The sequence below is a fragment of the Vibrio sp. SCP2 genome (assembly GCF_059295395.1).
The window spans coordinates 1382683-1613368 of the sequence record NZ_JCAFVV010000001.1 but is presented as its reverse complement, the minus strand read 5'-3'; the positions used below and the strand labels follow the sequence as shown (position 1 = coordinate 1613368).

Sequence of the window (230686 nt, the reverse complement as noted above, 5' to 3'; positions counted from 1 at the left end):
GTGCTTTCTGATCTCACCGCTGAACGGGTTAAAGGGGTGTTAAACACCACAAATGGTTGTTTTGCTTTCAATGTTAGCAATGGCGTTGTGTCGGTCAACGAGATGTCTCTAGAAGGGTTTGAGAGCCGTTTGGAAGTGATCGACAACCAACTACTGCCTTGGGACCAACTGGAAGGTGTTTTAAAACAAATCGCCAACCTCGAAGAATAACTCACCATCCAAACGACAAGAGGCGCACCATTAAGTGCGCCCTATCCCTCGTTACTCAATCGTGAGTTTGCGAATCAGGAGGTCATTATGTTGCGACCTGATAAAAAACGAGGCTTTCAATTTTACGGTTGAATCCATCCAAATTGTAGGTAAGGCGACATTTCCTCCATGCGGGTCGATTCAAATTGCCTTACCTCTTAACTATGGTTCAAATCAGTGATTATGCAAGGTCATGACCCCATAGCTTATGCTAATATTGTGATTTTCATCCAGTAATTATCCTCGCAGAATATCAACCTGTCCTTTCATCTCATATTTGAAAATCAATATTCCATTCTTATTGCTATAGTTAGCATTTCTCAGCGGTATAATTCTTACTACACCTATCGATATGCCGACTCAACGGGAGCCCCACTTTCATGACCAAGAGAGAAAAATTTAAGCAATCCTTACTCGCCAAAGTACCCAAGGATGCGGTAAATCAATTTCTCTCAAAGGATAAAACGCCTATTTCTGTCTTGGCGCTTTCTTTGGTGGTTGGCATTCTTGCCGGGCTAGTCGGCACCTATTTTGAAATCGCGGTTCACTTTGTTTCCGAAACTCGTACGGATTGGTTAAAAAACGAAATAGGCGGAGTTTTACCTCTTTGGTTAGCGGCTTTTCTCATTAGTGCAGCGCTTGCCTTCATTGGCTACTACCTAGTTCATCGCTTTGCGCCCGAAGCCGCAGGCTCTGGTATACCAGAGATAGAAGGTGCGATGGATGGAATCCGCCCAGTTCGTTGGTGGCGCGTCATTCCGGTTAAATTCTTTGGTGGTATGGGCGCACTTGGCTCGGGTATGGTTTTAGGTCGCGAAGGACCGACAGTACAAATGGGTGGCGCTATTGGGCGCATGGTCACTGATATCTTTAAAGTCAAAGATGACGATACTCGCCATTCATTGCTTGCATCAGGTGCCGCAGGCGGTTTAGCGGCAGCATTTAATGCCCCGCTGGCTGGCATCATGTTTGTTGTCGAAGAGATGCGCCCTCAGTTTCGCTACTCTTTGATCTCTATTCGAGCAGTGATCATTTCAGCGATATCCGCCAACATTGTCTTTCGCTACATTAATGGTCAACACGCGGTGATCACCATGCCGCAATATGAAGCACCTGAGCTTCCTACTCTATGGCTGTTTCTGCTTTTAGGTGCCCTATTTGGGATATTTGGTGTCGTCTTCAACCAGCTCGTCACTTTATCTCAAGATCTGTTTGTGAAACTTCATCGTAATGACAGAAAACGTTACTTGATCACCGGTTCTTTAATCGGTGGTTGCTTCGGAATCATGTTGCTCTATTTCCCTTCCGTTACCGGTGGCGGGATTGGTCTCATCCCAACGATTACCAACGGCGGCTATAGCGCGCAAATACTTCTCCTTCTATTTGTCGCTCGTATTGCTACTACACTTATCTGTTTTGGTTCTGGTGCTCCCGGTGGCATCTTTGCTCCTATGTTGGCTTTAGGCACTTTATTCGGTTATGCGTTTGGCTTGATTGCACAGGGCCTTTTACCGGATCTCAATATTACTCCGGGCATGTTTGCCATTGCTGGAATGGGGGCTTTGTTTGCGGCTACTGTTCGCGCTCCAATAACCGGAATCTTGTTAGTTATAGAGATGACCAATAACTACTACCTGATCCTTCCTCTCATCATTACCAGTTTAGGCGCGGTGATTTTTGCACAACTGCTTGGTGGGCAGCCAATCTATAGCCAACTGCTTCATCGAACCCTAAAAAATGAGAAGTTGAGACAGAAAGATCTCCCATCAGATACCGAATGAGATTTGCGTCGCAACCGTTTGGCTTGCTATGATCGCGGCAATTAACCCCGCATCATTAAAAGATATCGGCAACTTCCTACTACTAGGGATGCCGAAAGCCGTATAAGGAAAACGTCGTTGAACTGGAGACGCTTTACTCAATTTCAGAGTGTCCCGCCTTCACAGGCCTCATTAGCATTAGGTGTTATCGGACTCGGTCACGCATGGGCACTCTATGTCCCAGAAGTCGGAGAAGTGATTCGACCTTACCTGGCTGGCTTTGGCGCAATTCTACTGTTTCCCGTGCTAGTTAAGTATCTTACTAGTTACAGCACCTTTATGAACGACATCCGCCATCCACTTAGCGGTAGCCTAATGGCGCCGATGAGTATGGCACTGCTAATCTTATGCGACTATTTAGCCGTTATTTCACCGATTATTGCCTACCCTTTATGGTTTGCCGCATTGCTCTTACACCTGACCATGATGCTCTTATTCTTCACTTTTCAGTTGAAGAACTTCAAGATGAGTAACATTGTCCCAAGTTGGTTTCTCTACCCAGTTGGCGTCATTAGCAGTTCTCTCGCAGGTACTCAATTTGGTCACACGGTATTCTCTGAAACCTTGGTAAGCATTTGCATAACCATCTATTTCTTTATGCTGCCATTGGTACTTTATAGACTGGTATTTGAGGGAATGTTGCCTAAAAGAGCTAAGCCCACGCTGGCAATCATGGCTGCCCCCATAAACCTCACGTTAGCAACCTATTTGGTCAACTTTGAACAGCCAGATCCTATCTTGACTGGCGCTCTAGCGGGTATTGCCATCACCATGACACTGCTTATTTACCTTTGCTATATAAGATTAATGAGGCTGCAATTTCAACCATCGATCGCTGCAGTGACCTTCCCTTCGGTCATCAGTGCTATTGCAATGCATCGACTCACGTCATTTTTTGCAGAAAATCATCCACATTGGCATTGGTTACATAACTTTGGACTGATTGAGTTGTCGGTAGCAACAGGTTTAGTCGCTTGGGTTGCTGCAGGATATTTAAAAATGTATTGGCCAGAAGTCTTCACTTCGGAGATAAAAGCGAATTCACAATAATTAAAGTGTGAGAGATAGGTAATTAACAGATTATTTATTAAGACAATTCCCCGTCAGGGTAATTATTCTTAGTCAATATACCATTGATTATAATTTTATCTGTTAGTATACGCAAGAAAATCACATTTTATATTAGATTTATTATTCAACCATATTTATACATAGTTAGTCAGCTGGCGCTTACGACTAATAACTTAAGGCTATGTATTATGAATATGTTAACAACGCGATCTCGCCTGCCCGAGTTTATCGACAGACGAATCAACTACTATGTTTCTGACCTAATAAATAAAAAAGATAATGGTAGAAACCTAGTTTTAGGTAAGAAGCCGCACCCAGGTGATATCATTTTGCAAAGTAATGACTACCTTGCGCTGACCCATCACCCTAAAATCATAGACGCTCAAGTTAATTCATTGCTCTCCAAGAAAGACACGGCATTTATGTCTAATGTGTTTTTGCACAGTGATGGACTAGATAAAACGGTTGAGCACAATCTTGCAGATTACACTGGGTTTCAAACTTGTACCATTGCCCCATCGGGTTGGATTGCCAACATCGGCCTACTTCAAACCATCTGTGATTCAGAAACCAATGTGTACATTGACTTCTTTGCGCATATGTCCCTTTGGGAAGGAGCTCGCATCGCAGGTGCCAATATCCACCCCTTTATGCATAACAATGCCAAACACCTTAGGCGTTTAATCAAACGTAATGGTCCAGGTGTGGTTTTAATCGACTCCATATACAGTACGATTGGTACCATTGCACCACTCCAGGAGATGGTCTCTCTAGCCAAAGAGTTAGATTGTGCGATTGTGGTCGATGAGTCTCACTCGGTTGGTGTTTACGGCCCTAAAGGTGCCGGATTACTTCAAGAACTCGGTCTCACAGATCAGGTCGACTTTATGACAGCCAGCCTAGCAAAAACATTTGCTTATCGCGCGGGGGCAGTTTGGTGTAATAACTTAACAGGTCAAGTAGTGCCATACGTCTCCTTTCCTTCTATCTTTAGCTCGGCAATGATGTCGTTCGAGCTAGATAGAATCGATGCCACATTAAGTGTCATAAAGGAAAGTGATCAGTCCCGCAGGCGTCTTATGGAATGTTCAGAGCAAGTCCGTGAGGGTCTTGCGAATATTGGCTATAACATTCGTAGCGAATCTCAAATTATTAGCCTAGAAACCGCTGAAAAAACCAATACACGTAAGGTAAGAGATTTTTTTGAAGACCATGGCGTATTCGGTTCTGTTTTCTGTACACCTGCGACGCCAGATAATAAAAACATCTTACGTTTATCTTTAAATAGTGCTTTATCTAGTACTGATATTGATAAGATTTTATCGGTCGCGATGAAAGCCCACAAAAATAAGGAACTTTATTTCGTATAAGAATTAAAACGCCTCTTTTAAATAGAGGCGTTATTATTTAAGCATGCCGTTTTGATTAGATGTAATCCGCTACTTTATCAAGTAATTTAACTTTATCGACAGGCTTAATTAAGTATCCATTCATACCCGCTTGGTCAATTTTAGTGAGGGTTTCTTTTCGATTATCACCGGTGTGTCCAAGAATCGGCACGTTAGCGTAGACTTCTTCTGACTCTCGAATAAGTGTCGTAGTTTCTAAGCCATCCAACATTGGCATTTCGAGGTCCATCAGAATCAAATCAACCTGTTCACTGCTTAGAACACTCAACACTTCATTGCCATCTCCGGCCTGAGAAACTTGGTAACCCTGCTTGTTGAGCAAGATAGTGGTTAACTGCCTCATTGATTCATTGTCATCGGCAATCAAGATACGTTTACCAACCACGGCAGGTGCTTTTTTCGGAATAAGGTTTCGATTAGGCTCAACGTTACCAAACATAAGCGCATCGACCGACTGAGTGACATCAAGCAGAAATTGCGCTTTCTCTTTTGGATAGAAAGTAAGAAATCGGCTGAAGCAATTATGGTACTGACCATCATGAGCAAAGAGCATCACGATTTTTGCTTCAGTAAAGTGGAGCTTAGACTCCAACATTAAATACTCTTGCTCACTGCATGTCTCTAGATCGAGTAGTATCAAATCGTATTCAAATTCGAACTCTTCCTTCCCCCTAGCCTGCTCAAAATCGACCACATCACACAGCGCCCCTGTGTAGAAAGTAAACTCGTTCAATTTACGTTTGACCGCTACATCATCACCAACGTAAAGCATTGATTTAGTTCTTAGAATATCTTGTTTGATTGAAGACACTTTTTGGGACTCATATCGAGGAAATTTAAGGGTAAAGCGCGTCCACTCTCCGAGCACCGACTCACATTTTATTCTGCCGCCAAATGCTTGCATGACGCGTTTACAAAAAGGCAATCCAAGCCCATAGCTTGAGGATTTTCCTGATGTATAAAAATCTTTAAAGACAAACTCTAACTTATCTTTCTCTATCCCGATTCCGTTGTCTTCGAAGTAGAGATAGTTAAACTCATGATCACTCCTAATCGTGATCGCAATCTTAAACTCTTCACCATTCTGGTAATAGAGTGAGTTCTTTAGCAAATTGTACAACGCGTACTTCAATAACGTATCGCTACCAAAGTAGTCAAAATCACTTTCGACATGTAAATTCACCACTTCTTTGGCGTGATCGCTGGGGTAAGAGAAACTTGCCAGCGATTCTCTGGTGATCTTCTCGACAGAATAAGACCGAAACGTTGAGTGTGATACTCGGCTCTGGTCAATGGAGGTAAGCAATAAATCTATCGCTTCGTTACCATTGCGTATGACTTCATCCGCTCCTGACAGCACTTCTTTCATGCGCTCGATATCCAGCTTGTCGATCTCTGCTTTATCTCCTTTAATTGTTTTTACTGACGGTAAAGACGAATCAAGTACATCTACGGATGCTTTAAGCGCGCTTAACGGATTGCGCATTTCATGAGCGATACCGGCACCAAATGATTTGGCAATTGAGACTTTCGATTCATGCTCCACTTGGTTACGGAAATAGAACAAGTTACCGAACACATAGGTAAACAAGAATATTGGGATGTAAGGCCAAATCACGACCACTTCTGTCTCAACTTTGGCAGGCGCGTGTTCTAATCCATAGCTAAACAAGTAGGCCGCTACAATGGCAGCCATTGCCTGCAGCAACATGACACGAGTCTCATGGACTAATAACACATGAAGAAAGATCGAGGACATGAAAGACATTGCCCAAACTGTCGACCATTCATTCATAAACATCATAAACGAGAAAAAGAACGGTAAGCAGATGGTGATTGTGGCAATGTAATAGTATGGCAGGTAACGCTTAAGCGGCGGCGGTGCGTACTTTCTGAGCGCTAATCCAAGCAGGAGCAAAGCACAAAAAAGCCTTAGTGGACCATTCTCGTAGGGTTGAGGATAAACGTAAGACCAAATGTAGAAGTATGCAGGAAAGCCGAAGAAGCCCATCCACCCGACTAACTCAAGGTTGGGATCTGCGTACTGATAAATCTTCTTTACTACATTCATGCATTACAACCGCTACGCGCAACTTCCTTATCGCCTAGAGCACCAATAAAGCACCTTAAGCCCCCGTTAAAAGAATATATCTGCTAGGCAAAAAAGAATTGCCTGCCAACTGTCATCAATTCGATGCTCTTAACATAATTCATTGTTATAGATTGAGCATACGCAACATAGTGAACTATGTAAATTTTAGCCTGCTCTACGCATGCATACCAACTAATTGAACACGGCTACCCAATCGAGACGCTTCGACATCAATTCTTAAAGGCATTTGCTCTTTAAGTTCAGTAACATGAGAAATTAAGCCAATCATACGCCCTGCTTGTTGCAAATCAATCAGTGTTTGAATCGCTAAATCCAACGACTCTGGGTCCAAGCTACCAAACCCTTCATCAATAAACAGAGTATCAAGCGTAATGCCGCCACTGTATGACTGAACCACATCAGATAAACCCAGCGCTAAAGCAAGTGCCGCCATGAACGACTCTCCACCAGACAAGGTTGCAACATCACGCGTTTTTCCGGTGTAGCCATCTTCAACACTCAAATCGAGTCCGCGACCTGCCGCTCCTTTGAAGCCTTCTGTCTTACGGACCAGTTGATACCGCCCTTTGCTCATCATATTTAAACGTTGGGAGGCTTGAATCAACACATCGTCAAGCAGTACGCCGAGAACAAATCTGTGTAGACTGACTCTACTGCCTGTTTTACCACTCGCTACGTCATAGAGCGTGCCGTAGACCTTGTACTCCGCTTCTAAACGTTGGTTCTTGTCATGCAGGCTATTGATATCTTTTTGCACCTTCTCTAGGCGCTCAGTCATTGAATGTACTGTATCTAACAAACCTCGACATTCGCGGTATTTTATCTCTGCGCCATCCAGTTCAGTTTGTTTTTTGTCAAGATCTGGCTTTTCAATGTCATTTAACTGCTCATTAAGGTCTTTAACAGACTGTTCTAACTGAGTAGCAGTCTGAACATACTCATTAATTTGCGCTTGCCATTGATCATATAATTGCGGTTCTATGCGAGCTTGAAGAAACTGCTGTAGCGAATCTAATGCAGAGAGTTCTAGCTGAGACTGCCACTCTTTGTTTGCTTTTTGACTGTGTACTTTTCCAGCTTCGAGTAACTGAGTCGTTGAGCTTCTTTCCGTTTCAATAGCAACAAGCGCTAATTTCGCCTGTTTCGCCGATTGTTGAGCCTTTTCTAACGCCTGACTGAGCTGTGTAATGTTCGCTTTTTGAGCGAGATATTGGCGCTCGACCACATCAACTGAGATGTATTGTGGATCAATAACTGAGGATACTTTTTCAAGTTGCTTACTTTGGACACCTATCGCTGAGTCATTTGCAGAAATCAACGATTTCAGTTCATTGATTTTCCCTTCACCATCGGCGCAGCGTCGAGTTAGCTTTTGAACGGACTTTTCCATCTTATCAAGATCAATCGCCGCTAATACGTCTAACCTCGTCTTCTGCTGGGCTATCTCTTGCTGTAGTTGCTCAACGCTCATAGCAGCGCCTACACCTAACTCGCGTTGTAACTCTTTAATGTGCTTGTCTTGAACCACTATGGTCGCTTGCTGTTGTTCCAGTACACTAGTTTGTCGGTTTAACTCTTCAATCGCACTGCGTTCTTGCTGTCGAGCGGCTTGCACCGACTCTTTAGAAACAGGCTCACCTTGAAACATGGCAGGTGAAGGGTGCTCTTGGCTACCACACACAGGGCACGGCGAACCTTTTTCCAGCTTTTGAGCCAAGAATGCAGCTTGCGAGTTGTGCCAACTCAGTTCTTGTTCATCGGCGTATTTTTGCTTTTCAGCAACATCTTTTTTCGCCTTCTCGACTTGTTCAGTAAGTGGTACAAGCATTTGCTGTAGGCGAGCAAGTTCGGCGGTTTGGGCTGCAAGCTTGTTAAGATCATCAAGCAGACGCTGATTGCTTAATAGACCAGTTTCTAAGTTTGATTTCTCGGTCAGATCTTTGCGCGCTTGTTCAAGTGAACTGGCACCTGATTCGGCCTCTTTTTGCAGTTGCTGTCTAAGCTCATTGTATTGGATGAGCTTTTTATCATAATCAATTCGAGTGGTATTGAACGCGCTAATGCTTTTCTCTAGTTCCGCTTTCTCAATCAGTTTTGCTTTGACCTGATCCAGTTTATACAAGGCTTCAGTGAGCACAGGGACTTGCTGTGCGTTCTCGTCGGCACTCTTTAGTAGCTGTTCTTCGTGTTGAGAAGCCTTTTCTGCAGCTAGATGTTGAGCTTGTAGAGCCTCTAGCTTGGTTTGTAGATCAACTACCTGTTTCGCGCTTGACTGCATACTAGCGTAAGCTACTTCAAGATGGCTCGCGCTCTTAGCCAGCTTTAATTTAGATTCAAGCTCGGTAATCTGCGCTTTGTTCTCTAGATGTGATTGCTGAGCCGCCACTGTCGAAGTACGCTTATTAAATAACTCATTGAGCGATTTAGCTTTGTTTAGCTCACTCTTTACAATATTGAGAGCCTCTAGCTCCTTCGCCTCAACGCTTTTCGCTTGTTCGAGTTCGCTACGAGAATGAATCAATCGCTCTTGTAACTCTTGTTCTGTGGACACTTCAGCCACTTGCAATGCACCGCGGATTTGATTGTCGAACTCATCTTTTGCCTTGCTAATCGCACTGGCTTTGTCTTTCAACGCAAATTCGATTTTCTTGTACACATCTGTTTGGAACAGCTGGCCGAATATTGCTTCGCGTTCTTTTGATGAAGCGAGCAACAGCTCCCTGAACTTGCCCTGAGGCAACACCATAACCTGTCGGAACTGGGTTTCATTTAATCCAAGTAGGTTGGCAACTTCATTTTTAACCTGAGCCGTTTTACTTGTAATTAGGACTTCATCATCGGTAATTTCATACAAGGAAGCAATGTGTTTGCGTGTTGTCAGACCTTCACCACGTGCTTTCGGTGCTTCTTGCTCAGGCGCGCGGGTGACTCGATACTGTTTGCCGTTTAAGGAGAACTCCAGAGTTACTTCTGTCAGTAAATTCGTTGCAGCTTGGTCGCAGCGCATTTGAATGCCCTGACGCTCATTGCCCGTCGTTTCGCCATACAAGGCAAAGCAAATCGCATCGAGTATTGACGTTTTTCCGGAGCCCGTTGGACCATTGATAAGAAAAAGTGGATTAGAGCCTAACTGAGTGAAATCGATTTGCTCTGTTTTAGCAAAAGGGCCGAAAGCCTGCATTGTTAATTTAATTGGTTTCATGATATGGCCTATTGCTCACTGAGTTGCTTGATGATGTCTGTGATGGCTTTGTCTTGCTCTTCACTAAGCTGGCTATCTTGTGCTTCAACAAAGAAATCGCGAAACATATCGACTTCACTGCGCGCTAACTTGGCTGCTGCCATTTGCTGTTCAACACCCACCAGCATGCCTGGTTTTTCTAGGTGCAATACGTTGGGGTAGACCGCCCTAAGTTTCTCCATAGGATTTAAGATTGCGTGCCTATCCATTAATCGAACCAGTAAATAGTCGTGGCTGTTAGGGTCGGTTTTACCTTGGGCAATGATTTCATCCAACTCCCCTTCGATTATGCGCATTTCGTGGGGGGCACTGAGGTCAATATGGGTTGCTGACTTAAAACCCGATTCATCAAGCTCAACTAATGTCATGCCTTTCTTTTGATGCTGCTCAGAGAAACTGTATTTCATTAGCGAGCCTGAATAGCGGATGTACTCTTCACCTTTCTTCTGCGGCTGATGAAGATGCCCAAGGGCAACATAATCAAACGAAGTAAAGTGCTCGTGGCTCACGCGATCAGAGCCGCCAATAGACAGCGGTCTTTCTGACTCTGACTCAATCGCACCATCAACAAAGCAGTGAGAAATCAGCACATTGGTCGCATTAGGGTCAAAAGTGGCAGTAATCTCATCACACAGCAGCTTATGCGCATCATCGTGGGTAGACACTGGCTGCTTAAAGTGATGGCGCACTAGCTCCGGGTCATTGTAAGGCATGCCATAAAAGCGAACTGTACCCTTGTCTGTTTTCAGCTCAACCGGCGTCAGCATATCTTCAAAGTTGGCAATAATATGAAGCCCTGACTCTGCCATTTGCTGGGAGCCAAAGCCTAAGCGCTCTGCTCCGTCATGATTGCCTGGGATTAAAATTATCGGCAGCTTTAATTCGCCGCACACTCGACTTACAAACTGATTCATCAATTCAATCGCTGCGGTGGGAGGCACAGAGCGATCGTAGACATCTCCCGCGATAACCAAAGCATCAACTGGGTTGGATTGAATGTATTCAATGATCTGTTCGAGAACGACTTTTTGATCATCTAAAAGAGAAACATTGTGAAATTGACGACCGAGGTGCCAGTCAGAAGTGTGGAGGAATTTCATGTAAGCCCAGTGTAATTCTTATACCTAGGCCAATATAATAATATCAATGCGAGGTTCATTGATATAAAAAGTCGCACCGAGTGTGCGACTTTTGTACTTAAATTATCGAGTTATGGACGATTCTTACAATGTTCAACGGCATCTTTTACAAGCTCAAGCGCCGATAGTTCACATTCTGGAAGCTGAGCATCACTTTTACCTAGCGGCGTGACTCGCTCGCCCCATTTTAAGTGGCTTGCTCCCCAAGTTAGTCCTGCACCGAATGCGGCAAGTAGCAAGTTATCACCCGGCTTAACGAAACCCTGCTCTAACGACTCACATAGCGCAATTGGCACAGTAGCGGCCGAAGTATTGCCATACTTTTGAATGTTCACAAAAGCCTTATCTTGGCTTATGCCTGAGAGATCGCACAAGGTTTGGATAATACGGATGTTCGCTTGATGCGGAATCACAACATCAACATCATCCGTAGACAACTCACTGCGTGCCAACACGTTTTGAGCCGCAGCTCCCATACCTTTTACTGCGCGCTTGAAGATCTCTTTACCAACAAAATTAAAATCCCAATGGCCATTGTCAGCCGCGAACCTGTCCATACACGTACCAAACTTAGGTACAGCCAAAATATCACGCCCTGCTGAATCACAGCCAAGTTGCGCGTTTTGTAGGCCAACCTGCTCTTCTGTTCTGGTTAAGACAACCGCACCAGCACCGTCACCAAACAAGACCGCGGTATCACGCATTGTCCAGTCGATGAAGAAAGACAGGCGCTCAGCACCAATTACGATTGCGTTTCTGTAATTGCCAGCTTGTATTAATCGAGTCGCGGTTTCTAAGCCATAGACAAAGCCTGTACAAGCTGCGTTCAAATCAAATGCAGCCGCCGCTGCAATCCCTAGGTTTTGCGCGACTTTTGAAGCGGCATTTGGAATCAGTGAGTCAGGTGAACAAGTGGCAAGAATAATTAAGTCAATCTCATCTGCACTTTTACCAGCACAAGCGAGTGCATGTTGCGCTGCGACCGTCGCCATATCAGACATATTGACATGACTAATGCGTCGATTTTCAATTCCGGTACGAGTGCGGATCCACTCATCAGAAGTATCTAGGAAAGTACTTAGGTCTTCATTGGAAAGCGTTGCGGGAGGTAGGCATTTTCCCCAACCAGTAATTTCTGCATAGAAATTTTTCATTTAGAGCCTTTAATTTAGTTATTTGTATCTCTTGGTATAAACAGAGTATAACTAGCAGCGACAGTCACTGTCATCTCCAACTACCCAAATGACTTCAAGATAGAGGTTATTGGCAAATATAAAACAATAGAAAATGAGAGAGATATCATGTCTACCTTCAACACGCGTTGCCCATCTTGCTCAGGCGTGAATCGTGTGCCGTCAGAACGCATTTCTGAAGCACCAACTTGTGGAAAATGCAAAAACCTTCTTTTAGACGGAGCTCCTGTAGAAGGAACTGAGAGCAATTTTGAGGCAATACTAAACAGTGATACACCTGTTGTCGTCGATTTCTGGGCCCCGTGGTGTAATCCTTGCGTAGGGTTTGCTCCGGTATTTTCTGACGTTGCAGCAGAGCGGACAAAAGATGTTCGATTTGTAAAAATTGATACCGAAAGCCAGCAAAACCTTGCGGCTAAATATCAAATTAGAAGCATTCCTACAGTTATGGTCTTCAAAAATGGCAAAAGAGTCGATGTGATAAACGGAGCACTTCCTAAAGGCCAATTTGATCAATGGCTTAATCAAGCTCTAGCCAAATAAAAGCCTTCATATTTATCTAGTTTAAAGCGAGTAAATGTGTACATTTACTCGCTTTTTTGTTTGATTTATTCATCAAATATGACGATAAATATTCTTTATCGTCATGAGCAAAAGTTTTTGTTTTACCTTTCACCTATTTAACCCCATAGTCGCGCCGAAATTTGTTCAGTTTTACGACAACTAAAGAGGCCACGACATTGGAAAATACCCTTCAACCTGCTCCAAAAGCTCGCATTTCTGTACCGGTTATTGCGCTTGCTCTTTATGCGGTCGCGTCGGGATATTTGATGAGCTTAATTCCTTTGATGCTTTCTGAGTATAACTTGGATTCATCGTTGGCTAGTTGGCTCGCCAGTGTTTTCTACGCGGGGCTATTGATTGGTGCGGCTGGTATCGAACCTTTGGTTAAAAAAGTGGGCCACCGAAACGCCTTTGTATGGTGTTTAGTGACGTTTATTACCACCATTATGGTTTTACCAATGGTCGCTCATGCCACAGTTTGGCTTGTTGCTCGTTTTGTCGCGGGTGTTGCTGTCGCAGGCGTGTTTGTTATTGTTGAGTCTTGGCTACTACACGGCGACGAAAGCGCACGTGCGAAAAGACTAGGCCTTTATATGGGTTCTCTTTACGGTGGTAGCGCAATTGGTCAGCTAGGTATTGGCACTATCGGCGTCTCTGGTGGTGTACCATTTATCGCTATCGTTACCTTATTGCTACTCGCGGTTGTGGTACTTGTATTTGGTGACAGCGACCAACCGGAAAGTGAGCATAGCACGCCACTGTCACTAAAACAGATTAGCAAGTTGAATCATGCCGCGATCATTGGTTGTGTGGTTTCCGGCCTCACTCTCGGCGCGATTTACGGGTTGATGCCAGTTGAACTGCAAAATCGTGGCATTGAACATAGCGATATTGGTGGCCTAATGGCGGTCGTCATTCTAGGTGGTATGGCTGTTCAACCAATTGTGCCTTGGTTGTCTAAATTCCTAGGACGCACACTACTTATGGCTCTGTTCTGTCTGCTAGGCGTAGCAGCCATTACGTTCACTTCAATGGTCACCGGGCTTCAAGCTTTAGGAATGGGGCTATTTCTATTGGGTATGGCGACTTTCGCTCTGTATCCAGTCGCGATCAACCTTGGGTGCGACAAACTTGACGCTAACTACATAGTGTCAGCCACTCAGGTGATGTTGTTTAGCTACAGTATTGGCTCTGTTGCTGGACCAGTGGCAGCCGATGGATTCATGACAGGCTCTCAAGGTTTGATGGGTTACCTGTTTGCGGCACTTCTTGCGACTTGTATCTACATGTTAATCGCGAGCATCAAGACCAAGCATCAAGCGGTCGCTGGGGAATAACAGCTAACTCGTATTAAGGGACGCTTATTGCGTCCCTTTTTGGTCGAGCTTTCTCTGGTGTCTGTTTGACGCGCCAGCTTCGGGCTTTTTGGGAACAGGTTTGCGTTCATGTAGTAGATGGCGAATAGCCAAAATCGGATGCGGCAGCAACATTCTTGGCCCAGAATATCTCATGACTTGGCGCATCTGCTCTTTCTGCTCTGCTTTATAACAGTGGATCGGGCATTGATTACAGGTGGGCTTACTCTGCCCATAGGGACAACGATCTAATTTAGTTTCAGCGTATTCAAGCAAGCTTTGACACTCAGCGCACAGCCCACTCTTGCTGCCATGGTGCGCACGGCAATAAATAAACATCATTGCACGAACCGTTTTGAATTCGGTCAGCAGTTCACCACGAAGAATATTTGAAACAGCCATAGTTACTCTCGGCAAAGACTCAGTTGGTACAACAATAAGTCTACTGTATCACTCAACGTATCTTGAACTTTGACATAGGTAAAACCAAGTTTAGATAGTAAGGCTCGACTTCCTTTATTGTCAGAAGTGGTAATCGCGACCAAATCTTCAATTTTATTGGTTTCACACGCGTAGTTGATGACCGCTTTTCCCGCCTCATACCCATAGCCTTTGCCGTATGAGCTTGGCATAAACCCATAACCGATATCGTAAGCGTCAAGTTCGGGCCGTTTGATTAAGCCACATACGCCAATCTTTTCACCACTCTCTGTGACTTCCACCAGCAATAGACAAACACCAAACTCTCTATGCATGCCCAGTATTTTTTCTTCAATGTACACTCTGGCGTCGCTTTCACTGCGGATGTTCTTGTCACCAATAAACTGCAAGAAGTCTTCGCTGTTGTAGAGTTCATGAATAAAAGGGGCATCTTTAAGCTCAACCATTCTCAGCGTCAAGCGCTCAGATTGCAGTGTACGCATGGCAAAATTTCCGTCTATTTTTGTCCGAGGCTTGAGCTTACCACCTACAATTAACGTAGAACATGTGTAACAAGCACATTTTTATAGACCATCACCGGAGGATTGTCGTTATGCGTGCTGCACTGCTACTCACCATTGCGCTACTCAACTCAACCATGAGCTGGGCCTACCCTTCTTATTCCGCTGAATGGTCGCACCGCAGCGTGATCTACTTTGCCCCTACCAATGACGAGCACGTAAAACAGTTTCTGTTGGAAACACTGATTAATGAATGTGAGCTTCAAGACAGGGATCTTATCACTCTAGTGGTCACTGAAGATGGCTTTAGCATGCCTAAATGGGTAAAGCATGAGTTTAACCTCAAGGCATTATTCAATATGTATGATGTTAAGCCCGGCACTCACACCGCAGTGTTGATCGGTAAAGATGGTGGAGAAAAGCTACGTTGGGGAAAACAAACAGACTGGGAGCATGTGAAACAAACCATCGACGTGATGCCGATGCGACGCTATGAAATGGCGAAGAAAGTCAGCCCTTGTTCTGCTTAGCGATTTACTGAAGATACAAAAAAACCAGCCTAAGCTGGTTACTTTCTCATAAGAGAATGGAGGCGCGTCCCGGAGTCGAACCGAGGTCCACGGATTTGCAATCCGCTGCATAGCCACTCTGCCAACGCGCCTCAAATTATGCTTTTTACCTAACCAGCTTTAGCCAGAAAAGTAGATGGTGCCCCGGGCCGGACTTGAACCGGCACAGCGCGAACGCCGAGGGATTTTAAATCCCTTGTGTCTACCAATTCCACCACCAGGGCAACGCTAAAAGCGATGGTACACCATCATTCCCACAAGCAATGTCGTGAGAACGAGTTGTACTTTAACGGAATAAATTTTCCGGTCAATCAATTAATTTCTATTTTTGTTCAAATGGTTAAAAAGAACACCGCATCGAGCAACATACCGTCAATACGGTGGTTTTATCAGCGCAGTGGTTTTATTAAAGTGATAATGTTACAACGCCCTGCTCTACTTCTACCGGGTAAACCGTTAACTTTATTGTTGGCTCTTCCACACACACGCCACTACTGAGATTGAAGTGCTGTTTGTAGAGTGGTGAAGCAACACATAACTCACCATTAATATCCCCAACTATTCCTCGACAAAGCACATAGGCCTTACCAATTGGGTCCCAATTCTGGATAGCGAAAACACCTTGGTTAGGAATGTAGAACAGTGCGACTTGTTCACCGTCTATCAGAGCGCCTCGACCTTGGTAAGGTGAAAGATCCGATAGTCTGCATATTTCTAGTTTCTCAGCGACTTCCATTACACTTCCTCCTTCACTGGAATGCGTTGCCCACGTACTCTTTGATATGGAAGTACTTGACTGGTTTCTTCTGCATTAATAAACGGTTTGAACTTAACCAGTTTGTCACTGTTTTCAAGCGTGCTCTTCCATTCACATTGATAGGTATCAACGACATGTTGCATCTGAGCTTCAAGCGAATCAGCAATACTCAATGAGTCTTCAATCACCACTTGTTTTAGGTAGTCTAACCCACCTTCTAGATTTTCCATCCATACCGAGGTTCTTTGTAAACGATCCGCCGTTCGAACGTAGAACATCAAGACACGGTCGATTAACGCAACCAATTCTGCTTTAGAAAGGTCAGAGGCAATTAAGTCAGCATGTCTTGGTCTCATCCCTCCGTTACCACACACATACAGATTCCAACCGTTCTCAGTCGCGATGACACCAATATCTTTACTTTGTGCTTCAGCACATTCACGGGTACACCCAGATACTGCGAACTTGATTTTGTGCGGTGCGCGCAGCCCTTTGTAACGATTTTCCAATTCGATTGCTAAGCCAACCGAGTCATCAACGCCATAGCGACACCAAGTCGAACCAACGCAGGATTTAACCGTTCTGAGTGACTTACCATACGCGTGGCCGGTTTCAAATCCCGCATCAATTAGCGCTTGCCAGATATCCGGTAGCTGTTCGACTTGAGCCCCAAATAAATCAACACGCTGACCACCTGTTATCTTGGTGTATAGGTCATACTTCTTCGCCACTTCTCCTAATGCGATCAACTTGTCGGGCGTAATTTCTCCCCCCGCCACTCTAGGAACAACCGAGTAAGAACCATCTTTTTGCAGGTTTGCCATAAAGGCATCGTTAGAATCTTGCAGCGAGCTGTGCTGGGGCTCCATGATGTGCTCATTCCACAATGAGGCAAACACTGATGCAGCGGTGGGTTTACAAAGATCACAGCCGTGACCTTTACCGTGCTTCTCTATCAATGTATCAAAGTCTTTAATTTCTTCGACTTGGCAAATATGGAATAACTCTTGGCGCGATAACTCAAAGTGCTCACAGATATGATTGTTCACCTCGACGCCCATCGCTGTCAGCTGAGCATCTAAGACACTCTTCACCATGTTGCTACAGCCGCCACAACCTGTGCCCGCTTTGGTTTCGGCCTTGAGGGTGTCAAGATCATGAGCGCCAGCCTGTATTGCATTAACCAGATCACCTTTACTCACGTTGTGACACGAACAAATAATAGCGGTATCTGCCATTTCGCCATTAAGCATTCCCGTATCAAAAAGTAGGTTTGCCGCATGGTCAGGAAGGGGCGTTTCATTTAAATAGCATTGCAGTAAAGCGTCATAGTCTGAGTTATCCCCGACAAGAATGGCGCCTAGCAGCTTGGTTCCGCTCTGATCAACGACGAGTTTTTTATACACGCCAGCAACCGCATCTTGCAGTACCATCTCCTGCGCGCCATCCGTCGCTTTATGCGCATCACCAATCGAAGCGACATCGACACCGAGTAGCTTCAACTTGGTGCTCATATCTGCACCGGTAAAGTCTGCGTTTTCACGACCAACGAGCTTATCGGCTACAACGCGAGCCATGGTATAACCCGGAGCCACCAAGCCAAATATCTTCTCTTGCCAAAGCGCACATTCTCCAATAGCGAAAATGCTTTCATCACTGGTTCGGCATTGATCGTCAATGACAATGCCGCCGCGCTCACCAATATTGATACCCGCCTGCCTAGCCAGTGCGTCTTGCGGTCGAATACCTGCAGAGAAAACAATGACGTCTACTTCAAGAGGATCAGCATCTTTAAACACCATCCGATGTGTTGCACCTTCGCCATCACAGATTTTTTCAGTTGCCGTTGAGGTATGAACCGTTAGACCTAGCTCTTCGATCTTCTCTTTCAGAACTAAGCCCGCACCATCATCAAGTTGAACAGGCATTAAGCGCGGTGCGAATTCGACGACGTGGGTTTCCACCCCCAGCAGTTTCAAGGCGTTTGCAGCTTCTAAGCCGAGTAGTCCACCACCAATGACAGCACCGGTTTTCGCGCCCTGACACGCTGTTTTTATTTCAGAAAGATCATCTAACGTTCGGTAAACAAAGATATTGTCTCTATCGTGACCTTCAATAGGCGGTACGAATGGATAAGAACCTGTTGCGAGCACGAGCTGATCGTACCCTAAGACACTGTCCTCATCTAAAACCAAGCGTTTGTTGTCCCGTTCGATTTTGGTTACTTGGCTGCCTAGCATCAACTCTATGCCATGTTTGCTGTACCACTCTTCACTGCTTAACATCAGATCCTGATGGCTGTTGCCAGAAAAAAGCGATGAGAGTTGGACTCGGTCATAGGCGATGAAACGCTCTTCACCAATCACCGTAATGCGCTTTTCAAGGTGAGCACCTCGTTCAACAAGCTGAGCAACAAGGTGATGCCCAACCATACCGTTACCGACGATTACTACATGTTCCATTGTCTAACTCCTTTATGCCGTCTTAGCGGGTACTTCGAGCTCTTTCTGCTCGGTACTTTTAGGTTGAGTACTTGGTTTAGACTGCTTTTCATACAAGAAACGCAGCACTGACTGACGGTATTTCTGATACTGCGGGTCATCGGCAAGCGCAACACGGTTACGTGGGCGGGGCAATTCAATCTCCAACACCTCACCAATGGTTGCCGCTGGGCCATTAGTCATCATCACGATCTTGTCTGAAAGCAGTACCGCTTCATCCACATCATGGGTAATCATAATCACGGTATTGTTCAGCTCGGCTTGGATTTTCATCAGTGAGTCTTGCAGATGAGCACGAGTCAGTGCATCAAGCGCGCCAAAGGGTTCATCCATCAAAAGGACTTTTGGCTGAAGGGCAAGCGCGCGGGCAATGCCGACTCGCTGCTTCATACCGCCTGAGATTTCATCAGGCTTTTTATCCGCAGCGTGAGACATTTGAATCAAGTCGAGATAATGTTCGACCTGCTCTTTGATCCACTGTTTAGCGCTTTGCTCAGAAGTGGTGTTTTGAGACAGCTGGCTTTGTGCAATCTGCTTTACTGCCAGTTCTACATTTTGATAAACCGTTAACCAAGGCAATAACGAATGATTTTGAAACACGACAGCGCGCTCTGGTCCTGGTCCACTTACCTCACGACCATCAACAATCACTCCACCATCCGTAGGCAGGTGAAGACCCGCCACTAGATTAAGTACTGTCGATTTTCCGCAACCTGAGTGTCCGATCAGCGAAATAAATTCGCCTTTATTAATCTGAAGATTGACGTTTTTTAAAGCGATAAATTCGCCATTCGGGGTTGGGAATCTCATCCCCAACTGAGTTAAATCGAGTAGTGCTTTAGACATAGGAAACTCCTTTTATCGCAATGCCTGTTGCTTATTCCAAGACAACCACTTCTGTAGTTGCAACATGCCTCGGTCTAGCAGTAAACCAATGAAACCAATCGTGATGACAGCGACCATAATGCGCCCCAGTGAAGCCGAGCTGCCATTCTGGAATTCGTCCCAAACAAACTTTCCTAGTCCCGGGTTTTGTGCCAACATCTCTGCGGCTATGAGTACCATCCATGCGATACCGAGCGATAAACGCAATCCGGTAAAGATCATCGGAATTGCAGACGGAAGCACGATGACTCTGATATGTTGCCACCAAGATAACTGCAGCACTTTGCTGACATTGATAAGATCTTTATCCACGCTAGTGACGCCAACGGCCGTATTAATCAGCGTTGGCCACAAACTACACAGGGCAACTGTCAGCAACGAGTTAACAAAAGATTTAGCGAACATAGGATCGTCACTAACGTATGTTGCACTCACCACCATGGTGACTATCGGCAGCCACGCCAGTGGAGAGACAGGTTTAAGCAATTGAATAATGGGGTTAAATGCCTGATAAGCACCTTGGTTTAAGCCAAGGACAATACCTAGCGGTATAGCAATCAAAGTAGCCAATAAAAATCCACTGGCGACCGTTATTAGGCTAGTCACGATTTGATCAAAGAATGTGGGCTTCCCCGTGTAAGGTCTAATCTTGACCTTAGCATCAGGATTTTTTGCTAGCTTTGCAGCATTACGTTTTTCTTGTCGCTCGATAAAGGCGACTTCTTTTTTTCTTTCATCCCAATGCTCTACCACTAAGTTACTGAACTGCTGGTAGGTTTGAGCCGGACCAGGAAGTGTTCCTAGTGAAGTTTCTACCTGACGTGCACTGAAATGCCACATCATCAAGAACATCAAGATTCCAATCACAGGTAACAAAAAAGCTCTGCTCTTGTTCGCCACCAACTGCTTACTCGGAATAAGTGAGATTACATTGCTCGACATAACAACTCCTATACATCCTTGTTATTGTTTTGTTGGAGGGGACTCGCCCCTCCTCAACTTGTTTTAAACTTTGTCTTTGCCTTTAAGACCGATTGAGAACTTCTCTAAATACGCGTTAGGCGAACGACCGTCGTAGACGATGTTGTCGATAAAATGTGTTTGTGGAGCGCGGAAACCATCTTCAGTGGCAAAATCTGGGAAGTCTTTGCTGGTGAGTACCCCGTCTTCAATCAGCGCTTGTGCAGCTTGTTGGTAGATATCTGGGCGATAAACCTCTTTCGCGACATCCATATACCAATCATCAGATTTTTCTTCAGGAATTTGTCCCCAGCGGCGCATTTGGGTCAGATACCAAATCGCATCGCTGTAATAAGGGTAAGTGGCGTTGTGGCGGAAGAATACATTGAAATCAGGCACCTCTCGAACATTGCCTTTTTCGTACTCGAAAGTACCTGTCATGGAGTTCGCTATCACTTCGAAATCCGCGCCGACATATTCGCTTTTTGCTAACAGTTTGACCGCTTCAACTCGGTTGGCGTTGTTGTTCTCATCTAACCAATGAGCCGCTCGGATAAGCGCTTTCACCACACGAATGTGCGTGTTGGGGTATTTTTCTGCCCACGATTTGGAGACACCAAACACTTTCTCAGGGTTGTTTTTCCAGATCTCATAATCAGTCACGACTGGCGCACCAATACCTTTAAATACTGCCTGCTGATTCCAAGGTTCACCAACGCAGTAACCTTCAATCGTTCCCGCTTCCATCGTCGCAGGCATTTGTGGTGGTGGAGTTACACTAAGCAATACGTCTGCATTGAGTTGCCCACTGTTATCTCCGGACTTAGGCGCGTAGTAACCTGGGTGTATGCCGCCTGCAGCCAGCCAATAACGCAGTTCATAGTTGTGAGTAGAGACAGGAAACACCATTCCCATGTTGAACGGCTTACCTTCATCAAGATAACTCTCGACAACAGGTTTAAGTGCGTCAGCCTTAATTGGGTGAACTAACTTTCCATCTGCCTCGGTCGGAATATTGGGTTTCATCTGCTGCCATGTTTTGTTTGAAACCGTAATCGCATTACCGTTGAGATCCATACTGAATGCGGTAATCACTTCCGCTTGGGTACCAATGCCAATTGTTGCGCCTAACGGTTGCCCTGACAGCATGTGTGCTCCATCAAGCTCACCGTCAATCACTCTATCGAGCAACACTTTCCAGTTCGCTTGCGCTTCTAACGTGACGTACAAGCCTTCATCTTCAAAATAACCTTTCTCATAGGCAACAGCGAGTGGCGCCATATCGGTAAGTTTAATAAAGCCAAATTTAAGGTCTTCGAGTTCCGGCTCACCCAACTCGGCTAAGGTGCTAGGTACATAAAAGGTGGTGGTTAACGCTGCACCCACCAGAGTACGCTTGATTGCTGACTTCCATTTCATAACTTTTCTCCAATAAAAAAGGCGCTACGCCTCCGAAGAGTCGTAGCGCCATTGCATCCTTGTCGATTACCGCCGTTGATAATGTAAGGTTACGATTGAACAGATTGTTTCTAATCTAAATATTCCAAGTTGCGTGCCAACTTATTTAACACTTTATATTCAATAACTTATCCTTTTCCCTTTTCAATCTTACCTTCAGTTTGCTTAGTAATAGTGCACTTCGCACCAATGCGGAATTTTTTTTATAACCCCAAAGTGGTAGTTGAGCTATTTTAGCGCCTCTAAAGTTTGCAGTAGATTTTTCGCTACTTGCGCCAAGGTTTGACTCGATTGCATCGCTGATTTTCTCATCGCTTTGTAAGCCGCATCTTCATCGACTTGGTGCATTTTCATCAGTAGCCCTTTTGCTCGCTCGATGATCTTTCTTTCTTCTAATCGCAGCTCAAGCTGTTCGATTTCATCTTCAAGAGCAACCACTGAACGACGAATCTGGCACGCATTGGCAATCCAAGGAGTCAAACAAAATTCGGTATCTGCCGGAACGAGGACATAATCCATTCTTTCAGGTAAACGACTGATATCATTAGAAACTAGTTGCTTCAACACCACCAAGAGTGGATGCTTTCTAACGCGACATTCTTCAATAACCACGCGCAGTTCAGCACTCGGTTGCAACCAGCCCACAACAACATAAGCGTTGGGTTCTCGGTCCAACATTTGTTCAAACTGATTAAGTTGGCAACTGATGATATTGTCAAACTCTTGAGCGAGCAGCGTCGATAATCGTGCCAATTCTTCAACACGATCACTGCAAATGATGAGCGGATTTTTGGAGAGATTTTTGTGCATGAACATTCCTTGTTTTGCTCTCTATCTAAAAGAGACATAACAAGGAATGTGCCAATTGTTCTATTTATACCAATCGGGATAAATAGCTGATCAGATAATTGCGCTGGAAAAATCGCTTAGAGCAAGGCATAGATTGCAGCTAGCTAGTTGATCTACCTACACCATTCTTTGCAAACATAGCTATAACGCAGCTATCAGCGATTTTAACTAGCAAGAATGACCAGATATTTATTCTGGTTGGTATTACTAACTATCGCAGTAATCAGACCAGAGTAGATAGGCCTTTTCAAACGACTTTTCTAGATCGTTCGACTCAGCAAACAATGTCGCCGCCATTGTCGAAACCACTGTATTAGCCATCATATTAAGATCATTATCTGCCGTACCAAACAGGCACTTTTTAGGCAAAGGAATGTCAGTCAGCATGCGTTCAGTCCAATAATGCGATTCAACGCCTGTCGGTGTGCTCACCCAAACGGTTTGGCTGACTTTAGGGTTGTATTCTGATTCGCCAGATTGTCCCTTAAAAGAGACCACGGCGTGCTGGGTTAATCCTATCTCGCTTTCGACTTCAGCATGCAGCTGTTGGAAGCCTGGATGAAAGCTACCGCGTAACCCTAGTTTTGCGCCGCCCGGATTTAAAGCTCTGACGACCGTGTTGATCGGTGTACGCAATCCATAGCGATTCTTCCAGCCAATCATAGTTTCAGCTTGTGGTGCAAAATGCTTTAGAGGTAAATAAGCGATGCGCTTAGTCTCTAGTAGCTGTTTCGCCTCTTGCGGTGACTGGGCAACCTCAATACCAAAAGCATCGAGATAATCTTCAGCATGTAATCGTCCGGCGGGTCTATCGTGATAACCATGTAACAGTACTTTGTAGCCGCTGTCTGCAAGGATCTTGGCTGATAATAGGTGCCAAGGTTGCCCTGCACTTTTGCGTTTACCCGCATAACACGGCCAGTCAATATCAGCGCCCAAGCTAGGGACACGAGACTGAAACGCTTTTACGAAACCTGCAATTTCCTGTTTGGTTTCATTTTGTACTCGAATCAACATCAGTAGCATCGCCATCTGGTCGTCACCGCATTGACCATCAAGATACTCGTCCATGATTTGGTAAGCCTGTTCAAAGGTAAGCGGCTTACGTCCTCGTTCTCCTCGACCAACCGTTCGAATACATTCTAAAATTGAGCTCATACTTCCTCTTGTGAGATCACTGACTCTATGGTCATGTTTAGTTCTTCTCGCAGTTTGACGACTTCGCCTAAGATAATCAATGCTGGGCTGACCCCTTTTAACTCTTTCGCTTTAGCAGTTAGCGAGTCTAAACATGACACATGCACCTTTTGCTGGCGGCTACAGCCGTGAGTAATGATGGCAAGCGGAAAGTCTGCTTCTAGACCTTGCTCGACCAGTCCTTGCTGAATCTCTTGCGCTTTCTCCAGCCCCATATAAAAAACCAGAGTCTGTCCTGCCCTAACAAGCTGAGACCAAGCAGGTAGCGCTCCTGTCACCACCTGCCCCGTCACAAAGGTAACACTTCTAGCGATTTTTCTATGAGTTAAAGGGATATAAGAAGACGCCGCGCAACCTATAGCAGCAGTGATACCTGGAATAACCTCAAACTCAATGTTGTGCTTTGCGAGTAGCAATCCTTCTTCACCACCACGACCAAATATGAAGGGGTCACCGCCTTTTAGCCTGACGACACGTTTACCTAATTTCGCCAGATCGACCAGTATTTGACTAATCTCTTCTTGCTTTAAGCTTGGCTGACCACAGCGCTTACCCACATAAATTTGTTGGCATTTATCCGCAGCAAAATCCAATATCTCTCTGTTTACTAGACGATCAAATACAATCACGTCAGCCTGTTGAATCGCTTTTAGCGCTTTTATTGTCAGTAACTCTGGGTCATTGGGGCCTGCACCAACCAGTTGCACCTTTCCGCGTTTGAGCCCTTCTGAATCACAGCCACTACCCGTAAGAATCGGCTGTTTTACATATCGATGAGGAATGAAACCTGCGCCACGTAGCCCAAATTGCGAACCCTCTTTAACTCTTTTGCCTAATTTCATAGCACGCTCCTATTTCGCAATCAGTATTGTTTGTCCGTGGCTTGCGACAAGACGCTCCACTTGGGGCAAGCATGAGCCGCAGTTCGTTCCGCACTTGAGTTTAGTTTTCAGCTGATTGACGCTTGTGCAATCTCCACTCTCCAATTCGCGGAGAATCTGTTTGTCACTCACTCTAAAACAACTACAGATCAACTCGCTGGCTTCTTGCTGGCTAGAGACAGACAACAAAGCTGAAAAAGTTAGAGGTTTACCGATTAAACCTGCAAGATTTGACACATCGACCTCAATCGGGAGCTGAGAGATCATGAGTAGAGAACGAATGATTTTGTCTTCTCCCACTTCGTCATAACAAACTGTTAGCCACCCACTAGCAAGCTCTAGAACGACTTTGCGTTTATGTGGAGTTTCACCAAGCTCTGTCGCAAATGACTTGTCATAAAACTTTGTATCTGCAAAACGCCAAACGCCGACTCGCTCTTCAGTTTGAAATGATTGGTAAATGAAATCGTGTTCAACAAATCGCTCACCAAGATAAAGGCCATAAGTTTGTGCTTTTACCGGGAACAACTCCACTGGTTGGGATTTAAATGCTGGTTGTCCAGAAGAAGGATCAGCAATGCGGCTTACCACAGCATTAACCTGACTTTCGCCTCCATACTCTCCTGCCCAGTGCATCGACATAAACAGTTGTCTTTTTCCTAACCCATCATCAATTGCTACTCTCGCAATAATCTTTTGCTCTGTCTCTGAGCTGGATAAGGCGACCAACTGGCCTGATTTAACGTCCATATAAGCTGCAGAACGACTACTCATATACACCGTTGGTTCAGGTTCAGTCGCCGCAAGATGGGAAATGTAGCCAGTACGAGTCATGGTATGCCACTGATCTCTTTGTCTCCCAGTATTTAACCACCATGATTGGCCCTGCTGTTTTGATGGCAGTGCAGGGATAACGAACCTCGCTTTACGATCGGCAAAGCTAAATTGGCCGTTGTGTAAAGGTCTTTCTCCTCCCCACTGAATAGGTTGCCAGTTTAGGTACTCTTCATCGGTCATATTCGCGAACTCGGACAGATCAAGTAACAATGAGCTCTGCGTATTCAATCCAGTCATAGCCGCATATTCTCTAAACACGTCGGCCACACGAGCAAAATCAAAGGCATTTTCTCGGCCTTGTAACTCACACAGCCTTGCGCCCACATCACTGATCGCTTGCCAATCTGGCTTAGCTGCACCTTTCGCGAGCATAAACTGCCTTTGGCGAGTGAGCATACGCTCGGAGTTGGTCACCATTCCTTGCTTCTCCCCCCAACCTGAGGCAGGCAGCAACAAATCGGCATACTTGGCGATATCAGAATCAGCGGTCACATCCGATACGATAACGAGTGGACATTTTTCAAGTGCACGTTTTACAAATGCATTATCAGGCATTGAAACAACTGGGTTAGTCGCCATGATCCAAATCACCTGAATATCGCCACGTTCAACGGCTTCAAACATCTCAATCGCTTTTAGACCCGGTTGCAAAGCAAGGGTATCTGTGTTCCAAAACTCACTGACAAGCTTTATCGACTCAGGGTCAAACCCTCTATGAATTGCTAGCTGATTCGCTAGCCCACCGACTTCTCTTCCTCCCATGGCGTTCGGCTGACCAGTAATAGAAAACGGCCCCGCGCCCTGAATACCAATCTTACCCGTCGCAAGGTGAGCATTAATAATGGTGTTGGCCTTGTCCGCGCCGTATTGGGACTGATTTACCCCTTGGCAAAACAAAGTGATGGTTTTTCTGGTCGTGGCAAACCAGCGATAAAAGGTTTTAAGTTGCTCTTGGCTCAGTTCTAGTTGCTCACACAGCGTTTCTATGCCGAACTCTTTGCTCATCACGAGATCAACTAACGCGCCGAACCCAGAGGTATGAGACTCAATATAGGGCTCGTCTAGAGAGCCACTTTCAACACAGTAACGCAGCAGCCCATTAAACAGCGCAATATCACCGTCATTAGGGATAGATAAATGTAAGTCGGATTGCTGGGCCGTCACTGTTTCGCGCGGATCAATCACCACTAGCCTCAATTCAGGGTTACGTTCTCGAGCCTGCTGAATCCGCCTGAACAAGACGGGATGCGTCCATGCGGTATTCGCCCCACATATCACGATTAGCTCCGCATCATCTATGTCGTCATAGTTAACAGGGACGACATCTTCTCCAAACGCACGGTTGTGAGCCACAACGGCAGAAGACATGCATAGCCGTGAATTGGTATCGATGTTCGCACTGCCTACCACGCCCTTCATAAACTTGTTGGCTACGTAATAGTCTTCAGTAAGTAGTTGACCTGAAACATACATTGCAGTGGAATCTGCGCCATGGTTTTGAATCGCTTCACTATAGGCAGTCGCGATCAACTCCGTTGCTCGCTTCCAGCTTATCTCTTTGCCATCCAACTTTGGATACAGCAATCGTGAAGGCATGTCTAAACTCTGAGCTAATGCGGAACCTTTAACACACAAAGCCCCTTGATTTGCAGGATGCGCCTTATCCCCTTCTATTCCCAACTGATTCACTTCCACACCGCATCCCACTCCACAATATGGGCAGGCCGTTTTTGTACATTCCCTTGTCATCACTTACTCCTTGAAATAAAAAGCCTCCTCCACCGTAAAAGTGGAGGAGGCTTCATCGCCTGTGACGTTGTTATATGTATTTGTTGCCTAATTAAGTCAGGCTTATTGACAACAGCAAGTAAGGTGCCAGATAGATAATCCAATACAATCAAAAAGTTACATTCAACCCAGTGCTTTCAGTGCACCATCTATGTGCAAGAAAAGGCCAATATGGTTCGACATGCCATTCGCGAGTCGTTTTTATTCTTCTGGACCTCGAGGCTAAGCCAATCCGTAACTTATATTTATATATATTATATTGTTCACTTTTGAGCCATTAATTCCATTAGTATAATTTTCAAATTAAATTCACCTTACATATTTTGTGACTATACAGTTATTTAAAACAAGTGTTTATGTAAATAAAAAACCTCAAACCTTAAAATAATAGAACTGTCAGTTTATTGAAATTTTAAATTCGAATTCCCTTCTAAAGCTTTTAATTACGTAGCCTACCATTTATTTAACATTTACTAATTTAAATATTACTAAATATCAATAGCTTAAACATTGATCAATAAATTGCCATTTATGTGAGCCACAACTCATTTAGTTCATTCCTATTGCTATAGATTCAACCAAAACATTGATCGGAGGAATTTATAAAATCTATTAAATACATAGACAAATTAAACCATACAGCTTGCTATAAATATAAACCTCACCATTACCATAAATATAATAACGGTAGGCGTGAGCACGCATAAATATAAGGTATTAGAATGAAAAACATAAAAAAGCCACTCCTTTTATCCACTATTTGTTTAGGCTTAATTAGTGCTGGAGTTCAGGCTTCAACGTCAAGTGAATTACTCGTCCCATCGTCAGCTGAACAGCAGATTGGGCAGATTAGCTATGAAACAATTATCGGTGAAAACGGTGCGTTCATTGACCTAGATACCGATGAATTCATCCTTAACCAGAAAGAGTGGTTTCAAATTCAAACCTACGTTGAAGGTGCGCTATCGTTACCTATTACTGAAGCGAGTATGAAGTCTGCTTTCAACATTGCTGATGACGTTCCGTTTTCAAACTTTAAAGCGCTGGTAGAACAATATGGGAAAGTACATTCCGAAGCGTTTTATTGGAAGAAAGATCTCTATCCAAGCATTGTGGGCTTAGCGCTGTCACTGTCCAACTACAATGACATTCAGAAATATATGGTCCAGCCGCTTAGTGATCAGTTAACGATCATTCTGTCTAAATCCTTTTCTCCACTACCCGCGGATGTTCAAGCGGTCGATCAAGCTCGTCAACTTGCCATTGCCTACCTTAGCGCTCTGAAAAACTTCTCGGTAGAAAATCACAAGAAAGTGGAAAAGGCCAGCGAAGACCTGCTCGCATTCTCAGCAAAGATGGAAGAACAAAAACTACAACTTGATGTACTAAAAAGCACACACAGCGGATACCTAGATGATGATGGTAGTGAACTTCAACAGCGCGTGAATGACTTGAATAACCGCATTAATCAGCTAAACAAAGATTACAACCACTACGTTACTGTTGCTTCTACTGCTGTCACTTATGCTTGGTTCCCGTTGGTAGCAGTTCCTATTATGGGTGTTTATGGCGACAAAGCTGAAAAGGCCAGAAAGTTGCGCAATCAACTTCAGGATGAAGCAAAAGTACTTGAAGCTCAGCTTTCAACGACTCAGAAGGTTTACAACTCCTACAAGCGTTCAACTGACAGTATCAATTACATCTCAAGCAAAATTGAAAACGCCATACCTTATGTCAATAAGCTGAAACTGCATTGGCAGAAAATGAATACGGATTTTGATTCTCTCATCGTTGCGCTCGAAGCAGCCGAATCAAGCACTGAAATATTACAATCTAATGCATTAAGAGCCGCCGCAGAAGCGATGGCGAATACCGCTGTTGCAGAGCAAAACTGGAGCAATATCAGTGATAAAGCGAAAACCTTTGCCAACAACGCATACATAGAAAAAGCCGAATAATCTCTTCCAATAACCAATAACGGGATTTATCCCTCACTTCCCCACCCGCGCAGCTGCGTCGGGTGTGGGCAAGGCTACCTCAAATAAACCAAAGGTAGCGAAAAATAAGGAAATAAAAATGAAGAAGATCCTTGTCCTTGCTGTTACGGCAGCGCTTTCAAATGGCGTCATTGCCTCTGATTGGCTTAATATCAACGACCTGCCTGCAAATACTGAATACCCAGAATGGCTAAACACACCATACGTACAAAATGATTCTGTAACACGTTCTACCTCTGACTTGTATGTAAACCTTAAAGAATGGATTAATCAGCAAAATTTATACAAAGTAAAACCTACCAAGATATATATTTTCGCGGACACTTTGGAAGTAGATGAAAACTTTAACTTGGTCATGAACAACCAAAATATCGTGATCTTTGCTCGCCGAGTGGTAGGCGCAGGCGTACCAACATTTGTGCTCGGCCAACAAGGTGCTGCGGCTTCCGTCACCGTTATTGCCCAAGAAATGGAAACACCATTTAATGTGTTGGCTTTCACACCAGAGGGCACTGTTACCGCGGACACAATTGATACTAAAGAGAGCCAAGGCACTTCGATTATTTTGTCGAAAGAACACTATGTTAAGCAACAACTTTCCACTGAACTAGCTGCCAACATACAATTGGCGAAACAACAGTTCTCTGATATTGCTAACCGCTCTTTCGATATGGCTACAAGCTTATACGACACTCAACCAGCGACAAGTCTGGCAATACTCAATTGGCTCGAAGTGAGCATGAGAAACGCGGGTAAAACTGTTTCTGAAGATCCTTTGTTAACTGACCTTTATCTTCAGACCGTAGCTTTCAAACAGTTCACCGACTTAAGTAGCCGCTCGGACAACTTTGTCCCTTATCTCGACCGTTCACTGTATCAAGAGAAATACAAAGCCTACCTTCAGGCAATGATCGCTTTTGAGCAGAAACGTGAACTGGTCTCAGATAGAAATAGCCGCATCGAAGACAAAATTGAAAATACCCGCCTGGCTCTAGCGAACATCGATGATGTTCTAGAATCTCAGGACTCCATCGTAAAACAGTCCGAACAAAACATCGCTAAACTGCTCGATAGTGTTACCGCTGTTGAAGCGCAATACAAAACTCAGGAGCTTACGGCGTTAAGCGCCCGCAGTGATTACCTGTATGGTGTCGAAGTCTGGAAGACTCAACAACAACTCAACGCAGCACTGGCGATTTTTAAAGCCATCGCAGAAATTGGAGGCGCGGTAAGTGGTGTATTCACAGGTAATTTGTCTGGCATTAATGACGTAACCGAGCAATTGGCGAAAACGCCAGAAGCGCTCGACAAAGCAAAGAACCTAGTAACAAACGTTAAGAATGTTACTGGTATCATTGATAGCATCACCAAGACTGTTGCGGGGATTGCTTCTCTTACCAACGAAGTTAAGTCCACGATTAAGCAACAGCGAATTTCAGAGACTATGGACTCGTTTGATTTCGCGGTCCCCTCTTTAAATGAGAGTAATCTCGCATGGGATTTAATGTTAACTGAGGTAAGAAGCAACCTACGTTACGCTGACTCATTAGGTATTAAGGGCGCTCGCGTTTATCTTCTTGAAATGGAAAAACAAGTTCTGCTAGGCAAAGCCATTAATGCATCGCAGTTAAATCTTGTTCAGGAGCAAGCAAAACTGGTTGATTTACTCCTAACGCGTAAAGTCACCCTCAATCAAAAGGACCGCTTAACAAGTCTAATCGCGAGTGCCAGCGAAGATAGCGCTGTACAAAAACGTATTGAGCAAGAGCTATCACGAGTCTCATTGCACTTCAAACGTCCTATGTTCGTGGCCCTTTCAAACTATGTCGCCGCCTATGAGTATTGGGCACTTAAAGATAGTGATGTGAAACCGAGCTTAGGTAAATCCTACTTAGAATACCAATTTGATCTGGCTGCTATTGAGAATGAATACGTCAACGCGCTCAATCGCTTTCAACCTGCGCCGCAAGATTTCAATATCGACAACTTCGTCATTGACGATGCTAAACAAATTGAAGCCTTGTTCAAAACGGGTGAGTTCAACTTCAATGTCCCACTGGAGCAATCGCAATTCTGCGCCTTTGACCGCGTGAGATTAGACAAGATTCGCGTATTCATCGAAGGTGAAAATCTTCCCTACGGTAAACAATTCAATTTGAGTATTTCTAACGGCGGAAACTACTATGATCGCTTCAGACAAGAAGAGTTTAAGTTTAGCGCTAACCCGATAACACGCGCCTTTTACTACCGACTCGATGATGCGGTTAACAACCAAGTAAGTATCATTACCGACGGATCACTTTCAGACAAGTTTGCTTATGCCTATTTTGAGCCGACTCCATTTACCAACTGGAATGTAACACTCAATAATTTTGATAGTACAGATACCAGCAATAATCAGTACTTGAACTCGGTTGAGCAATTGAGAGTCGAGTTCTCAGGCAACGGAATTCCAAATGGGAGGAGTTGTTCAAACTAAAAAAGCTGAGTCGGCAACACTGCGCAATAATGCCGTACCTGTTTGATTCGACAAAGCAACACAGACTTCACTACTCATCTTCTTAGTGTAAAACCCCCTTCATCAACTGACGAAGGGGGTTCTTTTATGGTTAGAAATCCGACCACGAATCTCGTATAGTCACATTCACCTGATAGATATCAGCAAGGCAGATGATATTCATGGAAGAATACCAAAAGCAGATCGAAGATTTGAAAGCGCAAGTTGAGTCACTGCAACAGGCGAATGAACGATTGCAAGAAAAACTCAACTTGGCACTAGATGGCACTGGTCTTTGTTTATGGGAACAGCATGTGCCTTCGGGAACCCTGACAATATTTAATATGGAATGGGGGAAAATGCTCGGCTTTCAATCAAACGAGCTGACAGCAACCGTCGATACTTGGAAAAGCAAACTTCACCCTGAAGATTACGATTTGGCTGTGGGTGCATTTGAGGATCATTTAGCAGGCAAAACCGATCTCTATGAAGTCGTTCATAGAATGATTCACAAGGATGGTAGTGACAGTTGGGTCTCTGACAGAGGTAGAATTGTCGAGTATGACTCTAACGGCAAACCGCTGCGAATGATGGGGACTCATGTCGATATCACCCAAGAGAAACGTTATGAACAACAGCTCGCTAAGCTCGCTAATAGTGACCCCCTGACCGGTCTGCTGAATAGAAGCGCCTTTGAACAATCCTACTTAACTCACTCGCTGCCCAGTAATTCTAAATGCTCTGCGCTTGTCTTTATTGATATAGACAACTTTAAATCCGTCAATGATCAACTTGGTCACCAAGCCGGCGATAAGCTGCTAATTCAAATCGCAGGGAACTTAGAACGTAACGCTATTCCGGGTTCAATCGTAGCAAGGCTGGGTGGAGACGAGTTTGTTATGTTAAGTCACATCCACAGTCAAAATCAGATTCAGGAGTTTTGCGATACCTTGCTTGCTCACGTCACACCAGAAATTCAGCCGGACTCCCCATACGCCAAAATCGGCTTTAGTATTGGTGTCTGTCTGTTTTCGGGAACTCAATATCGTTTTGATGAGATTTATGAGAAAGCGGACTCTGCGATGTATAAAGTCAAGAAAGGCGGAAAAAATGGCGTCGCGTATGTAGATTTGTGCGAGAGCTAAGTAACAAGCATAAAAAAACCAGCCTAAGCTGGTTGCTTTCTCATAAGAGAATGGAGGCGCGTCCCGGAGTCGAACCGAGGTCCACGGATTTGCAATCCGCTGCATAGCCACTCTGCCAACGCGCCTCAAATTTTGCTTTTTTACCTAACCGGCTCTAGCCAGAAAAGTAGATGGTGCCCCGGGCCGGACTTGAACCGGCACAGCGCGAACGCCGAGGGATTTTAAATCCCTTGTGTCTACCAATTCCACCACCAGGGCAACGCAATCATGCGATGGTAACACCACCTGTTCTAACGACCTATGCCGTGAGAACGAGGTGTACTTTAACGGATTGAGATTCAAGGTCAACAATAAATTTATTCATTTTGATTCAACTGGTTAAAAAGACAACTTAACGTTTGCCAGTTAAGCAATTTGATCAAAACTTCAACGCCACCTCAAATAGAAAGAGCCACTTAGAATGTGGCTCTTAGGGTATTCATTGCTTAAGCACAGCAATTACAGTTACGTTTATAACGGTCCATTTTACCAATGCCTGGGTTAAAGGTATTGGTAGGATCTAACTGGTGGTAAAACTTTTGCAACGAATTTTCTGCTTCGTACAAGTGCCCGACGTTATGCTCTGCCGGGTATTTTGCCCCTCGGCTGTTTAGATGTTCTAACATCAACTTTTTCATTCGCTTGGTGTCAGTACCTTTCTTGAAAATGTAATCTTGGTGGAACACGTAACACATAAAGTGTCCATAATAGAGCGACTTAACCAAGTTTTGGCTCACTTCCTCTGGCAAGGTTTCTAACCACTCTTCGTCATTTCGTCTTAATGCAATATCGAGCGCAACGATATCTTCAACCTCGTTGCGGTGGATCGTTTCATAACGAATAGCTGCCCCTGCTGCTGCAAAGCGATGCAAATAGGCTTTCTTCCCTTCTTCCGGAGTACATTCAAAGAAGTCACTATCAGGCTCTACCGCCCACACTTCTTGCAGATACTTTTGCGCTTCTGCAATACCACCATCACTCATTTTAAGCACAAGGTGATGCTCGTACTTGTCACGGTACTCCAACATGCGTTGTGGCAAGTGTTGAGGGAACAACTTGCTCGCGTAATACAAAATCGTATCTGGGAGATATTTACTGACTAAAGGCACGCGCTCTAAGAAGTTTTCCACTTTCGCTTTCAATGAAAACATCTTAGGTAAGTTGTCGGTACCCAACTTATCAATCGATAAGAACACATCTTTGCCGTACTTCTCTGCCATGTTGAAGATATCGCGGTGGAGATACTCTCCCATTTCTGGCAGGTTTTCGAACTGGGTTAGAAAGTCTTTTCTTAGTTTGGTCAGTTTATTCGGATCATTGGTACCCAAATAGAAGATTTGCTCTTTTTGCGGGATTGGGTAGCTGTCCACGCGCACTGCAAATACACCTAATTTGCCTGCGCAGCCACTTGCCTCAAACAAACGACGCTCATCTGCATTGAAACGCGATGGAATATCAGAAGTCACATCACGAACGCGCTCGTCATATTCTTTGTCTGATGCCATACGCTCGTCATGAATGACATCGGCAGGGTCAAAGTTTCCATCTTGGAGGTTTTGCAAAATCTCTTCTGGTGTCGACCCAAGGCCATCGATCCCGAGGTGATTGACAAGGTGAAGTTGCCCCTTTTTATCGACCTGAGCAAAAATGGCTAGCTCAGTGTAAGCAGGGCCGCGTTTTACTAATGCGCCACCGGAGTTGTTTGCAATGCCGCCAACGACTGTCGCACCCAGAGAAGAAGAACCAATCACTGAATGTGGCGCTCGATTGACTGCTCTTAACTCTTTCTCTAGAGAATGAAGACTAGCGCCTGGAAGACAGATTGCTTGTTTGCCACCGTCAATGAGGTAGATTTGCTTCATTTTGGTAATGTTAATGACGACGACATCGCGATCATAATCATTTCCGCTTGGTGCAGACCCTTCGGTCAGTCCCGTTTTCGCAGCCTGCATAATGATAATGCAATTGTTCTCAACGCATTGCTGAATGACTTTCCATTGTTCAACAAGTGTATTGGGGAAAACCACGGCTAGAGCACTACCGCTTCCGGAGCGAAAGCCGCTGCGGTAATACTTGTTTTTAACTTGATCGGTCAGGACGTTCTCTTCCCCTACGATCGCGGTAAATGCGTCAATCAGCTGCTTCTGTTTCATATCCGTATCTCTAATTATTGTGCCCAACCAATATAAGCAGTCCAATTCTCTACGTCCATGACCGCAAGTGAACCCTGTGACAGCCACAATCACTCTAATGTTAATTTCTTAAATAGTTTCAGATAGTTAATATTTTCAAAAGCCAAATATCAACAAAGAAACATATCGTTTCCATAAAGAAACAATACAAGATTCAAATGTTAACAAATAGATTCATATTGAGAATCGAGCGAATGCGATTTGGTGTACAAACTCTATATTTTAAAAGGAGTTATGTACAATTAATGCCTACAAGGTCTAAATACTGCCAGCAACAAATCGAACTAAAAACATCACGAGAGTGTTGGATTATTGTGACAAGCCAAGGCTCTCAACAAAGAAGCAGCTGATAGAAACTCAAGTCTTAAGTTTGAAAAAGTGTTCTAGGCTAGATTCCGTTAAGCAAGAGGGCGATTTTGATTAAAATTGATAGCTACGCTCTTGAAAGCACTGATACAAGTGCTCAATGAAAAGCTTAATTTTTTCAGGCTGTTGGCGGGTATATGGGTAGACCGCATAGATACCGAGGCACTTTGCCGTTTCCTCTTTGAACAGTTGAATCAGCCGACCTTGCTGTAAATCTTCATAAACCAACACACGAGGCACGTAAATGATCCCCTGCCCTAACAAAGCAACGTTACGTAAGGCTGAAGAGTTATTAGTACACAGATTGCCATCCACTTTGACTTGATACACATTGTCACCGTTTTTAAACGCCCACTCTCTCGCTCCCGTTTCCTGATAGGCATAGGCTAAACAATTGTGTTTTGTTAGTTCTTTCGGCGTTTTAGGCTTACCATTTTTCGCTATGTACTTAGGTGAGGCGCATACAATCCAATTGGCATCGACTAACTTACGCGCGATGAGGCTCGAATCTGGAAGAACCCCAGTGCGAATGGCTAAATCAAAACGCTCATTAACGATATCCACAAAGCGATTATCCAACTCCATATCAATATTGATATCGGGATACTCTTGGTTAAATTCAGCAATAACAGTAGGTAAGATCAACTCACCGGATATGATAGGAACGGTAATTTTAATGTTGCCAGATAAGCTCTTACCTAAGCCTACAATCGATTCCTCAGCCGTGGCTACCGCTTGATAAACACTTCTCGCATGTTCAAAAAAGGATTGCCCAGACTCTGTCAGTTTGAGGGTTCGAGTCGTTCGGTAAAGGAGTTGAACGCCGATATCTTGCTCAAGTTTAGCGATGCGCTTACTGACAACCGATTTCGTCAATTCCATATGCCTCGCAGCAGCACTAAATGATCCCTGCTCAACCAAATGGTAGAAAATAATATAGTCGTCGGTATTTCTCATGTGTCTTCACTACTAACCTGGAGAACAAGTATTGTATGGAGATTAGAGAATAAATGCTGATCCTAGAGTCACACTTGTGCGCTGTGTCAGGCGCAACTAGATCGCTTTATCTTACTTCAGATACAAAAAAACCAGCTTTCGCTGGTCTAGTATTGATGCTTTCACATCTGCGCTTTCATATTCGGATATTGCTGTTGCCGCACCCGAGAAAAGAATGGAGGCGCGTCCCGGAGTCGAACCGAGGTCCACGGATTTGCAATCCGCTGCATAGCCACTCTGCCAACGCGCCCTTCTTTCAAACGCTTTAGTTACCCACCGCTGCGTTCGATGCATACTCTACGGATTGAGCTTAGAGAGTCAAACAAAAATCGAATTATTCCGTTTGTTTGCTGAGTTTTAAAGCAACATGATGCGAGTTCGAGCAATCAAGGCGGATTTTCCTGCACCCTCATTCCACCAACAGTTCATTAACTAATGCCTAACTCAACTCTATCGGCCTTTGAAAGCTTCTTCGCCACCAGTTCATATGAGCGCTCGCAAAGATCTTGTACAAGCCCATCTTCGACATCACCAGGATAGTAAACCGTCACCCAATGTCTTTTGTTGGTGTGATAACCGGGAGTAATATCGTTAAACTGAGAGGTGAGAACTTCTCCATCTTCAGGAACAACTTTCACCGTCACGTACTCGCGCCCTTCGCGCTCGGCAAGTATCGCGAACATCTTACCTTTTACTTTATATACTAAGGCATCAGGGCCAAACGGATAACCGGACTCTGCACATTTAAAACTGTCTAAATACTTAGCCAAATCTGAGTTGTTCATATCAAAGGCTCCAACTAAAAAGGAGCACTAGGCTCCTTTATCTACTATTTAGTAACGAGTGCATCACCCTCAAATCTAATGCCTTGCCAGCCAAAGTGAATAAAATTACGGATGTTAGCGTGGTCTTGTCCATCTGGGTTGCCTAAGACATCTTCGCGATAAAACTTGCCAAAACAAGCCAGTGTTGATGAAGGGTCTAATTGGTTTAGAAGGCCAAACGCAAAGATTTTACACGAGCCATTATTCTGGTTTGCGTCGTTTAAGGTTTCTCCGTTGACAAACGCGGTTGGCGTGAACTCATAGTTTGCTTCAATGACCGCCATGGTGTCTTCAAATTGAACTGAATTCGGTGACTTTGAGAGGCGATCTAAAAATACTGATAAATCCATAATTAAATTACTCCATTTGGTTTGTCTTGAGTCTATGATATTGATACAAAGAAAAAAAGGAGACTTTACCATTTAGCCCAACCAAGACAGTTCTATAATTAATCTATTGAATTGTTCCAAATATCCCATGTTCAACAGGTAGTAAACATGATCAGCCCAGAACACTGTGTAGCAAACACCAAAAGCGATTTTATCGACCTTGATAAGTGGCAAGAGCTCGTTGACTTGCTCTCCGAACTATACGGAGCTTCAACCGGAGCAATCGTACAGCTTAGACAAGGTGAATTTAATGTCGTGGTATCAAGCCAAAACGAAGATAATTTTTTGCCTAACAACACCACCTGGCCTTGGGAAATGAAGAGCTTTTGTCGCCACATCATGGAAACGCGCGACGATTTATATGTAGGTTGTGCTGTTGAAGATGCAAATTGGCTAGACGCTCCCGCCGTCGCTCAAGGACCAGTGCGATCTTATTGTGGGGCTCCTATCCTGTGGCCAGATGGAGAGCTATTCGGCACTATTTGTGTCATCGATACGAAAGAAACTGTCTATCCTCTTGCTCTATCTAAGCTACTAGAACAACTCGCACGGCTCATAGCTTCGGATATTCAAACCGCTTGCCGCTTGCAAGAAGCTGAAAATATGGCATTAACTGATGAGCTTACTGGACTCTTGAACCGTCGCGGTTACACCTTATTGGGAGAACAAAAGCTTAAAGACGCACCTCGCTATAATCAAAATATCGGCCTTCTGTACATTGATATAGATAACTTAAAGAAAGTTAACGATACACATGGTCATGAATTTGGGGACGTCGCGATCACTAGCGTAGCGAGTATTCTACAAACGGCCTGTCGCCCCAGTGACATAGTTGCGCGCATTGGCGGAGATGAGTTTGCTATTCTTACTCTTGTTTCTAAGCATGATGAGCTCACAGACTTGTCAAAAACCATCAGTAATCGCTACTCAGAGAAGCTAGCCACCACTAAGGAGCTAGATGTAACAGATGTGAGCATTGGTATACATTTCGCACCTTGTGAGAGAGGACTTTGTTTACAATCATTGATCTCTTTAGCCGACAACGCCATGTATCACGTAAAGAGTGAGCACAAAGCGCTTAGTTAGAAACTTAAAAAGTGGTGGCTCTCGCTTCAAGAGCCACGTTCCTTGTACATTTGTCTAATATTTAAATTGCGACACTTCCGCATTCAATCGATCGGCTTCGCTAGACAAACCTTGAAGCACATCATCGACATCTTGCACTTGAACCGATACCGCTGAAGAGGCATCTGCAATAGAAGTAATACTGCCACTTATCTCGTCAGTTACAGCCTTTTGTTCCTCAGTAGCAGCTGCGATTTGCACGTTCATCTCATTTAGGTCATTGAGCATAGTCACTATTTGCTCGAGCATCTCGGTGTTTTTATCACAGGTGGTGACACCTTCAGACACTGTGTTGTTAGCACTTTCAATACTCTGAGACACACTTTGAGTTTCGCGTTGAAGTGATTCAATTTTTTCTCGAATTTCTTCAGTAGAGGACTGTGTTCGGCCAGCAAGGGAGCGAACTTCATCCGCAACGACCGCAAAGCCACGACCTTGCTCACCCGCCCTTGCAGCCTCTATCGCAGCATTCAGCGCTAGAAGATTAGTTTGTTCCGCTATTCCTTGAATAACATCGAGCACTTCGGCAATCGAGTTAGTTTCAGTATGCAATCTTTGGATCGCATCGACTGCGGTTTTCATCTCTGCGTCTAAACGAGAGATTTCACTACCTAAGTTCTGACCAACCTGAACACCTTCACTGCCGGTATCATTGGCATTTTTAACAAACTCTGCTGCGCGCGTCGCGAATTGTGCTACCTCGGCAATCGAAGCGCTCATCTCATTCACCGCAGTCGCTACCGACTCAGTTCTATGATTTTGGTCAGCAACCGATTCACGGGTACTGTTCATGTTGCCCGCCATGCTCTGGGTATTGCTATTAAGGTTATTGGTGGTTTGTGCAAACTGGCCAATGATATCTTGTAGATGAGCAAACAACGAGTTGAGCGAGATAGCTAAATCGGTCATTTCATCTTTACCAGACTCTTCTAGACGCTGGGTCAGATCATTGTTTTTGCCGATCCACTGCACTTTCTCACTAGCAAGCTTGATCGGTTTAGCAATGCTGTTACCGAGTAGATAAGAAATAAACATCGCTACCGCAACCACTACGACAATACTACTGATTACAGTCATGAACAGAGAGCTAATTAAAGTCTCTAGATCTTCCAAAGCCTCCTCTTTGTCAATGTCAGTCACAATACCCCAAGTTAACCCTGCGACATTGACCGGAGAGTAAGCAGAAAGCACTTCTACGCCACGATAATCGGTGACTATGTCAGATCCACTTTGGCCTCTGAGGGCCGCCTTTGAGGTTGCAGTTGCAACAGGTTGACGGCCAATCGCTGAAGACTTGCCTTCAATTTGTGCTAACACTGACTGAGAAACACCTGCTTCCTTCAATGCCGCAAAATAGCTGTCTGGGTTTTCCATTAAGAATCGGGATTCGCTACGGAGTAATCCATCTTGTCCAACTAAGTAAGTCTCGCCACTTTCTCCTAAGCCTGCATAACTCCAATTGCTGTTGAAAGTCATGATTCGATTGATTTCATCAACAGGCATTTGGAAGATCAACACACCCAATGTTTGGTTCGCATTTTTTACTGGAGTGGCAATAAAAGAAGCGGCTGCTTCGTAAGAGGGGTAATAAGGATAAAAATCTTCTAAGTGATATTGATTAGCTGACAAATTCAGCGCATTTTTAAACGCCTTGGCAATACCACTATTCGCATAAGGGCCAGAATTTAAATTAGTTGCATAGTCTAGCTCTTTAAATACTGAATAAACGATATTACCTTCAACATCGACTAAGAAAATATCGTAATAACCAAACTCTTCTAAGAATCCTTTGATACTTGGATGATACGTAGCATGGACAGAATCATATTCGGTACCCAAAGAGTCACTCATTAAATTGTGTTTTTCACCAAGAGGGTTAGGGTTTGTACCGATATAACGAGCTTGAAGCGCTTTACTAAGGGGGGATAATGCATTGAGCTTTTGCATTTCATTAGCCGATGCTCCGCCATTTGCCCCTTTATAGGTCGCGCCAAAATTTGCTTGGTAATAAGATTGTAACTGCCCGATATCGCTTTGAGAGACTTGCTCTATTGGGTATGACTTGAACGCTTCACTAAAAGCGCTCATAGCATCTTTGACCCCAACAGAATTGGCGGTCGTTACGACTTGACCACTTATGTGTTTGAAATAACTTTCAATTTCATTTTTCTTAATTTCACGAACGGAAATCAATTGACTGGTTGCCCGTTCAAATAACGCTTGTTCAGAAAGTCCTGAAGAACGCCATCCGACAATGACACCGGTTGCGACAACCGCCAAGGTGCACAATAGCGTTGAAGCCAACACTATCTTCGTTGCAATTTTCATAACGACAACCCCTCACAGATATTCCGTATCTGCCTGTTTATTTAGAGGAAACTCGCCAACCAACGCTTTAGTAATACATTTCTTCCAGATGAAGTATCTCTAATAAGCCGAGTTATTATTTGTATATGCATGCTGTTCTATAAGTGTAAGCACAAAATTTAAACTTTTCGATTAGTTGTCGAAAATATTCTAAATCTAACTATTTAGAGGCATATTTTTATACTTGTTGCATATACATAAATAACCCTACATTCTTATCCCACCATCAACCTCAATAATACGACCGTTTATATAGTCGTTTTCGAAAATAAATTTAACCGTATTTGCTATCTCTGCAGTTTCTCCCATTCGCCCAACAGGAATCATAGACTCTAATCGGGCAATCGCTTCCGGTTTCATTTGCGCCGCCATCGGGGTCTCTATCACGCCCGGCGCTATCGCCGCAGCCCGAATGCCAAACCTTGCAAGCTCTTTCGCCCATGTTGTCGCTAGAGTCGCCACTGCTGCTTTTGAAGCGGCATAATTAGTTTGGCCTATGTTTCCCGCGCGAGCGACACTGGATATATTGATAATCACGCCCTTGCGCTCAGTTTTAATCATATTTAACGCTGCTTCTCGCCCGCAGAGAAACGTCCCGTTAAGGTTTACGTTTATCACGGAGTTAAACTGTTCGAGTGACATCTTTGAGATTTCGCCATCTTTGACTTTCACTAGCAGACCATCTCGTAAAATACCCGCATTGTTGACTAAGCCATCTATATGACCAAAGTCAATGACAATGTCACTAAACACCTGCTCTACTTCATCTTCATTGGTCACATCGGCTCGATAAGTCAACGCCTTAACACCAAGCATATGACATTGTTCTTGAGTGTGCCTCAAAGCTTGTTCATTTACATCGATAAGGGCCATTTCAGCGCCAGCGTGCGCTAACGTCACAGCCATCATTTGCCCCAAACCTTGCCCTGCGCCAGTGATTGCAATCACGCTTTCTTTTAACTCCATAGCAAGCTCCTTTTACTTATCGTTGTTCGATTGATAGAACTCAAACAAGCTAGAGAAATCGAGCTCAGCATTACCATTCATGTTATGAAATGCATACAAGTTTCGCGCTAATGAGCCCATAGGAACGGAGGATTGGCTCTTAGAGGCAGCTTCTAAGCCTAGGCCAAGATCTTTTAGCATAAGCTTACTCATAAAACCCGGTTGGTACTGATTTGATGCTGGAGCATTTTCCATTACTCCTGGGCACGGATTATAAAGTTCCAATGCCCAGTTTCGACCAGAGCTCTGTAACATGATGTTTGATAGCACTTTAGGGTCTAGCCCATTATCAATACCTAAGTTGAGCGCTTCACAAGTCCCTGACATTAAAATACCGAGCATCAAGTTATTGCAGATTTTGCCCATTTGACCGCTACCAGTTTGACCGGCATGGAAGGTATTTTTTCCCATATGTTGCAGCACTTTCTCTGCTTTGTGGAACGCCTCATCACTTCCGCCAACAATAAAGGTCAGCGTACCTGCTTTTGCTCCCGCAACCCCACCGGATACCGGCGCATCAGTAAAAAACACACCCTTTTCATCCGCCGCTTGCCCGACTAAACGCGCCGACTCTGGGTCAATCGTTGATGAATCAATGACTAGCTTTCCTGGCTTTATCAGGCTTAGTAGACCCTCTTTGCCTTGCCCGCCAAGGTAGACAGACTTAACATGTTCACCCGCTGGCAGCATGCTGATAACCACATCAGCTTGATCCACTACACTCTCAAGTGAGTCGCACACTCTCGCGCCTATCTCTGCAAGCGGTCGAGTCAAGCTTTCTACTAAGTCATACACTTGAACGTTAAAACCTGCGTTGACCAGATTGGTTGCCATAGGCGCGCCCATATTACCTAGCCCTATAAATGCGATTGTTTCCATGACGTTTCTCCAGTTTTTGCTTTTATCAACCTAGTAGTGCCCTAGCTGAGACAATGGGTGGTTATCGTCTGACCAAAGGGAACTAAACAAGCCGTCGATGACTTTATCTTCGACTTCAGCCACATTTTTATAGCGCCAGTTGGGTTTGCCATCTTTATCTATTAATCGCGCACGTACACCTTCTCGAAACTCGCCGAGTAGAGCGCTACGGACAGAAAGATTAAGTTCAAGACGAAAACAATCTGCAAGGGATAGCTGCTGGTATTGAGTCATCTGGCGATAACAAATATGTGCAGTAATAGGGCTACCTAATGCGAGGTTATCTTTAGCGACATCCAACCACTTTTCTCCAAACGAGAGTGCCTTGATGTTGTCGACAACTTGAATAGCACTGTCAGCGTGGCAAGCTGACTGAATGTGATTGAGATAAGGTAAAATCTGCGCTTGGGGCTTGTGCCCGTTCACTTCAGCTTCAAAGGACTCAAGCATCTCTGTCACGACTTCATAGGCGTCATCGACGCAGTCCCAATCAGCGATTTGTAGCTGCTGAAGAAGTACAGATTTGTGGTCAGGTAACGCCATATGGTCAGCCAAGTGAAGCGAGACAGCATCCGTAGCGGTCACCATCATACCGGTCAGCCCGAGAAACAACCCAACACCGCTATCGAGCCGATTTAAAAACCAGGTTGCGCCCACATCAGGATAGAGGCCAATACTAATTTCGGGCATGGCAAGGCGAGAATCTGGAGTTACCACCTTATGGCTAGAGCCCATGTAAAGCCCCATACCACCGCCCATTACGATCCCCTGCCCCCATGCAATGATAGGCTTGCAATAGGTATGAATAAGATAATCGCACTGATACTCGACAGTAAAAAAGTGCGAACAAAAGTCTTGAATCTGCTCTTCGGTCGAACCGCTCATCACATTGTACATGGTGCGAACATCACCACCAGCGCAAAACGCTTTCTCTCCAGCGCCTTCAAGCAAGACGCACACAATGGCGTCATCCTCGTGCCAAATGTCCAATTGGTGCTTCAAGCTTGCCAACATATCGATTGATAGCGCATTTAAAGAGGGGGCGTTGTCTAAGGTGGCAACGGCGATTTTATGCTCACTGTCACTACAGGGCAGCTCCGCAAAATGGACTAAATCACTCATATAGCTTCCTCCTGAACCTATTTGTTTTTCCATTCTGGGCGACGTTTTTCTAGGAAGGCATTTACGCCCTCAGTCTGATCTTCTGTATCAAATAGGTGAATAAATAGCTCTCGCTCTTTGACTAATCCGTAAGAAATAGGATTTGAGCGCGTCGTCTGAATCAGTGTTTTGCATGCAGAGACGGCAGGTGGAGATTGATTCGCCACCATCTCCGCTAGTTGAATTGCAGCTTCAAGTGCTTGCCCTTGCTCCACCACCTCTTCAACCAAACGGATATCAAACGCTTTATCGGCACTCACTTGTTCACCGCACAGAATGATTCGCTTCGCCCAGCCTTCTCCAACCAATGCACTTAAGTTTTGTGTTCCGCCAGCACAGGGTAGCAAGCCCACTTTCGCTTCAGGCAAAGCTAACTTAGCTTGTTTCTCTGCGATGCGAATATCGCACGCGAGCGCGACTTCTAGCCCACCTCCCATCGCATAACCATTTATGGCAGCAATGGAAACGCCACGAAAAGCACTCAAGGTCTCAAAGGCTTCTCCAAAGGCGCGCGCCATATCCGCGGCAACACTTGTGTCTCCGGAGGCAAAAAGATTCAGATCAGCGCCCGCAGAAAAAAACCTCTCTCCTTGGCCGGTAATCACCAAAGCATAGACATCCATATTGTTGTTAAGCTCAATCACCAAGTGTTTAAGCTGATTCAAGCTCTGTTTTGTCCAAGTGTTGGCAGGCGGGTTATTCATCGTCAATACAGCGACATGGTTATGTATCTTGTGTTCGATAGGATTAGCTGAATGCTGTGACATAATCTCTTTCCTTAGAGTATTTCTGAGCCTTCGCTAAGAAGACGTCTTGCAACAATAACGCGCATGATCTCGTTAGTGCCTTCCAAAATCTGATGAACTCTTACATCCCTGAAATGGCGCTCTAATGGGTACTCTTTGATATAACCATAGCCTCCATAGAGCTGAAGTGCCTGATCACAAGCCTTAAAGCCCACATCAGTGGCAAAACGTTTCGCCATCGCGCAGTATGTTGTTGCTTCAGGATCACCATTGTCGAGTTTGCTTGCCGCTAATCTCACCAACTGCCTAGCGGCGACTAGCTCAGTTGCCATGTCCGCGAGCTTAAATTGCAGTGCCTGAAAACTGCCGATCGTTTTGCCGAACTGTTTGCGCTCATTGACGTATTGGATTGCCTGATTAAGCGCTTGTTGGGCAGTGCCAACAGAACAGGTTGCAATGTTTATTCGCCCGCCATCAAGTCCTTTCATGGCAAAGATAAAACCTTGCCCTTCCTCACCAAGTAGGTAGTCCTTTGGAATTACAACGTTCTCAAACGTAATGCTGCGTGTTGGTTGGGAGTTCCAGCCCATTTTGGGTTCTTTTCGCCCATAGCTAATGCCTTCGATATTGGCAGGTACCACGAATGCAGAGACGCCTTTTGCGCCTTCACTGCCTGTTCTCGCCATAACCACCAGCACGTCGGTTTCACCCGCGCCAGATATGAATACTTTGGCTCCGTTGATGACATAGCCATCTTCAGTGAGTTTGGCGCTTGTGGTCAGAGAGGCGGCATCTGATCCAGCGTTTGGCTCCGTTAAGCAGTAAGAGCCTAGCAACTCGCCTGTTATCAGCTTTGGGCATATCTCTTGTTTTACTTTGTCACTGGCAAAGCTTCCTACCATCCATGTCACCATATTATGGATAGTCATAAACGCCGTGGTCGACGTACAGCCCATAGCAAGCTGCTCAAAAATGATCGAAGCATCTAACCGGCTTAGACCTAGGCCGCCTTGCTCTTCAGGGGTGTAAAGACTAAGAAAGCCAAGCTCTCCGGCTTCTCTCAGCTCCTCTTTAGGGAAGATTTGTTGCTCGTCCCACTCTGCCGCGTTAGGCGCTAACTTTTCTCTTGCAAACTGCATAGCGGTATCGGCGAAAGCTCTTTGATCCTCATTGAGTTCGAAGTCCATATCTCCCCCCTTTTATCGAAGCTGAATCGTCATGTTCGGCCCAGATGGAATATCATCATCAAACCAACGCGCTGTAACTGTTTTTGTTTCCGTGTAGAAGCGTACTGCTTGCTTACCATAGGCGTGAAGATCGCCATAGAAGCTGCCTCGCCAGCCAGTAAATGAGAAAAAAGGCAACGGCACTGGAATCGGTACATTGATCCCAACTTGGCCCACCAGAATCTCATGTTGGTATTTTCTCGCAGCGGCGCCGTTGGCAGTAAATATTGATGTGCCATTGCCATATGGGTTGTTGTTGATAAGCTCGATTGCCTCTTCCAGTGTATCGACTTCTAAACACACCAACACAGGGCCGAATATCTCTTGTTGATAAATGGACATATCGGTCGTCACGCCACTAAACAGCGTTGGAGCGAGCCAGTTCCCATCAGGTAAACCTTCAACAACGCAATTTGTGCCATCCAATTCGCATTTAGCCCCTTGTGCCTTACCTTCCTCAATGAGGCTCGTAACACGCTGCTTCGCTTGCTGACTAATTAAGGGACCATACCCTGCTTGTTCATCATTCCAAGCGCCGGGTTTAACCTTCGCCATTTCAGTAGCAAGATCACTGATCCACTCTTTAGAGCTGCCGACAAAAACCGCAACAGAAATCGCCATACAGCGCTGTCCTGCCGCCCCCACCGAGGAGCCGACTAAGTTGTTGATGACTTGAGCTTTGTTTGCATCCGGCATCACAACCATATGGTTTTTAGCGCCCGCAAACGCCTGAACACGCTTATTGTTAGCTGTGCCCGTATGGTAAATGTATTGAGCCACGTTTACCGATCCAACAAATGAGATGGCTTTGATGACAGGGTGTTCAAGCAGATAGTCCACCTGCTCTTTACCACCATGAATAATCTGTAGAACGCCTTTTGGTGCGCCCGCTTGTTCAAATAATTGTGCCAGACGCATCGCCGTTAAAGGAACTTGTTCGGATGGTTTCAAAACAAAGGTGTTTCCCGCTGCAATGGCGAGCGGAAACATCCACAATGGAATCATCGCTGGGAAGTTAAAAGGCGTGATACCACAACACACACCTAGAGGCTGAATCAGTGAATAGGAGTCGATGTCGGTTGCTACGTTCTCAACCGTTTCTCCCATCATATTGCTGGCGATATTTCCGGCCTGTTCAACCACCTCTATCCCTCGCCAAACATCCCCTTTGGCATCAACCGTGGTTTTGCCTGTCTCTTTCGATAAAATTTCAGCAATTTCATCATGGTGCTCTTTCAACAAATGCTGATACCTGAGCATGACCCTAGCACGCTCCGACACCGCCACATTCTTCCATTGATGAAAGACGGTTTCAGCGTTACGAATAGCTCGCTCCATTTCTTGTTCGGTAGCACACGGAAGCTTTGCAATTACTTCGTTGGTTGCTGGGTTAGTCACGTCGATCCACTGACTAGATTGAGATTGGCAAAACTCACCGCCGACGAACAAAGAGACTGTCTGTGTCATTGTGTTTTCCTTTCCGTATTTTGCTCTTAAACTGGAATCTCGATGGCAATTGCAGTTGCTTCACCACCGCCAATACAAATTGCCGCGACCCCTTTCATAGGCTTACGCTTAGTGGCATCCCCATCAACACCGTACGCCTGAAGTTGTCTGAGGCTATATATCAAAGTCGTCAAAATTCTCGCCCCGCTCGCCCCAATCGGGTGCCCCAATGCGCACGCTCCGCCTTTAATGTTGACTTTGCTACTATCAAGCTGAAGCTCCTTAACCGCGATCTGTGTAACGACAGCAAAGGCTTCATTGATTTCCCACAAATCCACGTCTTCAACCTCCCAATCCAAGGACGAGAGTAATTGTTCAATCGCGTAGACAGGCGCAACCGTAAACTCCGAAGGTTTACGTGCGTGTGTGGAATGCGCTTTGATGATCGCGAGAGGTTTCATTTCAAGACGACTCGCCTTTTCAGATTCCATCAAGATCAACGCAGCAGCGCCGTCAGAAATAGCACTAGAGTTGGCTGCGGTAATTGAACCCTCTTTAGCAAAGGCGGGCTTCAGCTTGGGAATTTTATTAGCATCGATAGAACGTGGCTGCTCGTCATAGCTAAGTGTCTCGCCGTTTTTGAGTGAAATAGACACTAGCTCATCACCAAACATGTTCTGTTTATCCGCTGCGAGAGCTCTATGAACAGATTGCGTTGCCCATTCATCCAATTGCTCACGTGTGAACGCCAGTTGATCGGCAATTTGTTGGCCGTAAACACCCATCAGTTCTCCCTCATAGGCGTCTTGCAGTCCATCTAAGAACATGTGGTCATAGGTGGTTTTATGCCCCATTCGCATGCCGCTGCGAGATTCTTTCATTAGATAAGGGGCGTTTGTCATGCTCTCCATACCACCTGCAACCGCGCATTGAATCGAGCCCAATTTGATTAAGTCATATGCCAGCATCACCGACTTCATTCCTGAGCCACATACTTTGTTTACTGTGGTACAGGGGGTACTTTGCTCAAGACCACCGCCCAAAGCCGCTTGTCTGGTAGGCGCTTGACCACACCCGGCAGGCAGCACGCAACCCATATAGACTTCATCCACTTCATAGGGTGATAGTTGAGCCTGTTCAAGCGCACCTTGTATTGCCAGTGCACCTAGCTGTGGTGAAGAGTAATCAGCCAACAAACCTTGAAACTTTCCCATGGGAGTCCGTTTCGCTGACACTATCCAAATCTCTTTTTGCTCCATTGCGCCGCCCTCTCTGACGTAGCTCTGTTACTCATTGGTGAGTGTTTGTCTTGATGACCAATCTAATTACCGCTCTATCTCTCTATTAAATCGGCCTAACTTAATTTCTTGACGTTTACGTAAGCATAGCACTAACATTTACGTAAACGTAAAGAAACAAAACAAACTAATTTGCAAACTATTTGATTCAACCTTTTCAGAATCAGCCATCAAGCCAAGAATTTAAATAACTAGGAATAGAGTCTCAGTGGAAAAATATAAGATTAGCGATCTCGCCAAAGAATTCGACATAACGACGCGTAGCATCCGTTTTTACGAAGATGAGGGACTCATTCAGCCCGAGCGTAAAGGCAGTATGCGCATCTACGACAGACGAGATAGAACCCGACTGAAGTTAATTCTGCGCGGTAAGCGGCTAGGGTTTTCTCTGGCAGAGATACGTGAACTATTTGAACTTTACGATACTCATCAAGGTGATACTCAGTTAACTGAAATGCTGAAAATCATTGATGAAAAAGAAGCGGTGCTGATGCGCCAACTCGATGACATTAACAATATGCTGAGTGATCTCAACCTTGCTCGCGAACGATGTGAGCAAGCATTAGAGGCGAGTCAAACCAGCTAGATAAGCACAAACGTCTTCGAGTCTTTTTCAAACAGTGGTTTTTAAAACTGTAGTTTTGGAAATGATAATTATGGGAACGGTGATTTTGGAAACGATAAGCTAAAAACCGTTCGCTTGGAGGCGTTATGCTATCACAATACATCCCTCTTAATTTTGGGTTAGATGAATCCATCAATCTTCTACGTGAACATGTATGTGGATTCGCCCAACAACACATAGCGCCTCTCGCAGCAGAGATAGATCGCTCCAATAGTTTCCCTAATCAGCTGTGGCCCGAGCTAGGTAGTATGGGTTTACTGGGTGTGACCGTCAGTGAGCAGTACGGTGGCGCAGAAATGGGCTACCTTGCTCATGTCATTGTGATGGAAGAGATCAGTCGCGCCTCTGCTTCTGTCGCTCTGAGTTATGGGGCTCACTCAAACTTATGCGTTAACCAGATATTTCGTAACGGCAACGAGGCTCAACGCACTCAATACCTGCCTAAGCTCATCGACGGTACTCATATCGGTGCTCTGGCAATGAGTGAACCCAATGCTGGCTCAGATGTAGTGAGCATGCAGCTTAAAGCCGAGTTTAAAGGCGACCACTATCTACTTAATGGCTCAAAAATGTGGATTACTAACGGCCCTGATGCAGATGTTCTGGTGGTTTACGCCAAAACCGACCCTGACAAAGGCTCACATGGCATTACAGCGTTCATTGTCGAGAAAAGCTTTCAGGGTTTCAGCCATGCTCAAAAGCTAGATAAGCTAGGCATGCGTGGCTCAAATACCTGCGAGCTAGTATTTGAAAACTGCCAAGTGCCCGTAGAAAACGTCTTGGGCGAAGTTAATCATGGCGTGAAAGTGTTAATGAGCGGGCTTGACTACGAAAGGGTCGTGCTCGCTGCAGGTCCCCTTGGGATCATGCAAGCCTGTTTAGATCTTGTCATACCTTATATCCACGACCGTAAACAGTTCGGTCAATCGATCGGTGAGTTCCAACTGGTTCAAGCCAAAGTCGCGGACATGTATACGCGAACCAATGCCGCGCGCGCCTACTTATATGCAGTCGCTGGAGCCTGCGATAGAGGCCATGCAAGCCGAAAAGATGCCGCTGGTGCAATCCTCTATTGTGCTGAACTCGCTACCCAAATCGCCCTCGATGCCATCCAACTTCTGGGCGGAAATGGCTATATCAATGAGTTCCCAGCAGGGCGCCTACTGAGAGACGCAAAACTGTATGAGATTGGCGCTGGCACGTCAGAGATCCGCCGTATGCTCATTGGTCGCGAACTATTCGAAGAAACTCGTTAATGAGGTCATCATGCCAGCGATAAAAACTAAAATTAAAAAAGATGCTCAGCTCTATACGGAAAACTTCGCCGCAATGGAGTCACTCGTAACAAAGCTGCGTGCTGATTGCGACACAATCAAGCTTGGCGGTGGGAAAAAAGCGCTCGAACATCAACGCCGAAAAGGTAAGCTCCCCGTTCGTGAACGTATCGCAATGTTACTTGATGAAAACAGTCCGTTTCTGGAAGTTGGTCTATTTGCTGCCTGGCAAGTCTATGACGACAACGTACCATGCGCTGGGGTTGTGGCTGGTATAGGACAAATCAATGGCCACCAATGCATGGTGATCGCCAACGATCCTTCGGTAAAGGGAGGAACCTACTATCCTCTCACGGTTAAAAAGCATCTCAGAGCACAAGAAATTGCCAAGCGCTGCAAACTGCCTTGTGTCTATCTCGTCGACTCTGGAGGAGCTAACTTACCTCATCAGGCAGAAGTCTTCGCCGATAAAGAACATTTTGGACGAATTTTCTTTAATCAAGCGCGTATGTCAGCACAAGGTATCCCGCAGATTGCTGTGGTATTAGGTCTTTGTACCGCAGGCGGCGCTTATATTCCCGCGATGTCCGATGTTGCAATCATGGTGAAACAACAAGGCACTATCTTTTTAGCAGGCCCACCGCTTGTCAAAGCCGCTACAGGTGAAGTGGTCACCGAAGAAGAGTTAGGGGGAGCAGATGTCCATTGCCGAAAATCTGGGGTTGCCGACTACTATGCCGAAAATGAGCATCACGCAATGCTGTTAGCACGAGAGGCAATTTCAAACGCTAACCTACCCTTGGAGCCGAGCCAGTCACTTAATGATGTCGCGCCGCCTCATTATGCTGCAGAAGAGATTTACGGTGTAGTAAATGACAATTTACGACTCTCTTTTGATGTCAGAGAGGTCATCGCCCGAATCGTTGATGGCTCTGAGTTTGATGAGTTTAAAGCGCTATTTGGCACCACTTTGGTATGTGGCTTCGCCAAGATAGAAGGTCAGTTAATCGGCATTGTGGCTAACAATGGCATTCTGTTTTCTGAGTCAGCACAGAAAGGAGCGCACTTTATCGAACTGTGCGCCAAACGAAAAATACCTCTGCTCTTTTTACAAAACATTACCGGATTTATGGTCGGTAAAAGAGTGGAAGAAGGTGGCATTGCAAAAAACGGTGCCAAACTCGTTATGGCAGTAGCATGTGCAGACGTTCCAAAATTCACCATCATAATTGGCGGTTCCTATGGTGCGGGTAACTACGGAATGTGTGGCCGCGCTTATGAACCCACAATGATGTGGATGTGGCCTAATGCTCGTATCTCTGTCATGGGAGGCGAGCAAGCCGCTGGGGTACTCACCCAAGTAAAAAGCCAGGTTATGCAAAGGCAAGGGAAAGAGTGGCAGGCGCAAGAAGAACAAGCCTTTCGTGAAGAGATCCTTGATCTGTATGAAACCCAAGGACACCCCTACTATGCAAGCGCTAGGCTATGGGACGATGGCATTATCGACCCGAAAGAGACCCGCAATGTTTTAGCCCACGCGCTGCGTATTGCTCTCAATGCGCCCGTTGAAGATAGCCAATTTGGAATATTTAGGATGTGACGACATGAAGCGCAACAGCCGCATAGCCAAGAAAAGTGATGTTCAAGTACATCTAGAGGAAAACGGTATTGCTCACTTGGTACTTAATCGCCCAAGTAGCGCCAACGCCTTCAATGCTGAGGTTATTTCGCAGCTAATCGCTCACTTAGATGCCTTATCGTCAGACACTCGTGTCCGAGCGCTGATCCTTTCAGGCAATGGCAAACATTTCTCTGCAGGTGCTGACATAGAATGGATGCGCTCAATGGCAGCAAAGAGTCAGCAAGAAAATCAACTTGATGCTTTTCAGCTGGCCACTTTGCTCGATAAGTTAGATCGCTTCCCTCACCCAAGCGTGGCAGTGGTTCAGGGTAGCGCATTTGGTGGGGCTCTTGGCCTAGTCTGCTGCTGTGACATAGTTATTGCGCATGAGAGCGCACTGTTTTGTTTAAGCGAAGTGAAGTTGGGACTTGTCCCGGCAACCATAGCCCCCTACGTGATTCGCACCATTGGCGTTAGAAATGCTCGCCGATATATGCTTTCCGCTGAAAGAATCGATGCACGCACTGCACTATCACTCAATATCGTTCATCAGCTATCGAATTCTGAGCAACTAACTGAGCAAGCCATTGAATGGATTACACCTCTGCTAAAACACAGCCCGCAGGCTTTGGTCGAAGCCAAAAAGCTTTGCCATCATTGCTATCAGGCGCCAATTGATGAGCCGATGAAAAGCTACACTAGCGAGCTGATTGCGAATATTCGCGTTTCTCCCCAAGGCCAAGAAGGTTTATCAGCATTTCTCGAAAAACGCGCTCCTAAATGGAATTCGGAGTAAAGCAATGAGCCAACACATTAAGCTTCCCAAATCCGTGAATATCGTCGAGGTGGGCCCCAGAGATGGGTTACAAAATGAAGCCTCACTCCCGCTTGAAGTTAAGGTTGCGTTGATTGATCAGCTCTCTCAAACTGGCCTTACTCATATTGAATCCGGCGCTTTTGTTTCCGAATCTAAAATACCGCAAATGGCCAACTCCCGTGAGGTGTTCGCGACTATCAATCGCCAACACCCTATTATTTATTCGGCCTTAACGCCCAATGTTCGTGGTTTAGAATCAGCCCTAGAGTGTGGAGTGGATCAGGTCGCGGTATTCACTGCGGCATCAGAAGGTTTTTGCCAACGTAATATTAACTGCTCAATTTCGCAGAGTTTAGTGCGATTTGAAGGCGTTATAGAGTTGGCATCAAAGCATAATCTGCCCGTTAGAGGTTACCTATCTTGTATCATTGATTGCCCTTACGACGGAGCAACCAATCCCAAGCAAGTCGCGGATATTGCTCAGGTAATGTTGGATATGGGCTGCTATGAAGTTTCCCTTGGCGATACGGTAGGCACAGGCACTCCTTTAAAAGTTGCCAATGTCCTAGAGGCGGTTTTCTCGACCACCTCTCCTTCTCATATCGCCGCTCATTTTCACGATACCTATGGGCAGGCGCTAGCCAACTTATATCAAGCACTGCTCATGGGCGTATCAACCATTGATTCAAGCGTCGCAGGATTAGGTGGGTGCCCCTATGCGAAAGGGGCAGCGGGCAATGTTGCTACCGAAGATGTACTTTATCTTTGCCAAGGGTTAGGCATCTCCACTGGGGTAGATTTAGCTAAAGTGACCCAAACTGCATGGATGATTTGTCAGCAGTTAAATAAGCAACCCACATCAAAAGTCTCGCTAGCGACTCCTCCTGTCTCATTTCAATGATTCTGTGTCGAACCTCCAATTTTCCGGTCAGCTTTCTAAAAAGCACGTGAAATCATCAATATAAATATGTTAACTATCACCATTATTAATTGAACCAAAGTCACAGTATTAATTTAGTTTCGCTTTTGAAATCTAAGTGGCGCTTTGTAACAGGCTATCGAATTACAACAATGAACATATTAGTGTGTGACGACTCGGTTATTGCCCGAAAATCAATCATCGGCAGAATTGCTCCCTCAACCCATATCACTATTCATCAAGCTGAGCACGGAAAAGAAGCGCTTGAAGTTATGCTGGCGCACAATATTGATCTGCTTTTCTTAGACCTCACCATGCCCGTAATGGATGGTTTTGAGGTACTGGCTTCTATGCCTGTGAGCCAATACCCAACTCAGGTCGTGGTAGTTTCTGGGGATATTCAATTAGAAGCCAAATCTCGTTGTAAGGATTTGGGGGCCCAACACTTTATCGAGAAGCCTTTTGTCACCTCCGATTTAGTGGCACTGTTTGACCACTATCGATTGCCTTTAAGAAATACCGACGTCAGACCAAACCAGCAGAGTAGCAAGCCGATCGATTTAATGGCGGCGATTCGTGAAATGAGTAACGTTGCGCTAGGTGCGAGTGCTTCATTAATTGCTCAGCAGATGGGCCGATTTATAGAGATGCCCCTACCTAATGTAGCCTCATTGCATCAGTCCGAACTGACCATGACGGTTCAAGATATCGTTAACAATTCTGAATCTCGTGCTGTCTCACAACGCTTTGTTGGTAACGGTATTAATGGTGAAGCTTTGGTCTGCCTTCATGGTTCTGGGTTTGAACTGCTTGCTCGCTCAGACGATGATGCCCTTAGTAGCTCAGTCAATGAGGTGATTCTCGATCTTTCCAATTTGTTGGTCTCATCATTTCTCAACTCTTTCAGTAGACAACTCGACATTGCAATTTCGCTGCGCCAACCGATCGTTTTAGAAAAAGATCTGTTGCAAGTTTCACTGGGTTGCGACCAATTTCTTAAAGACTATGAGCAGGATATTTTTACCATAGAGTTCGTTTATAAGGCGGAGAATCTAGATATCGCCTGCGACATCATTTTCCTGATGGATTATGAATCTTTGAATGCAATAGAAGACATTTTGGAGAGTGTATTATGAACTCCACAGATATCGGCGACTTACACTGGGTAATGCAAATCCTTGGCGATTTAGATGCAGGGCTGATCGTCATTGATCGAGAATACAAGGTCTGTGTCTGGAATACGTTTATGCAATCTTATAGTGGAATCAGTGCAGATAAGATTCTTGGTAAGACTCTATTTGATACGGTCGATGACTTACCTGAACTCTGGCTTCGCAGCAAAGTCAGTACGGCGTTCACCTTGAATAGCCGCGGTTTCTCTTGCTGGGAAGACCGCCCATTTCTTTTTAAATTCAAGAACTTCAGTCCAATATCTAATGGCCTTAAGGAGATGCGCCAGAACATCACCTTCTCTCCTCTCACCTCTGTGAATGGTGAAGTGTCACATGTTAGTATCATCATCAATGATGTCAGTGACATCGCGAAGAACAAAATTCACCTTACTGATTCCAATCAAAAGCTGTCTGACCTGAGCAGAACTGATGGTCTCACTAAGCTATTTAACCGAGCGTATTGGGAAAGTTGCTTGCAAAAAGAATTCGAACATTGCCAAGTGACAGGAGCGAGCTCGTCTCTGGTCATTTTTGATATCGACCATTTCAAGCGAGTGAATGACACCTACGGGCACACAGTGGGTGATGAAGTCATTCGCCACACTGCAAGCGAACTGAGAAAAGCCTCTCGCGGCTCTGATGTCTGTGGTAGATACGGCGGTGAAGAGTTCACTGTACTGCTACCGGGAACCTGCGCCACACAAGCTCTCTATTTTACTGAACGACTACGTAAACGTATTGAGCAGGCAAACGTCAATTATGAGCATCATTCGGTGAAATACACAATCAGCCTTGGCATATGCGAATTATCGCCTTACCAAACTAGCCATTTGACTTGGTTAGAGCATGCAGATAAGTCACTTTATTTCTCGAAACAATCGGGAAGAAACCGCTCGACAGTGTTTGACCCGGCGTTGATAAGGTAAGTGTGAGATAGTTTGGAGCGTACTGCGGGAATCGAACCCGCATCATCAGCTTGGAAGGCTGAGGTAATAGCCATTATACGAAGTACGCATCGAGATGAGATAGCCTAAAAAGACTTGGAGCGTGCAGCGGGAATCGAACCCGCATCATCAGCTTGGAAGGCTGAGGTAATAGCCATTATACGATGCACGCATCATCGTGAAGACAAATTCAATATGCCACAGATAACTGAAAAGAAAAGTGTTTTCTTTCAATATTCTGGTTAAGTGGTGAAGTTAGCATCACTTTAGTGTTTGGTTGATGTTTTTACGCTCACTCAAGCCTAACTAAACACTTTGGCAGTTACGCGGTCTTTGCCATTGGTTTTAGATTGGTACATCAGGTGGTCGGCATCTGATAGGGATGGATTTGAGTCTGTGCTCGGGTAGTAAGCACAGCCTAAGCTGACCGTGACTTTGCGTTCGCTATCTTCCAGCAGTTTCACCTTACGCACAGCGGCACATACTTGCTCAGCAACGACAACGGACGCTTCGTAAGTCTCGCCACAAAGTAAAATGGCGAACTCCTCTCCTCCGATTCGGCCAATCAATTGGTGTTCAGACAAGATGTTATTCGCCGCATGTGCGACACTTTTGATAATGATGTCTCCGCTTTGATGCCCATAGTTATCGTTAATCTGTTTAAAATCGTCGATATCAAAAATCATCACGCTCATCGAGCCCCCTTCCTTCAGCCTTTGCTGAAACTCATTAACAAAATGTCGCCGATTACTGAGCTCTGTGAGTTGGTCCGTTTCTGAGAGCGTCTTAAGTTCTAAGTTGGCCTGCTCTAGGGCATTGGTTCTGACTTTAACCGTAAGTTTGAGGGCGATGATATAGCTCAACGTAACAATTCCAATAAGCAAGGCTGCGACTGGGACAAGATAGTCGGGATAGACAGTACTGACATACATCCAGCGGTTAAAGATCTGCTGCTTCTCATCATTGCCGAATTCATTGATGCCACGTGTTATTTGCTGTTGTAGCGCGGTGTTCCCTTCACTCACCGCTGCGCGTAAGTTCCCAGAATAAAGGTGTCTTACACCAATAAAACGCTGAGGTTCATCACTGCTAAACAGATAAAAGTTAGCCACTTGCAGATCGGCGACAAAAGCATCGAGCTCTCCACTAAATGCCGCTTCTATCATCAATTGGTTATTAGAATAGCTAATCAGATTCAAATTGGGGAAATGGCGCTTTGTAAATTCCTCTTCATAACCACCAGCCACAACACCAACCAAATGTTGATGTTCACCGAGCATAAAAGCATCAAGGTTAGTTCCTATCAGCTCCTGACCAATGTACATCTGGGTGTCAATCGACAGAATCTCGGGGGCATAGTCCAAATAACTGTCACGTTGCTCAGACCATAACAAACCGGCATGAATATCGGCTTGCCCATCTCGAACCGCATCGAGAGATGCTTGCCAATCAAGCAACACAAATTCTATTTCGACGTTATTTTTACGTCCATACTCTTGCCAGTAGTCAACGAGAATACCGTCGGGCTCCCCCTTATGATTAATAAATGAGAAAGGTTTCCATGCCTTAGAGTTGGCGATTACTAGCTTGTCACTTTGCTCAGCATACAGTGGAAAACAAGCCAGCATTGCCAATAGGCTAAATATGATTCGAAGCACTTTTGTCCCTAAAAAATAAGCTCAATAAGTGAATTATTGAGCTTTATATTATTGATATATTAGGTATAGATGATACTTCGATTAGATGTTGCCGATCTGGTTTAAGAATGAGACATCACTCGATAAGTCGTCAACGCTTGTTAAGAGATCTGAAAACGGCTCATTTCCCCATTCAGCTCATCAACTTGCCCTCGAACTTGGTTCGAGATTTCTGACGAGGATTGCGATATATCAGCAACCCCTTCAACGGATTCAATCACCTTATTCATCAGCAATTGGATTTCGTCAGTCGCTTGAGACTGCTGCTGCGCTGAGCTCAATAGATCTTGCATCTGCTGGTTTAGTTCTTCGATCTGTTGTGTCGTCGAGCTTAACGTGCCATATGCTTGTTCAGTATGGTTAGCCCCCTCTTCCGCTAGAGACTTACTCTTATCAATTTCACCAACAACCGCCGCCGTTGACGATTGAATTGCATTGACTATATTGTTGATTTCAGTGGTAGATTCGGTTGTTCGAGTAGCAAGTAGGCGCACTTCATCTGCCACCACAGCAAAACCTCTTCCGTATTCGCCTGCTCGCGCGGCCTCTATTGCGGCATTAAGAGCAAGCAAGTTTGTCTGTTCAGCAAGCCCTTCAATTACTTCGGTCACTCGGCCTATAGCTTCGCTCTCTTTGCTCAACGCATCGACCTGTTCACTGGCTTTTTCAATCGTGGCATGCAGTAAGCCCACCGTGGTCTTATTGAGGTCGAGTGCTTGAGAACCCAGTTCTATCTGTGCCTGAGACTCAGATAGCTTGCTCGCTGATTGCTCGGCCTGCGTGGCAGTATCAGTTGCAGAATGGCTAACATCCGTCACTTGGTGCCCTACTAGCTCCATCGTAGATTTCTGGCTTTCGACCTGATGTACCGTTTTCGCGTTAGCATCAAGTAAAGCGTTCATACTGTCGCTTACCGTTGAAGCCTTGTTGCTCACACCCTTAACAATGGCGGCCAGTTCATCATTCATCTTGTTAATTGAGCGAGTTAAACTTGCCAACTCATCGCTACCTTCAATCGGCAAAGCAGATTGTGAAACGTCACCATTGGCAATCGATTGTGCACGTTTAGAAATCGTCTTAACTCGGCGACCAATACTCTTACCCATAAAATGCGCAGTTGTTGCAGCGACAATCACTACAATGGCGATTGACGCCACCAATAGTGAGATTACGCTCGTCACTGAATTAAAGATTCCCTGACCGCTTTGATCTGCAACCGACTGCTGCTGATTAATGATTGAGTCAAGATTAGAATCTAACGCAGTCACCGCTGGCACTAGTTCATTGGCCATTTTTTGGTTCGCGATATTCCAATCACTTGAGCGGCGTAATTCAACTACCTGGTCAGCTAAAGGGAAATAGAGCTGTTGCATCTCTTTGAATAGATCCCACAACCCTTGATCGCTACTCGATAACAAGGCAACTTTAGAATCAATCTCTTTGACCGATTTATCATGTGCCTTGAGAAAATCTTGGTATTTATCTAAATGTTCCTGCTTTCCATAAAGAAGGAAATCACGCATAGAAGATAGTGCATTAGCTAAAGAGGTATAACTGTCGGCGTAGAGCCTAAACAATCGCTTACGCTCACCCCCTTCTTTGTTACCCGCTTCATCATTAATTAGCCCCTGAAGCTGATCGAGGGCGACTTCAGCAATTGGCGCTGCTTCGTTAATAAACAGCGAGTGAGCCGGAAGGTTTTCATCGGAATGGCTAAGTTCAGCAATATCATTAAGTGACTGAGCAACCAAAGCCCATTGGGAAAGGATTTGTTGATAGTTTTCTTCAGTGAGTAGAGGTTCTAACTTAGGTAATAATTCATCCACTTTCAGAAGCGACTGATCGAGTTTCGCTTTTTCAGCTTCCCCGGTTGCTTCATCACCTCCCAACAACATGTAAGCTCTCAGTGACGAGACGGTAGCGTGGATGGATTGTTGAATAGAACGCCCTGCATCAACAGTCGGCAAATCTCGGTTTAATAGCGATGCGGTATGGGTTTCAACGGTGATTAAGCTGCGATAAATAAAGAACGCGGAAACGATAAAAAGTACTGCAAGCGACAGAAAACTCAGCTGTAACTTCCCTGATATCGTGAGTTTCATCCTTTAACTCCTATAGTTTGTTCAATCCTTACTATAGCGTTTTGGACATTATTGTTAAATATATGTATCAGCAAAATTATAAACTTTCGTATTAGTCTCCTGACGACAAATATAAAAATCCCCGACTGGCGGGGATTTAGTCTGTTGTCACTACGAAGTTTATAGCAACGTTTTAGATATTCGCAGAAGCAACGTAGTCTGTTAGCTCAATGTTTGAAACCGTTGTGACATACTGATCGTCTAAATAGAACGCGACACCTTCAGCTAATCTTTCACCACGAAGCGTTTGTTTCGAGCCATTAGCGTACGTGACATCCATTTGCAGAGTGTCGGCATCGATCTGGTTCATTGTCGCATGATCAATTTCTGAGTTGCTCGCTAGAGGCACTTCTTTTAGAGAGTTGTCCAACTTGTCGTTTACTTTGATGTAATTCTTGGTTGGAGTGTCAACAACTGCTGGTGATTTACCCGATACTGGGTTTTTCCCAGTCCAGAATTCAATCGAGTTGATAACAAACAAGTCAGCCGCACCCGCAATACCATAAACAGGAGACAGTAGGATGAACATCCCAGCACGACCGTAACGATTATCTACCACTTCTAAGTTGAATTTTGAAACGATACCCGTTGTCGCCATTTGACCCATACAACCTGTTAAAGAAGAAAGACCAAGAGCCGTTACGATTGCAATTTTTAATGCGTTAGATTTCATGATTACCACCACTTATATTTGGATGGCGCGCATCGTACTCCTGATTTCATTAAATGCAATCTAGATAGGTGGAGATTTTACACAAAGCTAACCGTGTTAAGCTTCTGTTTTATATAGGGTATCACCTACACCCCTACCATTTGTTGTGGCTTCAATTTATTACAACACTAAAGGTTGTTTGCCTTATAAGATTTGTCCTACTTGCATAACAAGCATCAGTTGCAAGTTTCAGTGAGTTTGCCTTTCACTCACGCGCCAACCAAAAGACAATGTTTCTAAACACATTACACACAAGACGCCTGTTCAGTAAGTTTTAGCAAGATACTTTCTCGTCGCAGTTCGAGTATGTCTTCAATCAGCTTTTCTTTCGCGCTCAATCCAAAGTGTTCTGCGTAATTTTTGATGGTAGCCACTTCACTTTTATTTAAGTTGTAAACGTTTCGCTTTAAGTAGGCTTCCGCTTCACTTTTTATATAGCCATGACTTTGTAGTTCACTGATGATCACTTCATCTAATTCGTGCGTTCTCTTTGCCATTTTCTTCTGAGTTCTTTTACTTACCTAACCCATCTAATCGTCTGAATATCATCGATTAGAATTTCTGCTGGCGTAAGTTACCTCTCTAATATGACAGCGAAGTGACGGAATACGCACGACGTCTTTGCCTTTACAAACTGAAATCAACCTCACTTGTTTATCAAATAACGCCAAACCATTCACTCCGTGAATTTTAATGCACGAACCGCGCATATTCACCATTTTCATCTAAAATCACCACATAATCCGTCATGTTTTACTGCTCAATTAGTAATCATACAGTTTTATATATTTATAGATAACGCCAAATATCCGACTAATTTACTAAGATATTAATTATCAATTCCACCTATATTTCATCAAAACCCAGTGAATAAGTTCAAAATGGTCGCATAAAGTTAGTAAAAATCAGAATTGTTTGCTGGATCATATTTTCCGCCAAAGATGTTGCTTAGGTATTTATAAAGTGAATAATAGCAAACGTTACATAAATGTAACAAAACACAACATCATATAAATATTATTCATATAAACACCTATTTACAGGCAGGAAAAGCATGACAAAGCGTATTTCGCTAGCCGTATTGGCGAGTCTATTTGCAGGTAGCGCTGCAGCATCCAGTTTGGATGACAAAATCAACGAAGTCGTTGCACCTATCGTTAACCCTTTTGTAGGAATGATCTTTTCGACTATTCCGTTCCCTTTTACTGACGTACAGGTGCCGTGGATTGTTCTTTGGTTAGTTGTTGCAGCTAGCTTTTTTACTTTCTACTTAGGCTTCATTAACGTTCGCGGCTTTAAGCACGCGATTCAACTGGTATCAGGTAAGTTCTCTGATCCAAAAGCAAAAGAAGATGGGGAGGTTTCTCACTTCCAAGCCCTAACCACTGCACTTTCAGGTACCGTTGGTTTAGGTAACATCGCTGGTGTGGCCGTTGCGGTTTCCATCGGTGGTGCTGGTGCGACATTCTGGATGATTCTTGCTGGTCTACTTGGTATGTCGAGTAAGTTTGTAGAGTGTGCACTGGGTGTGAAATATCGTAATACTAACCCAGACGGCTCTGTTTCTGGTGGTCCTATGTACTACCTAAGCAAAGGTCTAGCTAAACGCGGTAACGCTGCATTTGGCCGTACCCTAGCGGTTCTGTTCTCTGTATTTGCGATCGGTGGTTCTCTTGGTGGCGGCAACATGTTCCAAGCTAACCAAGCGTTCAAGCAGGTTGTCGGCGTAACTGGTGGCGATGCGTCATTCTTCGCAGACAAAGGTTGGCTATTCGGTCTTATCCTAGCGGTGATCGTGGGTATCGTTATCATTGGCGGTATTAAATCTATCGCTAAGGTAACGGAGAAAGTGGTTCCGTTCATGGCGACGATTTATGTCGGTGCTGCTCTTATCATTATCCTAATGAACTTCGACCGCATTGATGACGCGTTCAGCGCTATCTTTAACGGTGCATTCACAGGTGAAGGTATTGCGGGTGGTGTGATCGGTGTGCTTATCCAAGGCTTCAAACGTGCAGCGTTCTCGAACGAGGCGGGTGTTGGTTCGGCAGCAATTGCTCACTCAGCAGTAAAAACCAAAGAGCCAATGTCTGAAGGTTTCGTATCTCTACTAGAACCCTTCATTGATACTGTGGTTATCTGTACGATGACTGCCCTAGTTATCATCATTACTGGTTACCTAGACACTGATACTGGCCTTGCTGGTGTAGAGCTAACGTCTGCTGCATTCGGTAGCGCAATTAGCTGGTTCCCATACATCCTTGCAATTGCTGTGGTACTATTCGCTTTCTCTACCATGATCTCTTGGTCATACTACGGCCTGAAAGCTTGGACTTACCTATTCGGTGAGAGCAAAACAGCCGAGCTTATCTTTAAAGTGAAATTCTGTATCTTCGTTGTCATTGGTGCAGCAATGAACTTAGGCCCAGTTATCGACTTCTCTGACGCGATGATCTTTGCAATGGCTCTTGTGAACATTGTAGGTCTATACATCCTAGTTCCTGAAGTGAAGCGCGACCTAGCAGACTACCTAGAACGCTTTAACGCAGGCAAGGTCTACAAGGTACAGCAAAAACAAAACTTGGCTGAACAACCAGACTAGTCCGAAATATAAATAACGATGAATAACAGCAGGCTTCGGTCTGCTGTTTTTTCATTTTGGAGACACTCATTTACACATTTTTCTCTTTCTGAACTTGCAAACCAATATTCCACCAAGTATTTCAACCTAAGTATAATTGTCTAGTTTTTCACCACAGCGCTGTTTAAAACTGGCATTTTTCTCCACCTAGCTCCCCACTGTAAGCTTAGCTTTACTCTTCAAACAAACACCCAACAGGCAAAATTTAACATTTTGGTTACACTTATCTTTAAGTGCAATTCTCGAAATTGATCTCTGGTTTAACTCAAGTTTGCAGCTTAATAAAGTGCAACGAATCGAAAACTCAGTAGGTTGTTTTAGTTTTTGCCAACAAGTTGTATGAAATTTAAGTATCTATCTTGGCTCTTCATGACCGAAACATGGTCGCTGAGTCATACATCGTTTCTCTTAGGTGCGATCCATCTCTGCGAAACAAAAAGGAGATAGTAATGAATGTTCAGACACTACCCATGCTGCGCTTTATTGACCACGAAGGTGTATCCGTAAACCAGTTGCCAGCTTGGGCAGACTTAACGACGTTAACCGCCTTTTATAAGGATATGGTTCTCACCCGTACGTATGACAACAAAGCGGTTGCCCTACAACGAACGGGCAAACTCGGCACCTACCCTTCTCATTTAGGCTCTGAAGCTTATGGTGTTGCCATTGGCCATGCCATGCATCCACGCGATGTGTTTATTCCCTATTACCGTGATATGCCCGCAATGTGGGTGCGTGGTATCCCGATGGAGAAAAACCTCCAATACTGGGGAGGTGATGAGCGAGGTAGCGATTTTCACGTAACGCCAGCCAATGGTGAGGCTCCAGAACATTGTCGAGACTTACCCTTCTGTGTACCCATAGCGACTCAGTGTACACACGCGGTCGGTGTCGCTGCTGCGCTAAAAATCGAGAACCAACACCACGCTGCTTTAGTCACTTGTGGTGATGGCGCGACATCAAAAGGGGATTTCCTAGAAAGTATCAACTGTGCCGGTACTTGGAATTTGCCATTGGTGTTTGTGGTGAATAACAACCAGTGGGCAATTTCTGTCCCAAGAGCCCTCCAATCCGCTGCTGAGTTTTTATCTGACAAAGCAAAAGGCGCTGGCATTCATGGTGTAACCGTCGATGGCAACGATGTAGTCGCGGTCTATGACACCGTACTCGCCGCATTAGATAGAGCAAGAAAAGGTAAAGGGCCTACCCTAATTGAGGCGGTGAGCTATCGACTCAGTGACCATACAACTGCTGACGATGCGAGTCGTTATCGTAGTGATGATGAGCTTAATCAAGCTTGGCAGTTCGAACCTATCAAACGGTTAAAAGCCTTCTTGATCAATCAAGGTGCTTGGAGTGACGCCCAAGAAGAGAGCTGGTTGTTAGCGTGTAAAAAGCAAGTAGAGATTGCCGTTGACCACTACATGAACCTTCCACCACAGGCACCGGAAAGTGCTTTTGATTATCTTTATCAACACGCACCTGCTGAGTTAAACCAGCAACGAGATTTATTGATCAACAAAGCAATGCGCATGCAAGGAGGCAAACATGGCTGAGTTGACGTTAGTAGAAGCAGTCAACCTTGCACTGCATCATGAAATGAACAAAGACCAAAGCGTGATTGTGCTTGGCGAGGATGTTGGCGATAACGGTGGGGTGTTCCGTGCTACCGTCGGGCTAAAAGAGAAGTTTGGTTTAAGACGAGTTATCGACTCCCCGCTCGCGGAAGCGCTCATTGGCGGTGTCGCTGTTGGGATGGCGAGCCAAGGTTTACGACCCGTCGCTGAGTTTCAGTTTCAAGGATTCGTATTCCCTGCCTTGGAGCACTTAATGTGTCATGCCGCGAGAATGCGCAACCGCACACGCGGGCGATTAACTTGCCCTGCAGTTTTCAGAGCGCCTTTCGGTGGGGGCATTCACGCACCAGAGCATCACTCTGAAAGTGTCGAGGCTTTATTTGCCCATACTGCTGGCTTTAAAGTGGTGATCCCATCTTCGCCGCAAAGAGCTTATGGGTTGCTTCTCGCTTCTATTCGTAGCAACGATCCTGTCATGTTTTTCGAACCCAAACGTATTTACCGCACCGTTAAGTCTGAGGTCGTTGATAGCGGAGAAGCTCTTCCACTCGATACTTGCTTTACCTTACGCAAAGGGCGAGACATTACCTTAGTGACTTGGGGCGCATGCGTCGTTGAATCATTGCAAGCAGCGCAAACGCTCTCGACTCAAGGTATTGAAGCCGAAGTCATTGATCTAGCGTCCATAAAACCCATCGACATGGACACCATCCTAAGATCATTAGAGAAAACGGGCAGGTTGTTGGTCGTTCACGAAGCAAGTCGCACGTGTGGCGTAGGCGCTGAAATTCTCGCTCGAACTGCCGAACACGCCATGTGTTTACTCAAAGCGCCACCACGGAGAGTCACAGGAATGGATACCATCATGCCTTATTACCGCAATGAAGATTACTTCATGATTCAAGAGCAAGATATCGTGCTAGCTGCGCGAGAATTGGTGGAGGGTTGGAAATGAAAAGCTTCTTATTACCTGACCTAGGCGAAGGATTAGCCGAGTCTGAAATCGTTGAATGGCACATTAAAGTCGGTGACTCTGTCGAGCTCGATCAAGTTGTCTTAACCGTAGAAACCGCCAAAGCTGTGGTTGAAGTCCCTGCTCCCTACTCTGGTGTTGTCGTCAGTCGCCATGGCGAGGCAGGCGATGTGATCAATATTGGCGCTCTACTCCTAGAAATAGAAGAGCAACCTGAATTGGTCGGCTCGACGGTGAGTCAGGCAAAACAGCAAGATGCCGCGACTGTCGTTGGTAACGTCTCGCAAGCGGCTCATCATGTCGACGTGGATGATTTTTGGATTGGTAGCACACATAACCCTTCAGCCGATGAACTCATCACAGCACTTCCCTCAGCTCGTCTGCTAGCCAAAAAGCTGGGTGTAGAACTCAAGACAGTGAAAGGGACGGGCCCTAACGGCATGATCAACGATAGCGATATTTATAACGAGGCTCGTAAACAAAGCCCGGGGACTGAAGTGCTCAAAGGTGCGCGCAGAACCATGGTGTCAACTATGTCGGAGTCTCATCATCATGTTGCTGCTGTGACCATAACCGAGGAAGCAAACTTAGGCGACTGGCTAGCTAATGAAGATATCTCTGGCCGACTGATTAAAGCGGTCGTCTATGCCTGCCAGGAAGAACCTGCGCTCAATGCATGGTTTGATGCAGAAACCATGACGCGCTGCGTACACAGTAGAGTCAATATTGGTATTGCCGTCGACAGTAGTCATGGGCTTTATGTGCCAGTTCTTAAACACGCAGATGAATTTGAAGGCAATCAAGTTCGTCAGTGGCTCGATGAAACCGTCAAGGGGATCAGAGAGCGTAAGATTGGTCGAGAAAGCCTCCAAAATGCGACGATAACCTTGTCTAACTTTGGCGCAATTGCAGGCATATTTGCCACTCCGGTCGTATCTCCGCCACAAGTAGCCATCGTGGGTGCGGGGCGCATTATCGACCGTGTTGTGATGAAAGGTGACAAGCCGGTTTCGGTTAAAGTCATGCCTCTCTCTATCACGTTTGACCATCGAGCTTGTACAGGTGGCGAAGCGGCGAGGTTTACTAAGAAGTTGGTAGAACACTTGCAAAAACCCAAAGGCTAACTTCGGGCTGTTAGCTATAAAATTAAAGGGAGCACGTCTTGTGCTCCCTTTTCGTTCTCATATTAGAGTTTAAAGTTACCCACCAGCGTATCAAGCTGCCCAGAGAGCTGCTTTAAATGACTACTGCTAGAGTTGAGTTGCTGAGCCACATTCGCTGTCTCTTCAGTGAGCAAGTTAATGTCTTCAACATTGCGATTGATCTCTCCAACCACGCTAGACTGCTCTTCTGTCGCTGTCGCCACTTGGATATTCTGATCGCTAATATGCGAGATATGCGCACTGATCTGTTTTAGCGATGAATTAGCTTCGGCGGCTTTATCCACCACAATTGCGCTTTGGTCCCGCCCATTACTCATCGCACTAACGGCTTTGGTCGACTCTTCTTGGAGGCGATTTATCACACCTTGAATTTCTTCGGTTGAATCAGCAGATAGACTGGCTAGCTTACGCACCTCATCAGCAACAACGGCAAAACCTCTTCCTTGCTCGCCTGCTCGCGCTGCTTCAATGGCTGCATTGAGTGCCAGTAAGTTGGTTTGCTCAGATATACCGCGAATGGTATCCAAGATTGAACTGATGTCTTCAACTTGTACGGCTAACGACTCAACAACGTCTGTTGCTTGCTCTAGATCTTGTCTTAAGCTATCAATTTGCGTTGAGGCACCATCAACCACTTCACCACCACTTTGCGCCTGCTCGGTCGCTTGTTTCGCGACTTGCGCGGCTTGCGATGCATTTGAGGCGACTTCTTCAACGGTCGCACCTAGCTGATGAATCGCCGTTGCAACCTGAGTCGTTCTGTCACGCTGTGAGGTACAATGTCCCTGTGTCAGTGCTGCGTGGTCTGACACTTGCTGAGCCGTTGTGGCGAGCTCTTGGGAATTCATCGCCACATTTTGAATAGACTCGTGCACACGGCTTATGAAGTCGTTAAAGCTACGAGCGATACCAGCTAGTTCATCATTGCCCCTCAAATCAATACGTGTATCCAATGCCATCTCTTGCGCTGCCGTAGACATAGATGACTGAAGGTAAGCAACACGTTTTTTTAGGCTGGATATAATGATGACCGAGAAAGCGCCGGAAATTAGAACACCCAATCCGATAATCAAGAACAATCGATTCTGACCAGACTCGTAACTTGCGTTGCTGACTTGGAACTGAGTTTCTGCCTGAACCAAGAGGGCATCAAGGATCCTATTCGCATGCTTACGCAATACACCATAGGTTTTCGCGTACTTCGATTTGTAGATTTGACGCGCGGTCTCCATATCGCCATTCTCAAACGCAGCCAACATAGGGTTTAACTCTTGGCTCACCATGCGTTCAAACTCTTTGAGTAGCGCTTCCACTTCAGCTTTCTGTTCAGGAATCACCTGCGCTTCAACCGCATACTGAATGGCTTGACGCATTTCAGGGATATCTTCTAAGCGCGTTTCTTTAACGCGAGTCAACACACCCTTCTCATCACGCAGCGAGCTATCTTGAAGTAGCATCATGTCGATACCGACGCGCATACGCGGGATTCGAGAAGCAACCTCTGCCATGGCACGCATCGGGGAAGAGGTATTGGAATAGAGCTTTTCAGACTGATTTTGGATCCCTTGCATACTGTTAAGGCTAGCAATTCCTACTAACCCTAATGCCAAACAAGGCAAAATGACCGCCAAAATTAGGCGGGTTTGTAGAGTGAATCTATCGGCAAACATCGTACTTCCTTTTAACTTGCTTATTGTTATTTTTGCAACTTATTAAGAAGATGTTATCGATAGATTAAAAGCGGTAACAGTAATCTTTATGTTTTAAAGTACCGCTTATATTCTTTATGCACTTTATGAACTAAACCATTAAATTTGCTGTGTTTTACCTGTAGTATCCGCACGCCGGAACGCTAAACGGATTCAATTAGCTCTGGAAGAATCTCAAACAGATCTCCCACTAACCCGTAATCCGCAATCTCAAAAATAGCGGCATCAGGGTCACTATTAATTGCAACAATGACTTTCGAGTCCTTCATACCTGCGAGATGTTGAATTGCCCCTGATATTCCCACGGCAATGTACAAGTTAGGCGCAACAATCTTACCCGTTTGCCCCACCTGCAAGTCGTTAGTAACAAAACCTGCATCAACCGCCGCCCGAGACGCACCAATTGCACCGCCTAACTTATCGGCTAATTTTTCGACTAAAGCGAAGTTTTCTTTACTGCCCAAACCTCGGCCACCAGAAATCACTACGCTTGCGCTAGACAGTTCAGGTCGGTCGCACTGCGCGCTTTCTCGGCTTACTAATTGAGTACCTTGGCTCGCGATATGCGTATCAAGCGTTATCAGTTGAGCTGAACCACCATCATCCAATGGCATTTTATCAAATGCCGTTGAGCGTATCGTCATCACTTTTATCACGTCTTCTGAGCGTACTCTGGCTAATGCGTTACCCGCATAGATAGGACGCACTACCGTATCACCGCTTTCTATTAACATCACGTCTGACAGCATTTCAACATCGAGCAGCGCGGCCACTCTTGGTAAGACGTCTTTACCGAAAGTATTGGCTGGCGCTAATACGTGGCTGTATTCAACACCAACTTGCTTTACAACTTCAGCAAGATTCTCTGCAAGCATATCCTGATAGCATGCATCATCAGCGACAAGGACTCGTTCTAGCAAGGACGACTGCTTAATCAACTGTGCAACATTGTCACAGTTACAACCCACAACCAGAGCGTCAGCCGAACCGCTCCCTGCTACCTCAACGATCGATTTTGCCGCCGATAACGTGGATAAAAAATCTGCGCTCGGGGTCTGGTTATCGTGCTGTGCTAACACTAATACTTTGATTTCACTCATTGCTATCCCCTAATCAATGACTTTCGCTTCATTTTTAAGTTTGTCGACAAGCTCAGTAACACTAGCGACCATAACGCCTGCTTCTCGCTTCGGCGGTGCAAAGACTTGCATCGTCTGCTGCGAAGATTTAATCTCGATTCCAAGAGACTCTGCCTCGACGACATCCAATGGCTTTTTCTTCGCTTTCATAATGTTAGGTAGCGATGCATATCTCGGTTCATTTAATCTCAGGTCGGTACTTACCACAGCAGGTAACGATATTTGTAGTGTCTCTAAGCCACCATCAATCTCTCGCGTCACAATCGCTTTATCATTTTCAATCTGTATGTTTGACGCGAATGTCGCCTGAGGACATGCCATTATAGCCGCCAACATTTGCGCGACCTGATTGTTGTCATTATCGATTGATTGCTTACCCAGTAGGACTAATTGAGCCTCCTCTTGAAGCGCAATAGCTTTAAGTAGTTTGGCAACGACAAGTGGCTGGCACGTTTTCTCGGTATCGAGATGAATCGCTCTATCCGCCCCAAGGGCCAGCGCGCTTCTAAGCTGCTCCTGACACACAGCCGAACCAATTGAAACCGCGACGACCTCACTCGCGACACCACTTTCTTTAAGTCGAATCGCTTCTTCAACGGCTATTTCGCAAAATGGATTAATGGTCATTTTGACGTTACCTGTCTCAACACCAGACTCGTCGGCCTTTATCCTCACTTTTGTATACGGGTCAATCACACGCTTAATCGCTACCAGTACTTTCATTACTCTCTCCAAGAACAATGTGTGTAGTTTGAGCTTAGTAAAGTTTACGTTTACGTCAACTGTAACTATATTTAATGCAATCAACATTTTTAATATTGAAGGTTGAACACAATGGAAAGAGAAAGCATGGATTTTGATGTAGTGATTGTCGGCGCTGGTCCTGCCGGGCTTTCAGCAGCATGTCGGCTTGCGCAGCTATCTCAGCGACAAGAGAAACCTCTTTCTATCTGCGTGGTTGAAAAAGGCCCCGAAGTCGGCGCGCACATACTCTCTGGGGCGGCGTTTGAAACATCGGCTCTTGATGAACTCTTCCCTGACTGGCGTGAACAAGGTGCACCTGTTACTACCCCCGTCTCGAAAGATGAATTTCTGTATCTCACCACCGCACAAAATCATGTTCAGATACCCGAGTTATTCACCCCACTCGCGATGAGAAACAGTCGCCAGAATTACGTGATTAGCTTGAGTAAGCTGTGCCGCTGGTTAGCAGAGCAAGCTGAAAGCCTAGGCGTTGAGGTTTTTCCCGGCTTTCCTGCTAAAGAAGCCTGCTTTGACGACAATGGCGCCGTGACTGGCATTATCACTGTCGACATGGGCTTAGATAAAAATGGCGAGCAGAAAAACACCTTCCAAGCGGGCATACAACTCAACGCCAAACAAACCATCTTTGCCGAAGGCGCGCGAGGTAGTCTAGGGAAAAGCCTAATCAAACATTTCAACCTTGACCGTGATAGTCAGCCACAACACTACGCCTTGGGCATTAAAGAAGTTTGGACACTGCCTGAAGGTGATGAAAGATACAGTCCCGGTTTAGTGGTTCATTCTACTGGCTGGCCTTTGAGTGAGTCTGACTCGACAGGCGGTGGCTTTTTGTATCATCTTGAGGATAACCTGATTGCGGTAGGCTTGATCACTGACCTCAACTACCACAATCCTTACCTGAGCCCTTTTGATGAATTCCAAAGGCTTAAACACCACCCACGTTTTGCCCATTTTCTGCAAGGGGCTGAAAGAATCGCTTATGGTGCTCGCGCCATTGCCAAAGGCGGCTTGCTCTCGCTTCCTAAGCAGCAATTTGCTGGTGGACTTTTAATTGGTTGCGACGCTGGCACGCTCAACTCGGCCAAAATCAAAGGTTGTCACACCGCAATGAAATCTGGGCTTCTGGCAGCACAAGCCGCATTTGACGCCATTGAAAGAGATCAAGTGGAAGCGGATTACCATTCGCTGTTCTTAGATTCTTGGCTATACCAAGAGCTCAACCAAACCCGTAATTTCCCCGGCATGATTCATAAATATGGCTCCCTATTAGGAGGGGCGCTGTCGCTGTTGGAGCAAAATATCTGGCATAAGCTAACCAACGGACAATCCAGTTGGGATATTGGCGATCAACAAGCTGACTATGTGGCGATGCATGAGTTATCTCGCTGTAAGCCAATCCACTACGCTAAGCCTGATGGCGTTTTAAGTTTCGACAAAACCTCTTCCGTTTTCCTTTCGTCCACCTTTCATGAAGAGAACCAACCTTGTCACTTACTGCTCGCCGATCAGCAGCTGCCTGTGACTCATCATACAACCTTATTTGACGAACCCAGTCAGCGCTATTGCCCTGCTGGGGTGTATGAAATCATTGAAGTAGAAGGTCAGCGTAAGTTACAGATTAACGCAGCGAACTGTTTACACTGCAAAACCTGCGACATAAAAGATCCTTCGCAAAATATCACCTGGGTTCCCCCAGAAGGTGGCGGGCCAAACTACACCACTATGTAGCCAGCCCAAAATCATGCTTCACCTTTTGGTGAAACATTGAAATACGGCTGACGACATTTTTAAGGTTCTGTTGCTCTAACATCGTTAAGTCTTCAACCGTTAACATGTCATTGATTTGCCTTAAGTCGCTGTATTCTATGATTTGATTCATAAAGCGGAGATGCCAGATATGATCGAAGATATACACCATTTCTCTATAGGTTTTAGCATCGATTTCTTGCGCTGCATGGAGCCCTTTTAACCTTTCAACCGTGTTACTTTCTCGGATGTCGTGTTTGAGTGCGTAGAGACGACAAAAGATCTCCATTGGTCTTAGGCAATCTTTAAGGTTGATTGCTTCACGCCCTTCATGTTGCTCTGTAACCAACACATTTTCATCGTTGAGAGGAATAGAATGCGCAAGGCAGTTTTGTGCGTATATGCTAAGAAACTCTGGTTGATTCGATAGTAGCTTCTGAATATGAGACTGAATCCCATCCGCTAATCGGGTATCACCATAGGTTGAGCGGATATCAAAGAATACGTTCAGTTCCAATATGCCGTCAGGAGTCGCTTGCTGAACCCACTGGTCAAAATTGCTTTGCCACTCCTTCTCGCTCAAACACCATTGATGGTTAGAGGCCATTATCAAGCCGTCGCAATAGCTGTAACCGGCCTGATTGAGCATGGCACAAACCTTTTCTGCTAAGTAAAGAAAATAGCGACGAGTGGCCTTTAGATCTTGCTCATCGGGGGTCTCGAATACAATCGCATTGTCCTGATCGGAAAATAGAGTCATGTCATGGCGCGCGTTGCTGCCAAACGATAAGAAAGAGAAAGGTACAGGCGGCTCCCCTATCTCTTGAATGGTCAGTTCGATAAAGCGACCAATCGCCGCATCGTAGGTACTGCCAATCAGCCTTCTTAAGTGATCGGGACGCGCACCTGCGGCAATCATCTCTCGAATCAAATCGGTCAATCGGTTGAGAGATTCAATAACATGGCTATGGCTTTCTCCATGCTCAATGTCTAAAACGATACTTGCACTGGTTTTTTGATAGTCCGTACTTGGGTTTACTGAACCAAAGCTCGCACCATAAACTTTGCGAACGATAGGACGAAAAGAGATAACATGGCCTAACTTCTCTGATAGGAAGATTCGAGAGGTACTTAAAATAATGTCTATCTCGCGACCGCTTTTAGTGACGATCTGAGCTTCAAACTCAGCGGGTTCTGTTTGGTGGCTAAATAACTCTAGTAAATGTCCTATGACGTTTTGGTTATGTGCCGCACTAGAGAATAGTTCCTGCCAAATCGTTTGAGACTTGAGTTCAGTATCTGTGTAGCCAAGTAGTTGATGAAGGCGAGAGTTAGAGAAAATAATCTTGCCATCTGCTTCTAAAATGTATCCTTCATTAGAAGACTCAACCAATGCCTTATAGCGGTTCTTAGCCTCATTTAGAGCGTGTTCGGCGCGTTTCTTTCTTCTCTCAATCACTTTTGATTGGGCGATAACGTAGAACAAAATGAGCGCCAAACCTAGAGTAATCAACACAAACACTCGATAAAGGGTGCTTTCTAGCTTATCAATCTCTTGCTGTACGTCCTGTAAATACACACCAGTCCCAACAACCCACTGCCACTCTTCTACCCCTTCAACGTAAGTCATCTTTGGAGCAGTAATTGTCGCGTCGTCTTTCCATTGCCAAAGATATTCTAGATACCCTTCATGAGAGCTCTTAACTAGATTGACTAACTCTACAAAAATTGGAAAGCGTGAATCATCATTCTCATAATAGTGAGTTAAGTCTTTGTTGGTTAGATCATGGCGATAAGGATGCATGATCATTCTTGGATGCATATCAGTGATAAAGAAATAATCTTTATTTTCAGCGCCATACCTCATCGACTTAATGTCCATCGCCGCTTTAGACTGAGCTTCTTCTCGACTTAGCTTGCCGCTTTGCTCTAGTTTAATGTATCGGTCGACCACACTGACTGCCGTGGAAGTGAGCTCCTTGAGCATCTGCTGTTTCTGGTTGACCATGGAGTTTTCCACCAAGGGCAAGATCACATAGATAATCGCCGTCACAAACAAAATGATGGCAGTGATTGTCGGTAAAACAATGCGTAAGCTAAATCGGCTTAAAGTAGATTGATGATCAGTTTGCTGGGCATTTAACCCCGTGAAATAATCTTCAAGCTCGCGCTCATCAAGGACATCACCAAGCTCATCTTGATGATTGACATCATGGTACTTGGCAGTAAATGAGCCATTCTCAAAGTCAGCTTTAGAAGGCAAATAACCGTGGTAATCGTCCCGCACATGAGTTTCAAAAACATCTTTAATCTGCTGGCTCGTATATTTATCGCCAAACTCCTGAATGGCTTCAGAGAGCGCTTCTTTGCAATGGCGAAATCGTCGATGAGAATAAGGATCAAACTCCAGCTCTCTGGCCATAGTTTCATGGTGACCTTCGCCATTGAAATCAAAAAAACCGTCTATCCAACGATGAATATCTTCAGCACGTAGTCCATATAAGCGCTCTGTTCGATTCGCGTGTTCAGAAATTTTCATCGGATTTTAGTCATTTCCTTTCATATTGACAAATAAATCAAAAGTGTGCGGTACGTAGCATTTTTATTAAAACCCAATCAGCGTAACTATATCTTCGAAAATTTACTTAATCGAAATCAATAATTATCAAATACCCCTTTCTTAGTATGAGGCCAATGTTTTGACTCGATTTTTGACAAGGTGCCCAAGAGTTATCTTGTCGTCATCAACGAAGTGAGCTCATGTTTTTCCCACCTTTTCAAATAGATAAGGTTCTTGGTAGCGTCTGGGATGTCGTCTCGTACTGATCGAAGGTCAGTATACCAAGTGTAAGTGGAGAGCTAATTGACATGGTTCAACTTCGTCTCATAACAAAGGAAGACGAAATGTCTAACACTAGTAAAACCTTTTACAGGGATATGCGTAAAAAGGCGCATGAATTTGAGAGCCGAGAAGAGTTTCTCAACCATGATCTAAAGATCATGAGTTTTCGCCGCTGGGGTATTCACTTACCCTCACGTGATTACAGTATTGAAATAGAAGACTGGGTTCCAGCCCTGGCTGCGACCATAGGTAAAGTGGTAATGGTGACGGCAATGGTCGCTGCTTTTGCCGCTCAGTTTGGTTTATCACCTGAATTTGTTGCAGAAAACGTTCGCTACGAACTGCTCATTGCGGGTGCTCTGTTTGTTATCCTTTTTTCAGCCATTCTAAATCCAAACGCTAACCTAGCCGGGACTCATGGGCCAATGATCCCATTAATACCGCTTATCGCTGCTGCGGGCGGGCATCCGTTAGCGCTAGGCTTAATGGTTTGTGCCTTTGGTTTGATCCTTGCCTTCACTAAAGGGGGTTCCAAGCTCATGACCTTAACAGGGGTCGGTGTGCGAGGAGGCTTATTGATTTACCTAGGCGCGGTCGGTTTGATTGGTCAAATCAACAAGACCGAAGCGTGGGCTGCAAGTAGCGATCAGGGCTACATCTCTTTTGCCGTTATCGGTGTGACTGTGATGGTTTATGCTTATCTCGCCAAAATCAATAAACGTTGGTTAGCCATCCCCCTATGTTCAGCGCTTGCAGGTATCGTAGCGTACGTTATGGGTGCTGATTTCTCGTTTACAACAGAACCTGGCCTCCCACACTTTAGTCCATTCTACTGGTGGGGCGAAGACACAGGTTGGCAATTAGGTTGGCCTAATCTAGAACACTTTATCGCGGTCACACCTTTTGCTCTGCTTGCCGTCGCTATGTGGTCACCTGACTACCTAGGACACCGTGTATTCCAAGAACTGAACTACCCGAAAGAGGCCAAAGGCGTCTTAATGGACGTTGACGATACTATGGTTGGCGCGTCAGTTCGCCAAGGTGTCGGTGCACTTTTAGGTGGTGGTAACTTAGCCTCATCGTGGGGGACGTACATGATTCCTGCGGCGATTGCTAAACGCCCTATCCCAGGTGGTGCTTTGCTGACAGGTTTGATGTGTATCGCAGCATCAGTTATTGGCTATCCGATGGACTTAGCCATGTGGGAGCCTGTACTACGAGTCGCACTTATTGTGGGTGTTTTCCTACCACTACTTGAAGCGGGTATGCAGATGATTCACAAGCACAAAGATTCGCTCAGTGCTGGTATCTGTATCTTTGCTTGTGCGTTTGTGAACCCTGTCTTTGGCTGGGCGACAACCATGCTGCTCGATAACATGGGGCTAATTGGCGACCACGAGCGTGCGAAATCTTTATCACCAAAAGATAAGTACCTTATTCCAGGTCTTGCATTCATCATTTGTGTTGGCTCACTGGCGTTTGTCGGTCAGCTACCTGGTATCCCTGCTCTAATTGGTAATTAATCCGTCCTTCTCAAGGCGCAGTTCAGTACCATTCTGCGCCTTTTCTTTTTCTGTACTCCTCTCTCAACTACATTCACCCAACTTATATATCAGGCTAATTATTGCTCACCACTCCCTGTTTCATCATCTGCAGGAAATCTCTTAGGATACAAAAATTCAACAATATTAGAGAAATATTAGAATTAGTTGAAAAAGAGATTCCAATCACATTTTATTCGGTTATAATTCGCGCCCATTGCGATTTATGTTGATAAACGCAAACTTAATTTGAGCAAATGACCTGTTAACCGATCCTCTTTTGAGGAAAAACGAGAAGAAAAATGAGCAAGATTGATAAAGCTATGCGTATCCTGCTAGCGGGATTCTGTATCAACCTTTGTCTTGGCATCCTGTATGCTTGGAGTGTATTCAACAAGGCACTAGTGACCGAGTCAGGTTGGAGCGCAGCTGAAGCTTCAGCGCCTTACGCAACGGCAACGATCACTTTCTCTATCTGTCTTCTGGTTGCTGGTATCCTACAAGACCGTATGGGCCCTCGCTTGATCCTTATCCTAGGTACTGTGCTAACAGGTCTAGGCATGATCGCATCTGGCTTTGTTGATTCACCACTTATGCTGAACATCACTTTTGGTGTTATCACTGGTGCAGGTATCGGTTTTGGCTATGCATGTCTTTCTCCTTCTGCAATGAAGTGGTTCCACGCGTCTAAGAAAGGTATGGTTAACGGCATTATCGCAGCAGGCTTTGGTCTAGCAGCTATCTACTTAGCGCCGGTGACTTCTGCACTCATTACAAGCATGGGTATCCAAACTAGCTTTATGATTCTTGGTGTTGGTGTCCTTGCTATCGCTGTACCTTTAGCTGCAACCATCAGCAACCCACCAGCAGATTACACGCCTGCTGAACCAAAAGTAAAAGAAGGCCAAGCGCCAAAAGTGGTTAAGAAGTCTGACGACCTAACTTGGAAAGCTATGCTTAAAACGCCTCAGTTTTACTCGCTATGGATTATGTACGCATTCGCAGCATCTGTTGGCCTAATGATCATTGGTAACATCACCACTATCGCAAGTGTTCAAGCGAACCTACCAAACGCGGTTTACCTAGCGTCTATCCTAGCGGTATTCAACTCTGGCGGCCGTGTTGCTGCTGGTATGCTTGCAGACAAAATTGGCGGCGTACGTACACTACTTCTAGCGTTCGTTCTGCAGGGCATCAACATGGTTCTGTTTGCAACCTTCAACTCTGAGTTCACGCTAATCATTGGTACAGCGATCGCAGCAGTAGGTTACGGTACTCTTCTAGCGGTATTCCCTACCCTAACCGCTGAGTTCTACGGTCTGAAGAACTACGGTACTAACTACGGTGTACTTTACACTGCATGGGGTATTGGTGGTGCAATCGGTGCTGCAGTTGTTGGCTTCTCAATGACTAACGGTGAAGGCTACGGTCTTGCGTACACTATCTCAGCAGTGATGATGGCAGTTTGTATAGTACTTGCTTTCATTACTCGCCCACTATCTGAAGCGAAAGTCGCTGAGCTTAAAAACGCGTAATATATTGAATTACTAGCGAAAAGGCTTAACCTTAGGTTAAGCCTTTTTTGTATCTCACTGTTATGTCTGACCCTATCGAACTTGCACCTGACTATTACCTTCATAATTTCACCAAGCTAATTACTCATGCTTTAGACTGGTATCCTGATTTACTAACTGAAAGTGAACTCAACTGGCTACGTAGTTTCGAGCAACTAAACAAAAACTCTCAATGTTTGCTTGTTCGACTACTATCTCGCAAAGGTGAGTGGTTTCGCTCTGATAAATTAAACTACCCTGAAATAGGCGATATCAACCCCTGTCTTGAGTCCCTGCAACTCGGCGATTTCATTACCATTAACCATGATATTTGTGCTTTAACACTTGCCTCTGAGTTACTGACTAAGCCCGAGCTGTGCTCATTGTTTACTTTCTCGAATAATGCAGCTCGCAAAGAGCAGTTGTTAAACCAGATCGAACAAAAGCCGTTTACCCGTTTTGATGACATTAACTTTGTCGTGATCAGACTAAATCACTCCGAGGTTATTAACGTCTTACTCGCCCTGTTTTTCGCTAACACACGCCAAGATCTCAGTCAGTTTGTTCTTGATGATTTAGGTCTGCATCAATTTGAAAACTATCAACTTAGCAATCAACGCCGATTCTTTTCCTCACGGACTGAGCTTAACCAGTTACTACACCTTTCCGATTTACATGGCCGTTATATAGACTCCGATAGGAAAGACACATCTAGCTTATTGGCTCTGCTGGGCGAAATAGAGCACCCATTCAGTCATAACTATATAGAACGTAAGCGTCAGCACTTGATCAACGATATGTCGAGAGATCTAGAGCGGTTAGGAAAACTAGAAGAGTGCCTAGAATGGTTTGCGAAAACTTCCCTTCCACCATCGCGCGAGCGTCAAGCGCGAGTCCACGATAAACTCGATAATATTGATGACATGAGTGACGTTGTCACTGAAATGTTACTCCAGCCTGTGGATGTGGCAGAGTTAGAAACTGCGCACAAGCTTAAACAAAGGCTCAAACGCAAACAAGGGCTTCGAGTCCCAAGAGAGAAAAAGCCAAATATTCACGAATACCACTTAGAGTTAGATCTTTCTCAGCAACGAGTAGAACTCGCAGTAAAATCGCATTTTGAGCAGCTTGGTTATCAGGTGTTCTATGCCGAGAACCTCTTGCTCAATGGCTTGTTTGGCTTGGCATTCTGGGATGTGGTATTCGCGCCGATAGAAGGTGCTTTCATTAACCGCTATCAACATCGCCCGTTGGATTTGTATCACGCCGATTTTGCCATCAAGCGTCAAGCTTTGATTGACCAAGTGATCCATACTCTAGAGCGAGATGGACTAAACGCTCTTGTCACCACTTACCACCAGAAATATGGCTTGGCGAACCCATTTGTCCACTGGGCTGGCTTTGATCTAGAACTGCTAGAGGCTTGCATCAAGCACATTCCAAACCATATGGCGCTGTGCCTGTTTAAAGTGATGTTAAAAGATCTCAAACTCTACCGTAGTGGCATGCCTGATCTCATTCTCTTCAAACAAGGTCAGTTTGAATGGGTTGAAGTCAAAGGACCTGGAGATAAGCTGCAAGATAACCAATGGCGTTGGTTTAAGCACTTTATTGAACTCGAGGTTCCATTTGCTGCATGCTACGTGTCGCAAGAATAACGAACACTTATACAATCTCAACTTCTTGTTAGTGATTGCTATGCAATAGGATTGCATCTACCCCTCCTTTTATTGATAATAATTAGCATTATCAATAAAAGGAGTTTGTTATGTTTGATGGCAGCGTTAACTCGTCTTCGTTTGACAGTAGCGAGATAACTCATACAACGAGTGCCAGCGCCCCCTCGATTCTGCTAGTGGAAGACGATGAACTTCTTAACAAGCAACTCACTGCCCTTCTGAAAAGTCGCTCTTATAGTGTGACTAATCTTAAGTGTGGCGCTAAAGCTCTGTCGGCATTGAGTCAGAGTCAGTTCGACCTTATCATTCTCGACGTTAACCTTCCTGAGGTTGATGGGTTTGGTCTGCTTAATTATATTCGAGCTCATTCCAATACCCCCGTTATCATGCTCACGGCTTTTGGTGCCGAGGAACATCGTATTCGTGGCCTGCAATTTGGCGCGGATGACTATATCAGCAAGCCGTGTAATTTCACTGAAGTGAGCTTACGCATTGATGCTATTTTGCGTCGCTCAGGTTACAACGCTTCTCCTAGCTCTAACCGCTACCTTGAACATCATGAGCTCAAACTCGATCGCCACGAATATGAAGTCAGCGTGCTAGGTGTAAGCAAAGTGACGCTGACACCAATCCAATTCAAACTGCTGTGGACTCTAGTACAGAATCACGGTGCGGTTCAAAGTAAACCCTACCTATATCAAATGGTTCTGGAGCGTGAGTTCAGTCCTTATGATCGTAGCCTAGATATGCATTTAAGCCGAGTTCGCAAAACCTTAACGGCAATGGGTATGCCGCACGATCGCATTCAAACTGTCCACGGAAAAGGCTACTCAGTAAGATGAAAAAACTACTATTTTGGCGATTGTTTATTGTTCTCGCTCTTGGCGGTGTCATGTTCTTTTCATTGCTGCATAGCGCTGCCATTCTTTCGAATGAAAAGATGAGCTACATTGATAAATCTCACCAGCAAGAGATCCTAGATTGGGGTGCGCATGTCCAAGATTTGTTGTCGCAAGGGAAACACGACGAGCTCAACTCATGGCTAGAACAACTATCCATTAGAGAAAATACATGGGCGACGGTGGTCCGCTCTCAAGTTGATGTGATAGCGGGCAACCCGCTAAACCAACGGTTTTGGTCAGGCTATGGTATCGGACGCAATGTTGAATGGAAGATCCACCTTTACTTCCCTGAAAACCCAATCATGGAAGTCGGACTAGACCCATTTAACTATCATTTTCTGGTCATCCTTCCAGATAGAATGAGACCGGGGACTTATATGTCACACGCATTTTGGTTCTTCCGTTTCATACTTCCATTCACGGCCTTGCTCGCGCTGACTATCTATATTTATCGCTACATCATGAGGCCCTTACGTCACTTCCACAAAGCGACGTCTGAATTTAGCCAAGGCAACTACGATGCCCGTATCGCTGACCGCTTTAAGCTTGGTAATGATGAGCTCAGCCAGATAGCAAAAACCTTCGATATGATGGCAGAGCGCACCTCTAATGTTATTGAGCACAATCGTAATTTGATCGCGGAAATGTCCCATGAAATCCGTACGCCGTTGGCACGTGTCGAAATGGCAACGGATTGTGTTGAGAATCAAATTGACACAAGTGAGATGGTGCAAAGGATCCGCTCAGAAACCAAAGCAATGCGGCAAATGGCTGAAGATACTCTCACTTTAGCTTGGCTAGAAAACGAACGACCGGAGTTAACCAATGAAACCTTCGATGTGATCGAACTCATCGAGGCGATTGTTGAAGATGCTCAGTTTGAATACCCAAACAAGCAGATCTGCCTACAACTGCCAGAGCAAGTTGAGCTGCAGCATTCAAATCAACGTGCATTAGCTCAAGCCATCGAAAACATCATCCGCAATGGCCTGAGATACACTCCTGAAGGCGAAAGCCTTAACATCATTGGTAGCACGACAAGCGAGCAGTTCAAGCTGATTATCTCCGATAGTGGCCCGGGACTGGACCCTATGCTAACAAGTGAGATCTTTAGACCTTTCTTTAAAGCAGACAACGATATGGGTTCACGTAAAGGCTTTGGGGTTGGTTTAGCTCTCGCTAAGCGACATATAGAAGCGGTCAAAGGTTCGATAGAAGCAAGGAACAAGCCTTCTCCGGGACTTGATATGGTGATTGTGCTACCCAACTAACCTCGTTTACTCGGGTAGAGCTGATTCCTCTACCCGCCTCATCAATTAGTCAGTCAAGCTCATTTGTAACAGTTGTAAAACTCATTTACTCACTCAATCAATAACCGCAAAATCCTTCTCGATAATAATTCTCATTACTAGTGGAGGTTACGGTCAAATGGACACCGTATTCAAGTTAAGCCCTATCGCACTACTATTAGCTACAAACTTTGCTGTAGCAGATGACACAACAGAGACCATAGAAGTCTTAGGTCAGAAAACCCTTGGCGTTGATACAACAATCACGGCTGATGATTTAGCAAAGCAGCAAGCACAAGACCTCAACGATATCTTCCGTAAAGACGCTGAAGTTAACGTCGGCGGCTCTTCCGGAATCTCACAAAAGATCTATGTCCGTGGTCTAGAAGATACCATGCTCAATATCTCTATTGATGGTGCCGAACAGTCAGGCAATCTTTTCCACCACCAAGGTCGCCTTTCTATCGAGCCAGAATTACTTAAACAAGTTGATGTGAGTGCAGGAGCTGGGCGTGCGACAAATGGCCCAGGTGCGCTGGGTGGCGCGATTCAGTTTAAAACCAAAGATGCGCATGACCTACTCTCTTCTGGCGACACATTTGGCGCTCAGGTAAAAGGGGGCTACTACACAAACAACAAAGGTTATAAAGGGTCAGCAAGCCTATATGGTGAGGTTTCTGAAGACCTAGGGCTTCTGGCTTCATTCGGCTACCAAGATACAGATAATATCGTTGATGGTCACGGTGAAGAGCAGCCTTATACCAAGTCAGAACAAAAAGTCGCCTTGCTGAAGTTATCTGGCAACATTAACAGTCACCACTATATCTCCCTCGCCTATGACTATCGTGACGATGACAGTACGCGCTTAAACCGTCCGCACTTCCAGCCAAGTTTTAAAAACGAACCTCTTAAACAGGAAGCGGATAGACAAACCATCACCGCCAACCACGTCTATACAGAGGGTGATCTCATCAAGATCGACACAACGGTGTACACCACGGAAAACCGTATTGCTCACATAGATCACCCAAGATGGGGAACCAGTGAGGGGACAATTAACACCTTCGGCGGCAAAGTCTTCAACACCGCAACATGGGCAAACAACTCCCTAATTGTCGGTGCTGATTACAAGCAAGATAAGAACAAGTTAAATGGCTCTACCAATACTCATACGGAAAAAGGCACTGTGTACGGCTTGTTCCTTCAAGATGATTGGAATGTAACCGAATCACTGCTGCTATCTGCTGGTGCAAGATACGACTGGTATGAACTCGATGACAACCTAGATCAGAACTTCGAATCGAGCGATTTCAGCCCGAACGTTTCTGCGAATTACCGCTTCGACAATGGCCTAAGCGTCTTTGCTGGCTATGCTGAAGCCTTCCGAGGACAGCAAGTTAAAGAAAACTTCGTATTGGGCTCTAACGAAAACTCTCCGGCACGTGGCCCAGAGCGAGCGAAAAACATTGAATATGGTGTCAAGTTTGCCAACGATATGTTCAGAGCGGGTGTGACTGTCTTCGACACCACTATCGATGACGTCGTCGCGTTCGACTACAGCGTGCGTAAGTATGTTAATGCAGGCAAACTCGAAACCTCGGGGGTAACCGCAAACGTCGGGCTAACACTAGAGAGCTTTTTTGCCACGTTAAGCTACAACCAATCAAAGCCAGAGCTTAATGGAAAACCTTTGAGTGACGATAACATGACCTTGGGTACGTCTGTTGGCGATACTTGGTTACTAGATCTTAACTATCTGTGGAATGAAAACCTTGAGTTTGGCTGGCATGTCACCTTGGTAGAAAAGCTCACCGATGTTGCCGATCCTAAGGTAAACCCAGAGAAGCCGGGTTACGATGTCCACGACCTATACGCTCAATGGCGTCCACTCAGCGACGAGGAACTCATTCTCACCGTATCGGTTAAAAACGTGTTTGATAAGTACTACCTCGATCATGGTTCTTACCACGAATACATCGGAAGCCCTGTGGCAAAAGGTTACGCCAATGCAGGTCGTGACTTCCGCTTTAATGTTAGCTACGCATTTTAGGAGCTTGGAATGGATTCGATAAAACAATTACTCGCGATCATCGGCTTCGCTATCTTTAGCCCTTTGGTGGGTGCTGAAACGATCACGGTTGAACACCCAATGGGTCAAACAACGCTTGAGTCTAACCCTCAAAGGGTTATCGTTTTAGGCATGGATACCTTAGATGTACTTGATAGTTTAAACATCGAGCCCGTTGGCGTGGTAAAAGCGCCAATGCCGCAGTATCTACATAAGTATCAAAGCAGTAAATACCCTGCTGTCGGTTCTTTGTTTGAACCGGACTTTGAGACGATTTATACCCTGAAACCAGACTTAATCATTGCCAGTAACCGCAGCTCAGAGTCTTACTCAGAACTGACAAAAATTGCACCAACCGTGGTGTTTATGGCTGACCCTGGTAACTACTGGGCAACCACACAAGAAGCATGGCGCACGCTAGGTAAGATCTTTGAAAAGAGTGACCAAGTAGAAAAAGTTATCGCGGAAAAGCAACAGCAGATTGATGCTATTAAAGCGAAGACAACCCCGGCACATCAAATCATGTTAGTCATGACCAATGGGGGCAAGTTGACCGTGTTCGGCGCGCAATCTCGCTACAGCGCTTTGTATAAGCTTTTCGGTTTTTCAGAAGTTACGGTTAATGAGGAAAATAAAACTCACGGTGATTTGATTAGCTACGAGTTTATTGCAAATGCCAATCCACCCTACTTGCTAATCCTCGATAGAGATCAAGCCATTGGACGTGATTCTGGTGAAGCCTTTAAAAAGCTCAATAACCCTTTGGTAGCGCAAACGGGAGCCGCTAAGAATGGCCACATCCACTTTCTTAACCCACATGCTTGGTACATCTCAGCCAGCGGTATTCAGGCGACACAATTTATGATTGATGACGTCAACGCCGTGCTGAATTAAACCATCACTAAAGAGCCAGTCAGTATCCACTGCTGGCTCTCTACTCAGCAAACTCAGAGAAGAACATCACTTGATTTCGCCCTTTTGACTTAGCTTTAAATAGCGCTCGATCCGCTTCGTCAAACAAAGCGGTGTGAGGCAAGTTGATTCTTCCGTCCCACAACGCGCCACCGATACTCACAGTAACAAAGTCACAATCGGCATGAGCATGAGGTATTTCTAGTTTCTCAACCTCTCTACGCAATGCTTCGGCGACTTTTTTAGCCTCTTCAATCGTGGTGTTACGCAGAATAAAAGCAAACTCTTCACCCCCTATTCGCGCGAACACATCTCTTTTACGGCTGGTAATTCGGCTTAATGCCTGACAAATATTTTGTAAGCAGTAGTCACCAAGTTGATGCCCATAGTGGTCGTTATACTGTTTGAAATAATCAATATCCAAAATCAACAAAGCAAAATCTTCGTCCCGCTCGTGACTCTGACTCATGGTGTTTTCCATCGCCTGTTCGTAAACTCTGCGATTAGCAATCCCTGTTAGTGGATCTAGGCTCGCCATACGTAACAGTTCTTGTTCTTTCTTTCGAAAATGCTTGTTGGTGCTATCCAGCAAATAGTTATAGGTCATAGAAAGATTGGAATAACTTGAGCCGTGGTCAACTTCAAGATGCTTCTCTTCATCATGTTTTTTGACTACCCGATCAAACTGTTCCATTAAATCAATCAGCTCATCCTTCATACCATGCTCACCAAAGTTAAGCCCTATAGTTTCAGTTTGAGCCGACACGCGGAGAGGGTAAAAGTGGTTGATGAGTTTAAGTAGTGGATAACTCACCCCGACCACCCAAAGAGCGGTAGATGCGATACCCGTCAGCTGTATTAATAGCTGGTCCATTCGACTAGCGGCATTGAGCTGATCTATTGGTGCAAACAGCGCAACTGCGAGAGTACCCCACACCCCGCCACCCAAGTGAACAGGGACGGCAGACACCACATCATCTAATCGCAGTTTTTCTAATACACTCACCAGTATCACGCTAATACATCCGCCAACTGCACCAATGGCAACAGCGCCTGCTAAGTTAGCAATATTGGCACTCGCAGAAATAGACACGAGACCGGCTAAAAGCCCATTTAATATGTAGCGTGTACCTCGCATTGAGTGGATATTCCAAGACAACAATAAGGCACTAAAACCGCCGGTACAGGCTGATATCGCCGTATTGGAAAATATCTTGGCTAGGTTTTCGTCAGGATGGATCACGCTACCGCCATTGAAGCCGAACCAACCAATAAATAGTAGAAAAGTACCAAGCGCAGAAAGTGGCAAGTTTTGACTGTACATTTCTCTTGGCTTGCCATCTTCGGTAAAGCGACCTAAACGCGCACCGACTACAACAATGGCGACCAAAGCAATCCATCCACCTACCGAATGAACGACTGTAGAGCCTGCAAAATCCATGAAGCCGCGCTCTGCGAGCCACCCCATTCCTGTCGACTTAATGTGGGTGCCATTCCAAATCCAATGACCGACGACAGGAAACAACAAGGTCGCGGTAATTAATGAGCTGATTAGATAACCTGAGAACCGCATCCGTTCGGCTACCGCACCGGAGAGAATGGTCGCTGCAGTACCACAAAACATCATTTGGAATAGAAAGAACGCTAGGATCAGTGGCACGGTTTGTTCTGACAAGACAAACAAGTCCGTCCCTATCCACCCGTTCCAGCTTTCCCCATACATAAAGCCAAAACCGATTAACCAATAAAACAGGCCACTGACACAGAAATCAGCGACATTTTTGAGCGAGACATTGATGTTGTTTTTGTTACGAACCAGACCACTTTCAAAGCAAGTAAAACCCGGCTGCATCAGAAGAACTAATGCAGTACACAACAGAATCCAGGTAATGCTTATCGTCTCGCTTTCGATCATAACTATGCCCAAAAAGCTGGTCGGTTATACCTTTAGTATTATCCGAGCATAGTTAAGTGACCGAGAATTCTCCACTTTTCTCTAAGGTATTGCCTTTTAAACTAATCGAAATGAATGAGCGAACAAAGACTAAAACTAAAGGGCGATATAAACGCCCTTTAGTGTTTAATTGGATTTGTATTCAAGACGCTTTAAGCTTCTACCACGTAAACTTTCTCACCACTTTGCTTTAAATGGGCAATAACACCCTTACGCGTCAGATTATTTTCTTGCAGGAATGCGGCCAGCTCTTCGGTAATTCTTCCAATAGTCCGCACTTCAAAGCATTGTTGGCCTTTACGAATCATATAAGAATCCGCTTTCTTCTCACTCTGTTCAATTTTATCAAACAGATATTCTTTACTGATTCCAGCATCTTTGAGTAACTGATAAGCCACTTCCAGTACGGCTTCGCTATTAGCCTCAATCAACTCATCACAGGCGGTATTAAACTCTTTTCTTACCTGTTCAATCGTTTCATTATCAGAATTTTCAAGTAACATTTTAAAGTGCTTACTTTTATATGAAACTATATTTGGAATTTCAGGTACACGACCACCTTCTTTGGCGATTACATCTACAGAGCTAGGGTAAAGATTATCAACACTCACAATTATTCAACTTACAAAACCAAATTGTATTACATTAAACATTATTGAATTCTTTCAGTCAATACTATTAAAATTTGAAGTCATTTATCGGTATTGTGGTGCGAGGCAATGTTGACTTAATCAGGAGCGACATACGACAGCCCGTAATCTAAAACCAATCATTTTCTTTGTCATTTTTATCAATTGGGCAAAAGTATTATTTGCCATTATTGAAGCCATCTGCTGCAATTAGTCCATTGAATAGTCAGTACAAGTATCCAGATGAATTTACGTACATTTTTGATGATGGCAGTGGTATTAACGTTCGCCGGCTGTGCCACTTATGCTGGGCTAAATTACGACCAGTTATTTGGCGAACCTAACGTGCAGGAGCGCCGCACTGATGTGGATAGCACAGAAAGTGATTTCTTCCTTACCGAAGTTAAACCCATTATCGATAAACGCTGTGTTGTCTGCCACGCTTGTTACGATGCCCCATGCCAACTGAAAATGTCATCAGTTGAAGGGATCGACCGCGGTTCAAGTAAAGAACTCATCTATCAAGGGACTCGCCTAACAGCAGCCACACCTCATCGACTATTTGAGGATGCTCAAACTACTCAAGAGTGGCGCGATCTTGGTTTTAGCCCAGTCCTCAATGAACGTGTACAAAATCCAACCGCCAACTTAGAAGCCGGACTGATTGCTCGCATGCTGATGCAAAAAGAGGCTCACCCGCTGCCAGATCAAACTCAACTCGAAGGGTTCGATTTTTCAATTGACCGCTCTCAAGTTTGTCCGACGATTGAAGAATATGACCAGTACTTACAGGACTACCCGACTTGGGGTATGCCTTATGGGATGCCAAACCTCGCTTCCAACGAATACTCCACGCTGATCAGTTGGCTACAAGATGGTGCGATAATGAATCAGCCGCTGCCTTTAACGCCAGCGCAAGCACAGCTAGTGAGCGAATACGAAACACTGCTCAACAAAAGTTCTCGTAAGGTTCAGCTTACTTCTCGTTACATCTACGAACATCTGTTTTTGTCGCACTTATACTTTTCCGACTTAAACGAACAGCAGCCACGCTTCTTTACCTTAGTGCGCTCTGCGACTCCACCAGGCCAACCTGTGAAGCGCATTGCGACTCGCCGACCGTATGATGATCCGGGCGTTTCTCGCGTTTATTACCGATTGATTCCAGAGCAAGGCACCATTGTTGATAAAACTCATATGCCATTTGCCTTGAATGAACAGCGAATCAATGATTGGAAAGAGTGGTTTATCGACGCGGATTATGATGTTGCGAAGCTACCTGGCTATACCCCAGATATCGCCGCAAACCCGATGACGGCGTTTATTGATATACCGGTTAAAGCGCGCTTCAAGTTTATGCTCGACAATTCCCAGAACACGATCAATGCCTTCATCAAAGGACCAGTGTGTCGTGGGCAATTGGCGCTAAATGTCATCAATGACCGCTTCTGGGTGTTCTTCCTCGACCCAGACAAAGCAGATATTCCTGAAGTGAACGAGTTTTATCGCGCGCAAGCAGACAACTTAAAACTGCCTGGTGAGCTTGAAAGCAATACCTTGCCCGTGACGAACTGGGTATCTTATTCAAGGCAGCAAGCGCGTTATTTACAAGCAAAGTCTGACTTTATCAATCAGTGGTTTGAAGGCGGTAAGCATCTTACCACCGATGTCATTTGGACGGGAGAAGGAACCAATCAGAACGCTGCCCTTACAGTATTCAGGCACTTTGATAGCGCTTCTGTTGTTCAGGGCTTAGTCGGCACTCCCCCAAAAACCGCTTGGGTACTGGACTATGCTCTCATCGAGCGTATCCACTATTTACTAGTGGCTGGGTTCGATGTGTACGGCAACTTCGGCCATCAGTTAATGACGCGAATGTTTATGGATTTCTTGCGCCTAGAAGGCGAAAGTAACTTCGTTGCCCTACTGCCTAGAGAGATGCGCCATAAAGAGCACTCAAGTTGGTACAAAGACCAAAGTGCTCAGCTTAGTGACTTCTTACAACGTAACGTTAAGCCGTTTGATCAACCTACACAAGTGCCGTATCAGACAGACGATCCAAAAGCTGAGCTATACGATATTTTGCAGACTCAACTTGCTCCTGTTTTAACTAACCGCTTCAAGATCGAGCAAACGGGAATGAAGCAGGAAAATGAGCAACTGCTACGTAGTATAGATAGCATCAAAGGCAAAGGGCTTATCTATCTACCTCAGATAATGATGTTAATGATTGAGTCTGATAGTGGTAAAGATCAGCTCTACACCTTGCTGCACAACAATGCTCATACCAACATTTCCAGTCTATTTGATGAAGAGAGTAACCGCGATCCAGCCAATGATGACCTTACTTTGGTTCGTGGAGTGATCGGCAGCTACCCTGCTGCGTATCTATCCCTTAAAGAACAGCAAGTGCCAAAACTGGTCGAAATGTTGAAAAATATTTCGAGCGAAGAAGATTACGTTAAGCTGTTGGATACCTTTGCAATTCGTCGTAGTTCAGACCAATTCTGGCCGTTTAGCGACAGAATTCATGCATGGTATCAAGAGGATCAACCTATCGAATTTGGCCTACTTGACTACAATAGATTTGAGAATAGGTAGAACCGTTCAACTGCGCATGACACGCTCAGGGAGGTGACTATGGGTATCAATGACAGCATTAGAGCTTTAGAACAACAAATTTATGTTGCCTGCTCAGAAGGTGATTACGACACCGTACAGATGCTCGAACATCAACTTGATAGCCTTAGGAACAAGGCAGAACATCCATTTGATGATGATCCTTATGCTCCTGAAGGGAAAATAATCCCTGAAGATGACTGGTACTAACGAAAACGCCCCATCGTAATTTACATGGGGCTTTCTTTTGCCCATCGCCCATGACACACGTATAATCCACTCTCCTACAATCAGAGCTTTACAAAGCAAATTTAATCGCTATTATTTGCACGCAAACGATTGCCTCACTTTTTATGTGTCTATTTTGAGGGTTTTATGCTGTCTGATATTGAGATCTGTCGCGAGACAAAACTACACCCAATTTCTCAAGTTGCTGAGCGTGCTGGTTTGCATGCCAACGAATTCCATAGCCAAGGAAAGCACAAGGCTAAAGTAAGTTTACACAGCCTCAAACGTCTGCAGGAAAACTCAACTGGCAAGCTTATTCTGGTTACCGCGATTACGCCAACGCCACTCGGCGAAGGCAAAACAGTGACGACGATTGGTCTGTCTCAGGGCATTGCCAAACTCAAACGTTCAGTCATGGCATGTATACGCCAACCTTCAATGGGCCCTGTATTTGGTGTCAAAGGTGGCGCTGCAGGCGGTGGTTACTCTCAGGTGGCTCCAATGGAAGAGCTAAACCTGCACCTTACAGGCGATATTCATGCGGTTACCGCAGCGCACAACTTAGCCGCAGCGGCCATAGATGCGCGTATCTATCACGAGCAACGTCAAGGCTGTAAAGACTTTGAACAGCGCAGTGGTTTGACTGCCCTCAAAATTGACCCTCAGCGCGTTGTCTGGAAACGTGTCATGGACCACAACGACCGAGCGCTACGTATGGTTACTGTCGGTCAAAATGAAGCCAATAAAACGATTAATGGCTTCGAACGCCAAGATGGATTTGATATCTCAGCCGCTTCTGAGCTTATGGCGATTCTTGCTCTTGCTTCTGATTTAAAAGACCTTCGCGCACGCATTGGCCGTATTGTTGTCGCTTACGATATCGAAGGCAAACCTATCACCACGGAAGATTTGCAGGTCGCTGGTGCCATGGCCGTCAGCATGAAAGAAGCGATTGAGCCAACCTTAATGCAAACCTTAGAAGGCGTTCCAACGCTTATCCACGCAGGGCCGTTTGCTAATATTGCTCATGGTAACTCATCAATAATCGCTGACAACATCGCGACAAAACTGTGCGATTACACTGTGACTGAAGGTGGCTTTGGTTCAGATATGGGGTTTGAGAAGGCGTGTAATATCAAAGCTCAAATGTCAGATAAATCACCCGATTGTGCAGTGATAGTGGCTACACTACGCGGCCTCAAAGCGAACTCTGGGCACTACGACCTAAAACCAGGCCAAGCGATACCTGAGTCGCTATTTGAAAATGACGAAAATGCCCTCGTTGCTGGATTCGGAAACTTAAAATGGCATATTAACAACGTCAACAAGTACGGTGTGCCTGCGGTCGTTGCGATCAACCGTTTTCCGCAAGACAGTGACCAAGAACTTCAAGCACTAAAAGCTATGATTGAAGCGTTGCCAAATGATGTCGAAGTCGCTATCAGTGAAGGCTTTGCTAAAGGTGGTGACGGCACAGTAGAGTTAGCAGAGAAAGTCATCGCACAGTGTAACAAAACGGCTCACTTCAAACCTCTGTACCAATTTAGCCAAACAACCGAAGAAAAACTGATGGCTGTTGCTGAAGCAGGTTATGGCGCTTGTGGGGTTACATTGAGCTACCAAGCAAGAAAACAACTTGATGAGTTAAAACAGCACGGTTTTGATGACTTAGCGGTATGCCTTGCGAAAACGCCACTGTCTATTTCTACCAACGGTAGTATAAAAGGCGCGCCTTCTGGCTTTGATGTTCCAATCCGCGAACTGAGACTGTGTGCGGGTGCGGGCTTTGTTTATGCGCTTTGTGGCAACGTAATGACGATGCCGGGCTTACCAGAGAAGCCTGCGTTTATGAATCTCGATCTCGATGACGAAGGCAATATTATTGGCTTAAGCTAACCGCGATTGACCAACGAATTCTCGAAGAGGCTAAGTGATTAAAACTTAGCCTTTTTTCTTTAGCGCCATCTCGACAAGTCATGCAGTCCACCACAAGATCATGTACCATTGAAACATTACTCGAACAGACCGGATGTTTTCATGGAAGCAGAGTTATTGGAAATTAAAAATTTCCTATCCCAACACCCACCTTTTGACGAACTCGAAGACGATGTACTCAACTATGTCACCAAACACGTTGAGATTTCTTACTACCGTGAAGATACGCCTATCATCCACTTCGGCGATGAGATCCACGATCTCTATATGGTACGAAGCGGTGTGGTTGAAGTTTATCGACGCAAAGGCGAACTCTACAACCGTCTTGATGAAGGATCCTTGTTTGGTCAGATGGGGCTGCTCACAAACAACAAAGTGCGTTTCCCAGCCAAAGCGATAAAAGATACTCTGCTCTACTGTATCCCTGAGGCGGTCTTCCAAGAACTCTACGACGAGCATGAAACCTTCGCTGATTTCGTTGAGGTAGAAGATACCGCGCGTTTGCGTCAAACCGTCTCTAATAGCAGTGAACAAAACGACCTGACGACGTCCAAAGTAAGAACCCTACTCACCAGTGAAGCGCCAACGATTCCAATGTCTGAAGCGATTCAGAACGCGGCAATCAAAATGGCGGAAGAAAATGTTTCTTCACTATTGATCGTCGACCCAGATATTGCTCAAGATGACGAAGACGACAACAACCCACTGGTTGGTATCATCACTGACCGTGACCTATGTACCCGTGTCCTCGCCCAAGGCTTAGACCCAAGCGATGATGTGTCAACGGTAATGACCACAGAGGTGATTTCACTCGACCATAACGCTTATGTGTATGAAGCCATGCTGACAATGCTGCGTTATAACGTCCATCACCTTCCTGTGCTAAAGGATAAGCAGCCAATTGGTATCATCGAAGCCACGGATATTGTCCGTTACGAATCTCAAAACTCTCTGCTACTCGTCAGTACCATTTTCCAGCAACAGTCAGTCGAAGAGCTTTCGACCCTTTCAGAGCAAGTAAAAGACAGCTTCGTGCGTTTGGTGAATGAAGACGCCAACTCACATATGGTGGGTAGTGCGATGTCAGTTATCGGCAGAAGCTTTAAACAACGCATCATCGAGCTTGCAGAAGAAGAGCTTGGTGAGCCTCCCGTCCCCTACTGTTTTGTTGCACTGGGCTCTATGGGTCGAGACGAACAACTGCTGGTCACCGACCAAGACAATGCCATCATTCTTGATAACACCTTTGTTAAAGAGCAGCATGACAGTTACTTTGCTCAGCTAGCGAAAATTGTCTGTGACGGCTTAGACAAATGCGGTTACACCTACTGTACTGGCGACATTATGGCAACCAATCCAGATTGGCGTATGACTCGTACCGAATGGGAAGAGTGTTTTGCTGATTGGATTGATGACCCAAACCCTAAAGCCCTACTTAACGCCTCGATATTTTTTGACCTCGACGGTGTTTATGGTCGATTAAAATGGGCCGAGCACCTCAATGGGTTTATTGTGCGCCGTGCACGTAAGAACAATCGCTTCCTCGCCTGCTTAGCCCGCAATGCCATGAACCGCACTCCACCTCTCGGCTTCTTCAAAGACTTCGTGATGGAGAAAGATGGTCAGCATAAGAACTCCATCAATCTTAAACGTCGCGGAACTGCGCCACTCGCAGATTTAATTCGTGTGCATGCGCTCGCCGTTGGCTCTCGCTCTAAGAACTCTTTTGAGCGATTGGATGATATTCACGAGGCAGGCATTCTACCTAAAGGTAAAGCTCGAGACTTAAGTGATGCACTCGAATTTATTTCTATGGTGCGAATTCGCCACCAAGCACTAGACGTTGAAAACAAGATTGATCCTGATAACAACATTGAGCCGGAAAACCTGTCAGATTTTGAGAGACGCAATTTAAAAGATGCATTCCAAATTCTAAGTAACGCGCAAAACTTCTTGAAGTTCCGTTACCAAGCCAGCAACAACTTTAAGTGAGGTGGCTATGCTGAATAAAATTATGTCTCCACCCTCTATTGACTGGCAAACTAAGTTCAGCCGTAAGTTAGAGGTCGCACAGAACGACGCTTTAAAACAATATTATCAGGCGGGAGTGCCCGCTCCTTCGACTCCACTTGAAGACGTCACCTTTCTAGCTATGGACTTTGAAACCACAGGGCTTGATTCCGATGAGGATGACATCATTACCATTGGTACTGTGCCATTTAACCTCAATCGCATTTTTATCAATCAAGCGCAGCATTGGACCGTTAAACCGCGCAAGCAGTTAGCTGAAGAGTCAGTCGTCATTCATGGTATTACCCACACCGATGTGTTAGACGCACCAGATCTTATTGGCGTTTATGAAGAGATACTTGCCCAGATGGCAGGTAAGATCATGGTGGTTCATTACCAGCGAATTGAGCGTGAGTTTTTTGATAAAGCGCTTAATGCACGCATCAAAGAAGGCATTGAGTTTCCAGTTGTCGATACTATGCACATCGAAACTCAGCTGCAGCAAAAAGCCAGTGGCGGGATCTTAAATAAAATACGAGGTAGAAAACCTGAGTCGGTAAGACTTGGAGCAAGTCGCTCTCGGTATGGGTTACCGCTCTACACACCACACCATGCATTGACTGATGCGGTGGCGACAGCTGAACTTCTGCAAGCACAAATTGCCCATCACTACGATAGAAGCATGCCTATCAGCCAACTCTGGATTTAGTCTATTCCTAGCTCTCATTAAAAAAGGGACGATATTCGTCCCTTTTTAGTTTGATAGCTGTGCTTATCGCTTCTCAGTACGCATACCCATTAGCAAGCTGACACACATCAATAGCAATACGAAGGTAAATGGCAAGGCTGTTGAAATAGCACCTGCTTGAAGCGCTTGAACCGCCTCAGAGCCACCAATCCACAGTAGAGCTACCGCAATCGCACCTTCCATGAAGGCCCAGAATACACGCTGAATCACAGGAGCATCCACCTTACCACCAGCGGTAATACTGTCGATCACCAACGAGCCAGAATCCGATGAAGTAATAAAGAATACCAGAACAAGAATTACTGCAATGATAGATAGGATCGAACCAAACGGAAGTACATCGAACATTTGGAACATAGCCAGTGATACATCGGTAAGACCTTCAGAGCCTAACTCACCCACGCCGTTAATCACTTGGTCAATTGCCATACCACCAAACGTCGACATCCAAAGTAACGTCACTGCAGTTGGAACTAGCAATACTGCCGTAATAAATTCACGTACTGTACGACCTTTAGATACACGTGCGATAAACATACCCACGAATGGTGACCAAGAAATCCACCAAGCCCAGTAGAATACTGTCCAGCCTTGGAACCAGGCTTCATCTTCACGGCCGTGAGGGTTACTTAATGGTACTAAGTTTTCCAAGTAAGCCATTAGTGTCGTACCAATGTTACCGACAACCATTGCGTAGCCAATCAGTGCAACCAAAATCAGCAGTAGGAAAGCAACGATCATGTTGATGTTACTGATAACCTTTACACCGCCATCAATACCGCGAAGTACTGAAACGACCGCAAGCAAAGTCACTACTGTGATAACGACGATTTGGAGCCCAAGACCAGACTCAATACCGAACACATGGTGAATACCACTTGCCGCTTGTTGAGCGCCTAAACCTAGCGATGTTGCCAAACCAAACAAGGTAGCCAATACAGCTAGAATATCAACAATATGGCCTGCCCAGCCCCAAGCGCGATCACCAAGGATTGGGTAGAAAATTGAACGAATAGAAAGTGGTAAACCTTTATTGTAAGCGAAGAAAGCTAACGATAATGCCACAACACCATAAATTGCCCATGGGTGTAAGCCCCAGTGGTACATTGTCGCACCTAACGCGAGTTTCGCCGCTTCCGGTGTATTCGCTTCAACGCCAAGTGGGGTTTCATACCAACCGGTAAAGTAAGCCACAGGTTCTGCAACACTCCAGAACATCAAGCCGATACCCATACCAGCAGCAAACAGCATTGAAAGCCATGAAAGGTAAGAGTAGTCAGCCGTTGCGTCAGTTCCACCGAGGCGAATCTTACCTAGTGGCGAAACAATCAAGGCTAAGCAGAAAATAACGAAGATATTACCTGACCAGATAAACAGCCAGTCAAAGCCGCCGATTATCTGCCACTTGATTCCATCCAGAGTCGCTTTAGCAGACTCTGCATCCATAACCAGAACAGCAATTAAAAATACTGCAATCAGACCTGCACTCCATCCAAACACTGGATTGTGCACGTCGAATCCCCATTTCTGTACATTATCTTGTCCGATCGTATAGTCGGTACTGTCGATACTGTACTTATCTATGCCTTTAGTCATCATTCCTCTCTAGCATCTGATCCTTAATGTGTATCAGTATTCACACTCAAATCATTAGAGTTAAAATTGATTTTTATAACAATACAATCTGATACAGCTCTCAATATTGTACGCTTCTTGTCGGTTTGTGCCAGTAATAAGCTGTTTTTTAGCCATAATTTAAGAAAATGGCGACCCGAACGATTGGATATTAACCAATTTAGGTTACACTCAAAATTCAATACTGTTTGAACACTAAATAAGTACACTAAACCATAAACAAGAGAGGGCAAAAACAGTGTGAAAAATTGTGATAATTGAGACTTTTTTTCGTCGATTTTTTCAGGTATTTTTCGCCTACTTTTTTCTACCAACTCTCGACCAACCAAGGAAACGCATTGGAAAAGCACGAAGAAGTTCTGGTCTCGATTCGCCAAATCATCCGAGCGATCGATCTACACTCAAAAAAACTCAGTAAGGAGTCTGGTCTTACCGGCCCTCAACTGATCCTAATGCGTTCGATTAAAGAGCTAGGTGAAGTGACGATTCGCCAACTTTCGGACCATACCAATATGAGCCAAGCGACGGCGACCACCATACTCGATCGTATAGAGCGCAATGGTCTTGTACAGCGCGTGCGTAGTGTGAAAGACAAACGTAAAGTGCACGCCCATCTGACTGAGAAAGGTCAGGCGCTGTTACTCGAAGCACCAACCCCACTGCAGCAAAGCTTTATTACCAAGTTCCAGCGTTTAGAAGAGTGGGAACAGTCGCTTATGCTATCTTCGGTTCAACGTATTTCTTCAATGATGAATGCGGAAGATATCGATGTCGCGCCAGTCCTTGAGTTAGGTAGCATTACTAAGCCTGAATAACCACCCAGAAATTTGCTTTCATCCTGCTTTGAGCATACGTTTATTGGTACAACAATAATAAACTCTAACTAGCAGTCAGAGAGGATGTAATGGGTAAGAGTGATACATTACATAAGCAACACGACGAGGCGATACTCGACTTAACGCAACAAAAACAGTTGCTAAAAGTTATCGCCACGATAACGCTACTCGTGTTCGTACCACTCGGGGTTAAAAACATTATCATCGGCGAGTTGATGCTAGGTATTGTCTTGCTCGCCTTTGAAATATCATTGCTGCTCGAAGTCACTGCCATTGTTTACAATAAGCAGACTTTTTTTAGTTATTACCTACCGCTTTCACTACTCATCATATCCGCAATCTTAACCGTTGCCATTTTTGGTACATTGGGGACGTATTGGCTTTACCCAGTCGTTATCGGAATCATTTTTCTTCTGCCGAAGCGCGAAGCCATCATCTCCAACGCGATTATGATCACGACCTCTGGTTATGCGGCAACACTCCATGTTGACCATGGGATTACCGCTCGGTACGTCATCTCTTTGATCGTAACTGCCATCTTGGTTCACGTGGTTGTTGGAGCCGTACGCAAACTACAGGCTGACATGCATAACTTACTCGTCCGTGACCCTATGACTGGCGCATTTAACCGACACGAACTCAGCAGTTCCCTTGAAGAGGCGATTGAACACTACTCCACCTCCACCATAGCCATCGTGGATGTTGATCGATTCAAGTACATCAATGACCGTTATGGTCATGATGTGGGAGACAGGGTACTAATGCTGATTGTCAAAACCTTCAATCGCTATATGGGGCCGTCTGATAAGCTTTTCCGCTTAGGTGGTGACGAGTTTCTTCTTATCTTTCATGGTAAGGATCGGCTGCTTACTGAAGAGATCATGAACTATATCGCCAAAGAAATTCGGCATACTGTTCATGCTAACTCTACGGGGATAACCATCAGCGTTGGCGTCGCTGAATCCGAACCTTTTACAGAAATTCGCGAATGGATGAAGCGCGCTGACCTAGCGTTATACGAATCTAAACGTTTAGGGCGTGACAGGGTGTCATACTATACGCCCTCTATGTCGGCACAATTTGAACAACGGGAAATTGAAATATCTGGGCGTGCTAACCTCCGCTAAAGATTGGCAGCTCACTCCCCCCTTTGACTTGGCGAATCGCCAAATGGGTATGAATGTCTTTGACGTTTTCTAAACGCTGCAACTTACGAGTGAAAGATTCATACCCTGCTAAATCATGACTGACTACTTCTAAAAGATAGTCATACGCTCCAGAGACAACGTGGCAACTGATCACCTCATCCATTTCTTGTACCGCTTGTTCAAAATCATCAATACTCAACGCTTGGTGGTTGTTTAAGCTCACCTCAACAAACACCGTCATACCTACACCGATAAGATCTTTGTTTAGGCTTGCACGATAATTAGCAATGATTCCTGACTCTTCAAGTCGCTTAATTCTTCTCGCGCAAGGCGAAGCAGACAAACCAACCTTATCTGCAATATCTGCTGTTGACTGACGAGCGTCTTGCTGAAGCAAACGTAAGATGTGCTTATCAATTCGATCCATAAGCTTTGCGCCTTTTTCTAGCTAATAAATGATATAATTTGGCTGTTTCAGCCAATATTACTCGATATAGTAATGAATATTGCCAGATTTAACCTCCCGTTACGTCTCATAATATTCACAAGTTTAATTTTGGTCACATACGGAAATGCTTTCTGGATATTTGGCAATGATTGCCACGCTATTACTTTGGTCTGGTTTCTTCCTGTCACTGAGAAGTGGAGCACACTCAGAACTGCTCACGGCAGATATCGCGCTCACGCGCTTTATCATTCCCTGTGTTGTGTTACTCCCACTCGTTTACAAAGCCAGAGAGGCGATCCTTGCGGTTCCTAAACGCTATCTTCTCGGTATGTTCATTGGTAGCGGCTTACCGTATCTGCTTGTTGCCGGAACAGGGATGAAGTTCGCTCCAGTCTCAGATGGCAGTGCTCTGATCCCCGGCACACTCCCTCTTTTTGTGTCTGGAATCGCGGTATTGATTTTTAAACAGCCACTCAGTTCTCACCGAATTTTTGGTTTAGCGCTTGTGGTTGGTGGCATCGCCACCTTTCTAATGCAAAGTGTCGGCAATGCTCATTCTGATTTACTGCAAGGTCAGATGCTGTTTCTTATCGGTAGTGCAATGTGGGCAACCTTTACTATTTGTGCCCGTGTCTCGAACCTAAATCCGTTAGCGGCCTCTGGACTAATCTCTCTTATGTCCATGTTCGTTCTATGCGGCCTTATTTTTACTGGTGTGCTCGACAGTTACCTTTATCAACATAACCCTACTGAGTGGCCATGGAGAGAGTTAGGTGGGCACATCATGCTGCAAGGTGTTGGAGCAGGCCTAATCGCTGCCTTTACTTACCTTCACGCAATATCAATCTTAGGGGCTGAACGCACCGCCGCATTTGGCGCTGCAACCCCAGCGGTTGCAACTCTACTTGCGATACCTGTTTTCAATGAGCACCCTTCACCATTAAGTTGGCTAGCACTGAGTCTTATTTGTGTAGGGAGTTTAATTGCAAGCAACATCCTGATGAAAAAAGACACCTCGCTTCAGTATCAGCCCCCATCATTTAAATCGGGGGCTAAGTGATCTCATTAGGTGGTTATTTTTGATGTTGCGCTGTTAACTCGGTATAGTCCTGCACTTACCTAGCTATAGTGGAATCAGACATTGAAAACACCTTGTATCGCTGCCTGTAAAAATAACGATGGGATCTGTAGTGGATGCCATCGCACCATGGATGAAATTGTTAACTGGCGTCATCTTTCTGATCAAGTGCGCGATCAAGTAATGGCAAATCTTAGCGGTAAAATCTCCACGCATAACTGCCCTTCATGCCATCAGCCTGCTCAATGTGATATCAGCCAAGGTAAGTCAACTTGCTGGTGTTTTGAGATTGAAAAACGCGACACGTCAGATCTGACAAAAACCAATACTTGCTTATGCCGCAAGTGTTTATCTAAGCTGCCGACTGCATAAAAGGCAGCTTTGGCAGCATATAAATTTGGATAAGTTTTTCTAATCTAAAATCAAAATTTTTATCTTGCTTAAGATCACACTTTTCAATTGCCAGACTCGCCAACTCACTCTAATATCTCGCGCCTGATAGTTCCCTTTGTTTACTTTAATGATTAGCTTTGTTTACTCAAAGTTAGTGTTTTTTGCGCTTTGAATTTAGGTGTTGTAGAAATGTCTGCGTCTTCTCAAGTGATTAAGTTAACCTTCCTGATCGCAATTTTGACTGCTGTTGGTCAAATGACTCAAACCATGTATGTGCCTTCCATTGGTCATATGGCGAGTGAGTTTTTAGTGACGCCTGCCGCCCTGCAAGCTGTGATGGCGTGCTACTTGATCCCTTACGGATTTTCGCAGTTTATCTACGGCCCATTGTCAGACAGATTAGGACGTAAACCGATCATCGTTGTTGGCTTGCTGATTTATATTGTCGGTACTATCGTTGCTTTGTTTGCTCATAGCTACGATTGGTTTCTAGCCGGTAGCTTTATCCAAGGTCTTGGCATTGGGTGTGGTGGTGCAATGTCACGTACATTGACTCGCGATCTATTTGAAGGCGCAGAGCTGCATAAAGTAAACAGCCTAATTAGCATGTGTGTGATTTTCTCACCATTGATTGCACCCGTACTTGGCGGCTACCTAACCGAAGCGTTTGGCTGGCGCTCTAGCTACTTGTTCTTGGCTCTGTTTGGTATTGCCGTTGTCATTACTATGATGACCAGCTTTATGGAAACATTGCCGCGTGAAAAACGTCGCTACGAAAAAGTCACTAGCAGTTATCGTTATGTTTTGTCAGATCGTCGCTTTCAAGGCTACTTGATCTGCCTGGTGGCAACCTTCTCTGGTATTGCGATTTTTGAAGCAGCCGCGGGTGTTCTACTCGGCGGGGTATTACAACTTCCGGCAACAACAGTGAGCCTGCTGTTTGTACTGCCAATTCCAGGGTATTTGGTAGGTGCTGCGCTATCTAGCTATATTGCCAGTAAACGTAACGAGAAAAGCGCTCTTACGGTAGGCTTAGTCGCAATCATGCTCGGGTCATTGGTCATCTTACTACCTGGCCTGCTTGGACATACTAATGCGCTAAGCTTAATTGGCGGTGCGACCGTTTACTTCTTAGGTGCTGGTATTTTGTTTCCTGCGGCAACCACAGGCGCACTGTCTCCACTGCCTTACCACGCTGGCACAGGTGGCGCGGTACTAGGAGGAATGCAAAACCTAGGCGCAGGTATAGCGACGCTAGGTGCGTCATTAATCCCAGCACCTGATCAAATGCCATTAGGCGCACTAATGCTCATTATGTCGGTATTAGCGTTAGTTGGTTTGATTCGCGTGTACCGAAAAAAAGACCCATCCAACGAGATGCCTCTGGCATACTAATCTAATTTCCCCTTTCAGAGCACCCACGCAGGGTGCTCTCAATCCCTTGCCATGACTGGCTTTGCTTTTTTTGCATAACTCTTTGCACTTAATTAATAACCGTTCTCATTTGCATTAAAAATTAGCGCCATGCTATATCTCCCTCTCGAAAAATATAAGTGAATCAGCCAATGCGTATTCTTACCTTGGACTGCTTCACGCTTTCCCCAAGAAAAGATACGGAGATTTACTCATGGCCTTTAAGCGTTACCATGCCGCAGCCGTTAATCAACCAAGGAAGACGATTCTTGCTTCAGCAGTCTCTACTCTTCTATTTAGCCCTTTAGCTATCGCAGACGAACAAACATCCCCCGAGACAACCACACTCGATGTTGTGACGGTTATCGGTGAAAAAATTGAACGTTCCCTCTATGACACCGCTTCTAGCGTTCAAGTTTTCGACCAAGATAAAATTGATTCGACACCAGGGGCAACACATGTCAGTGATTTGATAAAGCTTACACCAAATATGGTCGACCCCGGCTTGGGCAACAGCTTACCTTCGGTACGTGGTATTGATGGTTCAGGGCCATCGGTTGGTGGTATAGCCAGTTTTGCGGGGACATCAACGCGACTTAATTTATCTATGGATGGACGTTCGCTGACTTATTCGGAAATCGCTTTTGGCCCTCGCTCGCTGTGGGACGTTCAACAAGTTGAGGTGCATTTAGGTCCTCAAAGCTATATCCAAGGGCGAAACGCATCCGCAGGGGCAATCGTCATCAAAACAAACGATCCCACTCACGAATTTGAGACGCGCGTTAAAGGTGGCGTTGCTGAGCAAAACTACACACAAACCGCCGCAATGATCAACGCACCTATCGTTCAAGACCAACTTGCGTTTCGTCTAAGCGTCGATCAACAAAAACAGAAAAGTCATATTGATCTCGAAAACTACTCCCCTGCAGGCGATACACGAAAGATAGAGTCAACTTCAGCAAGAGCCAAACTTCTATTTGAACCTTCCTCTCTGGCTGGATTCAAAAGTGTTCTCGCCATTGACTACATGGATACGCGAGCGCCACAAAATGAAAACGTCATCGGCGATACGTTTGCAGCCAAACGAGCCGTTTATGAGACGAGCGCCACCAGCGGTATCTGGGATATTGAATGGCAGTTCGCAGACCAGTGGACGTTCGAAAATAAGCTCATCGTAAGCAAATTCGACTACGATCGTATTACCGACCCAACAGGCCATCAAGCTGATTTCGTGACCGATGGTGATGAATTCCACATCGAGCCACTGCTACGATACCAGTCCGATGATGACAAGCTGACAGCCCTTATCGGCGCTCGCTATTTTAAAGCCTCTCAAGACGAAGCGTTCACAAACAGCAGGGGCACAAGCCCTATGACTGACGAGAAGGAGACGCAATCTGCGTTTGCTGAAGTCACTTTTTCTGTGACTCCACAGCTCTTCGTTACGCTTGCCGGCCGATTTGAAAAAGAGCATAAGAAGAGAAAGGTGGAACTTCACAAACTCGACTATGATGAAAGCACTTCGGTCTTCTTGCCAAAATTTGATATTGCTTACAAACCGACGTCTAACCATACGATCGGCTTTAATGTTGCCAAAGGCTATAACAACGGCGGAGCGGGACTCAGCTTCAACGCTAAAATCCCTCAAGCAGGTTTCATCAACTACGACTACAAAGAGGAGTTCGTTTGGAACTACGAGCTTTATACGCGACATGGACTACTCAACAATACTGTAGAGCTGACTTCTAATATCTTCTTCAATCAGTACGACGATATGCAGGTACAGCAACTGCGTGACGACGGTTACGTGATTGTCCAAAACCTTAACTCAGCTCATACCTATGGCGCCGAACTGGGTGCGCGCTGGTTGCCAACCTATCAGTTAGAATTGTTTACCAATCTTGGTCTACTCAAAACCGAGTACACGCAAACGGCTAGCGCGGGTGGTCAAGACAAAGAACTCCCTAGAGCTCCGAGGTTAAGCGCCAACTTTGGTGCCCTTTATAACGTAACAGACAATATCGAGGCCTCTGCCAATGCGATCTACACTGGCGAGTACTTCTCAGATCTAGACAATGATTCTGAGATTAAGATCGCCCCATATTGGACCGCTAACGCTCAAGTTTCCTACCTATTTGAACATGGAAAAGCAAGCTTGTTTGCAACCAATCTGTTTGATTCAGACAAGGAGACGCTCGTTAGTTACGCACCTTCACCGGATCAGCCACTTAAGCAGAAGCCGCGCATGATCGGTGCCTCAGTCGAGCTTTTCTTCTAAAACAATAGCGGAGCGAGTAGTCGCTCCATTATTTCAATCGGGATAAGTAAATTTTCAGAGACTTATTCCGATTGGTATTACACAAGGACGAATATGTACATGATTAACAGATTCTTAGGTTTACTGGTCTTGGCTATAGTCTCTGCTTCGGTTCACGCCAAACAGGTAACTATCAATCACGATTTAGGACAAACGACCGTACAATACAACCCTGAACGCGTTGTTGCTATTGGCGTTGGCATCATCGATATGCTCGACCATTTTGGTATCGAGCCTGTTGCCACTTCACAAGACTATTTACCCGACTACCTGAATAAATATACCAATCCGCCTTATCATTCTGCGGGCACTTTGTTTGAAGCCGATTTTGAAAACATCTACACAGTAAAACCCGATGTCATTCTCATTGGCCCTCGAATCGCTGCAAAATACAAAGAGCTGTCAGAAATCGCGCCGACGATTGTTATCTCTCCGGCAGAAAGCGGGAGCTATTGGCAAAGCACCAAGCAGCAGTGGCGTAACCTAGCGCAACTTTTTGATATTGAGGAGAAAGTTGAATCAGAGATTGCGCTTCTCAACGACGAATTTAAATCCATCAAACAGCACAACACCGCAAACCCTGCAAAAGCGCTAACCGTGATGAGTATCGGAGGCAACATTACCGCGTTTTCTGAAAAATCACGCTTTGCTTCTATCTACGTTGATTTTGGTTTCTTACCCTCTGCAGAAGGCTTAAAACCGAAACGACACGGCGATGCTATTTCGTTCGAGTTTATTAGTCAGAACAACCCAGAATACTTATTTGTCTTTGATTCCGACAAACTACGCAACAAGCTTTCAAGTCGTACGAAAGATGAGTTTAACAACGCGTTAGTCAAAGGCACCAAAGCCTACCAAAATGGTCATATCAAGTTTGTCGATATGGATGCTTGGTATCTCTCATTGGGTGGTGTGACCGCGACAAGGCGTATGATTAGCGACGTTGAAGACGTTTTGCATGAGAGTCACTAGGAGCTAGCAATGAAAGACTCTCACGAAATCTGTATCGGCATGGCTCTGGCGATGAGTTGGCTAACTCGTTCAGCATGGAGACGCCAAGACAGCGGCGTCGAACACATTTTCGACATTGATCAATATATCGCTCTCGCCCAACGAGCTGAGCGAGCCAAACTCGATTTTATGTTCTCTCCAGATACCCTGTTTCTCGCCAAAGAAGCCGTGGAGTATGAAGCGGGGTTTTCTGGCTTCGACCCTACCCCTCTGATTGCTTCTGTGGCAAGTCATACCGATAAAATTGGTCTTGTCTCTACTATCTCAACCACATTTACCCCGCCCTATATCGCCGCAAGGCAACTGCAATCACTGAGTTGCTTGAGCCAAGGTCGCGCAGGCTGGAACATAGTCACGGCACTTGGAGGAAACGAAAACTTTGGATTGGGTGAGATGCCGACGTCGCAGGAGCGCTATCATAAAGCGTCTGAATTTGTCGACGTTGTGACTAAGCTATGGCAAAGCTATCCTTACGAATCCGTCAAAGCTAACAAAAAGACAGGCCAGTTCGCAGACTTAGCCTATATCGACAACATCGATCACCATGGTGAACATTTTGATGTGCAAGGCCCGCTGAATATTCCAAGTCATCCAACAGGTCGTATGCCATTTTTCCAAGCAGGTGCCTCAGATTCGGGGCGCGATTTCGCCGCCAGAGTCGCAGATGTAATGTTTGCCGCCACCCCAGATATCGAAGCGGGGTTGGAACTAAAGCAAGACTTGGCTAAACGCTGTATTGCCCATGGTCGCCAACCACACCAACTCAAGGTATTACCCGGCGTTGCCCTCTACTTAGCAGATAGCAAGGAAGAGGCTTACCAGCTGTTTGAGTCTGCTCATAAAGATATTGATAAAGCGAGATACTTTAGCTATCTGAAGAAAAATCTAGGTATCGACTTTTCCACTACCGACCTCGATCAAGTGATCTACTATGAGATGCTTCCAAAAGGGTTTACTGCTGCTAGTCAAACACATGCTAATCTACTGACCCGTTACATAAAGCGTGAGTCTCCTACCCTCAAGACGCTACTTTCTCGCCCCGAAGTCATTGGGGCTTCACATTGGCTTATTGTCGGGACGGTAGAAGAGGCGTTTAATGAAATAGTGGAGAGAATTAAACTCGGTGCTGCCGACGGGATAATTGCGGTGCCTGCTGGCTCCATTCATAGTGTAGATCTGTTCTTTGACCACTTGATTCCCAAACTGCAGTCACAGGGATGGTTCAAGTCAGAGTACAAGGGCAATACTTTGGCGGAGCATATACAGAGCTAAGAAAAGTAAGAGATGGTAGCGCGCTACCATTTCTTCATTAGGCGTCCGACTAGGTTAGGATGATACGCCCAGCTATGGTCGAACATGGCCATCAACTCTGGGTTACCATACTTAGACAAGCTAATGGCATGAAAACGGTTCTTACGCGCTTTTAGCTCATCTACTTTTGCAATCATCTCATCTGACTGCTTAGGTGCAATAAAGTCAGAAATCACTACTAGATCCGCATTCTTGTATTTATCACCACACATTAAGTCGATCGACTTCATGATCACGGGGCCAATGTCTGTTCCACCGTGGAAGTTGTAGCTTAAGAAATCACTCGCTTCACGCAACCCGTCTTGTTTAGTTAACTCATAGGTAATCTGTTCGGTAGAGAACAGCATAACGTAACAATCACGGTCTTCAGCCAAAGCAATTTGCATTAACGCGTAAGCCATTGCCTTTGCACATTGCTCAGGAAACCCCGTCATAGAGCCAGAGGCATCGACACAAATAATGAAAGGCCCTTTTTCAACCTCTGCGTCTTTGTTATCAGGTTGCTGCGCACGAACCTTACGTAACGTTCTTGATTTGCCCTGCATACGATAGTTCATCAAGCGCTTATCGACGAGGTGTTTATAGAACACCACTTCAAGTTCAGGGTATGCCAAAAACATGGTTTCGTTTGGTAGTAGCTTGTTAAGGTCGTCGCTTTCGTGAATACCGACAATATCGTCGGTCGCTTCATCGGCCTTCTCTTCCACCATTTGCGGCTCTTCAACAGGAGCGCGATTAAGATCAGGATCGTTTACTTGGCTCGCCATTCGACCGAGCTTTTCACTGATCTCTTGCAGCCCTTTGTTTTTCTTTAAGAACTCCGCATGGCGCTTCATAACCGTCAGATCGGACTGACTCAATTTCGCTGAAGCCATATCCCACAGACGACCAACACTGCCTTCGTCACCTTCTTCTGTCACTCTATCCATGCTCTTCATGGTTTCCATACGCTGATAGAGATCTTTAAGAAGCTTTTCTTTGTTGGCTTCAAGCTCAGAAACCTGCGCTTGTCGAATCGCGTCAGAGAGGCTCTGATACCATTGGTCACAGAAGTAATGCGGGAACATCGGGTTACTCAGCCCTTTGTTCTTTTCAAGCAGTCGACGCGCTTGTAGGTAAAAAGCAGAGTGCCACTCTAGTTTTTTTAGAACTTCAGGAATTTCTTCGAAGAATCGCGATTCATCCCAGTGGATCACCTCTTGATACAGAGCGAGCTCTTGCTGAAAACGCTCTGTTTCACACACCTTGGTGATACGCTTTTTCACACTGCCGCGCCATTTAAGCAGATGGTTTTTCACCGAGGTTTTTACCCCTCGGTTTTCTGCCATCGCCATCACTTGCGAGCGAGCCATTAAGTCATTCACTGCTGTGTCAATGATTCCTGATTCAGCAATGGCTAGCGCTAAGTTTAAACCGTCTGCTCCTAACATACTGGCCCCTTAAGAGAAGAACTCGTCTAAATGCTTAAAGCGGAAAACCGTACGTTCACATTCAGTTTTCGTTGATTCCAACACATGCTGAAGATTCTGCAAACTCGCTTCCATCGCTCTCGGCAGTTCTTGCTCAATGAAGCCGTGCGGTAAGGCGCCGTGGAAATCAGAGCGAACTTTACGCAAGTGATGCTCAGCAAGTTCTAGCTGCGCCATTGCTTGCTCTGATTTGGTAAACCACTCTTGGAATAGTGACGCGTCTAAACCTTTGTCAGTCACGATAGACACCAACACACCACGATTAGCAATATCTTTGATCACGAGATTGTTGGCAGCATCGACATCGAACCTAAAGCGGCACATGTTGGTGTTTTGGTTAACGTAACCATAGACGTCACCATGTCCCTCTTTGATGACACGCTCCAACTCATTTTTAGGAACGTACACCCAGCGGCTATCGCCCTTCTCAGATTCAGTGACAGACATATTGCTTTGCAGCAGGACAAGTTTCACAAGATCAAAGGTGCTGCCGACCTTGTAGCTTTTCGCATCTGAAATGTCGTAACTATTGATCTGCTGCTTTTTCAAAAGCCCCGTCGTAGACTCCATCGACAGCATCACACTCAGTTCAGATTCCAGTTCATCCTGAATATCACTTAACTCTTCACGGCAGAGAGTGATTTGCTGCTCTACATCTTGCTGATCAAACGCATGATTGAGAGCAAACTGCTTAATCACACTACGAACCACGTCACGTGACTCTGGACTGTTCCACAAGCAATCTTGCAGTAACAAAAGATCAAGCGGGTTGATGGAGTCACGACCATTAAAATAGGCGCTTGCTTTTAACAGCTTCACAGCTTTCTTCCAACGACGGTCAGAGACATACATATCGCTGTCTTCTGCTTCGACACCACTGGCTGCCGTGGCAGCGCTCTCTAGCAGACTCTTCAACTCGTACAACTTTTCAAAGACTGCATCAGACAATTCAAGTTGTTCGATTTCAGATTGCCACTGATGGTACTCTTCATCCGTAATCGCCAAGCCTTCTGGTATCTTGGCTTCTTGCGCAGTACCCACCGTCAGCATAGACTTGAAGTTCTGCTTATTTTGAATTCGGTTGACGAACACACGCACCAACATGCGGTCATACAAGGCTTCTAGGCCACTATCTTCATCTGGCAGTTCGTTCGATGCAGAGACCAGCAGCCTCATTGGTACACGCTCAATATCGCTACCGTTTTTAAACGTCTTTTCGTTAACAACCGTTAACAACGTATTAAGAATTGCTGGACCTGCTTTCCAGATCTCATCAAGAAAAACCACTTGCGCCGTTGGCAAATAGCCCTCTGTTAAACGTACGTAGCGACCATTATCTTTGAGTTCTTGAATACTAAGCGGACCAAACACTTCTTCTGGAGTAGAGAAGCGGGTCATTAAGTATTCAAAGTAAGAGGAGTTATCAAAAGCTTGGATAAGGCGCTTTGCAATAAGACTTTTTGCGATCCCCGGAGGACCTAATAAGAAAACACTTTCACCCGCCAAAGCTGCGAGCAAACAAAGTTTGATGGTTTCTTCGCGCTCATAGACACCGTCAGATAAGGCTTGCGCCAATTTATTGATTCGTTCTGAGAGCAACGCTTTTTGTGAGTGAGACACTCGATTTGGGCTAATCATTTCGCGCTCTCCTAAGGTTAACCTGATGGCATGTATGTATAATTTTATACATTTGTTATCACTCTGTTACAAGTGTAATTTGAAGTTTGGACAAATCTTTATATCAGATGCAGTTTTTGCGTAACTCGTTGAAAACAATGTTTGCACTTTTGAGAGTTCTATCACCTATAGCGTATGGGATTTTGTGAGGTATCGACGAGAATGCGCTTTATCTACGGGGAATGAGGCTGTAAGGTAACTCCTGTCTTAAGCTAGGACTAACAATAAGAATCAAATGGAAAACACAACTAAGACGATCCATTCATGGAAACGCATCTCTCTCGTCGAAGAATCAATCCTCCTACCCAACGGTAAAAAAATCGCGCATACGACGATATCTCACCCTGGTGCTGCGGTGATTTTACCCATTGATGAAAATGGTCACATCATTGTGATCAATCAATACCGCCCATCTCTTAAGAAGTGGTTATTGGAATTACCTGCGGGAACGTTGGAGTCAGACGAACCGATTGAGCTCTGCGCGCACCGAGAGCTTGAAGAAGAGACTGGTTACAGTGCTAAAAGCATGGTATCTCTAGGACAAGTAACGCCTCTTGCGGGTTTTTGTGACGAAATCCAATATCTGTTCGTTGCAAAACAGTTAACCCAAACCAAACGTTACCAATGCGATGAAGATGAAGTCATCGACGTACTCTCATTATCAGTAGAACAACTCGAACAAAAAATCATTGATGGTGAGATCACCGATGCGAAAACTATCGCGTGTTTAAGCAAAGCAAAGCTGTGTGGATATATATAGGAGACAAGATTATGGATTTTCGTTCAGATACGGTAACTAAGCCTACCGAGGCAATGCGCAAAGCAATGGCCGAAGCACTTGTAGGCGATGATGTGTATGGTGACGACCCAACCGTAAACGAACTAGAGCAATGGGCAGCCGAGCGACACGGATTTGAAGCGGCGCTCTTTACCACCTCTGGCACTCAAGCCAACTTACTCGGTCTTATGGCTCACTGTGAACGCGGCGATGAATATCTATGTGGTCAACAAGCCCACAACTATAAGTACGAGGCAGGAGGCGCTGCGGTGTTAGGCTCTATCCAGCCTCAACCGATTGAAAACAACCCAGATGGCACGTTAGATTTTGCGAAACTCAAAGCCGCCATTAAGCCAGATGATTCACACTTTGCCCGCACTAAGTTATTAAGCTTAGAAAACACTATTAATGGCAAGGTGCTACCACTCTCCTACTTGGCAGAAGCAAGAGAATTCGTCAATCAACATAACTTGTCACTTCACCTTGATGGCGCTCGCGTTTACAACGCCGCCGTCGCGCTTGATGTAGACGTCAAAGAAATTGCTCAGCACTTCGATTCGATGACAATTTGTTTATCAAAAGGCTTGTGTGCGCCTATCGGCTCTCTCCTTCTTGGTAGCAAAGCCTTTATCGCCAAAGCTCGCAGACTACGTAAGATGGTAGGTGGCGGTATGCGCCAAGCTGGTATTTTGGCAGCAGCGGGCAAACTGGCATTGACTGAACAAGTCACTCAACTGAATGTTGACCATCAAAACGCCAAGAAGTTAGCCCTAGGACTAAGCGAATTAGACGGATTCCATGTCAACCCTAATTTTGTTCAAACTAATATCGTCTTTGCTAAATTGGATGACAGTATCCAAATCAACAAGATTGCGGAACAGTTAGCTGAGGATGGAATCACTGTGTCACCGGGTAACCCGATTCGTTTCGTGACTCACAAAGACGTTTCAAGCGCTGATATCGACCTATTACTGAGTAAACTTGCGCAATACATCAAATAATCTCACTTGAGCTTCCCCCTAGGGGAAGCTTTACTCTTTTGCGTAGTCATATTGTTCGAGATGTATCTATGAAACGCACCCTTCTGCTGCTATTAGCTCTCCCTTCTGTCGCATTAGCAAACAACGATTTCGGCAATCCTGAACTTGGAAAAGTCAAAGCACCAAGTTGCGTGTTTTGCCATGGTTCTGATGGCATTGCACCCAACCCTGCTTATCCGCATCTAAAAGGCCAAAATGCCCAATATCTGTATCAATCCATGAAAGATTATCAAGATGGACATCGGTCAGGCGCGTTAGCAGATATGATGAAAGCGCAACTTTCTCGCCTCAACGACCAAGATCTTAAAGATATTGCCGCCTATTTTGCTAGTCAGTAGTACAAGTTATAAAGTCGAACAATGATGAACATCACGATTATTGATACGTTATAACATTACCAAACGATATCATTCGCATTATTGCATGCAAGATAAGATGTATTTCATATAAATCCTATAATCGTAAGCCGAAGATCAAGTTTTCTTCTCATGCACTCATTTATAGGGACGAACAATGAAATATAGCCCATTGGCACTAGCCTTCCTGTCAGCAGTGGTTGCTTCAGGGTGTACAACACAAACTTCGAATGAAACGCCATTCGACCTAACGATTTTACATATCAACGATCATCACTCTCATTTAGAGCCTTCCACGCAGAAACTCAAACTAGCGGGTCAATCGACTTACACTGAAGTGGGTGGATTTCCGGCACTGATCACCGCGCTAAATCAGCGTACAGAAGCAAACGAGAACGTATTAAAGCTTCATGCTGGTGACGCTATCTCAGGTACGCTTTATTACGCACTATTTAAAGGTGAAGCGGATGCGGCGATGATGAATCACGCTTGCTTTGATGCTTTTGCACTTGGTAACCATGAATTTGATGATGGTGATGCAGGTTTAGCACAATTCTTAGATTGGATGAATGAAGGTGAGTGCTCAAAAGAGACAGAAGTACTTGCTGCTAACGTGATTCCTAAGCAAGGCGTTTCTCCTCTCGCAATGAATTCTGCCAACGATTACTTTAAGCCATACACGGTAAAACAATATGGTGAGCATCAGATTGGTATCGTCGGTATTGATATTGCAGACAAGACCATGAACTCATCGAACCCAGACGAAACCACACAGTTCTTGAATGAAGTTGAAACGGCGCAAAAGTACATCGACGAGCTAGTTGCTAAAGGGGTGTCGAATATCGTTTTATTGACCCACTACCAATACTCGAACGACCTTCAGCTTGCTAAGGCTCTTACTGATGTAGACGTCATCATCGGCGGTGACTCACATACCCTACTGGGCGATTTCGCTGCTGTCGGCTTAAAAAGTGAAGGGGCTTACCCAACACTAATGAAGAACAAAGATGGCGATCAAGTATGTGTCGCTCAAGCTTGGCAATATTCACAAATCCTAGGTGAGCTATCGGTTTCATTTGATGGCAAAGGCAAGGTAGCAGCTTGTAACGGCACGCCACATCTATTGATCGGTTCCGAGTTCAAACGCAAAGACGAAAATGGTAAAAAGCAGACACTTGAAGGTGCTGAATTGGCCGCAGTGTTGGCTGATGTAGAAGCACAACCTAACCTTATTCAAGTTAAACCAGACGCGGCAACACAACAGACCTTATCCGCGTTTACGCAAAAGCTTGATGTAATGAAGGATCAAGAGATTGCACAATCTTCTGAGCTACTGTGTTACGAGCGTGTTCCTGGTCAGCAAAAACACAATGGTGCAGACGGCTGCGATACACATACTAACCTTCACGGCTCTCAAGTGGCCGACCTTGTCGCGCAAGCGTTCTTAGCCCAAACCAAACGCGCCGATGTTGCGATTCAAAACGGCGGTGGCGCACGTGCAAACATTCCTCAAGGTATGTTCACCGTAGCGGGAGCAACAAAAGTGCTGCCATTTAGCAACACCATGGTAAACCTACAAATGACAGGAGCAGAAGTTAAGAAGGTACTTAACCAAGCCGTAGACAAAGCTTACGCAGAGTACGTTGAGAACAGCGCTAAAGGCTCAGATGGTGCCTACCCTTACGCTGCGGGTATTCGATATGATGTCGACTTTAACCGACCACAAGGGCAGCGCGTTCACAATGTAGAGGTCAAAGCTAAAGGAGATGGCAGTTGGTCTAAATTGAGCGACGACAGAGAGCTGATTGTCGTGACCAATGATTACATCGCAGGTGGTAAAGATGGCTACATTGCCTTTGGTGAAGTCTCGGCTGATAAGTCGAAATACGAAAACACGTTAAAGCTCTACACAGAGACCTTTATCGACTACGTCCGTGACCTAGCAGCGAACGGTAAGAAGATTGAAGCTGTTGCTGAGCAAGACCGCAGCACTCAAACATTCACTCCAAAAGCGAACTAAGCGCAAACAAAATGGCCAAGGTAAATACCTTGGCCATTTTTCAATCTTTAAATCAGCACAATCTGATTAGGTACGATAAAGCACTTTAACCACATGCCAACCAAACTTAGTTTTCACTAAATGAGGAACCAGTGTTTCGCCAGAGAAGCAAACTTTGTCGAACTGTGGAACCATCTGACCTTTGCGAAACTCACCTAAGTCACCACCCTTTTTGCCCGATGGGCACGTTGAGTACTTCTTGGCGAGAGTTTGAAATTTAGCGCCTTTCTTAAGCTGCTTAATAATATCTTCCGCTTGCTCTTTATGCTTTACCAGAATGTGCAGAGCTGCTGCTGTGTTAGCCATGTTGGTGCCTCTAAAAATGACTGAGTTTGCGCGGATTGTACCCGATTAAAGTGAGATCTTCACCCAAGCCTTTAACTTAGTAAATGACGAATGACTATCTTATCGGCGTTTAGAAACAAATTTGATTTGCATCCATTGATCATCGGGGTAAATCCGTTACCATTTATAAAAATAGTCGCACAAACGAGAAACCCATGGCAAAACCAGTTAGTAAAGCAAATCAGTCGCAAGGCATGCTGATGTTTACTTTGACCAACAGTAAACAGTTGTTCGCTATTGGTACTCTAAAAGTTAGAGAAATTGTGCCATTTCAACCGACGACGCAAATCCCCTACTCACACCACCATGTGATTGGAACCGTCACAATTCGTGATAAGACCATCCCAGTAATTAATATGCCTGCTGCGATTGGCTTTCGTCCAATTCAGCCTGAAGAGTACGACTCGTGCTACCTAATCGTTACAGACTGCTTACGTACTGTGGTTGCTTTTATGGTGCGCTCAATTGAAAAGATCATCGAGTGTGATTGGAAGTCGATCGAATCTGCGCCTAAAAGTGCAGGATCAAACGTGTTCGTTACCGGTATTACTCGCTTTGAAGAGCAAATCGTTCAGATGTTGGATGTCGAGTTGCTGCTATCAAAAATTTATCCGCAGTATGAATCAACTAACATTCCAATGCTTACCGATATTGAGCGCGAAAGACTTAAAGCGCTGAATATCTTACTGGTGGATGACTCTTCTATCGCCCGTAAGCAACTTTCGGATGCCCTAGACAGCATCAATATCTCTTATCAGATATGTAACAATGGCTTAGACGCGCTTGAATTGATGCGTAGCGAAGCGTCAGCCAACCATCCTGTTGATTTGTTAGTCAGCGATATAGAGATGCCCGGCTTAGATGGCTATGAGCTCGCGTTCGAGACTCAAAACGATCCTGAGCTAAAAAACAGCTACGTCATTCTGCATACTTCACTTTCTAGTGAGATTTGTGTTGACCGGGCACAACAAGTAGGTGCCCATGAAGCACTAGAAAAATTTAATGCGGGTGATTTGATCCAAGCTATGCTACGTGGAGCCGGCAAGCTAGAATCGGGAAATGTTCGAGAAGAAATGCCTGAAGGTGTCTGATTAACATCAACTTTTATGTTGTCGCACCTGCTTAAAGCTGATTGAATGTTTCACTTACAAATGTCAGCATATAATTATGATAAAGTTCATACTAATAATGAATAACTCACTCTAAAGTGATACTGAACAAACATCTAGATTAGAAATCCGCTACTCTTAATGTACAAGGTGTCGAGAAAAGAATATTCCTAAGAAATGACAGACGACGACTTCAAGAAATCGACGGCTAACCTTAAAAAAGCTGTCCCGCTAATGATGAAAAATCACGTAGCCGCCACACCGGCTAACTACGCTTTGTGGTACACCTACGTGGATAACGCGATTCCTCAGCTCAACCGTGAGTTAGATAGTGTCGTGGAAAATTATGGTATTTGCCCACCTGCTGCCGGCGAACAACTCTACAACAACTATGTCGCAAGCCGTTCTGAGACCGATATGATGGAGCTACGCTCCAATATAGAAATATTGGTCAATGAAGTCGCTAGCTCAATGACGGACACTCTGACAGACACATCTCAATTCTCTAAGCTTATCGACAAGAGCTTTGACAATCTAGAACGTGTCGAGGGCGAGGCTGTTTCGATGGACGAAGTGATGACTGTCGTACGTCAACTTGTCGCTGAATCCAGAGAGATCAGGCATTCAACTCGCTTTCTCAATAATCAGCTAGAAACGGCAACCAAAGAGATCAACCTACTCAAGACTCAACTCGCTGAAGTACAACAAGACGCACTATTTGATGCACTCACGAGCTTGTACAATCGCCGAGCATTCGATAACGATATCAGTACATTAACCCGCTCTGAACAGAAGATGTGTTTGATTCTTGCTGACATTGACCACTTCAAGTCGTTTAACGATACCTACGGTCACTTGTTCGGCGATACGGTAATCAAAGGCATTGCGCGCAGACTTCAGTTAAGTTGCCGCGAAGGGATACAAGCTTATCGATTTGGTGGCGAAGAGTTTGCTCTGATTGTGCCAAATAAAACGCTACGTATTGCCCGCCAGTTTGGGGAGAGCTTGCGACGAGCAGTAGAGAAGCTCTCAATTAAAGATCGCCGTACCGCACAACAGGTTGGAAACATTACTATCTCGATGGGGGTTGCTGAGCTGCAGCCGGGTGAATCTGCCGAGTCTCTCATCGAACGAGCTGACAAGCTTCTTTATGAAGCAAAAGAACTCGGAAGAAATCGCGTGATGCCTATATAGGCTAATGAGATTGATAAAAAGGCCCTTAGCACAGTGCTAGGGCCCTTTAGTTTTAACCATCGTTAGTGATTGCACTGATTAGCTCTTTTTGAACCACTTCTGCTTTATCGTTGTCAATCTGACAAGTGCCAGCCGCCTTGTGCCCACCACCACCATACTTAAGCATTAACTCGCCGACATTGGTCTTAGAGCTGCGATCAAAAATCGACTTCCCGGTAGCAAACACCGTGTTTTGTTTTTGGAAACCCCACATTTTATGGATAGAGATATTACATTGGGGGTATAACGCATAGATGATAAATCGATTGCCAGCGTATATGACCTCTTCTTCGGTTAAATCGAGAAAGATGAGGTTGTCGTACACCGTCGCACAACGCTGGATCTGCTCCTTGAACAAATTTTCATGCTCTCGATACAAATCAATACGTTCTTTGACATCAGGAAGATCGAGCAACTCATCAATTGAATGATTTTTGCAATACTCAATCAAATCCATCATCAACGCATAATTGGAAATGCGAAACTCTCGAAAGCGGCCAAGGCCAGTTCGCGCATCCATCAGGAAATTCAATAGATTCCAACCCGTCGAATCCAGAACTTCATCTCGATTAAACTGAGCCGAGTCACCCTTATCGACCGCCTCCATCATATCTTCCCATTCAGCTGGAAAAACTTCTCTCCCCCCATAGTGCTCCCAAACCACCCGAGCCGCAGAAGGGGCATCTGGGTCGATAATATGATTTTCATACCTTTCTGGATTGCGCAATAACTCTGATAGGTGGTGATCAAATACAAGATGCGCCTGCTTCACATAAGGCAAGTTAGTTACAATATCATTGGAGGTTATCTCAATGACACCATCTTGCATGTCTTTTGGGTGAACGAACTTAATGTCGTCGATAAGATCCAATTGCTTTAACAGTACTGCACACACTAGACCATCAAAGTCGCTTCGCGTAACAAGTCGATATTTTTGCTCCGACATCTGGCACTTCCTATGCTTCGTCTTTTTATTAAAGGATACGTAATACGAACGTACTAGGCTGCTACCTATAGCTTTGTTGTATAACTCCTTTTAATTTTAGACATCACTAACCTTTTAACAAACTCTAGACAGAGTTTTTCGTTCCTTGCTCTATACTCGATATGCTACTAATTGATTCAATATAGGTTTTATTATGAAGAAAACGTGTTTTGCTCTAGTTGCTGCCAGTGTTGCCGTTCTAGCAGGTTGTGCCAATGAGCCTGATGAATATGAAGTAAAAGAATACACTTCAATGGCTAATCCAGCCGCAGTGTATTGTGTGCAGCAAGGTGGTGAACTTGAGACAGTGACCGAGAATGAAGAACGTGTCACATACTGCCAACTACCAAATGGCGAACGCGTTGAAGAGTGGGATTACTACCGCCAAAACCATAAAGAGCAATAGACTGGCTCAGCGGGGAAAGAGAGACATTCTGTCGCCCTCTTTCCTCGTAATCCATAGCGCCTCAGAGCTTTGACATACCTTGCCGCTCTGGATCGTATTGTCGATTGAGGCTAGTTAAGCATTGGTCCAATATTCGTAGCTGCTCTATCACTTCCACTGGTGTTACTGACGGACTTGTCTTCTCCACAGCATTTTCGATCAGTGCTAAGGTTTTCACCTCATTGTACTCAGACAAAAGTTGTTTAAGCTCTTGAATTGCCGCCGTCGCGATTTGATAAGGCTGTCGCCTGACTTGCTCTAAAGATCTGGAAAATGTCTCGCTCTTCACTCCCTCTAAATAGACCCTATAAGTCGTGATCTCATCCAAACGTAAGAATATTTGCCCCAACGAATTATTGTGTGGATACGGCACACAAACATGTGCTTCTAAAGACATAGGAATATTGAGCTTTAAGCCACTCTCTGCGCTGCGACTTTTCAACGTACGAAGTAGACCCTGCTCATCCATCAAGGTCTGTATTTCGAATATCCTTTTCAGATGATAATCATTAGAGACAAACTGGACATTCACTTCCTGCCCACTCTTACATAACTGACTTGCAATCAATTTATCTGCGGCATTTTGAATGTTCTCGATAGTGTTAGTGGATGTGTCTTCAAGAATAATGTTCGGAGGCAGTTCACCTTCATAGCAAAGCTTAAAGTAATCAAACATAGCCTGAGCTTCGGTTTGCGTTTGCCCATCCGTCGCCCCACCACAGAATATAATCGCGCTCTGCTCAAGCTGAAGGCTTTGGATGGTTGTCGTTAATGCTTCTACCCTTGTTCTGCCCTCAAGTGTTAGCGCATTGTTGAATAGGCGCTTACCTAGGACGAGCACCACATTAATAATGTTCATTATTTATCCATGTCTCAATTATTCCTACTGAGTTACACATAAACTGTACAAGCATTCACTTTGTCGTTAGCTTATCAGAGGTTAATATTTTGTTAACATCCCGCATGCAAGACGTTATCTCCACTTGCGTGCCATACTTGTAAATAAAAGAGCCTGAAACACAGGCCACTACAACAGGAAGTAAAGTATATGCTGTCGATATTTGATATTTTCAAAGTGGGGGTTGGGCCTTCAAGCTCTCATACCAACGGGCCGATGCTCGCAGGTTATCATTTTACGCGCCTTCTCGCTTCATCCATAACCAAAGTCAGCCGTGTCCAAGTCGATCTTTATGGTTCTCTGTCACTGACAGGTAAAGGACACCACACAGACAGAGCAGTGATCTTAGGATTGCTAGGCAACAAGCCCGACACAATTAAAATGGCCAGTGCCAAACAAGCGCTTGCCACTACTATACAGGAAGGTCATCTGATCCTTGCGGGTGCTCACACCATCGATTTTAGCTATGAGAGCGATATCTTATTCCATAGTGATAACCTTCCTCTGCATGAAAATGGCATGACGATTACTGCCTATGACTCACTCGGCAATCAGTTAGCTTTTGAAACCTACTACTCTATTGGCGGTGGATTTATTGCTACAGCCAAAGAGCTCGAAGAAGGTGGTAACGCCAACAGCGTCGATGTTCCATTCCCATTTACAAGCGCAGACGAGATGCTAGAAATGGCCGAAACAAACGGTCTTAGCCTCGGCGGTATGATTTTAAAGAATGAAGTAAACTTTTTTAACGAAGATGAAATCACACGCAAGGCAGAGCAAATCTGGAAAGTGATGTCTTTGTGTATGCAGCGTGGCTTCGAGACCGAGGGCATCTTAGAAGGTGGTCTTAACGTCACAAGGCGCGCGCCTAACTTACTTAAAAAGTTGGAAGCGAATGCTGCGGTTGAAAACGATCCAATGGAAATCATGGATTGGATCAACCTATTCGCTTTCGCTGTCAGTGAAGAGAACGCTGCCGGTGGACAAGTGGTGACCTCCCCGACCAACGGTGCAGCCGGCGTTATTCCTGCGGTACTCATGTATTACCACCGTTTTATCAAAGAGCTTGATACAAAACAGCTGAAAGACTTCCTTGCTGTTGCAGGTGCCATTGGCATTTTGTACAAGACCAATGCTTCAATCTCTGGTGCAGAAGTTGGCTGTCAGGGTGAAGTGGGTGTCTCGTCATCAATGGCAGCAGCAGGCTTAACCGCGCTTCGTGGTGGTAGCAACGAGCAAATCTGTATTGCGGCAGAAATTGCGATGGAGCATTCTCTTGGCATGACGTGTGATCCAATCGGTGGGCTCGTTCAAGTTCCCTGTATCGAGCGTAATGCAATGGGTGCGATGAAAGCGATCAATGCTTCACGAATGGCGCTTAAGCGTACCAGTAAGTGTCTTATCTCGCTCGATAAAGTCATCGCGACCATGTATCAAACCGGTAAAGACATGAATAAGAAGTATCGAGAAACTTCTTTAGGAGGCCTAGCGGTTATCCATATGGCTCCACCTTGCGAGTAAGCGGCGTAAGCTACTAATTAAAACTGTGCCTTAACCAATCGAAAAACTCGACAGCCATTGAGTTAGATGGGTTATGGCACAGAATATAGTGGCTCGTTTCACAAGGGACCTTCCACTCTCCAACTTTTATCAGCTCGCCCTGCTTTAGTTGATCTTCGACTAACACATCTTTGACCAACAAAATACCCAAGCCGCATACCGCCGCTTCCACCGCAAGAAGTGAGTGGTCAAAATGGAGCTTTGGTTTCACCCAGTCATCGCAATAGCCGACTTGATTAAACCAGTAGGTCCAATTTTCTCTATACCCCGAGGTTGTGATCTTTTCAGCCTCAGCAATATCAGTTAACTCCATCACTCCGAGTTGCTTTAAGTGACTCGGAGAAACGACTAGAACCCAATGCTCATCAGTGAGCCGCTCTGTTAGTTGGCTCTCTTTCGGTAACATGCCATTGATGATTTCAACATCAGCGGTTTGGCTGGTATTTGGGTAAGGATTGGATGTGGTGGCAATCTTAAGTTCTAAATCTGGGTTAAGACGCTTAAACTCAGAAAGTCTCGGAATAAGCCACTGATGACAGAAGCTTTGCGCAACATTAAGTGTGAGTAAGTTCCGTCTCTTGCGCTCAAAGAGCTGCTCTGTTCCAACTGAGAGTGAGTCAAACATCTGTGTTAAAAGAGGCAGGTAATATTGCGCATCATCCGTTAGTGTCAGCTTAGAGCCACTGCGTTCGAATAAGGTTGCCTCTAAGTAGTGTTCAAGCTGCTTGACCTGTTGGCTCACCGCAGCGCGAGTGACATTCAATTCTTCAGCGGCCTTGGTCAGACTTTGTAGCCTAGCGGCAGACTCAAACGCCTTCAACGCATTGAGTGGCGGTAAAAATCGGTGCGAGTGTTGTGTGGGGGCGTTATGAGACATAGAGCAAGAGGCAATGATGAGCGCTTTAATTAGACAAGCGCCCATCTTGCCAACAAAATATGACAGTGGCGTTAAGTCACCTTGTCTGCTTTACCTGCTGCACCTGCAAACTTAGCTAACCATTTATCTAGCAGGTTTGGTTTCTCTTCTCTGTCTTCGGCGTCTTCTTTCCTGCGCACCGCATTTCTCACCATCATAGCTCCCAACCAACGGATCGGCTCTGGCGGAAAGTGACCTAATGGACCTTGTGCTAAGCCACATTGAGACCAAACATCTTTTCGTTCTAACACCAGAGAGGTAAGAATCTTGGCACCTACTCGGGTTTGAGCAACCCCATTACCGGAGTAACCGAAGCCATAGAATATGTTCTTCTGCCCGTCTAAGTTGCCAAAGAAAGGTAAGCCTGTCACAGAGCGATCAGAGCCCCCTGTCCAGCTATAGGCAAACTTAGACTGATTAAGCTCGGGAAACAGATTAGTAAAAGAGCGCGAAAGCAAATCGACATATTGGCTTTGTTTGTTAAACATAGGATCAACGCGATTAGCAAACGAGAACTGATTGCCCCCTTTCCCTAGCATTAAACGTCCGTCTCGGGTATCTCGGTAATAGTGAACAAAAATCCGAGAATCGACGACAGCAGCCCCCTTTTTCAATCCACTTTGTTCTAGCTGCTTTTCAATCGGGTCGGTGATCACCATATCTGATGAGACGACAACAATACTGCGCTTGAATTGCTTAAAATGCTCTACCATCCAAGCATTTAAGCCCAACACGACCTTATCTGCGTAGATCTTTCCTTGCGGGGTATGCACAACCGCAGGCTCACCGAAATCAATCTTCTCCATCGCATTGTTTTCGTATACCTTGATTCCAAGCTCAATCGCTACACGACGTAAACCGCGCACGAGCAATGCCGGTTGCACACTGCCAGCAGCAGGAGAGAAATACCCTTCAAGGTGTTGCTTCGAGCCAGATGATGAACGGAGTTCTTGTTCTGAACAGACATTCCAACTATTGCAAGCGAGTTGCTCCAATTGCTCAACGACAGGCTTCATTTGCCCCTGTTGGGCAGAGTTAGTCGCGGTATAGTAAGTGCCGCTGCGATAAAGGTGCGCATCGATATTGTGCTCAAGACAGAATTGCTCAATGTCATACACAGCCTGCTCTGATTCTTCCACCAGCCATTTAGCCTGTTCCTCACCAAACAGGCGCTTGAGCGTTGGGTACTTGGTTGACCAAGTCAACATACAGCCACCATTGGCACCAGAAGCGCCACTGCCACATAACCCTTTATCTATGACTACGATATCAAGCTGAGGTTGTTGCTGTTTGAGCATAATAGCAACCCAAAGCCCTGTATAACCTCCTCCAACGATCGCCACATCGGCTGAAATGTCCGTAGTGAGAGTTTGAGTATCGAGCGGCTGCTCCATTTCTAGCGCTTGTTTGAACCAATAAGATAGATGAGATGACATGTTCATTTCCTTCATTTTGTCTCTGAAGAAAATGTATCGCGCCTTGATCCAGACGCACAGCGAGGATTTGTTACGCTGAGCGTAAGCTTTACTAACGCAAAAGGCGCGGTATTCACCGCGCCTTTATCCTAGAGTCTTTTGAGCTAATTTGAGTGAATTAAATCTTATCGACCATAGCAAAGGTTGCCGTCAGCATATCGTGACCAAACTTAACGCTACGCTCTGGTGACCAACCGTAAAGCGGGTCTGGGTAGTCGTTATTATCTTTAAATGGCATCTCAACGGTGTATGACAAACACTTGAACTGCTCGCCCACCCAGTTAGAACCAACGGTCAAGTTCGCCTTACCCGGTTCATCTTTATCGTAACCATGCTCGTCTTGGAATTCTGGCGTCACCGTATGAAGCACTTGTTTAAATGCCGTTTCTAGCTTTGCTAAACGCTCATCATAAGATGGAATACCTTCAGAACCTGCAACAAAGTTGAAAGGAATCGCTTCGTCACCGTGGATATCTAAGAACATATCAACACCCGTTTCTAGCATGCGCTCTCGCACCAAATAGACTTCCGGGCTGCGTTCCATTGATGGAGACTGCCATTCACGGTTTAGATTCACGCCAATCGCATTGCAGCGCAGATGACCGCGAATCGCGCCATCTGGGTTCATGTTTGGCACAACATAAAGCACTGCATTTTCGAGCACTGCACGAGCCGTAGTATCGTCTTCATCCAACAGACGCTGAATAAAACCTTCCATAAACCACTCTGCCATTGTTTCACCTGGGTGCTGGCGAGCGATTAACCAGATCTTCTTCTTACCTTCTTCTGGCTCACCAAACGTTAGTAGGCTCATATCATTACCATCTAACGTGCTACCCAGTGTTTCAAGTTGACAGTGATGAGCACTCTGCGCCATGTGAAGCAAATCAAGGTGACGATCATACGTATAAGGAGCAAAGTAAGCGAAATAGATAGAACCACGCTCAGGGATAACGTTGAATGTTAACGTATCACCATCAAACTCTGCTGGAATACGGAACCACTCTTCACGGTCGTAAGATGCAACAACGTCATAACCGCTCCAACCTTCTGGGTAGGCCGAGTTTTTTAGATCTAGCAATTGAATAGTATGAGATTGCTCTGCTTGAGTCTCTAGGCGAAAGTGAAACCATTGATAAAACTCTGACTGATTGTCATTGGGAATCTTGAGTTGAATCTGATCTTTGTTCTCGATGCTTACGACTTCGATGCTGCCACTATCGAAATTACTAAAAATCTTCATGCTTACATTCCTTATACATTTACGTAGCAATGCAGGAGGCTAGCACAGTTCTTAGTAGTTAAAAATCTCTTTAGAGCACTTTATCGCACGGAATATTTACCAAAAATATCCCACGCAAACGTTTTGGATCAAACTCATTACAAAAATTTATGCGAAGTTGAGAAAAAATCGTGCATAGAAAAGTAATTCTGCGATAATTGTTTCAATTTATAACATAGCACAAATGATAAAATAATCAGATGTTAACTCTGTGTTATATCAACAAAAAGAGAATATTATGTGGAATAAACTCAATAAATCAATGATGTTCTGCCAGGCGATGTTTGGCTTATCATTCTATGGTGTGATGGTTATCCTGACCCGTTTTTTCTTAGAAGATCTAGGGTATAGCGAAGCCGACACCATGATGGTTGTCGGAGCGTTCTCATCCATCGGCCCACTTTTCGCTATCGCTGGCGGCTTTATTGTCGACAAATTTCTTGGCGCATACCGCTCACTCACCATTGCTTATGGTGCATTCGCTACAGGATACACCTTGCTAGTATTGGGCGCGTCAACAACTAACATCCCAATGAGCTTAGCAGGTATCGCACTCGCAAGTTACGCACGTGGCTTAATGTCTCCTTCTTACCCAAGTCTTTACAAACGCACCTTTGCTTCAGAAGAGGACTTCGAGAATGGCTACCCAGTAAACTACTCAGTCAACAACGTTGGCGCATTGTTAGGTCAATACCTGTTCCCAATGTTCGTACTGGTAATCGGTTTCCACGGAAGCTTCACACTATCAGCAGTCATGGCGGCCTTCGCATTCGCAGTACTTGTTATCTTCAATAAACAACTTGTTGGTGCAGCCGCTGAGATCGATCAAGAGCCAGTCAGCGCAAAAAACTGGGCGGCATTCCTAACGGTTTCAGTTGCAATGGTTGGCTTAGTATTCTTCATGTTCTCTAACATGGATATTGGTCAGAACATCGTTTACGCCATCGGTGCCGCTGCAATCTTGTACTTCATCTCGTTGATGTTTAAGTCAGGCAAGTCAGATGCATTGAAGATGGGTACCATCCTAATCATGACAGTGCTAACGACATGTTTCTTCGTTTACTACGGTCAGATGATGACATCAATGACCATGGTAACGATCAACACAATGCGTGGTGATCTATTCAACCTGATCCCAATTGCCCCAGAAGCATCAATGGCAATGAACCCTCTGTGGTGTATTGTTGCCGGTCCTGTTATTGCTATGACCTTCTCCTCTCTTGAGAAGAAAGGCATCAATTTCTCAACCGCAACTAAGATCGGTTTTGCCTTTATCTTCACAGCGATTGCGTTTGGTATCCTGACCATGGCAGTGATGAATATTGGTGAGGATGTGGTTATCCGCCCTGAAGTCTTCCTAGCGATTCACTTCTTCCAAGCATTCGCAGAAGTTATTGTCGGTAGCCTTGTGGTTGCGTTTATCCTGTCGGTTGCTCCTAAGCACATCGAAGGTTTCTCTGTATCACTATTCTCTGTTGCAATGGCACTAAGTGGTATCGTAGGTGCAGTATTCTCTACCTCTATCGCTTTAGAGAAAGGCCAAGAGATCACGCAAGAAATTGTTCAAACTGTTTATGGTGACTACTTCCAACTACTAACTGTTCTTGCTGTTGTGATGGTAGCGATTGCTCTGGTTGCTTCTGTGATTATTCGTAAGATGCTAGAAGCGGCTCGCGCTGATGAACAACCTGAAATGGTTGAAGCAGAAAGCTAATCATCGCCACACTAAAATAAAGTAAAAACCCAAGCGTTGAGCTTGGGTTTTTTATTATTTGCTAGCAAAAACTGAAATAAAAGAATTAGTCTCTATCGCGAGCTCTAAATTCGTAACTGACATTAATTACAGGTTGGAAAGCAATTTCACCTTCACTGGTAACAATTTCATTCACTGTTACGTGTGAATTTCTCAACTCAAATGAATTAACGTCAACAAGGTCATTGGTTGAGTAAGATACAGCTTTACTTAGCTCATATGGAGATTTATCGTTAATTTCCATAATCATGGTTTTACCTGCTGCTAATGCTGCTTCTTTTGAACCAACTGCATCGCCATTCATAGTTTCACTTTGGATTACGGTGTTGTATGCACCACCTAAACCAGCCAAAGCTACTGAACTAAACAACATGACACTTGCTAAACTCACTACTTTAATCATAACTGACTCCTTAGCTACTTATACTTACTTACCTAATAAATGGTTCTAAAAATCGAGCTTTATTCCGCTGCCCGAGTAACCAAATAGTACGTAATAGAAGACCAGAATGAATTAGAAATAATTGCACTTGTTATTCGAATAATTTGAAATAAGTGTAATTCGCTTTCTTACATTAAAAGTAAGGTTAAATTGGTTCACAATATGCAGCTTAGAAAAAAGATATTTAACTCAACACTTTATTAGTTCGATTCGAAAACAAAGAAAGAAAGCCGAGATAACACTTTAGAGTGATTCGTTATAATACAAGTGGAAAATATCATATAAATTTAGTGAACTTTTTGGCATTAATTGGTCCTTTTCTATCAGATAACTGTCAATACCAGTCCAACGAAAATCAAGAAGGTGCCTAAACTTCGGGTTAAAGCGAAACGCTCACCTAATAAAATCACACCGAAAATCATACCAAACACAATACTTAGCTGCCTTAGCGCCACAACATAACTGACATTCTCGGTCATCGTCATCGCGTATAACACCAAGCCATAAGTGGTGGCCATCATAATCCCGGCCATTGCGGAAGGCTTTTTGATGCTCCAAGCCTCAGAAAACTCCTTCCATTGACGTGTTGCCAAAACATAAATGGCAATGACTAAGAATATCGTCCAGAACTGGATACCCAAATAGAAAATCGCTGAATGCAGATTAGAGATAATAGATGAGAGCTCAAGGTCAACAATCCCTAAAGCCTCTTTGTCCAAAATGGAGTAGCCTGTGGTGCCTACTGCAGCAATCACCGCCCATAACACACCAATATTGAGGTAGTCACCAAAACGTAACTCGCGTAAAGAACTCAAAGGCACTAATAGACAACCAAAGGTGATTAACACGAAGCCTACCCACACAAACGTGGTTAACTGGTATCCCAGTAAAGCGGTGCCCACGCCAACCATTAGCACTGGAAGTGCACGCGCAATGGGATAAATTACGCCAATATCACCATGCTTATAGGCATTACCTAAACCAATCAGATAGATAAACTGAGCGACACCACTTACGAGTAGCATCCACCAAAACGTTGCTGGAATATTCGTGATACCAACATAATTGAGATACCAGATTACATATGGCGCAAGTACAATCGAAGCGGCAGCACTACTGGATAAGAAAAATGCCGTACCTGAAGACTTGTTACTTTTGCTTAGAAGATTCCACCCAGCATGCAGAAATGCCGATACGACAACCAAACATATCGCCCATACTGACATAGTCATTCCTTAAACTTGAATAGATTAAAGGCTTCTGGTTACTACGCAGAAGCCTAAATAAAGAAGTGAGATTAACGTTGAAGCTGAGCGACGGACTCAATGCTGATCGCATCATGTCGCCAATATTCGATATCGCAGTCAATCAACTCGCCATTTTGATTGTAGTTAACTCGCTCAACGACCATAGCCGGTGTCCCAGACGTCGCTCGCAATGCTTGTGCAGTCTCACCGAGCAATGTGCTGGTACTAATGCGGTAGCGAATCTTTTCGTAAACAACACCATAATGTTCGCGATAAATGTCTGTTAAAGACTTCGACAAATCAAAATCGAGAAGATTTGGAAACAACTCAGGACGAATATAGTTAGTAACATACACCACTGGGCGCTCTTCTAGGTATCGTACCCTATCTACTCGATACACATCAGAAAATGGCTGTAACCCAAGTAAGCTAGCCGCTTGCTTATTGGCAAGAATACCTTTTGCTGCAATCAATTCCGTCTTTGGTGTGCGCTGCTGCGCGGTCGCCATATTGGTAAAGTTGAGAGTCTGCGTAGGATCGTACTTAAGTGGCAGTGGCGAGATAAACCAACCACGTCTGTCTTCTCGGTAGATTCGCCCTTCTGCTTCAAGCAAGGATAGCGCCTCTCTGAGCGTGACTCTTGTGGTATCAAACGACTCTGCAAGCTTCCTTTCTGCTGGCAATTTCTGCCTTGGCGATAACATGCCTGATTCAATTTGCTCAACAATCGAATCTTTAATTTTTACGTACTGCACCCTTGTCCTTACCTTTTACGCCATGCTTGCGTTTTGTTTTCTAACCATTTGCCTAACGTCATGTGTGCTAACTTAGCTACAGCAGCAGAGATCATGATCATCACTGCCATCGCTGCGGCTGCACCTGTCTGTCCTGCATCATCCATATTTAATACTGACACAGAAGCAGGGATAGTTTCCGTAGAGTAGATAAATACTACCGCAGAAGTGGTGGTTAATGCATTAATAAACAAATAGGTAGCGATATCTAGAGTCGCAGGAACGCAAACTGGCAGCGTCACCTTAAAAAACAACTTGTACTGAGGTAGCTTTACCGAAGCCGCTGTCGCTTCTATCTCAGCAGGAATTTGCTTAAGCGCAGTTACCGCTGTCATATGACCAACAGTGTAATAGTGAACCACGGTGTTGATAACAAGAAACGCCATGCCGCCATATAAAACGCTGAGTGGGTTGTTGGCATCATTAAAATAGAAGATATACCCTAACCCCAGTACCATTCCCGGTACTGCCATTGGAACAACGCTGAGCATTTGCATGGCTTGTCTAACCGGTGCAAACGCCCGCCCTTTCTCAATACAGTACGCACCAACAAAAATAATCGCTGTACCAATAATGGCTGTCCATGTTGCGAGTGTGAGCGAGTTAAAGTATGGAGACCAACCATAGGTACTCATTTCAGCAAAGTTGTAGTTGTTCAGCGTCAGTGCCTTATTCCAAGGCCAGAAGGTCACCAATGAGCCATATACTGCCATCCCAAGTACCACAATCACCGCGGCAGAAATCACCAAACAATAGGCAAAACAGATCCCGTCTCTGACTTTATTAGGCTCAGGTTGGTAAGGGACAGAGCGAGTATCAAATAGGCTTTTTTGTTTCTTTTGTACCCAGCGGTCAGCGACAAACGCGAGCAAGGCAGGCATTAACAGTAAAATACTGGTCACCGCACCCATAGAGAAATTTTGCTGCCCGACGACTTGCTTGAAAATGTCTGTTGCCAGAACGTTGTAATTCCCGCCGATCACTTTAGGTACACCAAAATCACACACAACCAGAGTGAACACGACAATCAAGGTACTGATCAGTCCGTACTTAGCAGCCGGAAGAGTGACAACAAAGAAAGTCTTGAACGGTGACGTTTTTAAAGCTCGCGCCGCTTCATACAATCTCGCATCCGAGGTTCTCAATGAGGTGGTGAGTATCATGAGGGCATGAGGGAAGGTCCAAAAGATGAGACCTAGTGAGATGCCCACCAAGCCATAGATTGATTGACCACCCAACATCTCTTTAGCGATACCTTGATTACCAAACAAAAAGATAAGACTGATTGCAGGAAGCAACGACGGTGCCAAAATAGGAGCTGTACCCAGCATGTGAAACATTCCTTTCATTGGCATGCACGATCTCGTCAATGCGTAGGCATAACCAAAAGCGAGCAGACCTACTACGGCAGTCACCAGAAGCCCTAATGTAAATGTGTTGCCAACAGAGTACCAAAGACTGTCATTGGCAAAATAGGTAGCAAAGTTCTCTAACCCAACAAATTCGCCACTGTTGTCCTGAACACTTTTTGTCAGCATCGCCCATAGAGGCATCACAATAAAAATTGTTAGCGCTGAAAATAGGAACGCCAATAAGCCAAATAGCACTAGGTTATCCTTACTGACCCTGTGCAAAAGGGATGAAGGACGCAATGAGCGAGAGTTAACTCCAGAGTTGTACATAGTTCTGCTTTCCATTAGTGATACCTTAAGCCGCAATTGCTTTAGTGCCATTCGGGCTTAACGTTGGGTATGCACGTACCCCCTGTTTTGAGAACTGAATGTATCGAATATCGCCAATACGCAGCTTCTGCTCGGTGACCACTTCGCCAGCGACATCAATAAAGATCGGCGCGGCTTGTTTGTCATGCTGAAGTTCACATTCAAAGCGATAAAACGCACCAAGGAACTCTCTGTCTCGGATCTTCACAGGTAGAGCATTATTAAATTGCTCAGCAAAACGGATACTTTCTGGTCGAATAGCCAGATCAAAGCAATCCCCTCTCACTACTTGCTTGTTTTCAATAATAGGAGCGGGAATAAGCGACTCAGCGATACGTAGTTGAGTATCAGTCGCTGCGGAGGCAGAAATAAAATTCATACTGCCAACAAACTCAGCAACAAAACGAGTAGCAGGGTGTTGATAGATCTCTTGTGGCGTGCCCACTTGCTCAATGACACCATGATTCATCACAACGATTCTGTCAGCCATAGATAGCGCTTCATCTTGGTCATGAGTCACCATGATTGTGGTAATACCCAGTTTGCGCTGAAGTTTGCAAATCTCATCTCTAAGGTGAACACGAACTTTGGCATCAAGCGCCGAGAGAGGTTCATCAAGAAGCAATAACCCTGGGGACAAGGCTAACGCTCTCGCAAGGGCAACACGCTGCTGCTGACCACCAGACAATTGGTTAGGATACTTTTCACCAGAAGTCGGTAAACCAATCATATCAAGCCAATAATCAACCTTTTCTAAGGCTTCTTGATTGGTCATCCCTTGGTTCTTCAATCCGATAGCAATATTCTCTTGCACGGTAAGATTTGGAAATAGCGCATACGATTGAAAAACAATACCAAAATCGCGTTTTTCCGGAGGGAGGAAGGTTGTCTCTTGTCCATCTTGATAAATGCCACCTGAAGTCGGTAGGTCAAGACCAGCGATAGCTCGTAGTAAGGTCGTTTTGCCACAGCCAGAGGGGCCAAGAAAGCAGACAAACTCGCCCTTCTCTATCGCCAGTGAAATTTGCTTCAACGCAGTGAACTGGCCAAATTGCTTCACTACATTTTCAATTTGTAAGTAAGGTTGGTTAGTTGACATAACACACTCTCCAAATGGTATATACCAACCTTAAATCTGGTTTATTTCAGTGGCATGACAAATTTATAGAGCAAAGATGACAATAAAATGAATTCACTCGGTTAGCCTATTGTCTGTAACCGAACAATTAGCGAGGTCAATCTACGCCCTAAAGTTCACAACTCAAGAGACATTTTAAAGTACGGAATTTCTCCTTTGTAAAAGCGCTCACCTTGCTTATTCATACCGAATTTGCGATAGATACCCAGTGCTGATTCGCGTGCATCACACCAAAAAAGTGTCGCTTGAAAATCTCGAACTTCGCTCAGCATGGTTTCCAACATCATTGAGCCTATACCCTGCCCTTGATACTCAGGCAAAACAGCAAATTTGCGTAGTCGAGCTTCATCGTGCTCAACAAAGACCGATGCGACACCGACTAACTGATCTCCGATAAAGCCTCCGTAGTGAAAGCCAAATTCATCTTCTGCCACGCGACAAAACTCCAGACTCTTTGTCGGCCATAACACCGCATGCCTGAGCGCGAGTGTTTGTTCTGCTGTAACTCTTTCTACTCTCATGATGCTTTCCTTGCCCTCCAGTTATCCAGTTATCCAGTTATCCAGTTATCCAGTTATCCAGTTATCCAGTTATCCAGTTATCCTAATTTGCCCTTAACTTCCCTGAAAAGCAAAAAGGAGAGCAACCTTGCTCTCCTTTGTTATCTCAATGCACAATCAGCTTATGATTTAGGCTCTGATTTAGCATCAAATTTCGCTGACCAAGCCGCTAGGATATCCGCACGCTTGCTGCCCATCTGAGCAAAGTCCATCTTAGCCATGTTCGCTTCAACATTCGGGAAGTTAGACACAGTTGCTTTCACATCTTTGTGACCAACTACTGGGTACATCTCTATGTAAAGCTCATTTGCTGCTTTCGAAATAGACCAATCAACTACGCGCTTAGCTGCGTCAGACTCTTTCACTAAGCCGACCGCTTCTGATTCCCAACCGATGCCTTTAGGCGTGATCACCGCTAAAGGAGCACCTTGTGTTTTTAGCTTAGCGCCACGGCTTGCCATTGAAATACCAATCGCAACTTCCCCCATGCCTGCTTGTACACATGGTTTAGAACCGGAATGCGTGTAGTGTGCAATGTTCTTATCTAGATCACGCATGTAGTTCCACGCTTTGTCTTCACCCATATTTTGCAACCAAGCTGAGACTTGCATATAGCCAGTCCCTGAAGAAGCTGGGTTAGGCATTGCGATATGACCTTTGTATACAGGTTTAGTCAGATCTTGCCAAGATGTCGGCTTTGGCAGGTTCAGCTGCTTAGCAACCGCTTCGTTAAAACATACCGCGTTAAAGAATGCGTCGTTACCAAACCAAGCTTGGTTTGATTGCGGGTCATTCAAACTCGCATTTAGCTGATCCAGACCTTTCGGCGTGTATGGCTGTAGAAGACCTTCTTCTTTTAGTAACGCCATCGAAGAACCTGCCAGACCCCAAACAACTTCAGCACGCGGGTTGTTTTTTTCTGCAAGTAGCTTAGCAGTCATGATGCCTGTTGAATCACGAACCCATTTGATTTTGATATCAGGGTTTTCTTTTTCAAAAGCATTTTTGTACTTTGCCAGAATGTCAGTTTCGAAAGCCGTGTAAACCGTCACTTCCTGTGCTGCCATTGCGTTTGTTGCCAGCAGAGAAACAAGTGCAGCTAGCGATCCTTTCATCAAACGGTTTTTCATCATCTTCTCCAATTAAGACTATTACGTTTGTTAAACCTTGCCGAGTTAGCATTGGTCTGTACCAGTTGACGTAATACACCCTAAAAGCGCTTTATTACGATTCAATGAACAAAAAATGGCACTTTTTTAAAGAATTGACGAAAAACTGTGCGCAATTTTGCCGGCGAATTTTTCATATGAAAGTTTTATTAAATTCGACTCTCTGACCTTTACTGTTGTTTTTTCCTCTTGCTAAAGTAAATTCAAATTCTGGTGTAGACCAAATATAGTTAAAATGGAAATCGAGATGAAAAACGAATACCTACTGCTGACTCCGGGTCCTTTATCGACATCTGAAACCGTTCGTGAAGCCATGCTTAAAGATTGGTGTACTTGGGATGATGACTACAACAAAGACATCGTAGAAGTTATCCGCACTAAGCTAGTAAAACTCGCAACAAAGCAAGGTGGCTACACTAGCGTACTGATGCAAGGCAGTGGTACCGCATCTGTAGAGGCAACGATTGGCAGCGCTATTGGCAAAGATGGCAAATTGTTGGTTGTTGACAACGGTGCATACGGCGCACGTATCGCTCAAATTGCTGAGTATCTAAACATTCCATGCCATGTAGTTTCCCCTGGCGAAACATCACAGCCACACTTGAACGAGGTGGAAACTGCATTGGCATCGGATCCTAGCATCACCCATGTTGCGATTGTTCACTGCGAAACCACAACAGGCATGCTTAACCCAATTGAAGCTTTTGCGTCGATGGCAAAAGCGCACGGCAAAGTGGTGATTCTCGATGCAATGTCGAGCTTTGGTGGGATTCCTATCGATATTGCAAAGCTCAACATCGACTTTATGATCAGCTCTGCAAACAAATGTATTCAAGGCGTTCCGGGTTTTGGCTTTGTAATCGCAAAACAAACTGAGCTAGAAAAATGCCAAGGTCAGGCACGCTCTTTAAGCCTTGATCTATACGACCAATGGCACTGTATGGAAGCGAACCACGGTAAATGGCGTTTCACGTCTCCAACGCACACGGTTCGCGCTTTCTACCAAGCTTTATTAGAGCTTGAGCAAGAAGGCGGTGTCGAAGCGCGTCACAACCGTTACCAGACTAACCAGAAAACACTGGTTACGGGTATGCGCTCTCTCGGCTTTGAGCCACTACTGAATGATGAGCTTCATTCACCAATCATCACCTCTTTCTACTCTCCTACGCACAGTGACTATCAGTTCAAAGAATTCTACACCCGTTTGAAGGAGCAAGGTTTTGTGATTTATCCGGGTAAGGTGTCAAACGCAGACTGTTTCCGTATCGGCAACATTGGTGAAGTGTACCCTGCGGATATTGAGCGCCTAATCGGTGCGATTGAAAAAGCCATGTACTGGCAAGTTGCTTAAATAGCCTTAAGGAAGAGATAGCGTTATGACTGAAAATGTACAACCGACCCACTTCCGTAGCGAAGGTGATGTCAACACGACACCAGCGCGCCAAGCTTGGAATGCATCGATGGACGACGAACGCACGCAAGCATTGTTGAAGCGTGATTCGGAGGTCTTTCTTCATCAAGCTATGTCGACGCCTTGCCTAGATACGTTGGAAGCAGCAGAAGGCATCTATATCCAAGATTCGACGGGCAAAAAGTACATGGATTTCCATGGCAATAATGTTCACCAGTTGGGTTACGGACATCCACATGTGATTAAACGTGTGCAAGAGCAAATTGCCAAGTTGCCGTTTTCACCACGCCGTTTTACTAACCAAACTGCTATTGAATGTGCTGAGAAGCTAACGCAAATCTGTGGTGGTAAGTTGAATCGTGTGTTGTTTGCACCTGGTGGTACATCCGCCGTTGGTATGGCGCTAAAACTGGCACGTCACATCACAGGAAACTACAAAGTCGTCTCTTTATGGGACTCTTTCCATGGTGCGTCACTGGATGCTATCTCTGTCGGTGGTGAAGCCTGCTTTCGTCAGGGTATGGGTCCACTAATGGCGGGTGTAGAGCGCATCCCACCAGCCGTATCTTACCGAGGCGCCCTTCCATCACCAGACGGCAGTGATGTGCATTATGCCGACTACCTTGAGTACGTAATAGAGAAAGAAGGCGGTGTCGGGGTGTTTATCGCCGAAGCAGTTCGCAACACCGATGTACAAGTGCCAAGTAAAGCCTACTGGAAACGCATCCGTGAAATTTGTGATAAGCACAATGTGATGCTGATTATCGACGACATTCCCAACGGAATGGGTCGCAGCGGCGAATGGTTTACCTATCAAGCTTACGATATTGAGCCAGACATTCTGTGTATTGGTAAAGGTTTAGGCGGAGGCTTAGTGCCTATCGCCGCTATGGTCACCAAAGATAAATACAACACCGCTGAGCAAATCTCCATGGGACATTACACACATGAGAAAAGCCCAATCGGCTGCGCGGCGGCACTAGCAACCATGGAAGCGATAGAGCAAGACGGCTTGCTAGACAAAGCCAAAGCCGACAGCCAATTCATGCGTGATAAGCTGCTAGAAATGAAAGCCAAATACCCAGTAATTGGCGATGTTCGTGGCATCGGCATGCTTTGGGGCATTGAACTGGTCACCGACCATGAGAGCAAGCAGCGCGCCTATGACGAAGCCGAAGCCGTGCTCTACCAATGCCTCAACCATGGTATGAGCTTTAAGGTGTCGCAAGGCAATGTTATCCAACTAAGTCCACCGCTAATCATCACTCGCGAACAACTGGCAGAAGCCTTGGCAATCTTCGAAGAAGCGATCGCCAAAGTGTGCAAAGACTTTAACTACTATTAAACACTCGATTTATCCAAAGTACCGTAAAAGCAATGACTTGGCACTTTGGCAAACAAAAAGGATTCAACATGAACAACTCACCAATTCAGGCTGTTATCTTTGACTGGGCAGGCACTATCGTCGATTTTGGCTCATTTGCACCGACCAGCATCTTTGTTGAAGCATTCAAGCAAGGTTTTGATTTCGAAATCGACCTTGAAGAAGCGCGCGAACCAATGGGCCTTGGTAAATGGGACCACATCCAGGCAGTGGGCCGCATTCCTACGGTAGATAAACGCTGGAATGAGAAGTTTGGTCGCTCGATGACTAGCGAAGACATTGACGCTATCTACGCGGCGTTTATGCCTTTGCAAAAAGCAAAAGTCGCAGACCACGCAGAGCCAATCCTGAATGCAATTGAAGTGGTAAACGATCTCAAAGACAAAGGCATTAAGATTGGATCTTGTTCTGGGTACCCTCGTCAGGTGATGGACGTTCTGATTCCTGTTGCGGCGGACTACGGCTACAAGCCCGATTATGTAGTCGCAACAGATGATCTTCCTCAGGGTGGTCGCCCTGCACCATTTATGGCACTCAAGAACGTCATTGAGCTTAACGTGACCGATGTGAATGCCTGTATCAAAGTGGATGATGCCGCACCGGGCATCGACGAAGGTCATAACGCGGGGATGTGGACCGTTGGCCTGCTGCTTTCTGGTAACGAAGCGGGTCTGACGTTTGAAGAGTACCAAGCGGCAGATGAAGCAACCCTTGATGCCGCACGTGAAAAAGCACGTGCGAAGCTTATCAAGAGCTCACCACACTACCTAATCGATACCATTGCTGACTTTCCACAAGTGGTTGCCGATATCGAGCGCAGATTAGCAGCGGGTGAACGACCGTAACGCTGTTAACCTCAAGGTAGCAAAAAGGGCTCAACAGAGCCCTTTTTCAATGTTTGATGTTAAGCGCTATAACACTCGATATTGATAAACAAACTCATGAAGCATTAACGCCCCTTGATCCGTATTCAACCAACAATAAAACAGAATATTGAGTACCAACGTCGTCCAGAATAAGAACTTAAAGCCAATATCATGATACTTGTGATGCATAAATGACTGAGCAAACAAGGCACCAATCCATCCACCCAGTAAATTGAGCAAATGGAAGGTTATTTCAGGGACACGCCACGTGCCTGTTAGTTTGGCATGTTTATCGAACGCATACACAGTGTAAGTAACAGTGCTAATAGCAAGGTAAAACATACAAGCGACCAAAGGAAAATCGAGAAGAACGACGCTGCCGACTAAAGCACTACAAAACCAAATTGCAATCGCCAATGAAAAGTTAAATACCACGGGCCTTTCAATTTCTATCGCTCGCATCATGCCATTGCTGTCTGCCCCTAACCTAAACACCACTGGTTCACTAACACTTGGTATCTGTGACGCGTTCGCTAAATCACTAATATGAAAACGAATCTGGGTATCTTGATTCTCTACCGCAATGTAACCGTATCCTTTGCTCTGATCCCACTGAGCAATCGTTCCTTGAATGGACATAGTTTTCCTCTTCCTAGCAACAACGTTAAATGTAATAGCAATCGTTATAGACTTTATTTAATTACCTATAGCACACATATTCCACTGCGTGCATATTTTCGCTATTTTCTCGTATTTTTTTGAAGTGAAACACTCCTGACAGGTTCTGACACACCACTCCCATATTCTTAATTCGAACCTAAACAACACAAAACAAGGAATTTAATTATGAAAAGTGTCATCGAAATCGTTCGCTTCAAATTACTAGAGAATGCAACTTCAGAGCAGCTCGTTTCGGCAAGTGAGCAGAGCCAGAAATTTGTATCGTCATTAAACGGATTTGAATATCGCTCGTTAAGCTTTGACCAAGATTCAGGCACTTGGACGGACGTGGTCTACTGGGACTCAATGGATAATGCAAAAGCGGCTGGTGAGCAGTTTATGGCGAGTGAAGACTGTAAACCGCTTATGGCTTTAATTGACCCAGAGTCTGTCATCATGCAACATCAGACAATCATGATGAGTGACCTAGCGGCAAAATACCAATAGCAACGAGTCAATAGTTTGGGGAGCGAGTAAGGCTCCCTATTTTCCATTGTTTGACCACTTCTAATGTTAGGAAGACAAGTGAGTAAATCAGAACGGCTGTTTGAACTTTTAACCCTAATGCGCTCAAAGCGTTATGCTGTCACGGCCTCTCACCTTGCCGAGCAGATGGAAGTGAGCGAAAGAACCATCTACCGAGATATCCAATCGTTACTCAATTCTGGTGTACCGATACAAGGAGAAGCCGGGGTTGGCTATTTGCTACAGGCTGATTCTCATTTGCCACCTTTGATGTTTACCGATCAAGAAATGATCGCGCTTGAGCTCGGTATGCGAATGGTGCGAGCTTGGTCTGACGATGAACTCGCCACCGCATCAAAATCGGCCTCAACCAAGATACTCTCTGTCCTTCCCGATCGGCTCAAGAAACAGATTGAGAGCTTTCCGATATTCGTGCCGGAAATTCACACTTCTACAAAAGATGCGACGCGCAGTAAAATGCTCCGACATGCTACAGACGCCAAGTTAAAAATCGAAATTGATTACAGTGATCAGAGCGGTAATAAAACCGTTCGTAAATTGCAGCCACTCGGGCAAATATTTTGGGGAAAGATTTGGACGCTAGTTGCTTGGTGTGAGCTAAGAGATGACTATCGTCACTTTCGAATTGATCGCATAGACAAGCTCAATATCCTTGATGAAGTATTCGAGACTTCAGCAGAAAAATGCCTCGAATACTACATTAGACAACACGCTCCAGATGCTTAAATAACGTTACTTCATTAAAGTTGGAGAGATATTCAGAGCCAAACGGCAGCCATTAAGGTCCGACTCAACATCGAACTCTACCAGCTCATTGATATGAGGTTCAATGGAGGAGACCGCGATATCTCTCACGTGAAAGAACACTTTGTCGTCTTCGTTTTCCTGCTTGATAAAGCCGTAGCCATGGCCTTCATCTAGATCAACTATTTTTCCCAATACCGACATCTTCACATCCCTTAATACAAACTTTAGTACTAAGTACTGGCGTTAAGCGTTTTGGGATCACTCGCTAAGCAATCAAAATATCTTTTAGCTGATGTAATGAACTTACCGTGTAGTGAGGCGAAATCGAATGATCTTGTTCCATACCGCTGCTATTCAGCCAACATGTTTCAATACCAAAGTTAAGACCACCCAAGATATCGGAGTGTTGGTTATCACCCACCATCAACACCTTACTTTTGCAAGGCATGCCCATTTTCTCTAGTGCGTGACTGAAAATCGCTTTATCGGGTTTCGCTACCCCAACTTCTTCAGAAATGATGACATGTTCGAAGTACTGGGTCATCCCAGTTTTTTCGAGTCTGATCGCCTGAAGATCGGTAAAACCATTAGTGATAATGCCCATTTTCGCTTTGCCATGTATCGCTTCCATCAGCTCTTTCGCTCCAGGTAGAACCGTGCAGATATCCGCCATGGCTTCAAGGAATGAAGAGTTTAACTCTGACGTCGTCGTTTCTAGCTTGTCTGCCCACTCTTTGAATCGCGTATGCTTTAACTCGTGCGCAGTAATTGCGCCATTTTGATAATCGACCCACAACGGCTTATTGATCTTCTGATAGTGTTCAAAGTCGCCTTGCGTGAAGTCAATTCCTTTACGAGAGAACATTAGCTGCATCCCTTTAAAGGCATCAAAATGAAACAGGGTTTCGTCAGCATCAAATAAGATCCAATCGTACTTCATTATTATCTCCTCAAATTCTCGCCGCTAGTGTAAATTGTTTTCTTTTAGATGATAATACCCTAACAAAGAAACTTATTGTTTACTGGAGCTCAACCAATGCAAGCTTTTTCTGCGATTCCCATCTTTGTTTCAGTGGTTGAAAGTGGCAGTTTTTCTACCGCAGCCAGCAAACTTAATATCACCAAATCGGCGGTAAGCAAGCGAATTACCCAACTAGAAGATGAGCTAGGTATTCGACTCATTAACCGTACCACGCGCAAACTTAGCCTAACCGAAGCGGGCCAGCGCTATTACGATTATGTTGTCCAATCTCTCTCGCTCGCACAACAAGGGATTGATGCGGTCACTGAGCTCCAAGGCAACCCAAGAGGCACACTCAAAGTAACAGCGCCGATGTCATTTGGTGTATTGCACATTGCCCCACTCATTTCTGACTTTTTAGCTCTCTATCCAGATGTCGAAATTGACCTTAACTTAGAAGATCGCATGGTGGATCTTGTCGCGGAGAGATTTGATGTTGGGATCCGAATCGGTGATTTACCCCTTTCTAACTTGGTCGCAAAACGTCTAGCCCCCTGTAGAAGCGTCCTTTGCGCCGCACCCAGTTATTTATCTCTGCATGGCTTGCCGAGTAAACCTAGCGATCTCTCCAAGCACAGTTGCTTGCAGTACAGCTATTATCGCGGAGGTTCTGAATGGTCACTTCACTCTGCAGGAAACGAGTTCAAAGTCATTCCTAAAGGTCGCTTGGTGGTCAACAATAGTGAAGCGATACGTCGGGCGGTTCTGGGAGGAAGTGGCATTGCAAACCTTCCTACCTTTATTGCAGGGAAAGATATCGCGGCAGGTAACTTACAAGTCGTTTTGTCAGACTACGCTTTACCGAGCCATGCCGTCTATGCAGTATTCCCCGAAAAGAAACACATGCCTCACAAGGTTAGAGCCTTTATTGATTTCATCAACCAACGATTGGGAACAGAAACACCCTATTGGGATGAAGGGTTATTACCTTAGATAGCCAAATGTGACACTAAGCTCATAAATTTACTTTGGTAAAGTTTCTCAGCCAGTTAATGATGTAAGACAATTTTTAACGGCTGTCATCCGTTCAGAATAGCCATATACCTGCTGTTCTAGGAGACATTCGAAATGAAACGATTTTTCCCATCTAGTGTCATGCTTATCCCGTTCGTCGTAAAAAACTATTCTGAAGAAGATCATGAGGATAGCCCAGAATTAGAACGTGAATCTGAGCCAACCCCTGAACTTGAACTGGAAGAATGAGAAGCTCATCAGGTCACTAACAAGCAATTTTTACTACCCTATTAGCGCACGTTTATAAGGGAACATAAAATGAAAAAGATTGCAGTTATTCTCAGTGGCTCGGGTGTATTCGATGGTGCAGAAATTCACGAATCCGTACTCGCTCTACACGCAGTAGAAAAGCAAGGTGCTTCATGGCATTGCTTTGCTCCTAATATTGATCAACTCCATGTCATTAATCACAAGACAGGAGAAGAAATGGATGAGCAACGCAATGTTCTTGTCGAAGCGGCACGTATTGCACGAGGCAATATTGAAGATGTCGCGAAGCTTAATGTCGAGGAATATGATGCTTTACTGGTACCTGGTGGGTTCGGTGCAGCAAAAAACCTGACTGATTTTGCCGTGAGAGGTGCTGAGTGCAGTATCAACACTCACGTTGCCTCAGCATGTCGCGCCTTTGCTCAAGCCAACAAGCCCGCAGGTTACCTCTGTATTGCTCCGGCGATAATTCCTATGATTTACGATCAAGGAGTTAAAGGTACTATCGGTAACGACGAAGCAACTGCAGCCGCGTTCAACGCTTTGGGTGGTGAGCACGTCAATTGCGATGTCAGCGATATTGTCGTAGATGAGCAAAATCTAGTGCTATCAACACCTGCCTATATGCTGGCCGAGAATATTTCACAAGCCGCAAGTGGTATCGACAAGCTCGTTGAGCGCTTAGTAAAACTCGCATAGTTATCTTATGTTATGGCCCCTATCCATGTTCTGTGGATAGGGGCTTTTTAGTTTTCATGAAGCAATATGAATCTTATTTAACCCCAATTACTGTTGAGAAAACGATTGCGCTAACCCACTAATATTTAACAAGTTTATATACGATAAATATGCAACTAGATTGACTTCACATTTCGCAGCCAAATCTACCCCTTTTGGGTGAGTTAATTGTCTAAGATCAAGATTTTTGATCGGATAGTTATGCGAGTCTAAATACAGTTTTTAAATCTATAAGAATATGGAGCAATCCAATGACAAGTGCATTTTTCATCCCTACAGTAAACCTAATGGGCGCAGGCTGCCTAAAAGATGCTGCTGATAGCATCCAATCTCAAGGCTTCAAAAAAGGTCTTATCGTTACAGACAAAATTCTTAGCCAAATTGGTATGGTTAAGCAAGTACAAGACATGTTGTCTGAACGTGATGTTGAGACTGTAGTATTTGATGGCACTCAACCAAACCCAACAATCAGCAACGTAAATGATGGCTTGTCACTGCTTGCCGACAACGAGTGTGACTTTGTCATTTCTCTAGGCGGTGGCTCTCCACACGACTGTGCTAAAGGTATCGCTTTGGTCGCTTCAAATGGCGGCAAAATCGGTGACTACGAAGGTGTTGACCAATCAGCGAAGCCAATGCTACCACTTATCGCAATCAACACTACCGCGGGTACTGCATCTGAAATGACCCGCTTCTGTATCATCACAGACGAAGAGCGCCACATTAAGATGGCTATTGTTGATAAGCACACAACGCCACTGATTTCGGTTAATGATCCTGAACTGATGCTAGCTAAACCTGCTTCACTTACAGCCGCAACCGGTATGGACGCATTGACTCACGCTGTTGAAGCCTATGTTTCAATCGCAGCGACACCTATCACTGACGCGGTAGCGATTAAAGCAATCGAGCTTATTCAAGCACATCTACGTAAAGCCGTAGAAAATGGTGACGACATCGAAGCTCGCGAACAGATGGCTTATGCCCAGTTCATGGCAGGTATGGCATTTAACAACGCTTCTCTAGGTTATGTTCACGCAATGGCACACCAGTTAGGCGGATTCTACGACCTACCACATGGTGTATGTAACGCAATTCTTCTTCCACACGTTCAACGCTACAACGCGCAGGTTTGCCCTGAACGTCTACGCGACGTAGCGAAAGCAATGGGCGTTGAAGTAGAAGGATTGAGCGCTGAGCAAGGTGCTGAAGCGGCTATCGATGCCATTGTGGCACTTGCAAAAGATGTGGGTATTCCAGCAGGTATCCAAGAGCTAGGCGCAAAATCTGAAGACATTCCAGTACTAGCCGACAATGCCCTCAAAGACGCATGTGGCTTTACTAACCCTAAACAAGCAACGCATGAAGAGATCTCAGCGATCTTTGAAGCTGCGATGTAATTCAACGCTTTTCCTTACAGACCAAGCCTCCTTCGGGAGGCTTTTTTGTACCCTTTAGTTTCTAATTGCGTACTACACTTCTACGACAACGGAGGTGTTCTATGAAATCAACAATTGGGCTTATTCTTCTTTTATTATCCTCGCTCGTTCAGGCAGGTGAAAGCAAAATTTACAATGTAAAAGGTAGTGACTACGAGGGCTACTGGGCTAAAGTGAGCGACAACGCTCCTCTTGTTCTGCTTATCCACGATTGGGATGGGCTGACCGATTACGAAATGAAAAGAGCACAAATGCTCAATGAGATGGGCTATAACGTTTTTGCTGCTGACCTATTTGGCAAAGGTGTCCGCCCAACGGAAGTGAAAGATAAGAAACAACACACCGGAGAACTCTATAAAGATCGAGAGAAGCTTCGTGCACTAATGCAAGGTAGCCTCGATTTTGCGGCTTCTTTGGGAGGAAACGCCGAGAATGTCGTCGTGATGGGATACTGCTTTGGTGGTGCCGCAGTCCTGGAATCTGCACGAGCAGGAATGAATGCCAAAGGGTTTGTTACCTTCCACGGCGGCCTTAGCACGCCAGATGGGCAATCTTACTCGCAAACGACTGCGCCTATTCTAGTGCTTCACGGCACGGCTGATAGCGCGATTCCAATGTCCCAATTCGCCTCGTTAGCCGAACAGCTAGAAACGGCTAACGTAAAACACGAAATGATTACCTACAGCGGAGCCCCACACGCTTTTACGGTTTTTGGCAGCCCTAGGTATCGTGAAGATGCCGATCGTAAATCTTGGGCAAGCTTTTCCAACTTCTTAACCGCCACCACCCAGTAGATTTGTACCAAAATAAGCCGACGTTACTGTCGGCTTTTTATCCTCAACCATTTTTCAGTGACTAAACCACGCGATCGATTCCTGCAAATTTTAACGCTAAACATCACTTGAAAAGATATCTGAGCGCTTCATAAATATTCCCTTCCCTACCCTGTCAATCAAACACTTAAACGACACCTAGCACAAATCTCACCATTGATAGCTATTTAGTCTACGTTCTAATGTACATTCATTCACAGAGTTAAAATAATTTTAAGTTCGTGTCGAAAATGGCGAAGCGAAAACGTCCTTGAGTAGGAAACAACAAACCAGAAGGAAAATTAAGATGAAATATATGCTTTTGCTTTATGCTGCACCAGATAAAGAGCCAGCATTTGGTACTCCTGAATTTGACAAGATGATGGAAGATTTTGCCCTTACCTCAGAGACGTTCGAAAAAGATGGCGTACTTGTTGGTGGCGAAGGATTGGAGGGGGTAGAAACTGCAACTTCATTGAGAATCCACTCCGGTAAGGTAGAAACCATGGACGGTCCCTTTGCAGAAACACGTGAAAACTTGGGGGGATACTATATCGTTGACGTGCCTGACTTGGACGCCGCATTGAAATGCGCAGCAATCATTCCTGTGGCTAAGTTCGGCACCATCGAGGTTCGTCCTTTGCTGAATTATAGTGAAGCAGATTAACGTATGAATAACGCCTCTTCAAAAGCTATCGCTGTCAGTCAGATTATTCATGATCTCTTGCATAAAGACAGAGGACTGCTTTTGGCGGGGCTTATTTCTCGCCTTAATGATTTTCAATTGGCCGAGGATGCCCTACAGGAAGCAACAATATCGGCCTTGAAACACTGGACTCGGTCCGGGCCGCCTCATAACCCTAAGGCTTGGCTAATGAGAGTCGGCTTAAATAAGGGAATAGACCAGATTCGTCGGGTGCAACGAGAGCAACGTAAAACGGTGGATCTAGCTGACCATTTTGCCTCAGACTTAGAGTATGACGTTCATGAAGCCATTCCGGACGAACGTTTAAAGCTCATCTTTACCTGCTGTCATCCAGCCTTGGAAGAAAAGTCACGTATCGCGTTGACCCTACGTACAGTTTGCAATTTAACGACCAAGGAAATCGCCGCCGCTTTCCTAGATAACGAAAAAACCATGGGGCAGCGACTGTATCGCGCAAAAGCGTCACTTAAAGCCAAAGGCATTCCGTTCTCGACCCCAGATGAAGACAAATGGGATGACAGATTGGAAACTGTGCTTAAAACCATCTATTTGATATTCACCACTGGCTATGTAACAGAAGACAAGAGCCCACGTTCCCTATGCCAAGAGGGCATCTTTTTAGCGAGACTTTTGATGACACTACGACCCAATGAACCAGAAGTAGAGGGTATCTTGGCATTAATGCTACTTACTGATGCAAGAAGCACAGCACGAATCGATGTTAGTGGCGCCATAGTGCCTATTGAAGAACAGGACAGCACATTATGGCTGCTAGACGATATTGATGAAGCTCAATGCATCCTTTCCAAGGCTATCGAAAAAAGGCGACCTGGCCCTTTTCAGATCAAGGCAGCTATTGCAGACTGCCATATGATGAAACCCAACCCTGATTGGATTCAAATGTCTTTGCTTTATCAATCACTATGGCGCTTCGAACCTACTCCAGTTGTCGCCTTAAACTGGGCAGTAGTGTTTGCAGAAACAGAGCGTGCAGAACTTGCACTTAAAAGGTTGGACGAGATAAAAGAAGACCTTAAAGATTACCAACCTTGGTACGCGGCACGAGCGCATATTCTCAGAAAACTAGGACATAAAGCCGAAGCTTGTACTTTTTATAAACTGGCCATAGAAAAGTCGCCAAGTACGGCGACCCGCGCTTTCTTAGAGTTGAAATTACGAGAGTTGACACAGGGTGACGCCGCTTAAACGTAACCCTCTATTGGGTTCTCCTATGATAGTGATACAATCTGCGCATCAGAATTACCGAGAAAACCTATGTTCATCCATCATGTTAACGGCATCGACTGGCTAGTGATTACCGCTTTTGAAGAGCTGAAACCTATATTTATCGAAGACGCTGGTGCGATCCCCTCTTGCTTCTCTATCACCAGTGAATTGAGTCTGATTGATCAAGCCAAGCGTACTTATGGATATTTGCCTTCAATTCATGGCGTCATTACGGATACTGGCACGTTTCAAAGCATGAACATCGAAGAAGATCTAAACCCACAGCTTGCCTGCATCGTTGAGGGTCGCGGCCGGGTGTTTATCTATCACGGTGGCTATGTGGCTTTTGTGGATGACGAGCAAACCTTTATCACCCGAATGGACTAACAGTTGCTCTGTAAGTTGAAATCGACGAATAGCCCGAGCAAGGAATAAAAGTAAAAGAGTCAGCTTTACGGTCTGACTCTTTTCAATAGGACAGGAGTTATCTGGGGAGAGTTTAAGGATACTGAGGTAAGTTTCGTTCGCTGATTAGCTAGCCCGATGACCACTCTTTTTCACAAACTTTTGCATCGCCTCGGCAAACGTTGTTGTTCTGCCTTTAGCCTGAACCTGTACTACCTTATATCCCATCTTTTCTAACGCTTGGCGTTCTACCAAAACGGCTCTGTCGTCTTGCTGACTACCTTGCGCAGGTTGATGAATGTAACACCGTTCTAGTTGACCGTCTTCGACCAATTGGTGATGTCTCAGTGCATCGATATCAAAATTCATAGTACGTCTTTAAATTAAATATAGGGAGCGATTGTGGAAGGTTACATGCGCTTTAAGGGCTTAACCACGCTATCTAATCCTTCGATCTTTAGCGCTAAGCATAACTTGAGGAGATCGCCGAGCTCCCCATTCGGAAAGCCCTTTTTATCAAACCAAAGTAAGTACTCTTCTGGTAAGTCGATAAGCACGCGACCCGCGTACTTACCAAACGGCATTTGCATTCGTGCAAGTTTAATTAGATTTTCTTTTTCAAGCATTGCTCAGGTTTTCTATGGCTGTTCCCAGCCTTGTAGAGTAACACCTAATCGCTCTACCCAATAGTTAATCGCGTCTTTCGCATCATCAAGCGAGTCAATCATTGTAGAAAAGTCTTTGTTTCCTGCCTCTCTGTCAATGGCGGCAAACAGTGGTGCACCGTCCTGCGCATCACTAACAAGCAACTCAACACTCGCACTACCCACATTGGTATGCTCGCCAGTGGTGACTTTGGAGATGGTTGAGATGGCTAAACCAAACGGCAGTACGCTGCTCGTAACCGCCAGTACTGGATTCGGAGTTTCAACATTACTCAATGCGATACTCAAACGCAGAGTATTCCCTGTCGGCTCTGAGACAACTTGTTTATGGAGAGAGATTTTCTCAGTCAGACGAGCGACCATGTAATCCGTCAGCTCTTGAACTTCTTCTTTATCTAGGGTGCTTTCTTCCGTAACGACAAACACTTGGTCAATCACTACCGAATCATACTCATCCAGCTTTTCGCTTAATCGTTTTGCGTCTCTTAGACCAATGCGGGCCCATACTAAATCGACACCGCCTTCAGGCCCTGCTCGAAAGTCTTCATAACTGGTAAATTTAGTGGCGCGTTGAACAGGTCCACCAGCACATCCAACCACGAAAACGCTCACCACGATTAAAAGCAAGACCTTGAAAGATTTCATGTAAAGCACCCTAGTTTATATTTGAAATCAGAATGCTATACCATATGATATTTAGATGTCCAATTGTATTCTATTCAAATTGGTTATATTGGGATCAAGAAGGATGTACCGTGTGCGCGTACTCAACGATCACTTGATTGCCTTCAATGTAAGCATTTTGAATTTCACCATCGACACTCATGCGACTTTGCAGGTACACCACCTTTGGACCATGTTCATTGGTTTCTTTCAGGCTTGGAACCACATTTTTAGGCTCTAAATGAAGAAGTCGACAAAAATGGCTTACGAAAGACATAGTAAGTGGTGTTTCACCTCTTAAAACGCGAGAAAAGCTGAGCTGATTCATGCCAAGCTTTTTGGCAAATTCCATCTGAGTGAGTCGCATTTTCGATTTTTTCGACATCCAGATCTGGTAGAGCGCCTCTCTATCTTTGTCGGTAAATTCCATCGTGATTCCTTGTATAACATTTTGGGGTGGATTGTCGTTGTTTTGGTACTTGAGGTTGTCAGAGCTTGGTAAGTGAAAGTCAAAGCTTTGTCTGATAAACGTCAGCTACAGACAGGACGAGACAAAATAAACCACACCCAAATCATTCACAAGACACATCAATAACACCGCTTAGTTATTTAATTTCAATAGGTTAATAAATTAGTCAATATGTAATTAGCAAGTTAATTTGCGACAAGAAATTCAGATCGAGATTATCATTCCACATTTAAGTTTTGGGCTTAGCTTTTCTGATGGGCGTTAGCTACATTTCGCCTGCTTATACAAAACTCATTACTTTGTAATCTAACAATATATTGCGGCAAGTATAGGCTGCACTTCAGGCAAACTATCCGAAAGGTTAGGACGCAAAGCCACCGGTCTGTCGACATGTTATGTCTATGATAGCGGGGTTGCCATTTAGCGAGTCTCGCTAGATGTTTCGCGTGCCGGAGTGTCATCTTTTTTGTTATCCATAGATAAGGACAAATGATGAACAAACTCCCAAACAAATCACTCATTGCGTTAGCTCTACTTAGTGTGAGCGGTGCTAGCTTCGGCCATGGGTACGTATCAGCGTACGAAAATGGTGTTGCTGAAGGCCGTGCGGCACTTTGTAAGTTCCCAACCAGTGACACAAACGAAAAGAACACCAACTGTGGCGCTATTCAATATGAACCGCAGAGTGTAGAAGGGCCAGATGGTTTCCCTGAAACAGGCCCACAAGACGGTAAAATTGCCAGCGCTCAAACTTCACTAGCAGCGGCGCTGGATGAGCAAACTGCTGACCGATGGGTTAAACGACCTATTAAATCGGGCTCTCAGTACTTTGAGTGGACTTTCACTGCCAATCACGTAACTAAAGACTGGAAATACTACATCACCAAAGCAGATTGGAACCCTAATCAGCCCCTCGCGCGCAGTTCATTTGACCTCACGCCTTTCTGTGTTGTCGATGGGGGAATGGTTCAGCCACCAAAACGTGTTAGCCACCTTTGTAACGTTCCTGAGCGAGAAGGTTATCAAGTGATCCTTGCTGTTTGGGATGTAGGCGATACGGCAGCTTCATTCTACAATGTTATCGACGTGAAATTCGATGGTGATGGTCCAGTGATTCCTGATTGGAGTCAAGGCGGTCAAATCAACCCTACGCTCGATCTCAGTGTTGGCGATACGGTTTATACCCGAGTGTTTGACAGCAGCGGCGAGAACTCGTCTTACAGCACAGAACTCGTGATTCAAAACAGCGAACAAGGTAAAGCAAACAACTGGTCTTATGCTCTTGCGAGTAAGATTAACCAAGAGCAAAGCCAAATTCGTGCCGGTCAGCTTAATGACCAAGGCGAATTTACCCCTGTTTATGGAACCAACCCAGTCTACCTAAAGGCAGGGTCAGGACTAAACAGCGTTGAAATCGGCTATAAATTTGAAACACCAGAGCCGGATTACGACCTTGATGTTGTAGGGCTACAGTCAGAATACGTAATTGGCGACTCACCGACAGAGCTTGACCTGACATTAACCGCAACAGGCGACTTAACGGCAGAGCTAACTGTCTACAACCACCATCGCGAACCATTAGCTTCTTACTCGAAGGCGCTGAAAGACGGTGATGTTGAAAACACGACGATGACTCTATCTAAGTCTGAGCCAGGGCATCATATGTTAGTGGTTGTCACTAAAGATGACCAAGGTAAGGTGATTGACCAAAACACGCTAGATTTCCACCTAGTAGAAGATCAAACGCCACCACCTGGTGACTACGACTTTGTCTTCCCACAAGGCTTAGAAAGCTACACAGCGGGAACTAAAGTATTAGCCAGTGATGGTGCGGTTTATCAGTGTAAAGAGTTCCCATACTCAGGTTACTGTGTACAGTGGTCACCATCGGCGACGCAGTACGAACCAGGAGTTGGTTCTCACTGGCAATCAGCTTGGAACAAGCTGTAAGTCGTTTATATACAAAAAGAGGATGCCCAGTGCATCCTCTTGTTTATTTTAGGTATAGTTAAAACCAACCTGAGATTAGGCGTTTAAACCAATCAAACAACTTCTTGAACAGACCGCCCTCTTCAACATCTTGCTGAGCAACCAATGTTGCGCTTGCGACCTCTTCACCATCAATACTGTAGATCACCTGCCCGACAGCATCTCCCTGACTGATTGGCGCCACCAACTCGCCATTGTATTCAATCTCGGCTTTAAGCTTGTTCGCATCGCCTTTTGGTAGGGTAATCAATACTTGTTTATCGACGCCAACAGGGACGAGGTCTTCACTACCCATCCACACTTTTGCTTCAGCTAACGTATCTGTCACTTTGGATGGAGACACAGTATCAAAGAACCTGAAACCGTAGCTCAGTAATTGTTTGCTTTCTGACTCACGGCTTTTAGTACTGCTGGAGCCCATCACCACCGAAATTAAACGCATGTCACCACTGGTTGCCGACGTCGCCAAGCTGTAGCCCGCTCCACTTGTATAACCGGTTTTCATGCCATCAACGTTTAGGCTTCTGTCTCTAAGCAGGCCATTGCGGTTGTACTGGGTAATGCCGTTGTAAGTGTAGGAAGTCTCACTGTACAGCGAATAGATGTCAGGCAAATCACGAATGATGGCTTGGCTAAGCAGAGCGATATCATGCGGTGTTGAATACAAGCCGTCGCTATCTAAGCCATGTGGATTGGTGTATCCGGTGTTATCAAGACCAAGCTTTTGCGACCAGCTATTCATTAGGCTAACAAATGCGCCTTCACTGCCCGCTACATGTTCAGCAATAGCCACACTGGCATCATTACCGGATTGAACAATCAAACCACGGTACAAATCGATAAGTGGAACATCTGTCCCTACTTCGATAAACATTTTTGAAGAATCAGGGAAGTTCTTCGCCCAAGCCTTACGGCTAATACGAACTTGATCGTCGAGAGAAATATTACCGCTTTTCACTTCTTGACCGGCTACGTAAGCCGTCATCAGCTTGGTTAAGCTCGCAGGATTTAGCTTCTTGTCCGCATTTTTTTCCACCAACACAGCACCAGTGTGGTAATCAATCAAGATATACCCCTTGGCACCTAATGTTGGAGGATCAGGAATAATGGTAGGTGCGGCAAATGCACCAAATGAAAGAGAAAATGTCGAAAGAAGCGCGGTGAATTTTAGAAAACGCGTGGTCATGATATGCGACGTCTCACTTTAAATGATTGAGTAACGACCTCAGTATAGACAACCTCGCAATAGAATCAGTAGCTTTGACATCAATCGTTACTATTCAGTAGGAAAAAGTGCAAATATCTAGCTAGTTAGGCGAGTTTCAGGCACTAGTAACCAAATATAACTCTTTATCTCTCGTAATATTCGCGCACTTTAACAATACGAACGATTATAAGTTACAACATAAACTAGCTTCTATTGGCATTTAAAAATTCAGTCACTGTATAAGCTTTCCACCCCAAGTTTTTGACGAGTTCACAATCGTTCATATCAATCACGATAGCAAATTTATTACCTGGCCATGCAAGCTCTAGTGCTGTACCGCCTTCACATTGATAATGTATTTCCGGTAGCGGCCATCTCAGCTTTTGGCAAAGGTGTATCGCACCGGAAACACCAGGGTCTGCCAGTTCAAGTACCTGCTCCCAATTTCGAACACCACTCAGCATACCCTGCGCTCGCCGAAGATCGTTGACTTGTTTGCGTTCATTGTGTTTTGGGCAAAGGTGGTCGTGGTAGATTTGCTTCGAATGGCAGTCAAAACACAGTGCTTTCAGGTTCTGTTCTCTATTGTCATCTTTGACACCATTGATATGATGTGTATGAAGCAACGATGGTGCACTGTTTAGATCAACATTACATTGCTCACAGGTGTAGTTTTTAGATGAACGGTAGTTAGTCGATACGCTAGCCCAATCCCGAGTGTAATCAGATAGTGCAGAGACAGCATGCCTTGACGGGGTATTAGTAAAAAATGAACTATAAGTTTTAAAAAACTCAGCCATGCTAAACGAGGCAAAAATCTCCGTTCGATTTAGCCCACTGGCATAGCCTTTATAGTTCAGTTCCTTGAGACAGCATTTACAGACTTTCAGCCCAGCCTCTCCTTCCATAAGCGCTTGTGACTGGTAATCTTTTCCGGCAATAGGAAAACGTCCGTCAGTACGATTGGTCACGACATAGCGCTCAAAACGCCCTTCCTTTCGCATGGATTTAAGCGTACGACAGTCTGCAACGTGGTACCTATTACCACTTTTTTCTGGATTCAATAGCGCTTTACCAATACGGCCACCGTGATCCTTGATATAAAGGAGGATCTGACGTCCTTCGTAGCTGAGGAAGCCATTATCAAAATCAATTTCATCCGATGAAACTTCAATTCCGTCACCGAGCTTAATATCAATTTGCTCACGCTCATCAGAAAGTGTTGTAGGTTCAAACTCGCGAAAGTCTGTTACCCCCATCTTCATCACCGCACTAAACAGTGCCGAAAAATCTACATTGATCTTCATTAGCGCTCCAGAATAGTTCGAATCTGGGTTTCTGCGTTAGTTACAACCCGAAATGAGACTCGTCGAGAACGCTGCTGATCTTCTGTGCCATTTTCTTTGTATACGAGTTTAGAAGACGAATACCCAACCGCTGCTACATGAGCCTTAACCCAGTCATAATAATTTGTACGAGTCGTATTCTGTGCCATCACATAGTGCAACACTCTTCGCGTTCGGTTTTGCGACAGCGCCATATTGTTAAAGTAGGCTTCACTGTCTGTAGAGTTTAAGTTCCACATACTTGAGGTATGACCTTCGAGGCGAACAGACTCGATACTGTCTTTGAAACCATTTAGCACGCCCAAATAGCGGGGAAAGAAATCGTCTAAAATGTACTTAAACTTTTCCGTCAGTCTAGCTTCACCATTAGCGAACAAAACCTCTGGTGCAGTAAAGTTAAAACTCAGAGTTTCATTATCAATTTCCGCCCCCCACGCACTGAGATCTTCGTCGAACTCCTCTACCAAAGCCTGATAGAGAGCCTGTTGTTTTTCCTGATAAGTTACTGCAACCTCTTTGATCTTATCGCGCTCCAACATGGCATCCCGCATTAGGGAAATTGAAATAAACATGAATACCATCATTAACCCAGCCATCAGATCGGAGACTGACATCCAATGCTCACCGCTTTGCTGCCCAGAGGCAGTTGATGACTTACCGAAGATCTTTTTCATTGATTACATCACCCGTGCAGAACGTACTACGTTGCCCATCTCTTGAGTCAGCGCCTTATAATCTTTGGTAAACTGCCTCGTGACCTCAGTAAGAGCCTTGCCCATTTGCTGGACCGTACGAACAATTTCCTTTTGCATCTCCGTATCTAGGAAGTCAACTTTTTGATTAACCGCGTCACCAGTTGCTTTTAGCGCATTGTCTATTTGTCCGTTCAAACCTTCCAATGAAGCTTTAGTCTGTTCTGTCTGAAGTCTGAACACTTCACTTAAGTTTTGCTCTAGGTTGCGACGCATTTGGTCAAACGCCTCTTTCGTTTCTATCTGCACATTACGTGTATCTTTGACAAGCTCCTGATTCGCTTCTTTCAACACTTTTGAGGTTTCTGCCGAGTCTTCTTTTATGCCCGTGACTGTGGCACGCATAACATTGTTAAGATCACTCATTCCATCCTTGAGCTCCCTCTGAATTTGCTCTGCCGCGGTTGTTAGTTCATTGTTCATCTGCTTCATGTTAGAAGACGCTAGACCGGCGTTACTCTCAAACGTTTGAGAAGCTTCTGTCAGTTTGCCACCCATATCATTGGCACTTTTGATAAGCTCAGATGAAAGCTGTGTGGCACCTTGTTCAAGGTTTGACTTCATGGTTTTAATACTGTTTTCAGCATTTTCCGTAAAGCCAGAGATAACCTCTTGAGATTCTGCAAGCATTTGAGTGTAATGTTCAGAAGCACCACTCACTGATGAACTGATATCACCCATAACTTTATCAAGTTGAGCTTTAATTTCTGGCATAGCATTAACCGCCTGATCGCGAAGTTCTTTAAATGCTTCTAAGCGTTGTTCCAACTCGATAACTTGAGCCTGATTATGAGCTATAACTTCTCGCAGACTTTCCATGCACTGGGGAATACTTTCAGCCTTCTCAGCGATCTCTGAAATAGAATTTTTCGTGTAAGCAATTGCTTCTACACCAAGGCGATACTTCTCTGCCATATCTTCGAGTTGAATACGGTAGTTTTCCTGCCAGTCCACTAACTTTCTAACGGATTCATCCAAGCGCTTAAAGTTCTGACCAAACTGTTCGGTAAGATTGTTGTTGAAGTCTTTAATCACATCCTTGAGCGCATTAATCACTTGTTCGGTTGCAGATTTAGAAAGCATCTGGCCGAACTCTTCCATTTTTTGCCACAGCGTTATCTGAAACTGTTCACTCTGCTGTTGCTGTTTCTCGAAATGAGTAGCAATCGTACGGTTTCCATCAGCGATATCGGTACGCATATTTCGAATTTGAGAAGTCAAGGAGGCATCTTCACTACCCTTAATTGCTCGAAGTAACTCCTGCGAAGCATCCAATTGATGGTTCATTACAGCCAAGATTTGCTCAGGGCCCACCTCTCCAACTACTTCTTCATCGTAGTTTTCAAACATAGGAGAGAATGATTTGTATACGATAGAGCAGAACATACCAACCAAACTGGTTAGAAATGCGGTTTTTAATCCGGATAGTAGCGTCCCAATACTACCGTCTATATCAAGAGGATTAAAATCCATCAAACCAACAACAATACCTGCAAATGTACCTAAAATACCTAACGAAGTCAGAGTATTAGGGGTATTCAAAGTAAAGGTCCTGCATAACCCTTTCGCTGCTAGGATTGCAGAAACAACAACGACGAAAAGGATAGTAACGATAAACGTATTCGATATGGAGTTAGCACTCCATGATGCGACAATTGAAGCGAGAAGGTTGGTCAAGAGGTAGGCTCCACAAAACAAATAGATTTAACATCAAATTATATTACATAATACCATTACATGGAGGAGTATCACAATTTTTTGTATGAAAATTGGTCTTATTTTGTTGATTAACTACTAGCGAGCCACTGTTGATTGGTTCGGTCACTGACAAGCATCTACTTTTCTTACGTCAGTTTATTTCGTAGAACTCAGATACAAAAAACCAGCGCCGAAACGCTGGTTTTGAAATCTTTTAGCTTAGCTTTCTATTAAGCGGCTTTTAGCTCTTCGCGTGCTTTCTTTCTTGCCATTAACTTCTCGCGGTAAACAAACCAAACATAGCTTGCGACGATTGAGAAGAACAGGTACGAGAGTGAGAAGACTAGTGGTGAACTAATGAGGTCTTGCGAGATTCCCCAAGATACGCCCGCAACCGTCACTGCGATTTTAGAGAATAGACCACAAAGCAATAGCAGAAGTGCTAGTTGCGGGAAACGACTACTGCGGAATGCAAACCAGTAGCAGCTACCTACCGCAAGAGTAGAAACGTAAAGACCAAGCAAGAATGAATGAAGGTGATCTGCTGACGCGACACCCGCGGAAATCGACACCATGAAGATAATGAATAGTTTCATATTTTGCCTCGCTCTTAAAAACTAGAAAAAGCTTCCTTTCATTTCTGCAAACTCATTTTGCGTATATTTTCGCCCATCTAGTTTTAAATTCAAGCAGTATTTTTGTCTATTTATTACACAGATTTCATAGACAACTCAATTGTAAATGACTTGTTAAATGCATATTTAATAAGGATTCTTTGTATACTTACACTTAGGGCAATAGCATAAAAGGCTAGCTTTTAAATGTTACAGGCAAATAACAATTGTTACAGTTTAAATTCTTTCGATATATGTGAATGAGAACACTAAATGTGCAGTCAAATTGACAAACTTATGAGTCCAAAAACTTAGTTTTCGAAAATCGACAAGACACAAGCACCAGGGATAACTTTTTTGTGTGAGCTTAACCACTGTTCACTGCATTGTGTCTCGTCTCATTAGAAGGGCTTTGGTACCTTTGCGTCACAGATTTATACGTATCACATACCATGCCTTCCCAGTACCGAATTAAGAAGATAGTCGAGATCGGCGATACCCTTCACCGCAGTGGCTGCGCGCCATACAAACTTGAGAAATACACTCAGTTTTATGCTCGTAAACATGGGGTGGATGTTATGATCCAAGCAACCCCGACGACGGTTAATTATCAGTTTCCTGATGACAATAATGCGGTAGTGATGAAACGCCACCAGCCTGCATCCATTAACCTCAGTTTACTTGCCAATACCATCATCAGAATCAACCAGCCAAGCAGTGAACCTGTACCCGAACCAGTGGGTTACCCTAAGTGGGTCATCGCGCTGGCTAATATGGGCATCCCGCCTGCATACCTAATGCTCGTTGGCAGTACGCTAGATGCGGTTTTGTTCTCTGTCTTGTTAGGTTTTCTAGTTTGGGGCGCTCAACAGATTTGCAAAGCTCGCAGATCAATAGCCGTTGAGTTTATTGCTGCGCTTATCACTGGGATGCTAGTTGCTTGGTTCGCAAGCACAGGTGCTGCCGTCCCCGTTTGGGCTCTGTGTATTGCTGCCATTGTTCTCTTCGTTCCCGGACTTTCCATTGCAAACTCGCTAGAGTGTCTCGCGTTTAATGATCTGGTTTCAGGCACAAGTCTGTTGGGGCAAAGTGCGCTGACGCTTATCAAGCTGTTTGTCGGTATTGTTATGGGGCTCAATATTGGTGAAGCTGTTTGGGGGCAAGCAGCATCCATTGATTACACTAATGAAGTACCGACTTGGCTGCATATTTCCGGTTTGTTCCTAATCTCAATCTCGCTTGGCATCATCTTCAATGCACGCCCTACAGACATTTTGCTTGGTTTGCCTGTTGCAGCCCTAGGAATGTGGGGGCCGTTTTATTTAGGCTTTGAGAGTGGTTGGGTCGTTGGCACTTGGGTTACGACAGTTCTGATTACTTTGTATGGCACTTGGGTGGCCAAAAAAATGGATCTCACGGGTTCGATATACATCGTGCAAGGGATCATCATTCTAGTTCCAGGAAGCCGAGTGCTAGTCAGCGCGAGTCAATCGGTGTTTGAGCAGTCAGTGCTGCCTATACCGAGTATTGGCCTTTCCGCACTATTTATGTTCTCAGCCATCGTCGCAGGCCAAATCACCGCTTACTCTATTTATTCACCTAAGATAGAAAGGTAAGTTTGCTCACGCCTAAGTTTGAACAATTTGTCCTCTTGCTTGAATAATAAGAGCTGACTCGACCGTTAGCTCTTATCAATCATAGGGTTCTGTAGAATGCTAAGCGGATTACTCTTTAACGCTGGAGACTACACATGGTAAAATACACCTATTAAAACAGAGTGTATTTACCTGGACTTAAGCGATGGAAGTGAATATTGAGCAATTGTCGGCCTTTATTGCCGTGTATGACACTGGCAGTTTTGCTTTGGCCGCACATAAAGAGAAAAAGCACGCCTCTACGCTAAGCAGAAGGGTCAGTAACTTAGAAATAGAACTTGGCTATGAATTGTTCGAGAGACACACAAGCTCACTGGTACCAAATCAACGAGCAGCTGAACTATACCAATACGCTAAAGCCGTCACGTTTGAAGTTGAACAATTCAATGCTCGTGCACTAAGTGCTCTTCAAGAACTTCCATCAACTCTGACGCTCGCCGTCGCGAGCTCTGTCTTAGGTATGGGGATTTCCAAAGCTATAGCGCAAGTGGCAGGGGCCTACCCAACCCTAGATATCGTCTTGTTAGAGGGAGACACTAAAGAGTGCACCCAAAAACTTTACAACGGTGAAGTCGATCTTGCGATTGTTCTCTCAACGGAGCACTACGCCTTAGATATCGGGATCGTAAAACTACTTTCATTTGAACTGGTATCGGTAACTAGCCCTGAATACGCAAAGAAGTTTGGTATCAACCTAGGTAGCAAAGTCAGCCAACAAACCCGCCGCAGAATGCGCCAAATCGTCTTAAAGTCTTTTCATGACATGGGGCACGACCAAGTCGAAAAAGGAAGCCATCATGTCTACAGTGTAAACAGCTTCCCTTCTGCACTTGAGTTGATTGTAAATGGTGTCGGCTGGGGCTACCAACCTTTGATTCAATGCCAGCACCTCATTGAAAGTGGTGCACTGGTGGTACTGGATGTTGAACTTGAGTACAACTTGCGTTGGTCAGCAGATGCAATTTGGCTCAGTTCAAAGCCCCTTTCAGAGCCACTTCAGATGTTGATTGATAAACTCAGTGAAGGAGCAAAGTCGGTGACCTAACCCTGCCACTGTCAACTACAGTTGACAGGTTTGCGAGCGATAGTTCGCACTATCTGGTGAAACAGTAATGATGAGTTCTTTGTGGCCTTAACCACCGATCTAGATGTGATCGTCGCCCCTGTTAATGCATCAAACTGGCCGCCATCTTTATGTACTTTCCACTGTTTCATCGTTAATGATGCCAACTCGACATTCGCAGCTCCTCGATAGGTCGCACCTGTTGCTCCATCGACTGTGTTACCATTATTCCTTAGATCTAGGCGCTTACCCATGAATCCATCTACCCAATCCGTCACTCGTCTATTGATCTTTTCCCCAAGACCTGGGGTTTCATTGTGCTCGACTATTCTCACTCCGGTAATTCGTCCATAGTTATTGAAACCAACGAGCAGACGAATTGGGCCGTTATAACCATCTGGGGCTATCGTCTCCAGTATCAAGCCTGATTGCTGGCCTTTAAACTTGGCAATGTAGACTGGCATAGATTCGCTTGTTCCCAGATATTTGGAGCCTGGGAGTAAGGTACATGACAGTGAAAGATCGTTATCGTGCAGTGCTTGAGGAAAGACTTGATTAAGCTGACTCAATAAATTTTGTTGTTTATGGGAAGCTATTTTGTCTTGGGTAAGAGTATGGGTAAGCACTACTAATGCCGTCGATAGGATAGCAAAAACTGCCAACACTAAGCTGTTTTTTGTTGCAATTCTAATCGCGCTCATGTTGAGATTTTAGTCATGCTTTTCGGCCAATTTATTAGGTGTCTCGCCACGTAGTAATGCCTCTGGCTCAATTTCTGCGCCATTAGGAAAAACGCATAATTTGGTCTGTTCAGTGATTTTTATTACTCCACCTTTGTTGATACAAAATTGTTCTGCCGGATTCGCTCCCTTAGGCATAGTCGTATGTGTCGAAGCAAACACAGGAGTATAAAAAACGCAGGCGAATGCGCTGAGAATAACGACTCTCATTGTTAGTCCTTTTTAAATAATCGGTGTGTACCGTGAGCCATTGCTGACTTATTGTTCATTTTTGTTTGGCTTAAAATCTGCGTCTTTGCCGATTGACTCGTCTTTGTTGATTGCTTTTTTAATCCCTTTGATGGCAGCGCCAAGATCCGCTCCAATGCCACTTAACTTTTTAGTACCGAACAGCAATACAACAATCACTGCAATGATCACCAACTGCCAAACACTCACTCCACCCATAGGAACCTCTCAGATAATCTATAATTGTCTTTTGTTAACTCAATACATATAAACCCCTCGCGTAGTTGCGAGGGGTTACTAGGGGCGTTTTAAATACTAAGTGAAGTGACGACCATTGGTTGCAAACGTCATAGTATTGTTTGCGTATTTACCTTCTAGTTTTCCTAAATCAAGGATATCCTCAACTTTAGAGCTCAGGTAAACATCTTGGCCGCCAACGACTGTACTTAGAGGCTTGGTCTTATGAACCTCATGGATTGCAACGTCAAAGATGTTTTGATCAAGCACAACAAAATCAGCAAACTTACCAGCAGTGATCGAGCCAATTTTATCACCCAGCTTCTGGCTATTTGCTCCACCTTGGGTATACATCCAAAACGCCGTTTCTAATGGAATTGCATGTTCTTTAGCGTTTAATGTTGGCCCTTCAGTTAAGCCAGCACCACGACGAGTGACAATCGTTTCTAGAGCAATCCAAGGATTTACTGGGGTAACCGTCCAGTCAGTACCAATCGAAACCAACGCGCCTGTATCAACGATTGGCTTCACTGGGAAGAAATATTTATCGACACGGTGCTGTCCGATATCTTTTGCAATAACACGGGTTGCCGCCATGTCGTACCAGAATACTGGAGAGAACTCTGCCCACACATTGTTCTTTGCAATGCGTGGGATATCATCTGGGTGGATCATGGATGTATGAGCAATGCGATGGTTGAGTTTATCTGCATTGTTGCCAGGCTTCTTACGCAGCTCTTCAACCGCATCAAGCACCATGCGTGCAGCACCGTCACCCGCACAGTGCGCGTGTACTACTAAGCCCATTTCATCATAACGATGCAGCCCTTCACGATAATCCTCTGGGGTATTGCGCCAAGGACCGGTGTAACCGTCCGTACCTTCATAAGGTTCAACAACTACAGCCGTTTGACCCGCAGCCGCACCATCTAAGATGTATTTAACACCAACAAGTTGAATCCTGTCTCCAGAATAATCTTTATGGTTGTAGATGTACTTTTTAGATAGCTCTTGCATCTCTTCAGTCGCAAAATCCACCGTATCGGTAGCATAAGAGGTAATGCGTACCGTTAGGTCATTTTTGTCGTCAAGATACTTGTATGCTTGCCCGTACATCTCACGAGACCAAGGTTCAGTAATGGACGTTAAACCGAAGCTGTTTAAGTAACTAAAGATAGGTTTAAGCTGCTTATCGCCAATCACTTCTGGGCGAGGAAGCGTCAGTAGCCACTTTTCCCAGACCACATGCGCCGCAAGCTCACGAAGAACACCTGTTAGCTCGCCATTTTCATCTCTCACATAGTGGCCACCAATAGGATCTGGGCTGTCGTTGGTGATTCCACACACTTCTAATGCTTTAGAGTTTACTAGTGCTGCATGGCCAGAACACTCCCAGAAGAATGCAGGCTTGTCGGGAATGATTTCATCGAGAATCTTCTTGTGAGAAGGCTTGCCAAACATTTGGATATCGCTGCCATCATCCCATAAGTAATCTAAATTGCCACCAAATACCCAGTCTTTATCTGGGTTCTCACGCAGCTCTTTCGCTACGCTTTGTTTGAACTCTTCCCAAGTCGTCGCGCATTCATCCACAGCGACGTTATTGTAGTTTTCTACCGCCATTTCTGGATGCATGTGGTCATCAATAAGACCCGGTACTACGGTATGACCACGAAGATCGACCACCATAGTATCTTTCTTGCGTAGCTTTAAAATTTCATCCGTTGTGCCAACTTGTACGAACTTGTCGCCTTTTACAGCAAACGCTTCAGCCCAATGCTGATTAAACTTGTCACCTTGGTAGACTTTACCGTTAACATAGAGAATCAGCTTACCTTTAACATTACGAGCGTCACCCGGTGTAGCATTACCTACCGCTTGAGCGATTGGGCTCACTGCCATCGTTAGAGCGGCAGCGCCTCCAGCCTTTTTAAAAAATCCACGACGTGAAGGATTGTCGAGTACATTGTCGTTATCGTTTAGGTCTAACATCTTACGCTTCATAGCTTTTTCCAGTCTTTGTTAATTTTTCGCATTGTCACAAGCCCCCTTTAGGGCTTATGACCGACTTGCAGATATTGCTAACTAACACATGGGTTGCTCTACCTAAGAGCAGCTCATTTAGCTTCATAATGATGTTTATTATGCATGCATGGAGGGAACGGCAAACTCGCCAAGCATGCGTCTGGATATGGGTCTGAGCATGCAATTTTTGCATGCCAAATGACCTATTACAGGAGAATGGTAGTTAGAGGACAATCAATGGTTATTAACTATCTGAGAAATATACGATAGTGAGTAGGAAGGAGTGCTGTATCTATTGAGGTGTATTCCGCTTGTAAGGCAGTCAATTTAAGCTAAAAGCTCATGAAAAAAGCCCTATTCAAACTTCGCTTGTTAAGCGGCTTTTGAATAGGGCTCTTTACCCTTGTGTTTCATGTTGCGCTGATAACTCCCTTTGCCTTTTTTCGCTTTCTCTACCTTGGCTCTGTAGAGCTTACTGGTTACCATCGCTTTTAGGGCGTTGTCTTTTACTTGCCCTCTACCCATCTCGACATCATGGATGAGGACAACCTCTCCAATGTCACCTTTTGCTTTGTTCTTAGCCATGCGGCCTCCACAATAAATGATTAAATATTAGCCAGAGAATAGTAAAACGATACAATCTACTAGCCAAACGAATGTTACACTATTTATACGCTAATCAGTAATATTTTCGAAACTATACCTAGCGCAAATTTCTAGTGAAAACACGATATTAAACTGTACAAAGCTCCTTATTTTTATTGACTTAGTTGCACTTCGCTTTAGACTGGATCGCAGCTAGAAAACGGTTCTTGTTTAATTTCGCCGTTTCGTTGGATTACTTGAATATCTACCGCAACGTCGTACGCAATAGCAATCTCCTTTTCCACGCTATCGGTGCCGTATGGCTTTTACAAGGTTTATCAAGGATATACATTATGTCTAACACTGTTACTGGTACAGTTAAATGGTTCAACGAAACTAAAGGCTTTGGTTTCATCCAGCAAGAAAACGGCCCAGACGTTTTCGCACACTTCTCAGCAATCACTGGCGACGGTTTCCGTACTCTAGTTGAAGGCCAAAAAGTTGAGTTCGTAGTATCTCAAGGTCAAAAAGGCCCACAAGCTGAGCAAATTAAAGTACTTTAATTGTCTAGTACTAAAGATTTACAATAGCCAGCATTACGCTGGCTATTTTTTTGACTATAAGTAAGGCTCATGGCTCTTAAACCAACTATCTATAAATTCCGAATTTCTCTTTCCGACACCAACCGCGACTTGTACGACTCTACACAGCTTACTGTCGCACAGCACCCATCAGAAACAGTACCACGAATGATGGCGCGCATTTTGGCCTTCTGTGTTAAATGGCAGCCGGAACTAGCGCTAACAAAAGGCTTATCAACCACTGAAGAGCCGGATCTTTGGGTCAAGTCTCTCGACGACCAAATTCAACTTTGGGTGGATATCGGGGAGCCATCCCTTGATCGCATTAAGAAGTCTTGCCGCTTGGCTAAGAAAGTGGATGTTTTCTCTTTTAACAGTAAGTCCGATGTTTGGTGGGAACAGACCAAAAATAAAGTCCACCAGTATGATGCGAGCATCTACCGCTTTGACTGGAACGGTATCGAAGCACTATCAGAGATTGTCGAACGCAGTATGGATCTATCCGTGATGATCACTGGAGATAGCCTGTTTGTTGACTCTGACAAAGGGTCATTTGAGATTTCTCTAGAGAGCTTACAGTCGAATGACTGATTTGGAGCAGCAACTCAAAGCGATAGGAGCTGACACTCTGCCGTCATTGGTTGCTCTATCTAAAGCTTGGGATTTGTTTTGTCAGGCTCACTCACCTTTGTTTGAAAAAGCGCGACAAAACAAACCGGAAAGCCCTGTTTCCAATCACCTACTTGGCATTCTGACTAAGGCTCATGTCGAAGCGAGCAGTTACGTGCAATCTAACGCCGCGTCTATGCAGGTAATGCATCAAGCATTCACTGACAATTTAGGTCAAGAGCACGCAGGAAAGTTTGAAGAGCAAGGAATGGATCAACTGATCCTTTGTACTCATCTGTGGTTGTATATCCAAGGTTATCTAAGACTCGATTTTAGTCTTGCCAACGATCATGCACAAAACACGGCTGAGCTTATCTCCTCAGTTAATAAACTTGATGTTCAGTCGCTGAGAACAGAATTCTTGTCGAGCTACTATCACGGGTCAGAACGCTCCCCTATTCAAGCTTCGGGGTCATTTAACCCTATCACTTGGCTTAAGAAGTTATTCAGCTAGTCTAACGGTGACAGCACCGCGTAGTGATGAACCAAAATCGAAAGGCCCTCGAAATGAGGGCCTTTTTAATATTGCTCAGATTATAGGTAAGTATGAGGGCCGAACACTTCGTAGTGAATTCGGTCGCGGTCAACGCCTAACGCTTCTAGTTGACGTACCACTGATTCCATAAAGCCTACTGGACCACATAGATAGAAATCTGCGCTGCCAAGAGGTAGTTCCTTCGCAACTAGGTTCAAATCTAGCTCACCAGAAAAGTCGGCACTTGCTTCATTTAAGTACCAAGTGAAACGCTTCCAGTTGTTCTGCTGTACAAGCTGCGCAGTTTCATCTTTGAATGTGTGTTGCTTTTGGTCGTTACATGCATATAGAACGCTCACATCTTTCTTACCTTGCGAAGCGAGGGTTTGCATCATAGATTGAATCGGAGTTGCACCCACGCCCGCTGAAATAAGTACCACTGGTTGCTGCTTTTCTTGGTAATAGAAGTCACCCGCTGGAGCATAAAGACTCACTTTATCGCCTTCATTCACTTCGTCATGGAGGAAGTTAGATACTAAGCCTTTATGTTCACCGACTTCGCGTTTCACTGAGATTCGGTAATCGTTGCCATTCGGCTTTTGAGACAGAGAGTACTGACGAATTTCGTTGTAATCACCTTGGCTAGGCTTTAGCTCAATACCAATGTATTGACCTGGTTGGTAATCCAATACCTCACCACCATCTTCTGGCTCTAGCACAAAGCTAGTCACTAGCTCTGATTCTGCCTTTTTCGACTTCACAACAAAGCCACGTGCATTTTGCCACCCACCCACGGCTTGCTTACGTTGTAGATATAATTCGCCCTCGCGATCGATGAATACCTGAGCAAGGAAAAGGTACGCAGCGGTCCACGCTTCTTCCACTTCTGGTGTGAAAGCTTCTGTCGCCAGTTCACGCAACGTTTCAATAAGGTGGTGACCGACAATTTGGTAGTGCTCTGCTTGGATGTTAAAGCTAGTATGTTTGTGAGCAATACGTTCAACTGCAGAAGTCAGCGCTTCCAGGTTCTCAATGTTTTTCGCATAAGCCGCAACCGCTTCGAAAAGAGCCACACTTTGACGCCCTGTTTTTTGGTGGGTCATGTTAAAGATATCTTTTAGCTCTGGGTTGTGGCTAAACATTCTTTGGTAGAAATGCTGAGTCAACGCCGGGCCTGCAGACTCTAGAAGTGGAATAGTGCTCTTTACGACTTCGATATGTTGGTTGTTAAGCATTAGGACTTACTCCTCAGTAGTTATAGTTAGTTATATTTAAGTTTTTTATACCCCTTAACAGCACGAAGTGTGCCAACTTCAGAATCCCTTTAAACTACTAGTTTTATTGCTATTTTTCGGTTAGAAAAAGTCATTACGACACTTTTACAATAGGTCAAATTGACATTAATAGGTTGCAATACCGCATTCAGTGTGATTAATTTAGCAACATCCGATTTAAATTGGGTTTCTCCTGCCCCCGCTGTTGGTAATTTTATGCAAGATATCTCTGTTTCAACCCTCATTGATATGACAATTGGTCTCGCTCGCGGAGACAACGATCAAGATAGATTCAACAACCTACTTGATGCCATTCGTAAATCGATTCAGTGTGACAGTGTCGCGCTTTTGTCACGTCAAGGAGACACACTAGTCCCGCTGGCTCTACAAGGTTTAACCCGCGACACATTAGGTCGTCGTTTTAAGATAGACGAACATCCACGATTTGCCCGAATCTGTGAGTCGAAAACCGCGGTAAGATTTGACGCCGATAGCGATCTTCCTGATCCGTTTGATAATTTGCTCCTCGATTACGAAGGCGATTTACCGATGCACTCGTGTATGGGCTTACCTTTACTCTATGCAGATAAACTGCTTGGCGTCTTAACTCTTGATAGCTTAACGCCAGGCGTGTTTGAGCAGTTTCCAACTCGCAGCTTAGATGCACTCTCGGCTATTGCAGCTTCTACACTAAAAGTCGCGCTCACGGTAAGCCAACTAGAACAACAGGCAAAACAAACCCAACAACGCTTTGAAGAGCTTAATGAGGACGCTTGGGATCGTGATGGTGGGGATATCATTGGTGACAGCGCAGCGATGCAAGCTTTGAAGGCCGACATTGAGGTCGTCGCTCCATCCAGTTTCAATATTTTGATTCATGGTGAAACTGGTGTCGGCAAAGAGCTTGTCGCACGAAGCCTGCACCACTTATCACCACGTAAAAAACAGCCCTTGGTGTATGTAAACTGTGCCGCTATTCCCGAAAATTTGGTCGAAAGTGAACTGTTTGGGCACGTTAAAGGCGCCTTCACTGGCGCAGATAAATCTCGTTTAGGCAAGTTTGCCTTAGCCGATGGCGGAACGCTTTTCTTAGACGAAATAGGAGAACTGCCCCTTGCAGCACAAAGCAAGATTCTACGTGCACTGCAAAACAATGAGATCCAACCGGTCGGGCAAGACAAGGTAGAAACCATCGACGTTCGCGTTTTAGCCGCTACTAACCGAGATCTCAAAGAAGAAGTTTCTGAAGGGCATTTCCGCTCAGATCTCTACCACCGATTAAGCGTCTACCCAATTACCGTCCCAGCACTTCGTGAAAGAAACGGCGACATTGTTTTACTCGCCGGTTACTTTCTTGAACAAGCAAGACGTAAGCTTGGTATTGTCCAGATCAAGCTAGGTAAAGATGCACAGCTTCTTCTTTCTCGCTACAACTGGCCGGGCAATGTTCGTGAACTTGAACATGTCATCAATCGAGCAGCACTCAAAGCACGAGCCCGCGGTAAAAACGGTAAACTGATTACGGTATCAATCGAAGACATCGGTGAACTACAGTCTATTGTTTCGGGCAACGATACGGCGCTTGACTCCTCTAATGCGATCGTAGAGTTAGACATCTCGTTGGGACTGCGCGAAGCCACCGAAGAGTATCAACGTAAAATGATCGTTTCAGCCTTAACCGAGGCGGAGTTTAATTGGGCCAAAGCGGCACGTGCACTAAAAACCGATCGCGCCAACCTGACTCGTTTGGCTAAACGCCTTGGTATCGAAGTTACCAAGAAACATCAGGTGAAAGTTAGCTGAGCTTTTAGGATTCAAGAATGATCACATCTCGGTTACAATGCGTAACGTAAATGTCATCTGAAGTTAGAATTATATAAATAGGATTGTTATGAAGTTTATCCGCTGGTTTTTAGGACGCGTTATCCTACTGCTCAACTTTGTCTTCTCACCAAAAGGGGTTAAGCGCTCGAACGAAGCGCAGCAAGAGGTAGACACCAAAGCACAGTCACTCGCACTGTATCAGTTCGAAGCATGTCCGTTCTGTGTAAAAGTGCGCCGAGCAATGAAACGTCAATCGGTAAAATTTGACCTTCGTGATGCAAAGAACGATCAGACGCACCGCTCAGAACTTGAAGCAGGTGGTGGAAAAGTAAAAGTCCCTTGTCTAAGAATTGAAAAGGACGGAGACGTACAATGGATGTATGAGTCTTCGGATATTGTCGCGTACTTGGAGAAAGAGTTCGCATAAACATAAGGATTGTCTATGTCACACATACCATTGAATATTCGCGATATCAAAGCCATTGTTTTTGATTTGGATAATACTCTGGTGAGCTCTGACATGGACTTCCGTTGGCTAAGAGAGCAAATCGGCTGCCCGCTCGATAAAGACTTGCTCTCTTTTGTTGACCAATTGGACTGTGATCAAACCTCTCAACAAGCCAATGCGCTTATTCTCCAACATGAGCTAGACGACGCTAATTCATCGCACCCTATGCCCGGATGCCAATCTTTGATTGAGTTTATCCATTCTAATCAACTCTTAACTGCGATTATTACTCGAAATTGCGCCCAAGCCGCAGAACAAAAAGTCTCTCACAACGCACTCAAAATCCCACGTATTATCACCCGAGAGCACTTCCCACCTAAACCAGCTCCTGATTCGCTGGTATCTCTCGCCGACGAGTGGAACTTAGAACGTCATCAAATCCTTTATGTCGGAGATTATCTCTATGACTTACAAGCTGCCTTTAATGCAGACATGCCCTCTTGTCTATTAACACATGGCAAACCTACAGACTTCTCGGCGCATGCCTCTTTGGTTGTTGAGCACCTGCATGATTTAGAACAAGCGTTTGCTCCATTTCATCAATAGCTCGCGCTCGCATTAGTGGCGTAAATATAATCACTATGTAACAATTAGTTTCTGTGCCCAATTTCGAGAAATGGCCTTTAAATCAGTGAGATAGTCTATGTCTGAAAACAAAGTTCTTGTGCTTTACGCTCACCCTTCACCTCAACGCTCTGAAGTGAATCAACACCTCTTTAAAGCAGCAAAAAAGGTTGAAGGCGTTACGGTTGTTGATCTTTACCATGAGTACCCGACCTACCACATCAACATAGATATAGAGCAGCAAAGGCTAGTTGACCATGATGTGATCATTTTTCAGTTTCCCCTCTACTGGTACTCCACGCCTGCAATTTTAAAAGAGTGGCAGGATCTCGTTTTGGAATATGGGTTCGCCTACGGACAAGACGGCACTGCGCTGCATGGCAAAAAATTCCTCTGCTCTCTATCGGCAGGGGGTAAAGCCGATGCTTACCAAACTGATGGGTACAACCATTTCACGATTCGCGAGTTGCTCCATCCGTTGGAGCAAATGGCAACGCTGACAGGCATGCAATACCTCGCCCCCTTTGCACTGTTTGGTGCGCGTACTGCTCAAGAAGATGGACGAGTGATATCACACGTTGAAAACTGGTCAAGCTTGCTAACCAAGCTCGTCGCCAACGAGATAGATTTCGAACAAGCGAGTAAACCAGAAAAACTCAATCATTATCTCGCCACATTAGTGAAAGAGGACGAAGCATGACAGGTTACTTTCTCCAAGCCTTTATATACCTTGTAGCGGCTGTGATTGCTGTGCCTATCGCCAAACGATTAGGGTTAGGTTCGGTTCTTGGTTATCTCATCGCGGGCGTCATTATCGGCCCGATTATTGGGCTAGTAGGCGAAGAAACCACAACCATTCAGCACTTCGCTGAGTTTGGTGTTGTGATGATGCTATTCTTAGTCGGTCTTGAGCTAGAACCTAAGATGCTCTGGTCGATGCGTAACCGTCTATTGGGTCTTGGAGGCCTGCAAGTTGGCGGTACAACCGCCGTTGTTATGGCAATTGCCCTATATTTCGAGCAGCCGTGGACTATCGCGTTAGCAATAGGCTTAATCTTTGCGCTTTCATCGACTGCGATTGTTCTTCAAACCTTTAATGAAAAAGGCTTAACGAAAACTGAAGGCGGACAGAACGCATTTTCGGTTCTGCTATTCCAAGATATCGCCGTTATTCCAATGCTGGCGTTTATTCCGCTACTTGCTTTGCCGGAGTTAGTCGAACAGACGCAAAATGCCGTTGGTGCCGCCGCTGACCACCATGAAGAGTTAAGTTTAGTTGCAGGCCTTCCGGGTTGGGCCTATGGCTTAGTCATCATCGCTTCTATAGTGGGATTAGTCGTTGGCGGCCACTTCTTAAGTCGCCCTCTGTTTCGCTTCGTTGCCAGCTCAGGTCTACGTGAAATATTTACCGCTACTGCACTGATGTTAGTGGTAGGGATAGCGGCATTGATGAGCTTAGTCGGGCTTTCTCCGGCATTAGGTACATTCTTAGCAGGTGTTGTTCTTGCCAACAGTGAGTTCCGCCATGAGCTTGAATCCAATATCGACCCATTTAAAGGGCTTCTACTTGGATTATTCTTTATCACCGTAGGTGCAGGCATCAATTTTGGTATTTTATTCAATGACTTTGCGCTTATCATTGGCTTGACGATTGGAGTCATGCTGCTCAAAGCACTCGTCCTCTATACTTTGGCGTTTATTTTCCGCATCAAGAATAGTGACCGTTGGCTGTTTACTCTTAGCCTTGCTCAAGCGGGTGAATTTGGATTTGTGCTGCTTAGTTTTACCGTGCAAAACCATGTTATTCCACATGACATCGCTCAAACGCTTTCGCTCGTTGTAGCGCTGTCTATGTTCCTTACACCGGGACTGTTCATTCTGTTCGATAAGGTGATCTTACCGCGCTTTGAACAGCAATCGAATGATCAAGAAGCCGATACCATTGAAGAGCAAGGCACTGTGATTATTGCGGGGATTGGGCGCTTTGGTCAGATTGTTAACCGCCTATTGGTTGCTAACGGAATTAAAACGGTCGTCCTTGATCAACAAGCGGCGCAAGTTGATGTTATGCGACAAATCAATACTAAAGCTTATTTTGGTGATGCAAGCAGACCAGACTTGCTCCATACCGCAGGGATTGAAGACGCAGCGATGATCGTTATCGCTATCGACAATCCAGACACCAGTGTTGAACTGACCAAATACGTCAAGCATACCTATCCGAAAGTGAAGGTGTTAGTGCGCGCCTTTGACCGCGGCCATGGCTATCTACTGAGACAAGCTGGGGCTGATATTGTCGAGCTTGAGACTTATCACTCTGCTCTGGAACTCGGTGCGCACGCGATGCGCTCTTTGAACTACCACCCATTTACTGTCGAGCAGCAAAAATCAGCCTATAAACGTGTTGAAGACAAGAAGTCTGACATCCTGTACCAAGCTTGGGAAGATGACTCTGAGGGTGAACGCTTTGATAATAACTATCGTAAACTGTTTATGCACCTTGAAGAGCAAATCAAACTGGCGATACAAGCTGACCGCAGCGACCGCCATGAAGGTGGAGAACGAGGTTGGACTCCTCCTCCCAAAGGGTATGCGGATGAGTTTAAAGAAGAGTAATTTTCCTGTTTTTCTAGATTTAGACTTGAATTCTTACACAGCAGTAACGATGTAACAGTAACTTGAATGAAAACCGAGGCATCAAGCCTCGGTTTGTCTTTATAGCAATCAGGATAAATAGATGATTAGATATTTATTCCTGTTGGTATTACAACTGGTGAAATAAACTAAGCTCAATTATGACTGTAACGACACAAGAAACATCCCCTTCGCTGGGGCAACAGCTGTTCAAAATGACCTGGCCAATGCTCTTTGGCGTGTTGTCTATTATGAGTTTCCAATTGGTAGATAGTGCGTTCATCGGTCAGTTGGGTATTCTGCCTCTTGCTGCACAAGGTTTTACCCTGCCAATTCAGATGGTGATCATCGGTATTCAGGTTGGTTTGGGTATCGCGACAACCGCTGTGATTGCCAAAGCCATTGGAGCGAATCAAGAGCGCTATGCTAAACAACTCGGCGGCCTCGTGATTGCAATGGGAAGCATTGGTGTCGCGCTATTTTCAGTCATTATCTACCTATTGCGTGAACCGATTCTGTCTCTGCTTAGTGCTCCGGATAGTGTTCTTCCTATCATTGATAGCTATTGGATTTACTGGCTAGTCAGTGCTTGGGTAGGTGCCGTGCTCTATTTCCTTTACAGCGTATGTCGTGCCAACGGCAACACTATGTTGCCTGGCACCATGATGATGGTCACCAGCCTTCTCAACTTAATCCTCGATCCTATCTTTATTTTCACTCTAGATATGGGGATCAACGGAGCAGCTATTGCCACCATTCTCGCCTTTGGTATCGGTATTTTGATTGTCGCCCCTAAGGTGACTCGCAAACATTGGATGAGTTTCGATTGGAGCGATTTGAATGTGGTTAAAAGCGTGCGTTCAATTGGTAACATCATGGGCCCAGCAATGATCAGTCAATTGCTGCCGCCACTATCGTCAATGTTAGCCACAAAGCTCCTCGCTAGCTACGGCACGGCAGCGGTTGCAGCATGGGCACTCGGCTCTCGCTATGAATTCTTTGCGATTGTTTCAGTGCTTGCCCTGACCATGTCAATGCCGCCTATGGTTGGTAAGCTACTCGGTGGGAACAATTTAGCCGACATTCGCAAGCTTGTGGTGATTGCGTGTAAATTCGTTATCGGTTTTCAGATCGTTATCGCAGCTATCACCTTACTCACCTCTAATTGGCTCGCATTGCTAATGACCAGCGAAGCAGAAGTAGAAACCATCCTAAATTACCATCTGATGATCGTACCATTTAGTTTGGGGCCTTTGGGCATCTGCATGCTGATGGTTTCAATTTCAAACGCACTTGGCAAATCCTATACCGCCCTGACTATCTCAGCTCTGCGCCTGTTTGCCTTTTTCCTACCTTGTTTGTGGTTAGGTGCACAGCTAGGAGGGATTCAAGGTCTTTTTTGGGGTGCATTCGGCGGTAATATCCTAGCGGGCATATGCGCTTGGTCTATGTACCAAAGAGCATTAGGACAAATTGAAGCTAGGCTACAATCAGCATAATTTGTTGATTGCAATCTAAAGCATATGTCGATAGTCTAAAAACTCATCATATAGGAATAATTATGAAATTCACGTTTACCTACCTTTGGCTCCTTCTCCTTAATGCCTGTAGCCGGTAGGTAACCTCCTGTCTGGCTGCGAGAAACGTAGCCAGAACACCACTTTTCTCGTAGCCACCACTCTCAAAGAAAGGATACGAGAAACATGACTGAAGAAGCACACGTCGCCCCCTCATCTAGCTCACCCATCTCTCAAATTGGGATTTTGCTTGCGCTAGCTGGTTGCATCCTCTTTTCGATAAAACCCGTTTTGGTCAAAGTTGCCTACCAATATGGTGGCGATGCAACCTCTATTATGACTCTGCGTGCGTTTAGCTCTCTTCCACTCTACCTACTTATGCTCGTTTACCTTTGCAGAAAATCTGAAAACCGAAGTAAAGTTAAACAACATGGCTTTAAAGCTGCCGCTATTGGTGTGATGGGCTACTACGTGGCAAGTTTCCTTGATATTGCCGCGCTGGAGTTTATTACCGCCCAGCTAGAACGATTATTGATCTTCTTGTTTCCTACTTTTGTCGTGCTGATCAGTTGGGCTTTGTATCAGCAAAAACCTAGCCGCACAGTGATCGTCTCTGCGTTGATTGGTTACCTAGGTATCAGTTTTATTGTTGTTCATGACTTTAAGACCCTAGGGCAATCCGTGCTTCTTGGCAGCTTACTCGCTATTGGTTCAGCACTGGTGTTCGCGTTTTATCTTGTATGGAGTAAGCCGCTTATCGGCCACCTTGGTAGCTCACTGTTTACCAGTATTGGTATGGGGAGCGCCGGACTGGCTATTTTGGTTCACTTAGCGTTGAGCGGCGCCGATATTGCGACTTGGAGTCGCGAGCTAATCGTAACTGGCGTACTACTTGGCATATTCTGCACCGTATTGCCTTCGTATTTGGTCGCCGCCGCGATGGCAAGACTGACACCAACAACCTTGAGCCTAACAAGTAATATAGGCCCAGGAATTACCGCTGGAATGGCGGTCGTGGTACTCGATGAAGTGTTTACGATCTGGCATGCATTGGGGCTTGTTCTTGTCGTCGTGTCGGTTTACACCTTAAATAAAAAGTAACCCTGCACCAAACTTTGCTGAATCATTCTAATCGTTTGTCCAACACGCTCAAATTCGTCAGGTGACCTGAGCTAAATAACATCGTATGATTCAGCTTATCTATTTTTCAGACACTTATATCATGAGCACCCAAAACCACCACCCTCTTCAAGGCGCTAGTTGGATGCTAAGCGCAGGACTGGCTTTTGCCATCGTAAATAGCTTGGCTCAAGTGGCGAGTATCAATTACGGTCTTTCTTCGACAACGGTTGCCCTGATTCAATATGCAATCGCACTTGTGGTTATTCTGCCCTATTTAAAAACACTAGGTATTAGGCAGTCACTGCGTACGCAGAATCTAGGATTGCATATTTTACGCGTCTTCTTAGCGGTGATAGGTATCCAACTGTGGCTATGGGCACTTGCCTACCCTGTACCGATTTGGCAAGGCATCGCCCTACTGATGACTTCGCCATTATTTGCGACGATCGGCTCTGGGTTAATCCTTAAAGAGAAAGTAGGCGCGGCTCGTTGGGGTGCTACCCTCACTGGCTTTATTGGTGCCATGATCATTTTAGAACCTTGGGCAGACGATTTTAGCTGGGCAACGCTTCTTCCTGTCGGTGCGGCGTTCTTTTGGGCCTGTTACGCGCTGATGGTGAAAAAGCTTTCTTCGCAAGACTCTCCGTCAACCATGGTTGTCTACCTACTCATACTCATTACACCGTTTAACATTTTGCTCGCTCTACCAGACTGGCAACTGCCAACAGGTGGAACATTATGGCTAATATTGATTGGGGCAGGAGCTATGACAGCGCTGGCGCAGTGGGCTATTGTTAAAGCATACTCAGTGGCAGATGCTTCGTTTGTTCAACCCTTTGATCACGCGAAACTGCCATTAAATGTGTTAGCGGGTTGGATGGTATTTGGCTGGGTACCACCAGGTAGGCTTTGGCTTGGCGCGGCGATCATTATCGCTTCTGTGGCTTTCATTACCCAATGGGAAGCAAAAAAGCCAAAAAAGTTGAAAGAAATTTCAAGCTAGACCGTTCTAATTAGTCATAGCTTTTAACGGAGAAACCTCTATGACACAACCAATCAAATTAACACTTTACCGCTGGGCTGGCAGTTGGGGACCATTCAAAGTCAACATTCCTTGCGGGGAGTGTACTCTGACCAAAGATATCCTTAAGGACACATTCGAAAATGAACTTGCCGGTATCCCAGTCGAGCTTGAAGTGAAAGATTGGTTATCTCATTGGTGGGAACCGTTGAAAGTAGGTGCATGGCACGCGCCTATTCTGATGGTCGAAGGCAAAGTGGTAAGCCAAGGGGAAGCGCTAAACCGTGGCGTGCTCGTGCAATCTATTATTCAAGAATGGACTAAGCGCGATACTCTAAAAGGCAACATTGTTTATGGTAAGGCGACTTGCCCTTATTGTGTCAAAGCGAAAAAGATCTTAGATGAAGCTGGCATTGAATACGAATACTACGATGTCGTTAAAGACAGCGCTGCCCTTTATCGAATGATCCCTGAAGTAAAAGCTATCATTGGTGAGAAGACGCCGGTTACCGTTCCTCAAATCTGGCTGGATGGTCATTACATTGGTGGTGCCGATAACCTTACCGCTTGGATTGAAGAGAAAGGGCTAAGCACAGTGCCAGACAACGTGGTTTCTCTGTAAGCTCTGCTCTCCACCAAGCAAAAACGACAAAGCCCCGCTGATTGTAGCGGGGCTTTGTTTTGATGAGCCAGACAGCTTCGCTCGCCTCACTCATAAAATCCTTTTCAACTACGCGCTGATTACTTTTTTCATCATACGTTTGATAAAAGAAGTCTTCTTTGCTTTAGGCTTGCCATAAAGAGCATCTTGCATGGCTTGCTTAGCGATCATCTGACCTAGATATGCGTTGCCTAATTCGTGATTCATGATTATCTCCTCAAAGTAAGGAGCGTGATTTTAATCACAATTAGATTAAAAACAAGATCTAAATCACATTAAATTTAACAACTAAGCGCGTTTTGGTTGTTGATAGGTTTTTCCAGCCACTTGGTAGGTATCTTTGCGCTTCACATCAAACATGACATCAAAGAACCAAGCAACAAAATGGATCACATCATCGCCTTCATCCATCACGTGCTCGACAAACTCTTGCTCTTCACCTTGCTCGTTAGCCTGTACTGTTACGTGATAGATACGCTTAGCGCCATCGACTTCTGCCAACGCAAATTGCCCAGTTAGTGATTGAGCGGCTTCCGCCACTTCTTGGTCTTCGCTTGCTTTCAGTACTTCTAAGGCTTGCGGCAGGTTCTCTTTGTCACATAGCGACTTAACTAGCGTTTCAAAATCTTTAAGTTCCATTGATTCAGTCTCAACATAGAAAATTGCGGGCATTGTATACCCAACGCGCGATCAAGCAAACTTTTGCTGAGCGACGAGAAGCTTTTTCGATGATATTAGAACCAAACCCATCGTAGTTGCTGAGATGAGATAGAAAACTCCCATGCTCATTTGGCTTTGCACCCAATGCTCGACCAAATAGCCTCCAAATGCCCCTGATAAACACATTTGTACTGCCCCTGATAGTGCAGACACTGAGCCCGCCTGTCGTTTATGTGGTTCAAGCAGCATGCTAATCGAAAGCGGTGTCGCAAGACCTTGGGCAATCGTCAGCAAAGTAAACGCCCACACGAGATTAAACAGAGTGACTTCGCTAACCAGTAACCACAGCCCAGCAACCATCATCGTCGAGATAGCCAAAGATAAGATCTGCTTGGTATCTAAATAGCGGTTCACCACATTAAGCAGTAAGCTCCCCATCATTAAGCCAGCTGACGGTATGATCATAACCGAGCCATATTCTGCCGCCGTTAGACCAAGTTGATGCTGCAATATAAACGGCATAACAGATAACGACACAACACTCGTTAGGTAGGTCACCCAGTTATAACTTGCACTAGAGATCACCTGCTTATTGGTCATTAAGCTGCCATAGTTTTTAATCACACTCACCAAGCTAAATTGTGTCTTTCCATAGGTCATGGTTTCTGGGAGAACGAAATACCCCAATGTAAAGATGGCGATTAGATAGAGCAAAACGAACATAAACACCGCTTCCCAGCCCAAATAGAAAGCAATCCAGCCCCCCATCACTGGCGCGATGATCGGCATAATAGAAGCCGTAATAGAAATATAAGATAACGCTTTAGTTAACTGTGAACCTTCGTAGCTATCTCGCAGCACGCTTCGACCAAGAACCGAAGCACTACCCGCCCCTAAACCTTGCAAAAAGCGACCAATAATCAGCACGGTTAGGTTATCGGTGAAAGTAACGCACATGACAGTGGCAGCTAAATAGATCCCCTGCCCGAGGATAAATACCGGACGGCGACCAATGGCATCAGACAAAGGGCCGTAAAAGAGTTGAGATAGACCAAAAGCGACGAGAAAAACGGTGACTAAAAGTTGTACGTCGGCTTGCCCTACATTCAGACTGTTACTGATCATCGGCAATGAGGGAAGATAGATACTGACACCAACTTGTCCCGTCGCGATGATCATCATTGCTAACAAAATAGGTGTTTTTTTCATAGTAGCTCCTCATTAAATCCGACAATAAAGCGAGTTTAAATTAGCCACTATTCAATGATAATATATCGATATGGAAAGTGATTAATTCCCAAAAAGAAACAATAAGGTGGCATTATGGATTGGATTCAAAGTGTGCAGAGTTATATTCGTGTCGTTGATGAAGGCAGTTTTAACGGCGCGGCAAGAACGCTCAACACCACCAGCTCAGCGATCAGTAAACGCATCCATTGGCTAGAAGAACGCATCGGTGTGCAGTTGCTAAAACGCACGACTCGCTCCGTCACGCAAACTGAAGCCGGCGCCTTATTTTATGAACGTGCTAAGGTGCAACTTGATGGTTGGCAATCGATAGTTGACGAAACACGCTCGGTATCTCAAACGCCTGCCGGATTGCTGAAAATAGGTGCGACTCTGGCCGTGGGATCAAAGTTTCTTGTTCAGTACTTAAACGACTTTTTGCAGATGTACCCTGACATTCGCATTCAACTGATCACAACCACGCCCGGTCAATTACCCACATTGAGTTTGGATCTGTTTATCAGCCGTGAAATTGAACAACTCAACTCGCTGAGTTTCAAAGCCACCCCTCTTTTTGAGCATCGAGCCGGTTTCTATGCGTCTCCAAGTTATATTGAGCAGTTTGGTGAGCCGCAAAGCTTTAAAGAGCTTACCCAACACAACATGTTGGTATGGGGAGAGAGAACCCAAAGAGAGATTTCCCTGACCAATGGGCATAAGATTCTGCTCAATGGCAACTTCGCTACATCTAATCCAGAAGCTCTTTTTTATGCTGCAAAAAGTGGCATGGGACTGCTACTCACTAACGATGTGATGATCAAAGAAGATCTTAAGCTCGGGGCATTGCAACGTATTCTACCAGACATAACTGCTGATGAAGCAACGGTTTACGCCTACTACCCAAAACTCGACTATCAGCATACACGTACTAAACTATTTTTAGACTATCTTAAAGAACGCCTTTCCAACCAAGAATAAGCTTTGTTTACCGAACATAGAGCCTATATTTGACATTTGCAATAATATGCGACACGTACCATATTTAATGAGTAACTAAATTGATAATTAAGTGATACAAATCACAATAACAGTGAGTTACCAATATGGTTAGGACAACGTCAGTACAGAACTCGTTAAGCGTCGAGACGATTAACGATACGCTCAGCCTCGATGGGCAAGATCTTCTCAATAAAGCCACGTTGGAGCTTCAGCAATACTCGAACTCATTTTGTACATGTATTATTGAGCTTGATCAGTTTACCAACCGTTCAACGCTCCTCGCCTCTTCTAGCGGCGTAAAATTGCAGCGCGATGATTATCTCGCGCCGCTCACTCACAGCACTTGTACTTTTGTGATTAAGTCTAATCAGGACTACATCGTCTGCGATTCGGATGCCAAAACGCTCCACCCTAACGAGCAATATATTTCTGAGCATGATATCGAGTCGTATCTGGCAATCCCCCTTAAAACCAGTAATGGTGAGGTTTTAGGTATCTTGCTGTCCGCCTATACTCACGCTCTGGAGCCCAACACCAGAGAGGAGCTGATATACAACCACAAGCTATTTGCCAATATCGTCACCCACAACCTTAAGTCGAAATGGCTAACGGCACGTTCAGAGACATTGGTTGATCAACTCAGTTATGAAGTATCCCACGACAATCTCACTGGGCTACTTAACAGAAGTTATCTTTCTGATAAGCTTGAGAGGCTAAGCCAAACACAAAACATTCCCTTTACGCTGGCTTATTTGGACATTGATAACTTCAAATCTATTAATGACTTATATGGAAACTATATTGGCGATCAACTGATAAAGTTTGTTGCCAATACCATCAAGGAAGCAATAAAAGACGAACAATTCACCTTTCGAATTGCCGGGGATGAGTTCGCCTTTATTACCCAAGCTAGTGACCCCTTCAAGGTCTGCTACACCATCATTAAGAACCTAGAAAAAGGCTACCAAGATCCTTCGCACAAAATTAAGTTCACAGCGAGCATCGGCTTAGCAAAAAACATCAATCAAAGCCTATCCGCCGACCAAATCATTCTCAATGCCAGTTTAGCGCTAAAGGATTGTAAGCAGTCTCGTCATGTACACGTACAATGTTACGATACCCATTTAAGTGCTCAATACTATCGTAAAGCCCTGATTATTGACGCATTGAGAACAGAACTCGCTAAAGAGTCCATTAGTGATAGCGAACTATATGTCGCAGTGCAGCCCATTGTTGAACGTGACAATAACAATTGGGACTACTTCGAAGTTCTCGCCCGTTGGCAAAGCCATGCTCTTGGGACAATTTCACCACTTGAGTTTATCGATGCCGCGGAGCAATCTGGGCTTATTGTCGAGTTGGGTGAGCACATCGTAGAGCTGGCTTGTAAAGCCAAGCTAGCACTGGAAAAAGGACTGGGGCATGGCGTTCGTCTGAGCCTCAATTGCTCGGCACACGAGCTACACAATTCGAATCGTTACTTACAGCACTTACTCGACACCATAAAACACTACGGTTTTAAACCTGATGAGTTCACCATTGAACTGACAGAGACGGTACTTCTATCGCAGACCGAGGAAGTGAAGAAGATCCTCAACAAGCTAAGATTCCTTGGTTTCAAAGTGGCACTCGATGACTTTGGTACTGGGTATTCAAGTCTCAACTATATCCATAGTTACCCAATCGACTGCATCAAGATAGACGCGACCTTTATTCGCAATATGCATACCAATGAAACCGCCGAACGAGTGGTATGGCTTATCGTCCAGCTTGCTAAACAATTGAATCTCTCTTTGGTCGCGGAAGGTGTTGAGGATCAAGAAGCGCTTGAAAAGCTCTATGACATGGGGTGCAGTCAGATTCAGGGTTACTACTTCTCAAAGCCGGATAAACCACAGAACATCATAAATCAAAGCTTTGAACGTATAACCCAGCAGCAACAAGTGTCTAACGGATAAGTTCTAGATAGGAAAGTTAGGCTGACGCTTAGAAAGGCACTTCGACCTGCATCATGAAGTCACCGTCATACTGCTCGTGCCAACGATAATCGAGTCGCATGCGCGGTGTACCTGCATCCATATCGCCAAAACCCAGGCTCAGCTGCACACCATGGCTCCTGATCCAGTTTTCGGTGTTCATCTCTTTGAGCTGATCTTCCAACTCATTGGGTACCCAGACTCCAACACCAAAATAGTTGGACGAAGCATTATTTGAAATCAGTGGATTGGTCTCGTTGCCCAGTAGCCAATCTGACCAGTATGAGGAGTGATCGGTTTTCTCTGCAAGGGTCAGATCTACAAAAGCTTCATTTGTCACAGTGTCATCAATCTCTAGATCAAAGATTGTTGTACATGCTGGGCTTGAGCCTTCAAACATTAACGAATGCGCAGACACATCCTCTTGGTACAACTCGCAAGCCGCAGCAAGTGGAGAGAACGATAACATCACACATATCATTCCACACTTTAACATTCACACCTCAAATATATAGAACGAAGTCCTATTTAATAATACTCCTTTTCGCGCAATTTGCGTAATACTTTTGGTGTAACCAACGTTGAGACATCACTGCCTTGTTTAAGTCCATTGCGAATATCCGTACTTCTCACTTGTACTTTCTCAGGGCAGCATAATAGAGACCAACGATTGACGATCTCTTCCGCTTTGTAAAATTTAGCAAAGCTAAGCAGGTTATCTGGCCCCATAACAAAGGTGAGTTCACTGTCTGGGTATTTAGCCTCTAAAGCTTCAAGTACGGCATAAGTCGTTACACTGCTTTCTGGGGAATAGAGAGACTCTTCAATCGTAGAACGCTCTACGTTATTCACTTGTAAGTCTTCGATAAAAGCGTCAACTAGCTCGCATCGAGCACTGTATTCCAACATCTGTTTCCCCCAAGCGTGAGCAATGCTTGGCAGCAACAGAACTCGATCAAAATGGGTTAAAGACTCGATCACGCTTTTGTGACCCAGACTTGGTGGGTTAAAAGCGCTTCCAAATACAGCAACTTTGCTCTTTTTATTCATTTACTCTTTATTGAAAACTGTGATCGCAGTTTTCTAATTCCTTGATTGCGGTATGATATAGGCACGTGACTTTAACACGTTCACTTCAGCATAAATATGCCTTGCTGAGGTAGACCTGTTAAGGCTACCAACTTTATTACCCAATTTTAAACTACATTGCTTGCAGGAAGGAAACATAATGGAACAGTTGATTCGCGATGAAATGCGCGTTCTGCCGTCGATCGATCCTCATTTTGAGATAACACGTCGTGTCGACTTTATTAAGCGAAAACTTCAAGAAGCAGGATGCAAATCTCTGGTTCTCGGTATCAGTGGTGGTGTTGATTCAACAACGTGTGGTCGTTTGGCGCAGCTTGCTGTTGATCAATTAAATGAAGAGTATAATGGCGGCTACCAGTTCATTGCAGTTCGACTGCCTTATGGCGAACAGAAAGACGAAGATGAAGCACAGCTTGCTCTTCAGTTTATTCAGCCGTCTCATTCGGTTTCCGTTAATATTAAAGCAGGTGTCGATGGCCTTCACGCGGCAAGCCACACAGCACTAGAAGGGACTGGGCTACTTCCTGAAGATAAAGCCAAAGTTGATTTTGTAAAAGGGAATGTTAAAGCCCGTGCACGAATGGTCGCTCAATACGAAATCGCGGGTTATGTTGGTGGATTAGTGATTGGTACTGACCATTCTGCCGAAAACATCACTGGCTTCTACACCAAATTTGGCGACGGTGCCTGTGACCTTGCTCCTCTATTCGGTCTAAGCAAGCGCCAAGTGCGTGAAGTGGCTGCGACACTAGGTGCGCCAGAACTATTGGTGAAGAAGGTCCCTACCGCGGATTTAGAAGAGCTAGACCCACAAAAAGCGGACGAAGATGCGCTTAACCTTACCTATGAACAGATTGATGATTTCCTAGAAGGCAAGCCAGTATCAGCTGAAGTGACTGAGCGCTTAGTTCACATCTACAAAGTGACTCAGCATAAGCGTCAACCAATTCCAACCATTTACGATTAACGTAAAAACAAAATAGCCTCTCAATTGAGAGGCTATTTTCTATTCTATTGCCTAAGGGCGATTCTTGACCGGATTGGCGTAACTGGCCACTAAAAATGGCTGCGCGTCTTGCGGTAATAAATTGAGTTTGTCAGCCAATGTCGCTTTCACATCTTCACCGACATCTTCGTTACCTGCTGCAAGCTGATTAATTGGGAACAACTTGTAGTTTGCATGTACTTGACGATCAATCTCTTCGGCTAATGCTTCTGGCGTTTCGAAGTCTTGCTCAATCACATCACCAAACGCGACATGCACATGGCCTTTATCACCCACGATGCCTTGGATAATGCTTTCAATATCTTCGAATTCGCCTTTCTCGTAGCTCCCCACTGAATCTTTAGCGTGCAGCTCTATCGCTTTGGCAATATCACAAGGGTCATTCTCATAAGAGATGGCAACTGGCACAATCTTCAAAGATTTAATGTACTCAGGGAATGAAAGCTTTTGTTTGCGGCCTTCCACATGAAACATTTTTAGGATCGCTGGATCAGTAAAGTCGTTGCCATCTTTCGCGCGACCTTCTTTTTGTGCAATCCAAATTGAATGACCAGTTTCTAGCGAGTGCTTGATGTAACCAGACAGCGTTCCTAATGCCTTCATCATTTCACGTGGACCTTTTGCCGAACGTTTAACAATAAAGCTTTTGTTGAGCTTCATTAGCTCTGTCGCACAAGGCTTTTTCAGTAGGTTATCACCAATCGCAATGCGCACGGTTTTATGACCACTTTCGAACAGACCATAGTTAACAAGTGCCGGATCCATCGCGATATCGCGGTGATTAGAAACAAAAAGATACGCTTGCTCGGGATCTAGATTTTCTAGCCCGCTGTATGTGACACCTTTAGTCGTGGTTTTAAGCGTTTGATCAAGATACTTCTTTACTTCTAATTGAATCGTCTCAACTGAGTTCAGTTTTGACCACTTCATCTTAAGGTAGATCTTAACCATTGGAGACATTAAGGTCTTAAACCAGCCTGCATGGTTAGAAAAGCGGTGCTGTAAAATCGCACTGATGAATTCTTCATCGTTAACTAAGCGGTCAATTGCCGCTGGAATTTCGTCATCGTTATAAGGACGAATTTCAATAAATGGGTCTGTGTTTGTCGTCATTATTTTATACATTAGGTAAAAAGCGGGACTATTCTACGCATAGAAACCGTTCTTGGCAGCTATAGTTCTCTCAGATTCGTTAAGGTCAGACCAGACTAATTCTTCGAATTTGCGCTATAACTTGCACAAAGTTGGCTTTTTTTCCAAGAAACGTTAATCTTAGCGCCCCGAAATTAGAGATTGCCCCCATGCACCACGCTATATCTTTTCATTCAGAACTCAATGAATTTCTTATATGTAAACCGCGTAAGAAGTCGTTAAAGCATCAACTTATCGGCGTTAAGCAAGGTTTGGTGTTAGTCAAACTTGGAAAGTTGGAATATGCCGTGGAAGCAGGTCAGTCGTTCTGGCTACCGTTTGACACACTTACCTCGCTTACATACACGCCCAATACCATCGTTAATTCCGTCAGTGTCTCTTCTCGCGTTGTAGCACCGTTTCCTAAACAGGGTGGCTATATCCAAGCTGGAGAGCTTCTGTCAGCACTGTTAAACCGTTTAGAAAGTCTCAATGGTCACCATGAAGGTCAAATAGATCTGCTTAAAGTCGTACAAAGCGAACTCACAACGCTAAAGCCTGAGCTAAAAGAGACTCGATACACAAAGCAGATTAATCAGTGGCAGGTCGATAAAGAGTCTTCGCTTTCCAATGAACTCAAGTTAGTGCTGCGAGTTCGTGAAGCCAACAAGCAGATGCAATCCGGTAAGAAACGTCTGATAGTTATCGAATCTTTGTTCGATGGCAACGACGCTTTATTCACAAGTCTTGAGCAAACCATTCTAGGTCGGCAAATATCATAAAAGTTCGCGCTTTTACTGGCTGAATACCCATTTCATAACTATAGATCTATAAGTAACTGCTTTATTTGTAGATGAGGATTTTGAAATGAAATTCAGCCATAAAATTGTGGCCGCTTCGTCTGTCTTGCTTTTAGCGACTGTCACCCTTCTTACACTGCAACAGTATCACACCGTTAAGAGCGAAATTAAGACGCAAGTTACCTCAAGCGTTACCGAAATCGTCGACGGTGTACGAAACACTACCGCCGCAGAAATCAATGGCCGTAAAGCCATCGCCGCATATGCGACCAGCATGCTCGAAGTTGACCTGTCTCCTGACGCTGTCACGTCTGTCATTACCCGCCCTATTGTTAAAGACACCTTTTTATTAGCGGGCCTAGGCTTTGAGAGTGATGGTTCAAACATCAACAACGACCCTTCTTGGAATCCTGGACCTACTTGGGATCCAAGGGTTCGACCTTGGTACATTGACGCTAAAAACTCTGGAAAGCTTGTGATTACAGCGCCGTATGCCGATTCTGCAACTGGCGAGATTTTGGTTTCAATTGCCACACCAGTGCGTGAAAACGGCCAGTTTATAGGTGCGATATTTTATGACGTGAGTCTTGCGGCACTGGCTGAAGTGGTCAACAAAGTGCAGCTATTTGATGCTGGCTATGTATTTATTGTCGCGGGAGACGGCACCACCATCGCCCACCCAACTACTGAGTTGAACGGCAAACCTATGTCTGACTTTTTAGGCAATGCCCCCATCCAAAATGATCCGCAACAAGCAATGATTGATGGTAAAGCCTACACTCTCGATTTTTCTAAAGTGCCAGGTGAAGATTGGTACATTGGGGTAGTCCTAGACGAAGAAGTGGCGTACCAATCACTAGCAGATCTTCGCAACAGCTCAATTATTTACACCATCATTGCCTTAGTGATTAGTATTGTAATTCTACTCGTTCTGATTAAGACCTTAATGCGGCCACTAGATACTTTAGCTGATGCCATTCAGGATGTCGCGACAGGTCAAGGTGATTTAACTAAACGACTCGATACCAACACAGATCAAGAATTCTCGACTCTGGCTTCAGGATTTAATGAGTTCACAGGAACCTTACAGCAACTGATCACGCAATCGAAAGCGATTGGGGAAGAGATATTACGTGGCTCAGAAATGACCTCGATGGGGCTGCAAGAGTCCGCTTCCGCAATGCAAGACCAATTGCACGAACTGGAGCAACTTGCCACCGCGATGCATGAAATGGCTACGACTTCAGGGGATGTCGCCAATAATGCTCAAGGTGCCGCTGCAGCCGCTCGTGAAGCCGATGAGGCTACCAGCACAGGTACAGCGGTTGTTAGTGAAACAACTCACGCCATCGACAACTTATCTCAAAAAATTGACGAAGCCGTTGAAGAGGTGAAGGTTCTAGAATCCGCGACCGATAATATTGAAACTATCTTGAAGGTGATTAACGATATCGCCGATCAAACCAACCTACTCGCCCTTAACGCCGCGATTGAGGCAGCACGTGCAGGTGAATCTGGTCGAGGGTTCGCAGTGGTTGCTGACGAAGTTAGAACCTTGGCACAACGTACTCAGGAGTCCACCACCGAGATTCGCAATATGATTGAACAGCTTCAAGCGGGTGCAAGCTCTGTTTCAAATGCGATGAACATGAGTAAGAGCACCGCCACCAGTGCCGTTGAGCGAGCTCAAGAGGCCAATGTCGCTCTGGAGCGCATTCGTGATGCGATTCAGCAGATCAGCGATATGAATATCCAAATCGCTTCTGCGGCAGAGGAACAAAGCTTGGTTGCTGAGGAAATTAACGGCAATACAGTGAAAATCAAAGATCTTTCAACTCAAGTCGCTGATGCCGCTGAGAATGCCAACATTGCCATGCAAGCACAAACCGAAAATATTCGAGAGCAAGACTCTATCTTGAATAAATTTACTGTTTAGAACAACGTTAGAATCAAGAGGCGCACTCGATTTAAGTGCGCCTCTTTTGCTTTAAATTGCTACTAACATCATTGCTGTCTTAGGCTCTACCACCGCGCTACATTGCCCGTTTCGTGGCGCAAAACTATCAAGCGACAACAAATCCATCCAATCTGAGTTCGCTTTAAACTCTATGGTTTGTGAGCGTTTAGATTTGTTAATGATAACCAAACCTTCTTTACCGCGGCTAAAGACCAATAGATCGTCTGAAGCCTCAACAACCTTCATTTGAGAGCCATGCATACGATTGTGAAAATCGATAGCGGCGATCATCTTTTCGTCTTTCCAAGCATCGACCCAGCGTGGCCGCTTGTCTGAATTAACGATTCCACTGGTATCGAGATCCGTGTATATCAGTGGTACTCCGCCATCTCTTCCGAGCAAGTAACAATAACCTAACCACTCTTGGTTTTCGCTCATGACCAAATTTGCGAAAACATCGTTGTTAGGAATATCGTGGGTAATGGCAAACGTAATTGCCCGCGATTCCGACAGCGCTTGCCCAAAGCAATATGGGTCGACCAAACTTTTTAAGCTACCATCGATTTGCAGCGCATCATGCATTGTCTGAAACAACGGGAAGTCATAGGCACCCAATCGCGTTTCAGCAAGATAGGGCTGTAAGAACAGCTCATACTCTGGCTGCGTTGCACCACCGCTGGTAATAATTTCACCGAAGATATGAATATCTTGGCAAATCTCTTCCGTCCAAACCTGTTTTAGATGCTCTAAAGTCATATGTTTAGCGGCATCAATGCGAAAACCTTTGACCCCCATACCTTTAAGCGCCTTAAGATAAGCTTGCTGCTGCTCGATGACGTGTGAGCAAACCCTTAATGTTGGTAAGCCTGGATCCGTCGGGCCTCCTGTGATGCGCCCATTTTGTACCTGCCAGCGATCTTCCCAGTCTTCAATTCCAAACGCTTCGACAAAGTCGTCATGATCGAAAATAGGCTCACTTAAGTCTCCAAACAAACGTTGGTTCTGATAATAATCAGCCGATTGTTGGTATTCGAGCATGTCAGACGCGTTTGGATATTTAAGATCTGTCCTTATCGACGATTCATTCGCCATATGGTTGAACACCACATCGGCATACACACCCACACCATAAGACGACAAAGTCTCAAGCATGCTTTTAAATGTTTCAGTATTGCCAAGTTGATTATCGATCACTCGATAATCTTGAGGTTGATAGCGTTGCCACCACTTGGTACCTGTTTCCCTTTTTAATGATTTCATTGGTGGTGAAACGAGTACGTACTTGTAGCCCGCTTGATGGATCTGGCGCGCTCTTTGTTCAACCATTTCATATGGCCAGTCAAACGCGTGTAAGATCACATCAGTTGCGTGAGAACAGTTCATCACGATTTCCTTTACAAGATTCATAACACGATAACGATACCCAAATACCCTTTATTTCTACTTTTCAGTTCTTATCGCAAAGCTACTTGAGTATCTATAGTGAACACTGATTACCATCCTAACAAAGCATTCGCACTAAGCTCTTCCCCCTTAATCTATTTTTTTACGTAGTAGCTTTTAGGCGTAGATTGTCTAAATAGTGAGGTATTTAGTAAAATCTCATTGAGGACGGCGCTATACTTTCATCTGAGTTGTACAAGGATTCAAGTATGAACAAAATTCGAATTGATATTGTTTCTGATGTCGTTTGCCCATGGTGCATTATTGGCTACAAACGTTTAGAGCACGCGCTTGCCGCTCTGAGCGATGAAGTTGAAGCCGATATACAGTGGCACCCCTTTGAGCTCAATCCAGCAATGGGAGACGAAGGACAAAATCTGCGAGAACACCTAGCTGAAAAATACGGCACGACAACAGAAGCCAGTATTTCAGCGCGTGAAACTCTGACCAATCTAGGTAACGAGGTAGGGTTTAAGTTCAACTTCAATGACGACTCTCGAATCTATAACACGCGTAAAGCCCACCAGCTTTTAATGTGGGCACAAAGTGAAGGGAAACAGTTCGACTTAGAGCTTGCTCTGTTTCACGCCTATTTCACCGATGGTAAAGACATTAGCGACTCTCAAGTACTGATTGAATGCGCCACTGAGCTAGGGCTAGAACAAGACGTCGTCACTAGTGTTATAGAAGATGAAAGCTGGGCGGAAGCCGTAGCATCTACCGAGCAGCAATGGCTTGAAGCGGGCATCAATGCTGTCCCTGCAATCATCATTAATCGAAAGCATCTCATTTCCGGCGCGCAAACCACCGAATTGCTAATATCGGCCATCAATCATATTACTCAATCTCAAGAGTAGCGCTCATTTCTCCGCATTATCGCCACAGCAAAGGATGTCAAAACCAAGTCAATCTTTCACGTTCTGCAAGATAATATTTGCCTGCCCCAAATCGGCGCACTATGCTGTTTGACGTTTTCTACAACCATAATGATAAAGGCAAGGTAATGCGCAGTTCTTACACTTATCCAATCGGTACCCCTGGTCAAAAATGGGGTGACGCTGAGCGAATCGCTTGGCGTGAACAAACCACAATTAAACGTGAATATCAAAAAGAAGTGGTTCCCAAGATTCAGGCACTTTCAGAGCAGTTTGATGTTGAGCAATATGGCGCTCTCTCTTATGACCAAGAGCGTTACCCGCTTTTCTGTATTAAGTCGAAAAACTGGCAAGACGCGAAACCAATTGTATTAGTCACAGGTGGCGTACATGGCTACGAAACCAGTGGTGTTCACGGCGCTTTAAAGTTTGCCGCCAACGAGATGGAAAAGTACAGCGAACATTTCAACATTGTAATTGCTCCTTGTGTAAGCCCATGGGGCTATGAAGTGATCAACCGTTGGAACCCATTAGCGCTTGATCCAAACCGCTCTTTCTATCAAGGCTCACCTGCCGAAGAATCTGCAAACCTAATGAAGCTCGTTGCCTCATTGGGCTGCGAGGTACTGGTTCACATTGACCTACATGAAACCACAGACAGTGACGAAACCGAGTTTCGCCCTGCCCTAGCTGCTCGTGATGGTATCGAATACATTGAAGGTATGATTCCGGATGGTTTTTACACTGTGGGTGACACTGAGAACCCTCAGCCCGAATTTCAAGCTGCTGTGATTGAATCAGTAAGTAAAGTGACTCACATCGCTCCAGCAGATGATAAAGGGGAAATCATTGGCTCACCTGTGGTTCAACACGGCGTGATTAACTACCCGATGGTTAAACTCGGCCTATGTGGCGGTGTAACGACATGCACCTATGGCACGACCACAGAAGTTTACCCAGATAGCCCGAAAGTGACAAATGAAGAGTGTAATGACGCTCAAGTCGCAGCCATTGTCGGTGGGTTAGATTATGTAGTGGCGCAGCTACAGTAACCGCCCTTTATACTGCTCCGGGGTCTGCCCGGAGTATTTTTTAAACATCGCAATAAACGGGCTGGCTTGGTTGTAACCTAGCGTAAGCGCAACCTCTTTTACTGAGTGGCCTTTGCGCAGTAATTCCATCGAATGTAAGTAACGAACTCTTAATCGCCACTCGGTGAAGCTCATCCCTAATTCAGCTTGGCAGTGTCTTGCCAATGTCCGCTCAGTGGTATGCACGCGTTCTGCCCAAACAGACAAGCTAGTGTTATCAATCGGGTTCTCTTCCACCGCTGCAAGAATCTTGGCCAGGTATTTATTGTCTGTAGATGGAAGAAAATGGTGTTGAGTGTCACGCGTGGCGAGTTGATCTAGCAGTACCTGAACCAATCGCTTGTCTTGCTCAGATTCGGCAACATTGATATCTCGTTGACGAAAATCATCAATAATAGCCGATACGATCGGAGTCACTTTGATCAGACTAGTGCAATCCGGGAAGTTCTCAGTGTGGGCTTGAGCAATATTGAGCGAGCAATAGGAAAGCGGCTTGCGATTAAAGCTAGTATGCATAATACCTGCAGGTACCCAGATTGCTAAATGAGGCGGCGCTAAAAATCGAGTATCTTCTGCTTCCATTTCTAAAATACCACCGCTAATCAGCTGTACCTGCCCCCATGGATGGCTATGCATCCGAGTTTCGGTATTGGACAGAAACGCTTCGAAATTCATAAATACATCTGATGGTGCTTTATCAATTGATAACGAAGGGTGAAGGTGTTTTGCTGACTTTCTCAAACTTGTCTTCCTATGACGTACAATGTCTTTTTAAAGATATATATAATTATATCGACCTGTCAGACTAGCTTCCACTGAAAATAATGCGATGGTGTTCACATGGTCTACCTACTTCCTTTTTTTACCGTATGCATATGGGGCGGCAACGCTATCGTAAATAAAATGGCAGCTAGCACCATAGAACCCAGTGCAATGAGCTTTTACCGCTGGTTTCTCGCAATTGTCGTACTGACACCATTTTGCTTACCAAAAGTCATTCAGCGTTGGAGCGTAATACGCCCTTACTTGGCTAAGCTTGCCTTTCTGGCAATGCTAGGCATGGTATTAAATCAGTCGCTTTCCTATTACGCCGGGTTAACGACAACCGCTTCTAATATGGCATTGATTACTTCGTTAGTGCCACTGATTGCGATTTTTATGAGTGTGCCAATTTTATCTAAGCCCATTTCCCCACTCAGTATCGTTGGTGGCGTTATAGCGTTAGCCGGATTGGCTTTTATGCTAGGGAAAGGTGACGTAGCCTTCTTTTTACATCAGGACATTACACCTGGCGACGGCATTATGGTTGTCGCTTCTATTTGCTACGCAGCGTACTGCGTGTTGCTAAAGCGGTGGAAGATGCCGTTATCAAACTGGACCATGGTCTATATGCAAGGCTTGCTTGCTCTCATCATGCTCACGCCACTCTGGCTCACTAGCGAGCAGTTGTTGCCAAGCCAAGACGCGATACCTTTAATAGCTTACGCTGGTCTTGCAGCCTCTATCGCTGCACCTTGGATGTGGGTTAAGGCGATTGATTTAATTGGCGCAGATTCGAGTGCAATGTTTATGAATTTAATGCCAGTTATCGCCATCACTTTGGCTGCGACCATGTTGGGCGAGGCTGTACATAGCTACCATATTATGGGCGGATTACTAGTAGTCTCTGGTGTTGTTCTTTCACAGCTAAAACTCAAGCACTTAAGTAGAAAATCATTAGAAAATGTTAATCAGGTATAGGTACTTGAGGGTAAAAGGGTATATGTTTGTAGTATCCGGCTTGCATATGTAGCACACAGCATTCAGTCCGGCCCTATACATAACAACAATACAACCACGTCTTAAATTGGCTAGACCTCATTACCATGATGGAGGTCAGATGATCGAATTGGAGCATATAGAAGAGATATATAATCACGACCAATTTACGTTGCATGAAGTTGTTCTGAATGAGATTGGCTCTTACGTGTTCGTTAAGAATCGCCAAGGTGAATATCTTTATGCTAATCAACTGACCTTAGAGCTGTTTAACACCACGTTAAAAGAGCTTAAAGGTAAAACTGACTACGCATTTTTTGAACCACATATGTTAGCCGACATACTCAAGACCGATGAGATGGTGTTTAACACCGGTCAAAAGGTGATTAATGAGGAACGCGCTTTGGCTGTGACAGATGGCAGAGTTCGTGTTTACCGAGCCATCAAACAACCGATCATTCATTCTAAAACGAAGCAAGTCATTGGTCTTATTGGTGTTTCAACCGACATCACCGACATCGTAGAACTCAGAGAAAAGCTCGCCGAACAAGCCTACACGGATGAACTGACCAGACTCTATAACCGCCGTAAAATCTGGCAATGTTTTGAATCTTCTTATGAAAAGGCAAGGCAACAAGATTCTGCACTATCTTGCATCATCATAGATATTGACCACTTTAAACGCGTCAACGATTCGTTTGGGCACGATTTTGGTGACAATGTGATAGTGGAACTTGCCAACATCATTCACAGTAACTTAAGAAAGAGCGATCACTGTGGTCGAGTCGGAGGTGAAGAGTTCTTGATCGTGCTTAACGATACAACAGGAAAAGAAGCCCTTGATGTTGCGGAGCGATTGCGTCAACAATTTCTTGAATCAGAACTCAATATTTTAGAATCTCCATTTTCTTTAAGCTGTGGTGTTACCCAGTTCTCTCCCAACGACAGTGAGTTTTTAGATTTGTACCGTAGAGCTGACGATGCCCTATACAAAGCCAAACACCTAGGCAGGAATCGAAGTGTCATTGAGTAAAAATGTCAGCCCCTAATTCAGGGGGCTGATTTAATTCAAATAGAAGCTTAACTAACGACTTCGATATCGGTTTCTGGTACGCAGCAACAAGCCAGTGCAACACCCATATTGCGCTCATGATCTTGCAGGGCTGGCACATCCGGTTGATGCACTTTTCCAGATTCCACTGTTACCTTACATGCGCCGCACAGACCCGCTCGACAGCTGTTTGCAATAGGCGCACCTGCGTCTTCTGCTTGTTCAAGCAATGTCTTTTGATTGTTACCAACAAACACATGACCGTTAACACTCAAAGTAAGCTCTTTCAATGGCTGTTGAGAAGTTTGGCTGACACCAAATGCTTCTTGGTGATAGTTGTCTTCTGCTAGACCTTTCTTGAGCAATAAATTCTTAGCCTTCTGCATAAAGCCATCAGGGCCACAGACAAACACTTGTCTTTGTTCAACATCACGAATTTGCTTTAGATGGGCGAGAGTAAGGCGACCTTTTAATCCAAACCAATCGTCCGGAGCTTGAGACAAGGAAAACAGTACGGTTAAGCCAGCATGTTTACGTCGTAACTCATCCAACTCTTCCTTACATGGGATATCTTCTACGCTGCTGCATTGATGATAGAAGACCACATCTTCGACTTGATTGTGATCTGAAAGATAACGAAGCATAGAAAGCATCGGCGTGACACCGCTACCCGCAGATAATAGTAACAACGGCTGACCATGTTTTTCCCCCAAATGAAAACTACCATCCGGCTGCTCGCATGTCAGCGTATCGCCAATATTAAGATTGTCGCTGAGCCAGTTTGATACGCGCCCGCCGTCAATGCGTTTAACAGATATCGCTAACCGCCCAGGGCGAGATGGGCTTGAAGACAATGTGTATCGGCGGGCAACACTTTCACCATCTATCTCAATCGAAATAGGTAGATGCTGACCAGGTTGATAGACTGGCAGTTCACCATGTTGTGGTTCAAGCCAGAAAGTGACAAAATCACGGGCAATTTCTTCTCTTTCAACACACGTCATAAGCAACTGTTTCGGTGTATTGTCTGGGTAGAACTCTTTCTCTTTGTACTCCAAGACTTCAACTGTATCACCTTGATGAATCATACCTTCATTTTTTGCGACTAAGTTTTGTCCAAAGAAAACACCACCACGCTCGTTGGCACGGAACTGGGAAAGCGTATTCAGCGGCTCTTTACTCGTTCTCAACTCACCTCTTTCAACATCTACTGTCGTGAGTATGCAGCGCTCACAAGGTTTTACTGCTTCGAACTCCACCTCTCCAATACGGATGCGCTTCCAACCATCTTCACCAAAAGATTCCGTGCCAGACACGACAAGGTTAGTACGAAACTGCTCCATTGAATGAGCTTCTGGGCTACGACGGTTTAACTCTGCTAGTGATGCTTCACTGATCACTAACACTGGATAACCATCGGCAAAACTGACGTTGTGGCCTAACTTTTCTCGCACGCGGTTAGATTGCTCGCCACTAAATAGTAGTTCCACGCGTTGACCTAGTGCCTGACTGAACCAATCATCAGCTTCATCCGTTGTGGTATAAGCGACAAAGTGATCTTTCCACACTTGGGCTGGCGCTTCTTGCATCTTAAAATCGGCATAGCGGACTCTTAGCGGCGACTGGCCTTGGGCGGTAAATATCACCCCATCAGGTAACAAGCTTGAACGCACTTTGACCATCTGTGGGTATTTTCGAGCCGTGACCATTGATCCGTCGGAAAGAGCAAGCATAAATCGACGGTCAAACATCAGACCTTGCTTTTCCACCCATGCCGTTGAGAGAGACAGTCCACCCACAGATTTCACCGGATAGACATTGATTTGAGAAAGAGTTGGAGCTGACATTGCTTATCCTAAGCTAGAATTATTGTGCAGGCATTATACTTGATTTGATTGAATTTCTTCTACAAAACGTTACCCCATTGAGTTGTTCTCAGTTTTGATAATCTAGGCCTCTACACGTCAGATTCCACTTTATGTTGATAGATAAACCTTCGACTAATAGACATACTGGCTTGTATTAAGATAATCCGTTACCCACCATAAACTCAATTCATGCGCTCTAAGGATTCTAATTATGAACAAGCTTATTATGATTCTTCTTTGTATCTTCCTTCCCCCTGTTGCCGTATTTTTGGACAAAGGATTAAACAAAGACTTTCTGATCAATTTAATTCTTACATTTTTCTTTTTTATCCCAGGTTCTATCCATGCTCTTTGGTTAACTGTACGCTAAGCGTTTATTTACGCACAGATATCCGACAAATAAGGCTTTCATCAAAAAAAGAGGATGAAATACATAGCGGTTTGCTCTATCATCCTGTCGCCTAAGCGTAAGCGTTTGCCTTCACAGTTTTCGCGCCGTTTAGGCTCCAATCAGACAAACTTCTTATTATGGTGGGAGCAATAATGACAACACTTACGATCACACGTCCTGACGACTGGCATGTTCATCTACGCGATGGTGAAGTTCTAAAGGATACTGTGCGAGATATTAGCCGCTACAATGGCCGCGCGCTAATCATGCCGAATACCATCCCACCTGTTACCAATACCGAAATGGCACTCGCTTACCGCGAACGCATTATGGCAGAGAAGCCAAGCGAGCAGTTTGAACCGCTAATGGCGCTTTACCTAACGGATAACACGACTCCAGATGAAATCCGTAAAGCAAAAGAGTCTGGTGCTGTAGTAGCCGCTAAGCTTTATCCAGCAGGCGCAACTACCAACTCTGATTCCGGTGTCACCAACGCGAAGAATATCTACCACGTTCTTGAAGCAATGCAAGAAGTAGGAATGTTACTTCTGGTTCACGGTGAGGTGACTCATCACGATGTCGATATTTTTGACCGTGAAAAAGAGTTTTTAGATACCGTTCTTGCTCCTATCGTCAACGACTTCCCGAATCTAAAGATTGTTCTTGAGCACATTACCACGGCTGATGCAGCGAACTTTGTTAAAAACGCCAACGACAATGTTGCTGCAACGATTACCGCTCACCACTTACTTTATAACCGCAATCACATGTTGGTTGGTGGCATCAAACCTCATTTCTACTGTCTGCCAATTCTTAAGCGCAACACCCACCAGCAAGCGCTGATTGAAGCAGCGACGAGCGGCAGTAAGAAGTTTTTCCTAGGTACAGACTCAGCGCCGCACGCTAAAGGTATGAAAGAAGCCGCTTGTGGTTGTGCAGGTTCTTACACTGCGCACGCTGCGCTAGAGCTTTACACAGAAGTGTTTGAGCTAGAGGGTAAATTAGAAAATCTTGAAGCATTTGCAAGCCACAACGGCCCGGATTTTTACGGTGTACCTCGTAACCAAGATACAGTAACACTGACCAGAGAAGCTTGGCCTGTTGCAGAAACGATGCCATTTGGCGGTGATGTCGTTGTACCTATTCGCGCAGGTGAAGAGATTAAGTGGACGGTTAAGTAAACACCTAATTTAATCCTATCGACTAACCCCAGTAACTAGATAGTAGTTACTGGGGTTTTTATTTAGCATTTTATCAATATAACCTAAACTCAATGTAGCATTCATTTTGAGGTCACTATGCTGATTGAGTTAGATATTCCCACGCTGTCCGTCGTCTGCGTCATACTTTCCTTGACGTATTGTGTTGGACTCGCTTTGATTCAAACTCTTCAGCCTCGTATTCGCGGAATCAACTTAATTGCGTTGGCGCTGATGCTGCTTGGCGTTGGCTTTATGCTGATGAGCTTTGGTAACACTGTCTCTTTGTGGGTTTCCAAGATTCTGGCTAACTCCATTATATCAGTAAGCTTTATTCTTATTTTACATGGCGTCTGCCTTTTAAGGGGGTACGCTGCCTCACTCGCTAACTATGGCTACTACTCTCTCCCCGTGGTGATTACTCTACTCACCTATTGCACTTACTTTTCATCTTCAACAGATGCTCGTATCGCCATAATGGCTGGTTACACTTCCGCGCTTAGCTTTTTGACAATATACGCAAACCAACATGGCGCCAAAGAAGACATTGCCCCTTCAAAACGTTTGCTGTCTTTAGGGATGCTCGTTTACGCCGCCTATGGCTTGTTCCGCCTTGGTATGCTTCCTTTTGAAGACAAAATTGATGACTTTATGGTTGCTAACTGGGTTCAGCAGCTCGCTTTCCTCACCATAATAGCAATGATCATTTTTATCGGCTTTGCGATTACTTGGATGCTTACAGGAAGATTAGTTGCCACTATTTACGACTCATCACTCAAGGATGAGCTCACTCGACTCTATAACCGAAGAGCACTTGAAGAGTTTGCACCCAAGGAAGTGGCACGGGCACAACGCTTTGAACACTCTCTATCTGTCTTACTGATTGATATAGATAAATTTAAACAAATCAATGATATGTATGGTCACCAAGCGGGAGACCATGTTCTAAGAACAATAGGCAGAATACTTAGAATAGAAACACGAAAGAATGACTTTTCATTTCGCTATGGTGGAGAGGAGTTTTTAGTATTACTTCCAGAAACCAACAAAAACCAAGCCAAAGTTGTCGCTGAAAAGCTTCGAAACGTTATTGAACGAACAACGATGTTACCCAGTAACCGGGAGTTCTGTACCGCAAGCTTTGGTGTCAGTGAGTTATTAGCCAACGAGCATTGGGAACGGTTAATAGAACGCGCCGATAGAGCGCTGTACGATGCCAAAAATCAGGGAAGGAATAGAGTTGTTCTCAGCGAAAATTCATACGATGCCCAAGTATCGTTAAACCATAAATGGAAGTCTTAACGATACTCAGGCACCTATTCAATTAATTACCTTGTGAGCTAAGCTGACAGCTCTTTTCGTACAAGCTCCGCCCCAGCACTTAATGCGTTCAATTTATCGCGAGCAACTTCACGCGACAATGGAGCCATACCGCAGTTGGTACACGGGTAAAGCTTATCTGCATCAACATACTTTAGAGCTTCACGTAGTGTCTCTGCGACTTCTTCAGCCGTTTCAATGCTATCTGTCGCAACGTCAATAGCCCCAACCATGACCTTTTTGCCGCGAATAAGCTCAAGCAACTCAATCGGCACGCGAGAGTTATGACACTCTAACGAAATGATATCAATGTTAGACTTCTGCAGCTTTGGAAACACTTCTTCGTATTGTCGCCACTCGGTACCTAGCGTCTTTTTCCAATCTGTATTTGCTTTAATGCCATAGCCGTAACAGATGTGAACCGCCGTTTCACATTTTAGTCCTTCAATGGCTCTTTCTAGACACGCAATACCCCAATCATTCACATCATCAAAGAAGACGTTAAATGCTGGCTCATCAAATTGGATGATATCGACACCAGCAGCCTCTAACTCTTTCGCTTCTTGATTGAGTATTTTGGCAAATTCCCACGCGAGCTTTTCACGGCTCTTGTAATGATCATCATAAAGCGTATCGATCATCGTCATTGGACCTGGTAACGCCCACTTGATCGGCTTATCTGTTTGCTGACGCAAAAACTTAGCATCTTCAACAAACACAGGCTTTTGACGACTCACAGGCCCCACGACTGTTGGTACACTCGCATCATAGCGATCACGAATCTTTACCGTTTGGCGATTTTCAAAGTCAACGCCACTTAAATGCTCGATAAATGTCGTAACGAAGTGTTGGCGAGTTTGTTCACCATCGCTGACTATATCAACACCCGCATGTTGCTGTTCTTGCAAAGACAAACGAAGCGCATCTTGTTTACCATCTGTTAGTTCTTCACCTTGCAGTTTCCAAGGTGACCAAAGCGTTTCTGGCTGTGCTAACCATGAAGGTTTTGGCAGGCTTCCTGCCGTAGAAGTCGGTAATAGTGTTTTCATGCTTTTATTTCTTCTCATTATTATTAAGCGTAGCTAGCAGACCATTGCTCTAGTACAGTTTGATACGGCTTGATGAAGTGCTCTTGAGCAAATTTACCTTGCTCTATTGCCAATCGACTACGTTCTTCGCGGTCATACACAATTTGTGTTACAGAGTGATCGCTGTTTTTCAAGCTTGGTTGGTACGATTTACCCGCAACAGCATTCGCGTTGTAGATCTCTGGACGATAGATCTTTTGGAACGTTTCCATAGTACTGATCGTACTGATCAACTCTAAGTTGGTGTAATCATTGAGTAGATCGCCAAAGAAGTAGAACGCGAAAGGAGCAACACTGTTTGGCGGCATAAAGTAACGGACTTGTAGACCCATTTTCTGGAAGTACTGTTCGGTCAGTGAAGACTCATTTGGCTCATACTCATAACCTAGCACTGGGTGCTGGTTTTCAGTGCGATGATAAGTCTTGTTATCCGATACGCTTAAGCAGATGACTGGGCGCTTTTTGAAGTTCTGCTTGTAAGTTGGTGAATTGACAAAATGCTTAAACAGTTTGCCATGTAGATCACCAAAACCTTCTGGGATAGTGAATTGCGGCTTATCCTTGTTATGGTCAAGGAGCAGAACGCTAAAGTCGTAATCACGAACATAGGAAGAAAAGTTGTTACCGACAATGCCTTCAATACGCTCATTCGTTTTATGATCGACAATGTACGTCTTTAAAACTTCAATCGAAGGGAAGCTTTCAGCGCCAGCTTCTATATCCATATCTACCGAAACGATTTCAAGCTCAACGGAGTAGCGGTCGCCATTAGGGTTATCCCAATGCGCGAGGGCATTGAAATTATTATCAATCATATTAAGCGCATTACGCAGGTTCTGTTGACGACTCTCACCTCTTGCTAAGTTAGCGAAGTTAGTCGTAATACGTGTGCTGTCCGACGGGCTGTAGTTCTCATCAAGGCTGAGGCTCTTGATGCTAAATGTGAATTCTTTACTCATAACGTTCTGTATCCTATTTCCTTAGATGAAAGCTGATTTATTCCCTACTCTCTTCATTTTATTTTTGATTTTTCTAGTCAGCCGTTAACTTTGGTCTTCAACAATCCTGCGATTAAATGGCTTAATTCTGTCTAGATATAAGAGTAGGTTCCTTTATAACGTTGATTCACATTTTAAGAACAATGGTTTTACTTCAAATGCATTATGAGAAAAATTCATAATAAAATCTCATGAAGGAGGTTCATGTCCAACAAGTGCACTTAAAACTGATGTGGCAAAGCCATGCGCGATTATTATCGCTCCCCTTTTCGGCGCTATTAAGTTTAACCGCAACAATTGTTATGTTATAACATCCAACAAATGGGTAATTATTCTACTTGCTGTGAATCTTAATTGCAGCGCTATCAATAATATCGGGAGTACTTTTCAATGGATGCGGTTATAGCTAAGCCTACCTTAAGAAAAACAACGGAATTTGAAACTCCATGCGTTAGCTTGGGCAAGCAAGCCGCTGTACTGAGTGATATCTACCAAGACGGAGTCAATATTGCCGTCTGGCAACGTCGTTTCGACCAAGGCTTTGCCAACGCCGTCAGCCAATATATGACCGCGAATCCAACCATTAGTAAATCTTTGACAGTTTCCCCAGCAAATGCATTTGAGGTTCTTGACTACGTGACTGATGGTGAAGCGCCAAAAGCCCTTCTGGAAGACATGGCTCAGCTTGTTGATATGTTCTGCTACCTGTTTGAGTTGGATGAAGTAGGATTGCGATTTGCCATATTAAGTGGAGCGATGTGTCCACGATTCCATGTTGATCAGGTGCCATGTCGCCTTGTGACCACCTATCATGGTGCGGCAACAGAGTGGCTCGCTAACCCGAGTTTAGATCGTTCAAAGCTGGGCCGTGGTAGCAATGGCCTATCAGATTCTCTTTCCGGTCTGTATCAACACGAATCGGATGTTCAGCAATTACATTGCGGTGATGTCGCATTGCTTAAAGGTGGTCGCTGGGAAGGTAATGAAGATAAAGCGTTAGTCCACCGCTCTCCTACCATTGATGCAGATAAGCCTCGATTTATAATGACACTCGACTTTGGTTAAATGAAAGCGGGTTAAGCCTCGTTATCAAACACTCCTTGTATTCTCATTTTTAGAAAGACTGAATCCCTCGATAAAAATTTGAGGGGTTTTCCATGAGCTTCTTTAACCTATCGATTATAGACATTTCAGCAACAGTGAAATGACATTTGTGATATTTATCACACTTATGAATTTAAGCATAATCTCTCCCGTACCAAGAACAGCGGTTCTTAATAAAAGCATAATAAAAGCATTCAGAGGAATAAGATTATGAAAACAGCTATCACAACTCTAATTATTGCGGCACTAACATCTACAATGGCTTCAGCAATGCCAGCAAAAGATCAGTCTATCCGAATCAAAACATTCGAAAACCAAGCAGTCGTAACTGTTCTGGAAAACGGCGCTCCAGTTAGCGATGTAAAAGTGAAAGTGAAAGGCAACGGTACCCAATACTTCACCACAGGTGAGAAAGGTACGTTTATGGCAGCAAACTTACTTGACCATGGCCGTTCATTCACATTCGAGATTGAAGACGAGAATGGTGTCGCAGTACGTGAACAACGTTACTTAACATCGTTCTAAGTAAGAAAACATGGATGTCAAAAAGCCCGACGCTCAATCGGGCTTTTGCTTTATTCAAATCAAGATTTAAAATTACGCTCCCATACAGGTGGTGTCCCAATCACCTCTCGCGTAATTTCAATAAATGATGTCGCCAATATTGACTGTTTCCTATGCGTATAAATTGCGTGAATATCACCAAATGACGCCAAGGTATAATCGGGTAGCAGTTGAACGATACCTTGCTCTTCCATGTCTTCAGCCAGCATAAATTGAGCGATTTGAGCATATCCTATTGATGCTTTCACACTGGCAAGTATCAAATCCGCCTCATTGACCCGATAACTATACTTGATCGGATAAACAGACGTTTGTCCTGACTCACGATCGACAAACTGCAGTTTATCGACAACAAAGTGTTTGTTCGCATAAATCACACCAGGCAACTCAGCGAGCTCTTCAGGCGTTTCAGGCATCCCGTATTTTTCAACAAACTCTTTAGATGCAATGATTGCGGACTTGTTCTCGGTGAGATGGCGCGCAATCATCGAAGAGTCTCTCATTGGGCCAATTCGAAAAACAAGATCGAATCCTTCGCTGACCACATCCACCAGCTCATCACTAAGCAGTAACTCAACGGTTGCTTTCGGGAATCGTTGTAAAAAACACTCGACAACTTTTTGCAAATAGGCTCGACCAAACAAAACGGAGCTTGAAACCCGTAAATGCCCAGATGGTTCACTGTGATATGAATGGGCTATGTCTACGGTTTCTTCTAAAGCTTGGCTGACTTTTTCCGCTTGCTCGACCACCCTTTTACCCACACTTGTCAGTGACATCGAACGTGTAGTGCGGTTTATCAGTTTTACACCTAAGTGATCTTCAAGCTGCTTGATTTGCTTTGACAATACCGAGCGATCAACATTGAGTTTTTCGGCTGCTTTAGCGAATGAGCCTGTTCTCGATATTTCCAAAAGAAGGTTCAATCTACTCGCTAAATCCATTTGCTTACCTTCATTACCGTAATCAATACTTTAGTCTAAACCATAGCAAGAACTAAAGTTAGCTCTTAGACGCCATAAACCGAGTACATTAAATGAAGATTTCGATTGCTCGTATTGCTTGGTACAAGTGAAAACCACCGACAATATTCATAAAAACCTAGCCTGAAGCCCAAAACCGACTCCATTCGATTTTATATCATTAACAATCTAGTTACATTATTGGTATGACCAGTAAGGAGCGAGTTCAATGTCAGACCAACCAAGAGTTACCTGCGACATAGATAACAATAAGATTGCCACTGTTTCACTTAACCGTAGCGATAAAATGAATGCGATTGATATGGAGATGTTTAACGCTGTAAAGCGCACCATTAAACAGCTCGAGAACAATAGAGACATTAGGGCGGTCATTGTAAAAGCCAATGGTAACGATTTTTGCTCGGGGCTTGACGTTAAATCATTGATGCACGATAAAAAAGGCGCTATCAAACTGTTGTTTAAGTGGTGGCCAACCCGTGCAAATGATGCTCAGTATTTCTCTGTCGGATGGCGAGACATCCCCTGCCCCGTCATCTTTGCTCTCCACGGGCGCTGTTGGGGTGGCGGCTTACAATTAGCAAGCGGTGGAGATTTTAGGATTGCCCACCCAAAGACAAAGTTTTCGATTCTCGAAGGAAAATGGGGACTAATTCCCGATATGGGTGGTGCACTAGCATTTCGTGAGTTGATGCGCCAAGACCACACTTTAGAATTGGCTATGACAGCAAAAGAAATTGATGCGGACACGGCGCAACAGTATGGTCTGGTCACGAAAATCTCAGATCAGCCTTATGATGAGGCCTATAAGCTTGCATTAGAGTGTGCTAATCGCTCTCCGGATGCTATCGCAGCGACGAAGAAACTGTACCACAAGACCTGGTGGTCAAGCCCTGGTTGGGCGCTTTGTCTTGAAACCTGGTATCAAATTAAAGTGATGATAGGTAAAAACCGCGTTATTGCCGCCAAAAGAGAAATGCAATCCCAACAAGAATCTCAAACTAAAACCGATTTCGCACCACGCCAATTTTAGCGACAACTCTCCCTCGTGTTAGGGCCATACTGGCCCTAATCTTTGCAAAGAGAATGAGTCACTTTGTCCATTAGAGGCCAAGCGCTGCCAGTAAACGTTCAACCCATGTAACCTCACCAAACGCGATAAAATCATAGATGGTAAAAAACACCGCGCAGATAATAGCGAGCTTTAGTAAACGAACGAAGATGAACATGATTAACCCTTTTAATGATAGGCAACAAAAAAGCCGCCTGAGGCGACTTAGGAGATTGGAATAAATACGCTTAAGACCTTTCGTCTTAGTGAATTGGCGTATCTGTTTTTGTGTAGAACTTACCAAAGTACTCTTCAAGCACTTCTGGTGTTAGCTTGCCTTCCGCTTCAAGCTTTTTCAGCTCCGCAGCAATGGCTTTTTGCTCGTCTAACGATGGTAGTGCCACTTCAGGCTCACTGCCCATCTCTTGTGACATCTGCTCTAGCTCTTTTTCGAAATCACTCATGACTTCACTTACCCTATAAATAAAAACTGGGTCTAAGTTTACCGACTTAGACCCAGTAATGCCAGTTTCTGAAGAGGCTATAGCTTGAAGCTACCTACCATAGTATCTAGACGAGCAGACAGTTCTTTAAGCTCTGCACTTGCTGCTGCTAGCTCTTCTGCTGTACCCGTGGTGACTTCATTGATCGCATTGATCTCTTCAATATTCTGATTGATGGTATGAACCACGGTTGACTGCTCTTCCGTAGCAGTAGCAACTTGAGTATTACGATCTGAGATGTCGTGAATACGCTCTGAGATATTAACCAGAACCTCTACCGCCTCATCTGAAGCTGAAACACCTTCGCTCGTGACACTCTTACCTGCTTCCATAGCGGTTACCGCATCTTTCGCATCGCTTTGCAATTGATTGATCATCTTCTGAATTTCTTCAGTCGAGTCTGCCGTACGGCTCGCTAGGTTACGAACTTCATCCGCTACCACGGCAAATCCACGGCCTTGCTCACCCGCTCGCGCAGCCTCAATCGCAGCATTCAGTGCAAGTAAGTTAGTTTGCTCTGAGATATCACGAATAACATCCAAGATAGAACCAATCTCTTGCGTCGTTGAAGCTAACTGCTCGACAACTTGGCCTGTATTCTCGATATCAAGCGCAAGACGGCTGATCGCATCTTTAGCTTGATTCACGACATTTTGCCCCACTTCAGTATTATCTGAAGCTTGGTTTGCCGTTTCGGCAGCTGTCGCAGCGTTGCTCGCGATCTCACTGATCGTTGCACCCATTTCGTTGATTGCCGTCACTACTTGGATAGTTTGGTCACGCTGAATCTGACTGTTGTCATGGGTGGTATTCGCTTTGCTCGATACACCATCCGCAGCAGATTGAAGGGCATTACTTGTCGAGGCGACTTCTTTCATCGAATCATGAATTTTCTCAATAAAGCCATTAAAGCCTTCTGAAAGCTGACCAATTTCATCTGTGCCTTTTATTTCAATGCGTTGTGACAAGTCACCATCACCTTTACCTAGGTCTGCAAATCGTGATGCGATTTCACGAATAGGACGAGCAATACTATTGGCTAAGAAGATACCCATGAAGATGAAAAGGCCTGCGACGATGATTGTAGTAAACATCATCTGTTTAGCAACGGCATTCAGATCGGCAAAAACTTCATCAACCGGAACAACGCCTACTACAAACCAATCCATAGACGGTACGTAGGTACTGGCAACAAATACGTTCTGCCCCTCATATTCTGTATTGATTAGGTTGAAACTCGATTTACCCAGTAGCATAGAGGATTCGCCGCCAAAAAGTTTTGCTAACGTGGATTTCGATTTACTGTTATCACGGTGGATCTGAACTGTTCCTGCAGCATCAGCCAGAAATACAAATCCAGTATCTTCAATCTTAAAGCCGTTCAAGAGTGCAACCATGTCGTCCATCGACTTAGACAAACCTGACATCGACATACCATTCAGCACTTGGTAGTTAGTGAACATTTTCACATCGCCATTGGCTTCTTGGAAAATACTCACTGACGTGGCGTTGCCTGATTGAGTAAAGCCAAAGAACCAACCATCTTGTTGCTGATTCAATTGACGTAAAAAGCCATTTTGGTTCCAGTAGTAAGCCGTGTCACGGTTTGCTACAGAGGCATCATTGAGCTTGTACTGAGAACGTACATTGTTCAGTTGTTTTACCAATCGAGCTTCAACTTCTGGATCGATATTCGTGGTATTGATAGCTTGTTTAACAAACTCATTGTTGGCAATTTGCTCAGCTGCAAACAACAATTGACTGACTTCATTATCAATCTGACTGCTGATTTGTTCGAGCATAGAAGGCAGCTCAATATCAATCAGTCGGTGCTCAAGAACTTCGCGAGCTTGGCGCTGGGCCATCACTCCAACAATAATAGTCGACGCTAAAACAGCGAAGGTGATCCCTGCAACCACCTTCTGTTTTATGCTAATTGAGTTTAGTTTCATTTTACCTGCCTATAAGAAGCATTAATTTGTTGGTGTCGTGACAAGTCCTCTCATGAGAAGAGTTCTTGCTCCAATCAGCTTAGTATATCGACTAATAGACAATTTTCTTTACAAAATAATCATCAGGTGAATACTTTTTATCCATCGCGTTTGCACTACTCATGCGAGCTAAGATTTCAATATTGAAAAGTTGGATTTGAGATTTTTGTCCCCATATTTTAACTAGCTGAAATAACTACACTTGTTCTGGAGTTTCAATTTCTGGATGATGACGCTTTCGTCACTCAAGATAGTGTTCCGTTATCAAGTGGAACTTTTTAAGCCTACAAGCTACTAAGTGAAAAATGAGGAGAAACAAGATCATGAATTCACACGCTCTACAACAACTACGCGAATACCTAAATAGCCAAATCATTGGTCAGAGCGAACTGGTGAATCAACTGCTTGTTGCATTGCTCGCTGACGGTCATATTTTGGTCGAAGGTCCTCCTGGATTAGCTAAAACGCGCGCTGTTAAATCCTTAGCGGATTGTATCGAAGGCGACTTCCATCGAATCCAGTTTACGCCCGACCTACTCCCAGCGGATCTAACGGGAACAGATATCTTTCGTCCGGAAACTGGCGAGTTTACCTTTCAATCTGGGCCTATTTTTAACTCGTTGATCTTAGCTGATGAGATCAACCGTGCACCTGCAAAAGTTCAAGCGGCCATGCTTGAAGCCATGGCTGAGAAACAAATTACGGCCGGTCGCAATACCTACAAGCTTCCAGAGCTGTTTTTGGTTATGGCAACACAAAACCCAATAGAGCAAGAAGGGACTTACCCTCTACCAGAAGCTCAATTAGACCGATTCTTAATCCATCTAGATGTCAGCTACCCTGACGCCGAGAGTGAACTAGAGATTCTGCGCCTTAATAGAGGTGAAGCGAAGGGCGATTTAGGCATTACACCTCCGACGCTTTCTCAAGCCGATATCTTTGCCGCCCGTCAATCGGTGCTAGATATTCATATGGCAGAATCGATCGAGCAATATATCATTCGATTGGTTATGGCGACCCGAAACCCGAGCCAGTACGATGATTCATTGAATCAGTGGCTTGAGATGGGTGTCAGCCCACGCGCAACGATTGCGCTCGACCGATGCGCTCGTGCTCATGCTTGGTTAAACGGTCGAGACTTTGTCTCACCTGAAGATGTACAAGCTATGGCGTTCCCTGTTTTACGTCATCGACTATTACTCAGCTATCAAGCGCAAGCGGAAGGTATTCACCCGAATCAAGTCATCAATAAGTTACTCTCGCTCGTTGGCAGTGCTTAGGTCAGTGGATATGCAAAATGCTTTGCCTCCCTATAGCGATGGAGTGAACCTGACACTGGATGAATTGCTTTACTACAAGCAACAATGTGTTAAATGGCTGCCACCTGCCAAGAGTTTATGGTCACAGATGCTGGGGCAACACCAGAGTCGACAGCTCGGTCGTGGTATGGACTTTAGCGAGGTGCGTCAATATCAAGCAGGCGACGATATTCGTGCTATCGATTGGCGCGTTACTGCTCGTACCGGAAAACCGCACACTAAGCTGTTTTCTGAAGAGCGTGAAAAGCCAATCATGCTCTATCTCGACTTATCCGCCTCTATGCTATTTGGTTCTACCTTAATGTTAAAGTCTGTGCAGATGGCACATATGGCAAGCTTAATCGCTTGGCTTAGTGTCTCTCAGCAAGACAGAATTGGCGCGGTGATCGATACGGGGCACCAACTCATTGAACTCAAACCAACGTCGAGAAATAAAGGGGCGCTGGCTTTAACTCAGTCTCTGGTGAATTTGCATCATCAACTGTTATCTGCAAAAAAAGAGTCAGATTATGATGTAAGCCATGCCTTGCAATCGCTCGCGCGTGTTTGCCCTAAAGGTAGCGAGATCATACTCTTGAGCGATTTTTCTCGATTCACCCAAACTCATGAGTCCAAACTTAGCCGCCTAAGCCAGCACAATCGCGTTCGAATGATTCAGATTTATGACCCGCTAGAACGAGGGCAAACCGCTTATCGTGGCACAGAGCAAGTCTCCAATAAGCAACAAACTCGCTGGCTTGATTTTTCTTCTAACAAGACACGCCTCGGCATAGAACAGGCGTTCGAACAGCAGCAGACTCAACTGCAACACATGGCCCTAACGATGGGCATCAGTTTCTCCTCGCTCTCTAGCGATGCTGCTTTGACTCAACAATTACATGGATTTTAACTATGAGCTCTGAGACTCAAACATCACTTTTACCTTTAAACCCTATGCATTTACCGGAGCCACCAGCGTGGTTACCACTCGCTTGGGGATGGTGGGCTCTGATTGGTGGTATGCTAACGCTAACCTTAGCAACTTGGTTGATAATTAGATGGAACAAAAAACGCCTAGCGCCTAAGAAGACTGCCTTACGTCTGCTCGCTCAAGATCAAAAACCGTCTGAAGCGATTGAGTTGGTTAGACAAGCCGCATTGTGTTACTTCCCTCGAGAAGAGATTGCCCAGTTAACAGGGAAAGATTGGTATCTGTTTCTCGACAGCCAATTAGCCACTCCGCGTTTCAGCGACAACTACGAAGCCTGGCAGCAAGCATTGTACAGCAAGCAACCTATTGCAAATTCTGCAGAGTTGATACTGGATTGCAGTGAATGGGTAAGCCAAGCATTACCACCGAAGAAAAGAAGGGGTCACTCACGTGGCTAATATTAGCTTCGTCTGGTGGTGGGCATTTTTGCTCTTGCCATTACCACTATTGATTTACTTTTTGGTGCCAGCGACGAAATCAACGGCACCAATCCAACTGCCCTACCTACCAACGTCGGCAAACGATACTGTCCCAAACAATCGCTTGCCTAAGCTGCTTACTTGTTTGGTATGGCTTACTCTTGTCACGGCATTCGCGCGACCTATATGGTACGGAGAGCCCGTTACGACATCGCCAAAGCACAGAGACCTTATGTTGGTACTCGATCTTTCATACTCTATGAGCCAAAGGGATATGAAAGATGCTCAAGGCGACTATATTGACCGCCTAAGCGCGGTTAAACATGTAGTGAGTGAGTTCGCCAAGCAGCGCAAGGGAGACCGACTTGGCGTGGTGCTCTTTGCTGACCATGCCTACCTACAGACCCCTTTAACGCTTGACCGTAATACCATTTCTGAGCAGGTAAACTCGTTGGTATTAAGACTGATCGGCGACAAAACTGCGATTGGCGAAGGTATCGGGTTAGCAACAAAAACGTTTATCGACAGCGATGCGCCGCAAAGAGTGATGGTTTTGCTCAGCGATGGTAGCAACACATCGGGTGTACTTGACCCTATTGAAGCCGCCCAAATTGCTAAAAAATACAACGCGACTATCTACACCATAGGCGTTGGTGCTGGAGAGATGATGGTCAAAGAGTTCTTTATGACTCGTAAAGTAAATACGGCCCAAGACCTTGATGAGAAAACCCTCAAGGAAATTGCCAATATCACCGGAGGTCAATACTTCCGGGCTCGTAATGCAGAAGAGTTGGCAACCATCTACGACACAATAAACCGCCTAGAACCAGTCACTACTGCAACTCAAACTTGGCGACCGCAAACGGAGTGGTTTGGTCTGCCGCTGACCATAGCCCTGTTGGCCTTTTCTCTACTACTCATCATCAGGAGGAATCATGTCTAGCTTTCTTTTCCTCTACCCTATGTGGTTGCTTGCCCTAGTACCTTGGATAGGCATTGTTGTCTGGCTGTTTAAACGAAATCGTTCGCAAACTCTTATTGCTCCGCACTTAGCCAAAGCGATAGGCGTACAAACTAAACATGTAAGCAGACTGACGCTAAACACTATTGCCATCAGTGGATTTATTGCCATTGTTGCACTCGCAGGACCCAGTTTTAGTAAGCAAGAACGACCAAGTTTTGCTAACACGACAGCTCGCGTTGTCGTAATGGATATGTCGATGTCGATGTATGCGACAGACATTAAGCCAAATCGACTAACCCAAGCGAGATATAAAGTATCTGACCTACTTGCCAGTTGGCAGGAAGGCAGCACTGGATTGGTCGCCTATGCAGGTGATGCGTATAGCATTAGCCCTATGACTAGCGACTCACAAACCATCGCAAACCTGATCCCGAACCTTGCACCTGAAATTATGCCCTACCCCGGTGCGAATGCGGCCTCGGGAGTTAAGCTAGCGATTGAGATGATGACCAATATTGGCCTAGCCAAAGGCGATATTATTCTCGTTGCGGATGACATCGACGACAAAGAGCGCAGCGAAGTGGAAAACCTGCTACAAAACTCTTCTTGGCGCTTGGTTGTTCTAGGTATCGGCTCGCGCGCGGGCGCTCCTATCAAGCTTGAAGACGGTACATTGATGACGAAAGACAATGGTCAGCCGGTAGTGGCAAAGTCTAACTTTGACAATATGAGAGCGCTTGCCAACTCGACCAATGGTTATTTCGTTCCAGTTCAAATCACCAATCAAGATGTAGAGAAAATCGCTCAAATCACATCACATATCGACTCAACAGGCGGCCTAAGCAAAGATCAAACCATTACTGACCAAGTCAACCAAGGGTATTGGCTTATACCGCTACTGATTGTTCCCGCTCTATTGATGTTCCGCAAAGGATTATTTTTTAGTGCAGCTTTGGTGTTGATACCACTTCTGTCTCCTAAGCCTGTTATGGCAAACCCTTGGCTTAATAATGACCAACAAGCCATGCAGTATTTTAAAAGCGAAGAGTACGACAAGGCTGCAGAACTATTTAGTCAACCAGAGTGGCAAGGAGTAGCAAAGTACCAAGCACAAGATTTTGCAGGTGCTATTGAATCTTTAAAAGGAACGACAAGTGCGGAAGGACGCTATAACTTGGCAAATGCCTATGCACAAAGCCGCCAGTTTGAGAAAGCTGTTGACCTCTACCAATCGATTCTTGAACAAGACCCGAACAACCAAGACGCTAAGCACAATCTTGATGTCGTGCGCCAAGCGCAGCAACAGCAACAGCAACAGCAACAGCAACAGCAACAGCAACAGCAACAGCAACAGCAACAGCAACAGCAACAGCAACAGCAACAGCAACAGCAACAGCAACAGCAACAGCAACAAGGTGATTCGAGCGACAATCAGAGTCAACAAAAAAATGACTCTCAGCAGTCACAATCTTCCAATCAAGAAAACGCTCAATCAAATGATGAAAGTTCGGATAGTGAACAATCCGAGACAAGTCAGCAATCTAATGAGGGAAAGGAGTCCGAACAAAACAAACCCTCTAAGCAAGGTTCGGATGAGCAGCCTAAAACTTCTTCTGACTCTGCTCAAAAACCTGAACAAAACAGCGACTCATCTAGTCTGAATGAGCAGTTTAGTGATGAATCGCAATCGCAGCAGCCTGAGTCATCCGCTTTAACATCCACCGATGACAATCAGCAACCTATTGAGCCTGAGCTTAGAAAATTACAGCAAGTAGAAAGCGCACGAGATCCAAGTCGCCTATTGCGCGCGCAAATGATTTTTCAAGCTCAACAAAAACAGCCTCCACAAGATACAGGTAAGAAATGGTAATGAATAAGCAAAATAGACTGACTGCTGCCCTATTTGCTCTGCTAGTCACTTTAGTCAGCCCGCTGGCTATGGCAACTAACGTGTTGGCCACGGTAAGTAAAAACAAAGTGGTCAAGAATGAAGTGTTTCAACTTCGCATTGTGGTGGACAAAAAAGTGTCATCGGACGCGCTAGATTTTAGCTCGCTTGAGCAAGATTTTTATCTAGGTCGCCCGAGTTTTGGTAGTTCAGTTAATATCATTAACGGCGATCGTTCTACTCGAAGTGAATGGAACATAACGCTCGCGCCCCAGCGTCTAGGTGTTGCAACTATCCCCGCTTTCACTCTAGATGGCGCATCTTCAAAACCAATTGAAATCCAAGTATCTGTAGATAGTAACGAGCCCAAAATTAGCGACTTGATTGAGGTACAAAGCCAGTTAAGCAAGTCTCAGCTCTACCCAAATGAAAGCGCGACACTGACAACGAGATTAATCGTTAAAGCGGATCCACGTCGTCTACAGAATCCAAATGTTATTCCGCCAAAGGCACAAGGGATTTCGCTTGTAGCGCTAGGCGAGCCAAAACAGTACCAAAGTGTGCTAGACGGCGTTGAAGTGACGGTATTGGATCAAAGTTATCGCGTCACTGCTGATGCTGCCGGAGAGTTCACATTGAGTGGAATCGGATTTAAAGGCAGCGTAGTTTATGGCGACGACCGCACTGGGACCACTAAACTGGTATCCGCCAATACCCCTGCCAAACAGTTCACAATTAAGGTAAAGCCAATCCCCACTGATTACAAAGGTAAATGGCTTCCTGCAGCATCACTTTCACTGTCGCAGCAATGGCAAGACTCAAATGGCGAGCAAATTGATGCTTCTACCGAACACTCAACTCGCGTCGGTGAGTCCATCACACGTGAGATAAACCTTGATATTCAAGGTCTAGCCAGTGAGCGTTTTCCTGAAATAAAAGTCAACTACCCAAGCTCTGTTAGAGTGTATCAAGAGAAACCAAAGTTCAACGAATTGGCCAATGGCGTTACGCGCATGACCATCAAGCAAGTGATTATCGCCGAGCAACAAGGTGAAGTTAAGCTTAACGATATCAAGCTAAACTGGTGGAACAGCAGTGACAGTTCAGCCCAAGAGTCCGTTTTGAACGGGTTAAGTCTTGATGTTGCCCCTGCTTCTGCACTTAACAATGAGCCTATCAGTTCACCTGCTACGCCTCAACCAACAACCAAAACCGTTACGCTCTATGATGCCGGCTACTGGCCTTATCTCACCACGCTATTTGCTGTTTTGTGGTTAGCGACTTTAGTGCTTTTACTTAGAAAGCGTCAGAAGTCACCTCAAATTGATACTCAAGTACAACAAACAAGCACTACAGCAGATAAGCTTGTTAACGCTCTCAGAGAAGATGACAAAGTCAAAGCCAGCTATTTAGTGCGAACTTGGTTAGATGAGCATCCTTATATCAGCTCTGATCTTAAGCAGAAGATCGATAAACAAGTCGCTGAGATGAACCAAAGTCAATACTCGAACTCTAATCAAAACTGGCAAGCAAGCGAGCTAATCGCGCTAATCAAACAAGCAGAAAAACGAACTGGCTCAAGTCGACACAAAGACCAGCTCCCGCCTCTATAATTGATTCAAACGTAAAAAAGCCGCTTTACTAAGCGGCTTTCTATTAAAGACAAATGTTTTTCAGCAAGCTAAATTAGAACTTGTATTTTAGACCGATATTAAAAGCAGTCGTGTCGTATTTGAATTCTTGTTCAGCAATTTTCTTTTTACCGTAGCCGTACATGCCGTACTCAGCTGTCATAGCAATTTGTGGAGTGAAGTTCACTTCTACGCCTGCTGCATACTGAAGGCTAACATCATCAAATTTGTTTTCAGCTTTGACAGACTTACCTTGGTACGTAGCTGTAACATCTACTTTATATGGAGAAGAGCCAACACCCGCAAGAGCATAAACACTAAACATATCTGTGATTGGTAACGTACCTTTACCAAATAGAGCATAAGAAGTTTGTGGCTTACCTTCAATTTCTAATACGCCACCTTCGTAACCTTGTGAAGATTTTTCAGATGAAGATGGTAGGCCAACACGACCTTCAACCGCAAAGTACTGGTTAAAATCATATCCTGCAACAAGATTAAGTGTTGCCGCTGAGTACTTTCCACCAACCTTGTTTTTGAAATCATCTGGAGCGTCACTAGGCACCTTTAAGTCGAAGTTACCCATTTGGAAGTTACCGCCAACGTACAGACCTTCGTGAGCTTGTGCTGCTGTTGCTGTTGCTGAAAGAGCTAGTGCTACTGCTGCTACAGAAAGAACCTTTTTCATTTTCATTACCTTCTAAGTATTAAATAAAAGTTATCAATAGATAGCGTTCCTTCGCCTTAGTTCGATGTCGCACTATAGAGACTTTTAAATCTTTGTCAAACTAAAAAACAGTGTTTCATTAAAATAATCATCGAAAAAAGCAAACGATAAACCCGATAAATTATTAGTGTTAAAACTCTAAAAACCTCACTAAACAGTGTACAACAACAGAATTTTGCCGCACTTTTCACGAAAATTGGAGGGTTTTATATCGAAAAATTATAAGAAATGAAGGATAAAAATGGAAAGGTGTAGTTATTTATCAGCGAGCACAATACTATAAACCTTGAAAATGGCTTACACCAAACCAATTCGATTGCTGAAAGGAAATGAATGGTATTACAAAATACCTAACTAGATCGCTCATACGCGAGAAAATGGATAATTTTCAAGCAAGTCAGTAACCACATACTGTGATTGTATAGTTTGAGTTGTTCCGAACATTAAGAGGTTAGCTGATGCTTTCAAGTGTGGAGACTGTTCCAGCAACCTGATTACGTCCTTTATTTTTCGCTTCATAGAGTGACTTATCGGCAGAATGGTAAAGCTTATCGAAGCTAAACTCGCTTTGATTGAGCTCCATGACTGAGTAACCGATAGAGACTGTGAGTGACTTGTGTACGGTACTTTGCTCATGGGCGATGTTTTCTTGCTCAATTCTATCGCGAATGCTCTCTGATAGGCGGTGAACTTTTTCAGGCTCATGGCTAGAAACTAGAAGCGCAAACTCCTCTCCACCAATACGGCAGAACACTTCTCGCTCCGATTGAGCGTAACTTTGCAAGATACTACCTATCCGCATCAAAGCAATATCGCCCTGCATATGACCATACTGATTGTTGTACAGGCCAAAGTGGTCGATATCGACAAGGATCAAACCGTAGTAGTTGGGTTTATCACAGCATTCAAAACAGATCTCTTCTAGCAATGACTCCAACATTCGACGATTGCCCAGTCGCGTCAGCGGGTCAAGCTTAGCCATCCTTTCTAGCTGTTCATTGGCTTTCTGTAATTCTCTAGTTCGCGCTTTGACCTCTCGTTCAAGGTTGTCATTAAGCTCGTGGATGGCCTCTTGCGCTCGCGTTCGCAGCAGTACTTCAGTTAAGTTGGAAGAGAACATGCGAATCACTTCCCGCAACTGGTGGGTCAAAGGAGAACGTTTGATCAGGTTGTCAGCCGCGATAAAAGCGATAGGTTCACCGCTGTTATTGACTAACATTGTCATCGCAGTCCAGCCGAAACCAACAATATGAAAATCGTGATAAATAGGCACTGATTCTTCAAATACCACTTCATTTGGATTGGTTTGAGCCGCTTTAACAATTGAGCGATCTACCGTTTCAGAGCGGTAGTAAGACTCATCCACCACATTACCGCGAATGTCTGTCCCCCAAGTGCCTTGCATATGAGTGCAATCTTTGTCTGTGAGAAACACGGCAAAGCGATCGATCCCTAGGCGATTAATGGCGAACGTCACCGCCGACTTACAGACTTCACTCACTGTCATGCAACGAGAGAGCTCAACCATGCTCGCATGGAGCATACGTACGTTTTGCTCTTGACGTTTGCGAATGTAAATCTGTGATAGTAAAGACCCAAACGATTCTAGCATTTGGCGCTGATAGGAAGTGATAGGCGTACGGTTTATGTAGTTGTCCATCGCAATCCAGCCAATAGTTTCATCACCATCACGCAAGATCAGCATTCCATTCCAACCTTGTCCCACGACACTTCCCGCCGTATATAAAGGCGCTTCCTCCACGACGACTAGATTCTCTTTACCTTCAAGCAACGCATCAATGTAGGTTTCCTCAAGCTGATGGAGATCGTACTGAGTATGATGCTCACTGACGGTTTTACCCTCTTCATCCGTCCCATAAGTGCCGCTAAAACAGCGCTTTTTGATGTCGAGTAACATGAAAACAGCTCGATCAAATCCTAGTTTGTCACGGATCACTTCTATCGCTAATCGATACAGTTCATCTAAATTGGCTGGATTAGAAATCTCTACCGCCACTTCTTGTACCAACTTCATGTTGTCGATAAACAGCTCTCGCTGCTTAATCACATCTAGATACTTGGCTTCTTTGATATCCCTTTGCTTAAACTCTTTGGCGGCTTCAGTCTCTGCACGCACACATTGCCAACGTGATGCGATGACTTGTAAGGAATCTAAATGAAGCGTTTGGTTAAGCTCATTAAGCCGCTCAACTTTTAAACCTTCAATGATGAGATAAGTGCGCATTTCTGGATGGTTATCGAGCATAAAGACATAGCTGTCTTTATCCATTATCTCGGTATATTCCCAATGACAAGTGTTCATGGCTAAAGGAATCAGACCATCTGAAGTATCAAACTGAGATACCCATGCCCAAAATGTTTCCGGATAGGAGGCAATCGTAGTTGGTATGCCACGTTTAAATAGGAATTTCTGACCGGATTCACTAGTTCGCTCTGCAAACACACCAATGCTTTCAGGCTCGACCAACTCGTCCAAATATTGAAACAAGGAGTTAGCCAGAAACCGTTGATTTCTAGCCGACAAAATATCTTTGAGAAGCACTCGTGGAAGCATAACCCTAGCCTGAATATATTATTATTGCTATACGGATAAAACGTATCAGCTAGAGGTGGGCAATCAATTATATTTGCAGGCGGTTGTTAAGTGACTCGCAAATAGCTCCAACCAAGTTATCCAACTATGATACCTACTGCATTTTGTATGATCTTGTTTCCATAAATTTCATTTTCGTTACAGCCCAACTTTCGGGTAATAGTTTGAAATGATGAGGTGCCAAGCCTATACGATGTGATTTACACTGATAGAAGAAGAGAGGAAAAGGACGAATCATTTGGCAAAATGGCTTTACATAGTGGGCGTTACCCTGTGCTTTCCAGCTTTTGCTGAGGTTGACTTAGTTAAGGTCGATAAGTCGAAGAGGCGGATGTACTTGATCGATAATAATCAAGTCGTTAAGGAGTTTCGTATTGCTCTTGGTAAGCGTCCTAAGGGGCACAAAATCCATGAAGGAGATCAACGCACACCGGAAGGCCGCTACTACTTAGATTTCATCATTGAAGACTCCGAATTTCACCGCTCAATTCATATCAGTTATCCAAATGCAAAAGATATCGCCTATGCGAGCTCTTTGAGCTTAGATCCAGGTGGCAACATTAAGATTCATGGATTAAAGAATGGAGAAACTCGTCCAGCCAACTATGTGCAAAGCTTTGACTGGACAGACGGGTGCATTGCGATTAGCAATCAAGAGATGGACGAATTACTAAAACTAGTCGCTCCTGGCACACCCATAGAGATTTCTTGGTAAAGCTAAGCCTACTCGGTTCGCTGAGCTTTTTCTCTGGTCACCCACCAGCACATCAAAGATCCGACAGTGACCATCACTACACCTTGTAGGAAACTCTGGGTCAGGACTAGTCCAAGAATAAAAGACGAAATCACCGTTGAAAGAACTGGTGTGAAATAGGATAACGTCGCAAGCAGCACCATGTTTCCACCGATAATGGCGTAATTCCAAAGTGCATAACCACTCCCCATGGCAATTCCTGAGATCAGCAGCAATCCACCTGACTCAAGATTAAGCGTCATTCCCGTTTCACTACTTAACGCATACTTAATCCACAGGGTTATCGCAGTCATAATGAAGAACAGCGTAATGGCATTCTGCCCGTTCGAAATGCGCTTGGTTAAATTACAATAGATAGCCCATAAAAAAGCACCAACAAAGGCCATGGTGTAGGTCGCTGGGTTAGTCGCTACATTCGCCGCTATTTGGGCCATTGAAAGCCCTTGATCGCCAGTTATGCTCCAAGCAACCCCAAAAAACGCCAGAGCAATACTTGGGTACACCCAAACACTGGTTTTCTTACCACTTGTTATCACCGCCAGTAGAACGGTCAGCGCAGGCCATAAATAGTTAATCACTAACATTTCAATGGCTTGTTGGCGCGAGTTCGCCATTGCAAGTGCTAACGCCAGACAAATCTCATAGGCAACAAACAATCCCCCACCAATCAGCACATAACGCAACGAGTAGTTACGTACTTTTGGTACGCCCATCACCATAATGAGAAATAGCGACGCGACCGTATAGATCGATGCCGCCCCGCCAATTGGACCTAGCATTTCAGTCACTGCTCTAGCAAAGCCCATCACACTACTCCAAAGAAGAATTGCGACAACGCCAGCGATGGTGAATTTATGAGAACTGTTGATCATTTTGAATTTCTCAAACAAAAAAGCCGAGCTTAGCGCTCGGCTTAAGCAACAAAACGGGAATTAGATAATTTCCCAACTGTGCGTCATTTCAATGCCTTTACCTAGCATTAGACACACAGAACAATATTTCTCTAAAGAGTCAGCAGCAACCTTTGCGACCACTTCTGGAGAAAGGTTGTCGCCCGACACTTCAAAATGAATATTCACTTGTGTGAAGATTCGCGGTGCAGTTTCACGGCGCTCTGTGGTCAGTTTTGCATTGCAGGCAGTCACTGCTTGACCCGCTTCTTTTAGGCCATCGACAACATCAACTGAACTACAGCCACCCGCTGCCATCAAAACCATTTCCATCGGGCTAGGAGCAGTAGCACCGCCATTGCCATCCATCACGATAGAATGCCCTGACTGCGATTGTCCTAGAAACTTGAATTCTTCAATCCACTTTACTTCCGCTTGCATCTGATTCTCTCTATTTCTTTTTCGTAAAGTTCTTTTTGTCTGTCGGAAATACCACGCCTGTTTGGCGACGAATTTCCTCTAGCAGTTTGGCTACAATTAACGAACGTTGAGTGCAGCTTGAATTCATTGATTGTTGCTTGAATTGGGAAGCAAATTCAAGTGCTTCGTAATACATTGGGTTGAGCTCTTGCTTAACGCTAAGATCAATACCGATATCACTACCACGGGTAAACTTAGTCAACTTCTTAGCGGTTGATATCATTTCCATCAACAATACCCCTTCTTCACCTTGAATCTCACTTGGCAAATAAGAGTCACTCGTTTTCGAGTGCTGAAGCACCACTTCAAACCCATCATATTCGAGAACAACGCTACCACTGCCATCGACGCCAGAATCAAGAAGCTGAGCGGCAGCTTTAACGGATTTCGGCTCGCCAAACAGTTCAACCGCAGAACTTAAACAGTAAAAGCCAATATCCATAATTGAGCCATTGGCAAATTCTGGATTAAACGTATTAGGGTTTTCTCCCGCCAAGTACTTTGGATAGCGCGAAGAGTATTGGCAGTAAGTGATAAAGCCCTTGCGGATCTGACCAATCGACGACAGCTCATCCTTCAAGCGTTTGAAGTTAGGAATATGCGCTGACATGAAGGCTTCGAATAACAACACATTGTTCTCTTCAGCCACTTTAAACATTTGTTTCGCCAAAGCGAGATTCGATGCCATTGGCTTTTCGACAATCACATGTTTTCCCGCTTTCATCATTTGCAGCGCTTGCGGCCCATGCAAGATATTGGGACTCGCAATATAAACCGCATCAAACAGTGGAGATGCGGCCAGTAGATCTAAGTCATCAAATAAAGCAGGCGAGGCGTACTTTTCTGCAAATCGCTCTGCACTCTCTAACGAACGCGAATACACCGCGCTTAGTTGGTATTCGCCTGTTTTTAAAGCAGCCTCAACAAATTGGTCGGTAATCCAGTTGGTACCAATGATAGCCAGTCTTATCATTCTTAATTCTCCTTTTACGACACTTTGCCAACATGAATACCCAATCTAGACCCATCACATCGAGTTTAAATTTCGAAGCGTTGGCCGTTGTTGTACAGGGAATTAAACCGTCAGAATAACGCGCACAGCAAGCAAAATTAAAACAGCGCCTGACAGTCGGTCTATTAGCAAAGCTTTTGAGCGGATTTTATCAATTAATCGCGGACTGGAAAGCAAAAATGTAATCAGGGTGTACCATAAACCATCTACGACTAGCGGGGTCAAGACAATCAAACCTTTAGCAGCAACGCTATCACCCACAGCGACAAACTGACTAAACAACGCGATAAAGAAAAGTGCGATCTTTGGGCTAAGCAAAGAAATCAAAAAACCTTCTTTGGCAGACTGCCAGATACTCGTCTGCTCACCGGATTCAAGCCTTGCTGCTACACCGCCTTTGGAGCGCAAAGCATTGTAACCAAGATAGGCCAAATAAGCGGCACCGGCATAGCTAATGGTTTTAAACAGCAAAGGAGATTGCTGAAGTACCACCGCCAAGCCAATTAAGGTAATAAACGCATAAATACCAATACCGATTGCATGTGCCCAAGCCGCGGCTAAACCATTCAGTCGCCCTCCGGCAAGGCTATGTTTTGCAACCATCGCAAGGCTCGGCCCGGGAGACATCGCACCAAGAATACAAATCGTGAATAGAGACAACCATACCGTGAACGTCATACCAGAATCCTTTAAATCATATGTTTCATTATTACTGAATAACAGCCACGTTAAAGCATGCAACTAATGAATTGAAATCAAAGTTAATCATGACAATCATGATTTCAAATCATACCGATGGAGTATGGCGAAGTTTGCATCGCATGAAGAACTTTTTCTCGCATCCATTGATGCGCCTTATCCTGATCGTATTTCGGGTGCCACATTAGCCAATAGAGATGAGCTTCAGTGTCAAAAGGCAAAGGCTTGTATACGAGCCGGGCTTCTTTGGCTAAATTTCGCGCAATGTGTTCTGGCACAACCATAAGATAATCACTACTGCGTAATGCATTAACCGCTGCTGAGAAGAACGGCACCTTGAGCGCAATCCGGCGACGAAACCCGAGCTTATTCAGAGCAATATCTGCATTGGAGTCTTTGTCTCCTCCCCCCGTTACTTTCAAATGAGGATAAGAGACTAACTCTTCACAAGACATACTCGTTGCTGCACTAAGAGGATGCGTAGCACTCATCAAACAGACGGACTTGTCTTGCCCTATTTTTACACTACTTAGGTTTTCTGGTTTTTCTGCCAACATGGTTGAAGCCAAGTGAATGCCCGTTGCTTCAAACTGGGTTAGAAAGTCGGGCTGCCATAATCGATAGGCAATATTGACTTTTGGCGCTTGCTCGACAACCACAGAAACCACATCAGGTACTATGTATTGAGCAACATAATCACTGGAAGATAGCACAAACTCTTGCTGCCAAACTTGAGGGTCAAATGGCTTATCGGCAAGCAAGGCATCAAACTCACCAAGTAGCTCGCACAGTTTGTCTTTCATCTCAAGAGCGCGGGGCGTAGGTATTAGTTGGTTCCCATCTCTAACCAATAATGGATCACCACATATTTCTCGTAACTGTGAAAGCTGCCTGCTCATAGCAGACTGAGTGACATGCAGACGCTCTGCCGCTCGACTAACATGGCACTCTTCGAGCAAAACATGCAAAGAGCGCAACAAATTAAGGTTTAGATTGTTTAGCATCATTTTGAGCGCTATGTGTTTAGCGTATTAAAGAATTCATTAAGTACAGTGTGAGTCATCAGATGACGCAACTCTGGAATCTTTTGCAATTCGTCCCGAATGGCATTCAGCCGAGTCATTGAATCAACTTCGACGTACAGCATCATGTCAGTTTCTCCGCTAATCGCATGACACCATTTTACGCCATCAATCTGATAAATCAGATCGGCATAGGTTTCGCAGTACTGAGTCGAGCTCGACATATCAAACTTAAGGGCAAGATAGGCTTTTATTAGTTCTTTGCTCTCAGTTTTCGCCACATCAGCATGATAGCCAAGAATCACTTTTTCATGTTCGAGCTTTTGAATTCTTGCCGTTACTGCCGTGCGTGACAGATTCACCTTTCTAGCAATATCACTCACACTCTCCCGAGCGTTAAGTTTTAGAATGTCTATGATTTGCCGATCAAATTTATCCATATTTTACTTCCCAATTACGCCAACTTATCCTGTTGGTTGATTGCAATGTGACACAAAATTGCTAGAGATGAAAGCAGTCAAATTGACAGTTCTAAAACCACAAACAGACAATGTGACCGCTATCGGTGACGAATTGACTAATGCATACCTAAGCCGCTTGAGATAACCTTGTTTTAAAACTGAACACGATGCAGGGAGAGCATAATGAGTGAGCTGAAAAAAGAGATAACATTGCTATCTGGCATCGGCCAATTATCGACAACGCTGTTAGGGACAGGGCTGTTTATGGTGCCAGCAATAGCCGCAGGTATAGCAGGGCAAGCGTCCCTTTGGGCATGGTTAATTTTGTTTATTGCTATTTGCCCTATTGCGCTTACTTTCGCCCAACTTGGTAAACATTACCCGAGTGCTGGTGGTACCGCTTACTTTGTCCGTAAGGCATTTAACTCTAAACTTGAGAAAAGCGTCGCATGGCTGTTTCTTAGTGTCGTTCCGGTCGGTGTACCTGCTGCCATTGCGTTAGCGGCTGGATTTTTGCAGCAGCTAATGCCTGAAAGCATCAACTCTCCTCTGTTTGCCCAGGTGCTGACTGTGGCTTTGCTTGTCGGAGTGAATCTCGCTGGCGCCAAATCTTCAGGCAGGTTACAAACCATTATTGCCTTGTCTATTTTTGCTCTGATCGCAGCTTTCTGGTGGAAAGGCGGCTTTAGCTCTCAGGATTTAATTTGGCCACCTCTTAGTGGTGATAGCCTGTGGTCTGTCGGGTTAGCATTAGGTGTCATGTTTTGGTGTTTTGTTGGGATAGAAGCGTTCGCCCATATGGGAGAAGAGTTTAAGAACCCTCAAAGAGACTTCCCTATTGCGATTGTGATTGGCTGTTTTATCGCAGGGGCGACTTACTGGATATGTTCAATCATCGTATTAAAGATGGGGGCTTACGGTTCGCCTATGTTCGATAGCACATCGATTCCTTGGATCTCTGAAAATCTGTTTGGCCCAGAGTTCAAAGCCTTAATCAGTATCGTGGGTTTTGGGGCATGCTTTGCTAGTGTCAATCTCTACACTCAAAGCTTATCTCGCATGGTATGGGCACAGGCTAAGGAATACAGCCCAAATAGCGCGCTCGCTAGACTATCGATTAAAGGTGTCCCCGCAAATGCGACCTTTGTTGTTGGCGGTGTGGCTCTGGTTTCTTGTGTTGCGGGTGAGTTGTCAGGTTTGGATTTGGAGTTCTTTCTCAAGCTCGCCAATGGCATATTTGTTCTGGTCTACCTTCTAGCGATGCTTGCTGCCTACAAGCTACTCACAGGATTGAGCCGATACCTTGCTGCGGTTTCTTTGCTTCTCTGCACGGTTGTGTTTGTGTGCCTTGGTTGGTCGATGCTCTACGCTGTTACCGTCTTCGCGCTACTTAGTCTGCCATGGAAGAAATCACGCATGGCGAACGGTTCAAATAACATATGACCCTACTTATACTTGGCCAGTATTTCTCGTTCTCCACCTTGTTGACGAAAAGCCAGCACTTGCTCGGAAAACTCCTCAAGTATAATGACGAACTGAGATGTTTTGGAAATACACAGCGCAAAAGGTGCAACTGTTAAAGTCACGGGAAGCTCAGTGATTAAGTTGCGTCGATCATGCTTAGATAAGAGAAATTCAGCCACGACTTTATCAACGGCTACGACATCTCCTTTTTTCTTGGCAAGCATTTGTAATGCGACAGAGAGATCAGACTCGATAATCCTAGTGTAAGAGTCTTGGGGGAAATTTTCGTTTCCCCAGCCATTTCCGACATAATCCAGAATCACGAATTCCTTCAAATCTTCTATGCTAGACACTTGCTCTAGCTTATTCAGATGCGCATGATTTTTGTAGGTAAATAGGTTGATTGGCGCGGTGAATACAGGCTCTTTTGCAACATTGACGTAGTTCAGCCGCTCTGGCGTCGGTACTGTGATAAACGCATCGGCCTGACCGTTGAACACCATCCTTTGCGCACGACTCCATGGGTAGCCTTCGTGTGACACATTAAGATTCATCTGTTTTTCCAGCACTTCTCTTGCTATGTCTACCAGTATCCCCTCCATCTCGCCGGCTGCATTGATATAAGAATATGGCGGGAAGGAGTCATAATAAACAATTCTCAGCGTCTCTTTCCCGTAGGAAAAAAAGCTTAGCAAACACAAAGACAAAACCCATAACCTTCGAACCATAAACTGTCTCCCGCCAGACCAAACACCTAACCAACTGTTCTCACTGATTAGCTATCTACTCTTTCAATAGTAGAGCATGAAAATTTGGTCTGCTAACTATTCGCTCAGGGCAGATACGACGAGAGTTCGAGAGGCTATTCAATGCTTCTCTCGACTGTCAGATTAATAGGGTAGAAACTGGAAACCGAGAGCAGCTTAAATAGCGTATGAATCCACTTTGTCTGAGCAGATATTTAGAATGGTCTGAGGGCTCACTTTTTTCCATTCAGGGCTTTTTTCTAACGGCTCAGAAGCCAAAACAACATTCGCTCCATCTTGTTTGATAAAAACCGTTGGCGCTTCTTGATCTGAGCTATAACGCACAGCCCAAAACTGATTGCCATCCGAAATACAAATCGAGGCTTTTAGCGGCTCCTCAATCTGCTTGTCAGCCATCAAGTGACAGATCATTGATAAAGTGTTTCTAATCGCTTCGACAGGATTCTGCTTTAAGCCATTTTGTAACATAAGCAGAAAGATAAGTTCGCTATCTGTCGTCCCCATACGTTTCAAAAACAGCGCTTCACATAACTGGCGTTCCAATTCAAACTTAACCTGCTCAAAACCACCAATTTGGCCATTGTGGAGAAACATCCAGTTTTCACTGATAAAAGGGTGGCAATTTGACCGAGAGACTTGTGTCCCCGTTGATGAACGCACATGCGCCATAAATCGATGAGAACGAATATGATGAGTGAGAGAGCGAAGGTTTTCATCTCCCCATGCAGGAAGCACTTCGTGAAATTGCCCTGGCGTATCTCGCTCTGTGTACCAACCCAGCCCAAAGCCGTCAGCATTCACTCTTGTGACCGCCTTGCGTGCCTCTAAGCTCTGATGAACCAATGAGTGTTCCGGTTCATAAACCAACTCATCGAGATAAATTGACTCTCCTTGATAGGCTAACCATCGACACATAAGAATCCTTTCTCCCTCTAATTATCCTTAATCAATAACATCATGAATTGAAGATTTCGGCAAGGATGCGAATATTTGGCTCGATTTCATCTAGAGCAACATTACCGAAGCCCAAGACAGCGCCAGACCAATCACGTTTCACTCCACCATCATGCTGTTCGTAATAAGAAAAGGGGCGAATCACTATGCCACGATCGTTCGCACGTGCTGACCAATCTTGTTCCGCAATATACCCGCGCCACCTCACCGTAACATGCAGCCCTGCCGCTTGACTGATCACCTCCAAATTCCCTTGGAAGTATCGTTCTATCATCGTCAGCATCATTTGATGTTTTTGTTTGTACAAACGACGCATCTTTCGAATATGACGAATTAGGTCACCTTCGGCAATAAAATCCGCAAGAGCAGCTTGAGTGTGGCTCGGAGAGTCACCACTTAACGCATCTTTTATGCTTAGGGCTTGTTCAACCATAGATTTGGGCAACACCAGATAACCTAAGCGAAGGCCATTGAACATTACTTTACTAAGGGAACCTACGTAGATAACGTGTTGATCATGCCCTGTTTTAGCTGCTAAGCCTTGCAGACTTGGATATGGGCGGTGAGCAAACTGAAATTCACTGTCGTAATCATCCTCAATGATCCAGCCATTACGGTTTTTCGCCCATTCAATTAGCCTTAAGCGCTGATTGATATCTAAGGTCGTGCCAAGCGGATATTGGTTACTTGGGGTGACGTAAATCACCTTGCTATAACTGCCCTCAACTAAGTTCAAATCCAACCCCGATTTAGGTACAACGACCGCAGGGCTCCAATCACAATTAAGCAAGTTGAGAACTTTAGCCATCTGCGCATAACCAGGCTGCTCCATCAAGATGCCCTTTTTCTCTTTCGTAGTCAGCAAAGCAGCTATGGTTAGGGCTTGCTGTGCTCCCGACGTAATAACTACGCTATCTGGATCGCAGACCACAGAACGGCTCGTCGCCAAGTAGCTTGCAAGCGCTTCTCGCAAACTGCCGTCACCTTGAACATCTTGACCTCCCAGTAGGCATACACGACTAATATGGCGAGATAATAATCTTTGCCATTTCTGGATTGGAAACTCACCGAGATCCGGTACTCCGGGCGAAAAAGCACGACTGTAATCAGCAGCTATAACCGGGGGGCTTGGCTTAATGGGCTGATAAGCCGTTGTCACGAACTGGTCTGGCAGTTCAAGCGCAACAAAGTAGCCAGATCCAACTCGGCTCTCCAAATAACCTTCAGCATGCAACTGTTCATACGCATGGATCACCGTATTCCGGCTCAGGTTAAGCTCCTCGGCCAATTTACGTGTCGAAGGAAGCTTGAGCCCCTTTCCCCATAACTGCCCAACGATTTTATCCCTGACTGCGTTAAACAACGCATCTTGCTTAGTACGACTCTCATTACTTAAATGAAGATCGCCAATATCGATTAACGCCATAAGTGGATCCATCCATCAATTAGAAGTGGCTCTAAATTTAGTACCAATTTAAAGATACATTTTCTGTAAATCAAATATTTGCAGGAGGCAAGGCAATGTTATCAGCAACCAAAAGAACTGAACTTAAGAAAGGGGCTCATAAAGCCGTTACCGAGCAACAAGCGTTATACAACATTATTGACGAATCGTTAGTGGCACACATCGCCATCTCAGACAGTGAGCAACCCTATGTCATCCCGATGTTGGCATGGCGCGTAGAAGATACCGTCTATATTCACGGAGCAAACAACAGTCGGCTGATGCGCAATTTAAAAGGTGGGGTCAATACCTGTTTAACATTCACCTTGTTCGATGGTTGGGTTTTAGCAAGAAGCGCATTCCATCATAGCGCCCACTATCGAAGTGCGGTTGTACTTGGTCATTTCACCGCGATAGAAGATAAGCACGAGAAAGACCGATTACTGAATCAATTTGTTGAGCAAATCGCACCCGGGAGAACCAATGACGTCAGGCTCAGCAGCGAACGAGAGCTAAACAGCACTATGTTGCTCGCCATCCCTCTAACCGAAGCGTCGGTAAAAGTCAGCAAAGGAGAGGTCAATGATGACCTAGGCGATATGGACCTAACCGCTTTTGCTGGCTTCCTACCATATCGAACCGTTGTGGGCCCTTTGAAGGCAATGCCAGATTCCAAACACAGCCAAACACCAGACTACAGCCAAGCCTATGGCTCACGCTGGCACGACCAACAAGGCAGGTAACATCATACTTAACGCTCATCTAAGCAGTAATGTTGAACATATTGGATGGGCGTTAGTCCTCTATTTTTCTTAAACATTCGATTGAAGCTTGCAGTGTTCTGATAGCCAAGCCGACGCGCGATCTCATCAATAGCGACACCTTTGGTCAACATTGAGACGGCAATGTTACTCAGCACATATCCGCACACGGTCGAGAAGTTCATTCCAAGCTTACGCAGTGCTCGCTGAAACTGCTGTGTCGACATACCCAATAAGCCGCTGACGTGCTCAAGTGTCGGTAAACCATGAAAACGACTGTAGTTAAGTACTTCATAAATCACTTTAACTTCATCTTCTGGATCCGGCATATTGAGCAGCTCATCCAAATCAGAGAAATTCATCGCGAGTCGCCCCTTACGGATACTGGACTGTTGCTTCGTGGCTAAACGAACCTCGGAGTGAAACCAAATCTCAGTACTTGAATGGCTCCAGTCAATGTCACACCCAAAGAACGCTCGATACTTCTCTATGTTCTTGCGAGTCCCTGATAAACGTACTCTTAAAGGGGAGTAATTAGAGCCAAGATAGAGCCTCATCACTTTGACTAACGCGACTGCCATGCGAACGCTATCGTGGACTTTGACTTGAGGACTGACATGTGGGTTTCGGTATGTCCACTTAATGATGGATCCACTTAAAGCAGCCGATAAAAACGCACCATTTTGTAAACTATTAAGGCCATAGTTCATACGCCGTATCGTCGAAGCAAAGTCAAAACCTGACAATAACCAGTGACTGATGGCACCTATTCTCGCAATGTCATTGTCTTGCATTAGTTCAAGCACAATATCCGGATTACCCGTCTTGTGTTCAAGTTTGGCAAACCACTGATTTACTTCCGAAAGGGGGATTAGCGTCATCGGATTGTGAAAAACCTCATCCGGTATCCCAAGGGAGCCTTCCTTCAAATTATAACGCTTGTGAGCTTCTAGGTGCATGTTGTAAATACCTATGGCTCGCATAAATCTCACTTTATCCATTTACAGATCAACTCAATATCTTGCGTCATGTGATTTAATCTGTCACAACCCATCGACTTTTTCAATTCTAGATCACAATCAAGCTCTGTTATTACTTTGGAGCCTTGAATGAGTTTACTAAGTGTCCCGTTCGTCGGAACAAATGCCGATACAATTTTGCACGTTGTCGCAACGGTTGTTCTTGTTGCCACCGTTGGCGCTGCATTATTTGGATTTTGGAAATTCCACGAACTGCCAATCAACAAAGCCCATAGCAAAGATCATCATCAAATCGGATTGATAACGGCACTCACATGGATTGGTTTTATCTGGCACTGGGTTTGGGTTGTCGCCGTTATTCTCGCCTTCGTTGATATGGAAAAAGCCATCATCAACCTGCGCGATACCTGGCGTCATGCCCCGAAAAGTAACAACACTGAAGGAGAAGCGTAATGTTAGAAGGTTTAGCCGTCTGGGCATTGTTTATTTATTTGCTTCGCCTTGTTGGTATGCCTTGGAACAAAGCGACTAAATCATTCGCTTATCTAGGTGGCGCCTCTTGGTTGATGTTTGTTTGGGTTGGTCTGATCAACTTTACTCCAATGGATCTCTCTGGTGGGTCCGTGGTTCAATCACCGCACATACAGCTGCGTCCTGACTCGCCAAATGTCACGGGTAAAGTGGACAAAATCTATATTGAGCCAAACCAACAAGTTTCAAAAGGTCAACTCATATATGAAATCGATCCTACCCAATACCAAATTTCGCTAAATCAAGCGCAAGTTGCAGAAGAATCAGCAGACGTGGCTTACCAAGTAGCAAAAGAAGATATCGCGATTGCTCGAGCAACGTATCAATCTATGCAACAAGAGGTGAAGACCACAGAAAGCCGTTTAGCAGCAGCCAAAGTCGATCACAAACTGCAAGTTAAAATGCTTAAGCGTTATCAAGAGCAAAACCGTGTCGTGGAAAATACCATCACAGCGAGTGATATCGACAAACAAGAAACAACCGTCGAGAAGGCACAGCACAATATTTCAACCATTGAGTCTGAACTAAGTACCAAAATAGTGGATGCCGATAAAGCTAAACTCGCGATAACTAAGGCCAAGTTGACCGTAAAAAGTAAACAAGCCGATTGGAAGACGGCTCGTGAGAAGCTCGCTAAAGCACAATGGGACTTAGACAGCACCAAGGTATACGCTCCGGCTGACGGTTTCGTTACTAACTTTATACTTCGTGAAGGGCAGCGTGTCTCTATGATGCCAAGACTTCAAATGTATACCGATGAGAAATATGTGCTTATGCGTGTGAATCATCAGGCCATTAGAAACGTTAAACCGGGCCATGCGGCTGAGTTTGCTTCTTCTGTTTATCCGGGCAAGATCTTCTCAGCTCAGGTTGAAGGCATTGTGGAGGCAACCGGAGAATCTCAAGGAAACTTACTTGGATTTGATCAACCAGTGCGAACAACGACGGGTCAAAACCTTCAAAACAAGCATCACTTTGTTAGGTTGAAAATCGAAGAAACTGATGGCTATGACATTCCTGTTGGCTCTGTTGGCTTAGCTTGGATCAGTGGCGATAAACCGATTGGTTTTATGGCATTCCTAGATGCGATTCGCGGCATCATCATTCGTATGAAGTCCCAGCTCTACTTCTTCTATTCCATTTAAGACCTTAAGACCGCTAGCAATAGCGGTCTTTTTGTTTATTCCACCTGAACAAAGTATTGTTTTTCCGCCACTTTAGAGTACTTTGATAACCAGTTAAGCAAATTACAAAGTTTACGAGGTGCTCAGTGAGCCAGTTTCAAGACCTCTCCGTTTTAATTGAACAAATCGCACAAGCAGAAGAAAGTGAGCAAGTTGCCATTCTTAATGATCTGATCGAAGCTGGATTAGAATCTGGCTCTGTGGCACTTATTCTTGAAGCCTTTCCTATCGATGACAGGGTTACGCTATGGCGAGGACTTCCGCTTGAGCTGCATATTGAGGTACTCACAGAAGCGCGTGCCGAAGTACGTCACTCAATCATTGACGAGCTGTCTGAAACGGAACTTAAACTCATCTTAGCTAAGCTAGATAACCTCTCTTTAATCGAGTGGGCTGACTCTCTACCTGATGAGATCATTAACGAAGCGCTGCAACTGATCGAAAAAGATGAGCTAGAACTTTATGATCAGGCTAATGAATATGAAGATGATGAACTTGGGCGCTGGGCAGAAAGAAAAGTCGTGACCTTACCTTTCAATATTTCGGTGGAGAAAGCGAAG

Annotated in this window: 206 protein-coding genes, 7 tRNA genes and 1 riboswitch (2 of these 214 running past the window's edge); of the genes, 107 read left to right on the top strand and 106 right to left on the bottom strand. The window is 44.9% G+C overall.

What is annotated here, in order from left to right; all coding sequences use genetic code 11:
- The 4 genes from AC5O63_RS07655 to cqsA all read left to right on the top strand — a co-directional run.
- A protein-coding gene (locus AC5O63_RS07655) for a CobW family GTP-binding protein (RefSeq protein ID WP_494504507.1) crosses the window boundary here: on the top strand, positions 1-210 show its end. It extends 771 nt beyond the left edge of the window; the window shows 210 of its 981 coding nt (coding positions 772-981); the start codon falls outside the window, past its left edge; its stop codon occupies positions 208-210.
- Positions 211-629: 419 nt separating this feature from the next.
- Positions 630-2030 carry a H(+)/Cl(-) exchange transporter ClcA gene (clcA, locus tag AC5O63_RS07650; protein WP_171323259.1) on the top strand — a complete coding sequence of 467 codons (1401 nt, stop codon included), beginning with the start codon at positions 630-632 and terminating at the stop codon, positions 2028-2030.
- Between the two features lie 117 nt (positions 2031-2147).
- On the top strand, positions 2148-3119 hold the full coding sequence (locus AC5O63_RS07645) for a TDT family transporter (protein ID WP_494504506.1): 972 nt from the start codon (positions 2148-2150) through the stop codon (positions 3117-3119).
- Between the two features lie 209 nt (positions 3120-3328).
- On the top strand, positions 3329-4510 hold the full coding sequence (gene cqsA / locus AC5O63_RS07640; protein ID WP_494504505.1) for an alpha-hydroxyketone-type quorum-sensing autoinducer synthase: 1182 nt from the start codon (positions 3329-3331) through the stop codon (positions 4508-4510).
- Positions 4511-4565: 55 nt separating this feature from the next.
- On the opposite strand, the gene AC5O63_RS07635 is transcribed toward cqsA, so the two are convergent.
- The 4 genes from AC5O63_RS07635 to AC5O63_RS07620 all read right to left on the bottom strand — a co-directional run bounded on the left by AC5O63_RS07635 (position 4566) and on the right by AC5O63_RS07620 (position 12196).
- A complete protein-coding gene (locus tag AC5O63_RS07635; RefSeq protein WP_494504504.1) occupies positions 4566-6620 on the bottom strand; it encodes a hybrid sensor histidine kinase/response regulator in 2055 nt (684 codons plus the stop codon).
- A gap of 196 nt (positions 6621-6816) precedes the next feature.
- Positions 6817-9864, bottom strand: a complete 3048-nt coding sequence (locus AC5O63_RS07630; RefSeq protein ID WP_494504503.1) for an SbcC/MukB-like Walker B domain-containing protein — start codon at positions 9862-9864, stop codon at positions 6817-6819.
- An 8-nt stretch (positions 9865-9872) separates the two neighbouring features.
- Positions 9873-11003, bottom strand: a complete 1131-nt coding sequence (locus tag AC5O63_RS07625) for an exonuclease SbcCD subunit D (protein ID WP_494504502.1) — start codon at positions 11001-11003, stop codon at positions 9873-9875.
- Between the two features lie 110 nt (positions 11004-11113).
- Positions 11114-12196, bottom strand: a complete 1083-nt coding sequence (locus tag AC5O63_RS07620; protein WP_494504501.1) for a ketoacyl-ACP synthase III — start codon at positions 12194-12196, stop codon at positions 11114-11116.
- A 147-nt stretch (positions 12197-12343) separates the two neighbouring features.
- Between AC5O63_RS07620 and trxC the strand changes: the two genes are divergently transcribed.
- Together trxC and AC5O63_RS07610 are read left to right on the top strand one after the other, a co-directional pair.
- Positions 12344-12778 (top strand): thioredoxin TrxC, encoded by a 435-nt coding sequence (gene trxC / locus AC5O63_RS07615; protein ID WP_054962252.1) that lies wholly within the window; start codon positions 12344-12346, stop codon positions 12776-12778.
- Positions 12779-12975: 197 nt separating this feature from the next.
- Positions 12976-14136 (top strand): MFS transporter, encoded by a 1161-nt coding sequence (locus AC5O63_RS07610; protein ID WP_494504500.1) that lies wholly within the window; start codon positions 12976-12978, stop codon positions 14134-14136.
- A 24-nt stretch (positions 14137-14160) separates the two neighbouring features.
- Here the strand turns inward: AC5O63_RS07610 and AC5O63_RS07605 are convergent, their stop codons facing one another.
- Entirely contained in the window at positions 14161-14556 is a 396-nt protein-coding gene (locus tag AC5O63_RS07605; protein WP_494504499.1) for a nitrous oxide-stimulated promoter family protein, read from the bottom strand.
- A gap of 2 nt (positions 14557-14558) precedes the next feature.
- On the bottom strand, positions 14559-15077 hold the full coding sequence (locus AC5O63_RS07600; RefSeq protein ID WP_239824625.1) for a GNAT family N-acetyltransferase: 519 nt from the start codon (positions 15075-15077) through the stop codon (positions 14559-14561).
- A 110-nt stretch (positions 15078-15187) separates the two neighbouring features.
- Here AC5O63_RS07600 and AC5O63_RS07595 point away from each other — a divergent pair, with 110 nt between their 5' ends.
- Positions 15188-15625 carry a DUF4174 domain-containing protein gene (locus AC5O63_RS07595; RefSeq protein WP_494504498.1) on the top strand — a complete coding sequence of 146 codons (438 nt, stop codon included), beginning with the start codon at positions 15188-15190 and terminating at the stop codon, positions 15623-15625.
- Between the two features lie 57 nt (positions 15626-15682).
- Here the strand turns inward: AC5O63_RS07595 and AC5O63_RS07590 are convergent.
- From AC5O63_RS07590 to AC5O63_RS07540, 11 genes are all read right to left on the bottom strand, one after another.
- Positions 15683-15756: transfer RNA gene (locus tag AC5O63_RS07590), tRNA-Cys, on the bottom strand.
- 45 nt (positions 15757-15801) lie between these two features.
- A tRNA-Leu gene (locus AC5O63_RS07585) sits at positions 15802-15888 on the bottom strand.
- 182 nt (positions 15889-16070) lie between these two features.
- Entirely contained in the window at positions 16071-16400 is a 330-nt protein-coding gene (nirD, locus tag AC5O63_RS07580; protein ID WP_494504497.1) for a nitrite reductase small subunit NirD, read from the bottom strand.
- Positions 16400-18883, bottom strand: coding sequence for a nitrite reductase large subunit NirB (gene nirB, locus AC5O63_RS07575; RefSeq protein WP_494504496.1), 2484 nt, complete (start codon positions 18881-18883; stop codon positions 16400-16402). Before nirB ends, nirD begins: the two co-directional genes overlap by 1 nt.
- Before the next feature lie 12 nt (positions 18884-18895).
- On the bottom strand, positions 18896-19768 hold the full coding sequence (locus AC5O63_RS07570; RefSeq protein WP_367938671.1) for an ABC transporter ATP-binding protein: 873 nt from the start codon (positions 19766-19768) through the stop codon (positions 18896-18898).
- Between the two features lie 12 nt (positions 19769-19780).
- Complete coding sequence (locus AC5O63_RS07565; RefSeq protein WP_494504495.1) at positions 19781-20749, bottom strand: ABC transporter permease; 969 nt, start codon at positions 20747-20749, stop codon at positions 19781-19783.
- A gap of 63 nt (positions 20750-20812) precedes the next feature.
- Complete coding sequence (locus AC5O63_RS07560; protein WP_239824632.1) at positions 20813-22186, bottom strand: CmpA/NrtA family ABC transporter substrate-binding protein; 1374 nt, start codon at positions 22184-22186, stop codon at positions 20813-20815.
- A gap of 267 nt (positions 22187-22453) precedes the next feature.
- Entirely contained in the window at positions 22454-23035 is a 582-nt protein-coding gene (locus tag AC5O63_RS07555) for an ANTAR domain-containing response regulator (protein WP_494504494.1), read from the bottom strand.
- Between the two features lie 246 nt (positions 23036-23281).
- On the bottom strand, positions 23282-24232 hold the full coding sequence (locus AC5O63_RS07550) for a glycosyl transferase family protein (protein ID WP_494504493.1): 951 nt from the start codon (positions 24230-24232) through the stop codon (positions 23282-23284).
- Entirely contained in the window at positions 24229-25113 is an 885-nt protein-coding gene (gene cobA, locus AC5O63_RS07545) for a uroporphyrinogen-III C-methyltransferase (RefSeq protein ID WP_494504492.1), read from the bottom strand. Before cobA ends, AC5O63_RS07550 begins: the two co-directional genes overlap by 4 nt.
- Positions 25114-25122: 9 nt before the next feature.
- The gene (locus AC5O63_RS07540) at positions 25123-27738 is read right to left on the bottom strand and encodes a nitrate reductase (protein ID WP_494504491.1); all 2616 of its coding nucleotides are present in this window, start codon (positions 27736-27738) and stop codon (positions 25123-25125) included.
- Positions 27739-28499: 761 nt separating this feature from the next.
- Between AC5O63_RS07540 and AC5O63_RS07535 the strand changes: the two genes are divergently transcribed.
- The 3 genes from AC5O63_RS07535 (at position 28500) to AC5O63_RS07525 (ending at position 33416) form a co-directional block, all read left to right on the top strand.
- Complete coding sequence (locus AC5O63_RS07535; RefSeq protein ID WP_494504490.1) at positions 28500-29735, top strand: alpha-xenorhabdolysin family binary toxin subunit A; 1236 nt, start codon at positions 28500-28502, stop codon at positions 29733-29735.
- Between the two features lie 118 nt (positions 29736-29853).
- A complete protein-coding gene (locus tag AC5O63_RS07530; RefSeq protein ID WP_494504489.1) occupies positions 29854-32253 on the top strand; it encodes a hypothetical protein in 2400 nt (799 codons plus the stop codon).
- Between the two features lie 200 nt (positions 32254-32453).
- Entirely contained in the window at positions 32454-33416 is a 963-nt protein-coding gene (locus AC5O63_RS07525) for a diguanylate cyclase domain-containing protein (RefSeq protein WP_494504488.1), read from the top strand.
- A gap of 51 nt (positions 33417-33467) precedes the next feature.
- Here AC5O63_RS07525 and AC5O63_RS07520 read toward each other — a convergent pair.
- The 7 genes from AC5O63_RS07520 to AC5O63_RS07490 all read right to left on the bottom strand — a co-directional run bounded on the left by AC5O63_RS07520 (position 33468) and on the right by AC5O63_RS07490 (position 38183).
- Positions 33468-33541: transfer RNA gene (locus tag AC5O63_RS07520), tRNA-Cys, on the bottom strand.
- A 46-nt stretch (positions 33542-33587) separates the two neighbouring features.
- A tRNA-Leu gene (locus tag AC5O63_RS07515) sits at positions 33588-33674 on the bottom strand.
- Between the two features lie 227 nt (positions 33675-33901).
- The gene (gene dld, locus AC5O63_RS07510) at positions 33902-35608 is read right to left on the bottom strand and encodes a D-lactate dehydrogenase (protein WP_494504487.1); all 1707 of its coding nucleotides are present in this window, start codon (positions 35606-35608) and stop codon (positions 33902-33904) included.
- Positions 35609-36067: 459 nt separating this feature from the next.
- Complete coding sequence (locus tag AC5O63_RS07505) at positions 36068-36970, bottom strand: LysR family transcriptional regulator (RefSeq protein ID WP_494504486.1); 903 nt, start codon at positions 36968-36970, stop codon at positions 36068-36070.
- A 215-nt stretch (positions 36971-37185) separates the two neighbouring features.
- Positions 37186-37259, bottom strand: a tRNA-Cys gene (locus tag AC5O63_RS07500).
- Positions 37260-37437: 178 nt separating this feature from the next.
- Positions 37438-37794, bottom strand: coding sequence for an MmcQ/YjbR family DNA-binding protein (locus AC5O63_RS07495; protein WP_494504485.1), 357 nt, complete (start codon positions 37792-37794; stop codon positions 37438-37440).
- Between the two features lie 44 nt (positions 37795-37838).
- Entirely contained in the window at positions 37839-38183 is a 345-nt protein-coding gene (locus AC5O63_RS07490) for a HopJ type III effector protein (protein ID WP_494504484.1), read from the bottom strand.
- Positions 38184-38330: 147 nt separating this feature from the next.
- Between AC5O63_RS07490 and AC5O63_RS07485 the strand changes: the two genes are divergently transcribed.
- Complete coding sequence (locus AC5O63_RS07485) at positions 38331-39308, top strand: sensor domain-containing diguanylate cyclase (protein ID WP_494504483.1); 978 nt, start codon at positions 38331-38333, stop codon at positions 39306-39308.
- Positions 39309-39362: 54 nt separating this feature from the next.
- On the opposite strand, the gene AC5O63_RS07480 is transcribed toward AC5O63_RS07485, so the two are convergent.
- The 8 genes from AC5O63_RS07480 to AC5O63_RS07445 all read right to left on the bottom strand — a co-directional run bounded on the left by AC5O63_RS07480 (position 39363) and on the right by AC5O63_RS07445 (position 49475).
- Positions 39363-41675 (bottom strand): methyl-accepting chemotaxis protein, encoded by a 2313-nt coding sequence (locus AC5O63_RS07480; RefSeq protein ID WP_494504482.1) that lies wholly within the window; start codon positions 41673-41675, stop codon positions 39363-39365.
- 246 nt (positions 41676-41921) lie between these two features.
- Positions 41922-42680 (bottom strand): SDR family oxidoreductase, encoded by a 759-nt coding sequence (locus AC5O63_RS07475; RefSeq protein ID WP_494504481.1) that lies wholly within the window; start codon positions 42678-42680, stop codon positions 41922-41924.
- A gap of 12 nt (positions 42681-42692) precedes the next feature.
- On the bottom strand, positions 42693-43598 hold the full coding sequence (gene mmsB / locus AC5O63_RS07470; RefSeq protein ID WP_494504480.1) for a 3-hydroxyisobutyrate dehydrogenase: 906 nt from the start codon (positions 43596-43598) through the stop codon (positions 42693-42695).
- Between the two features lie 30 nt (positions 43599-43628).
- On the bottom strand, positions 43629-44759 hold the full coding sequence (locus AC5O63_RS07465) for an enoyl-CoA hydratase/isomerase family protein (RefSeq protein ID WP_494504479.1): 1131 nt from the start codon (positions 44757-44759) through the stop codon (positions 43629-43631).
- A gap of 17 nt (positions 44760-44776) precedes the next feature.
- Positions 44777-45565 (bottom strand): enoyl-CoA hydratase, encoded by a 789-nt coding sequence (locus tag AC5O63_RS07460; RefSeq protein ID WP_494504478.1) that lies wholly within the window; start codon positions 45563-45565, stop codon positions 44777-44779.
- Positions 45566-45576: 11 nt separating this feature from the next.
- Positions 45577-46731 (bottom strand): acyl-CoA dehydrogenase family protein, encoded by a 1155-nt coding sequence (locus tag AC5O63_RS07455; protein WP_494504477.1) that lies wholly within the window; start codon positions 46729-46731, stop codon positions 45577-45579.
- A 12-nt stretch (positions 46732-46743) separates the two neighbouring features.
- Positions 46744-48237 (bottom strand): CoA-acylating methylmalonate-semialdehyde dehydrogenase, encoded by a 1494-nt coding sequence (locus tag AC5O63_RS07450; protein ID WP_494504476.1) that lies wholly within the window; start codon positions 48235-48237, stop codon positions 46744-46746.
- A 26-nt stretch (positions 48238-48263) separates the two neighbouring features.
- Complete coding sequence (locus tag AC5O63_RS07445) at positions 48264-49475, bottom strand: acetyl-CoA C-acyltransferase (RefSeq protein WP_494504475.1); 1212 nt, start codon at positions 49473-49475, stop codon at positions 48264-48266.
- A 247-nt stretch (positions 49476-49722) separates the two neighbouring features.
- Here AC5O63_RS07445 and AC5O63_RS07440 point away from each other — a divergent pair, with 247 nt between their 5' ends.
- The 7 genes from AC5O63_RS07440 (at position 49723) to AC5O63_RS07410 (ending at position 56868) form a co-directional block, all read left to right on the top strand.
- Complete coding sequence (locus AC5O63_RS07440; RefSeq protein ID WP_494504474.1) at positions 49723-50100, top strand: MerR family transcriptional regulator; 378 nt, start codon at positions 49723-49725, stop codon at positions 50098-50100.
- A gap of 125 nt (positions 50101-50225) precedes the next feature.
- On the top strand, positions 50226-51395 hold the full coding sequence (locus AC5O63_RS07435) for an isovaleryl-CoA dehydrogenase (RefSeq protein ID WP_494504473.1): 1170 nt from the start codon (positions 50226-50228) through the stop codon (positions 51393-51395).
- A 10-nt stretch (positions 51396-51405) separates the two neighbouring features.
- Complete coding sequence (locus AC5O63_RS07430) at positions 51406-53013, top strand: carboxyl transferase domain-containing protein (RefSeq protein WP_494504472.1); 1608 nt, start codon at positions 51406-51408, stop codon at positions 53011-53013.
- A 4-nt stretch (positions 53014-53017) separates the two neighbouring features.
- Entirely contained in the window at positions 53018-53830 is an 813-nt protein-coding gene (locus AC5O63_RS07425; RefSeq protein WP_494504471.1) for an enoyl-CoA hydratase-related protein, read from the top strand.
- Between the two features lie 4 nt (positions 53831-53834).
- On the top strand, positions 53835-54752 hold the full coding sequence (locus tag AC5O63_RS07420; protein ID WP_494504470.1) for a hydroxymethylglutaryl-CoA lyase: 918 nt from the start codon (positions 53835-53837) through the stop codon (positions 54750-54752).
- A gap of 170 nt (positions 54753-54922) precedes the next feature.
- Positions 54923-55906 (top strand): response regulator, encoded by a 984-nt coding sequence (locus AC5O63_RS07415; protein ID WP_494504469.1) that lies wholly within the window; start codon positions 54923-54925, stop codon positions 55904-55906.
- A complete protein-coding gene (locus tag AC5O63_RS07410) occupies positions 55903-56868 on the top strand; it encodes a sensor domain-containing diguanylate cyclase (protein WP_494504468.1) in 966 nt (321 codons plus the stop codon). Before AC5O63_RS07415 ends, AC5O63_RS07410 begins: the two co-directional genes overlap by 4 nt.
- Before the next feature lie 13 nt (positions 56869-56881).
- Here AC5O63_RS07410 and AC5O63_RS07405 read toward each other — a convergent pair.
- The 6 genes from AC5O63_RS07405 to AC5O63_RS07380 all read right to left on the bottom strand — a co-directional run bounded on the left by AC5O63_RS07405 (position 56882) and on the right by AC5O63_RS07380 (position 61933).
- Positions 56882-56956: transfer RNA gene (locus AC5O63_RS07405), tRNA-Gly, on the bottom strand.
- A 27-nt stretch (positions 56957-56983) separates the two neighbouring features.
- Positions 56984-57058 (bottom strand) — tRNA-Gly (locus tag AC5O63_RS07400).
- A gap of 130 nt (positions 57059-57188) precedes the next feature.
- A complete protein-coding gene (locus tag AC5O63_RS07395; RefSeq protein WP_494504467.1) occupies positions 57189-58544 on the bottom strand; it encodes a transporter substrate-binding domain-containing diguanylate cyclase in 1356 nt (451 codons plus the stop codon).
- A gap of 140 nt (positions 58545-58684) precedes the next feature.
- A complete protein-coding gene (locus AC5O63_RS07390; RefSeq protein WP_494504466.1) occupies positions 58685-60685 on the bottom strand; it encodes a methyl-accepting chemotaxis protein in 2001 nt (666 codons plus the stop codon).
- Positions 60686-60857: 172 nt separating this feature from the next.
- The gene (locus tag AC5O63_RS07385; protein ID WP_004743091.1) at positions 60858-61397 is read right to left on the bottom strand and encodes a DUF3332 domain-containing protein; all 540 of its coding nucleotides are present in this window, start codon (positions 61395-61397) and stop codon (positions 60858-60860) included.
- A 284-nt stretch (positions 61398-61681) separates the two neighbouring features.
- Positions 61682-61933, bottom strand: a complete 252-nt coding sequence (locus AC5O63_RS07380) for a hypothetical protein (protein ID WP_004743090.1) — start codon at positions 61931-61933, stop codon at positions 61682-61684.
- A gap of 557 nt (positions 61934-62490) precedes the next feature.
- Between AC5O63_RS07380 and AC5O63_RS07375 the strand changes: the two genes are divergently transcribed.
- From AC5O63_RS07375 to AC5O63_RS07360, 4 genes are all read left to right on the top strand, one after another.
- Positions 62491-64038, top strand: coding sequence for an alanine/glycine:cation symporter family protein (locus tag AC5O63_RS07375; RefSeq protein ID WP_494504465.1), 1548 nt, complete (start codon positions 62491-62493; stop codon positions 64036-64038).
- Between the two features lie 488 nt (positions 64039-64526).
- Positions 64527-65633, top strand: coding sequence for a pyruvate dehydrogenase (acetyl-transferring) E1 component subunit alpha (pdhA, locus tag AC5O63_RS07370; protein ID WP_494504464.1), 1107 nt, complete (start codon positions 64527-64529; stop codon positions 65631-65633).
- The gene (locus AC5O63_RS07365; RefSeq protein ID WP_004743087.1) at positions 65626-66609 is read left to right on the top strand and encodes an alpha-ketoacid dehydrogenase subunit beta; all 984 of its coding nucleotides are present in this window, start codon (positions 65626-65628) and stop codon (positions 66607-66609) included. The genes pdhA and AC5O63_RS07365 overlap by 8 nt, the downstream gene beginning before the upstream one ends.
- Positions 66606-67751 carry a dihydrolipoamide acetyltransferase family protein gene (locus AC5O63_RS07360; protein WP_494504463.1) on the top strand — a complete coding sequence of 382 codons (1146 nt, stop codon included), beginning with the start codon at positions 66606-66608 and terminating at the stop codon, positions 67749-67751. The genes AC5O63_RS07365 and AC5O63_RS07360 overlap by 4 nt, the downstream gene beginning before the upstream one ends.
- A gap of 62 nt (positions 67752-67813) precedes the next feature.
- On the opposite strand, the gene AC5O63_RS07355 is transcribed toward AC5O63_RS07360, so the two are convergent.
- From AC5O63_RS07355 to AC5O63_RS07345, 3 genes are all read right to left on the bottom strand, one after another.
- Positions 67814-69460, bottom strand: coding sequence for a methyl-accepting chemotaxis protein (locus AC5O63_RS07355; RefSeq protein WP_494504462.1), 1647 nt, complete (start codon positions 69458-69460; stop codon positions 67814-67816).
- A gap of 182 nt (positions 69461-69642) precedes the next feature.
- Positions 69643-70599, bottom strand: a complete 957-nt coding sequence (locus AC5O63_RS07350) for an electron transfer flavoprotein subunit alpha/FixB family protein (RefSeq protein ID WP_494504461.1) — start codon at positions 70597-70599, stop codon at positions 69643-69645.
- A 9-nt stretch (positions 70600-70608) separates the two neighbouring features.
- Positions 70609-71361, bottom strand: coding sequence for an electron transfer flavoprotein subunit beta/FixA family protein (locus AC5O63_RS07345; RefSeq protein ID WP_494504460.1), 753 nt, complete (start codon positions 71359-71361; stop codon positions 70609-70611).
- Between the two features lie 111 nt (positions 71362-71472).
- Between AC5O63_RS07345 and AC5O63_RS07340 the strand changes: the two genes are divergently transcribed.
- On the top strand, positions 71473-73131 hold the full coding sequence (locus AC5O63_RS07340; RefSeq protein ID WP_494504459.1) for an electron transfer flavoprotein-ubiquinone oxidoreductase: 1659 nt from the start codon (positions 71473-71475) through the stop codon (positions 73129-73131).
- Here AC5O63_RS07340 and AC5O63_RS07335 read toward each other — a convergent pair.
- The gene (locus tag AC5O63_RS07335) at positions 73124-75688 is read right to left on the bottom strand and encodes a DUF294 nucleotidyltransferase-like domain-containing protein (protein WP_494504458.1); all 2565 of its coding nucleotides are present in this window, start codon (positions 75686-75688) and stop codon (positions 73124-73126) included. The two genes, AC5O63_RS07340 and AC5O63_RS07335, sit on opposite strands and share 8 nt — an antisense overlap.
- A gap of 365 nt (positions 75689-76053) precedes the next feature.
- On the opposite strand from AC5O63_RS07335, the gene AC5O63_RS07330 reads away from it, so the two are divergent.
- The 7 genes from AC5O63_RS07330 (at position 76054) to AC5O63_RS07300 (ending at position 85917) form a co-directional block, all read left to right on the top strand.
- On the top strand, positions 76054-77514 hold the full coding sequence (locus AC5O63_RS07330) for a DUF3360 family protein (RefSeq protein WP_004743081.1): 1461 nt from the start codon (positions 76054-76056) through the stop codon (positions 77512-77514).
- Positions 77515-77834: 320 nt separating this feature from the next.
- A complete protein-coding gene (locus tag AC5O63_RS07325) occupies positions 77835-79067 on the top strand; it encodes an L-lactate MFS transporter (protein ID WP_004745674.1) in 1233 nt (410 codons plus the stop codon).
- A 62-nt stretch (positions 79068-79129) separates the two neighbouring features.
- The gene (locus AC5O63_RS07320; RefSeq protein ID WP_494504457.1) at positions 79130-80743 is read left to right on the top strand and encodes a VRR-NUC domain-containing protein; all 1614 of its coding nucleotides are present in this window, start codon (positions 79130-79132) and stop codon (positions 80741-80743) included.
- A 110-nt stretch (positions 80744-80853) separates the two neighbouring features.
- Positions 80854-81606 carry a response regulator transcription factor gene (locus AC5O63_RS07315; protein ID WP_494504456.1) on the top strand — a complete coding sequence of 251 codons (753 nt, stop codon included), beginning with the start codon at positions 80854-80856 and terminating at the stop codon, positions 81604-81606.
- Positions 81603-82937, top strand: coding sequence for a sensor histidine kinase (locus tag AC5O63_RS07310; RefSeq protein ID WP_494504455.1), 1335 nt, complete (start codon positions 81603-81605; stop codon positions 82935-82937). Before AC5O63_RS07315 ends, AC5O63_RS07310 begins: the two co-directional genes overlap by 4 nt.
- A 157-nt stretch (positions 82938-83094) precedes the next feature.
- Positions 83095-85005 (top strand): TonB-dependent receptor domain-containing protein, encoded by a 1911-nt coding sequence (locus AC5O63_RS07305; protein ID WP_494504454.1) that lies wholly within the window; start codon positions 83095-83097, stop codon positions 85003-85005.
- Positions 85006-85014: 9 nt separating this feature from the next.
- The gene (locus tag AC5O63_RS07300; protein ID WP_494504453.1) at positions 85015-85917 is read left to right on the top strand and encodes a siderophore ABC transporter substrate-binding protein; all 903 of its coding nucleotides are present in this window, start codon (positions 85015-85017) and stop codon (positions 85915-85917) included.
- A gap of 40 nt (positions 85918-85957) precedes the next feature.
- On the opposite strand, the gene amt is transcribed toward AC5O63_RS07300, so the two are convergent.
- Positions 85958-87850, bottom strand: a complete 1893-nt coding sequence (amt, locus tag AC5O63_RS07295; RefSeq protein WP_494504452.1) for an ammonium transporter — start codon at positions 87848-87850, stop codon at positions 85958-85960.
- Positions 87851-88041: 191 nt separating this feature from the next.
- On the bottom strand, positions 88042-88500 hold the full coding sequence (locus AC5O63_RS07290) for a hypothetical protein (RefSeq protein WP_494504451.1): 459 nt from the start codon (positions 88498-88500) through the stop codon (positions 88042-88044).
- A gap of 261 nt (positions 88501-88761) precedes the next feature.
- Between AC5O63_RS07290 and AC5O63_RS07285 the strand changes: the two genes are divergently transcribed.
- The 5 genes from AC5O63_RS07285 (at position 88762) to AC5O63_RS07265 (ending at position 96019) form a co-directional block, all read left to right on the top strand.
- Positions 88762-91119 (top strand): fatty acid cis/trans isomerase, encoded by a 2358-nt coding sequence (locus AC5O63_RS07285; RefSeq protein ID WP_494504450.1) that lies wholly within the window; start codon positions 88762-88764, stop codon positions 91117-91119.
- Positions 91120-91158: 39 nt separating this feature from the next.
- Entirely contained in the window at positions 91159-91347 is a 189-nt protein-coding gene (locus tag AC5O63_RS07280; protein WP_004745669.1) for a hypothetical protein, read from the top strand.
- A gap of 165 nt (positions 91348-91512) precedes the next feature.
- Positions 91513-93261, top strand: coding sequence for a formate--tetrahydrofolate ligase (locus AC5O63_RS07275; RefSeq protein ID WP_494504449.1), 1749 nt, complete (start codon positions 91513-91515; stop codon positions 93259-93261).
- A 141-nt stretch (positions 93262-93402) separates the two neighbouring features.
- A complete protein-coding gene (locus AC5O63_RS07270; protein WP_494504448.1) occupies positions 93403-95292 on the top strand; it encodes a DUF294 nucleotidyltransferase-like domain-containing protein in 1890 nt (629 codons plus the stop codon).
- A gap of 7 nt (positions 95293-95299) precedes the next feature.
- The gene (locus AC5O63_RS07265) at positions 95300-96019 is read left to right on the top strand and encodes a 3'-5' exonuclease (protein ID WP_494504447.1); all 720 of its coding nucleotides are present in this window, start codon (positions 95300-95302) and stop codon (positions 96017-96019) included.
- Between the two features lie 63 nt (positions 96020-96082).
- Here AC5O63_RS07265 and AC5O63_RS07260 read toward each other — a convergent pair whose 3' ends face one another.
- Positions 96083-97654, bottom strand: coding sequence for a BCCT family transporter (locus AC5O63_RS07260; protein WP_425666913.1), 1572 nt, complete (start codon positions 97652-97654; stop codon positions 96083-96085).
- A 377-nt stretch (positions 97655-98031) separates the two neighbouring features.
- On the opposite strand from AC5O63_RS07260, the gene AC5O63_RS07255 reads away from it, so the two are divergent.
- Together AC5O63_RS07255 and AC5O63_RS07250 are read left to right on the top strand one after the other, a co-directional pair.
- Positions 98032-98508 carry a MarR family winged helix-turn-helix transcriptional regulator gene (locus tag AC5O63_RS07255; RefSeq protein WP_494504446.1) on the top strand — a complete coding sequence of 159 codons (477 nt, stop codon included), beginning with the start codon at positions 98032-98034 and terminating at the stop codon, positions 98506-98508.
- A gap of 89 nt (positions 98509-98597) precedes the next feature.
- Positions 98598-99656: a GGDEF domain-containing protein gene (locus AC5O63_RS07250; RefSeq protein ID WP_494504445.1), complete on the top strand. Its 1059-nt coding sequence runs from the start codon at positions 98598-98600 to the stop codon at positions 99654-99656.
- Here the strand turns inward: AC5O63_RS07250 and AC5O63_RS07245 are convergent.
- Positions 99643-100104: an Lrp/AsnC family transcriptional regulator gene (locus AC5O63_RS07245; RefSeq protein WP_494504444.1), complete on the bottom strand. Its 462-nt coding sequence runs from the start codon at positions 100102-100104 to the stop codon at positions 99643-99645. The genes AC5O63_RS07250 and AC5O63_RS07245 overlap by 14 nt on opposite strands.
- Before the next feature lie 145 nt (positions 100105-100249).
- On the opposite strand from AC5O63_RS07245, the gene AC5O63_RS07240 reads away from it, so the two are divergent.
- From AC5O63_RS07240 to AC5O63_RS07215, 6 genes are all read left to right on the top strand, one after another.
- Positions 100250-101185, top strand: coding sequence for a DMT family transporter (locus tag AC5O63_RS07240; RefSeq protein WP_494504443.1), 936 nt, complete (start codon positions 100250-100252; stop codon positions 101183-101185).
- Between the two features lie 81 nt (positions 101186-101266).
- Complete coding sequence (locus AC5O63_RS07235; protein WP_494504442.1) at positions 101267-101575, top strand: cysteine-rich CWC family protein; 309 nt, start codon at positions 101267-101269, stop codon at positions 101573-101575.
- Between the two features lie 210 nt (positions 101576-101785).
- A complete protein-coding gene (gene emrD / locus AC5O63_RS07230) occupies positions 101786-102991 on the top strand; it encodes a multidrug efflux MFS transporter EmrD (protein WP_494504441.1) in 1206 nt (401 codons plus the stop codon).
- A gap of 232 nt (positions 102992-103223) precedes the next feature.
- Positions 103224-105287 (top strand): TonB-dependent receptor domain-containing protein, encoded by a 2064-nt coding sequence (locus AC5O63_RS07225; protein ID WP_494504440.1) that lies wholly within the window; start codon positions 103224-103226, stop codon positions 105285-105287.
- A gap of 99 nt (positions 105288-105386) precedes the next feature.
- Complete coding sequence (locus AC5O63_RS07220) at positions 105387-106298, top strand: siderophore ABC transporter substrate-binding protein (protein ID WP_494504439.1); 912 nt, start codon at positions 105387-105389, stop codon at positions 106296-106298.
- A 9-nt stretch (positions 106299-106307) separates the two neighbouring features.
- On the top strand, positions 106308-107609 hold the full coding sequence (locus tag AC5O63_RS07215; RefSeq protein ID WP_494504438.1) for an NtaA/DmoA family FMN-dependent monooxygenase: 1302 nt from the start codon (positions 106308-106310) through the stop codon (positions 107607-107609).
- 23 nt (positions 107610-107632) lie between these two features.
- On the opposite strand, the gene viaA is transcribed toward AC5O63_RS07215, so the two are convergent.
- Positions 107633-109078, bottom strand: a complete 1446-nt coding sequence (gene viaA, locus AC5O63_RS07210) for an ATPase RavA stimulator ViaA (protein WP_494504437.1) — start codon at positions 109076-109078, stop codon at positions 107633-107635.
- Positions 109079-109087: 9 nt separating this feature from the next.
- Entirely contained in the window at positions 109088-110755 is a 1668-nt protein-coding gene (locus AC5O63_RS07205) for an ATPase RavA domain-containing protein (RefSeq protein ID WP_004745657.1), read from the bottom strand.
- A 274-nt stretch (positions 110756-111029) separates the two neighbouring features.
- Here AC5O63_RS07205 and AC5O63_RS07200 point away from each other — a divergent pair, with 274 nt between their 5' ends.
- The 4 genes from AC5O63_RS07200 to AC5O63_RS07185 all read left to right on the top strand — a co-directional run bounded on the left by AC5O63_RS07200 (position 111030) and on the right by AC5O63_RS07185 (position 114988).
- Positions 111030-111554, top strand: a complete 525-nt coding sequence (locus AC5O63_RS07200) for an NUDIX hydrolase (RefSeq protein WP_239824689.1) — start codon at positions 111030-111032, stop codon at positions 111552-111554.
- An 11-nt stretch (positions 111555-111565) separates the two neighbouring features.
- Entirely contained in the window at positions 111566-112573 is a 1008-nt protein-coding gene (gene ltaE / locus AC5O63_RS07195; protein WP_486795751.1) for a low-specificity L-threonine aldolase, read from the top strand.
- A gap of 68 nt (positions 112574-112641) precedes the next feature.
- Entirely contained in the window at positions 112642-112950 is a 309-nt protein-coding gene (locus AC5O63_RS07190; protein ID WP_004745654.1) for a c-type cytochrome, read from the top strand.
- Between the two features lie 175 nt (positions 112951-113125).
- Entirely contained in the window at positions 113126-114988 is a 1863-nt protein-coding gene (locus tag AC5O63_RS07185) for a 5'-nucleotidase C-terminal domain-containing protein (protein ID WP_494504436.1), read from the top strand.
- A gap of 66 nt (positions 114989-115054) precedes the next feature.
- Here AC5O63_RS07185 and ppiC read toward each other — a convergent pair whose 3' ends face one another.
- Positions 115055-115333, bottom strand: a complete 279-nt coding sequence (gene ppiC, locus AC5O63_RS07180; protein WP_004745652.1) for a peptidylprolyl isomerase PpiC — start codon at positions 115331-115333, stop codon at positions 115055-115057.
- A gap of 194 nt (positions 115334-115527) precedes the next feature.
- Between ppiC and AC5O63_RS07175 the strand changes: the two genes are divergently transcribed.
- Entirely contained in the window at positions 115528-116463 is a 936-nt protein-coding gene (locus AC5O63_RS07175; protein WP_494504435.1) for a chemotaxis protein, read from the top strand.
- Positions 116464-116658: 195 nt separating this feature from the next.
- Positions 116659-117675, top strand: a complete 1017-nt coding sequence (locus tag AC5O63_RS07170) for a GGDEF domain-containing protein (protein ID WP_494504434.1) — start codon at positions 116659-116661, stop codon at positions 117673-117675.
- A gap of 52 nt (positions 117676-117727) precedes the next feature.
- Here the strand turns inward: AC5O63_RS07170 and AC5O63_RS07165 are convergent, their stop codons facing one another.
- On the bottom strand, positions 117728-118660 hold the full coding sequence (locus AC5O63_RS07165) for an exopolyphosphatase (protein WP_494504433.1): 933 nt from the start codon (positions 118658-118660) through the stop codon (positions 117728-117730).
- Between the two features lie 193 nt (positions 118661-118853).
- Here AC5O63_RS07165 and AC5O63_RS07160 point away from each other — a divergent pair, with 193 nt between their 5' ends.
- Positions 118854-119105: a putative hemolysin gene (locus tag AC5O63_RS07160; RefSeq protein WP_004745648.1), complete on the top strand. Its 252-nt coding sequence runs from the start codon at positions 118854-118856 to the stop codon at positions 119103-119105.
- Between the two features lie 61 nt (positions 119106-119166).
- Here AC5O63_RS07160 and AC5O63_RS07155 read toward each other — a convergent pair whose 3' ends face one another.
- Complete coding sequence (locus tag AC5O63_RS07155; protein ID WP_494504432.1) at positions 119167-120003, bottom strand: YdcF family protein; 837 nt, start codon at positions 120001-120003, stop codon at positions 119167-119169.
- A gap of 189 nt (positions 120004-120192) precedes the next feature.
- Between AC5O63_RS07155 and AC5O63_RS07150 the strand changes: the two genes are divergently transcribed.
- Positions 120193-121563 (top strand): L-serine ammonia-lyase, encoded by a 1371-nt coding sequence (locus AC5O63_RS07150; RefSeq protein ID WP_239852927.1) that lies wholly within the window; start codon positions 120193-120195, stop codon positions 121561-121563.
- 13 nt (positions 121564-121576) lie between these two features.
- Here AC5O63_RS07150 and AC5O63_RS07145 read toward each other — a convergent pair whose 3' ends face one another.
- From AC5O63_RS07145 to AC5O63_RS07135, 3 genes are all read right to left on the bottom strand, one after another.
- Entirely contained in the window at positions 121577-122479 is a 903-nt protein-coding gene (locus AC5O63_RS07145) for a LysR substrate-binding domain-containing protein (RefSeq protein WP_494504586.1), read from the bottom strand.
- 71 nt (positions 122480-122550) lie between these two features.
- Positions 122551-123954, bottom strand: a complete 1404-nt coding sequence (locus AC5O63_RS07140; protein ID WP_494504431.1) for an FAD-dependent oxidoreductase — start codon at positions 123952-123954, stop codon at positions 122551-122553.
- Between the two features lie 157 nt (positions 123955-124111).
- A complete protein-coding gene (locus tag AC5O63_RS07135; RefSeq protein WP_486787778.1) occupies positions 124112-125236 on the bottom strand; it encodes a M14 family metallopeptidase in 1125 nt (374 codons plus the stop codon).
- Between the two features lie 277 nt (positions 125237-125513).
- On the opposite strand from AC5O63_RS07135, the gene AC5O63_RS07130 reads away from it, so the two are divergent.
- Complete coding sequence (locus tag AC5O63_RS07130) at positions 125514-126989, top strand: peptide MFS transporter (RefSeq protein WP_004745642.1); 1476 nt, start codon at positions 125514-125516, stop codon at positions 126987-126989.
- An 85-nt stretch (positions 126990-127074) separates the two neighbouring features.
- On the opposite strand, the gene AC5O63_RS07125 is transcribed toward AC5O63_RS07130, so the two are convergent.
- From AC5O63_RS07125 to AC5O63_RS07095, 7 genes are all read right to left on the bottom strand, one after another.
- On the bottom strand, positions 127075-127431 hold the full coding sequence (locus AC5O63_RS07125; protein ID WP_069668266.1) for a DUF3316 domain-containing protein: 357 nt from the start codon (positions 127429-127431) through the stop codon (positions 127075-127077).
- A 362-nt stretch (positions 127432-127793) separates the two neighbouring features.
- Positions 127794-128696, bottom strand: coding sequence for an EamA family transporter (locus AC5O63_RS07120; protein ID WP_494504430.1), 903 nt, complete (start codon positions 128694-128696; stop codon positions 127794-127796).
- A 71-nt stretch (positions 128697-128767) separates the two neighbouring features.
- Positions 128768-129472, bottom strand: coding sequence for a phosphonate utilization transcriptional regulator PhnR (phnR, locus tag AC5O63_RS07115; RefSeq protein WP_171319798.1), 705 nt, complete (start codon positions 129470-129472; stop codon positions 128768-128770).
- 8 nt (positions 129473-129480) lie between these two features.
- A complete protein-coding gene (locus AC5O63_RS07110) occupies positions 129481-131193 on the bottom strand; it encodes a putative 2-aminoethylphosphonate ABC transporter permease subunit (RefSeq protein WP_494504585.1) in 1713 nt (570 codons plus the stop codon).
- A 25-nt stretch (positions 131194-131218) separates the two neighbouring features.
- Positions 131219-132331, bottom strand: coding sequence for a putative 2-aminoethylphosphonate ABC transporter ATP-binding protein (locus AC5O63_RS07105; protein WP_494504429.1), 1113 nt, complete (start codon positions 132329-132331; stop codon positions 131219-131221).
- Positions 132332-132486: 155 nt separating this feature from the next.
- Positions 132487-132891 carry a GNAT family N-acetyltransferase gene (locus tag AC5O63_RS07100; RefSeq protein ID WP_494504428.1) on the bottom strand — a complete coding sequence of 135 codons (405 nt, stop codon included), beginning with the start codon at positions 132889-132891 and terminating at the stop codon, positions 132487-132489.
- A 161-nt stretch (positions 132892-133052) separates the two neighbouring features.
- A complete protein-coding gene (locus AC5O63_RS07095) occupies positions 133053-134063 on the bottom strand; it encodes a putative 2-aminoethylphosphonate ABC transporter substrate-binding protein (RefSeq protein ID WP_171319806.1) in 1011 nt (336 codons plus the stop codon).
- 283 nt (positions 134064-134346) lie between these two features.
- On the opposite strand from AC5O63_RS07095, the gene phnW reads away from it, so the two are divergent.
- The 3 genes from phnW to phnX all read left to right on the top strand — a co-directional run bounded on the left by phnW (position 134347) and on the right by phnX (position 137739).
- The gene (gene phnW / locus AC5O63_RS07090) at positions 134347-135450 is read left to right on the top strand and encodes a 2-aminoethylphosphonate--pyruvate transaminase (protein ID WP_494504427.1); all 1104 of its coding nucleotides are present in this window, start codon (positions 134347-134349) and stop codon (positions 135448-135450) included.
- Positions 135451-135475: 25 nt separating this feature from the next.
- Positions 135476-136855 carry an aspartate aminotransferase family protein gene (locus AC5O63_RS07085; RefSeq protein ID WP_494504426.1) on the top strand — a complete coding sequence of 460 codons (1380 nt, stop codon included), beginning with the start codon at positions 135476-135478 and terminating at the stop codon, positions 136853-136855.
- 68 nt (positions 136856-136923) lie between these two features.
- Entirely contained in the window at positions 136924-137739 is an 816-nt protein-coding gene (gene phnX / locus AC5O63_RS07080) for a phosphonoacetaldehyde hydrolase (RefSeq protein WP_494504425.1), read from the top strand.
- Positions 137740-137805: 66 nt separating this feature from the next.
- Here phnX and AC5O63_RS07075 read toward each other — a convergent pair whose 3' ends face one another.
- Complete coding sequence (locus AC5O63_RS07075; RefSeq protein ID WP_494504424.1) at positions 137806-138399, bottom strand: DUF1294 domain-containing protein; 594 nt, start codon at positions 138397-138399, stop codon at positions 137806-137808.
- Positions 138400-138606: 207 nt separating this feature from the next.
- On the opposite strand from AC5O63_RS07075, the gene AC5O63_RS07070 reads away from it, so the two are divergent.
- Positions 138607-138927: a hypothetical protein gene (locus tag AC5O63_RS07070; protein WP_004748736.1), complete on the top strand. Its 321-nt coding sequence runs from the start codon at positions 138607-138609 to the stop codon at positions 138925-138927.
- 78 nt (positions 138928-139005) lie between these two features.
- Positions 139006-139692: a helix-turn-helix transcriptional regulator gene (locus AC5O63_RS07065; RefSeq protein WP_494504423.1), complete on the top strand. Its 687-nt coding sequence runs from the start codon at positions 139006-139008 to the stop codon at positions 139690-139692.
- A 6-nt stretch (positions 139693-139698) separates the two neighbouring features.
- Here the strand turns inward: AC5O63_RS07065 and AC5O63_RS07060 are convergent, their stop codons facing one another.
- Positions 139699-139914 carry a cold shock domain-containing protein gene (locus AC5O63_RS07060; protein WP_004748738.1) on the bottom strand — a complete coding sequence of 72 codons (216 nt, stop codon included), beginning with the start codon at positions 139912-139914 and terminating at the stop codon, positions 139699-139701.
- Positions 139915-139978: 64 nt separating this feature from the next.
- A complete protein-coding gene (gene yjjG / locus AC5O63_RS07055) occupies positions 139979-140653 on the bottom strand; it encodes a pyrimidine 5'-nucleotidase (protein ID WP_494504422.1) in 675 nt (224 codons plus the stop codon).
- A gap of 96 nt (positions 140654-140749) precedes the next feature.
- On the opposite strand from yjjG, the gene AC5O63_RS07050 reads away from it, so the two are divergent.
- The 8 genes from AC5O63_RS07050 to AC5O63_RS07015 all read left to right on the top strand — a co-directional run bounded on the left by AC5O63_RS07050 (position 140750) and on the right by AC5O63_RS07015 (position 147267).
- Positions 140750-141667, top strand: coding sequence for a LysR family transcriptional regulator (locus tag AC5O63_RS07050; RefSeq protein ID WP_272239512.1), 918 nt, complete (start codon positions 140750-140752; stop codon positions 141665-141667).
- A 135-nt stretch (positions 141668-141802) separates the two neighbouring features.
- Positions 141803-141937, top strand: a complete 135-nt coding sequence (locus tag AC5O63_RS07045; protein WP_272787406.1) for a hypothetical protein — start codon at positions 141803-141805, stop codon at positions 141935-141937.
- Positions 141938-142006: 69 nt separating this feature from the next.
- On the top strand, positions 142007-142657 hold the full coding sequence (elbB, locus tag AC5O63_RS07040; RefSeq protein WP_494504421.1) for an isoprenoid biosynthesis glyoxalase ElbB: 651 nt from the start codon (positions 142007-142009) through the stop codon (positions 142655-142657).
- 290 nt (positions 142658-142947) lie between these two features.
- Complete coding sequence (gene yiaY, locus AC5O63_RS07035) at positions 142948-144096, top strand: L-threonine dehydrogenase (protein WP_171319821.1); 1149 nt, start codon at positions 142948-142950, stop codon at positions 144094-144096.
- 101 nt (positions 144097-144197) lie between these two features.
- Entirely contained in the window at positions 144198-144929 is a 732-nt protein-coding gene (locus AC5O63_RS07030) for a dienelactone hydrolase family protein (protein WP_486787762.1), read from the top strand.
- Positions 144930-145254: 325 nt separating this feature from the next.
- On the top strand, positions 145255-145614 hold the full coding sequence (locus AC5O63_RS07025) for a YciI family protein (RefSeq protein ID WP_004748745.1): 360 nt from the start codon (positions 145255-145257) through the stop codon (positions 145612-145614).
- 3 nt (positions 145615-145617) lie between these two features.
- Positions 145618-146859: an RNA polymerase sigma factor gene (locus tag AC5O63_RS07020; protein ID WP_494504420.1), complete on the top strand. Its 1242-nt coding sequence runs from the start codon at positions 145618-145620 to the stop codon at positions 146857-146859.
- A gap of 69 nt (positions 146860-146928) precedes the next feature.
- Positions 146929-147267 carry a cytosolic protein gene (locus tag AC5O63_RS07015; protein ID WP_494504419.1) on the top strand — a complete coding sequence of 113 codons (339 nt, stop codon included), beginning with the start codon at positions 146929-146931 and terminating at the stop codon, positions 147265-147267.
- Between the two features lie 144 nt (positions 147268-147411).
- On the opposite strand, the gene AC5O63_RS07010 is transcribed toward AC5O63_RS07015, so the two are convergent.
- From AC5O63_RS07010 to AC5O63_RS06995, 4 genes are all read right to left on the bottom strand, one after another.
- On the bottom strand, positions 147412-147654 hold the full coding sequence (locus tag AC5O63_RS07010) for a hypothetical protein (protein WP_494504418.1): 243 nt from the start codon (positions 147652-147654) through the stop codon (positions 147412-147414).
- A gap of 41 nt (positions 147655-147695) precedes the next feature.
- Complete coding sequence (locus AC5O63_RS07005) at positions 147696-147911, bottom strand: DUF3820 family protein (protein ID WP_004748751.1); 216 nt, start codon at positions 147909-147911, stop codon at positions 147696-147698.
- Positions 147912-147923: 12 nt separating this feature from the next.
- Positions 147924-148595, bottom strand: a complete 672-nt coding sequence (locus tag AC5O63_RS07000) for a DUF3313 domain-containing protein (protein WP_494504417.1) — start codon at positions 148593-148595, stop codon at positions 147924-147926.
- 94 nt (positions 148596-148689) lie between these two features.
- Entirely contained in the window at positions 148690-149043 is a 354-nt protein-coding gene (locus AC5O63_RS06995; protein WP_069668320.1) for a helix-turn-helix domain-containing protein, read from the bottom strand.
- Between the two features lie 372 nt (positions 149044-149415).
- Positions 149416-149503, top strand: a riboswitch (cyclic di-GMP riboswitch).
- 71 nt (positions 149504-149574) lie between these two features.
- Here AC5O63_RS06995 and gbpA point away from each other — a divergent pair.
- The gene (gene gbpA / locus AC5O63_RS06990; RefSeq protein WP_494504416.1) at positions 149575-151032 is read left to right on the top strand and encodes an N-acetylglucosamine-binding protein GbpA; all 1458 of its coding nucleotides are present in this window, start codon (positions 149575-149577) and stop codon (positions 151030-151032) included.
- Positions 151033-151090: 58 nt separating this feature from the next.
- Here the strand turns inward: gbpA and AC5O63_RS06985 are convergent, their stop codons facing one another.
- The 5 genes from AC5O63_RS06985 to AC5O63_RS06965 form a co-directional block, all read right to left on the bottom strand.
- A complete protein-coding gene (locus tag AC5O63_RS06985; RefSeq protein WP_486787757.1) occupies positions 151091-152257 on the bottom strand; it encodes a serine hydrolase in 1167 nt (388 codons plus the stop codon).
- 224 nt (positions 152258-152481) lie between these two features.
- Positions 152482-153585, bottom strand: a complete 1104-nt coding sequence (locus AC5O63_RS06980) for an HNH endonuclease (RefSeq protein WP_494504415.1) — start codon at positions 153583-153585, stop codon at positions 152482-152484.
- The gene (locus tag AC5O63_RS06975) at positions 153585-154298 is read right to left on the bottom strand and encodes an OmpA/MotB family protein (RefSeq protein ID WP_494504414.1); all 714 of its coding nucleotides are present in this window, start codon (positions 154296-154298) and stop codon (positions 153585-153587) included. The genes AC5O63_RS06980 and AC5O63_RS06975 overlap by 1 nt, the downstream gene beginning before the upstream one ends.
- 3 nt (positions 154299-154301) lie before the next feature.
- On the bottom strand, positions 154302-156053 hold the full coding sequence (locus AC5O63_RS06970) for a hypothetical protein (protein WP_494504413.1): 1752 nt from the start codon (positions 156051-156053) through the stop codon (positions 154302-154304).
- A 251-nt stretch (positions 156054-156304) separates the two neighbouring features.
- A complete protein-coding gene (locus AC5O63_RS06965; RefSeq protein WP_494504412.1) occupies positions 156305-156670 on the bottom strand; it encodes an NADH:ubiquinone oxidoreductase in 366 nt (121 codons plus the stop codon).
- A 470-nt stretch (positions 156671-157140) separates the two neighbouring features.
- On the opposite strand from AC5O63_RS06965, the gene AC5O63_RS06960 reads away from it, so the two are divergent.
- Together AC5O63_RS06960 and AC5O63_RS06955 are read left to right on the top strand one after the other, a co-directional pair.
- Positions 157141-158304, top strand: coding sequence for a threonine/serine exporter family protein (locus tag AC5O63_RS06960; protein WP_004749661.1), 1164 nt, complete (start codon positions 157141-157143; stop codon positions 158302-158304).
- A 184-nt stretch (positions 158305-158488) separates the two neighbouring features.
- Positions 158489-159388 (top strand): LysR family transcriptional regulator, encoded by a 900-nt coding sequence (locus AC5O63_RS06955; protein ID WP_494504411.1) that lies wholly within the window; start codon positions 158489-158491, stop codon positions 159386-159388.
- A gap of 11 nt (positions 159389-159399) precedes the next feature.
- Here the strand turns inward: AC5O63_RS06955 and rsxG are convergent, their stop codons facing one another.
- From rsxG to AC5O63_RS06930, 5 genes are all read right to left on the bottom strand, one after another.
- Complete coding sequence (gene rsxG / locus AC5O63_RS06950; RefSeq protein WP_494504410.1) at positions 159400-160107, bottom strand: electron transport complex subunit RsxG; 708 nt, start codon at positions 160105-160107, stop codon at positions 159400-159402.
- Between the two features lie 9 nt (positions 160108-160116).
- Positions 160117-160356 carry a DUF333 domain-containing protein gene (locus AC5O63_RS06945; protein WP_494504409.1) on the bottom strand — a complete coding sequence of 80 codons (240 nt, stop codon included), beginning with the start codon at positions 160354-160356 and terminating at the stop codon, positions 160117-160119.
- A gap of 48 nt (positions 160357-160404) precedes the next feature.
- Positions 160405-160593, bottom strand: a complete 189-nt coding sequence (gene tatA / locus AC5O63_RS06940) for a twin-arginine translocase TatA/TatE family subunit (RefSeq protein WP_494504408.1) — start codon at positions 160591-160593, stop codon at positions 160405-160407.
- Between the two features lie 96 nt (positions 160594-160689).
- Positions 160690-162615: an amidohydrolase gene (locus AC5O63_RS06935; protein WP_494504407.1), complete on the bottom strand. Its 1926-nt coding sequence runs from the start codon at positions 162613-162615 to the stop codon at positions 160690-160692.
- A gap of 393 nt (positions 162616-163008) precedes the next feature.
- Positions 163009-163221 (bottom strand): alternative ribosome-rescue factor A, encoded by a 213-nt coding sequence (locus AC5O63_RS06930; protein ID WP_494504406.1) that lies wholly within the window; start codon positions 163219-163221, stop codon positions 163009-163011.
- 353 nt (positions 163222-163574) lie between these two features.
- Here AC5O63_RS06930 and AC5O63_RS06925 point away from each other — a divergent pair, with 353 nt between their 5' ends.
- The 3 genes from AC5O63_RS06925 to AC5O63_RS06915 all read left to right on the top strand — a co-directional run bounded on the left by AC5O63_RS06925 (position 163575) and on the right by AC5O63_RS06915 (position 164925).
- Positions 163575-163784: a cold-shock protein gene (locus AC5O63_RS06925; RefSeq protein WP_004745419.1), complete on the top strand. Its 210-nt coding sequence runs from the start codon at positions 163575-163577 to the stop codon at positions 163782-163784.
- A 69-nt stretch (positions 163785-163853) separates the two neighbouring features.
- The gene (locus AC5O63_RS06920; protein ID WP_494504405.1) at positions 163854-164393 is read left to right on the top strand and encodes a YaeQ family protein; all 540 of its coding nucleotides are present in this window, start codon (positions 163854-163856) and stop codon (positions 164391-164393) included.
- A complete protein-coding gene (locus AC5O63_RS06915; RefSeq protein ID WP_494504404.1) occupies positions 164386-164925 on the top strand; it encodes a hypothetical protein in 540 nt (179 codons plus the stop codon). Before AC5O63_RS06920 ends, AC5O63_RS06915 begins: the two co-directional genes overlap by 8 nt.
- 80 nt (positions 164926-165005) lie before the next feature.
- Here AC5O63_RS06915 and hmpA read toward each other — a convergent pair whose 3' ends face one another.
- A complete protein-coding gene (gene hmpA / locus AC5O63_RS06910; RefSeq protein ID WP_239824742.1) occupies positions 165006-166181 on the bottom strand; it encodes an NO-inducible flavohemoprotein in 1176 nt (391 codons plus the stop codon).
- A 255-nt stretch (positions 166182-166436) separates the two neighbouring features.
- Between hmpA and norR the strand changes: the two genes are divergently transcribed.
- From norR to AC5O63_RS06865, 9 genes are all read left to right on the top strand, one after another.
- The gene (gene norR / locus AC5O63_RS06905; protein WP_494504403.1) at positions 166437-168023 is read left to right on the top strand and encodes a nitric oxide reductase transcriptional regulator NorR; all 1587 of its coding nucleotides are present in this window, start codon (positions 166437-166439) and stop codon (positions 168021-168023) included.
- An 88-nt stretch (positions 168024-168111) separates the two neighbouring features.
- Complete coding sequence (locus AC5O63_RS06900; RefSeq protein ID WP_367937991.1) at positions 168112-168471, top strand: glutaredoxin family protein; 360 nt, start codon at positions 168112-168114, stop codon at positions 168469-168471.
- A 15-nt stretch (positions 168472-168486) separates the two neighbouring features.
- Positions 168487-169098, top strand: coding sequence for an HAD family hydrolase (locus tag AC5O63_RS06895; RefSeq protein WP_494504402.1), 612 nt, complete (start codon positions 168487-168489; stop codon positions 169096-169098).
- 97 nt (positions 169099-169195) lie between these two features.
- Entirely contained in the window at positions 169196-169816 is a 621-nt protein-coding gene (locus AC5O63_RS06890; RefSeq protein ID WP_494504401.1) for an NAD(P)H-dependent oxidoreductase, read from the top strand.
- Positions 169813-171732: a monovalent cation:proton antiporter-2 (CPA2) family protein gene (locus AC5O63_RS06885; RefSeq protein WP_494504400.1), complete on the top strand. Its 1920-nt coding sequence runs from the start codon at positions 169813-169815 to the stop codon at positions 171730-171732. The genes AC5O63_RS06890 and AC5O63_RS06885 overlap by 4 nt, the downstream gene beginning before the upstream one ends.
- Positions 171733-171911: 179 nt before the next feature.
- The gene (locus AC5O63_RS06880) at positions 171912-173249 is read left to right on the top strand and encodes an MATE family efflux transporter (RefSeq protein WP_494504399.1); all 1338 of its coding nucleotides are present in this window, start codon (positions 171912-171914) and stop codon (positions 173247-173249) included.
- A 204-nt stretch (positions 173250-173453) separates the two neighbouring features.
- Positions 173454-174368: a DMT family transporter gene (locus AC5O63_RS06875; protein ID WP_494504398.1), complete on the top strand. Its 915-nt coding sequence runs from the start codon at positions 173454-173456 to the stop codon at positions 174366-174368.
- A 121-nt stretch (positions 174369-174489) separates the two neighbouring features.
- Positions 174490-175392, top strand: coding sequence for a DMT family transporter (locus tag AC5O63_RS06870; RefSeq protein ID WP_494504397.1), 903 nt, complete (start codon positions 174490-174492; stop codon positions 175390-175392).
- A 40-nt stretch (positions 175393-175432) separates the two neighbouring features.
- A complete protein-coding gene (locus AC5O63_RS06865; RefSeq protein ID WP_069668335.1) occupies positions 175433-176032 on the top strand; it encodes a glutaredoxin in 600 nt (199 codons plus the stop codon).
- A gap of 108 nt (positions 176033-176140) precedes the next feature.
- Here the strand turns inward: AC5O63_RS06865 and AC5O63_RS06860 are convergent, their stop codons facing one another.
- The 3 genes from AC5O63_RS06860 to AC5O63_RS06850 all read right to left on the bottom strand — a co-directional run bounded on the left by AC5O63_RS06860 (position 176141) and on the right by AC5O63_RS06850 (position 177940).
- On the bottom strand, positions 176141-176278 hold the full coding sequence (locus AC5O63_RS06860) for a hypothetical protein (RefSeq protein WP_004745434.1): 138 nt from the start codon (positions 176276-176278) through the stop codon (positions 176141-176143).
- An 81-nt stretch (positions 176279-176359) separates the two neighbouring features.
- Positions 176360-176710, bottom strand: coding sequence for a hypothetical protein (locus AC5O63_RS06855; protein ID WP_494504396.1), 351 nt, complete (start codon positions 176708-176710; stop codon positions 176360-176362).
- A gap of 51 nt (positions 176711-176761) precedes the next feature.
- On the bottom strand, positions 176762-177940 hold the full coding sequence (locus tag AC5O63_RS06850; RefSeq protein WP_494504395.1) for a multidrug effflux MFS transporter: 1179 nt from the start codon (positions 177938-177940) through the stop codon (positions 176762-176764).
- A gap of 114 nt (positions 177941-178054) precedes the next feature.
- On the opposite strand from AC5O63_RS06850, the gene AC5O63_RS06845 reads away from it, so the two are divergent.
- Entirely contained in the window at positions 178055-178936 is an 882-nt protein-coding gene (locus AC5O63_RS06845; protein ID WP_239824752.1) for a LysR family transcriptional regulator, read from the top strand.
- A 125-nt stretch (positions 178937-179061) separates the two neighbouring features.
- On the top strand, positions 179062-180915 hold the full coding sequence (locus AC5O63_RS06840; RefSeq protein ID WP_494504394.1) for a bifunctional diguanylate cyclase/phosphodiesterase: 1854 nt from the start codon (positions 179062-179064) through the stop codon (positions 180913-180915).
- A 28-nt stretch (positions 180916-180943) separates the two neighbouring features.
- Here the strand turns inward: AC5O63_RS06840 and AC5O63_RS06835 are convergent, their stop codons facing one another.
- The gene (locus AC5O63_RS06835; RefSeq protein ID WP_171319876.1) at positions 180944-181402 is read right to left on the bottom strand and encodes a hypothetical protein; all 459 of its coding nucleotides are present in this window, start codon (positions 181400-181402) and stop codon (positions 180944-180946) included.
- Positions 181403-181461: 59 nt separating this feature from the next.
- A complete protein-coding gene (locus AC5O63_RS06830; protein WP_494504393.1) occupies positions 181462-181983 on the bottom strand; it encodes a nicotinate-nicotinamide nucleotide adenylyltransferase in 522 nt (173 codons plus the stop codon).
- Between the two features lie 178 nt (positions 181984-182161).
- Here AC5O63_RS06830 and nadE point away from each other — a divergent pair, with 178 nt between their 5' ends.
- Positions 182162-182989: an NAD(+) synthase gene (gene nadE, locus AC5O63_RS06825; protein WP_494504392.1), complete on the top strand. Its 828-nt coding sequence runs from the start codon at positions 182162-182164 to the stop codon at positions 182987-182989.
- Between the two features lie 51 nt (positions 182990-183040).
- Here the strand turns inward: nadE and AC5O63_RS06820 are convergent, their stop codons facing one another.
- Positions 183041-184141 carry a 1-acyl-sn-glycerol-3-phosphate acyltransferase gene (locus tag AC5O63_RS06820; protein WP_494504391.1) on the bottom strand — a complete coding sequence of 367 codons (1101 nt, stop codon included), beginning with the start codon at positions 184139-184141 and terminating at the stop codon, positions 183041-183043.
- Between the two features lie 188 nt (positions 184142-184329).
- Here AC5O63_RS06820 and AC5O63_RS06815 point away from each other — a divergent pair, with 188 nt between their 5' ends.
- Together AC5O63_RS06815 and AC5O63_RS06810 are read left to right on the top strand one after the other, a co-directional pair.
- Positions 184330-184941 carry an AraC family transcriptional regulator gene (locus AC5O63_RS06815; RefSeq protein WP_494504390.1) on the top strand — a complete coding sequence of 204 codons (612 nt, stop codon included), beginning with the start codon at positions 184330-184332 and terminating at the stop codon, positions 184939-184941.
- A gap of 85 nt (positions 184942-185026) precedes the next feature.
- Positions 185027-186895, top strand: coding sequence for a methyl-accepting chemotaxis protein (locus tag AC5O63_RS06810; protein ID WP_494504389.1), 1869 nt, complete (start codon positions 185027-185029; stop codon positions 186893-186895).
- A 51-nt stretch (positions 186896-186946) separates the two neighbouring features.
- Here AC5O63_RS06810 and AC5O63_RS06805 read toward each other — a convergent pair whose 3' ends face one another.
- Entirely contained in the window at positions 186947-188299 is a 1353-nt protein-coding gene (locus tag AC5O63_RS06805; RefSeq protein WP_494504388.1) for an alpha-amylase family protein, read from the bottom strand.
- A gap of 269 nt (positions 188300-188568) precedes the next feature.
- Here AC5O63_RS06805 and AC5O63_RS06800 point away from each other — a divergent pair, with 269 nt between their 5' ends.
- Together AC5O63_RS06800 and AC5O63_RS06795 are read left to right on the top strand one after the other, a co-directional pair.
- Complete coding sequence (locus tag AC5O63_RS06800; protein ID WP_494504387.1) at positions 188569-189216, top strand: DsbA family oxidoreductase; 648 nt, start codon at positions 188569-188571, stop codon at positions 189214-189216.
- Between the two features lie 146 nt (positions 189217-189362).
- A complete protein-coding gene (locus AC5O63_RS06795; RefSeq protein ID WP_494504584.1) occupies positions 189363-190286 on the top strand; it encodes a M14 family metallopeptidase in 924 nt (307 codons plus the stop codon).
- On the opposite strand, the gene AC5O63_RS06790 is transcribed toward AC5O63_RS06795, so the two are convergent.
- A complete protein-coding gene (locus AC5O63_RS06790; RefSeq protein WP_004745459.1) occupies positions 190278-191066 on the bottom strand; it encodes an AraC family transcriptional regulator in 789 nt (262 codons plus the stop codon). The two genes, AC5O63_RS06795 and AC5O63_RS06790, sit on opposite strands and share 9 nt — an antisense overlap.
- Positions 191067-191165: 99 nt before the next feature.
- On the opposite strand from AC5O63_RS06790, the gene AC5O63_RS06785 reads away from it, so the two are divergent.
- Together AC5O63_RS06785 and AC5O63_RS06780 are read left to right on the top strand one after the other, a co-directional pair.
- Positions 191166-192065 (top strand): DMT family transporter, encoded by a 900-nt coding sequence (locus AC5O63_RS06785; protein WP_494504386.1) that lies wholly within the window; start codon positions 191166-191168, stop codon positions 192063-192065.
- Between the two features lie 139 nt (positions 192066-192204).
- Entirely contained in the window at positions 192205-193116 is a 912-nt protein-coding gene (locus AC5O63_RS06780; protein ID WP_494504385.1) for a sensor domain-containing diguanylate cyclase, read from the top strand.
- Between the two features lie 47 nt (positions 193117-193163).
- On the opposite strand, the gene AC5O63_RS06775 is transcribed toward AC5O63_RS06780, so the two are convergent.
- Positions 193164-194981 (bottom strand): MOSC N-terminal beta barrel domain-containing protein, encoded by a 1818-nt coding sequence (locus AC5O63_RS06775; protein ID WP_494504384.1) that lies wholly within the window; start codon positions 194979-194981, stop codon positions 193164-193166.
- A gap of 232 nt (positions 194982-195213) precedes the next feature.
- On the opposite strand from AC5O63_RS06775, the gene AC5O63_RS06770 reads away from it, so the two are divergent.
- From AC5O63_RS06770 to AC5O63_RS06760, 3 genes are all read left to right on the top strand, one after another.
- Entirely contained in the window at positions 195214-195372 is a 159-nt protein-coding gene (locus AC5O63_RS06770) for a YqaE/Pmp3 family membrane protein (RefSeq protein ID WP_069668351.1), read from the top strand.
- 173 nt (positions 195373-195545) lie between these two features.
- On the top strand, positions 195546-196574 hold the full coding sequence (gene pyrC, locus AC5O63_RS06765; protein WP_171319896.1) for a dihydroorotase: 1029 nt from the start codon (positions 195546-195548) through the stop codon (positions 196572-196574).
- 117 nt (positions 196575-196691) lie between these two features.
- Complete coding sequence (locus AC5O63_RS06760; protein ID WP_494504383.1) at positions 196692-197894, top strand: GGDEF domain-containing protein; 1203 nt, start codon at positions 196692-196694, stop codon at positions 197892-197894.
- 38 nt (positions 197895-197932) lie between these two features.
- On the opposite strand, the gene AC5O63_RS06755 is transcribed toward AC5O63_RS06760, so the two are convergent.
- Positions 197933-198961 carry a methionine synthase gene (locus AC5O63_RS06755; protein ID WP_004745469.1) on the bottom strand — a complete coding sequence of 343 codons (1029 nt, stop codon included), beginning with the start codon at positions 198959-198961 and terminating at the stop codon, positions 197933-197935.
- Between the two features lie 23 nt (positions 198962-198984).
- Positions 198985-199959: a DUF1852 domain-containing protein gene (locus tag AC5O63_RS06750; RefSeq protein WP_494504382.1), complete on the bottom strand. Its 975-nt coding sequence runs from the start codon at positions 199957-199959 to the stop codon at positions 198985-198987.
- A 429-nt stretch (positions 199960-200388) separates the two neighbouring features.
- On the opposite strand from AC5O63_RS06750, the gene AC5O63_RS06745 reads away from it, so the two are divergent.
- Positions 200389-201063 carry a DUF1826 domain-containing protein gene (locus AC5O63_RS06745; RefSeq protein WP_494504381.1) on the top strand — a complete coding sequence of 225 codons (675 nt, stop codon included), beginning with the start codon at positions 200389-200391 and terminating at the stop codon, positions 201061-201063.
- A gap of 249 nt (positions 201064-201312) precedes the next feature.
- A complete protein-coding gene (locus AC5O63_RS06740) occupies positions 201313-201627 on the top strand; it encodes a hypothetical protein (RefSeq protein WP_171319908.1) in 315 nt (104 codons plus the stop codon).
- Positions 201628-201686: 59 nt separating this feature from the next.
- Here AC5O63_RS06740 and AC5O63_RS06735 read toward each other — a convergent pair whose 3' ends face one another.
- Positions 201687-202610 carry a LysR family transcriptional regulator gene (locus AC5O63_RS06735; protein ID WP_171319910.1) on the bottom strand — a complete coding sequence of 308 codons (924 nt, stop codon included), beginning with the start codon at positions 202608-202610 and terminating at the stop codon, positions 201687-201689.
- A gap of 247 nt (positions 202611-202857) precedes the next feature.
- Between AC5O63_RS06735 and AC5O63_RS06730 the strand changes: the two genes are divergently transcribed.
- Complete coding sequence (locus AC5O63_RS06730; protein ID WP_494504380.1) at positions 202858-203679, top strand: crotonase/enoyl-CoA hydratase family protein; 822 nt, start codon at positions 202858-202860, stop codon at positions 203677-203679.
- Positions 203680-203749: 70 nt separating this feature from the next.
- On the opposite strand, the gene AC5O63_RS06725 is transcribed toward AC5O63_RS06730, so the two are convergent.
- The 3 genes from AC5O63_RS06725 to AC5O63_RS06715 form a co-directional block, all read right to left on the bottom strand.
- Positions 203750-203875, bottom strand: coding sequence for a hypothetical protein (locus AC5O63_RS06725; protein WP_494504379.1), 126 nt, complete (start codon positions 203873-203875; stop codon positions 203750-203752).
- A gap of 85 nt (positions 203876-203960) precedes the next feature.
- Positions 203961-204161 (bottom strand): restriction endonuclease subunit S, encoded by a 201-nt coding sequence (locus AC5O63_RS06720; protein ID WP_171319924.1) that lies wholly within the window; start codon positions 204159-204161, stop codon positions 203961-203963.
- Between the two features lie 77 nt (positions 204162-204238).
- Positions 204239-206152 (bottom strand): methyl-accepting chemotaxis protein, encoded by a 1914-nt coding sequence (locus tag AC5O63_RS06715; RefSeq protein ID WP_494504378.1) that lies wholly within the window; start codon positions 206150-206152, stop codon positions 204239-204241.
- Positions 206153-206514: 362 nt separating this feature from the next.
- On the opposite strand from AC5O63_RS06715, the gene AC5O63_RS06710 reads away from it, so the two are divergent.
- Genes AC5O63_RS06710 through AC5O63_RS06685 form a run of 6 tightly spaced genes read left to right on the top strand, consistent with a single transcriptional unit; the run spans position 206515 to position 213364 of the window.
- Positions 206515-207471 (top strand): AAA family ATPase, encoded by a 957-nt coding sequence (locus AC5O63_RS06710; protein ID WP_494504377.1) that lies wholly within the window; start codon positions 206515-206517, stop codon positions 207469-207471.
- Between the two features lie 10 nt (positions 207472-207481).
- Complete coding sequence (locus AC5O63_RS06705) at positions 207482-208399, top strand: DUF58 domain-containing protein (RefSeq protein ID WP_494504376.1); 918 nt, start codon at positions 207482-207484, stop codon at positions 208397-208399.
- Positions 208400-208401: 2 nt separating this feature from the next.
- Positions 208402-208878 (top strand): DUF4381 domain-containing protein, encoded by a 477-nt coding sequence (locus tag AC5O63_RS06700; protein ID WP_004745484.1) that lies wholly within the window; start codon positions 208402-208404, stop codon positions 208876-208878.
- The gene (locus tag AC5O63_RS06695) at positions 208871-209842 is read left to right on the top strand and encodes a vWA domain-containing protein (RefSeq protein WP_494504375.1); all 972 of its coding nucleotides are present in this window, start codon (positions 208871-208873) and stop codon (positions 209840-209842) included. Before AC5O63_RS06700 ends, AC5O63_RS06695 begins: the two co-directional genes overlap by 8 nt.
- The gene (locus AC5O63_RS06690) at positions 209835-211733 is read left to right on the top strand and encodes a vWA domain-containing protein (protein WP_494504374.1); all 1899 of its coding nucleotides are present in this window, start codon (positions 209835-209837) and stop codon (positions 211731-211733) included. Before AC5O63_RS06695 ends, AC5O63_RS06690 begins: the two co-directional genes overlap by 8 nt.
- Positions 211733-213364: a BatD family protein gene (locus tag AC5O63_RS06685; RefSeq protein WP_494504373.1), complete on the top strand. Its 1632-nt coding sequence runs from the start codon at positions 211733-211735 to the stop codon at positions 213362-213364. Before AC5O63_RS06690 ends, AC5O63_RS06685 begins: the two co-directional genes overlap by 1 nt.
- A gap of 73 nt (positions 213365-213437) precedes the next feature.
- On the opposite strand, the gene AC5O63_RS06680 is transcribed toward AC5O63_RS06685, so the two are convergent.
- Complete coding sequence (locus tag AC5O63_RS06680) at positions 213438-214070, bottom strand: porin family protein (protein ID WP_494504372.1); 633 nt, start codon at positions 214068-214070, stop codon at positions 213438-213440.
- Positions 214071-214560: 490 nt separating this feature from the next.
- Entirely contained in the window at positions 214561-216684 is a 2124-nt protein-coding gene (locus tag AC5O63_RS06675) for a sensor domain-containing diguanylate cyclase (protein ID WP_494504371.1), read from the bottom strand.
- 277 nt (positions 216685-216961) lie between these two features.
- Here AC5O63_RS06675 and AC5O63_RS06670 point away from each other — a divergent pair, with 277 nt between their 5' ends.
- Positions 216962-217438, top strand: coding sequence for a L,D-transpeptidase family protein (locus tag AC5O63_RS06670; protein ID WP_494504370.1), 477 nt, complete (start codon positions 216962-216964; stop codon positions 217436-217438).
- Between the two features lie 8 nt (positions 217439-217446).
- On the opposite strand, the gene yddG is transcribed toward AC5O63_RS06670, so the two are convergent.
- The 6 genes from yddG to AC5O63_RS06640 all read right to left on the bottom strand — a co-directional run bounded on the left by yddG (position 217447) and on the right by AC5O63_RS06640 (position 222020).
- Positions 217447-218349 carry an aromatic amino acid DMT transporter YddG gene (yddG, locus tag AC5O63_RS06665; protein ID WP_494504369.1) on the bottom strand — a complete coding sequence of 301 codons (903 nt, stop codon included), beginning with the start codon at positions 218347-218349 and terminating at the stop codon, positions 217447-217449.
- A gap of 60 nt (positions 218350-218409) precedes the next feature.
- Positions 218410-218808 carry an OsmC family protein gene (locus tag AC5O63_RS06660; protein WP_069668372.1) on the bottom strand — a complete coding sequence of 133 codons (399 nt, stop codon included), beginning with the start codon at positions 218806-218808 and terminating at the stop codon, positions 218410-218412.
- A gap of 10 nt (positions 218809-218818) precedes the next feature.
- Complete coding sequence (locus AC5O63_RS06655; protein ID WP_494504368.1) at positions 218819-219820, bottom strand: Gfo/Idh/MocA family protein; 1002 nt, start codon at positions 219818-219820, stop codon at positions 218819-218821.
- A gap of 102 nt (positions 219821-219922) precedes the next feature.
- Complete coding sequence (locus tag AC5O63_RS06650; protein ID WP_004745114.1) at positions 219923-220537, bottom strand: LysE family translocator; 615 nt, start codon at positions 220535-220537, stop codon at positions 219923-219925.
- A gap of 104 nt (positions 220538-220641) precedes the next feature.
- Positions 220642-221562: a LysR family transcriptional regulator gene (locus tag AC5O63_RS06645; RefSeq protein ID WP_494504583.1), complete on the bottom strand. Its 921-nt coding sequence runs from the start codon at positions 221560-221562 to the stop codon at positions 220642-220644.
- A gap of 11 nt (positions 221563-221573) precedes the next feature.
- Entirely contained in the window at positions 221574-222020 is a 447-nt protein-coding gene (locus AC5O63_RS06640) for an Lrp/AsnC family transcriptional regulator (RefSeq protein ID WP_171319946.1), read from the bottom strand.
- A gap of 204 nt (positions 222021-222224) precedes the next feature.
- Here AC5O63_RS06640 and yjeH point away from each other — a divergent pair, with 204 nt between their 5' ends.
- Entirely contained in the window at positions 222225-223484 is a 1260-nt protein-coding gene (gene yjeH / locus AC5O63_RS06635; RefSeq protein ID WP_494504367.1) for an L-methionine/branched-chain amino acid transporter, read from the top strand.
- Between the two features lie 2 nt (positions 223485-223486).
- On the opposite strand, the gene AC5O63_RS06630 is transcribed toward yjeH, so the two are convergent.
- The 3 genes from AC5O63_RS06630 to pdxR all read right to left on the bottom strand — a co-directional run bounded on the left by AC5O63_RS06630 (position 223487) and on the right by pdxR (position 226652).
- Positions 223487-224233, bottom strand: a complete 747-nt coding sequence (locus AC5O63_RS06630; RefSeq protein ID WP_494504366.1) for a substrate-binding periplasmic protein — start codon at positions 224231-224233, stop codon at positions 223487-223489.
- Positions 224234-224428: 195 nt separating this feature from the next.
- Positions 224429-225187 carry a class II glutamine amidotransferase gene (locus tag AC5O63_RS06625; protein ID WP_494504365.1) on the bottom strand — a complete coding sequence of 253 codons (759 nt, stop codon included), beginning with the start codon at positions 225185-225187 and terminating at the stop codon, positions 224429-224431.
- Positions 225188-225227: 40 nt separating this feature from the next.
- Positions 225228-226652 (bottom strand): MocR-like pyridoxine biosynthesis transcription factor PdxR, encoded by a 1425-nt coding sequence (pdxR, locus tag AC5O63_RS06620; RefSeq protein ID WP_494504364.1) that lies wholly within the window; start codon positions 226650-226652, stop codon positions 225228-225230.
- Positions 226653-226747: 95 nt separating this feature from the next.
- On the opposite strand from pdxR, the gene AC5O63_RS06615 reads away from it, so the two are divergent.
- Positions 226748-227413: a pyridoxamine 5'-phosphate oxidase family protein gene (locus AC5O63_RS06615; protein ID WP_494504363.1), complete on the top strand. Its 666-nt coding sequence runs from the start codon at positions 226748-226750 to the stop codon at positions 227411-227413.
- Positions 227414-227421: 8 nt separating this feature from the next.
- On the opposite strand, the gene AC5O63_RS06610 is transcribed toward AC5O63_RS06615, so the two are convergent.
- Positions 227422-228432, bottom strand: coding sequence for an AraC family transcriptional regulator (locus AC5O63_RS06610; RefSeq protein WP_494504362.1), 1011 nt, complete (start codon positions 228430-228432; stop codon positions 227422-227424).
- 108 nt (positions 228433-228540) lie between these two features.
- On the opposite strand from AC5O63_RS06610, the gene AC5O63_RS06605 reads away from it, so the two are divergent.
- The 3 genes from AC5O63_RS06605 to AC5O63_RS06595 all read left to right on the top strand — a co-directional run.
- Entirely contained in the window at positions 228541-228864 is a 324-nt protein-coding gene (locus AC5O63_RS06605) for an MFS transporter (protein ID WP_069668382.1), read from the top strand.
- Entirely contained in the window at positions 228864-230087 is a 1224-nt protein-coding gene (locus AC5O63_RS06600) for an HlyD family secretion protein (protein ID WP_494504361.1), read from the top strand. Before AC5O63_RS06605 ends, AC5O63_RS06600 begins: the two co-directional genes overlap by 1 nt.
- Before the next feature lie 125 nt (positions 230088-230212).
- Positions 230213-230686, top strand: partial view of a magnesium transporter gene (locus AC5O63_RS06595; protein ID WP_494504360.1) — the 5' end (the start) only. 873 nt of this gene lie beyond the right edge of the window; 474 of the gene's 1347 nt are visible here — the first part of the coding sequence; its start codon is at positions 230213-230215; its stop codon lies beyond the right edge, outside the window.

Coding starts and splice junctions, on each gene's coding strand:
- clcA (WP_171323259.1), top strand. CDS start 630: ATGACCAAGAGAGAAAAATTTAAGCAATCCTTACTCGCCAAAGTACCC.
- cqsA (WP_494504505.1), top strand. CDS start 3,329: ATGAATATGTTAACAACGCGATCTCGCCTGCCCGAGTTTATCGACAGA.
- AC5O63_RS07635 (WP_494504504.1), bottom strand. CDS start 6,620: ATGAATGTAGTAAAGAAGATTTATCAGTACGCAGATCCCAACCTTGAG.
- AC5O63_RS07630 (WP_494504503.1), bottom strand. CDS start 9,864: ATGAAACCAATTAAATTAACAATGCAGGCTTTCGGCCCTTTTGCTAAA.
- AC5O63_RS07625 (WP_494504502.1), bottom strand. CDS start 11,003: ATGAAATTCCTCCACACTTCTGACTGGCACCTCGGTCGTCAATTTCAC.
- AC5O63_RS07620 (WP_494504501.1), bottom strand. CDS start 12,196: ATGAAAAATTTCTATGCAGAAATTACTGGTTGGGGAAAATGCCTACCT.
- trxC (WP_054962252.1), top strand. CDS start 12,344: ATGTCTACCTTCAACACGCGTTGCCCATCTTGCTCAGGCGTGAATCGT.
- AC5O63_RS07605 (WP_494504499.1), bottom strand. CDS start 14,556: ATGGCTGTTTCAAATATTCTTCGTGGTGAACTGCTGACCGAATTCAAA.
- AC5O63_RS07600 (WP_239824625.1), bottom strand. CDS start 15,077: ATGCGTACACTGCAATCTGAGCGCTTGACGCTGAGAATGGTTGAGCTT.
- AC5O63_RS07595 (WP_494504498.1), top strand. CDS start 15,188: ATGCGTGCTGCACTGCTACTCACCATTGCGCTACTCAACTCAACCATG.
- nirD (WP_494504497.1), bottom strand. CDS start 16,400: ATGGAAGTCGCTGAGAAACTAGAAATATGCAGACTATCGGATCTTTCA.
- nirB (WP_494504496.1), bottom strand. CDS start 18,883: ATGGAACATGTAGTAATCGTCGGTAACGGTATGGTTGGGCATCACCTT.
- AC5O63_RS07570 (WP_367938671.1), bottom strand. CDS start 19,768: ATGTCTAAAGCACTACTCGATTTAACTCAGTTGGGGATGAGATTCCCA.
- AC5O63_RS07565 (WP_494504495.1), bottom strand. CDS start 20,749: ATGTCGAGCAATGTAATCTCACTTATTCCGAGTAAGCAGTTGGTGGCG.
- AC5O63_RS07560 (WP_239824632.1), bottom strand. CDS start 22,186: ATGAAATGGAAGTCAGCAATCAAGCGTACTCTGGTGGGTGCAGCGTTA.
- AC5O63_RS07555 (WP_494504494.1), bottom strand. CDS start 23,035: ATGCACAAAAATCTCTCCAAAAATCCGCTCATCATTTGCAGTGATCGT.
- AC5O63_RS07550 (WP_494504493.1), bottom strand. CDS start 24,232: ATGAGCTCAATTTTAGAATGTATTCGAACGGTTGGTCGAGGAGAACGA.
- cobA (WP_494504492.1), bottom strand. CDS start 25,113: ATGAAATTAGGCAAAAGAGTTAAAGAGGGTTCGCAATTTGGGCTACGT.
- AC5O63_RS07540 (WP_494504491.1), bottom strand. CDS start 27,738: ATGACAAGGGAATGTACAAAAACGGCCTGCCCATATTGTGGAGTGGGA.
- AC5O63_RS07535 (WP_494504490.1), top strand. CDS start 28,500: ATGAAAAACATAAAAAAGCCACTCCTTTTATCCACTATTTGTTTAGGC.
- AC5O63_RS07530 (WP_494504489.1), top strand. CDS start 29,854: ATGAAGAAGATCCTTGTCCTTGCTGTTACGGCAGCGCTTTCAAATGGC.
- AC5O63_RS07525 (WP_494504488.1), top strand. CDS start 32,454: ATGGAAGAATACCAAAAGCAGATCGAAGATTTGAAAGCGCAAGTTGAG.
- dld (WP_494504487.1), bottom strand. CDS start 35,608: ATGAAACAGAAGCAGCTGATTGACGCATTTACCGCGATCGTAGGGGAA.
- AC5O63_RS07505 (WP_494504486.1), bottom strand. CDS start 36,970: ATGAGAAATACCGACGACTATATTATTTTCTACCATTTGGTTGAGCAG.
- AC5O63_RS07495 (WP_494504485.1), bottom strand. CDS start 37,794: ATGAACAACTCAGATTTGGCTAAGTATTTAGACAGTTTTAAATGTGCA.
- AC5O63_RS07490 (WP_494504484.1), bottom strand. CDS start 38,183: ATGGATTTATCAGTATTTTTAGATCGCCTCTCAAAGTCACCGAATTCA.
- AC5O63_RS07485 (WP_494504483.1), top strand. CDS start 38,331: ATGATCAGCCCAGAACACTGTGTAGCAAACACCAAAAGCGATTTTATC.
- AC5O63_RS07480 (WP_494504482.1), bottom strand. CDS start 41,675: ATGAAAATTGCAACGAAGATAGTGTTGGCTTCAACGCTATTGTGCACC.
- AC5O63_RS07475 (WP_494504481.1), bottom strand. CDS start 42,680: ATGGAGTTAAAAGAAAGCGTGATTGCAATCACTGGCGCAGGGCAAGGT.
- mmsB (WP_494504480.1), bottom strand. CDS start 43,598: ATGGAAACAATCGCATTTATAGGGCTAGGTAATATGGGCGCGCCTATG.
- AC5O63_RS07465 (WP_494504479.1), bottom strand. CDS start 44,759: ATGAGTGATTTAGTCCATTTTGCGGAGCTGCCCTGTAGTGACAGTGAG.
- AC5O63_RS07460 (WP_494504478.1), bottom strand. CDS start 45,565: ATGTCACAGCATTCAGCTAATCCTATCGAACACAAGATACATAACCAT.
- AC5O63_RS07455 (WP_494504477.1), bottom strand. CDS start 46,731: ATGGACTTCGAACTCAATGAGGATCAAAGAGCTTTCGCCGATACCGCT.
- AC5O63_RS07450 (WP_494504476.1), bottom strand. CDS start 48,237: ATGACACAGACAGTCTCTTTGTTCGTCGGCGGTGAGTTTTGCCAATCT.
- AC5O63_RS07445 (WP_494504475.1), bottom strand. CDS start 49,475: ATGGAGCAAAAAGAGATTTGGATAGTGTCAGCGAAACGGACTCCCATG.
- AC5O63_RS07435 (WP_494504473.1), top strand. CDS start 50,226: ATGCTATCACAATACATCCCTCTTAATTTTGGGTTAGATGAATCCATC.
- AC5O63_RS07430 (WP_494504472.1), top strand. CDS start 51,406: ATGCCAGCGATAAAAACTAAAATTAAAAAAGATGCTCAGCTCTATACG.
- AC5O63_RS07425 (WP_494504471.1), top strand. CDS start 53,018: ATGAAGCGCAACAGCCGCATAGCCAAGAAAAGTGATGTTCAAGTACAT.
- AC5O63_RS07420 (WP_494504470.1), top strand. CDS start 53,835: ATGAGCCAACACATTAAGCTTCCCAAATCCGTGAATATCGTCGAGGTG.
- AC5O63_RS07415 (WP_494504469.1), top strand. CDS start 54,923: ATGAACATATTAGTGTGTGACGACTCGGTTATTGCCCGAAAATCAATC.
- AC5O63_RS07410 (WP_494504468.1), top strand. CDS start 55,903: ATGAACTCCACAGATATCGGCGACTTACACTGGGTAATGCAAATCCTT.
- AC5O63_RS07390 (WP_494504466.1), bottom strand. CDS start 60,685: ATGAAACTCACGATATCAGGGAAGTTACAGCTGAGTTTTCTGTCGCTT.
- AC5O63_RS07385 (WP_004743091.1), bottom strand. CDS start 61,397: ATGAAATCTAACGCATTAAAAATTGCAATCGTAACGGCTCTTGGTCTT.
- AC5O63_RS07380 (WP_004743090.1), bottom strand. CDS start 61,933: ATGGCAAAGAGAACGCACGAATTAGATGAAGTGATCATCAGTGAACTA.
- AC5O63_RS07375 (WP_494504465.1), top strand. CDS start 62,491: ATGACAAAGCGTATTTCGCTAGCCGTATTGGCGAGTCTATTTGCAGGT.
- pdhA (WP_494504464.1), top strand. CDS start 64,527: ATGAATGTTCAGACACTACCCATGCTGCGCTTTATTGACCACGAAGGT.
- AC5O63_RS07365 (WP_004743087.1), top strand. CDS start 65,626: ATGGCTGAGTTGACGTTAGTAGAAGCAGTCAACCTTGCACTGCATCAT.
- AC5O63_RS07360 (WP_494504463.1), top strand. CDS start 66,606: ATGAAAAGCTTCTTATTACCTGACCTAGGCGAAGGATTAGCCGAGTCT.
- AC5O63_RS07355 (WP_494504462.1), bottom strand. CDS start 69,460: ATGTTTGCCGATAGATTCACTCTACAAACCCGCCTAATTTTGGCGGTC.
- AC5O63_RS07350 (WP_494504461.1), bottom strand. CDS start 70,599: ATGAGTGAAATCAAAGTATTAGTGTTAGCACAGCACGATAACCAGACC.
- AC5O63_RS07345 (WP_494504460.1), bottom strand. CDS start 71,361: ATGAAAGTACTGGTAGCGATTAAGCGTGTGATTGACCCGTATACAAAA.
- AC5O63_RS07340 (WP_494504459.1), top strand. CDS start 71,473: ATGGAAAGAGAAAGCATGGATTTTGATGTAGTGATTGTCGGCGCTGGT.
- AC5O63_RS07335 (WP_494504458.1), bottom strand. CDS start 75,688: ATGAAAATTTCTGAACACGCGAATCGAACAGAGCGCTTATATGGACTA.
- AC5O63_RS07330 (WP_004743081.1), top strand. CDS start 76,054: ATGTCTAACACTAGTAAAACCTTTTACAGGGATATGCGTAAAAAGGCG.
- AC5O63_RS07325 (WP_004745674.1), top strand. CDS start 77,835: ATGAGCAAGATTGATAAAGCTATGCGTATCCTGCTAGCGGGATTCTGT.
- AC5O63_RS07320 (WP_494504457.1), top strand. CDS start 79,130: ATGTCTGACCCTATCGAACTTGCACCTGACTATTACCTTCATAATTTC.
- AC5O63_RS07315 (WP_494504456.1), top strand. CDS start 80,854: ATGTTTGATGGCAGCGTTAACTCGTCTTCGTTTGACAGTAGCGAGATA.
- AC5O63_RS07310 (WP_494504455.1), top strand. CDS start 81,603: ATGAAAAAACTACTATTTTGGCGATTGTTTATTGTTCTCGCTCTTGGC.
- AC5O63_RS07305 (WP_494504454.1), top strand. CDS start 83,095: ATGGACACCGTATTCAAGTTAAGCCCTATCGCACTACTATTAGCTACA.
- AC5O63_RS07300 (WP_494504453.1), top strand. CDS start 85,015: ATGGATTCGATAAAACAATTACTCGCGATCATCGGCTTCGCTATCTTT.
- amt (WP_494504452.1), bottom strand. CDS start 87,850: ATGATCGAAAGCGAGACGATAAGCATTACCTGGATTCTGTTGTGTACT.
- AC5O63_RS07285 (WP_494504450.1), top strand. CDS start 88,762: ATGAATTTACGTACATTTTTGATGATGGCAGTGGTATTAACGTTCGCC.
- AC5O63_RS07280 (WP_004745669.1), top strand. CDS start 91,159: ATGGGTATCAATGACAGCATTAGAGCTTTAGAACAACAAATTTATGTT.
- AC5O63_RS07275 (WP_494504449.1), top strand. CDS start 91,513: ATGCTGTCTGATATTGAGATCTGTCGCGAGACAAAACTACACCCAATT.
- AC5O63_RS07270 (WP_494504448.1), top strand. CDS start 93,403: ATGGAAGCAGAGTTATTGGAAATTAAAAATTTCCTATCCCAACACCCA.
- AC5O63_RS07265 (WP_494504447.1), top strand. CDS start 95,300: ATGCTGAATAAAATTATGTCTCCACCCTCTATTGACTGGCAAACTAAG.
- AC5O63_RS07260 (WP_425666913.1), bottom strand. CDS start 97,654: ATGACTAAAGGCATAGATAAGTACAGTATCGACAGTACCGACTATACG.
- AC5O63_RS07250 (WP_494504445.1), top strand. CDS start 98,598: ATGGGTAAGAGTGATACATTACATAAGCAACACGACGAGGCGATACTC.
- AC5O63_RS07245 (WP_494504444.1), bottom strand. CDS start 100,104: ATGGATCGAATTGATAAGCACATCTTACGTTTGCTTCAGCAAGACGCT.
- AC5O63_RS07240 (WP_494504443.1), top strand. CDS start 100,250: ATGCTTTCTGGATATTTGGCAATGATTGCCACGCTATTACTTTGGTCT.
- emrD (WP_494504441.1), top strand. CDS start 101,786: ATGTCTGCGTCTTCTCAAGTGATTAAGTTAACCTTCCTGATCGCAATT.
- AC5O63_RS07225 (WP_494504440.1), top strand. CDS start 103,224: ATGGCCTTTAAGCGTTACCATGCCGCAGCCGTTAATCAACCAAGGAAG.
- AC5O63_RS07220 (WP_494504439.1), top strand. CDS start 105,387: ATGATTAACAGATTCTTAGGTTTACTGGTCTTGGCTATAGTCTCTGCT.
- AC5O63_RS07215 (WP_494504438.1), top strand. CDS start 106,308: ATGAAAGACTCTCACGAAATCTGTATCGGCATGGCTCTGGCGATGAGT.
- viaA (WP_494504437.1), bottom strand. CDS start 109,078: ATGTTAGGAGCAGACGGTTTAAACTTAGCGCTAGCCATTGCTGAATCA.
- AC5O63_RS07205 (WP_004745657.1), bottom strand. CDS start 110,755: ATGATTAGCCCAAATCGAGTGTCTCACTCACAAAAAGCGTTGCTCTCA.
- AC5O63_RS07200 (WP_239824689.1), top strand. CDS start 111,030: ATGGAAAACACAACTAAGACGATCCATTCATGGAAACGCATCTCTCTC.
- ltaE (WP_486795751.1), top strand. CDS start 111,566: ATGGATTTTCGTTCAGATACGGTAACTAAGCCTACCGAGGCAATGCGC.
- AC5O63_RS07190 (WP_004745654.1), top strand. CDS start 112,642: ATGAAACGCACCCTTCTGCTGCTATTAGCTCTCCCTTCTGTCGCATTA.
- AC5O63_RS07185 (WP_494504436.1), top strand. CDS start 113,126: ATGAAATATAGCCCATTGGCACTAGCCTTCCTGTCAGCAGTGGTTGCT.
- ppiC (WP_004745652.1), bottom strand. CDS start 115,333: ATGGCTAACACAGCAGCAGCTCTGCACATTCTGGTAAAGCATAAAGAG.
- AC5O63_RS07175 (WP_494504435.1), top strand. CDS start 115,528: ATGGCAAAACCAGTTAGTAAAGCAAATCAGTCGCAAGGCATGCTGATG.
- AC5O63_RS07170 (WP_494504434.1), top strand. CDS start 116,659: ATGACAGACGACGACTTCAAGAAATCGACGGCTAACCTTAAAAAAGCT.
- AC5O63_RS07165 (WP_494504433.1), bottom strand. CDS start 118,660: ATGTCGGAGCAAAAATATCGACTTGTTACGCGAAGCGACTTTGATGGT.
- AC5O63_RS07160 (WP_004745648.1), top strand. CDS start 118,854: ATGAAGAAAACGTGTTTTGCTCTAGTTGCTGCCAGTGTTGCCGTTCTA.
- AC5O63_RS07155 (WP_494504432.1), bottom strand. CDS start 120,003: ATGAACATTATTAATGTGGTGCTCGTCCTAGGTAAGCGCCTATTCAAC.
- AC5O63_RS07150 (WP_239852927.1), top strand. CDS start 120,193: ATGCTGTCGATATTTGATATTTTCAAAGTGGGGGTTGGGCCTTCAAGC.
- AC5O63_RS07145 (WP_494504586.1), bottom strand. CDS start 122,479: ATGTCTCATAACGCCCCCACACAACACTCGCACCGATTTTTACCGCCA.
- AC5O63_RS07140 (WP_494504431.1), bottom strand. CDS start 123,954: ATGTCATCTCATCTATCTTATTGGTTCAAACAAGCGCTAGAAATGGAG.
- AC5O63_RS07135 (WP_486787778.1), bottom strand. CDS start 125,236: ATGAAGATTTTTAGTAATTTCGATAGTGGCAGCATCGAAGTCGTAAGC.
- AC5O63_RS07130 (WP_004745642.1), top strand. CDS start 125,514: ATGTGGAATAAACTCAATAAATCAATGATGTTCTGCCAGGCGATGTTT.
- AC5O63_RS07125 (WP_069668266.1), bottom strand. CDS start 127,431: ATGATTAAAGTAGTGAGTTTAGCAAGTGTCATGTTGTTTAGTTCAGTA.
- AC5O63_RS07120 (WP_494504430.1), bottom strand. CDS start 128,696: ATGTCAGTATGGGCGATATGTTTGGTTGTCGTATCGGCATTTCTGCAT.
- AC5O63_RS07110 (WP_494504585.1), bottom strand. CDS start 131,193: ATGTACAACTCTGGAGTTAACTCTCGCTCATTGCGTCCTTCATCCCTT.
- AC5O63_RS07105 (WP_494504429.1), bottom strand. CDS start 132,331: ATGTCAACTAACCAACCTTACTTACAAATTGAAAATGTAGTGAAGCAA.
- AC5O63_RS07100 (WP_494504428.1), bottom strand. CDS start 132,891: ATGAGAGTAGAAAGAGTTACAGCAGAACAAACACTCGCGCTCAGGCAT.
- AC5O63_RS07095 (WP_171319806.1), bottom strand. CDS start 134,063: ATGATGAAAAACCGTTTGATGAAAGGATCGCTAGCTGCACTTGTTTCT.
- phnW (WP_494504427.1), top strand. CDS start 134,347: ATGAAAAACGAATACCTACTGCTGACTCCGGGTCCTTTATCGACATCT.
- AC5O63_RS07085 (WP_494504426.1), top strand. CDS start 135,476: ATGACTGAAAATGTACAACCGACCCACTTCCGTAGCGAAGGTGATGTC.
- phnX (WP_494504425.1), top strand. CDS start 136,924: ATGAACAACTCACCAATTCAGGCTGTTATCTTTGACTGGGCAGGCACT.
- AC5O63_RS07075 (WP_494504424.1), bottom strand. CDS start 138,399: ATGTCCATTCAAGGAACGATTGCTCAGTGGGATCAGAGCAAAGGATAC.
- AC5O63_RS07070 (WP_004748736.1), top strand. CDS start 138,607: ATGAAAAGTGTCATCGAAATCGTTCGCTTCAAATTACTAGAGAATGCA.
- AC5O63_RS07060 (WP_004748738.1), bottom strand. CDS start 139,914: ATGTCGGTATTGGGAAAAATAGTTGATCTAGATGAAGGCCATGGCTAC.
- yjjG (WP_494504422.1), bottom strand. CDS start 140,653: ATGAAGTACGATTGGATCTTATTTGATGCTGACGAAACCCTGTTTCAT.
- AC5O63_RS07050 (WP_272239512.1), top strand. CDS start 140,750: ATGCAAGCTTTTTCTGCGATTCCCATCTTTGTTTCAGTGGTTGAAAGT.
- AC5O63_RS07045 (WP_272787406.1), top strand. CDS start 141,803: ATGAAACGATTTTTCCCATCTAGTGTCATGCTTATCCCGTTCGTCGTA.
- elbB (WP_494504421.1), top strand. CDS start 142,007: ATGAAAAAGATTGCAGTTATTCTCAGTGGCTCGGGTGTATTCGATGGT.
- yiaY (WP_171319821.1), top strand. CDS start 142,948: ATGACAAGTGCATTTTTCATCCCTACAGTAAACCTAATGGGCGCAGGC.
- AC5O63_RS07030 (WP_486787762.1), top strand. CDS start 144,198: ATGAAATCAACAATTGGGCTTATTCTTCTTTTATTATCCTCGCTCGTT.
- AC5O63_RS07025 (WP_004748745.1), top strand. CDS start 145,255: ATGAAATATATGCTTTTGCTTTATGCTGCACCAGATAAAGAGCCAGCA.
- AC5O63_RS07020 (WP_494504420.1), top strand. CDS start 145,618: ATGAATAACGCCTCTTCAAAAGCTATCGCTGTCAGTCAGATTATTCAT.
- AC5O63_RS07015 (WP_494504419.1), top strand. CDS start 146,929: ATGTTCATCCATCATGTTAACGGCATCGACTGGCTAGTGATTACCGCT.
- AC5O63_RS07010 (WP_494504418.1), bottom strand. CDS start 147,654: ATGAATTTTGATATCGATGCACTGAGACATCACCAATTGGTCGAAGAC.
- AC5O63_RS07005 (WP_004748751.1), bottom strand. CDS start 147,911: ATGCTTGAAAAAGAAAATCTAATTAAACTTGCACGAATGCAAATGCCG.
- AC5O63_RS07000 (WP_494504417.1), bottom strand. CDS start 148,595: ATGAAATCTTTCAAGGTCTTGCTTTTAATCGTGGTGAGCGTTTTCGTG.
- AC5O63_RS06995 (WP_069668320.1), bottom strand. CDS start 149,043: ATGGAATTTACCGACAAAGATAGAGAGGCGCTCTACCAGATCTGGATG.
- gbpA (WP_494504416.1), top strand. CDS start 149,575: ATGAACAAACTCCCAAACAAATCACTCATTGCGTTAGCTCTACTTAGT.
- AC5O63_RS06985 (WP_486787757.1), bottom strand. CDS start 152,257: ATGACCACGCGTTTTCTAAAATTCACCGCGCTTCTTTCGACATTTTCT.
- AC5O63_RS06980 (WP_494504415.1), bottom strand. CDS start 153,585: ATGAAGATCAATGTAGATTTTTCGGCACTGTTTAGTGCGGTGATGAAG.
- AC5O63_RS06975 (WP_494504414.1), bottom strand. CDS start 154,298: ATGAAAAAGATCTTCGGTAAGTCATCAACTGCCTCTGGGCAGCAAAGC.
- AC5O63_RS06965 (WP_494504412.1), bottom strand. CDS start 156,670: ATGAAACTATTCATTATCTTCATGGTGTCGATTTCCGCGGGTGTCGCG.
- AC5O63_RS06960 (WP_004749661.1), top strand. CDS start 157,141: ATGCCTTCCCAGTACCGAATTAAGAAGATAGTCGAGATCGGCGATACC.
- AC5O63_RS06955 (WP_494504411.1), top strand. CDS start 158,489: ATGGAAGTGAATATTGAGCAATTGTCGGCCTTTATTGCCGTGTATGAC.
- rsxG (WP_494504410.1), bottom strand. CDS start 160,107: ATGAGCGCGATTAGAATTGCAACAAAAAACAGCTTAGTGTTGGCAGTT.
- AC5O63_RS06945 (WP_494504409.1), bottom strand. CDS start 160,356: ATGAGAGTCGTTATTCTCAGCGCATTCGCCTGCGTTTTTTATACTCCT.
- tatA (WP_494504408.1), bottom strand. CDS start 160,593: ATGGGTGGAGTGAGTGTTTGGCAGTTGGTGATCATTGCAGTGATTGTT.
- AC5O63_RS06935 (WP_494504407.1), bottom strand. CDS start 162,615: ATGAAGCGTAAGATGTTAGACCTAAACGATAACGACAATGTACTCGAC.
- AC5O63_RS06930 (WP_494504406.1), bottom strand. CDS start 163,221: ATGGCTAAGAACAAAGCAAAAGGTGACATTGGAGAGGTTGTCCTCATC.
- AC5O63_RS06925 (WP_004745419.1), top strand. CDS start 163,575: ATGTCTAACACTGTTACTGGTACAGTTAAATGGTTCAACGAAACTAAA.
- AC5O63_RS06920 (WP_494504405.1), top strand. CDS start 163,854: ATGGCTCTTAAACCAACTATCTATAAATTCCGAATTTCTCTTTCCGAC.
- AC5O63_RS06915 (WP_494504404.1), top strand. CDS start 164,386: ATGACTGATTTGGAGCAGCAACTCAAAGCGATAGGAGCTGACACTCTG.
- hmpA (WP_239824742.1), bottom strand. CDS start 166,181: ATGCTTAACAACCAACATATCGAAGTCGTAAAGAGCACTATTCCACTT.
- norR (WP_494504403.1), top strand. CDS start 166,437: ATGCAAGATATCTCTGTTTCAACCCTCATTGATATGACAATTGGTCTC.
- AC5O63_RS06900 (WP_367937991.1), top strand. CDS start 168,112: ATGAAGTTTATCCGCTGGTTTTTAGGACGCGTTATCCTACTGCTCAAC.
- AC5O63_RS06895 (WP_494504402.1), top strand. CDS start 168,487: ATGTCACACATACCATTGAATATTCGCGATATCAAAGCCATTGTTTTT.
- AC5O63_RS06890 (WP_494504401.1), top strand. CDS start 169,196: ATGTCTGAAAACAAAGTTCTTGTGCTTTACGCTCACCCTTCACCTCAA.
- AC5O63_RS06885 (WP_494504400.1), top strand. CDS start 169,813: ATGACAGGTTACTTTCTCCAAGCCTTTATATACCTTGTAGCGGCTGTG.
- AC5O63_RS06880 (WP_494504399.1), top strand. CDS start 171,912: ATGACTGTAACGACACAAGAAACATCCCCTTCGCTGGGGCAACAGCTG.
- AC5O63_RS06875 (WP_494504398.1), top strand. CDS start 173,454: ATGACTGAAGAAGCACACGTCGCCCCCTCATCTAGCTCACCCATCTCT.
- AC5O63_RS06870 (WP_494504397.1), top strand. CDS start 174,490: ATGAGCACCCAAAACCACCACCCTCTTCAAGGCGCTAGTTGGATGCTA.
- AC5O63_RS06865 (WP_069668335.1), top strand. CDS start 175,433: ATGACACAACCAATCAAATTAACACTTTACCGCTGGGCTGGCAGTTGG.
- AC5O63_RS06860 (WP_004745434.1), bottom strand. CDS start 176,278: ATGAATCACGAATTAGGCAACGCATATCTAGGTCAGATGATCGCTAAG.
- AC5O63_RS06855 (WP_494504396.1), bottom strand. CDS start 176,710: ATGGAACTTAAAGATTTTGAAACGCTAGTTAAGTCGCTATGTGACAAA.
- AC5O63_RS06850 (WP_494504395.1), bottom strand. CDS start 177,940: ATGAAAAAAACACCTATTTTGTTAGCAATGATGATCATCGCGACGGGA.
- AC5O63_RS06845 (WP_239824752.1), top strand. CDS start 178,055: ATGGATTGGATTCAAAGTGTGCAGAGTTATATTCGTGTCGTTGATGAA.
- AC5O63_RS06840 (WP_494504394.1), top strand. CDS start 179,062: ATGGTTAGGACAACGTCAGTACAGAACTCGTTAAGCGTCGAGACGATT.
- AC5O63_RS06835 (WP_171319876.1), bottom strand. CDS start 181,402: ATGTTATCGTTCTCTCCACTTGCTGCGGCTTGCGAGTTGTACCAAGAG.
- AC5O63_RS06830 (WP_494504393.1), bottom strand. CDS start 181,983: ATGAATAAAAAGAGCAAAGTTGCTGTATTTGGAAGCGCTTTTAACCCA.
- nadE (WP_494504392.1), top strand. CDS start 182,162: ATGGAACAGTTGATTCGCGATGAAATGCGCGTTCTGCCGTCGATCGAT.
- AC5O63_RS06820 (WP_494504391.1), bottom strand. CDS start 184,141: ATGACGACAAACACAGACCCATTTATTGAAATTCGTCCTTATAACGAT.
- AC5O63_RS06815 (WP_494504390.1), top strand. CDS start 184,330: ATGCACCACGCTATATCTTTTCATTCAGAACTCAATGAATTTCTTATA.
- AC5O63_RS06810 (WP_494504389.1), top strand. CDS start 185,027: ATGAAATTCAGCCATAAAATTGTGGCCGCTTCGTCTGTCTTGCTTTTA.
- AC5O63_RS06805 (WP_494504388.1), bottom strand. CDS start 188,299: ATGAACTGTTCTCACGCAACTGATGTGATCTTACACGCGTTTGACTGG.
- AC5O63_RS06800 (WP_494504387.1), top strand. CDS start 188,569: ATGAACAAAATTCGAATTGATATTGTTTCTGATGTCGTTTGCCCATGG.
- AC5O63_RS06795 (WP_494504584.1), top strand. CDS start 189,363: ATGCGCAGTTCTTACACTTATCCAATCGGTACCCCTGGTCAAAAATGG.
- AC5O63_RS06785 (WP_494504386.1), top strand. CDS start 191,166: ATGGTCTACCTACTTCCTTTTTTTACCGTATGCATATGGGGCGGCAAC.
- AC5O63_RS06780 (WP_494504385.1), top strand. CDS start 192,205: ATGATCGAATTGGAGCATATAGAAGAGATATATAATCACGACCAATTT.
- AC5O63_RS06775 (WP_494504384.1), bottom strand. CDS start 194,981: ATGTCAGCTCCAACTCTTTCTCAAATCAATGTCTATCCGGTGAAATCT.
- AC5O63_RS06770 (WP_069668351.1), top strand. CDS start 195,214: ATGAACAAGCTTATTATGATTCTTCTTTGTATCTTCCTTCCCCCTGTT.
- pyrC (WP_171319896.1), top strand. CDS start 195,546: ATGACAACACTTACGATCACACGTCCTGACGACTGGCATGTTCATCTA.
- AC5O63_RS06760 (WP_494504383.1), top strand. CDS start 196,692: ATGCTGATTGAGTTAGATATTCCCACGCTGTCCGTCGTCTGCGTCATA.
- AC5O63_RS06755 (WP_004745469.1), bottom strand. CDS start 198,961: ATGAAAACACTATTACCGACTTCTACGGCAGGAAGCCTGCCAAAACCT.
- AC5O63_RS06750 (WP_494504382.1), bottom strand. CDS start 199,959: ATGAGTAAAGAATTCACATTTAGCATCAAGAGCCTCAGCCTTGATGAG.
- AC5O63_RS06745 (WP_494504381.1), top strand. CDS start 200,389: ATGGATGCGGTTATAGCTAAGCCTACCTTAAGAAAAACAACGGAATTT.
- AC5O63_RS06740 (WP_171319908.1), top strand. CDS start 201,313: ATGAAAACAGCTATCACAACTCTAATTATTGCGGCACTAACATCTACA.
- AC5O63_RS06735 (WP_171319910.1), bottom strand. CDS start 202,610: ATGGATTTAGCGAGTAGATTGAACCTTCTTTTGGAAATATCGAGAACA.
- AC5O63_RS06730 (WP_494504380.1), top strand. CDS start 202,858: ATGTCAGACCAACCAAGAGTTACCTGCGACATAGATAACAATAAGATT.
- AC5O63_RS06725 (WP_494504379.1), bottom strand. CDS start 203,875: ATGTTCATCTTCGTTCGTTTACTAAAGCTCGCTATTATCTGCGCGGTG.
- AC5O63_RS06720 (WP_171319924.1), bottom strand. CDS start 204,161: ATGAGTGATTTCGAAAAAGAGCTAGAGCAGATGTCACAAGAGATGGGC.
- AC5O63_RS06715 (WP_494504378.1), bottom strand. CDS start 206,152: ATGAAACTAAACTCAATTAGCATAAAACAGAAGGTGGTTGCAGGGATC.
- AC5O63_RS06710 (WP_494504377.1), top strand. CDS start 206,515: ATGAATTCACACGCTCTACAACAACTACGCGAATACCTAAATAGCCAA.
- AC5O63_RS06705 (WP_494504376.1), top strand. CDS start 207,482: ATGCAAAATGCTTTGCCTCCCTATAGCGATGGAGTGAACCTGACACTG.
- AC5O63_RS06700 (WP_004745484.1), top strand. CDS start 208,402: ATGAGCTCTGAGACTCAAACATCACTTTTACCTTTAAACCCTATGCAT.
- AC5O63_RS06690 (WP_494504374.1), top strand. CDS start 209,835: ATGTCTAGCTTTCTTTTCCTCTACCCTATGTGGTTGCTTGCCCTAGTA.
- AC5O63_RS06685 (WP_494504373.1), top strand. CDS start 211,733: ATGAATAAGCAAAATAGACTGACTGCTGCCCTATTTGCTCTGCTAGTC.
- AC5O63_RS06680 (WP_494504372.1), bottom strand. CDS start 214,070: ATGAAAAAGGTTCTTTCTGTAGCAGCAGTAGCACTAGCTCTTTCAGCA.
- AC5O63_RS06675 (WP_494504371.1), bottom strand. CDS start 216,684: ATGCTTCCACGAGTGCTTCTCAAAGATATTTTGTCGGCTAGAAATCAA.
- yddG (WP_494504369.1), bottom strand. CDS start 218,349: ATGATCAACAGTTCTCATAAATTCACCATCGCTGGCGTTGTCGCAATT.
- AC5O63_RS06660 (WP_069668372.1), bottom strand. CDS start 218,808: ATGCAAGCGGAAGTAAAGTGGATTGAAGAATTCAAGTTTCTAGGACAA.
- AC5O63_RS06655 (WP_494504368.1), bottom strand. CDS start 219,820: ATGATAAGACTGGCTATCATTGGTACCAACTGGATTACCGACCAATTT.
- AC5O63_RS06650 (WP_004745114.1), bottom strand. CDS start 220,537: ATGACGTTCACGGTATGGTTGTCTCTATTCACGATTTGTATTCTTGGT.
- AC5O63_RS06645 (WP_494504583.1), bottom strand. CDS start 221,562: ATGCTAAACAATCTAAACCTTAATTTGTTGCGCTCTTTGCATGTTTTG.
- AC5O63_RS06640 (WP_171319946.1), bottom strand. CDS start 222,020: ATGGATAAATTTGATCGGCAAATCATAGACATTCTAAAACTTAACGCT.
- yjeH (WP_494504367.1), top strand. CDS start 222,225: ATGAGTGAGCTGAAAAAAGAGATAACATTGCTATCTGGCATCGGCCAA.
- AC5O63_RS06630 (WP_494504366.1), bottom strand. CDS start 224,233: ATGGTTCGAAGGTTATGGGTTTTGTCTTTGTGTTTGCTAAGCTTTTTT.
- AC5O63_RS06625 (WP_494504365.1), bottom strand. CDS start 225,187: ATGTGTCGATGGTTAGCCTATCAAGGAGAGTCAATTTATCTCGATGAG.
- pdxR (WP_494504364.1), bottom strand. CDS start 226,652: ATGGCGTTAATCGATATTGGCGATCTTCATTTAAGTAATGAGAGTCGT.
- AC5O63_RS06615 (WP_494504363.1), top strand. CDS start 226,748: ATGTTATCAGCAACCAAAAGAACTGAACTTAAGAAAGGGGCTCATAAA.
- AC5O63_RS06610 (WP_494504362.1), bottom strand. CDS start 228,432: ATGGATAAAGTGAGATTTATGCGAGCCATAGGTATTTACAACATGCAC.
- AC5O63_RS06605 (WP_069668382.1), top strand. CDS start 228,541: ATGAGTTTACTAAGTGTCCCGTTCGTCGGAACAAATGCCGATACAATT.
- AC5O63_RS06600 (WP_494504361.1), top strand. CDS start 228,864: ATGTTAGAAGGTTTAGCCGTCTGGGCATTGTTTATTTATTTGCTTCGC.